We start from the raw sequence: 203,206 nt of genomic DNA on the forward strand, positions 1-203,206 counted from the left end.
GAAGCACCGTGAGGTGTGGAGGTGACTGGTACTAATAGGCCGAGGGCTTGTCCTCAGTTGCTCGCGTCCACTGTGTTGGTTCTGAAACCACGAACAATCGTTGCCGGTTGTTGATTGTTTCATAGTGTTTCGGTGGTCATAGCGTAGGGGAAACGCCCGGTTACATTCCGAACCCGGAAGCTAAGCCTTACAGCGCCGATGGTACTGCAGGGGGGACCCTGTGGGAGAGTAGGACGCCGCCGAACAATCATTCAAAGGGTTGGACCCCGAACTTCGGTTCCGGGTCCAACCCTTTTTTGTTCCGTGTCACTTGAAGTTCACGTCGCGCAACCACCATCCCCGGTATGGGTACTGCTGCAATGCTCAGGGCCGCCGGCGTCGGAGTGGGAGACGAGGTCGTCGTCCCGGCCTTCGGGAACGTTGAAGTGGCCGAGGCTGTCGCCCTGATCGGTGCGCTGCCGGTCTTCGCGGACATAGATCCCGTGTCGTACTGCCTCGACGCTGCCGCCGTGGAGGCGTCCCTGACGGCACGGACCGCGGCCGTGGTCGTCGTGCACCGGTTCGGTCGGCCGGCGGACATGGGACGGCTGCATGCGATGGGGCAGCGGCACGGACTGCTGGTGCTGGAGCACGGGGAGTCCGAGGCGCCGTACGACGAGATAGCGCAGCGCAGGCAACGAGTGGCCTATCTGGACGCCAAGTTGCGGGGAGTACGGACACCCGACGGGGGTGACGGGCACACCTACCAGCAGTACGTGGTGCGGGTGCCGGGGAACGGGCGGCCGGACCGCGACGCATTCGCCCGGGCCGTGCGCGGCAGGGGAATCGAGTGCCGGGTACCGGTGAAGACCCCTGTGCATCGGCTGCCGGGATTTCGCCGGTGCGTGTCGTTGCCCGAGACCGAGCGGGCCGCCGACGAGACGTTGGCCCTGCCGGTGGAAGCCGCGCTGACGAAGCGGGACATGCAGCGGATCGTCTCCGCGTGCAATGCGCTCGGGGGACTGCTGCAGCCCGCGTTCTGACGGACGTGGTGGTTGGGAGCACGGGCCCGGTCGGGGTATGATCTATTCCGTTGCCGCGAGGGAAACCTCAGGAAAGCAACAGGCCCCTATAGCTCAGTCGGCAGAGCGTCTCCATGGTAAGGAGAAGGTCAACGGTTCGATTCCGTTTGGGGGCTCCGACAGAAAGGCCCCGCCCATTCGGGCGGGGCCTTTTTTTCATGTCCTAGTCCTGGTGCGGTTCCGGCACGCGCATCGCCAGGATCGCCATGTCGTCGGACGGGGCGTCCGACGCGAAACGCTCCACCGCGCGCATGATGCGGGCCGCCACCGCGCCGGCCGTGAGGCCTGTGCAGGTCGTCAGGACGTCCGCGAGGCCGTCGTCGCCCAGCATGCGGGTGCCCTCGCGGCGTTCGGTGACCCCGTCCGTGACGCAGAGGAGGACGTCGCCGGGGTCGAGGGTCACGGTCTGCTCGTACAACTCCAGGTCCTCCAGGACGCCGAGGAGCGGCTGGGGTTCCGCAGCCGGTTCGACCGTGCCGTCCTGGCGGAGGCGGAGCGGAAGCGGGTGGCCGGCGCAGACGACCTTCAGTTCCGCGCTGCCGTCCTCCTGAGGGCGCATCTCGCCGTACAGAAGGGTGAGGAAGCGGCTGCGGGCGCCCTCGTCGAGGATCGCGGAGTTGAGGCGCTCCAGGACCGCCGGGCCGCTCAGTCCCTCGCGGGCGAGGAGACGCAGGGCGTGCCGGGCGAGGCCGGTGACCGCCGCCGCGTTCGGGCCCGTACCGCAGACGTCGCCGATGGCGAACCCGTATGCGCCGTCGCTGATGGGGAACAGGTCGTAGAAGTCACCGCCGACCTCGTTGCCCTCGCCGGCGGCGCGGTAGATGACCTCCACCTCCACCCCGTCGATCAGGGGCAGCTCGGGCGGCAGGAGGCTGCGCTGGAGGGACTGGCTGATGGCCGTGCGCTCCGAGTAGAGGCGGGCGTTGTCCAGGGCGAGGGCGGCCCGGCGGGACAAGTCCTCGGCCAGTTCCAGGATCTCCTGGCGGAAGTGCTCGTCGGTGGGCTTGCCGAGGGTCAGCATGCCGATGACGCGGTTGCGGGCGACGAGGGGCAGGACCACCGTCTCCCCACCGACCGCGGAGGCGGTGGCCAGGGTCGGGCCGATTCCCGGCGTCACCTGCTGCGTGGGGCCGCCGCTCAGGCCCAGGCTGCGCATGGAGGTGCGCAGCGCCGCCTGGTGGGCCACCTCGCCGGGTGCCGACCAGACGCGGGCGCCCGGGGTGGGTACCGGGTCGGGCGCGGGGACCTTCGCCAGCAGGGACTTGATGCCGTCGATGAGTTCCTCGTCCTCGTGCAGGACGTACGACAGGTACGGCTCCGACGCCTGGTCGGCGATGGTGTAGACGGCGCACCAGGTGGCCAGGGTGGGGACCGTCATCTGGGCCATCAGGGCCAGGGTCTGGTCGCGGTCCAGGGTGCCGGCGAGGAGGTCGGAGGCCTCGACGAGGAAGCTGAGGGAGCCGCGGCGCAGGCGTTCCAGTTCGCCCAGGCGGGCGGACTCGACGGCCAGGGCGATGCGGTCGGCGGCGAACTGAAGGCGCAGGGCCTCCTCGTTGGAGTAACGGCCGGCGGCCTCCGCGGCGACGCCGAGGGAGCCGGTGAGGCGGCCCTCGACCTTCAGGGGGACCGTGACGACCGAGCGCATGCCCGTGCCGTTCAGCAGCGGCACCGCGCCGGGGACGGCCGCCAGGTCGTCGTGGACGGCGGGCATGCGGGCGGAGCCGTAGCGGCCGGGGCCGGCCTCGACGGGGACGCGGGCGAAGCGCTGGCGGGCGGAGGGCAGTCCGGTGGAGGCGCGGACCTCCAACTCGGTTTCGTCGTCGGTCGCGAGCAGCAGGAAGGCGGCGTCGCCGTCGAGCATGTCGCGGGCGCGTTCGACCGTGCGCTGGAGGAGACCGTCGAGGTCGTCGGGGGCGGGGGAGCCGATGAACACCTCGAAGGGATCGGTGCTCTGGCCCTCGACGGATGCCGACGTGTCGGAGGCCGGGGTCCGCAACGGGGTCTGCAGAACAGCCCGTTCGGGGTCCCGGACGAGGAGGCAGACGGTTGACGGCTCCCCGCTGGTGTCGCGGACGCGGAGGTGGGAGGCGTACACCGGGGTGACGCGGCCGTTGGCGCCGCGGATGCCGTAGCTGCCCTCCCAGCGGGAGAGCTGGAGCGCCTCCGCGATGCCGGTGCTGGTGCCCGGCGTGTGCGGCCAGGCGGCGAGGTCGGTCAGGGGCTTGCCGGTGACCTGCTCGGCCGGGTACCCGAAGAGTTCCTCGGCGTCCTCGTTCCAGGCGGTGATGGTGCCGGTGCGGTCGATCTGGACGACGGCGACGCGGACGCGGCCGTCGGCGAGCGGCAGGAGGTCGGCCGGGAGGGAGGGCCCGGCGGTGCGGGTGCCGACCGGGCGTTCGGGGAGGGCGAGCTGGAACCAGACGTTCTTGTGGGTCGGGGTGTACTCGACGCCCCAGCGGCCCGCCAGGGCGGCGCACAGCTGGAGGCCGCGTCCGCCCTCGCGGTCGGGGCTGCCCATGTTGACGGCGGAGCCCTGGAGGGGGACCTCGCGTTCGGGGTAGCGGTCGGCCACCTCGATGCGTACCCCTTCGTCGGTGCGCAGGCAGACCACGTCGGCGGCGGTGCCGGCGTGCACCACGGCGTTGGTGACCAGTTCACTGGTGAGCACCACGGCGTCGTCGACGATGTCGGCGTAGCCCCAGCCCTGAAGGGTGTCGCGGACGAAGGAGCGGGCGCTCGCCACCGATCGTCCGACGGGCTCGAAGCTGGCGGCCGCGCGCGCGGTGATCACAGAACTCCTCGACCCTCTCTCCCCGTGCACGGCCTCGTGGCCGACCGGCTCGTGCCGCTGCTGCGGCAGATCCCCCGTCGGCCCGGGGTCCGGGGGCTGTTCCCCCGGGATCAGTCCGGTGGTCATGTTTCCGGCCGCCCCTCCGATGCCCGCTCGTCTCCGTGCCACCGCCCAGGCCGGGCAAACCGGCATGGCTGGACAGCCGCATGCAAGGTTACTTACCTTCGCCGTCCATGCTGATGCCGGTCCGCAGTGTTTCCGCCCGGAGGGTGTGCGGACGATGTGCGAAGCTGCCGAACTGTTATGGCCTGGTTCGGCCGGGGTGAAACACTGGGCAAGCTTCCTGTGAAGGTCCGGGCGGACCGATTGGTCGCGGCGTACGGCGGGCAGCAGCGCTGGAGCGGCCCGGCGCGTGGCCAGGAATGCGCGACGGAACGGGAAGTACGCGGCAGTAACCGGTACGCCGAGCGGTGGTACCCGGGCACAGCAGTAATGGTCGACCCCTGCGGGAGGGACACAGTGGAGTCTGGCGCAGCGACGCGGGGCACGAAGGCGCGCGCGAAGGGCGGACAGTCCCCGAACAACCAGGGCAGGGCGCGGGGTGGCACCACCACGGTGGACACGGCCGCGCTGAACCGGCTGCTGGCGGCTCTCGTGGCCATGCGTGAGGGGAACTTCCGCCGGCGGCTCACGGTGTCCGGGGACGGCGTGATGTCGGAGATCGCGGCGGTCTTCAACGAGGTGGCCGACCGCAATCTGCATCTCACCGGCGAGCTGGCGCGGGTGCGGCGCATGGTCGGACGTGAGGGGAAGCTCACGGAGCGGCTGGAGACGGGGGCCTGCGAGGGCTCCTGGGCGGCGGCGATCGACAACTCGAACGCGCTCGTGGACGACCTCGTACGACCCGTCTCCGAGGTCAGCCGGGTGCTGTCGGCGGTGGCGGACGGTGATCTGTCACCCCGGATGGAGCTACGGTCGCCGGCGCCGGAGGGCCCCGGGCATCCGCTGCGCGGCGAGTTCCTGAAGGTCTCGCGGACCGTGAACAACCTGGTGGACCAGCTGTCGACGTTCACCGACGAGGTCACGCGCGTGGCCAGCGAGGTCGGTACCGAGGGCAAGCTGGGCGGACAGGCCCAGGTGCGCGGGATGTCGGGTTCCTGGAAGGACCTCACGGACTCGGTCAACACGATGGCGTACCGGCTGACGGCCCAGGTGCGGGACATCGCGCTGGTGACGACGGCGGTCGCCAAGGGCGATCTGTCACGCAAGGTCACGGTTCACGTGGCCGGCGAGATGCTGGAGCTGAAGAACACCGTCAACACGATGGTGGACCAGCTCTCCGCCTTCTCCTCCGAGGTGACGCGCGTCGCCCGTGAGGTGGGCACCGAGGGTGCGCTGGGCGGGCAGGCCCAGGTGCCGGGTGTGGCCGGTGTGTGGAAGGAGCTGACGGATTCCGTCAACACCATGGCCGGGAACCTCACCGCCCAGGTGCGCGGGATCTCCGAGGTGACGACCGCGGTGGCCAACGGCGACCTGTCGCGGAAGGTGACCGTGCCGGCCCGCGGCGAGGTCGCGCAGCTCGCCGAGACGATCAACCAGATGACCGAGACGCTGCGGATCTTCGCGGACGAGGTCACGCGCGTGGCCAACGAGGTCGGTGCCGAGGGGCGGCTCGGTGGCCAGGCGAACGTGCCGGGAGCGGCGGGTACGTGGAAGGACCTCACCGATTCGGTGAACACGGTGTTCCGGAACCTGACCACTCAGGTGCGGGACATCGCCGCCGTGACGACGGCCGTGGCCAACGGCGACCTGTCGCAGAAGGTCACCGTCGACGTGGCCGGCGAGATGCTGGAGCTGAAGAACACGGTCAACACGATGGTGGACCAGCTGTCCGCCTTCGGTGCCGAGGTCACGCGGGTGGCCCGGGAAGTCGGTGTCGAGGGCGAGCTGGGCGGTCAGGCGCAGGTGCCGGGGGCGGCGGGTACCTGGAAGGACCTGACGGACTCGGTCAACACGGCCTTCCGGAACCTCACCGGGCAGGTGCGCAACATCGCCCAGGTGACGACGGCCGTGGCCAACGGAGACCTGTCGCAGAAGGTCACCGTGGACGTCTCCGGTGAGATGCTCCAGCTGAAGAACACCGTGAACACGATGGTGGACCAGCTGTCGAGCTTCGCCGACCAGGTCACGCGGATGGCCCGGGACGTGGGCACGGAGGGCCGCCTCGGGGGTCAGGCCCGTGTCGACGGCGTGTCGGGGACCTGGAAGGAGCTGACGGACTCCGTCAACTTCATGGCCGGGAACCTGACGTCCCAGGTGCGGCAGATCGCCCAGGTGACGACGGCGGTGGCGCGGGGTGACCTGTCGCAGAAGATCGACGTCGACGCGCGCGGGGAGATCCTGGAGCTGAAGAACACCATCAACACGATGGTCGACCAGCTCTCCGCGTTCGCCGAGCAGGTCACGCGGGTCGCCCGTGAGGTGGGCACGGAGGGTCGCCTCGGCGGCCAGGCCCAGGTGCCCGGCGTCGCCGGTGTGTGGCGGGACCTGACCGACTCGGTGAACGGCATGGCCGGGAACCTGACCGCGCAGGTGCGCAACATCGCGCAGGTGGCGACGGCGGTGGCCCGCGGTGACCTGTCCCAGAAGATCACCGTGGACGCGCGCGGGGAGATCCTGGAGCTGAAGAACACCCTGAACACGATGGTCGACCAGCTGTCGTCGTTCGCCCAGGAGGTCACACGGGTCGCCCGCGAGGTGGGTACGGAGGGCATCCTCGGCGGCCAGGCGGAGGTGCAGGGTGTCTCCGGCACCTGGAAGGACCTCACGCAGTCCGTGAACGGCATGGCCAACAACCTGACCATGCAGGTCCGCAACATCGCCGAGGTGACGACGGCCGTCGCCAAGGGCGACCTGTCGAAGAAGATCACCGTCGACGCCAAGGGCGAGATCCTCGAGCTGGTCACGACCGTCAACACGATGGTCGACCAGCTGTCGTCGTTCGCCGAGCAGGTCACGCGGGTCGCCCGTGAGGTGGGTACGGAGGGCATCCTCGGCGGCCAGGCGCACGTGCCGGGCGTCGTGGGCATCTGGAAGGACCTCAGCGACAACGTCAACCTGATGGCCAAGAACCTCACCGTCCAGGTGCGGAACATCTCCCAGGTGGCGGCGGCCGTCGCCAACGGCGACCTGACGCGGACGGTGACGATCGAGGCGCGTGGCGAGGTCGCCCAGCTCGCCGAGACCTTCAACACGATGGTGAAGACGCTGAGTTCGTTCGCCGACCAGGTCACCAAGGTGGCCCGTGAGGTGGGCACGGACGGCATCCTCGGCGGCCAGGCGCACGTGCCGGGTGTGGCCGGCACCTGGAAGGACCTCACCGAGTCGGTGAACCAGATGGCGTCCAACCTGACCGGTCAGGTGCGCAACATCGCCATGGTCACGACCGCCATCGCCAAGGGTGACCTGACCAAGAAGATCGACATCGACGCGCGCGGGGAGATCCTGGAGCTGAAGACGACCATCAACACGATGGTCGACCAGTTGTCGTCCTTCGCCGAGGAGGTCACGCGCGTGGCCCGCGAGGTGGGCACGGAGGGACAGCTCGGCGGGCAGGCACGCGTGCGTGACGTCGACGGCACCTGGCGGGACCTGACCGAGTCGGTGAACGAGATGGCCGGGAACCTGACCCGGCAGGTGCGCGCCATCGCGCGCGTGGCGACGGCGGTGACCCGCGGCGACCTGAACCTGAAGATCGACGTGGACGCCTCCGGGGAGATCCAGGAGCTTCAGGACTACATCAACAAGATGATCGCCAACCTGCGCGACACCACGATCGCCAACAAGGAGCAGGACTGGCTCAAGGGCAATCTCGCCCGGATCTCCGCGCTGATGCAGGGCCGCCGCGACCTCCAGGACGTGGCCTCTCTGATCATGAGTGAGCTGACCCCGGTGGTCTCGGCGCAGCACGGCGCGTTCTTCCTCGCCATGCCCCTCGTCGACGGACAGGAGCCGGCCGCCGCCGACGACGACCAGTACGAGCTGCGCATGCTCGGGTCGTACGGCTATTCGATGGGCTCCATGCCCACGTCGTTCCGGCCGGGTGAGGCACTGGTCGGGACGGCCGCCCAGGAGAAGCGCACGATCCTCGTGGAGAACGCGCCGAGCGGGTACCTGAAGATCTCCTCCGGGCTCGGGGAGGCGCCGCCCGCCCAGGTGATCGTCCTTCCGGTGCTGTTCGAGGGGAAGGTGCTCGGCGTCATCGAGCTGGCGTCCTTCACCCCGTTCACACAGATCCAGAAGGACTTCCTCAACCAGATCGCCGAGATGATCGCGACGAGCGTCAACACCATCTCCGTCAACACCAAGACGGAGGTGCTGCTGAAGCAGTCGCAGGAGCTGACCGAGCAACTGCGCGAGCGGTCGGAGGAGTTGGAGCAGCGGCAGAAGGCGCTGCAGTCGTCCAACGCGGAACTGGAGGAGAAGGCCGAGCTGTTGGCGCAGCAGAACCGCGACATCGAGGTGAAGAACACCGAGATCGAGGAGGCGCGGCAGGTCCTGGAGGAGCGTGCCGAGCAGCTCGCGGTGTCGATGCGCTACAAGAGCGAGTTCCTCGCCAACATGTCGCACGAGCTGCGTACGCCGCTCAACTCGCTGCTGATCCTGGCCAAGTTGCTGGCCGACAACGCCGAAGGGAACCTCTCCCCGAAGCAGGTCGAGTTCGCCGAGACCATCCACGGCGCCGGGTCGGACCTGCTGCAGCTCATCAACGACATCCTCGACCTGTCGAAGGTCGAGGCGGGCAAGATGGACGTCTCGCCGACGCGCATCGCGCTCGTCCAGCTCGTGGACTACGTGGAGGCGACCTTCCGGCCGCTGACCGCGGAGAAGGGCCTGGACCTGTCCGTGCGGGTGTCCCCGGAGCTGCCCGCCACGCTGCACACCGACGAGCAGCGGCTGCTGCAGGTGCTGCGCAACCTGCTGTCCAACGCGGTGAAGTTCACCGACTCCGGATCGGTCGAGCTGGTCATCCGGCCCGCGCGCGACGACGTCCCGCAGGCGATCCGGGAGCAGCTGCTGGAGGCGGGCTCGGTGACCGATCCGGACGCGGATCTGATCGCGTTCTCCGTGACGGACACCGGCATCGGGATCGCGGCGAGCAAGATGCGGGTCATCTTCGAGGCGTTCAAGCAGGCCGACGGCACCACCAGTCGCAAGTACGGCGGCACGGGCCTGGGGCTGTCGATCTCGCGGGAGATCGCGCAGCTGCTGGGCGGTGAGATCCACGCGCAGAGCGAACCGGGGCGCGGCTCGACGTTCACGCTGTACCTGCCGCTGCACCTGAGCGAGCTGCCCCCGCACGGCTACCAGCAGGCCCTGCCGGCTCTGGGGGCGGGCGAGCTGGTGGCGTCCGCGGCCGCCGAGCTGCCCGCGGGGCCGCCGGACGCGCAGACGGAGACGCCGGCCGAGGTGAAGTCGTACCAGGAGACGCAGAACGGTGCCGCCGCGTTGTTCCGGCGCCGCCGCAAGGCCGCGCCGGAGCCCGAGCAGCGGCCCGCGCCGCAGGAGCAGCGGCCGGCCGCCGAGCGGGACGCGGCGTCGCAGTCCCGCCGCGGCATCCGGTTCGGCGGCGAGAAGGTACTGATCGTCGACGACGACATCCGCAACGTCTTCGCGCTCACCAGCGTCCTGGAGCAGCACGGTCTGTCCGTGCTGTACGCCGAGAACGGCCGCGAGGGGATCGAGGTGCTGGAGCAGCACGAGGACGTGGCGGTCGTCCTGATGGACATCATGATGCCCGAGATGGACGGATATGCGACGACCACGGCGATTCGCCGGATGCCGCAGTTCGCGGGCCTGCCGATCATCGCTCTGACCGCGAAGGCGATGAAGGGCGACCGGGAGAAGGCGATCGAGTCGGGCGCCTCCGATTATGTGACCAAGCCGGTGGACCCCGATCACCTGCTCACGGTGATGGAGCAGTGGATGCGCGGCGAGTGAGGGGTACGGTCGGAAGCAGCCGCTCCGGCGTGCGATCGTGGTGCGTGCGAAAGTGACGGGATACTTCGTTGTTCACGCGGAGTTGCTGACTCAGTGTGCTCGAAGTCGTGTAGAAGTGCGGGATTCGGGGAACCTTCTGGTCTCCTGCTGCGTTTCTGCTACGTGCACAGTGACATCGCGGTGACAGGGTGTGGCGACGGGCGGGGTGCGGCTACGATGACCGGCACAAGGACGGACGGCGCAAGGGAGTCGTCCCCTGGGGCGGCACCCGCCGGTGTCACCCCAAGTCCTGCGGACAGGGGAGGCCCCACGCCGGGGCGAGGAGGGCGGGCCATGGTGCAGAAGGCCAAGATCCTCCTGGTCGATGACCGGCCGGAGAATCTGCTGGCGCTGGAGGCGATCCTCTCGGCGCTCGATCAGACGCTGGTGCGGGCATCGTCCGGGGAGGAAGCGCTCAAAGCACTGCTCACGGACGACTTCGCGGTCATTCTGCTGGACGTCCAGATGCCGGGCATGGACGGTTTCGAAACCGCGGCGCACATCAAGCGTCGGGAGCGGACCAGGGACATCCCGATCATCTTCCTCACCGCGATCAACCACGGACCGCACCACACCTTCCGCGGGTACGCGGCGGGCGCGGTCGACTACATCTCCAAGCCGTTCGACCCGTGGGTGCTGCGCGCGAAGGTCTCGGTCTTCGTCGAGCTGTACATGAAGAACTGCCAGCTGCGGGAGCAGGCGGCCCTGCTGCGGCTCCAGTTGGAGGGCGGCGGCAAGGCCGCGGGCGGTGAGGCGAAGGAGCCGGCCGGACTGCTCGCCGAGCTGTCGGCGCGGCTGGCGGCCGTGGAGGAGCAGGCCGAGGCGCTGTCCAAGCAGTTGAGTGACGAGTCGACCGACGCGGCGGCGGTGGCCACGGCGGCTCATCTGGAGCGCAAGCTCACGGGCTTGCGGCGGGCGCTGGACGCCCTGGAGCCGGGCTCCGCCGGAGACCAGACCGCGGTGAACTGAGGTCCGACGGTGGAGCGGCCCGTGAGGACACGTCAGAGCCCGTACCGGAAGCGTCAGTTCCGGGTCTTCGCGTGGACGACACGAACGGGTGAAGCAGTGGGCACGCGTGTCGACTGCCGTCTCCACCGGTAACCTCACACCCATGGCCTCACGTCCCTCCGCAGCCAAGAAGCAGCCCGCGAAGAAGGCGGCAGCTCCCGCGAAGGCTCCGGCGAAGAAGGCCGCTGCGAAGAAAGCCCCCGCGAAGAAGGCCCCTGCCAAGAAGGCCGTGGCGAAGAAGGCCGCGCCCAAACCGGCACCCAGCCCCACCGGGGGCGTCTACCGACTCGCACGCGCCCTCTGGCTGGGCCTCGCGCACGCCGTCGGCGCCGTGTTCCGCGGGATAGGCCAGGGTGCGAAGAACCTCGACCCGGCGCACCGCAAGGACGGCGTCGCGCTGCTGCTGCTCGGCATCGCGCTGATCGTCGCGGCGGGCACCTGGGCCGACCTGAAGGGCCCCGTCGGCGACCTCGTCGAGATCCTGGTGGCCGGCGCCTTCGGTCGGCTCGACCTCCTGGTGCCGATCCTGGTCGCGGTCATCGCCGTGCGTCTCATCCGGCACCCGGAGAAGCCCGAGGCCAACGGGCGGATCGTGATCGGGCTGTCCGCGCTGGTCATCGGTGTGCTCGGCCAGGTCCACATCGCCTGCGGCTCGCCCGCGCGCAGCGACGGCATGCAGGCCATAAGGGACGCCGGCGGCCTCATCGGCTGGGGCGCGGCGACTCCGCTGTCCGTCACGATGACCGACGTACTGGCCGTGCCGCTGCTCGTGCTGCTCACCGTCTTCGGGCTGCTGGTGGTCACCGCCACCCCGGTCAACGCCGTTCCGCAGCGGCTGCGGCAGCTCGGGGTGCGGCTCGGACTCGTGAGCGACCCGGTGGCCGACGAGTTCGGTGAGGACGACGAGCGCTACGAGGAACAGTGGCGCGAGGCCCTGCCGGCGCGGCCCCGCAGGCGTGGCGGACCGGCTCCGGAGACGTACGACCCCGACGGCGCGGAGCAGGAGGCCCTCGCCCGGCGTCGCGGCCGGCCCCGGCGGTCCGCCGTGCCGCAGCCCGACATGAACCGGCCGATGGACGCCGTGGACGTCGCCGCCGCGGCCGCCGCCGCGCTGGACGGTGCCGTGCTGCACGGGATGCCGCCCTCGCCGCTGGTCGCCGACCTCACCCAGGGCGTGAGCGTGGGGGACCGCGAGCCGACGACGCCGACGCCCGTCCCGGCGGCCCGGCCCCAGCCGGGCAAGCCCAAGCAGGAGAAGCCCAAGCAGGAGGAGAAGCCCAAGCAGGACAAGCTGCCGGAGGACAAGCCCACGTCGGCGGTCCCCGACCTCACGAAGTCCCCGCCCGTCGAGGAGCGCGAGCTGCCGCCGCGCGCCGAACAGCTCCAGCTGTCCGGCGACATCACCTACTCCCTGCCGTCCCTCGACCTGCTCACGCGCGGCGGCCCCGGCAAGGCCCGCAGCGCCGCCAACGACGCCATCGTCGACTCGCTCACCACGGTGTTCACCGAGTTCAAGGTCGACGCCCGCGTCACCGGCTTCACCCGCGGGCCGACGGTCACCCGCTACGAGGTCGAGCTGGGACCCGCCGTGAAGGTCGAGCGGATCACCGCGCTGACCAAGAACATCGCCTACGCCGTCGCCAGCCCCGACGTACGGATCATCAGCCCGATCCCCGGCAAGTCCGCGGTCGGCATCGAGATCCCGAACACCGACCGCGAGATGGTCAACCTCGGCGACGTCCTCCGGCTGGCGGAGTCCGCCGAGGACGACGACCCGATGCTGGTCGCCTTCGGCAAGGACGTCGAGGGCGGCTACGTCATGCACTCGCTGGCGAAGATGCCGCACATGCTGGTCGCCGGTGCCACCGGCTCCGGCAAGTCGTCCTGCATCAACTGTCTGATCACGTCGGTCATGATGCGGGCGACGCCCGAGGACGTCCGGATGATCCTGGTCGACCCCAAGCGCGTGGAGCTCACCGCCTACGAGGGCATCCCGCACCTGATCACACCGATCATCACCAACCCGAAGCGGGCCGCCGAGGCGCTGCAGTGGGTCGTACGGGAGATGGACCTCCGCTACGACGACCTCGCCGCCTACGGCTACCGGCACATCGACGACTTCAACCGGGCGGTGCGCGAGGGCAAGGTCAAGCCGCCCGAGGGCAGTGAGCGCGAGCTCCAGCCGTACCCCTACCTTCTGGTGATCGTCGACGAGCTGGCCGACCTGATGATGGTCGCGCCGCGTGACGTCGAGGACGCGATCGTGCGGATCACGCAGCTCGCGCGCGCGGCCGGCATCCACCTGGTGCTCGCCACCCAGCGGCCGTCCGTCGACGTCGTCACCGGCCTCATCAAGGCGAACGTGCCCTCCCGGCTGGCCTTCGCCACCTCCTCGCTGGCCGACTCCCGCGTCATCCTCGACCAGCCCGGCGCGGAGAAGCTGATCGGCAAGGGCGACGGCCTCTTCCTGCCGATGGGCGCGAACAAGCCGACCCGTATGCAGGGCGCCTTCGTGACCGAGGAGGAGGTCGCGGTCGTCGTCCAGCACTGCAAGGACCAGATGGCGCCCGTCTTCCGGGACGACGTCGTCGTCGGCACCAAGCAGAAGAAGGAGATCGACGAGGACATCGGCGACGACCTCGACCTGCTGTGCCAGGCGGCCGAGCTGGTCGTCTCCACGCAGTTCGGGTCGACCTCCATGCTCCAGCGCAAGCTGCGCGTCGGCTTCGCCAAGGCCGGGCGCCTGATGGACCTCATGGAGTCGCGGAACATCGTCGGGCCGAGCGAAGGCTCAAAGGCGCGTGACGTTCTTGTGAAGCCCGACGAGCTGGACGGCGTGCTCGCGGTGATCCGGGGGGAGTCTTAGGGGTAGGGAGGGACCGTACGCGGGGATCGCCTCGTTGGGCGAGCCGCGACGGCCGAGTGGCCGATCGTGACTCATCCGTAAGGGACCATTGAGCAACCGTTTCCCCTAGACGCACGTCAAGTTGAGGGAAGCGACAAAGAGGTAGCGCACCATCGGGATGCCGGGCCATTCCGATGGCGTACGAAGTGCCACCGCCCGGATGCCCCACCCGTTCGCACCCCCCTAGACTGAACGTCCAGCACAGGCGGCTATACGCTCGAAAGGCGCCCCCGTGTCCAACGGCAACTCCCCCGAAGACGAGCGTCCGTTCGAAGACGTTTCCGAGGAAGCCCGCCCCTCCATCGGTCGTGCCCTGCAGCAGGCGCGCATCGCCGCCGGGTTGACCGTCGACGACATCAGCACCGCCACCCGTGTCCGTATCGCCATCGTGCACGCCATCGAGGCGGACGACTTCACCCCCTGCGGCGGGGACGTCTACGCCCGGGGGCACATCCGGACCCTGGCCAAGGCCGTGCAGCTCGACCCGGCCCCGCTGCTCGCCCAGTTCGACACCGAGCACGGCGGACGCCCGGCCCCGACCCCCGCCGCACCCCTGTTCGAGGCGGAACGCATCCGTCCCGAACGGCGCGGACCCAACTGGACCGCGGCCATGGTCGCCGCGATCGTCGCCGTGATCGGCTTCGTCGGGTTCACGGTGTTCAAGGGCGGCGACGGCGGCTCCGAGGCGCAGGTGGCCGAAGGGGCCCAGCCGACCGCCGGCAAGTCCGCCTCGCCGAGCCCGACGGCGAAGAAGCCGGCCGACCCGAAGCCGGACCCGACCGACAGCGCCATTGCCGCCGCGCCCCGGGACAAGGTGACCGTCCAGGTCAGCGCCACCGACGGCCGCAGCTGGATCTCCGCGAAGGACCACAACGGCCGACTCCTCTTCGACGGGCTGCTCAAGCAGGGCGAGTCCAAGACCTTCCAGGACAACGAGAAGGTCAACCTCGTGCTGGGCGACGCCGGCGCGATCCAGCTGTACGTGAACGGCAAGAAGATCGACGACGACTTCCAGCCGGGGGCCGTGGAGCGGCTGACGTACACGAAGGGCGACCCGCAGGTCGGATGAGAGGCCCCGAAAGGGCGAGCGCTCACGGGACCGGCCGGGATCGGCAGGGCCTGTCCGGCGGATCAGGCCGAGCGTGACCTCGGCCTGATCCGCCGGACAGGCCCTGACCCCGTCGACGTGGGGTGTCGGCGGGACGAAGTACTCTTGAGCCCATGCCTGAACGCCGTACCGTCGCACTCGTCACCCTTGGCTGCGCCCGTAACGAGGTGGACTCCGAGGAGCTCGCAGGCCGTTTGGAGGCGGACGGCTGGCAGCTCGTGGAGGACGCCGAGGAAGCGGACGTCGCCGTCGTGAACACGTGCGGCTTCGTCGAGGCCGCCAAGAAGGACTCCGTCGACGCCCTCCTGGAGGCCAACGACCTCAAGGGACACGGCAGAACTCAGGCCGTCGTGGCGGTGGGCTGCATGGCCGAGCGGTACGGCAAGGAACTCGCCGAGGCCCTCCCCGAGGCCGACGGCGTGCTCGGCTTCGACGACTACGCCGACATCTCCGACCGCCTCCAGACCATTCTGAACGGCGGCGTCCACGCCCCGCACACCCCGCGCGACCGGCGCAAGCTGCTTCCGATCAGCCCCGCCGAGCGGCAGGAGGCCGGTGCCTCGGTCGCGCTGCCGGGGCACGGCCCGACCGACCTCCCGGAGGGCGTCGCCCCCGCCTCCGGGCCGCGCGCGCCCCTGCGGCGGCGCCTGGACGGCTCCCCCGTGGCCTCCGTGAAGCTGGCCTCCGGCTGCGACCGGCGCTGCTCCTTCTGCGCCATTCCCTCCTTCCGTGGCTCCTTCATCTCGCGCCGCCCGAGCGACGTGCTGAACGAGACCCGGTGGCTGGCCGAGCAGGGCGTGAAGGAGGTCATGCTGGTCTCCGAGAACAACACCTCCTACGGCAAGGACCTCGGCGACATCCGCCTGCTGGAGTCACTGCTGCCCGAGCTCGCCGAGGTCGACGGCATCGAACGCGTGCGCGTCAGCTACCTCCAGCCGGCCGAGATGCGCCCGGGGCTGATCGACGTACTGACCTCGACCCCCAAGGTCGTCCCGTACTTCGACCTGTCCTTCCAGCACTCCGCGCCGAACGTGCTGCGTGCCATGCGCCGCTTCGGCGACACCGACCGCTTCCTGGAGCTGCTCGACACCATCCGGGGCAAGGCCCCCGAGGCCGGTGTGCGCTCCAACTTCATCGTGGGCTTCCCCGGCGAGTCCGAGGCCGACCTCGCCGAGCTGGAGCGGTTCCTGAACCACGCGCGGCTCGACGCCATCGGCGTCTTCGGCTACTCCGACGAGGAGGGCACCGAGGCGGCGACCTACGAGGACAAGCTCGACGAGGACGTCGTCGCCGAGCGGCTGGCACGTGTATCCCGGCTGGCCGAGGAACTCGTCTCGCAGCGGGCCGAGGAGCGCGTCGGCTCCACCGTACGGGTGCTCGTGGAGTCCGTGGACGAGGAGGAGGGCGTGTACGGCCGTGCGGCGCACCAGGCCCCGGAGACGGACGGGCAGGTGCTGCTCACGAGCGGCGAAGGTTTGAGTGTCGGTCGTATGGTCGACGCGAAGGTGGTCGGTACGGAAGGTGTCGACCTGGTGGCCGAGCCGCTGCGGGGCTCGCTCGGGTGGAGTGAGGAGGCGGACAGATGACGGGAGTCCCGGCGTCCGCGGCGGGAGGCTCCTCCGGCGCGCGGAGGGCCGGTTCGCGCACGGCATCGGGCGTCGCCCAGGGGGCGGCGGAGCGTACGGCTGACGGGGCCGCCGAGCGCGGGTCCGGCGAGGGCGGTGGCGCGGGACGGGGCGGAAAGATCGCTGCCGCGGCCGTCAACCAGGCGAGCGTCTGGAACGTCGCCAATCTGCTGACGATGCTCCGCCTGATCCTCGTGCCGGGGTTCGTCGCGCTGATGCTCGGCAACGGCGGCTACGACCCGGCCTGGCGCTCGTTCGCCTGGGCGGCCTTCGCCATCGCCATGATCACCGACCTCTTCGACGGTCATCTGGCCCGTACCTACAACCTCGTGACCGACTTCGGGAAGATCGCCGACCCCATAGCCGACAAGGCGATCATGGGGGCGGCGCTGATCTGTCTCTCCGCCCTGGGCGACCTGCCGTGGTGGGTGACGGCCGTCATCCTCGGCCGGGAACTCGGCATCACCCTGCTGCGTTTTCTCGTCATTCGGTACGGAGTCATCCCCGCCAGCCGCGGCGGCAAGCTCAAGACCCTCACCCAAGGGGTGGCCGTCGGCATGTACGTGCTGGCATTGACGGGGCCCCTGGCGACCCTGAGGTTCTGGGTGATGGCCGTGGCGGTCGTCCTGACCGTCGTGACGGGGCTGGACTACGTGAGACAGGCCATTGTGCTGCGCAGGCAGGGAATCGCCGAGCGCCGCGCGGCGTTGAAGGAGACGAAAGCTTGAGTTCCACGGCCGCCGATGTGGTGCGACTACTCACGGTGAAGGGCGAGACCCTCGCCGTCGCCGAGTCGTTGACCGGTGGCCTGGTGGCGGCGCGGCTCACGGCCGTCCCCGGGGCCTCCAAGGCGTTCCGGGGATCGGTCACCGCCTACGCCACGGAGCTCAAGCGGGAGCTGCTCGGCGTCGACGCCACGTTGCTCGCCGCACGGGGTGCGGTCGATCCGCAGGTCGCGGCCCAGATGGCGGCAGGGGTGCGGAAGGCGTTGGGCGCCGACTGGGGCATCGCGACGACGGGCGTCGCCGGCCCCGAACCACAGGACGGGCAGCCCGTCGGAACGGTCTTCGTGGCCGTCGACGGACCGTTCGGATCGGATTCCGGTTCCGCCTCTGGCGGAAAAGTGGAGGCCCTGCGGTTGAACGGCGACCGCGAGGAAATTCGTATGGAGAGTGTACGGAGCGTACTCGCACTCCTCTTGGCGGAGCTTGCGGGCGAACAGACTGGGAATGAGCGGGCACAGGATACGGAACAGAACGGGGGGTTTTGATGTTTGCAGCCCTGAGTGAACACGACATCGCTCCCCGCACGGCCGCAGCGCAAGGCGGTACGGTGGGGCGTGAAGGATGCGGTTACGCGGTCCGAGGAGGGAGCCACCGATGATTCTGCTCCGTCGCCTGCTGGGTGACGTGCTGCGTCGGCAGCGCCAACGCCAGGGCCGTACTCTGCGCGAAGTCTCCTCGTCCGCCCGAGTCTCACTCGGCTATCTCTCCGAGGTGGAGCGGGGGCAGAAGGAGGCTTCCTCCGAGCTGCTCTCCGCCATCTGCGACGCGCTGGACGTACGGATGTCAGAGCTCATGCGGGAAGTGAGCGACGAACTCGCCCTCGCCGAGCTGGCCCAGTCGGCTGCGGCCACCCCCAGCGAATCCGTGCCCACGCCGGTTCGTCCGATGCTGGGCTCCGTGTCGGTGACGGGTGTGCCGCCGGAACGGGTGACCATCAAGGCGCCCGCCGAAGCGGTCGACGTCGTCGCCGCCTGAGTCCGAGCGCGCGTGCGCGCAGGCGTACGCGTCCGAAGCCGACGAGGCACCGAAGAGGTGCGTGAGGCCCCGGCTGGGGCTCCTCCGGGAGACCGGAGGGGCGCGGTCGGGGTTTTTGCGTGCGCGTAAGAGCCTGCCTGGGGGTTTCGCCCGGTTTGCCGGTCCGTGGCGCTGCGGTCATCGTGGAGGGACATGGCCGGGGGGTGAACCGACGGAGGCGTGGATGTACGTCGTGAAGAGCCCGTTGTCCGACGCGAACCTGAAGACGGTGTCCGAGGCGCTGCAGGGTGCCCTCGTCGACCTGGTGGACCTCGCCCTCGTGGCCAAGCAGATCCACTGGAACGTGGTCGGCCCGCGCTTCCGTTCGGTTCACCTGCAGCTCGACGAGGTCGTCGACACGGCCCGTACGCACTCCGACACCGTGGCCGAGCGGGCCTCGGCGCTGGGGGTGCCTCCGGACGGGCGGGCCGCGACGGTGGCCGTCGGCAGCGGCATCGGAGTGACACCCGAGGGATGGGTCGACGACACCGCCGCCGTGCAGGCCCTCGTGGACGCGCTGGGCGCGCTGATCGCCCGGATGCGGGAACGGATCGCGGCGACCGGGGAACCGGACCCCGTGACCCAGGACATCTTCATCCAGGTCACCGCGGACCTCGAGAAGCAGCGCTGGATGTTTCAGGCGGCGAACGGGTGAGGCGGGCGCGGGAGACGGCCCGCGAGCGGTGACCTCCAGCGCGCCTCGTCCGTGGGGAGCCGCCGTATGACGTCGGGCTGGGAGTGCCGTGCCGTGTCGTGGCGAACAGTGCGCCGGGGGGCCGCGCTGGGGCTGGGTGCGCTGTGGTGGTGGGCCGTACTGCGACTGGTGCTGGCGCCCGGTGCGGGGGTGGTCGAGGCGGGGGTCGCGGTCGGTGGGTGGGGGCTGAGCGTGTTGCCGGTGCACTGCGTGCCGAAGGGGCGGGCGACGGGGGCCGTCGGTACCGGGCGGCTGCTGAGGGCCCTGGTCGCCTCTGCCGGCTCAGGTACCCGTCCGGGGCCGGGGTCCGGGCCGTCCGCGTGACCGGGCCGCCACCGCCCCGGCGATGCCGCCGGCCCGTTGGTACGCCTCCACGGTGAGCACCGGTCCGCTGCGCTCCTGCCTCGTGGCGAGCAACGCGTGGAGCAGAGCGGCAGCGCACCGGGCTCGCAGCCGCTCCCTGCCGGTTGCGGCGTCCGGTCCGCTCCCCCGGGCCGCTGCGTCAGGCGGTCGGCCAGATGGATGCCCTGCTCGTCGACTGAGTCATCACGCCGTGCGCCGCCGCCCGGTACCAGTCGCCCGCGCCGCGTGCGGCGCGGGCCCCGCCTGGCAGACCGGACACCAGTACGTGGGGCGGTCGCGGGAGCCGTCGCCCTGGTCGGCCACTCGGATGGATGTGCCGCAGCGCGGGCACGGCCTGGGCGCGCGGCCGTACACGAACAGGTCCTGGCCGCGGTGACCGCCCGTCGTCCTGCGGACCGGCCGCTCGCGGTTGGCCTCCAGGAGCCGCTGGGCGAGCGCCGGGAGCTTCGCGGCCGGTGCGGCGGGCAGCTCGCCCACGGGGAGCCACGGGGTGACTCCCAGCAGGAAGCAGAGCTCGCTCTTGTAGACGTTGCCGATACCGGCGAGATTGCGCTGGTCGAGCAGGGCCTCGCCGAGGGGGCGGGCGGGGTCCCGGAGCAGATTGGCGAGCGCCCGGTCGGGGTCCCAGTCCGGTCCCAGCAGGTCGGGGCCGAGATGGCCGACGACGCGCTGCTCGTCGGCGGTGCGCAGGAGTTCCAGGACCGGGAGGCGGTAGCCGACGGCCGCGCGGTCGGCGGTGCCCAGGATCAGGCGGATCTGGTGCGCCGGGCCGCCGGTCCAGCGCTGCCCGTCGGCGTACACCTTCCAGGAGCCGTCCATCCGGAGATGCGAGTGGACGGTCAGGCCGCCCTCGACGCGGGTGAGCAGGTGCTTGCCGCGCGGGGTGACGTCCAGGACCCTTCGGCCGGTGAGGTCGGCCGTCGCGTACTTGGGCACGCGGAAGTCGCTGCGGGTCAGCGTCTGGCCCGCGAGGGCGTCGTGCAGCCGTTTGGCGGCCTGCCAGACCGTGTCTCCTTCGGGCATGGGTCAAGGGTGACACGGGTGCGCCTGCGGGTGCGGGTGCGGGCCACCCGCGCACGGGTGGCGGAGTACGGGATGGTGTGGTCGGGCCGTGGTCCGGGGGCGGGAGCCCGGGGCCGGGAGTCCGGTCGACCGTTCCGCGCCGTGGTTCCCCGGGGGGACGGTTGTCCCGGTGAGCCTTCCCGGCCGCGCTCTGTGACGCTGCCGTGGGGGTGGCTCACGCTCGTATGCGCAGGCCGCGGGGGGTGGCGATGAAGCCTGCCTCCTCCAGGAGGGTGCCGAAGGGGGAGGTCAGGGCCGCGGCGCCGTTGACCCGCTCCACCGTGACCGTGCCGAGGGAACCCGCGCGGGCGGCCGCGGCCAGCGCCTCCGTGGCCTCCCGCAGCCGGGCGTCCTCGGTGGGCGCGCTGTCCGGGTCGGAGGGCCAGGCCAGCAGCGTCTTGCCGCCGCGCTCCATGTAGAGCGCCGGCTCGCCGTCGACGAGCACGACGAGGGAGCCCGCCTTGCGGCCCGGCTTGTGCGTGGCGCCGGCCGGGGGCTCCGGCCAGGCGAGGGCCGCGCCGTACGCGTTCGCCGGGTCCGCGGCGGCCAGGACGACGGCCCGGGAAGCGGGAGAGAGGCGGCTGCGACGGCTGGGGAAGCCGGTGTCGTACGAGCCCTGCGGGAGGCCGGAGCCCCCGTACATCCCACCGCCTCGTGGGCCGCCGGCGCCCGGTTCGGCGTAGTCGCGGCCGCCCGACGGAAAGCCGTCCGAACCGAGGCCGTCGGGAGCGAAGTCGCCGAAGGGGAGGTCATCGGCCGCGAGGCCACCGGACGGGAAGCCGGCGGATGAGCCGAGGCCGTCCAGACGGCCGTCCGCGTAGCCCGGCCCGGGCAGGCCGTCGCCGCGGTCGCGGGCGTTCGCGACCGCGCGCAGCCGGTCCACGGCGCCGTCCATGGCGAACTGCGCCGCACCGAGACCTTCCACCACATAGCCCCGCCGGGCCTGCCCGCTCTCCTCGAAGGCGGACAGGATGCGGTACGTCGCCGAGAAGCCCCCCTCGACGCCCTCCGCGGCGACCGCGCCGCGGGTCACCACACCGTGCCGGTCGAGGAGCGTGCGGGCCAGGGCGTGCGCGCGCACCGTCGGGTCGCTCTCGTGCGCCGGGAGCAGGGACCAGCGGCCCGCGACGGTCGGGGGGCCGGTGCGGGAAGCGGTGCGCGCGGCGGCCGTCAGTGAGCCGTAACGGCCGCGCGGTACCGACCGCTTGGCGCGGTGGGCGGTGGAGCCCGCGGTGCGGCCGGAGCCCAGCAGGGAGCGCAGGGGCGCGAGCGTGTCGTTCGTCAGCCGCCCGGACCAGGCCAGGTCCCACAGGGCGTCGGCCAGTTGAGGGTCGGTGGCCTCGGGGTGGGTGGTGGCGCGGACCTGGTCGGCGATCTGACGGAAGAACAGGCCGTAGCCGCCGGAGAGCGCGTCCAGGACGGACTGGTGCAGGGCGGTCGGTTCCAGCGGGTGCGGGGGTGGCAGGAGGAGCGGGGCAGCGTCGGCCAGGTACAGCGAGACCCAGCCGTCCTTTCCGGGGAGGGAGCCCGCCCCGGCCCACACCACCTCGCCGGCGGCCGTGAGTTCGTCGAGCATCGCCGGGGTGTAGTCGGTCACCCGGGACGGCAGGACCAGTTTCTCCAGGGCGGACGCGGGCACGGACGCGCCCTGCAACTGCTCGACGGCGCGCACGAGTCCGTCGATGCCGCGCAACGCGTGGCCCTTGCCGATGTGCTGCCACTGAGGGAGGAACTGTCCGAGCGCGGCCGGTGGCACCGGCTCCAGCTCGTGCCGCAGCGCGGCCAGGGAGCGGCGGCGCAGTCGGCGCAGTACGGTCGCGTCACACCACTCCTGGCCGATCCCGGCCGGATGGAACTCGCCCTGGACGACCCTCCCCGCCGCGGCGAGCCGCTGCAGGGCGCCGTCGGTGACGGCCACGCCCAGGCCGAAGCGGGCCGCCGCCGTGACCGACGTGAACGGCCCGTGGGTGCGGGCGTAGCGGGCGAGGAGGTCGCCGAGGGGGTCCTTGACCGGCTCCGTGAAGGCCTCGGGCACACCGACGGGCAGCGCGGTGCCCAGCGCGTCGCGCAGCCGGCCCGCGTCCTCGATCGCCGCCCAGTGATCGGCGCCCGCGATGCGCACCTTGATCGCGCGGCGGGCGGCGGCCAGCTCATGGGCCCACTGCGGCTCGGCGCCCCGCTCGGCCAGCTCCGCGTCCGTGAGCGGCCCGAGCAGCCGCAGCAGGTCCGCGACGCCCTCCACGTCCTTGACGCGACGATCCTCGGTGAGCCACTGCAGCTCGCTCTCCAGCTCGGTCAGCACGTCCGCGTCGAGCAGTTCGCGCAGCTCCGCCTGGCCCAGCAGCTCGGCCAGCAGCCGCGAGTCCAGGGACAGAGCGGCGGCGCGGCGCTCGGCGAGCGGCGAGTCGCCCTCGTACAGGAACTGGGCGACGTAACCGAACAGCAGGGAGCGGGCGAAGGGGGACGGCTCCGGAGTGGTGACCTCGACCAGGCGCACCCTGCGGGACTCCAGATCGCCCATCAGCTCGACCAGCCCGGGGACGTCGAACACGTCCTGGAGGCACTCGCGGACCGCTTCCAGGACGATCGGGAACGAGCCGAACTCGCTCGCCACCTCCAGCAGCTGGGCGGCGCGCTGGCGCTGCTGCCACAGCGGTGTGCGCTTCCCGGGATTGCGGCGTGGCAGGAGCAGCGCACGGGCGGCACACTCGCGGAAGCGGGACGCGAACAGGGCCGAGCCGCCCACCTGGTCGGTGACGACCCGGTCGACCTCGCCCTTGTCGAAGACGACGTCGGCCGCGCCGACGGGTGCCTGCTCGGCGTCGTACTCCGTGCCCGGCTTCATGGGGTCCTGGTCGAGCAGGTCCAGCCCCATCAGATCGGCGTCCGGCAGGCGCAGCACGATGCCGTCGTCCGCGTGCATGACCTGGGCGTCCATGCCGTACCGCTCGGACAGCCGGGCACCGAGCGCGAGCGCCCACGGGGCGTGGACCTGGGCACCGAAGGGGGAGTGGACCACGACCCGCCAGTCGCCCAGTTCGTCACGGAAGCGCTCCACGACGATGGTGCGGTCGTCGGGGACGTGGCCGCAGGCCTCCCGCTGCTCGTCGAGGTACGACAGGACGTTGTCCGCGGCCCAGGCGTCCAGGCCAGCGGTGAGCAGCCGCAGCCGGGCGTCCTCCTTGGAGAGGGAGCCGACCTCGCGCAGGAACGCGCCCAGCGCGCGGCCCAGTTCCAGGGGGCGGCCCAGCTGGTCGCCCTTCCAGAACGGCAGCCTGCCCGGCACTCCGGGCGCGGGCGAGACCAGGACGCGGTCACGCGTGATGTCCTCGATGCGCCAGGAGCTGGTGCCGAGGGTGAAGACGTCACCCACCCGGGACTCGTACACCATCTCCTCGTCCAGCTCGCCGACCCGGCCGCCGCCCTTCTTCGGGTCCGCTCCGGCGAGGAACACGCCGAAGAGACCGCGGTCGGGAATCGTGCCCCCGGAGGTGACGGCGAGACGCTGCGCGCCAGGCCGGCCGGTGACCGTGCCGGCGACCCGGTCCCACACCACACGCGGGCGCAGCTCGGCGAAGGCGTCGGACGGGTAGCGGCCCGCGAGCATGTCCAGGACGGCCGTGAAGGCCGACTCGGGGAGCGACGCGAAGGGAGCGGCGCGGCGCACCGCGGCGAGCAGGTCGTCGACCTGCCAGGTGTCCAGCGCGGTCATCGCGACGAGCTGCTGCGCCAGGACGTCCAGCGGGTTCGCGGGGATCTTCAGGGCCTCGATGGCGCCGCTGCGCATCCGCTCGGTGACCACGGCCGCCTGCACCAGGTCGCCGCGGTACTTGGGGAACACCACGCCCGTGGAGACCGCGCCGACCTGGTGCCCCGCGCGGCCGACGCGCTGGAGACCGGAGGCGACGGAGGGCGGGGACTCGACCTGGACGACCAGGTCGACGGCGCCCATGTCGATGCCCAGCTCCAGGCTGGAGGTGGCGACCACGGCGGGCAGGCGGCCCGCCTTCAGATCCTCCTCCACGAGGGCGCGCTGCTCCTTGGAGACCGAGCCGTGGTGGGCACGGGCGATCACGGGCGGGGCGCCCTGGGCGGCTCCCGAACCACCCATGAGTTCGGCGGGGGAGTGGTGCTCGTCCAGGGGCTCACCGGTCGCCCGTTCGTACGCGATCTCGTTGAGCCTGTTGCACAGGCGCTCCGCGAGGCGGCGGGAGTTGGCGAAGACGATCGTCGAGCGGTGCGACTGGACGAGGTCGGTGATCCGCTCCTCGACGTGGGGCCAGATCGACGGACGCTCCGCCCCCTCGTTGCCGTCGGCGACCGGGGAGCCGCCCAGCTCGCCCAGATCCTCGACCGGGACGACGACGGACAGGTCGAACTCCTTGCCCGAGGCCGGCTGGACGATCTCCACCTTCCGGCGGGGAGAGAGGAACCGGGCGACCTCGTCGACCGGGCGGACCGTCGCCGAGAGGCCGATGCGGCGGGCAGGCCTGGGCAGCAGCTCGTCCAGGCGTTCTAGGGAGAGCGCGAGATGGGCGCCGCGCTTGGTGCCCGCGACCGCGTGCACCTCGTCCAGGATCACAGTCTCCACGCCGGTCAGCGCATCACGCGTGGCCGACGTCAGCATCAGGAAGAGGGATTCCGGCGTGGTGATCAGGATGTCCGGCGGACGGGTCGACAGGGCGCGGCGCTCGGCGGCCGGGGTGTCACCGGAGCGGATGCCGACCTTGACCTCGGGCTCGGGCAGCCCCAGGCGTACGGATTCCTGGCGGATACCGGTCAGGGGGCTGCGGAGGTTGCGCTCGACGTCGACGGCCAGGGCCTTGAGCGGGGAGATGTAAAGGACCCGGCAGCGCTTCTTGGGGTCGGCGGGCGGAGGCGTCGAGGCCAGCTGGTCCAGGGCGGCGAGGAACGCCGCCAGTGTCTTGCCGGAACCGGTGGGGGCCACCACCAGCACGTCCGACCCCTCACCGATGGCCTGCCACGCGCCCGCCTGGGCGGCGGTGGGCGCGGAGAAGGCCCCCGTGAACCAGCCGCGGGTCGCGGGGGAGAAGCCGTCCAGGGCTCGGTGTGCGGAGCTGACCATGGATCCATCGTGCACCCGAGGACTGACAATCGCGCTGAGCTGGGCGGACGCGGCCGGACAGGGCGGGGGCCGGGCGCCGCCGGCTCGTGCCGTGGCGGAGAATGGGGGCATGGCCGGATCGGGTGAGCGGGCACGGCACTGGGTGTACGCCGAGCTGCCCGGCGTCGACCTGCTGCGCGCGCGGTACATACGGAAGACCTTCGTGCGGCACACGCACGAGCACTTCGTCATCGCCGCCATCGCCGACGGGGTGGAGGTCTTCCACCACGGGGGCGGCGATCAGTACGCGGGGGCCGGGGCGCTCGCGCTGGTCAACCCGGACACCCCGCACACGGGCCGGGCCGGTGTGCCGGAGGGTTGGCGGTACGGGGCCGTCTACCCCTCGCCCGAGGTGGTGGCCGCGATAGCGGCGGAGACGACCACGCTGCGCGGCACGCCCGGGTTCGTCAGGCCGGTGCTCGACGATCCGTACACCGTCGCCTTGGTGCACCGCGTGCTGCGGGCCACCGACGAGGGCAACGCGCTCGCCGCCGACACGCTGCTGAGGGTGGCCGTCACCCGGCTGCTGCGGCTGAACGGCGGGCCGCTGCCCCGGCGCGAGGTGCGGACGGCGGGGGCCGGCGTCGCGGCACGCGCGCGTGCCGTGCTGGAGGAGCGGATGGCCGACCCACCGAGCCTGCAGGCGCTGGCCGGGGATCTCGGCAGCAGCCCCTTCGCCCTGCTGCGCGCCTTCCGGGACGCCTACGGCATGCCGCCCCACAGCTGGCTGACGGACGCCCGGGTGCGCCGGGCGCGACGGCTGCTCGACGCCGGGACGACGCCGGCCGAGGCCGCCGCCGCCGTGGGGTTCACCGACCAGCCGCACCTGAACCGGCATTTCAGCCGCATCGTGGGCGTGCCCCCGGGGGCCTACCAGCGCGAGCGCAAGAACGTACAAGACGCGCGGTGACGGCTTCGCCTACCGTCCGAGGCGTGACACAACAGACAGCTGTACCGGACACGAACGTCCCGGAGAAGCCGGACGCCGCCGTCGTCCGGGACGCCCTGGGAGTCGGCGTCGCCGTAGGACTGTCCGGGTTCGCCTTCGGGGTGACCTCGGCGGGAAGCGGGCTCACGCTGCTGCAGACGTGCGCGCTCAGCCTCCTGGTCTTCACCGGCGCGTCCCAGTTCGCGCTCGTGGGGGCGCTCGCGGCCGGCGGCAATCCGTTCACGGCCGCGGCGGGGGCCTTCTTCCTGGGTGTGCGCAACGCCTTCTACGGGCTGCGGCTGTCGCAGCTGCTGGCCCTCCCGCGCGCGGTGCGGCCGTTCGCCGCCCAGTGGGTCATCGACGAGACGACGGCCGTGGCGCTCGCGCAGCCCACGCGGCGGGCCGTCCGGATCGGCTTCACCGTCACCGGACTCAGCCTGTACGTGCTGTGGAACCTCACCACGCTGCTCGGCGCGCTGGGCGCGGAGGCCATCGGCGACACCGACGCCTGGGGCCTCGACGCGGCCGGCCCCGCGGTCTTCCTGGCGTTGCTCGCGCCGATGCTGAAGACGTCCACGGAGCGCGCGGTCGCCGGCCTGGCCGTGCTGCTGGGACTCGGTCTGCTGCCCGTCCTGCCCGCCGGTGTGCCGGTCCTCGTGGCCGCGCTGGCGGCGCCGGTGGTCCTGTGGGCGGAGGGGCGTCGCAAGGGCGGCGCCGCAGGCGAGGAGGAGCGGTGAACATCTGGATCGCGATCGGCGTGACCGCGCTCGGCTGCTACGCCGTCAAGCTGGCCGGACTGCTCGTGCCTGCGGGCGCCCTGGAGAAACCGCTGGTCAGGCGTCTCGCCGCCCTGCTGCCCGTGGCCCTTCTCGCCGCTCTCACCGCCCAGCAGACCTTCGCCGACGGGCCCGCGCTCGTGCTGGACGCGCGGGCCGCGGGACTCGGCGCGGCGGCCGTGGCGCTGGTGCTGCGGGCACCGTTCCTCCTCGTCGTCGCGGCGGCCGTGGTGGTGACCGCGGGCGTGCGGGCCATGGGCGGGTGAGGCGGGCAGGTCAGGCGATGGGGCGACCGTGCGTCCGCAGCGTGCGCAGGGCGTCGAGGGTCACTCCTGGGCGCGCCTCCAGGGCCGGGGCCTCTGCCCAGCGCCGCCGGCGGACGGGCCAGCCCCCGTCCTCCTCCTGCTCCGCGGCGAGGAAGTCCAGGGAGCGGGCCATCTCGTCGTCCGTGAACCACGCGCGCGCGAGGGAGTGCGTGGTCCTCGCGTAGTCGTGGGGGAAGTGGTGCTCGCCCGGGGCGTAGCCGGGGGCGACCGGGTACGCGTCCTGGTCCTCCGGGTCCAGCACCGCGAGGCGCTGTGCGCGCACCAGGCGGCCGAGCCGGTCGGCGGCGGCCTCCGCGCGCGGGCGGTCGGGGGCGGAGTCCAGAAACGTCACGGCGGCCTGGACCTCGTACGGATGGGAGGTGAGCAGCGACTCTACCGTCCGCCAGCAGAAGTCCGTGGCCCGGAACAGCCACGCGTGCCAGACCTCGTTGCGGTGCAGGAGGCCGACCACCGGCCCGGTGGCGAGCAGCTCACCAGGAGGGTCGTCCATGACCGGCACGAAGGGGGCGACCGGGTATCCGTGCCGGCCGGGACGGACCGCCGGCAGGGCCCCGTCCGGAGTGGAGACGGAGGTCAGGTACCGGCACATGCGCTCCACGCGCTGCCCGCCGCACCGTCCGACGGCGTCCAGGACCCGCAGGGCGCGTGCGGTGTGCAGCGGCTGGCTGACCGGGCCCCGCAGATCGGGTTCCAGCCCGTGACCGTATCCGCCGTCCTCGTTGCGGTAGGCATCGAGCGCGGTCTCCACAGGCCCGGCGTCGCCGCCCCGGAAGTCGTACGCGAAGAGACGCTGCTCCAGCACGCGCGCGGTGAGCCAGACGAAGTGCTCCGCGCGCGCGAGCGGGGAGCGCGCCGGGGGCGTCGGGGGGAGTGGGGAAGCTCCGGTTTCGGCCATGCGTCAGACCGTAGGGCGGAAAGCGGTCTCGGCAACCGGTCCCGGCGCAGGCCCACCCCCAGGGGCGGGATACTGGAGTCATGCGGTTGACGGTCTTCTGGCAGCGGATGGCGGAACACTTCGGTCCGGGGTACGCCGACACCTTCGCGCGCGACCACGTGATGACGGAGCTCGGCGGGCGCACGGTGCGCGAGGCCCTGGACGCGGGCTGGGACGCCAAAGACGTGTGGCGTGTGGTCTGCACGGTCATGAACGTGCCACACGAGCAGCGCTGACAGGTCACGAAGATCGCAGAGCGGCGGTTTGCTGTCGGTGGCGTGGGCGAGACTTGGTCCGTGGCACGCACTGACGAGACCGGGCAGGACGCCCGGCACGCATCCCCGCCCGGCACGACGCCGCCCGTCCGGCCTCCGGCCGAGGGCACCGCCGGGCCGGGCGCCCGCATGCCGCGCTGGCTGCCCCGGGCGTTCGTGCTGGCCCTGACCCTCTACGCCGTGTTCCAGCTGGGCAGCTGGGCCTTCCACCAGCTGACCGGCCTGCTGATCAACATCCTCATCGCGTTCTTCCTGGCCCTCGCGATCGAGCCCGCGGTGAGCTGGATGGCCGCGCGCGGCATGCGCCGCGGGCTGGCCACCTTCCTCGTCTTCATCGCCGTGCTGGTCGCCGCCGCGGGCTTCGTCACGCTGCTCGGCTCCATGCTCGCCGGCCAGATCATCAAGATGGTCGAGGACTTCCCCGACTACCTCGACTCCGTGATCAACTGGGTCAACGGCCACTTCCACACCGAGCTGAGACGGGTCGACATCCAGGAGGGCCTGCTCCGCTCCGACTGGCTGCGCAACTACGTGCAGAACAGCGCCACCGGCGTCCTGGACGTGTCCGCCCAGGTCCTCGGCGGGCTCTTCCAGCTGCTGACGATTACGCTGTTCGCGTTCTACTTCGCCGCCGACGGCCCCCGGCTGCGCCGCGCGCTCTGCTCCGTCCTGCCGCCCGCCCGGCAGGCCGAGGTCCTGCGCGCGTGGGAGATCGCCGTGAACAAGACCGGCGGCTACCTGTACTCGCGCGGCCTGATGGCGCTGATCTCCGGCATAGCCCACTTCGTCCTGCTGGAGATCCTGGACGTGCCCTACGCGCCGGCGCTCGCGGTGTGGGTGGGCCTGGTGTCGCAGTTCATCCCGACCATCGGCACGTATCTCGCGGGTGCGCTGCCCATGTTGATCGCCTTCACGGTCAACCCGTGGTACGCGCTGTGGGTGCTGGTCTTCGTGGTGATCTACCAGCAGTTCGAGAACTACGTGCTGCAGCCCAAGCTGACGTCCAAGACCGTGGACATCCATCCCGCGGTGGCCTTCGGCTCGGTCATCGCGGGCACCGCGCTCCTCGGCGCCGTCGGCGCGCTGATCGCCATCCCGGCGGTCGCCACGCTGCAGGCGTTCCTGGGGGCGTACGTCAAGCGGTACGACGTCACGGACGACCCCCGTGTCCACGGGCACCGGGACCGGGGGTCGGGGTCCGGCCCGTTCACGCGCGCGCGGAAGCTGTGGGCGAGCCGACCGGGGACGGCACGGACCGGCGCGGAGGGTCCGGAAGAGGGTTCCCGCTGAGGACGGGTCCCCCAGGGCAGGGGATCAGCCCTGTGGGTCCTGCGGCCTGACGTCGACCTCGCGCAGGGCCTGGTCCCTGAGCTCGGTGCGGGTCTCCGTGCGGTGGCCGCGCGCGATGTAGTCGCGCACCACCGCCTCGACGGCGTCCTGGGGCGAGCCGATGCCGGCCAGGACCATCACTTCCACCACCAGTTCGGCGTCCAGACTGATGTCGACCTTGGCCACGTTGCCCCCTTCGTCGCGTCGCGTCCGCACTCTAGCCGCCGGCACGGCGACGTACGCTCGGAGGTGCCGCGTGATGCGCTTGACACAAAAATCGAACATCCATTCTCATGGAGGCTCCGGCGGGGTTCGTGACGGGCGTTTCGACTGGGTTTGGACGGAGAAGTGCCCGAGTTATCCACAGGCCGGACCCGCATCGGGGCGCATTGTCAGTGGCAGGCATTAGCGTCTTTGACGTGAAGCGATCGAATCAAGCAAACCGGGTGGAACCCATGGCAGGAACCGACCGCGAGAAGGCCCTGGACGCCGCGCTCGCACAGATTGAACGGCAATTCGGCAAGGGCGCGGTCATGCGCATGGGCGAGCGGTCGAAGGAGCCCATCGAGGTCATCTCGACCGGGTCGACCGCGCTCGACGTGGCCCTCGGTGTGGGCGGCCTGCCGCGCGGCCGTGTCGTGGAGATCTACGGCCCCGAGTCCTCGGGTAAGACGACCCTGACCCTGCACGCGGTGGCGAACGCGCAGAAGGCCGGCGGCCAGGTCGCGTTCGTGGACGCGGAGCACGCCCTCGACCCCGAGTACGCGAAGAAGCTCGGCGTCGACATCGACAACCTGATCCTCTCCCAGCCGGACAACGGCGAGCAGGCTCTGGAGATCGTGGACATGCTGGTCCGCTCCGGCGCCCTCGACCTCATCGTCATCGACTCCGTCGCCGCGCTCGTCCCGCGCGCGGAGATCGAGGGCGAGATGGGTGACAGCCATGTCGGTCTGCAAGCCCGGCTCATGAGCCAGGCGCTGCGGAAGATCACCAGCGCGCTCAACCAGTCCAAGACCACGGCGATCTTCATCAACCAGCTGCGCGAGAAGATCGGTGTGATGTTCGGCTCCCCGGAGACCACGACCGGTGGCCGGGCGCTGAAGTTCTACGCCTCCGTGCGCATCGACATCCGCCGCATCGAGACGCTGAAGGACGGCACGGAGGCGGTCGGCAACCGCACCCGTTGCAAGGTCGTCAAGAACAAGGTCGCGCCGCCCTTCAAGCAGGCCGAGTTCGACATCCTCTACGGCCAGGGCATCAGCCGTGAGGGCGGCCTGATCGACATGGGAGTCGAGCACGGCTTCGTCCGCAAGGCCGGCGCCTGGTACACGTACGAGGGCGACCAGCTCGGCCAGGGCAAGGAGAACGCGCGCAACTTCCTGAAGGACAACCCCGACCTCGCCAACGAGATCGAGAAGAAGATCAAGGAGAAGCTGGGCGTCGGAGTGCGCCCGGAGGAGCCGGCCGCCGAGCCGGGTGCGGACGCCGCGGGGTCCACGACCCCGGCCGACGCCGCCGCGACCGTGCCCGCCCCCGCGGCCAAGGCCACCAAGTCCAAGGCCGCGGCAGCCAAGAGCTGACCCGTGACACGACGAACCGACTGGGCCGAGTACGCCGCCCACCCGGAGGCCGCTTCGCGCGCGCGTGAGCGGGGGAGACCGGGCGACAGGAGCTCCGCCGGGGCGGACGGCTACGGGTACGGCGGGGACGAATCGGAGACGGGCGACGGCGCGTACGGGGCGGAGACGTCCCGGTACGAGGACGCGTTCGTCGGCGCGGATGCCGACGACGATCCCTTCGCGCCGTACGGCGTCGGCCCGCCCGGTGACGGCGGGCCGCGCCGGGGACCCGGCGGCCGGTCCGCCCGTGGGACGGGCGGCTCGCGCGGGCGCCGTCGGCGCGAGCGTGAAGAGCCGCCGGCCGAGGACGGAGGTACCACTTCCTCGTCGAGGGCCGAGAAGGGGGAGCCTCCGCGGGACCCGGTCGAGCAGGCGCGGGCGGTCTGCCTACGTCTGCTCACCGGAACCCCGCGTACGCGGAAGCAGCTCGCCGACGCCCTGAGCAAGCGGGGGATCCCCGACGACGCCGCCGAGGAGGTGCTGTCCCGGTTCGAGGAGGTCGGCCTGATCAACGACAGCGCCTTCGCGGACGCCTGGGTGGAGTCCCGGCACCACGGCCGTGGGCTGGCCCGGCGTGCCCTCGCACGGGAGCTGCGGACCAAGGGTGTCGACTCCACACTCATCGACGCCGCCGTGTCCCAGCTCGACTCCGAGCAGGAGGAGGCGACCGCGCGCGAACTCGTCGCACGGAAACTGCGCTCCACCCGGGGCCTCGACCGGGACAAGAGGCTGCGCCGCCTCGCGGGCATGCTGGCGCGCAAGGGCTACTCCGAGGGCATGGCCCTGCGGGTGGTCCGGCAAGCGCTGGAGGAGGAAGGCGAGGACACGGAGTTCCTCGGAGACGAGGGGTTCTGACCGACGCGGCGCCCGCCCGTGCCCGCCCCCGGGAGGCACCCACACGCAGGCGTCCCCGCCCGCCCGTTCCTGCCCCGCGCGACGCCTTCCGGCCACCGGGCGGGCGCGCCCCGCGGCGCGCCGTCGAGCCGCCACTCTGCCAGTGCGGTCTCGGACACGGCGAGCCGCGAGAGCCGAAGATCCCGCACGATTACCTTGCGTACCCATAAGGGTGAACGCCTTTCGTACCGCTGTACCGTCTGCTGCCGTCGCGCGCTGTCCGGTTCGTGTGGGGGCGTGCGCGTACGCCGCCCTTGGGACACCCCGGGCGGCGAACGGAACCCGCACGGATCCTCCGGTACGTCCAGAAAGGCGGCCCCGCCATGCCCCTGCCCGCGCGCACCCGAAGAGCGACGCACCTCCTGCTCCTCGGCGCCGGTCTGGCCCTGAGCGGCTGCGGTCTGAACGCGGGGGCCGACGCCGGCTCCGCGCACGACGGCCCTCTCACCCTCGGCTTCGTCAACGGAGGTGGCAGCCAGTTCCACACCTGCCTGCAGAAGTCCGTGGAGATCACGGCCAAGAACAACTTCGCCGAGCTCGTCACGGCCAACTCCGAGCAGGACGCGACCACCGAACTGTCCAACATCGAGGACATGATCGCGCGCGAGGTCGATGCGATCATCCTCCAGACCGTCAGCACGGACGCCCTCAAGAGCGACCTCGCGAAGGCCAAGAGCGCGGGCATCCCCGTCTTCCTGACCTCCGTCAGCGCCGACCCGTCCGACATCCTGGGCGCGGTCGTCGTCGACCTGGAAGCGGTGGGCGCACTGGACGCCCGGTGGGTCGCCGACGACGCGGCGGGCCGGGACGTACAGGTCGGCGTCATCGCGGGCGCGCCGGGCGCCGCGTCCGACCTGCTCGTGGGCGGCTTCACCGAGGCGCTGCCGGTCAACGCCGAAGTGGTCGCCAACCAGCCCGGCATGTTCGACGCCGCCGAGGCCGGCCAGGTCGCCGCGACCATGGCGGAGGCGCACCCCGACCTGGACTACGCCTTCGTCGCCAACGAGCAGATGGCCTTCGCCGCGCGCAAGTCGTTCGACGCGGCCGGAGCCGACAAGGTGAAGATCGTGACCGTCAACGGCACCGACGAAGCCCTCGCCGCGCTCAAGGACGGACGCTTCTCCGCGACCGTCTCCAACTCGGCCGGGAACACGGGCGAACTGGCCGTCAGGAACGCCATCGCCCTGCTGCGCGACCGGGAGGCCGAGAAGATCGCCAAGACGCCGATCCGCCTGGTCACGCGAGCCAACGCGGACACGGCGCCGTTGTACTGCCCCTCCGCGGACCGCTGACCCCGCTGCCGTCGGCCTCCCGCCACGGGCGCACTACGCCACCGGCAGTCCCGCCGCCCGCCACGCCTGGAAGCCGCCGACCAGGTCGGTGGCCCGGTACAGGCCCAGGCGGTGCAGCGATTCGGCCGCCAGGCTGGAGGCGTAACCCTCGTTGCACACCACGACGACGCGCAGATCGTGCCCCGTGGCCTCGGGGATCCGGTGGCTGCCGTGTGGATCCAGGCGCCACTCCAGTTCGTTGCGCTCGATCACCACGGCGCCCGGTATCAGTCCGTCCGCCTCGCGCAGGGCCGCGTACCGGATGTCGACCAGCAGCGCCTCACCGGCCGCGGCGGCGTCGTACGCCGCACGCGGCTCGATCCGCTCGTAGCCCTGGCGCACCCGGTCCAGCAGCGCGTCGATTCCGGTCGGTTCGCTCACTGCCAGTCCTCCGGGCGCTCGATCTGCTCCAGGCGCAGAACTTGCCCGCTGCGGCTGTAGCGGCGGATCTGCGGCAGAGGCGGGTAGTAGGCGTGGACGGAGATCGCGTGCCGGTCGGGGGACTCGTTGAGCACCTCGTGCACGTGGTGCCGGCCGAAGGCGCGTCCCTTCCCGGCCGGCAGCCGGCGTTCCCGGTCCACGCCGTCACTGAGTTCCAGGGTCTTCCAGCCGTCGGTGGGCAACCGGGCGGCGAGCGAGTGCTCCTTGAGCTCGCCGGCCGCGGTCACGAAGGCGCCCACGGAGTCGGCGTGGTCGTGCCAGCCGGTACCCGTGCCGGGCGGCCAGCCGATCAGCCAGGCTTCGCTGCCGCCGGGACCCGACAGCCGCACCCACGTGCGCCCCTCCGGATCGAGCGGGAGCGAGGCGATCAGCTCGGTGTCGGCGGCAGTACGCCGAGCGAAGTCGAGGAGGTCCGCCTGCGTGGGGCGGCCGGAGACACCGGCGGGAGCAGAGGCGGAGGCAGGGGAGGAGACAGACACGGGTACCGTCCTGAGAAGAGTTCGCGAGAGGCGCGCGGCAGCGGCGCGCGCCGAAGGAAGTGAGGAGCGAATTCAGCAGGACGGCCGACACACGCAGCCCGCGTAGCGGACGAGGTCCATATGGACCCTCCGCCACAGGCGCACATCGGTGTCGGTCACGATCCGGAGTACACCATGACGGTGTGGGCCGGTCAACTCGCCGTCACCATGCGGACGGGCGACGAGACCGGCCACCGGTGCGACGGGACCGGCGGCCGGTGCGACGGGACCGGCGGCCGGTCAGCGGGAACCGGCCGACGCCCCTGCCTCGGCAGCCGCTTTCACGGCACCGCCCAGCGTCGCCTCGGCCGCCGCGTAGAGATCGGCCGGGCGTACCCCGTTCAGCGCGGTGACCAGGCGGCCGTCGGGTCGCACCAGCAGCACGGTGTGGGCCCCGGCACCCGGATAGGTCTCGGCGACGAGCAGTTCGGCGTGGCACGGCAGCGCGGTCACCGCCGCCGCCAGCCGGGGCATGATGCCGGCGGTCACCCAGTGCTTCCGCTCCCACACCCCCGTGCCCGGCGCGATCAGCACCACCAGCAGGGCGCCGCGCCCGAGCCGGTCACGCAGCCGCACGAACGTGCCGTCCTCCGCGGTGACCCGCACGTCGATGACGGCGGCCCCGGGCGGCGTGCCGACGGCGACCTCTCCGTCGAGGCGGGGAGGCGCGAGCGGCGAGTCGGCGTACGCCCCCGGCGCACCCAGTGCCCCGCGCCCCAGATGACCGTCGGCGAGCAGGGCGTCGTGACCGCGGGACGAGCCGGGGACGTAGGAGCGCAGACCTCCGCCGCCGCGCAGCAGGGGCAGTACCTGGTCGGCGGCGCGCAGCCGGGCGGCGACGGCCGCGCGCCGCTCCTTCTGGTAGCTGTCGAGCAGCGCCTCGTGGGGTCCTTGGTGCCAGGCCAGGGCCAGCTTCCAGGCGAGGTTGTCGGCGTCCCGCAGTCCCTCCTCGAGGCCCTGCGTGCCCAGCGCGCCGAGAAGGTGGGCCGCGTCCCCGGCGAGGAACACGCGGCCCACCCGCCAGCGCCGGGCCAGTCGGTGGTGGACCGTGTGGACGCCGGTGTCGAGGAGTTCGTACGCCGGTGACGCCCCGTCGGCCCAGCCGGTGAGGGTCTCCCGGACCCGGTTGACCAGCATCTCGGGCGTGACCAGGTCCTTGCCCGGCGGCAGCAGCCAGTCCAGACGCCACAGGCCGTCCGGCAGCGGGCGGCCGACGATCTCACGGGCCGACGGACCGGCCGCCCGCCACGGGGGCGCCCGGTGGAGCAACGCCTCGTCGGTCCACGGCAGTTCCGTGCGCAAGGCGGCGACGGCGTAACGTTCCACCGCGGTGCGGCCGGGGAAGCGGATGTCCTGGAGCTTGCGGACGGTCGAGCGCGGACCGTCGCAGCCGACCAAGTAACTGCCGCGCCACCAAGTGCCCTTGGGACCACGGGTGTGGGCCGTGACACCGGAGGGCTCCTGCTCGAGGGAGTCCAGACGGCTGTCCACGGCGATCTTCACGAGCGGCTCGCCCGCCAGCGCGGCACGCAGCGCGCCGGTCAGCACGTGCTGGGCGATGTGCAGGGGAGCGGGGTCGGCGGCGTCGTCGAACACGACCTCGCGCATCACCTGTTTGCGCCGCATCGACCGCCATCCGGCCGGGCGGAAGCCGCCCGTCAGCGGCGCGCCGGTCAGCCGTTCCACGAGGGCGACGGTGTCCTCGCGCAGGACGACGGTGCGCGCGGGGCGCGGTTCGTCCTTGCCCGGGCCTTCGTCGAGGACGACACAGGGCACCTCCTGACGCGCCAGCGCCAGGGCGAGCGTGAGCCCGACGGGCCCCGCGCCGACGATGATCACCGGGTCCACGGCGCGGCGCCCCCTGCCCGTGACGGTGTCCCGTGGGACACAGGTGAACAGGAAGTTGGAGCAGGGTGCACGATCACAGAACGTATGCAACCCATTGCCGCTGCTTGCGTCAAGTGACGGAGGCAGCGGCGAGATCGCCGCTGCCTCCGTGATGGTCCTACGAGATGACCCGCTGTCAGGTCGCGCCGCCCGCACCGGTTCCGGCCGTACCGGCGACCTGCGCGTCGTCCGCCTTGAGCACCGCACCGGTCGACTTCTTGCCCCGCCGCAGCCGGCGCTCCAGCCAGCTCGCGAAGGTCGTGAGGGCGAAGTTGAGCGCGATGTAGATCACCGCCACCACCGTGAAGCTGGCGATGGTGTTGGCGCCGTAGTAGCCGCTCATCGTGTTGGCCGACGCCAGCAGCTCCGGGAAGGTGAGGACGGCGCCGCCGAGCGCGGTGTCCTTCAGGATGACGACGAGCTGGCTGACGATGGCCGGCAGCATCGTGGTGACCGCCTGCGGCAGCAGGATGGACCGCATCAGCTGGCCCTTGCGAAGGCCGATCGCCATCGCCGCCTCGGACTGGCCCTTGGGCAGGGCCAGGATGCCCGCCCGGACGATCTCGGCGAGGACAGAGGCGTTGTACAGCACCAGACCCGTGACGACCGCGTACAGCGGACGGTCGTCGGAGCTGACGTTGGTGTACTCGGAGAACAGCGCCAGACCGAAGATCATCAGCACCAGCACGGGGATGGCGCGGAAGAACTCCACCACGATGCCGACCGGGACGCGGACCCAGGCGTGGTCCGACAGCCGGGCGATACCGAGGACGGCGCCGAGCGGAAGCGCGATGATCATCGCCAGCGCGGCGGCCTTGAGGGTGTTCTCCAGGCCCGGCCAGATGTACGTCGACCAGGGCTCACTGCTGGTGAAGAACATCTCCCACTTGGCCCACTCCAGCTGGCCCTTCTCGTCGAGGGTGCTGAACACCCACCACAGGACGGCCGCGAGGGCGACCAGGAAGACGGCCGTGAACAGGACGTTGCGCCGCTTGGCGCGGGGCCCCTGGGCGTCGTAGAGAACGGAGCTCATCGCTTCACCGCCACCTTCTTGCCCACCCAGCCGAGGATCAGGCCGGTCGGCAGCGTCAGAACCACGAAACCGAAGGCGATGATCGCGGAGATCAGCAGCAGCTGTGCCTCGTTCTCGATCATCTCCTTCATCAGCAGCGCCGCCTCGGCGACACCGATGGCGGCGGCCACCGTGGTGTTCTTGATGAGCGCGATCAGCACGTTCGCCAGCGGGACGACGGAGGAGCGGAACGCCTGCGGCAGCACCACGAGGCTCAGTACCTGGCCGAAGCTGAGCCCGATCGCACGGGCGGCCTCCGCCTGTCCGACCGGCACCGTGTTGATGCCGGAGCGCAGCGCCTCGCACACGAAGGCCGAGGTGTAGAGGATCAGACCGAGGACGGCCAGCCGGAAGTTGATCGTCTCGAAGTCGTCCGCGCCGAGGTTGATGCCCAGCGTCTGGCTCAGGCCCAGCGACGTGAACAGGATGATGACGGTGAGCGGGATGTTCCGCACGATGTTCACGTACGCGGTCCCGAAGCCGCGCATCAGCGGCACGGGGCCGACGCGCATGGCGGCCAGCAAGGTGCCCCAGATCAGGGAGCCGACGGCGGAGAGCACAGCAAGCTGCACCGTCGTCCAGAAGGCCCCCAGCAGGTCGTAATCTTCAAGAAAGTCGAACACGATCTCCCGCGCTTCCGCGTGTAGGGATGCCCGCCCCGGTGCGCCGCCCCTTCCGGAGGGCGGCGCACCCTGTCAGGCGCTGCCTCAGCTCTTGATGTCGCCGATCTTCGGCGCGGGCTCGTTCTGGTAGTTGGCCGGACCGAAGTTGTCCTTCACGGCCTTCTCCCAGGCGCCGTCGGCGACCATGGCCTCGAGCGCCTCGTTGATCTTGGCCTTGAGGTCGCTGCCCTTCTTGATGCCGATGCCGTAGTTCTCGTTGGTCATCTTGAAGCCGCCGAGCTTGAACTTGCCCTTGAACTGCGACTGGGAGGCGTAACCGGCGAGGATCGAGTCGTCGGTGGTCAGCGCGTCGATGGCCTTGTTCTGCAGACCGGTCAGGCAGGCGGAGTAGGTCGGGTACTCCTGCAGCTGGGCCTTCGGAGCCAGCTTCTCCTTGACGTTCTGGGCCGAGGTGGAGCCGGTCACCGAGCACAGCTTCTTGCTGTTGAGGTCCTCCGGCGACTTGATGGAGTCGTCGTCGGCGCGGATCAGCACGTCCTGGTGGGCCAGCAGGTACGGGCCGGCGAAGTCGACCTTCTCCTGGCGCTCCGGGGTGATCGAGTAGGTGGCGGCGATGAAGTCGACGTCACCGCGCTGCAGCATGGTCTCGCGGTCGGCGCTCTTCGACTCCTTCCACTCGATCTGGTCCTCGGTGTAGCCGAGCTTCTTGGCGACGTACGTGGCGACGTCCACGTCGAAGCCGGAGTAGCCCTGCGGGGTCTTCTGGCCGAGGCCCGGCTGGTCGAACTTGATGCCGATGGTGATCTTCTTGTTGTCGCCACCGGAGGAGCCGCTGTCGTTGCCGTCGTCGGAGCCGCACGCGGTGGCGGTGAGGGCGAGGGCGAAGACCGTGGCCGAGGCGGCGGTGACCTTGCGGAGCTTCATGGTGAACATCCTTTGGCTGTGATCGGACGATCAGGGGTGTGCCGTCAGGGGCGGGTGAGGCAAGTCGTCGGAGCGCGCCGGGCGGGCGTCAGTGGTGCAGGATCTTCGACAGGAAGTCCTTGGCGCGGTCGCTGCGCGGGTTGCTGAAGAACTGGTCCGGCGTGGCCTGCTCGACGATCTTGCCGTCCGCCATGAACACCACGCGGTTGGCGGCCGACCGGGCGAAGCCCATCTCGTGCGTGACGACGATCATGGTCATGCCGTCGCGGGCGAGCTGCTGCATGACCTCCAGGACCTCGTTGATCATCTCCGGGTCGAGGGCCGACGTCGGCTCGTCGAAGAGCATGACCTTCGGGTCCATGGCCAGCGCCCGGGCGATGGCGACGCGCTGCTGCTGGCCGCCGGAGAGCTGGGCGGGGTACTTGTCCGCCTGGGCGCCCACGCCGACCCGGTCGAGCAGGGCGCGTGCCTTCTCCTCGGCCTTCTTCTTCTCGACCTTGCGGACCTTGATCTGCCCCAGCATCACGTTCTCGAGCACGGTCTTGTGCGCGAAGAGGTTGAAGGACTGGAAGACCATGCCGACGTCGGCCCGCAGCCGGGCCAGCTCCTTGCCCTCCTGGGGCAGCGGCCTGCCGTCGATCGCGATCGTGCCGGAGTCGACGGTCTCCAGGCGGTTGATGGTGCGGCACAGGGTCGACTTACCGGACCCGGAGGGCCCGATCACCACGACGACCTCGCCGCGGGCGATCGTCAGATCGATGTCCTGGAGCACGTGCAACGCGCCGAAGTGCTTGTTGACGCTCTTCAGGACGACCAGTTCGCCGGTCGCGGCCACATCTTCCTTGGCCACCGATACTTCGGTCATCGCTCTCGGGCTCCGTCCTCCTCGGTTTCGGAGGACAGTAGTAACGGCATACGACCTGCGTCTCCAGATCTGAGGGGAATCTGAGCATCACGATCCGATAGCAATCGGACACCTGTCGTAGCACTTGCGAGCAGGGCGCATATCGGCCGGATAACTTCGGACGTTCCGCAACCGGAACCCTCTTGACGCCGTCCCCCTCCATCGGCGTGACTGCACAGGGCGCACGCGCGCGTGCATGTGCTTTTTAGCCATCCTGATCGTACGGCCGATGAACCGAAGGGGGCCTGGATGAGACTGTTGCTGGTCGAGGACGACAACCACGTCGCCGCCGCCCTGTCGGCGGTCCTGGCGCGACACGGTTTCGAGGTCACCCACGCGCGCAGCGGCGAGGAGGCGCTCCAGGCCCTCGTCCCCGAGGGCGAGGGGTTCGGCGTCGTCCTGCTCGACCTCGGCCTGCCCGACCAGGACGGCTACGAGGTCTGCGGCAAGATCCGCAAGCGCACCAGCACCCCGGTGATCATGGTCACCGCCCGCTCCGACGTCCGCTCCCGCATCCACGGCCTCAACCTCGGTGCCGACGACTACGTGGTCAAGCCGTACGACACCGGAGAACTGCTGGCCCGTATCCACGCCGTCAGCCGGCGCACCGCCCACGAGGACGCCCCGGGCGCCGCCGAGACGACCGTGCGCCTCGGCCCGGTGCACATCGAACTGCCGACCCGCCAGGTCACCGTGGACGGCTCGGTCGTCCCGCTCACCCGCAAGGAGTTCGACCTGCTCGCCCTGCTCGCGCAGCGGCCCGGCGTCGTCTTCCGCCGGGAGCAGATCATCAGCGAGGTCTGGCGCACCAGCTGGGAGGGGACCGGACGCACCCTGGAGGTGCACGTCGCCTCCCTGCGCGCCAAGCTGCGCATGCCGGCGCTCATCGAGACCGTACGCGGCGTCGGCTACCGCCTCGTCGCCCCCACCGCATAGCGGGGCCGGGTGCGCACTCGCCTGCTCCCGCTGCTCATCGTCCTGATGGCGGCCGTGCTGCTCGCGCTCGGCGTCCCGCTCGCCGTCAGCGTCGCCCGCGCGGAGCAGCAGAAGGTCGTCGTCGACCGCATCGACGACACGGCGCGCTTCGCGGCGCTCGCCCAGTTCGTCACCGACGCACCCGGCGGATCGCGCACCACGTCCACGGACGAGCGCCTGGAGACCCTCCAGGCCGAACTGACCAGCTACTACGAGGTCTACGGCATTCAGGCGGGCGTCTTCTACCGCAACCACATCCCCATGGCCAACGCGCCGACGACCTGGTTCCTCCCGCAGAGCGGCGAGGTGCGGGCCGCCTTCGACGAGGCGCTGCTCAGCCGTCGCAGCCACGACCCGCAGCAGGTGTGGCCATGGGAGCGGGGCCGTCTCGTGGTCGCCTCGCCGGTCATCCGGGACGGGGACGTGGTCGCGGTCGTGGTCACCGACTCGCCCACCGATTCGATGCGGTCGCGCACCCTGAACGGCTGGCTGCTCATCGGCGCCGGCGAGATCGCCGCGATGCTGCTCGCCGTCGGGGCCGCGCTCCGGCTGACCGGCTGGGTGCTCAGACCCGTACGGGTCCTGGACGCCACCACCCACGACATCGCCACCGGACGGCTCAAGTCCCGGGTCGCCCCGGCCGGGGGACCGCCGGAACTCAGGCGTCTGGCCCGCTCGTTCAACGAGATGGCTGACCACGTCGAGGACGTGCTGGAGCAGCAGCGCGCCTTCGTCGCCGACGCCTCGCACCAACTGCGCAACCCCCTGTCGGCCCTGCTGCTGCGCATCGAGCTGCTCGCCCTGGAACTGCCCGAGGGCAACGAGGAGATCGCGTCCGTCCAGGCCGAGGGCAAGCGCCTGGCCAGGGTCCTGGACGACCTGCTCGACCTGGCACTGGCCGAGCACAGCGACGCCCACCTCGAGGTGACCGACATCGGCGCGCTGGCGGCCGAACGGGTCGCCGCCTGGGCGCCGACGGCCGACGCCAAGGGCGTGACGCTGGCCGGGGACTGCCCGCCGACCACGGGCTGGGCCGACCCGGTGGCGCTCTCCAGCGCGCTGGACGCCGTCATCGACAACGCGGTGAAGTTCACGCCCGAGGGCGAGACCGTCGAGGTCACGGTCGCCTCCACGGGCGACACCACCACGGTCGTCGTCAGTGACAACGGCCCCGGCCTGACGGACGAGGAGCTGGGCCGCGTCGGCGACCGCTTCTGGCGCAGCGGCCGGCACCAGAACGTCAAGGGCTCCGGTCTGGGCCTGTCCATCTGCCGGGCGCTCCTCGCGGCCGGGGACGGCTCGATCTCCTTCGGCCACCACGAGCCGCACGGACTGACGGTGACCGTGACCGTGCCCAGGACGGGAACGCGCAACGCCCCCGAGGACGCCTACGGCTTGACCGACCGGTAGTAGCGCCGGGCGCCCTCGTGCAGCCCCAACGGGTCGGTGTATATCGCCGTGCGCAGGTCGACCAGCTGGGCCGAGTGCACGTGCGCGCCGATGCCGTCGCGGCTGTCCAGGACGGTCCGGGTCAGCCACTGGGTGAGCCGCGGATCCATGTCCGCGCGCGTCATCAGCAGGTTGGACACGGCCAGGGTCGGTACCGCGGAGCCGTTCTGCACGGTCGGGTAGGCCGACTCGGGGATGTTGGTGGCCCGGTAGTAGCGGGTCGCGCCGCCCTGGGCGTGCAGTTCACCGACGAGATCCTCGCCTATCGGTACGAACCGGAAGGCGGAGCTCCCGGCTATCTTCCTCAGCCCGTCCGTCGGCAGCCCGCCCGACCAGAAGAACGCGTCGATGCCGTTCCCCAGCCGTCGGGGCCCGGTGTCGATGCCGTCCGAGCGGGGTGTGATGTCCCGCTCCGGATCGATGCCCGCGGCCGTCAGCAGCCGGGTGGCGATCAGCCGCACGCCCGAGTTGGGCAGCCCGATGGCCACGCGCTTGCCCCGCAGATCCGCCACGGACCGGATGTCCGAGTCGGTCGGGACCACGAGCTGCACATAGTCGTCGTAGAGCCGGGCGACACCACGCAGCTGGTCGGCGGCGGGACGGTCGAGGAGCTTGTACGTCTCCACGGCGTCGGCGGCCGCGATCGTGAAGTCGGCCTCGCCGCTCGCCACCCGCTCGACGTTCTCCTGCGAACCCGCGCTGGTCAGCAGCCGCACCTTCAGGTCCGGCATGTCCTTGCGCAGCTCGGCGCGCAGCAGTTCGCCGTACTTCTGGTACACCCCCGCGCGCGTGCCCGTGCTGAACGTGATCGTCCCGCTCGGCGGCTCCTCGCCCAGGGGCAGCAGCCACCACAGCAGCAGCCCGAGGACGACGACACCGGCGCCGGCGCCCTCGAGGGCCCGGCGCCTGCCGATACGGGAGAACAGCTTGGACATGGCCGCGATCCTGCCAGCCCCGTGTCCCCGCTGACCAGGACCGAGCTCACAGGACTCCCCCCGCGGGCCACACGGGGCCGATTGTCCGAGGCGCTCGTTACAGTCGACGGCATGAGCACTTCGCCCGCCGACCTGGTCCGCGCCTTCCACCTCGCCTTCGGGCTGGACGCCCGCACCACCCCGACCGAGGTCCCGTCGGAACTCGCGGCGCAGCGAGGCAGGCTGCTCGCCGAGGAGGCCGCGGAGGTCGCCGAGGTGTCGGTGACGGGCCCGCTCGACCGGCTCGCGCACGAACTGGCCGACGTGGTCTACGTCGCGTACGGCACGGCGCTGGTCCACGGCATCGACCTCGACGCGGTGATCGCCGAGATCCACCGCTCCAACATGACCAAGCTGGGCCCCGACGGCCAGGTCGCCCGCAGAGCCGACGGCAAGGTCCTCAAGGGCGACCACTACGAGGCACCGGACGTGACGGGCGTACTGCGCCGACAGGGCTGGACGCCGGGCGACGGCACCTGACCCCCGGGCGCCCGGCGTCCAGCGGCGCCCGAGTCACCCCGCGTACCTCAGTCGCCCACCGATGCCTCGGCCTCCCGCGGCGCGCCCTCGGGGGCCCCGCCGGGGCGGTCGAGGTCGTCACGCCGGCGGAAGAAGCGCGTCGCCAGGGGCTCGGTGAAGCGGGCGGTGAGGGGGCCGAGAACGACCAGGATGAGGACGTACGCCGTGGCCAGCGGGCCCAGCGACGGCTCGATGCCGGCCGAGACCGCGAGGCCGGCGATGACGATCGAGAACTCGCCGCGCGCCACCAGCGCACCGCCCGCGCGCCAGCGGCCCTTGACGGAGATCCCGGCGCGCCGCGCCGCCCAGTAACCGGTGGCGATCTTCGTCACGGCGGTCAGCAGGGCCAGCGCGAGCGCGGGGAGCAGCACCGGCGGGATGCTCGCCGGGTCGGTGTGCAGTCCGAAGAAGACGAAGAAGACGGCGGCGAACAGGTCGCGCAGCGGGCTCAGCAGCGTGTGCGCGCCCTCGGCGACCTCCCCGGACAGGGCGATGCCCACGAGGAACGCCCCCACCGCGGCCGACACCTGCAGCTGCTGCGCGACGCCGGCCACCAGGATCGTCAGGCCCAGCACCACCAGCAGCAGCTTCTCCGGGTCGTCGCTGGAGACGAAGCGGGAGATGACGCGGCCGTAGCGCACCGCCACGAACAGCACCAGCCCGGCCGCGCCCAGCGCGATCGCCAGGGTGATGCTCCCGGTCATCAGGCCGGCCCCGGCCACCAGGGCCGTGACGATGGGCAGGTACACCGCCATCGCCAGGTCCTCCAGGACCAGGACGCTGAGGATCACCGGCGTCTCCCGGTTGCCGATCCGGCCGAGATCGCCGAGCACCTTGGCGATGACGCCGGACGACGAGATCCATGTGACGCCGGCCAGGACGACGGCGGCCACCGGGCCCCAGCCCATCAGCAGCGCCGCCACCGCGCCGGGCAGGGCGTTGAACGCGCAGTCGACGAGCCCCGCCGGATAGTGGGACTTGAGGTTGGTCACCAGGTCGCCGGCCGTGTACTCCAGCCCCAGCATGAGCAGCAGCAGGATGACGCCGATCTCGGCGCCGGTGGCCACGAACTCCTCGCTCGCCCCCAGCGGCAGCAGCCCGCCCGTGCCGAACGCCAGACCGGCCAGCAGGTACAGGGGTATGGGCGAGATGCCGAAGCGGCCGGCGAAGCGGCCGAGCAGGCCGAGGCCGAGGATGATGGAACCGAACTCGATCAGCAGTACCGCGGAGTGCACCGGCTCACTCCCGACCGAGTATCGCCGCGGCGGCGTCGACGCCCTCGCGGGTGCCGATGACGATCAGGGTGTCGCCGCCCACCAGCCGGAAGTCCGGCGCGGGCGACGGGATCGCCTCGGCGTGGCGCAGCACCGCCACGACCGACGCGCCCGTGTCGGTCCGCATCCGGGTCTCGCCGAGCACCCGGCCGTTCCAGCGGGAGGTCGCGGGCACCTCGATCCGCTCGGCGACCAGCCCGAGATCCGAGGTGTGCAGCAGGTTCGCGCTGTGATGGGACGGCTTCAGCGCGTCGATCAGAGCGCCCGCCTCCGAGCCGGTCAGCTTCAGGGAGTGCGCGCAGGAATCGGGGTCGTCGGCCCGGTACACGTTCACCGTGCGGGCGCCGTCGCGGTGTGCCACCACCGACAGGTGGCGGTGCTCCCGGGTCACCAGGTCGTACTGCACCCCGATACCCGGCAGCGGCGTCGCCCTCAGGCGTGGAGCGGACACGTGTCTTCCCCTCGTTCGTCTTGCATGAGTTGCTGCACGTGCGTGACGCGCGCACGGCGTCGTCATGCTGTCATCCGCACGTACGGTGGCGATATGGGTGTCGTGACGGATATACGCAGCCGGGCGGGGGCGGGGAGACTGGCCGCGGCGGTGTCGTGGGGGAAAGCCGGGAGGGCAGGGAGGAGCGGGAAGAGGACCGTGTCCCTGTTCTGGCGGATCTTCTCGCTCAACGCCGTGGGCCTGGTCGCGGCCACCGGGCTGCTGCTGGGACCGGTCACCGTCTCCACTCCCGTCCTGCCGGGGGAGGCGCTGCTCCTGCTCGGGGGCCTCGCGGCGCTGCTGGCCGGCAACGCGGTCGTCCTGCGAATCGGGCTCACCCCGCTGCGCCGGCTGGGCCGGGCCATGGCCACCGCGGACCTGCTGCGACCCGGCTCCCGCCCGGCCGTCTCCGGGCCGGCGGAGGCCGCCGAGCTGATCGCGACGTACAACACGATGCTCGACCGCCTCCAGGCCGAGCGCGCCGCCGGCGCGGGCCGCGCCCTGCACGCGCAGGAACGGGAGCGCCACCGCATCGCCCGGGAACTGCACGACGAGGTCGGCCAGACGCTCACCGCCGTCCTCCTCCAGCTCAAGCGCGTCGCCGACCGGGTGCCCGGAGAACTGCGGGAGGACGTGGCCCTGGCCCAGGAGGCCACCCGGGCCGGACTCGACGAGATCCGGCGCATCGCCCGCCGGCTGCGCCCCGGCGTCCTGGAAGAGCTGGGCCTCGCCAGCGCCCTGCGCTCGCTGGCCGCCGAGTACACCCACCACGGCCTCACCGTCCGCCACCACGTCTCCGGCGACCTGCCCGAACTCACCCCGGAGTCGGAGCTCGTGATCTACCGGGTCGCCCAGGAGGCACTGACCAACACCGCCCGCCACGCCGCCGCCGACCGGGCCGAACTCACCCTCCGGCGGGCGCCCGACGGCGTCGAACTCCTCGTCCGCGACAACGGCACCGGCCTGGGCGGGGCACCGGAGGGCGCGGGCATCCGCGGCATGCGCGAGCGCGCCCTGCTGACGGGTGCCGAGATCCACATCGAACCCGCCCCCGGACGGGGCACCGACATACGCCTGCGCGTCCCCGTCCCGACCGGAGCCACCTGATGTCCGCACGGCCTCCCATCCGCGTCCTGCTCGCCGACGACCACACCCTCGTACGCCGGGGAGTGCGCCTGATACTGGACGGAGAGCCCGACCTCACGGTCGTCGCCGAGGCCGGGGACGGTGCCGAGGCGGTCGCCGCCGCCCGGGCCACCGAGGTCGACCTGGCCGTCCTGGACGTCGCCATGCCCCGCATGACCGGGCTCCAGGCGGCCCGCGAACTCTCCCGCCGACTGCCCGACCTGCGCATCCTCATCCTGACGATGTACGACAACGAGCAGTACTTCTTCGAGGCGCTCAAGGCCGGCGCCTGCGGGTACGTCCTGAAGTCCGTCGCCGACCGCGACCTCGTCGAGGCGTGCCGGGCGGCGGTGCGCGACGAGCCGTTCATCTACCCGGGCGCGGAACGGGCCCTCGTCCGCTCCTACCTGGACCGGCTGCACAGCGGCGGCGGCCTGCCCGAGCGGCCCATCACCGAGCGCGAGGAGGAGATCCTCAAGCTCGTCGCCGAGGGCCACACTTCCAAGGAGATCGGCGAACTGCTGTTCATCAGCGCCAAGACCGTCGAGCGGCACCGCGCGAACCTTCTGCAGAAACTCGGCGTCCGCGACCGCCTGGAACTCACCCGGTACGCGATCCGCGCGGGCCTCATCGAGCCCTGACCGGCCAGGACGCCGGTTGTCCACAGGCGGCCCGGGCCACTGCCGCCGACCGCCTACCCTTATTGCCATGAGCAGCATCGACCGGAGCCAGTCAGTGGGCGGCACGCGCACGTACGAGGTACGCACCTACGGGTGCCAGATGAACGTCCACGACTCCGAGCGATTGTCCGGTCTGCTGGAGGACGCGGGCTACGTCCGCGCCCCCGAGGGCTCCGACGGCGACGCGGACGTCGTCGTCTTCAACACCTGCGCGGTGCGCGAGAACGCCGACAACAAGCTCTACGGCAACCTCGGCCACCTCGCGCCGAAGAAGGCGCGCCGGCCCGGGATGCAGATCGCGGTCGGCGGCTGCCTGGCGCAGAAGGACCGCGACACCATCGTGAAGCGGGCGCCCTGGGTGGACGTCGTCTTCGGCACGCACAACATCGGCAAGCTCCCGGTGCTCCTGGAGCGCGCCCGCGTGCAGGAGGAGGCGCAGGTCGAGATCGCCGAGTCGCTGGAGGCGTTCCCCTCCACGCTGCCGACCCGGCGCGAGAGCGCGTACGCGGCCTGGGTCTCCATCTCCGTCGGCTGCAACAACACGTGCACCTTCTGCATCGTCCCCGCGCTGCGCGGCAAGGAGAAGGACCGCCGTCCCGGCGACATCCTCGCCGAGGTCGAGGCCCTCGTCGCCGAGGGCGTCTCCGAGATCACCCTGCTCGGGCAGAACGTCAACGCCTACGGCTCCGACATCGGCGACCGCGAGGCCTTCAGCAAGCTGCTGCGTGCCTGCGGCAAGATCGACGGCCTGGAGCGCGTGCGCTTCACCTCCCCGCACCCCCGCGACTTCACCGACGACGTCATCGCCGCCATGGCCGAGACGCCGAACGTGATGCCGCAGCTGCACATGCCGCTCCAGTCCGGCTCGGACCCGGTGCTGAAGGCGATGCGCCGCTCCTACCGGCAGGAGCGCTACCTGGGGATCATCGAGAAGGTGCGGGCCGCCATCCCGCACGCGGCGATCACCACCGACATCATCGTGGGCTTCCCCGGCGAGACCGAGGAGGACTTCGAGCAGACCCTGCACGTGGTGCGCGAGGCCCGGTTCGCGCAGGCGTTCACCTTCCAGTACTCCAAGCGGCCCGGCACCCCGGCCGCCGAGATGGACGGCCAGATCCCCAAGGACGTCGTCCAGGCACGCTACGAGCGTCTGGTCGCCCTCCAGGAGGAGATCTCCTGGGAGGAGAACAAGAAGCAGGTCGGCCGCACCCTGGAGCTGATGGTCGCCGAGGGCGAGGGCCGCAAGGACGGCACCACCCACCGCCTGTCCGGCCGCGCCCCCGACAACCGCCTGGTGCACTTCACCAAGCCCGACCGGGAGGTCAGGCCCGGTGACGTGGTGACGGTCGAGATCACCTATGCCGCCCCGCACCACCTTCTGGCCGAGGGTGCGGTGCTCGACGTGCGCCGCACGCGCGCGGGCGACGCCTGGGAGAAGCGCAACGCCGCCGAGCAGGCCAAGCCCGCCGGCGTCATGCTGGGCCTGCCGAAGATCGGCGCGCCCGAGCCGCTGCCGGTCGTGGCGAGCGGCTGCGGCTGCGACTGAGAGACGACGAAGGGGCCCGCACGACCGAAGTCGTGCGGGCCCCTTCGTGCACGGGAGTGGACGCCTCCGAGCGGTGCCGGGCGGTTCGGCGGGCTCCCGGTGGCCGCCCCACCGGTCGTCCGGGGTTACGCTGCCGATCATGCTTGTCGCCGCCGCAGTCTGCCCTTGCCCGCCCCTCCTTGTGCCGGAGGTCGCCGCGGGTGCCGCACCCGAGCTGGACGCGGCGCGTGCCGCGTGCACGGACGCGCTGGGAGTGCTCGCCGCCGCGCGGCCCGACCGGCTCGTGGTCGTCGGGCCCGCACGGGGTGCCGGGCCCGAGAGCTATCCGCAGGGCACGCGGGGGTCGTTCCGCGGCTTCGGTGTGGACCTCGACGTGTCCCTCGGCCCGGACGACGGGCCGGGGCCGGCGGGGGAGCTTCCGTACGGACTCGCCGTGGGTGCCTGGCTGCTGTGGCGGACCGGGTGGTCCGACGCCCCGGTCGAGGGACTCGGCGTGGGTGAACCCCTCGCGGCCGAGCGGTGTGCCGGCATCGGACGGGACATCGCCGCGCGGGCCGGGCGGGTGGGGCTGCTGGTCCTGGGCGACGCCAGTGCGTGCCGGACGCTCAAGGCGCCCGGCTACCTCGACGAGCGGGCCGAACCCTTCGACGCGGAGGTCGGGCGCGCACTCGGCGCGGCGGACGTGGCCTCCCTCATGGCGCTCGACGCCGGGCTGGCCCGAGAGCTGAAGGTGTCCGGCCGGGCCCCCTGGCAGGTCCTCGCGGGAGCGGCCGAGGGCACGACCCTGGGCGGCGCGATGCTGTACGAGGACGCGCCCTACGGCGTGGGGTACGTCGTCGCCGCCTGGTCGTAGGGGCCGGAGCGCGCGGCAGTCCCGTCGGGCGGGGGGCTCGCGCGGGGACGGCGGACGGCCCCGGAGCCGGGTGCTTCGGGGCCGTCCGCCGTTTCGTCGGCGCATCGGTGCTTGTGTGGACGTGCGGGCCTGCGCACGTCCAGTGCGGGCGGCCCGCAGGCCGTCGGTCAGGACGTCGGCGGCGGCCCGGCCGGCGGTGTGGTGCCCGGAGGGGTGGTGCCGGGGGGCGTGGCGCCCGGTGTGCTTCCGCCCGCCTCGTGGGTGTCCTTGTGCGCGAGGCGGTCCATGGCACCCTTGGCCTTGCTCGTGCCCGTGTGGATCCGGTCGCTGTACTTGCCCTTGGTCTTCTCGTCGACCGTCTTCGCCACCCTGTCGAGACCGTGCTGGACCTTGTCCCCGTGCTGCTGCGCGAGGTCCGAGACCTTGCCCTTCGCCGGTCCCAGTTTGGCCTTCAAGTTGTCCATGAGACCCATGGTTCACCTTCCCTCGCGGGGCAGTTACGTGCGGGCGCCCTTGTCGGTCTCGTTGTCGACGGCTCCGTCGGCGGACTGCTGCTTCGGGATCTCGACGCCGTCCGGCCCGGCGGACCCGGCCGTCTCCGGCTCCTCCGTCTCCTTGGTTCCGGCACCGGCCGGTCCCTTGGCCTCGGCCTTCTCCTCAGCCGTGTCCTCCGCGGCCGCTGCGTCGGCTCGCGTCTCGGCGGCCGACGCGGCCTCCGTGGTCTTCGACCTCCGAAGAAACCGTGCAAAAACGCCCATATCCACTCCATACGTTACTCGTGCGGGCGAAATCCCGCGGCATCCGGTGCGCCCGTTTGCGTGGCCCGGGACCACCGCCTCGGTGATCCGGGGGCGGGAACCTCGCAACGGGCAACGACCCCGGCTTCGCACCGTCACGTAACTCGTTCGGGGGCAGGGTGAGAGGTTTGCGAGACTGGTGCGGTGAGCAGCGCACCCCCCGCCCCCCGCGTCATCGCCGTCGTCGGACCGACTGCGGCCGGAAAGTCCGATCTGGGCGTCTTCCTGGCCCAGCGACTCGGCGGTGAGGTCGTCAACGCCGACTCCATGCAGCTCTACCGAGGGATGGACATCGGTACCGCAAAGCTGACGCCCGAGGAGCGCGGCGACGTGCCGCACCACCTGCTCGACATCTGGGACGTGACCGTCACCGCCTCCGTCGCCGAGTACCAGCGGCTGGCCCGGGAGCGGATCGACGCCCTGCTCGCCGACGGGAGGTGGCCGATCCTGGTCGGCGGCTCCGGGCTGTACGTCCGTGGGGCCGTGGACAACCTGGAGTTCCCGGGCACCGATCCCGAGGTCAGGGCCCGGCTGGAGGACGAGCTCGAGCTGCACGGCTCCGGGGCCCTGCACGCCCGGCTGGCCGCCGCCGACCCGGAGGCCGCGCGGGCGATCCTGCCCGGCAACGGCCGCCGCATCGTTCGGGCGCTGGAGGTGATCGAGATCACGGGCAAGCCCTTCACCGCCAACCTGCCCGGCCACGACTCCGTCTACGACACCGTGCAGATCGGCGTGGACGTGGCGCGCCCCGAGCTGGACGAGCGCATCGCACGCAGGGTGGACCGGATGTGGGAGGCCGGCCTCGTGGACGAGGTGCGCGCACTCGAGGCGCAGGGGTTGCGCACGGGGCGTACGGCGTCGCGCGCGCTGGGCTATCAGCAGGTACTCGCGTCGCTCGCCGGCGAGTGCACCCTGGACGAGGCCCGGAACGAGACCGTCCGGGCCACCAAACGCTTCGCGCGCCGTCAGGATTCGTGGTTCAGGCGCGATCCCCGGGTGCACTGGTTGAGTGGGGCTGCGGCGGATCTCACGGAACTTCCCCGGCGTGCCCTGTCGTTGGTCGAACGACCGGTTACAGCCTGATCACGTGATGGCATCGGGACACCCCGACCGTCATCCCGGCCATCGGGGCCGTGCCATCATCGAGCTTCGATCGACCGAGTGAGTCCTAGTTGGGAGGGCGCGTGGCGATGGAGGCCGGCCCTCGCGACACCGCACCGAGCACCGAGCACGTCGCCGCCGACCACGGCGAAGCGGAGCCGGACGGGGCCCGTCTGAGCCCCGACGGCCCCGACGGCCGCGACGGCGCACCGGGCGGTGTGGCCGCCGACGGTCCCGAGCCCGAGGAGATGTACGCGGGCGGGGACGAGGTCGAGGTCGAGCTCCGTCCGCAGCGCCGGCTGCGGATCTGGCAGCTCGCCCCCATCGTGGGCCTGGCCTCGGTCGGCTCCCTGATGTTCGCCTTCCCGCTCGCGTTCGACTTCGGCGACAGCGGTGCAGTGATCGCGATGCTGGGCCTGCTGATCTGCTCGTGCGCGGCCGGCTGGGGCATGATGGCCGCCCGCCGCGTCGGCTACACCTGGCCCGGCCTCCCGCAGCGCGGCTCCGGCCGCCGCGCCGACTGGCGGGTCGTCCTCGCGTACGCCCTGGCGGTCGCCTGCATCGTCGTGCTCGCCGTGTGGCGGGTGGCGCGCCTGCGGGGCTGACGCCGGCCGTCCCCGCCGCCCCGAGGCATCCCCGTCCACCTCGAGGCCCGAGGCCACGTCGTCCTGTCGCAGCCACCCCGTACGATCGAGGAATGAGCACGCGGATCGCCTTCCTCAAGGGGCACGGCACTGAGAACGACTTCGTGATCGTCCCGGACCCCGAGAACGCCATCGACCTGCCCCCCGCCGCCGTCGCCGCCCTGTGCGACCGCCGTGCGGGCATCGGCGGTGACGGCCTGCTGCACGTGGTGCGGTCCGCGGCGCATCCCGAGGCCAAGGGCATGGCGGCCGAGGCAGAGTGGTTCATGGACTACCGCAACGGCGACGGCTCGGTCGCGGAGATGTGCGGCAACGGCGTGCGGGTCTTCGCGCGCTACCTGCAGCACGCCGGGCACGTCGAGGAGGGCGACCTCGCCGTCGCCACCCGCGGGGGCGTGAAGTCCGTGCACATCGCCAAGGACGGTGCCGTCACCGTCGGCATGGGCCGCGCGGTGCTCCCCGAGGGAGAGGTCACGGTGAGCGTCGGCGAGCGCAGCTGGCCCGCGCGGAACGTGAACATGGGCAACCCGCACGCGGTGGCCTTCGTGGCCGACCTCGCCCACGCCGGTGACCTCCTCAACCCGCCGCCGTTCCAGCCGGCCGCCGCGTACCCGGACGGGGTGAACGTCGAGTTCGTGGTCGACCGCGGCCCCGGGCACGTCGCGATGCGCGTCCACGAGCGCGGCTCGGGGGAGACCCGCTCGTGCGGCACGGGCGCCTGTGCCGTGGCCGTCGCCACCGCCCGCCGGGACGGCGCCGACCCCGCCGCCACCGGGACCCCGGCCACGTACACCGTCGACGTTCCGGGCGGCACCCTCGTGATCACCGAGCGGCCCGACGGCGAGATCGAGATGACGGGCCCCGCGGTGATCGTCGCCGAGGGCGAGTTCGACGCGCAGTGGCTGGAAGGAGCCCTGGCCTGAACCACAGCCCGGTGCGGGACACTCCGTGCGAAAACGTAATCCCTCGGGGCTTCGCTCGAATGGGTGATCCGTTTCACGCTCGGCGAGAGGCGGTCGGATGCGCGTGATGGGCTCGATAGCATCAAGCACCGGCCCGGACGAGGGACCGCAGCCATCCCCTGAGCCGTGTCCGCCCTGGGACGCCCCGTCCGCCGGTCCACGCTGCCGGAGGTGCCCATGAACGCGGAGGCCACGAACCCTGCGAGCCCGGGCCCGGCGACGCCCACGGCGGGCGCCGTCGCACCGACGGCGCCCCGCAGGAAGGCGCGCCCCCGGATCGACCTGCGCCGCCTGGGCCGGGCCGCGCTGCTCGGCCCCGCCGCCCGCGACCGGCTCCCCGACGCCATCGGCCACGTCGTCGAGGCCCACCGCGCCCACCACCCCGACGCCGACCTCGATCCGCTGCGCCGCGCCTATCTGCTGGCCGAGTCCTCGCACCGCGGGCAGATGCGCAAGAGCGGCGAGCCCTACATCACGCACCCGCTCGCCGTCACCCTGATCCTCGCCGAACTGGGCGCCGAGACCACGACCCTGACGGCTTCCCTCCTCCACGACACCGTGGAGGACACCGACGTGACGCTGGATCAGGTCGGCGAGCAGTTCGGCGCGGAGGTCCGCTATCTCGTCGACGGCGTCACCAAGCTGGAGAAGGTCGACTACGGCGCCGCCGCCGAGCCCGAGACCTTCCGCAAGATGCTCGTCGCCACCGGGAACGACGTCCGCGTGATGTCGATCAAACTCGCCGACCGGCTGCACAACATGCGCACCCTAGGTGTCATGCGCCGGGAGAAACAGGAGCGCATCGCCAAGGTCACGAGGGACGTCCTCATCCCGCTCGCCGAACGGCTCGGCGTCCAGGCACTCAAGACCGAGCTGGAGGACCTGGTCTTCGCGGTCCTGCACCCCGAGGAGTACGAGCGCACGCGGGAACTGATCGCCGAGAACGCCGCCCGCGCGGACGACCCGCTCACTGGGGTCGCCGACGAGGTGCGCAAGGTGCTGCGCGAGGCCGACATCCCGGCCGAAGTCCTCATCCGGCCCCGTCACTTCGTGTCCGTGCACCGCGTCTCCCGCAAACGCGGCCGGCTCGGCGGCGCCGACTTCGGCCGCCTCCTGGTGCTCGTCCAGGAGGACGCCGACTGCTACGGCGTACTGGGCGAACTCCACACCTGCATGACGCCCGTGGTCTCGGAGTTCAAGGACTTCATCGCCGTCCCCAAGTTCAACCTGTACCAGTCGCTGCACACGGCGGTCGCCCGCGGTGACGGACAGGTCGTCGAGGTGCTCATCCGCACCCACCAGATGCACAAGGTCGCCGAGGCCGGGGTCGTTGCGCTCGGCAACCCCTACGCGCCGTCCGCGGAGGAGCAGACCGCGAGCGACGGCGAGCGTGCCGACCCGACCCGGCCCGGCTGGCTCTCCCGCCTCCTCGACTGGCAGCGGGGTGCGCCCGACCCCGACACCTTCTGGTCCACCCTCCGTGAGGACCTCGCGCAGGACCGCGAGATCACCGTCTTCCGGCCCGACGGCGGCACTCTGGGGCTGCCCGAGGGCGCGACCTGCGTGGACGCCGCTTACGCCCAGTACGGCGAGGACGCGCACGCGTGCATCGGGGCCCGCGTCAACGGTCGCCTCGCGACCCTCAGCACGGTGCTGCGGGACGGCGACACCGTGCAGCTCCTGATGGGCCAGGACCCCGCCTCCGAACCCTCCCGGAAGTGGCTGGAGCACGCGCACACCCCCGCCGCCCGGATCGCCATCCAGCGGTGGCTCGCCACCCATCCGGGACACGACGGCTCCGCGGAGGCCGAGGAGCGCCCGGAGACCGACCGGCCCGCCGACGAGGGCCCCGTCGTACGCCGTACCGCCCCGGGGCCGGCCACCCGCCCGGCCACCCCCGACGTCCTCGTCGACCGGGTCGGCGCCACCGTACGGCTGGCCGGCTGTTGCACCCCCGTCCCTCCCGACGAGGTCACCGGCTTCGCCGTGCGCGGTGGCGTGGTGACCGTCCACCGCGCCGAGTGCGCCGTGGTGGCGCGGATGAAGAGCGGCGGGCGTACGGAGATCGGCGTGCGCTGGGGCGACACCGCCGGGTGCCGGGTCACGTTGCTCGCCGAATCGTTCGTCCGCCCGCACCTGCTGGCCGACCTCACCGAGGCCATGGCCCTCGAAGGCGCCGAGATCGTCTCCGCCACCGTCGAACCCCCGGACCGGCAGCGCGTGCGCCACACGTACACCGTCCAGCTCCCGGACGCGGCCCACCTGCCCGCCCTCATGCGCGCCATGCGCAACGTCGCCGGTGTCTACGACGTGAACCGCGCGCAGTCGCGGCCGCCGGGCGCCTGACCGCGCGCAGCCGCCGTCCGCGCCGGGACCGAGCCGGTACCGGACCGGCCGAAGGCCGTACGAAGGACCCGTTCGGGTGCGCCGGGCGCGCGCCGTCGCCGCAGCGCACGCGCGCGCTGATAGCCGTGGGGCATGCTGCACACCCCCCACGCCCCGACATCCCGCCCCCGCGCGAGCAGCCGTCGGCTCAGGGCGGCGCTGCTGGCCTCGGCCGTCTCCGTCTGCCTGGTCGCCGCGAGCGCCCCGCCGGTGCCGCTGGGCGTCGGCGACCGCCTCTTCCCGCACCTGGGCAATCCCGGGTACGACGTGGCGGCGTACGACCTGTCCTTCACCTACTCCGGCAAGAACGACGAACCGCTGAAGGCCGTCACCACGATCGACGCCCGGACCACGGCCGACCTGGACCGGTTCAACCTCGACTTCGCCCACGGAAAGGTCGAATCGGTCGAGGTCGACGGCGCTCCCGCCTCCTTCACCCCGGTCGGCGAGGACCTCGTGGTCACGCCCGTGGACGCGCTCGAGGAGGGGGAGAGGATGCGGATCACCGTGCGGCACAGCAGCGACCCGGTGCCACCGAAGAAGCGCGAGGGCGGCTGGGTGCGCACCGCCGACGGTCTGGCCATGGCCAACCAGGCCGACGCCGCCCACCTGGTGTTCCCCTGCAACGACCACCCCTCCGACAAGGCGCTGTTCACCATCCGTGTCACCGCCCCCGACGGTCACACGGCCGTCGCGAGCGGCGCGCCGGCCGACGTCGACCGGGCCGGCGGGACGACCACCTGGACGTACCGGACCAGGCACCCCATGGCCACCGAGCTGGCCCAGGTGTCCATCGGCCGCTCCGCGGTGCTGCACCGCACCGGCCCGCACGGACTGCCCGTACGGGACGTCGTGCCCGCGGAGCACCGCGCGGCACTCGAACCCTGGCTGACGAAGACCCCCAGCCAGATCACCTGGATGGAGAGCAAGGTCGGGCGCTATCCCTTCGAGACGTACGGCCTGCTCGTGGCCGACACCGTCACCGGCTTCCAGCTCGAGACCCAGACGCTCTCGCTCTTCGAGAAGGACCTCTTCACCGAGCGTGCCTACCCCCGGTGGTACGTCGAATCGATCATGGTGCACGAGCTGGCCCACCAGTGGTTCGGCAACAGCGTCAGCCCGCACCGGTGGTCCGACCTGTGGCTCAACGAAGGACACGCCACCTGGTACGAGGCCCTCTACGCGCAGGAGAAGGCGGACAAGCCCCTGCGGGCGCGGATGAAGGCCGCCTACGGAGCCTCCGACGGCTGGCGCGCGGCGGGCGGACCGCCGGCCGCTCCCAAGCCCCCAGAGCCCGGCAGCAAGATCGGCATCTTCCGGTCCAACATCTACGACGGAGCCGCACTCGTCCTCTACGCCCTGCGCCAGGAGATCGGCAGCCCGGCCTTCGAGCGCGTCGAACGGGCCTGGGTGACCCGGCACCGGGACGCCACGGCCACCACCGCGGACTTCGTCCGGCTCGCCTCCGAGATCGCCGGCCGTGATCTGGGCGGCTTCCTCCACCCGTGGCTGTACGGCGAGAAGACCCCGCCGATGCCCGGCCACCCGGACTGGAAGCCCTCGGCGGCAGGCGGGGCGCGCACCGAATAAGCCGGTGACGAGACGCCCCGTTCCGTGCGACCATCTTCGTGACGGCGCGGCACGGGAGCCGGGAATCTCCCCGGCGGCTCGTGCGTTGTGAAGAGTGCCGCACCATTCGTTTCCCAGCTACGTAAGGATCCAATGACCTCCTCTTCTTCCCCTTCCCAGGACACCAAGCGTCTCGCGCGCGACTACCCCGAGGGCCTTCGGGCCGATGCCCTGATGGAAGAGGACGTCGCCTGGAGCCACGAGATCGACTCGGAGTGGGACGGCGAGCAGTTCGACCGCTCCGACCGCGCGGCTCTGCGCCGGGTTGCGGGCCTCTCCACAGAGCTCGAGGACGTCACCGAGGTCGAGTACCGTCAGCTCCGTCTGGAGCGGGTCGTCCTCGTCGGCGTCTGGACCTCGGGAACCGTGCAGGACGCCGAGAACTCCCTCGCCGAACTGGCCGCCCTGGCCGAGACCGCGGGCGCACTGGTGCTCGACGGGGTCATCCAGCGCCGCGACAAGCCCGACGCGGCGACCTACATCGGCTCCGGCAAGGCCGATGAGCTGCGAGACGTCGTCCTCGAAACGGGCGCGGACACCGTCATCTGCGACGGTGAGCTCAGCCCGGGCCAGCTGATCCACCTCGAGGACGTCGTCAAGGTCAAGGTCATCGACCGTACGGCCCTGATCCTGGACATCTTCGCCCAGCACGCCAAGTCCCGAGAGGGCAAGGCCCAGGTCGCGCTCGCGCAGATGCAGTACATGCTGCCGAGGCTCCGCGGCTGGGGTCAGTCGCTGTCCCGGCAGATGGGCGGCGGCAAGGGCGGCGGCCTCGCCACCCGTGGCCCCGGTGAGACCAAGATCGAGACGGACCGGCGCCGGATTCGCGAGAAGATGGCGAAGATGCGCCGGGAGATCGCGGAGATGAAGACCGGCCGCGAGATCAAGCGCCAGGAGCGCAAGCGCCACAAGGTGCCGTCCGTCGCCATCGCGGGCTACACCAACGCCGGTAAGTCCTCGCTGCTCAACCGCCTCACGGGCGCGGGCGTGCTGGTCGAGAACGCCCTGTTCGCGACCCTTGACCCGACCGTGCGCCGGGCCGAGACCCCCAGCGGGCGGCTGTACACGCTGGCGGACACCGTCGGCTTCGTCCGGCACCTGCCGCACCACCTGGTCGAGGCGTTCCGCTCCACGATGGAGGAGGTCGGCGAATCCGACCTGATCCTGCACGTGGTGGACGGTTCGCACCCGGCTCCGGAGGAGCAGCTGGCCGCCGTGCGCGAGGTGATCAGGGATGTCGGCGCCACCGACGTGCCCGAGATCGTCGTGATCAACAAGGCCGATCTGGCCGACCCGCTGGTGCTCCAGCGGCTGATGCGGGTCGAGAAGCGGTCCATCGCCGTCTCCGCGCGCACCGGCAAGGGCATCGACGAACTGCTCGCCCTGATCGACAACGAGCTGCCGCGCCCGGCCGTCGAGATCGAGGCGCTCGTGCCGTACACGCACGGCAAGCTGGTCGCCCGCGCCCACGACGAGGGCGAGGTCATCTCCGAGGAGCACACCCCGGAGGGCACCCTGCTCAAGGTGCGGGTGCACGAGGAACTGGCGGCGGAACTCGCCCCGTACGTTCCGGCGCAGCTCGCCTGACGCCCGGTCCGGCAGCCGACTCCGTGAAGGCAGCCGATCGCGGGAAGGCCCGCCACCTGTTCACCGCAGGGGGCGGGCCTTCGTCGCGCGGGGCTCACTGACCGCCGTACGCCTTGCTCATGCTCTGGTACATCGCCTCGGCCTCCCGACCCAGCTGGGGGCCGGCCAGCCAGGTGCTGTCGGCCGGGCCGATCGAGGTGTTGGAGACCAGCTTCGTCTCGCCGTCCACCACCCGGAACCAGCCACCGCCGGACGAGCCGCCCGTCATGGTGCAGCCGATGCGGTACATCGTCGGCAGGGACGGGCTCAGCGACAGCCGTCCGGGCCGGTCGACGCACTGGAACATCGTCAACCCGTTGTACGGCGCCGCCGCCGGGTAACCCCAGGCACCGATGCTGGGGACCTCGGTCGCGGACGGGGCGGAGAAGTCCACCTCCAGCGCGGCGCCGACCGTCTCCTCCAGGGATTTGCTGCCCTGCTCGGGCTTCACGTGCAGTACGGAGTAGTCGTACGGGGCCCCGTCCCCGCCGGTCTCCGAACCGCCCTGGATCCACTGGTTGGAGGTCGAGGCCCAGTCGGCCCACCAGGTGCCGTACGGAGCCATCTCCGTCGTGGTGGCGTCGGCCAGCTCCGCCTCGGACTTGCCGAGGTCGTTGTACGACGGCACGAACGCGATGTTGCGGTACCAGCCGCCGCCGCCACCGGCGTGCACGCAGTGGCCGGCCGTCCACACCAGGTTGGACTTGCCGGGGTGGTTGACGTCCTTGATGACCGTGCCGGAGCAGACCATCGAGCCCTCGGGGGAGTCGAAGAAGACCTTGCCGACCGGGGCCGCGTTCTCGTGGTACGGCGTCTTCTCCGCCTCGGCCTCGACGGGGGCCGGCTCCGGGTCACTGACGCCCTGGTCTGCGGCGGCGTCCTGCGTGGTGATGGTCTTGTCGGCCTCCTTCGCGGACTTCATCCGCTCCGGCTTCCACAGACCCTCGATCATCGGGTTGACGAAGTCCTTGGCCTCACTGAGCCACTTGTCCTTGTCCCAGTCCCGCCAGCCTCCGTCCTTCCACTCGTCGACGTCGATGCCGTTCTCCTTCAGCCGGTCCGCGATGTCGGCCGGTATCTCGATGTCGCCGTCGCCACCGTTGCCGGCGTCGGCGGCCCGGGAGGCGGCGCCACTGGGCCTGGCGTCGGCCTTGTCCTTCTCCCCGCCGCCACAGGCGGTCACGGTGAGTGCCAGGGCCGCGACCAGTCCGGCGGCGGCCAGTACGGTACGTCGCCCGCGCCGTGGCGCGGCGAACGCGTGAGTGGAACGCATGGTGCGATGACCCCCGTTGGAACGTCGGATATCCACTTATGTCATGTGCTTGTCATTGAGCGAGGTCGTCGGCCGGCACTTCCCGACCGGTGCCCCCAGCGCTCGTGGAGCGGGCCGAACGGCGGTGAGTGGTCCAGTCGGCCGGGCCGTCCCCCACCGCCGTCGGTGATCAACGACCGCTCACTGGCCGGCGAACTTTCCGCTGACCGCCTCGTACACGCCCTTGGCCTCCTCGCCCAGCCGCGGACCGGCCAGCCAGCCCGCCGTGACCGGGCCGATCGAGGTGTTGGACAGCAGGGCCGGCTTGCCGTCGGAGCCCGTGCCGACCCAGCCGCCGCCGGACGAGCCGCCGGTCATCGTGCAGCCGATGCGGTACATCGTCGGGTCCGAAGCGCTGATGGACAGCCGGCCCGGCTTGTCCTCGCACTGGAACAGCTTCTGCCCGTCGTACGGCGCCGCGGCCGGGTAGCCGATCGCCGTGACGTTCTTCGCCTGCGGCACGGCGGGCGCGTCGAAGTCCACCGGCAGCGCCGCGCCGACCGTCTCCTCCAGCGACTTGCCGTCGCTGCCCTTCTCCGGCGTCACGTGGATGACGGCGAAGTCGTACGAGGCGCCGTCGCCGCCCGTCGCACCGCCCTGCTCGATCCACTGGTCCGAGGTCTGCGCCCAGTCGCCCCACCAGACACCGTAGGGAGCGACCTCCTCCTTGGTGGCGTTCTGCAGCTCCTCGGTCGACTTGCCCGCGTCGTTGTACGACGGCACGAAGGCGATGTTGCGGTACCAGCCGCCCTTCTTGCCGGCGTGCACACAGTGGCCGGCCGTCCACACCAGGTTGGACTTGCCGGGGTTCGCCGGGTCCTTCACGACCGTCGCCGAGCAGACCATCGAGCCCTCGGGGGAGTCGAAGAGCAGCTTCCCGGCCGTGGCGGCGTTGTCGTGGTACTTGGGCGGAACGGCCTGCGCCTGAACCGGCGCGGGCTCCGGGTCGGTGACGCCCTGGTCACCGGAGAGGTCGCTGTCGTCGACCTGCTGATCCGGCTCCTCGGCGTCCCGCATGCGGTCCGGGTCCCACAGGTCCTCGATGATCGGGTTGACGAAGTCCTGCGCCTCGCGCAGCCAGTCGTCCTTGTCCCAGTTCTTCCAGGCGCCGTTCTTCCACTTGTCGACGTCGATCCCGTGTTCCTTGAGCTTGTCCTTGATGTGGTCCGGGATCCTGATCTCGCCGTTGCCCTTGCCGTCGTCCGCGACGGACGCGGAGGCCGAGGCCTCGCCGCCCGCCTCGGCGTCGCCCTCGCAGGCGGTGACGGTGAGCGCGAGTGCCGACGCCAGCGCCACGGCGGCCGGCAGGGGGAGGGTTCTGCGCCGCCCACTCCTGTGTCCGCGAGTGGTGAACGACGGCCGTATGGATCGCATGGTGGTGACTCCCCCTGCTTGAGCGAACGTGGTGCAGCGGCCGTGGTCTCGCATCTGATCCCGCGTCGGGTTCCTACGGACCGCACGGCGCCCTGGAACGGCATCACACACTATGCGCTCGCTGTGGGGGAGTTCCGACGGAACGGCAACGGTTACGTCACGGCAAGGATCTTGAAGCAACCCGTAACCCCGTCAGCGGTCCGGGGTTGGTAGCGGCAGGGGCCTGCTGTCCTGGTGCGGTCCCCTGTGCCGATGGCGACACGATGCGTCGACTCGCCTGTGGACAGCGGGAGGACAGGGAGCCGTGGCGGAATCCGCGTACGGGGTGTTGGCGTCCGGTGAGGTCGGAACCTGTGCAGGCGCGGCCGAAGGACCCGGTGGGACAGCAAAGTCGGCGCGGAACGCTGCGCAGAGGGCCGGAGAGAAGGCGCCCCCGGGAGCACGTACTGTCCGCGAGGCGGTCCCCAGGCGCCAGCCGGCGCGCGAACCGGCAGCACGCACCTACGCGCGCGCCCTGCCGATCGTTCCGGTCCGCGCCCGTGGCCTCACCATCGAGGGCGCGGACGGACGCCGCTACCTCGACTGCGTCTCGGGCGCCGGGACACTCGCCCTCGGACACAACCACCCGGTCGTGCTGGAGGCGATCCGCAAGGTCCTCGACTCCGGCGCCCCGCTTCAGGTCATGGATCTGGACTCCCCTGTCAGAGATGCCTTCGTCACCGAACTGCTCCGCACACTGCCGCCCGCACTCGCCGACCGGGCGCGCGTGCGGTTCTGCGGACCCGCCGGTACGGACGCGGTCGCAACCGCCGTCGGGCTCGTCCGGTCCGCGACCGGGCGAACCGTGACGATCACGTTCTCCGGCGCCCGCGACGCGGTGACCGGCCTGGACGAGGCCACGCCCGACGACGCCCCGCGCACAGGGGCCGCGCGGCAGCCGTATCCGCAGGACCTCCGCTGCCCGTACGGCGTCGTGGACGAGCGCGAAGCCGAACTCGCCGTCCGCTGGATCGAGTCCGCCCTCCACGAGGCCGGGCCGGACGGGCGGCCGCCCGCCGCGGTGCTGCTCGATCCGGCCCAGGGCGGGGGCGGCTTCGTTCCCGCATCCGATGCCTGGATGCGGCGCATGCGGCAGATCACCGCCGACCGGTCCGTTCCGTTGATCGTCGACGAGACCGAGACCGGCGTCGGGCGGACCGGTGCCTTCTGGGGTGTGGAGCACAGTGGTGTCACCCCCGACGTGATGGTCCTCTCCAAGGCGATCGGCGGCAGCCTGCCGCTGGCCGTCGTGGTCCACCGTGACGATCTCGGTACCTGGGAGCCCGGCGCCCATGTCGCCGCCTTCCGCGGCAACCAGCTCGCCATGGCCGCAGGCACGGCGACCCTCGCCCACGTCCGCGAGAACCGGCTCGCCGAGCACGCGGCCACCCTCGGATCCCGCCTCCTTGCCCAACTCGGGACACTGGCTGGTGAATTCGCGTGCATCGGTGGCGTGCACGGGCGGGGCCTGATGACGGGGATCGAGCTGGTGGCTCCCGAGAGCGAACCCAGCACCGTCACCGAACGGCCCCACGATGACCGCGCCGCCCCAGCGGTCCGGTCTCCGCGCCCCGCTCGCCCCGCCTCCTGCGAACTCGCGGCCGCCGTCCAACGGGAGTGCCTGCGCCGAGGCCTGATCGTCGACCTCGCAGGCCGCCGCAGCAACGTCGTACGGCTGCTGCCGCCCCTGACGATCACCGACGAGCAGGCGGCGGCGGTCCTCGACCGACTGGCCGACGCGGTACAGGCGGTGGCCCGCGACCACGCCGGTCAGGCTCCCCCGCGACTCCGACGTCGACCGGCTCCGTGACCCGGCGACGCCTCGGCGGACGGTCGCTGCCGCCCTGCCGGATCCGTCGCCGACGGCGCCGGCGCCCGCAGAGTTCACCGTCACCGCAGCCGCCGTCTCGCCCCCGCCGCGGTGCCGGACACCGCACCTCACGAGGACCCGCCATGAACACCATTCCCGCACCCCAGGACCACGCCCACGCGCCGGAAGCCGCCAAGGCGTTCCCCCGCCAACAGGGGTCCCCGCAGGAGGACGTGACGCCCGGAGGCTTCACCGACCCCTTGGACCACGCGGACCCGCGCACCGCCGCCCAGGCCGCCGCCCTGGAGAACCTGCTGCGCTGCTGGGCACGGGAGACCAACCTGTCCGCCCCCGACGACGGCATCCTGCACATTCCGCTCCCCGCCAGCGGTACCTCCCTGCTCGTTCCCGTCCACTACTGGTCCCCGACCGGCCGGCACCGTTTCGGTCTCCCGCGCCTGGCCGCCGCTCCCGAGCCCGCCCCACCGGCGGACGCCGTCACGGTCGCCGCACTGCTCGTCCGGGAGAGGGCAGGCGACACGGCCACCGGCCACACCGACCCCGACGGCGCGGACCTCGTCGCGCGCGTCGCCGACTCCGTCCGCCGGACCGCCGTGTTCATCCGCGACCGCCGGGAGCACCCCGGCGACGGCCCCGATCTCTTCCTCGCCGCCGAGCAGGCTCTCGTCCTCGGACACCCGCTGCATCCGACACCGAAGAGCCGCGAAGGGCTCACCGAGGCCGAGACACGGCTGTACTCACCGGAACTGCGTGGCTCCTTCGCTCTGCACTGGATGGCTGTCGCTCCCTCCGTACTCGCCACCGACTCGGCGTGGACCGAGCGCGGCCGCCCCGTGAGCGCTGCCCGGCTCACCGCACGTCTCGCCGGTTCCGGGCCGACGCTGCCGGACGGATACGCGGCCCTGCCCCTGCACCCCTGGCAGTTCCGCGAGGTGCGGAACCGACCGGAGACCGAGGCTCTGCTGAAGGCGGGACAACTCCGGGACCTCGGCGCACACGGTGCTCCCTGGTGTCCCACCTCCTCCCTGCGGACCGTCCATCGCACCGGTGCCCCGGTCATGCTCAAGCTGTCTCTGGCCCTGCACATCACCAACTCCTGCCGTGAGAACCTCCGCAAGGAACTGCACCGCGGCGTCGAGGTCCACCGCCTGCTGCGCAGCGGCCTGTCCAGCCAGTGGCGTGCCGCACACCCCGGCTTCGACATCGTTCGCGACCCGGCCTGGCTCGCCGTCGACGCACCGGACGGCACGCCCGTGCACGGGCTCGACGTCGTCATCCGGCACAACCCGTTCCGCCCCTCGGACGACGTCTCCTGCATCGCCGGCCTCGTCGCGCCGCGGCTGAGCCCCCGCGAGGGCAACACAGCGGGCACCGCGGACGCACCGGCGCCCGGACGCGCCGAGCCCTCCCGACTGGCCGAACTCGTCACCCACCTCGCCAGGCGGACCGGCCGCTCCCGCGAGGCGGTCGCTGCCGAGTGGTTCCTGCGCTACCTCGAACACGTCGTACGCCCCGTGGTGTGGCTGGACGGTGAGGCCGGAATCGCCCTGGAAGCGCACCAGCAGAACACGCTGGTCCTGCTGGACGCCGACGGCTGGCCCACAGGCGGTCGCTACCGAGACAACCAGGGTTACTACTTCCGGGAGTCCCGACGTGCCGACCTCGACGCCCGCCTGCCCGGTGTCGGCGAACACAGTGACACCTTCGTCCCTGACGACGTCACCGACGAGCGCCTCGCGTACTACCTCGCCATCAACAACGTGTTCGGCCTCATCGGTGCCTTCGGCTCCCAGCACCTCGCCGACGAACGACTCCTGCTCGCCGCCTTCCGTCGCTTCCTGGCTGAACTCGCCTCAAGGCGCAGCCCCTTGCGGAGTTCGCTGCCCGCCCGCCTGCTCGACTCGCCCGTGCTGCGCTGCAAGGCCAACCTGCTGACCCGGCTCCACGGCCTCGACGAACTCGTCGGCCCGGTCGACACCCAGTCCGTTTACGTCACCATCGCCAACCCCCTTCATCCCTGAACCAACCGAGGCCCTTGCCCGACCCCGCCCCCTGAGAGGAGCGACGCCGTGCCTCCCACCGATGCGAGCGCCGACGCCGGTACCGCCCCGACCGCCGACACCAGCGCTGATCCGGGTCCCGGGAAGGGCACGGACAGCGAGGACACACTCGACCTGCACCTGCCCGACGAGCTCTCCGTGCTGCTCGCAGCGGAGGAGACCGTCGGCGAAGGACCGCTCGACACCGGCGACGACCTGCTCGGCCGCGTCGGCGACTGGGGCCCGACCGTCACCCCGGCCGGCGTGTTCCACCTCGTCCCGGTCCGTCTCCAACGGGATCTCGCGCTCATCAGCCGCTGGATGAACGACCCCGCCGTCGCCGCGTTCTGGGAGCTGACCGGGTCCCAGAGCGTGACCGAGCACCACGTACGGGCGCAGCTCACCGGCGACGGGCGCAGCGTCCCGTGCATCGGCGTGCTGGAGGGCACACCGATGAGCTACTGGGAGATCTACCGGGCCGATCTCGACCCGCTCGCCCGGCACTACCCCGCGCGACCCCATGACACCGGCATCCACCTCCTCATCGGCGACGACGCCGATCGTGGACGAGGCATCGGGGCAACCCTGATCCGGGCCGTCGCCGACCTCGTACTCGACCAGCGGTTCACCTGCGCACGTGTCCTCGCGGAACCCGACCTTCGCAACACCCCCTCCGTCGCCGCCTTCCTCAGCGCAGGCTTCCGGTTCTCCGCCGAGGTCGACCTGCCCGCCAAGCGAGCCGCCCTCATGGTCCGAGACCGGTCCCTGCGCCATCTGCTGTAGCGCTGTGCCGCAGCACCATCACTTCTGATACACCGCTCGAGCCGCCGCGGTTCCCGCCGGCGCGTCGCGAGTCTGCCCGCCGGCGCCGTTCGCGTACGTCTCCGCCATCCGTCGGCGCCTGCCGCGCCGCCCCGCCGCCAAGGAGCCGCCCCTTGTCCCCGCCCCTTTCCGTACCTGTGGTCCGCGCCTCCTCCTCTCGCACACCCCTCCTGCCCCTGACGCCCCTCAGGTCCCTGCTCCCCGCCGTGATCGCCCGTTTGTCAGTCCCGGGCCGTAGGGTGGTCGCGCTATGACGAAGCCCTCACTCCCCGAACTCCTGCACGCTGCCGTCACTGCCGTCGGCGGCACGGAGCGTCCCGGCCAGGTGGCCATGGCCGAATCCGTCGCGGAAGCGATCGACGGCGGATCCCATCTGCTGGTCCAGGCCGGCACCGGCACCGGCAAGTCGCTGGGCTACCTCGTGCCGGCGCTCGCGCACGGGGAGCGGGTCGTCGTGGCCACCGCGACCCTGGCCCTGCAGCGCCAGCTGGTGGAGCGGGACCTGCCGCGCACGGTCGAGGCACTGCACCCGCTGCTGCGCCGCCGCCCCGAGTTCGCGATGCTCAAAGGCCGGTCGAACTATCTGTGTCTGCACCGCCTCCACGAAGGCGTACCGCAGGACGAGGAGGAGGGCCTCTTCGACCAGTTCGAGGCCGCCGCGCCCACCAGCAAGCTGGGCCAGGACCTGCTGCGCATGCGGGACTGGGCCGACGAGACCGAGACCGGAGACCGCGACGACCTCACGCCCGGCGTCTCGGACCGGGCGTGGTCACAGGTGTCGGTGTCCTCGCGGGAGTGCCTGGGCGCATCGAAGTGCGCGTACGGCGCCGAGTGCTTCGCCGAGATGGCCCGTGAGCGCGCCAAGCTCTCCGAGGTCGTCGTCACCAACCACGCGCTGCTCGCGATCGACGCCATCGAGGGCGCCCCGGTCCTGCCGCAGCACGAGGTGCTGATCGTCGACGAGGCCCATGAGCTGGTCTCCCGGGTCACCGGAGTGGCCACCGGCGAACTGACTCCGGGCCAGGTCAACCGTGCGGTGCGGCGAGCCGCGAAGCTGGTCAACGAGAAGGCCGCGGACCAGCTCCAGACAGCCGCGGAGGGCTTCGAGCGGCTGATGGAACTGGCTCTCCCGGGCCGCCTGGAGGAGATCCCGGAGGATCTCGGCTACGCGCTGATGGCGCTGCGCGATGCCTGCCGCACGGTCATCTCCGCGATCGGCGCGACCCGGGACAAGTCCGTGCAGGACGAGGACGCGGTCCGCAAGCAGGCCCTGGCCTCCGTGGAGTCCGTGCACGACGTGGCGGAGCGCATCACGAACGGCTCCGAGTGGGACGTCGTCTGGTACGAGCGTCATGACCGTTTCGGCGCCTCCCTGCGCGTCGCCCCCATGTCGGTGTCCGGTCTGCTGCGCGAGAAGCTCTTCACCGACCGCTCGGTCGTGCTGACCTCCGCGACCCTGAAGCTGGGCGGCGACTTCAACGGCGTCGGTGCCTCCCTGGGCCTGGCCCCGGAGGGCACGGAGGGCGATGACATCCCGCAATGGAAGGGCGTCGACGTCGGCTCGCCCTTCGACTACCGCAGGCAGGGCATCCTGTACGTCGCCAAGCACCTGGCGCGCCCCGCGCGGGACGGTGACCGTGCCGACATGCTCGACGAGCTCACGGAGCTGATCCAGGCGGCCGGCGGTCGCACGCTGGGCCTGTTCTCCTCGATGCGGGCCGCTCAGCTGGCCGCCGAGGAGCTCCGCGCGCGCATCCCCGAGTTCCCGATCCTCCTTCAGGGCGAGGAGACGCTGGGCGAGCTGATCAAGAACTTCGCCGCCGACCCGAAGACCTGCCTCTTCGGCACGCTGTCGCTCTGGCAGGGCGTCGACGTCCCCGGTCCGAGCTGCCAGCTGGTCGTCATGGACAAGATCCCGTTCCCACGCCCGGACGACCCGTTGATGAGTGCCCGCCAAAAGGCGGTCGAGGAGGCCGGCGGCAACGGGTTCATGGCGGTCGCCGCCACCCATGCCGCACTGCTCATGGCCCAGGGCGCCGGCCGCCTCGTACGGGCATCGGGCGATCGCGGTGTGGTCGCCGTGCTGGACCAGCGACTGGCGACGGCCCGGTACGGCAGCTACTTGAAGGCGTCACTGCCCGACTTCTGGTACACCACGGACCGTAACCAGGTGAGGAAGTCGCTCGCCGCGATCGATGCGGCGGCACAGCAGGCGGAAACCGGGTGACCCTGGGGTGGGGGGGGGGGGGGGGGGCTTGTCGCGGTACCGCGACACCCCACCCCCGAGACGCGGTGCCGGCCGACTCCGAGCAGCACAAGGCCCCGGAACCGGCGCAGTGGTCCCGGGGCCCGATCAGGTCGGCGGGGTCTGCAGGACCACCGCCGTGGCGTTCAGACGCGGCGCAGAACGGCCACCACCTTGCCGAGGATGGTCGCGTCGTCACCGGGGATCGGCTCGTAGGCCGAGTTGTGCGGCAGGAGCCAGACATGCCCGTCCTCGCGCTTGAAACGCTTGACGGTGGCCTCGCCGTCGAGCATCGCGGCCACGATGTCGCCGTTCTCGGCGACCGGCTGGCGGCGGACAGTGACCCAGTCGCCGTCGCAGATGGCGGCCTCGATCATCGAGTCACCGACCACCTTCAGGACGAACAGCTCGCCGTCACCGACCAGCTGCCGGGGCAGGGGGAAGACGTCCTCGACGGATTCCTCGGCGAGGATCGGGCCACCGGCGGCGATCCGGCCGACCAGGGGGACGTACGACGCGGCCGGCTTGCCGGCGGTGTCCGTGGGCTGGACCGAGGCGGCCTGGTCGGAGCCTCGCACCTCGTAGGCGCGGGGGCGGTGCGGGTCGCGGCGCAGGAAGCCCTTGCGCTCCAGTGCCATCAGCTGGTGCGCCACGGACGAGGTGCTCGAGAGGCCGACGGCCTGGCCGATCTCCCGCATCGACGGCGGGTAGCCGCGCCGCTGCACGGAGTCCCTGATGACTTCGATCACCCTGCGCTGGCGGTCGGTGAGTCCGGAGCTGTCCGCCCGGATGCCTGGAGGTCGGCCCGGCAAGGAGCGCTTGTGCCCCTCTGGATTCGTGGCGTCGCTCATCGCATGCACCGGCTCAGGTCGGCCCTGGGGGCGGTCCTGGGCAGTGATGGTGGCACTGTCTGCGGTGGTGGTCACGTCGGCCCCTCTCGATGGTCTCCCTGCTGGACAACGGTAGTTGCTTTCGAAAGGTTGCGCCAAACACACGTTCGAGTGAAAAATCGCGAATCGCCCGTCGTGATCACGTCCCGAGGTGTATGGCTATCGCGGTGTCTGGCGGGCAAAAGGGCCCATTGCTGTACTCTTCACCGCCGGGGTGGCGCCCTCGTGGCTTGCCGCCCCAGTCTGCCATCCGACACCGCCCAGGGCTGGGACCGGCTCTCATCTGTGCGGTAGTCCCACGCCCCCTCCTCGCGGCGGCCACGGTATCTCCGCATGCGCCCGGGGGTGCGAGGGCGTGGCCGTGCGCACTCGCATCGGCGTGTCGGCCGTGCGGTGCGTGCGCGTACGCGCGCGACACGCGTGCAGTGCATCTGTGTATGAGCTAATCCCCACATCTAGTGGTTGGATTGCATCAGTGGCCCACAAGTTGTGGTCCCCCGGGTCTTGGAGCCCTCGGCGATCGCCTATGCTTGGGGCTGCTTCGAGGGGCTCAGTGCCCCTTCCGAGGCTATTGAGTCTGCTGTGAGGAGGGTTGGGATACATGCACTGCCCCTTCTGCAGGCACCCCGACAGCCGCGTCGTCGACAGCCGTACGACCGACGACGGCACGTCGATCCGCAGGCGCCGCCAGTGCCCCGACTGCTCCCGTCGTTTCACGACCGTGGAGACGTGCTCGCTCATGGTGGTCAAGCGGTCCGGGGTCACCGAGCCGTTCAGCCGAACCAAGGTCATCAACGGCGTGCGCAAGGCGTGTCAGGGCCGGCCCGTCACCGAGGACGCGCTCGCCCAGCTCGGCCAGCGGGTCGAGGAGGCGGTACGGGCCACCGGCAGTGCCGAGCTGACCACCCACGACGTGGGGCTGGCCATACTCGGCCCGTTGCAGGAGCTCGACCTCGTCGCCTACCTGCGATTCGCCTCCGTGTACCGCGCGTTCGACTCGCTGGAGGACTTCGAGGCCGCCATCGCGGAACTCAGGGAACAGACGGGACATCCCGGCAAGGACGGCGACGACGCCGATGCGGGGAGCCAGGAAGACGACCGCGGGTCCACGGGGGCGGCACAGGTCCCCGAGCCCGCAGGCGCCGCCGACTGACCGGCGGGCCGGACCCGGACTTCGGTTCCCGGGCCCGGCCGGGCGGCGGCGAGTGAGAAAGACCTGTTGCGGGCGGAGCGAGAGGTGCCCGCAACACCAGACAGAACACCGTGCCACGGGAACATCGGGGCACTTCAGGGCGTTTTCGCCCGTACAGGGAGGCGGCATGACAGAGACGGCGAGCGGTCCGGCACGGAGTTCCCGCGCGAAGGGCAGCAAGGGCGGCAAGGGACTCCGTGTCGAGCGCGTCCACACGACTCCTGGGGTCCACCCTTATGACGAGGTGGCCTGGGAGCGCCGTGACGTCGTCATGACCAACTGGCGCGACGGCTCGGTCAACTTCGAGCAGCGCGGCGTCGAGTTCCCCGACTTCTGGTCGGTGAACGCGGTCAACATCGTCACCAGCAAGTACTTCCGCGGTGCCGTCGGCACCCCGCAGCGCGAGACCAGCCTCAAGCAGCTGATCGACCGCATCGTGAAGACGTACCGGAAGGCCGGCGAGGACCACAAGTACTTCGCCTCGCCCGCCGACGCCGAGATCTTCGAGCACGAGCTGGCCTACGCCCTCCTGCACCAGATCTTCAGCTTCAACAGCCCCGTGTGGTTCAACGTGGGCACGCCCCAGCCGCAGCAGGTCTCCGCCTGCTTCATCCTGTCGGTCGACGACTCCATGGAGTCGATCCTCGACTGGTACAAGGAAGAGGGCATGATCTTCAAGGGCGGTTCCGGCGCCGGCCTGAACCTGTCCCGGATCCGTTCCTCCAAGGAACTGCTCTCCTCCGGCGGCAACGCCTCCGGCCCGGTCTCCTTCATGCGCGGCGCCGACGCCTCCGCCGGCACGATCAAGTCCGGTGGCGCCACCCGCCGCGCCGCCAAGATGGTCGTCCTCGACGTGGACCACCCGGACATCGAGGACTTCATCGAGACCAAGGTCAAGGAAGAGGAGAAGATCCGTGTCCTGCGCGACGCGGGCTTCGACATGGACCTGGGCGGCGACGACATCACGTCCGTCCAGTACCAGAACGCCAACAACTCGGTCCGCGTGAACGACGAGTTCATGAAGTCGGTCGAGCAGGGCGGCCAGTTCGGCCTGCGTGCCCGGATGACCGGCGAGGTGATCGAGGAGGTCGACGCCAAGGCGCTCTTCCGCAAGATCGCCGAGGCCGCATGGGCCTGCGCCGACCCCGGCATCCAGTACGACGACACCATCAACAACTGGCACACCTGCCCCGAGTCCGGCCGCATCACCGCGTCGAACCCGTGCAGCGAGTACATGCACCTGGACAACACGTCCTGCAACCTGGCCTCGCTGAACCTCATGAAGTTCCTGAAGGACGACGGTCAGGGCAACCAGTCCTTCGAGACCGAGCGCTTCCAGAAGGTCGTCGAGCTGGTCATCACCGCGATGGACATCTCGATCTGCTTCGCGGACTTCCCGACCCAGAAGATCGGTGAGAACACGCGCGCGTTCCGCCAGCTCGGCATCGGCTACGCCAACCTCGGCGCCCTGCTGATGGCCACCGGCCACGCGTACGACTCCGACGGCGGCCGCGCCCTCGCCGGCGCCATCACCTCCCTGATGACCGGTACGGCCTACCGCCGCTCCGCCGAGCTCGCCGCGGTCGTCGGCCCGTACGACGGCTACGCCCGCAACGCCGACGCCCACCAGCGCGTCATGAAGCAGCACTCCGACGCCAACGGCACGGCCGTCCGCATGGACGACCTGGACACGCCGGTGTGGGCCGCGGCCACCGAGGCCTGGCAGGACGTGCTGCGCCTCGGCGAGAAGAACGGCTTCCGCAACTCCCAGGCATCCGTCCTCGCCCCGACCGGCACCATCGGTCTGGCGATGTCCTGCGACACCACCGGTGTCGAGCCCGACCTGGCGCTGGTCAAGTTCAAGAAGCTGGTCGGCGGCGGCTCGATGCAGATCGTCAACGGCACCGTTCCGCAGGCCCTGCGCCGCCTGGGCTACCAGGAGGAGCAGATCGAGGCGATCGTCGCTCACATCGCCGACAACGGCAACGTGATCGACGCCCCCGGACTCAAGCACGAGCACTACGAGGTGTTCGACTGCGCCATGGGCGAGCGCGCCATCTCCCCGATGGGCCACGTCCGCATGATGGCCGCCATCCAGCCCTGGATCTCCGGCGCCATCTCCAAGACGGTCAACATGCCGGAGACGGCGACCGTCGAGGAGGTCGAGGAGATCTACTTCGAGGCATGGAAGCTGGGCGTCAAGGCGCTCGCGATCTACCGCGACAACTGCAAGGTCGGCCAGCCGCTCTCCGCCAAGAAGAAGGACTCCGCGGAGGAGAAGGCCGAGGAGCCCGCCGCCGTCGAGGCCAAGGTAGAGAAGGTCGTCGAGTACCGCCCGGTCCGCAAGCGCCTCCCGAAGGGACGTCCCGGCATCACCACCTCCTTCACCGTCGGTGGCGCCGAGGGCTACATGACCGCCAACTCCTACCCGGACGACGGTCTCGGCGAGGTCTTCCTGAAGATGTCCAAGCAGGGCTCGACCCTGGCGGGCATGATGGACGCCTTCTCGATCGCGGTCTCCGTCGGCCTCCAGTACGGCGTGCCGCTGGAGACGTACGTCTCGAAGTTCACGAACATGCGCTTCGAGCCCGCCGGCATGACGGACGACCCGGACGTGCGGATGGCGCAGTCGATCGTCGACTACATCTTCCGCCGCCTGGCGCTGGACTTCCTGCCCTTCGAGACGCGCTCCGCGCTCGGCATCCACTCCGCCGAGGAGCGCCAGCGTCACCTGGAGACGGGTTCGTACGAGCCCGCCGACGACGAGGTCGACGTCGAGGGCCTGGCCCAGTCGGCGCCGCGCGCCCAGGAGCTGAAGGCCGTCGCCACGCCGAAGGCCGAGGTCGAGGTGGCCAAGCCCGCTCCGAAGCAGGCGCACACCAGCGCCGAGCTGGTGGAGATGCAGCTGGGCATCCAGGCCGACGCCCCGCTGTGCTTCTCCTGCGGTACGAAGATGCAGCGGGCAGGCTCCTGCTACATCTGCGAGGGCTGCGGCTCGACCAGCGGCTGCAGCTGACCCGCAGCCACTGAAGTGCGCTGAAGGGCGCCGGCCTCGTGCCGGCGCCCTTTGGCGTCCCTCCGGTCCTCGCCCGGGACTTTCCCGTGCGGGCCGCGGGACTCAGGGCCGGCGCAGCACACCCATGGACCTGGTGAAGGTCGCCGGATCGCCCTCGAAGCCGTGGACGCCGGCGTGGAACGCCCACGCACCCGTCTCGTCCCGGACGAACTCCGCGACCGTCGCCGCCGTCGCCCCGGGGACACCTCCGAAGTCGTCCTCGGCCAGATCGGCGTAGCCCTCACGGATGCGCAGGCCCGGCCCGGTCACATCGGCGAAGGTGCGCTCCCCGGAGCGCTGCTGGATGGCGACACCGACCACCACGCGCGCGTACCGGGCGTCCAGCCGGTCGAGTTCCAGCGTCATGACCTCGTCGTAGCCGAAGCCCTTGCCGTCCTTGCTGTCCCGGTTGAGGTAGATCGTGCCGTCGGGGGAGCGGCTGTCGAAGTGCACCACGTAAGAGGGATCGCCGTACGGATCGCTCGCCGGATACGTTCCGGCGACGAGATCCAGATCGGCGGGTGGCTGCCCGGCCGGACTCGGATCCCACCTCAGTGCGACCTCGACCTTGCGGATCCCCTTGCTGAGGGCGTTCACAGACTTCCCCTTCCCCGGTCACCCGCCCTGCCCGTCCACGCCAACTGCCGAGCAGCGACGGCCGGTTGTCCATCCTGCCACGGGGCGGGGTCCCGTACGGGAAAGCGGTCCGCCGGAGAGTGACCGGCGCCACGCTCCGTGGCCTTACCATGGCGCGGTGCTGGTCAAGTGGATTCGCTGCACCGTGGTGGACCGCCGCGGTTTCGAGCGGGGGCAGCGGAAGTGGGCGGGGCTTCTGGGAGAGCCGGGGTTTCGCGGGCAGGGCGGTGGCTGGAGCCGGGGGCGGCCGGACGTGGCGCATGTCTTCGCGTTCTGGGAGAGCCGTGCCTTCTACGACTCCTTCATGGCCCGTTCCCACGACCGGCTCGCCTCGGCCCAGTCGGGCACCTTCAAGGACGCGCAGGTCAGACTCTTCGATCACCGTTTCGACGTGAAGACCGGCTTCGAACCGCGCTTCACGGACGCCGATCTGGTGCGGGTGGCGCTCTGTCGTGTCCACGAGGCACGGGCCGAGCACTACGTGCTGATGCAGGAGAAGGTCTGGAACCCCGCGATGGCCGGCTCGCCCGGCATGATCCGCGGGCTGTTCGGCGAGGCGCCGGGGAACGAGTACCTGGTGCTGTCGATGTGGCGATCGGCCGCCGAGCACGGCAAGTACCGCACCGAGCGGGTGGAGCGGCTCGCCCTTCGTGCCCAGACCGAGGCCGACATCGCGGCTCTCACGGGGGACATCGTGGAGCTGGAGCCCGCCTGGACCGTCTGATCTCCCCACCGGCCGGCCGGGGCCGACGTGAGGAATCCGTGTGACCTACGCCGTACGGCGCCCGTACGAGTCCTCGGTTCGGGCCCGGGCGATCTAGGGTTCTTGCATGGCACGACCACGGCGCATCGTCCTTGTCCGGCATGGCGAGTCGACGGGCAACATCGACGACACCGTGTACGAGCGGGAGCCCGACCACGCACTGGCCCTGACCGAGCGGGGCCTGCGGCAGGCGGAGGAGACGGGGAAGAGACTGCGCGAGCTGTTCGGCCGAGAGCGCGTCAGCGTCTACGTCTCCCCCTACCGCCGGACGCACGAGACGCTGCGCGCCTTCCGTCTCGAGCCCGAGCTGATACGCATCCGGGAGGAACCCCGGCTGCGTGAGCAGGACTGGGGAAACTGGCAGGACTGCGACGACGTACGCCTGCAGAAGGCCTACCGCGACGCCTACGGTCACTTCTTCTACCGCTTCGCCCAGGGCGAGTCCGGCGCCGACGTCTACGACCGGGTCGGCGGCTTCCTGGAGAGCCTGTTCCGCAGTTTCGAGGCCCCGGACCATCCGCCGAACGTCCTCCTGGTGACCCACGGTCTGGCCATGCGGCTGTTCTGCATGCGGTGGTTCCACTGGACGGTCGCGGAGTTCGAGTCGCTGTCGAACCCGGGGAACGGGGAGATGCGGATGCTCGTTCTGGGTGAGGACGGCAAGTACACCCTTGACCGGCCCTTCGCGCGTTGGCGAGATCCGGAACCGTACGGGATCACCGGCTAGAGTGGCAGGGCGATGACCGCTCATTCACCTACCGACGGGCGCCTGGACCGCGCCATGGCCAGCCTGCGCGGACTCTCGGTCGGCGACGCGCTGGGCTCACAGTTCTTCGTGCCGGCGAACTACCCACTGCTGAAGCGCCGCGAGCTGCCCCCCGGATCGTGGCAGTGGACGGACGACACGGAGATGGCCTGCTCCGTGGTGGCCGTGCTGGCCGCCCACCACCGCATCGACCAGGACGCGCTGGCGCATTCCTTCGCCGAGCACCACGACTTCGACCGGGGCTACGGTCCCGCGGTCAACAGGCTGCTGCGACTGGTCCGCGAAGGCGGCGACTGGCGTGAGCTCGCCGCCCAGCTGTTCAACGGCCAGGGTTCCTGGGGCAACGGTGCCGCGATGCGCATCGCGCCCCTGGGTGCCTGGTACGCGGACGACCCCGAGCAGGCGACGCACCAGGCCGAGATCTCGGCCTACCCCACGCACCAGCACCGGGAGGCGGTGGTCGGCGCCATGGCCGTCGCCGCGGCTGCCGCCCTGGCCGCGGCGCCCGACGGTCCGCCCGCCCCGGAGGCGCTTCTCGACGGGGTGATCGGGCTGGTACCGAAAAGTGCCGTCGGCGCCGGTCTGCGACGGGCCCGGGACATGCTCGACTACGGCGACGCGGTCACGGTCGCGGCCGTACTGGGCTGTGGCAGGCGTACGACCGCCCACGACACGGTCCCCTTCGCCCTCTGGTCCGCCGCGCGGGCCCTCGGTGACTACGAGCAAGCCTTCTGGACGACCGCCCAGGTCGGCGGGGACGTGGACACGACCTGCGCCATCGTGGGCGGGGTCATCGCCTCGGGCAAGGCGGGGGCGCCGCCGGCCGAGTGGGTGGGGCGGACCGAGGCCTTGCCCGGCTGGATGTCTGCGGCCGTCTGATCCCTGTTCGAGACTCTCCGTGCCCAGTGGGAACTCTGTGTGACCGTCGGCTCGTTGTCGTGGCATCCGCTGTGCGAGGTGTGAGGCCGCGCGCGGAGTACGGGAGCGTCACGAGGAGGTGGCCATGGGCGTTCCGCTGGTTCTGGTCGTCCTGCTGGTCGGCGCGCTGATCGTCTGCGCTGTCGTCCCGCGCTCACGTCCTCGCGGCAGCGGGCCGGCGCGCGCGGTCGCGGGTCGGTGGGGGAGACGCCGACGGGGCGCCGTGACGCCCGTCGGCGAGCCCGGACCGACCCGCGGTGCGGCCTACTCAGCCCATGCCGGGTCCGGCCGAGCCGGAGAGGGCTTCCAGGTCGCTCTTGCGGACCCGGATCACCAGCCAGGCGGTGGCGAGTGCCAGGACGGCCATCGCGGCAGCCGGGATGAAGGCCGCCGAGATCCCCTGCGCCAGGACCTCGTGCCCCCAGGGCGCGGGCAGTTGGTGCGTCCTGGCGAACTCCGCCTGCTGCTCCGGCGAGCTGTTGGCGAGGAAGTCCGGCAGCTGCTTCTCCGCCTCGTCCCTGCTCGCCGTGCCGAAGACGGTCGTCAGGATGGCCAGGCCGATCGATCCGCCCACCTGCTGTGTGGCGTTGAGCAGTCCGGACGCGGCACCCGCCTCGTGCTGGGCGACCCCGGAGACCGCGGTGAGCGTCAGGGTCACGAAGTTCAGTCCCATGCCGAAGCCGAAGATCAGCATCGGTCCGAGCACGCCGCCGACGTAGGAGCTGTCGGAGCTGATGAGGGCCTGCCAGGCCAGTCCCACCGCCGCGAGCGCGGAGCCCACGAGCATGAACGGCTTGGGGCCGAACACGGGCAGGAACCGTTGCGACAGACCGGCGCCGAGCGCGATGACCACCGTGACCGGCAGGAAGGCGAGGCCGGCCTCGATCGGGCTGTAGCCCAGCACGTTCTGGACGAACAGCACGATGTAGAAGAACATGCCGAACATCGCCGCGGCCAGGCTCAGCATGATCACGTACGTGCCGGAGCGGTTGCGGTCCGCGAACATCCTCAGCGGGGTGATCGGTTCCTTGGCCCGCGACTCGATGAACGTGAAGGCCAGCAGCAGGACCACTGCGGCGCCGAAGGACCCGATGGTCAGGTTGTCCCGCCAGCCCTCGTCCGCGGCGCGGATGAAGCCGTAGACGAGGGATGCCATACCCGCCGTCGAGGTCACCGCCCCGGCGATGTCGAAGCGACCGGAGTGCCGCTCGGACTCGCTGATGTAGAGCGGCGTGAGCACAGCGATCAGCACGCCGATCGGCACGTTGACGAAGAGCACCCATCGCCAGTCGAGCCACTCGGTGAGCATGCCGCCTGCGAGCAGACCGATGGCGCCACCGCCTGCGGAGACGGCCGCGAAGACCCCGAAGGCCCGGTTCCGCTCCGGCCCCTCGGGAAACGTGGTGGTGATCAGCGCGAGCGATGTGGGCGACGCGATCGCGCCGCCCACGCCCTGAAGGACGCGTGCGGCCAGCAGCTGCCAGGGTTCCTGTGCGAATCCGCCGAGCAGCGAGGCGAGGGTGAACAGCAGGATGCCGGTCATGAAGACCCGGCGCCGGCCGAGGATGTCACCGGCTCGGCCGCCGAGCAGCAGCAGGCCGCCGAAGGTGAGCGTGTAGGCGCTGACGACCCACGTGAGGTCGGTGGTGCTGAACTTGAGTGCGTCTTGAATGTGCGGGAGAGCGATGTTCACAATCGTCGCGTCGAGTACCACCATGAGTTGGCAGGCTGCGATGACCGTGAGCGCTATGCCGGGATGCCCGTCCCGGCGGGCCGCACCTGGTTTCTGGTCTTTGAGCAACGGAGAGGTTGTCACTATGGGTCCCCCAGAAATGGCTTAGTGAACGCTCGCGTTCACTGTCGCGTCAACGGTAGTGACTCCCCGACAGTGAACGCAAGCGTTCACTTGTGCCGTCGTCGCGTGCCCGTCCCCCGTTGTGGCCGCGCGGCGCGTCTTCCCCGGAATCCCCGCTCTTCTGTTCCCTGGAGACATCCGAATGGCTACTTCCAACTGGGCGGCCGCCTCCGCCCAGACGGGCTCGCGCCGGCGTGGTGCGGTGCTCGAGCGCGCGATCCTCGATGCCGCGCTGGAGCAACTCGGCACCGTCGGCTGGAACGGCCTGACGATGGAGGGGGTGGCCGCCGGCGCGCAGACGGGCAAGGCGGCGGTCTACCGTCGCTGGCCGTCCAAGGAGGACCTCGTCGCGGACGCGCTGCGGTCCGGCCTGCCGCGCTTCGACACGGTGCCCGACCTCGGGAGCGTGCGCGAGGACCTTCTCGCGCTGTGCCGACGGGCGCGCGACGCCATGTTCTCCCGCCCTGGTTTCGCCTTGCGATCGGTCATTCACGAATGCGACGACATGCAGGCGGAGCGCTTCCATGCCGTGATCTTCGACGGGGTCGTCGAGCCGACCATCAGGATGCTCCGTGAGGTCATCACCCGCGGAATCGAGCGGGGAGAGGTGCGCAGCGACGCAGCGAACGGCTATGTCTTCGACGTCGTCCCGGCGATGATGATGTATCGCTCGAAGATGTGCGGAAGCGAATGGACTGACCCGGAGCTCGAGGAGATGATCGACCGGCTGATGGTTCCGTTGCTGCGGCCCGACCACGGCTGACCCTGCGACGCAGGAAGCCTCGGCGCTGGTCGGGGACCGGGGTGTCGCAAGAGGATCAGGGCGGCGTACGCTAAGGGCGCCATGCCGTACGAACCACCCACTCACACCGTCGAGCGCTCTCTTCGCGCCACGACCGGAGCGAAGATCATTGCCGGTGTCGACGAGGTGGGGCGAGGCGCCTGGGCCGGCCCGGTCACCGTCTGCGCGGCGATCACCGGACTGCGCCGGCCGCCGGCGGGCCTCACCGACTCCAAGCTGCTCACCGTCAAGCGACGCACCGAGCTCGCCGCGGAACTGCAGCAGTGGGTGACGTCGTACGCCCTCGGGCACGCCTCGCCGGAGGAGATCGACGATCTGGGGATGACCGCAGCGCTGCGACTGGCGGCGGTGCGTGCTCTGGAGACTCTGCCGGTCCGCCCCGATGCCGTCATTCTCGACGGCAAGCACGACTACCTCGGGGCGCCGTGGAAGGTCCGCACGGTGATCAAGGGCGACCGGTCGTGCGTGGCGGTCGCTGCCGCCTCGGTGCTCGCCAAGGTTCAGCGCGACAAAATGATGGCCGAACTGGGTATCGACCATGCAGACTTCGGTTTTGCAGACAACGCCGGGTATCCGTCGCCCGTGCACAAGGCCGCACTGGAGGTTCGGGGCCCCACCCCGTACCACCGGCTGTCGTGGGCGTATCTTGATGCGCTGCCCCAGTGGCGGCACCTCAAGAAGGCCCGCAGCTGGGCGGAGGGAAGCGTTCCGGAAATCGAGGGTCAGCTCGGCTTCGATTTCTGACGGTTCCGTTCGCGCACATGTGCCACCCGCCGACGCGAGCCGCACCAATGTTTGATAAATATCAGCTCATGCCTCTCATTCCCGAGGAGCCTCAGATTCACGAGAGTGCCCAGGGTCCCCGCGCCACGCCGGCCAGCGGCCGCACCGCGCCGACCCCTCGCCCCGTACCCGGCCCCCGTCCCGCGGCTCCGCCGCGCCCCGGTCGTCCCGGCCCGTCCCGGCCGGCGCCGCCGGTGCAACGTACGTCGCGTGACGCTGCCCCGGCCGAACCCGGACCGTCGGGTCCGGCCGCTCCTGCCGCTGCTGCGGGCACCCCGCAGATCCAGCTGATCCCGGCCTCCCCCGAAGGCGCGCTCGATGCCGCCGAGGAAGCCGTGGACCTGCTGCTGGACTCGGGGCGCGCCCCGGGCGACGTGCTGGTGATCACCACCGGTGACCCGCATCCGTGGGCCACGCACGAGCTGTCCTTCGGCGATGCCGCCTACTGGGCGCAGCACGACGCGGGTGACGACGTCTTCTACGCGGACGCCGCCGTCGCGGAGCGCGCCGCCTCGCGGTCCGTGGTCGTGGTCGCGCTCAACGGTGGTTCCGAAGACGCTGCCGTCACTGCCTTGTCCCTGGCTCACTCCCGGGCCGGCGCCCTGCTGATCGTCTGCGGCGACCCGCAGCGGATCAACTCGGTGCTGGGCGCGGGCGTCTGAGCAGGCTCCGTCGCGCCCGGCGAACGCCGGGGTGACGTGGGGGCGCCGTGTCGGCATCCGCACGGTGACGGCTGTGACGTGCCCCGGCAGCCGCAGTGCTCCGGGGCAGGAAGCCCCGTCCCCTTGGTGCCGGGCCGTCGCATGACGTCGTCGGGCGGTAGCCGTTGCGCGTCCGATGGCCTCGGCGGCGTCTGGGGGCTCTTCCTGTGCGCCGTACGACAGATACGTGCTGCGGAGCCGGTGCGGAGCGCGCTGTCGAGGGTGGAGGGGACGCGAGGCCGGGTACTGGGCCCGTGGTCGCTCAGCGGGCCGCCGCGCGGCGCAGGACGTCCGAGGCGACGCCACCCGTGCGTGGCGGTGGAGGCGGTGCCTCCGACATGGCGAACGGTTCCGGTGCCGACACCGTGTTGGGCCGGCGCCCGCCTCGGCCCTCGCCGAGGACCTGCCAGCCGTCACGGGTCAGCGTGATGTAGGCCCCGCAGCGCAGCCCGTGGAGGGTGCACGCGTCGCGCAGCCCCCACATCCACGCGCCGTCCTCCTCCGTCCAACGCGCGTCGCCCTCCCGGCAGTAGACCAGCACGGCGGTGCGCACGGGAGTGCGGCGCCGCAGGTCGTGCGGGATGACCCGGCGGAGTTGGGCGAGCAGCACGTTGCGGAACATCCACCCGTCGGCCGGGGCGGGCCGACTGGTGAACGAGGCGCTCGCGCGCAGCCGTTCATCAGGATCGAGCACGGCCACGATCGCCGTCGCGGGCTTGGGGTCGTGCCGGGAGTGCAGTCCGCTGACGACCTCGCGGGGATTGCGCAGCAGCGGGATCCCGGCGGCGGCCCATTCCGCGGGTTCGAGCAAGCGAGTGGCGGAAGCGGCGGACGACAACGATGCCGCCGAGGACGGAGCGAATCCGAAGGTCACGTTCCTCCCTTCGGCTACGCGCCCATACTGCGGGCGGGGTCGGATTCGGGGAGCGCGCACCGCAGTGAAGCCCTGCCGGATCACGGACGAGCCGTGCGGGGAGCGGACCTCAATTCTTCCTGTCGAACTTGGATGCGGCAACGAGCAATTGGGACCGACGACCGTTATCAGCCGATGCGCGTTCTATATCCCTACCCAGGGCTTCGCCGAGTGAAGCCCCGGGGTTGCGCCCGGCAGGCGCGTTCACCGCGCGGGGCACTCCAGCGAGGCGCCGAGGGTGAGTGCTTCACCCGGGGACGTGAGCCGCCGGGCGGGATCAGCCCTGTACGGCCAGGACCAGGGGCAACACTCCCTGGGCGCCCGCGCGGCGGAGCATGCGGGCAGCAACCGCGAGAGTCCAGCCGGTTTCGGTGTAGTCGTCCACGAGAAGCACCGGACCCTTCAGACCGGCGAGCTCGGCGGCGAGGGCGGGCGGCACCACGAGTGTGCCGTCGAGTGCCTTGAGGCGCTGGGCGCTGTTGCTGCGGGACACCCGGGCGGCCTCGCCCGAGTAATCGATCGAACCGAGCAGGGGAAGCCGCCCGACCTCTGCGATGCGCGCACCGAGCGTGTGGATCAGCTGTGGCCGGGTGCGCGAGGCCACGGTCACCACGCCGACGGGACGCGGAGGGGCGTCCGGCGCGCCCGTGGCCCAGCCGTCGGGGCCCTTCGCCCAGTCGGCCAGCACGGTGACGACGGCCTTCGCCACATCGTCCGGCACCGGGCCGTCCGGAGCCTGGGCAGCCAGCATCGGCCGCAGCCGGTTGCCCCAGCCGATGTCCGACAGCCGGCCCAGGGCCCGGCCCGACGCGGCCTGTTCCCCGGCCGGAATGCGCCCCTTGAGTTCGACGCCGATCGCCGGAAGCCCGGTGGGCCACATGCGGCGCGGCTCCACCTCGACGCCCGCCCTGCCCAGATCGACCCGCGCGGCGTCGAGCGCGGCGGTGGAGGTGTCCGCGGTGAAGCGCGCGCCCGCGCAGTTGTCGCAGTGACCGCAGGGCTTGGCGCCTTCGTCGTCCAGCTGACGCTGCAGGAACTCCATCCGGCACGTCGTGGCCGACGCGTAGTCGCGCATCGCCTGTTGCTCGGTCTTCCGCTGCCGCGCCACCCAGGCGTACCGCTCCGCGTCGTAGGTCCACGGCTGCCCGGTCGCGATCCAGCCGCCCTTGACCCGTTTCACCGCTCCGTCCACGTCGAGGACCTTGAGCATGGTCTCCAGGCGGGAGCGCCGCAGCTCCACCAGGGGCTCCAGGGCCGGCAGGGACAGGGGCTTCTCCGCGCGCGCGAGAATGTCCAGGGTGCGGCGCACCAGGTCTTCCGCCGGGAAGGCCAGAGAGGCGAAGTACTCCCAGATGGCCTCGTCCTCCTTCCCCGGCAGCAGGAGCACCTCGGCGTGCTCGACACCGCGTCCCGCGCGACCGACCTGCTGGTAGTACGCGATGGGTGAGGACGGCGAGCCCAGGTGCACCACGAATCCCAGGTCGGGCTTGTCGAAGCCCATGCCCAGGGCCGAGGTGGCGACCAGTGCCTTGACCCGGTTGGCGAGCAGATCCTCCTCGGCCTGCTGCCGGTCGGCGTTCTCCGTCTTGCCGGTGTAGGAGGCGACGGTGTGACCGCGCTGCCTCAAGAAGGCCGTGACCTCCTCGGCCGCGGCCACGGTGAGGGTGTAGACGATCCCGGAACCCGGCAGCTCTTCCAGGTGGTCGGCGAGCCAGGCCATCCGGTGAGCGGCGTCGGGCAGTCGCAGCACCCCCAGGCTCAGGCTGTCCCTGTCCAGCGGGCCGCGCAGGACCAGCGCGTCCGATGTGCCCCCGGTGCCGAGCTGCTCCGCGATGTCGGCGGTCACGCGCGCGTTGGCGGTGGCGGTCGTCGCCAGTACCGGCACTCCGGGCGGGAGGTCGGTGAGCATCGTGCGCAGCCGCCGGTAGTCCGGACGGAAGTCGTGACCCCAGTCCGAAATGCAGTGTGCCTCGTCCACCACGAGCAGGCCGGTCGCGGCGGCGAGCTTGGGCAGCACCTGATCACGGAAGTCCGGGTTGTTGAGCCGCTCGGGGCTCACCAGGAGGACGTCGACCTCGCCGGTGGCGATCTCGCCCTGGATGGCGTCCCAGTCCTCGGTGTTGGAGGAGTTGATGGTCCGCGCGTGAATGCCGGCCCGGGCCGCGGCATCCACCTGGTTGCGCATCAGCGCGAGCAACGGGGAGACGATGACGGTGGGGCCGCTGCCCCTGGCGCGCAGCAACGCGGTCGCCACGAAGTAGACCGCGGACTTGCCCCATCCCGTGCGCTGGACGACCAGGGCGCGGCGCCGGTCGGCGACCAGCGCCTGGATCGCCCGCCACTGGTCGTCGCGCAGCCGGGCGGTGCCGGATGCGTCCCCGACGAGACGGGCGAGTACCGCATCGGCGGCTGTCCGGAGATCCGTGTTGCTCGTGTGCTCCATGCCCTCCATAGAACAGGACGGGACTGACAGCCGGGCGGGACGGGGCCGCAAGCCGCCGGGTGGACGGGCCCGAAGCCGTGGAGGGCGGATCGGTGGGTGGGGCGTCTGCCGGGAGGTTTGGCAGCCTCTGCCAGGAGGAACGGGCTGTCGCCCGGGAGGCGCGGCATGGGCGACCGGGGTGGCGGCGCGGGCACGGTGGGCGGGAGGCGGCGGGCAGTGACGCGTTCATGCTCGGACTTATCCACAGGGCAAAGCGGAACCTTAAAATCCGCGAGATCGTCGGGCCATGACGAACCACAGCGAAACGACTGGATCCTCCGAGAACGGCGACATCACCGGGCGCGCCAGGCCGACGCGGGCCGCCCGGACCTCGTACGACGATCGTGGCGACGAGCACCAGGTCACTCTGCGCACCCCGGCCGAACTGGCCGATGCCCTGCCCTACCTGCTCGGCCACCGCCCCGAGGACAGCATCGTCCTGGTCGCCCTGCACGACCGGGACGGACGGGGCCGTTTCGGCGGCCGGGCCCGTCTCGGCATTCCCACGCACACGGAGGACTGGGCAGGCGCGGCCCGCCAATTGGTCCACGGTCTGGTGTCCGGCAGCGAGCGCCGGGGCGCCCGGCCCGAGCGGATGGTCGCCTACGTCTGCCAGGAGCCGTCGCCGGGCGAGTCCGGCCGGCAGGTGATGGAGCGACTGAGGCCGCTGGCGCAGAAACTGCGCATCGAGTGCGGTGCCCGCGACGTACCGGTGGTCGAGGCCTTGTGCATCTCGGACGGCCGCTTCTGGTCGTACTGCTGTGACGACGACGCCTGCTGCCCGGCCGAGGGAGTCCCGATGGCGCTGCCGGGCACGTCCGTGCTGGCCGCCGCGGCCACCTACGCCGGCATCCAGGTGCGCGGCTCGCTGCGGGAGCTGAGGGCCAGGCTGCTTCCCTGGGAGAACTCGGCCGCCCTCGAACAAGAGGTCGCGCTCGACGCGGCCGGCATGACGCTGGTCTCCAGGATCCTGGACGAGGGCAGCCGCGCGGAGGTGGCCGAGGAGACGCTGGACCTGGCGAAACTGATCATGGATCGCTTCGCGGACGCCCCGCCCGTGTCCGGTTCGATCATGGCCGATCTGCGAGACGACCAACTGCTGGGACACGACGAGGCCGCGCGGCTGATCCTGGGCCTGCAGGACCGCACGACCCGCGACCGCGCGGCCGAGTGGATGGAGGGCACCGAGGCAGGCTCCGCCCTTCGTCTCTGGCGGGCCCTGGCCCGACGCTGCGTCGGACCGTACAGCGAACACGCGGCCGCCCCCCTCACGCTCGCGGGGTGGGTCGCCTGGTCCACAGGGGACGAACTGGAGGCCCGCGAGGCACTGGCCATGGCCCTGGGCGCCGACCCCGACTATCTCTTCGCCCGCCTCCTGCACCAGGCGTGCAACGAGGGCCTCGATCCGGAATCGATCCGACGCTGCCTGCGGGCGGAGCGAGGGGGACGCGGACGCACGGACGCCGCTGTACCGGACGGTGGTGAGGTCGCCGACGGGCCGGCGGACCGCCGGCAGTCCGAGCCCACGCCCGCTGCGGCGGCCACCCCCGGCCGTCGGCGGCGCCTTCGCTCCACCGTGTCCGGGGACGGAGTCCGTCGCCGTGTGCGGACCCCAGGCCGTGAGCCGGGCGCCAAGGTCGTTCGTCCCCGCACCCCGGGCGGCGGCCAGCGCCCCGGGGACACGTCGACGAGCCGTGTGCGTCCGCGAGCCTCCGGAGGGGGAGCGGTGGGCCGTCGGGGCTCAGGTCCGGAAGACGCGCGTGCGGGAGAACACGGAACCGGGGCAGCGGGCTGACCGATCCGGCACGGCGCTCGGCACCGCCGGGTCGCCGGCGATCACCGGACCAGGGGAAGTCGTCCACGGGCGTCGGACGTCGAGCTGGGCCTGGCGGGCCCCGGTCCGTGCGCCCAGCCGCGAGGGCGACATGAGGAGCAGAGGCGCCGCCACCTTCGGGACCGGGCGTCCTCGGCCCGTGCCCCTTTCTCGGCTGCCGACGTCTCCTGGGGCCATGAGGCCGCCGGGGCGTGACCCGGAGGACGCCCGCTGCGTTCACCTGAGTGGCGTAACGCCGGGACCGGCCGATATGCCCCGCATCCGTTCCACCGAACCCTCACACGGCGCCGTAGAAGCCCGAGGCACACCGAGCGTAGAGGAAGCCCTCCCATGCATCAGCGGACTTCGCCCTCCGCCGTCACGGACATCGGTTCAGCCGCAGACCGGGGCGGGCGTTCTCCCTTCAAGCCCGGCAGCGGTCCCGCCCGGCCGCTCGGACCGGTCGGCCCGAACCGGAGTCCCGGCCGGCCGGCGGCGCACGTCCGCGGTCCCGGCTCGGGGCAACCCTTCGGCTCACCGGCGGGGCAGAAGCAGTCCCCTTCGTCTCCGTGGCCGCAGTCGGGGCCGGCCGCCCCGCACAGCGGTGCCCCACTTCCGTCCCCGCTCCGGTCCGCCGGCCTGCCGCCCGCGCACACCGCCATGATCTGTGTCGCCCTTCCCCACTTCGCCATCTCGGCGGAACACGGCCAACTGACCGGTCAGGGACTCGAAGGGTTCTACCGCGCGGGCCGACGCCTGCTCTCCCGGTGCCACCTCCGCGTGGCCGGGCGTGAACCGCTCCCTTCGCAGGCCCGCACGACCGGCGCCGACCAGGCCCGTTTCGTGGGCACGCTCCGGACGTCGACCGCGTCGGGACCGGACCCGGACGTCGTGATCGAACGAACCCGCCACGCCGACGGCACGGAGCGGATCACGCTGCACAGCTGGGCATCCCGCCCGCTGCGGCTGCCGGTCGAGGTGGCCCTCGGCACGGACCTCGCCGACCTGGGGGCGATCGCCTCGGGCACAGCGGGGCCCGAGCTGCCCGCCGACGTCCACGCCTCCGGCCTGCGCTGGTCCTGCGCCGACGGCGACTCGTCGGTCACGGCCGTGCCGCCGCCCGCCGACGCGCTGGCCTCGGCCGGACTGCTGCGGTGGGAATTCGTGCTGCCCCCGGGCACGAGCACCAGCCTCGAACTGCGGGTGCGTTCGGAGGGCGCCGGTCCGGTCCGGCCCGTGGGTCGCGGCGCGACCAGCCCGCTGGCCCTGGCGCAAGCGGCCGGCGACTCTCCCGAAGCCACCGCGCTGCTACGGACGAGCATCGAGGATCTCAGGGCCCTGCTGCTGCGCGACCCCGCCCATCCCGCCGACACCCATCTGGCCGCCGGCGCCCCCTGGCGGTGCGGCCTCGCCCCCGCGGAAGCACTCGTCGCCGCCCGGATGGCGCTCCCCCTCGGCACCCGGCTCGCCGCGGGCACCCTGCGCTCCCTCGCCCGCACCCAAGGCCTCGGCACAGGACCGGGGTGCGGCATGATCCCCGGGCCGAGACGTGACGCCGGCCCGCACCTGCCACCGGGCTGCACCGGGACCGAGGCGACCCTGCTCTTTCCCGTGCTCCTCGCGGAGGCCCGCCGCTGGGGGCTCGCCGATCAGGCGACGGAAGAGTTGCTGCCGGCGGCCGAGCGCTGTCTGAGCTGGCTGCGGACCACCGTGGGAGACGGCACGTACCTGCACGAGCCGCATCCCGAAGGTCCCGCCCGCTGCGAGACCCAGGCCCATGCCCACCGCGCCGCCCTGCTCGGTGCCGATCTGCTCGACGCCTGCGGCAGGCCGGGCGGCCCCGGACTGCGGGAGTGGGCCCGCCACCTGCGGACGGAGTTCCGGCGCGACTTCTGGGTCGACGGCCCTGGCGGCGGCCGGCCCGCGGCGGCCCGCACCCCGGACGGGCGCCTGGTTCCGCACCTGGGCGCGGCCGCCGCCCACCTCCTCGACACGGGGCTGCTCGGGGGCGGCACGCAGGCGCCGGGTCTGCTCGACGCGGTGCGGACCGGCCATCTCGCCCGACTGCTGGGCAGCCCGGCCATGGATTCGGGCTGGGGACTGCGGGGGCTCGCCGTGAAGGAGGCGGGGTACAACCCCTTCGGCCATCGCGCGGGCGCCGTACGGGTCCAGGAGACGGCGGTCGCCGTCGCGGGACTGGCCGCCGCCGGGTACGAGAGGGAGGCCGGCTCGCTCCTGAGAGGCGTGCTGGCCGCGGCCGACGCCTTCGGCCACCGCTTGCCCGAGATGTACGCGGGGGAGCGGCGCACCGACGGAAGCACCCCTCTGCCCCACCCGGCGGCCTGCCGTCCCGCGGCCACGGCGGCTGCAGCCGGTGTCCTGCTGCTGACCACGCTCGCCGGCATCCGCCCCGACGCCCCGGCCGGGACGGTCACCCTGCACCCCCTGCGCAGTGCCCCCTTGGGCGAGATCGGACTGACGGGACTGCGAGTCGCCGAAGCCCCCTTCTCCGTACGGGTCAGTCGGCTCGGCATGGCCATGGTCGAAGAGGCGGCCGACGGGCTGCAGCTAGGGGTGTGACCTGGTACGACGCGGCACGGAACGACGACCGGGGGAGGCGACGAGAGGCACGCTGGACCGCGGCGGAGCAGCCGCCGATGCAGCCGACCGAGGGAGTGTTTATCGTCAGGCAGACGACTATGATCGCCGCATGCCCTACGACCCGTCAGCCTTTCCACCCTTCGCCGTCACTGTGGACCTGGTCGTGCTGACCGTGCGCCGCCACTCCCTGTGTGCGCTGGCGGTGCGCCGGGGCGAGCCGCCGTTCCAGGGGCGCTGGGCCCTGCCCGGTGGGTTCGTGCGGGCCGACGAGGACCTGGCGCAGGCGGCGGCGCGGGAGCTGGCCGAGGAGACGGGGCTCTGCGTCCACGACCCCGCCGCGCCCGCCCAGGACAACGGCGCCCACCTGGAGCAGCTCGCGACGTACGGCGACCCCGACCGGGACCCCCGGATGCGCGTGGTGAGCGTCGCCCACCTCGCCCTCGCCCCCGACCTCCCCGCACCGCGGGCGGGCGGCGACGCCAGCAACGCGCGCTGGGCACCGGTCGAGGAACTGCTGGGGCAGGTCGGTCACGGCCGCGACGGCGAGCCTTTGGCGCCGCTGGCCTTCGATCACGCGCAGATCCTGGCGGACGGGGTGGAACGGGCTCGTTCCAAGATCGAGTACTCGTCGCTGGCCACCGCGTTCTGCCCGCCCGAGTTCACCGTCGGCGAGCTGCGCCGCGTCTACGAGGCGGTGTGGAGCGTGGCACTCGACCCGCGCAACTTCCACCGCAAGGTGACGGGCACTCCCGGGTTCCTCGTCCCGACCGGCGGCACGACCACGCGCCAGGGTGGCCGCCCGGCTCAGCTCTTCCGTGCCGGAGGCGCCACGCTCCTCAATCCTCCGATGCTGCGCCCCGAGGTGTGACGCCGGGCGGGAACGAAATCCCGGGACGAATTCGGGCTGGCAGCCGACCAGGTGTAGTGCTATATGCCCGAAATGCCCTGTGATGACCGAAAAAATGGACTAGGCGCGCTATCTTGCTGCGGGTGATCCAGGCTTTCGGATTGACCAGCAACCCTCGCAAGGAGCTTGCACCCGCCGTCGACGACGTCTCCTTCGAGGCGCGGGCAGGCCGCGTCACCGCACTGCTCGGAGCGTCGGGCGCCGGCAAGACGACGGCGCTCAGACTCATGCTCGAACTCGAACGGGGCCGTGGCATCACCTACTTCAGAGGCCGTCCCCTGCACCGCGTCGCCCATCCGTCGCGCGAAGTCGGCGTGCTGCTGGGCGATGTCCCGGGACATCCGGCGCGCACGGTCCGCGGCCACCTCCGCATGCTGTGCGCGGCGGCCGGTGTTCCTGGCCGACGCGCCGACGAAGTCCTGGAGGTCGTCGGGCTTGTGAGCCTGCGCGACGAACGCCTCGGCACGCTCTCACGCGGCATGGACCGCCGCCTCGGCCTGGCCTGCGCCCTGCTGGCCGATCCGCACACCCTGGTGCTCGACGACCCGGCCGGCGCGCTCTCCGTCCGGGAGGCCCGCTGGCTGCACGGCACCCTGCGCGCCTACGCGGCGCAGGGCGGCACCGTCCTGTTCAGTACCGCCGACCCCAAGGAAGCCGCACGCACCGCCGACCACGTCGTCACGCTGGAGCGCGGCAGAGTCGTCGCCGACCAGGACGCCGCCGACTTCTCCCGCACCCGGCTGCGCCCGCGCGTCGCCGTCCGCAGCCCGCACGCGGCCCGGCTCGCCGCCTCCCTCACCAAGGAGGCCCGCACGGCACGCCGCTCCGTCGAGGTCGTACGCGAGGGCGGCAACCGCCTCGCCGTCTACGGCAGTACGTGCGCCGATGTCGGGGAAACGGCGTTCCGGAACGGGATCCTCGTACACCAACTGGCCGACGAGGTAGGAGACATGGGCCCCGGAGCGGGTACGGCGCACACCGGCCGGCACCAGGCGTCCGAAGGTGCTGCGGCCCTGGGCCCCACCCGGCAGTCGGCCATCGCGCTCCCTTCGCCGGCCGAGCCGCCGGAGCAGGCTGCCGCATCCGAGTCGGCCGACGCGAAGCAGACGTCCGCCGACGACGGCGGACCGGTGCCCCACGGATCGCTGCCCCAGGGAGCACGGCGTCCCGCTGCCGCCGCGCGACCCTCGACGGCCGAACCCGAACCGCACCACGAAGGCCAGGAGCCGGCGGACGACCACCCCCGGTCGCCGGCCGACGAACTCCGGGCGTCGGCCGACACGGACCTGCCCGACACCCTGACGCGTCCGCTTCTCGCCGACCGGGCCGAGCCGTCGACCGGCTCGTCCCGACCGTCCCCGCTCACGGAGCCGACATCCCCTGCCGAGTGGCCCCCCTCCATGACCGCCGGGCCTCAGGGTCTCTCCGGAAAGCCCGAGGGCGCGAGCGCGGAGCCGCAGAACCTCGCCGATGCCCGCCGGTCCTCGGTCAAGCACCCCCGTCCCTCGACCGACGCCCCCCAGCCCGCGGCCGACGAGGCACCGATCTCGCCCGCTGCGCACGCCCGCCCCCTCGCCGACGACCCGCGCCCCTCGGGCGCAGCCACGGGCCCGCGGCGCGCCCCGAACCCCCGCTACCCCCGCAGCCCGGCCGAAGCCACCTCCTCCGGCGCCCTGCCCACGCTGCCGCCTCCCATCTCCGTCCGCTCCGCCCCCAGCCCGCTGCGCCCGCTCTGCTACGAACTCCGCCGTGCGGCGGGCATCGGCACCGGGTTCGTCACCGGGGCCGCCGTTCTCTTCGTGTCCGCCGTCACCGCGGTGCTCCTGGCACGCATCGGGCACACCCCGCAGCCGCGTCTGCTGGTCGCGTGGCCGCGCGAGCTGCCGCTGCCGCCCGCGGCACTGGGCGCGGGACTCCTCGGCGCGCTCGCCTTCGGCGACGAGTTCCGCCACCCCGCCCTGGCGGCGGACCGCGGCACCGTACCCCGGCGGCTGGGGCTGCTGACCGCCAAACTCCTCGTCTCGGCGGCCACGGCCGTGGCGCTGGCCGTCCTCACGGTCGGCTGCGACGCCGAGATGCTCTATCTCTTCTACGGAGGGGAAGTCGCGCGGTTCCCCTCCGACTGGCTTTCCCTGGGCGCAGGTTGGATCGGACTCCTGGTCGGATGCGCCTGGGCGGGGGTGCTGGCCGCGGGCGTCTTCCGGTCCACCACGGCCGGGCTGGCCGCGGTGGTAGCGGTGCCCGTCCTCGTCGTACCCCTCGTACAAAGGGTCTGGGAGGGCCCGTCCGTGCGGACCGCCGCCGGACTGCCGCTGCGGCTGCGCGAGGTGTTCCTGACGCAGTGGCCCTTCGGCGGGGAACGCTACCTGGCCGGTGTGCTGCGCGTCATCGGCCAACCTGTCGGCAGCGCGCTGACGTTGTCGCTGACCGCTCTGCTCTGCGCCTATCTGTTCACGAACCTGCGCAGCAGGGTCCGATGACAGCAGTCCGCACCCTTCCGATCCGGCCGTGTGCACAACTCCCCCGGGGAAAGCCCATTTCTTTCCGATAAGGCGTCAATTGCGACGGGGTGAGCGATCACCCTTTCGTGTGCTTTTCACCAAAGACCTCAAGGGAGTTGGAAACGGCGCCGACAAAGGATGCGTGAGTACCCTTGCGCACACCATGATGACCGCCGCCCGTTCCGCCGACTCCGGCATGACGAACCCGGGCGAACTCGACCGCTATCCCTACGCCGAGGCGTCCGCCGTCGACCGCGTCGGGACGCCCGCCTGGGAAGGGGTGGAGCCCGAGCTGGGCCGCGTGGGTCGGCGCGCCGCGGGCAGCCGCGGGCGCGGACTGCACGGGCAACTCATCCAGCAGCTGGGCCAGATGATCGTTTCGGGCGACCTGGGCGCCGACCGTCCGCTGGTGCCCGAGGAGATCGGCCAGCGTTTCGAGGTGTCCCGTACCGTAGTCCGTGAGTCACTCCGCGTCCTGGAGGCCAAGGGCCTGGTCAGCGCCCGCCCGAACGTCGGCACGCGCGTGCGCCCCGTCAGCGACTGGAACCTCCTCGATCCGGACATCATCGAATGGCGGGCCTTCGGGCCGCAGCGCGACGACCAGCGCCGGGAGCTCAGCGAGCTGCGCTGGACGATCGAGCCGCTCGCCGCCCGCCTCGCCGCCGGGCACGGGCGCGAGGACGTCCAGCAGCGCCTGTCCGACATGGTCGGGATCATGAGCCACGCCATGGGTCAGGGTGACGCGCTCACCTTCTCGCGTGCCGATGCCGAGTTCCACACGCTGCTCATCCAGGTCGCGGGTAACCGCATGCTGGAGCACCTCTCCGGGATCGTGTCCGCGGCGCTGCAGGTCTCCGGCGGCCCGGTCACGGGCTGTGACCGGCCGAACGACGCTTCGCTGGCGCAGCACGGCAGGATCGTCGACGCCCTCGCCGCGGGCGACGGAGCCGCGGCCGAGGCGGCCATGCGTCAGCTTCTCACCGTCCACCCCGAGGTGGAACGGGTGGTGCCCGCCCCGCGCGAGCACTGACCGCGTTCCGCCGCAACGGCGGGCGGGCCGGGCATGTCATCCCCCTCCTATGGCAGTGGCCGGCCGGTTCGCCGCAGCCGCGGACCCCGCGGAATCCTCGCGATTCCGCGGGGTCCGATGGCGTAGGTCGATGGTGTGATGAGACGGTGATCCCTCGGTGCGGTCGGACCAGACCGTTGATGACCTTGTTTGTCCAGGTCTGACTGGTTTTGAGCGCTTACGGGGTGTGACTCGGGCCACGCGGATTGGGCGTAACGCTCGTGGGAACAACGCGATGACCTAAGAGGTGACAGCCGCGGAGGGAATACGGACGCCGTTCATGGCGCTGTGCATCTTCCCCGGCGCCCGCCCGCGCCGTCGGCCCATCCCCAAGCCGGCGGTCGGCCCCTGTCCGCCATGGACGGGGCCGGAAGCCGTTTTCCAACGTTCCGAGAGGTTGTTCGTGTCGGCCAGCACATCCCGTACGCTCCCGCCGGAGATCGCCGAGTCCGTCTCTGTCATGGCGCTCATTGAGCGGGGAAAGGCTGAGGGGCAGATCGCCGGCGATGACGTGCGTCGGGCCTTCGAAGCTGACCAGATTCCGGCCACTCAGTGGAAGAACGTACTGCGCAGCCTCAACCAGATCCTCGAGGAAGAGGGTGTGACGCTGATGGTCAGTGCCGCAGAGCCCAAGCGCACCCGAAAGAGCGTCGCAGCGAAGAGTCCCGCCAAGCGCACCGCCACCAAGACGGTCGCGGCGAAGACGGTGACCAGCAGGAAGGCCACCGCCCCCGCCACCCCGGCGGCGCCCGCCACCGACCCCGCCGTCGAGGAAGAGGCGCCCGCCAAGAAGGCGGCGGCGAAGAAGACGACCGCCAAGAAGACGGCGGCCAAGAAGACCGCCGTCAAGAAGACGGCGGCCAAGAAGACCACCGCCAAGAAGGACGACGGCGAGATTCTCGAGGACGAGGTGCTCGAGGAGACGAAGGTCGCCGACGAGCCCGAGGGCACCGAGAACGCGGGCTTCGTGCTGTCCGACGAGGACGAGGACGACGCCCCCGCGCAGCAGGTCGCCGCGGCCGGTGCCACCGCCGACCCGGTCAAGGACTACCTCAAGCAGATCGGCAAGGTCCCCCTGCTCAACGCCGAGCAGGAGGTCGAGCTGGCCAAGCGCATCGAGGCGGGTCTGTTCGCCGAGGACAAGCTGGCCAACGCCGACAAGCTGGCGCCGAAGCTCAAGCGTGAGCTGGAGATCATCGCCGAGGACGGCCGCCGCGCCAAGAACCACCTGCTGGAGGCCAACCTCCGTCTGGTGGTCTCGCTGGCCAAGCGCTACACCGGCCGCGGCATGCTCTTCCTGGACCTCATCCAGGAGGGCAACCTCGGTCTGATCCGCGCGGTCGAGAAGTTCGACTACACCAAGGGCTACAAGTTCTCCACGTACGCCACCTGGTGGATCCGTCAGGCGATCACCCGCGCCATGGCCGACCAGGCCCGCACCATCCGTATCCCGGTGCACATGGTCGAGGTCATCAACAAGCTCGCGCGCGTCCAGCGCCAGATGCTCCAGGACCTGGGTCGCGAGCCCACCCCGGAGGAGCTGGCCAAGGAACTCGACATGACCCCCGAGAAGGTCATCGAGGTCCAGAAGTACGGCCGCGAGCCCATCTCGCTGCACACCCCGCTGGGCGAGGACGGCGACAGCGAGTTCGGCGACCTCATCGAGGACTCCGAAGCCGTCGTCCCGGCCGACGCGGTCAGCTTCACGCTCCTCCAGGAGCAGCTGCACTCCGTCCTGGACACCCTGTCGGAGCGCGAGGCGGGCGTCGTCTCCATGCGCTTCGGTCTCACCGACGGTCAGCCGAAGACCCTCGACGAGATCGGCAAGGTCTACGGCGTCACGCGTGAGCGCATCCGCCAGATCGAGTCCAAGACCATGTCGAAGCTGCGTCACCCGTCGCGCTCCCAGGTGCTGCGCGACTACCTCGACTAGGTCGCCGTCCCGGAACGGAAGAGGCCCGGCTCCCCAGGTGGGGAGCCGGGCCTTCGTGCTGGCCAGCGGGTGCGGGGCGGGGACGACTGGATCACCCTGGGTGTCCCATGACCACCTCGGAGTGAGGAGCCTGCATGCGTCGCCCCCTTGCCCGGGCACTGGCCCGGCCGCTGGTCCTGGCGGCCGCGGCGACCGCGATACCGCTGGTGTCCGCCGCCCCTGCGCCCGCCGACAGCATCGTCGTCGGAGGCTTCCCGGTCGATGTGTCCGAAAGTCCGTGGACCGTGGCCCTGTCCAGTCGTGACCGGTTCGGAGGTACGCGTGCGGGGCAGTTCTGCGGGGGAGTGGCCGTCGGCCGGACCACCGTGCTCACGGCGGCTCACTGTATGGAAGAGGAGGTCCTCGGGGCGCCGCCCGAGCAGGTGCGCGACCTGAAGGTCATCGCGAGCCGCACGAACCTGCTCTCGAACGAGGGCCAGGAGATTTCCGTACGCGATGTCTGGGTGAACCCGGCGCACGACGCCCTCAGCAATTCCGGGGACTTCGCCGTGCTGACCCTGTCGGAAGCCCTTCCGGCCGGCGCCTCCATCGGGATGGCGGCCGACGGCGACCCCGCCTACGCGCCCCGGACCGGGGCGGTCGTCTACGGGTGGGGGGACACCTCGGGGGCCGGGGACTACGCGAACCAACTGTGGGCCGCACGCGTACGCGTCCTGCCCGACGCGCTCTGCAAGCAAGCGTACGCCGAGAGCGACGACGGCAGGTATCTCACCGACACCATGCTGTGCGCCGGTGAGGAGGCCGGTGGTCCGGATGCCTGTCAGGGGGACAGCGGCGGACCGCTCGTCGCCCAGGGGAAGCTCATCGGGCTTGTCTCCTGGGGGAGCGGCTGCGGGCGTCCGGGCAGTCCGGGCGTCTACACGCGCATCTCAGCCGTGCTGCGCGCGCTGGGCTGGGACGCCTCCACACGGCAACAGAAAGGTGCCTGACGGCCTCTGCAGGGTCCGTCGGGGGTACGAGCGAGGGCGGCCGCCTCTGCATCCCAGAGGCGGCCGCCCGTCGATCGGCCTGTGCCGGTCTCGCTCGTCGTTGGGCGCGTAGTGTCAGCGCTCTTCCTCGGAGGCGGATGCCGGAACGGACGTCAGCCGCTCCGTCTCGTCCTGTATCTCAGCGGCGATCTTCTTGAGTTCCGGCTCGAACTTGCGCCCGTGGTGGGCGCAGAAGAGCAGTTCTCCGCCGCTCAGCAGGACGACGCGCAGGTACGCCTGGGCGCCGCAGCGGTCGCAGCGATCAGCGGCCGTCAGCGGGCTCGCGGAAGTCAGAACAGTAGTCACGTCGCCTCTTCTCTAGCTCGACGAGCTGTCGTACCAGGGTCAACATCCAACCAGCCCCAAAACGTTCCCGCTCGTGGCTTTTCCTCGAAAAAATCTTTCCGAGGGGCCGGCTGTTGCCGGTTGGCGGCGAATGTGCCGTATTGCGTGTCTGTGTGTCGTACGGGTTCGCGCAGTCGGTCAGTGTCGGTCCCGCCGGCTGGGTTGCCGGTTTGTTCATCAGGACGTGCCCGGAGCCTAAATGGTTCATGCCTCGAAGGGAACGTGATGTGTACTTCACTCCATCGAGGGATCGAACAGGTATGCGACCGTGGACTAGGGTGAGTCCCCGACGAGGGTGGCGTTACAACGGCTCTACCTGGGCTCGGTACCCTCTCAGCGGTGAACCAAGCCGCGCCCTTACCCAATAGGGCCCCATCTGAAATTCAGCGAGGAGCGAACCGCGTGACCGCCGAGACGTCCGTGCCGTCCACTGCGCTGCTGGCAGGAGCAGACCGGGACGGTTCCAACTACACCGCGCGGCACCTGCTCGTCCTCGAGGGGCTCGAGGCCGTGCGCAAGCGCCCCGGCATGTACATCGGGTCGACCGACAGCCGCGGTCTGATGCACTGCCTGTGGGAGATCATCGACAACTCCGTCGACGAGGCCCTCGGTGGCTACTGTGACCACATCGAGGTGATCCTGCACGACGACGCGTCGGTGGAGGTCCGCGACAACGGCCGGGGCATCCCGGTCGACGTCGAGCCGAAGACCGGCATGTCCGGTGTCGAGGTCGTCATGACCAAGCTGCACGCCGGCGGCAAGTTCGGCGGCGGCTCGTACGCCGCCTCCGGCGGTCTGCACGGCGTCGGCGCCTCCGTGGTGAACGCCCTGTCCGCCCGGCTGGACGTCGAGGTGGACCGCAACGGCCACACCCACGCCATCAGCTTCCGTCGTGGCGTACCGGGCGCGTTCGCGGCCACCGGGCCGGACGCCAAGTTCGAGGCCAAGGGCGGACTGCGCAAGGCCAGGAAGATCCCCAAGACGCGCAGCGGCACGCGCGTGCGGTACTGGGCCGACCGGCAGATCTTCCTCAAGGACGCCAAGCTCTCCCTGGAGACGCTGCACCAGCGCGCCCGCCAGACCGCCTTCCTGGTGCCCGGCCTGACCATCGTCGTCCGCGACGAGTTCGGCCTGGGCGAGGGCGGCAGCAAGGGCGAGGAGTCCTTCCGCTTCGATGGCGGCATCAGTGAGTTCTGCGAGTTCCTGGCGAGCGACAGGCCCGTCTGCGACGTCCTCCGCTTCACCGGGCAGGGCACCTTCAAGGAGACGGTCCCCGTCCTGGACGAGCACGGTCAGATGACGCCCAAGGAGGTCACCCGCGACCTCGGCGTCGACGTCGCGATGCGCTGGGGCACCGGCTACGACACCACGGTCAAGTCGTTCGTCAACATCATCGCCACCCCCAAGGGCGGCACCCACGTCGCCGGCTTCGAACAGGCCGTCGCCAAGACGATGAACGAGGTACTGCGCGCCAAGAAGCTGCTGCGCGTCGCCGAGGACGACATCGTCAAGGACGACGCGCTGGAGGGCCTCACGGCGGTCGTGACGGTCCGCCTCGCCGAGCCGCAGTTCGAGGGGCAGACCAAGGAGGTGCTCGGCACCTCGGCGGCCCGCCGCATCGTGAACAACGTGATCACCAAGGAACTCAAGGCGTTCCTGACCTCGACCAAGCGTGACGCGGCCCAGCAGGCACGGGTCGTCATGGAGAAGGCCGTCGCGGCGGCCCGCACCCGCATCGCCGCCCGCCAGCACAAGGACGCCCAGCGCCGCAAGACGGCGCTGGAGTCCTCCTCGCTGCCGGCGAAGCTCGCCGACTGCCGCAGCGACGACGTCGAGCGCAGCGAGCTGTTCATCGTCGAGGGCGACTCCGCGCTGGGCACGGCGAAGCTGGCCCGGAACTCCGAGTTCCAGGCGCTGCTGCCGATCCGCGGCAAGATCCTCAACGTCCAGAAGTCGTCCGTGACGGACATGCTGAAGAACGCCGAGTGCGGTGCGATCATCCAGGTCATAGGAGCCGGATCGGGCCGTACCTTCGACATCGACGCGGCCCGCTACGGCAAGATCATCATGATGACGGACGCCGACGTGGACGGATCCCACATCCGTACGCTGCTCCTGACCCTGTTCCACCGCTACATGCGGCCCATGGTCGAGGCGGGCCGGGTGTTCGCCGCCGTGCCGCCGCTGCACCGCATCGAGCTCATCCAGCCGAAGAAGGGCCAGGACAAGTACGTCTACACGTACTCGGACCGGGAGCTGCGGGACAAGCTCATGGAGTTCCAGAGCAAGGGCATCCGGTACAAGGACTCCATCCAGCGGTACAAGGGCCTCGGCGAGATGGACGCGGACCAGCTGGCCGAGACGACCATGGACCCACGGCGCCGTACCCTGCGCCGGATCAACCTCACCGACCTCGAGGCGGCGGAGCACGTCTTCGACCTGCTGATGGGCAACGACGTCGCCCCCCGCAAGGAGTTCATCTCCAGCTCCGCGGCGACGCTGGACCGGTCGCGCATCGACGCCTAGCCGGGCGCCGGGGCCGGGCCCGGGGTGGCCGAGCCGGTTCGAGCTCGCCGCTCCGGGCCCGGGGTCGTGGACCTGCGGTTCCCGTGGCGAGTCACCTCCAGTCACCTGATGGGGTGAAGAGCGGAGGGAAGAAGAGTCGGGGATCTTCCCGTTCTGTCCATCCTTGGGCATGCAGTCAAGCAACGAGCGTCCCCGCGGAGCCGGGGGTGGTCCCGACAGCGCGGTCGGCAACCGCGACGATCGGGACGGGGACTCCGCCGAGACGTGCGCGAGCCCGAGGTACGACGACCCCTGGTACGACGCGCTGGCCTCCGGCTGGGGTGAGTCCGCGGGTGCGGGGGCTCCCGCCGCGGCCGTGCCGCCGGCTCGCACGGAGCCCGGGGAGGTGCCCCGGGCCGCCGCCGACGTGTACCTGGAGGTTCAGCGCAGCGCGGCCTTCCGCGAGGTACGCGGTCGCTACCGGCGGTTCGTGGTGCCGGCGGTCGTCACCTTCTTCCTCTGGTACGTCGTCTACGTGGTGACGGCCACGACGGCACCCGGGCTGATGGCGCGGCCGGTGACCGGGGCCGTGAACGTGGCGATGGTGGCGGGACTGGGTCAGTTCCTCACCACCTTCCTACTCACCTGGGCGTACGCACGGCACGCGCGGCTGCGCAGGGACCGGGCGGCGCTGGAACTGCGGTGGGACACCCAGGAGCTCACCCGCGGTGCCCGAGGCGGTGCGTCGTGACGGGCGACCACCAGACGCTGGCGTTGCTGCTCTTCAGCACGTTCGTCGCCGTCACGCTGGGGATCACGACGTGGGTGAGCCGCAACCGGCACGGCTCGGCGGAGGAGTTCTATGCCGGGGGCCGCCTCTTCTCTCCGATGGAGAATGGTTTTGCCATCGCGGGCGACTACATGTCGGCCGCCTCCTTCCTCGGCATCTCCGGGCTCATCGCGCTCTACGGCTACGACGGCATGCTGTACTCGGTGGGCTTCCTGGTGGCCTGGCTGGTCGTGCTGTTCCTCGTCGCCGAACTGGTGCGCAACTGCGGCAGGTTCACCCTCGCGGACGTCGTGGCGGCGCGCATGCGGGAGCGGCCGGTGCGCATCGCCGCGGGAACGTCCTCGGTCGCCGTGTCCGTGCTGTATCTGGTGGCGCAGATGGTGGGAGCGGGCAGCCTGGTCGCGCTGCTGCTGGGAGGCACCGGCGAGGCGGCGCAGGCGTGGACCGTGATCGGCGTGGGCGCGCTCATGGTGATCTACGTGTCGCTGGGCGGGATGAGGGCCACCACCTGGATCCAGATCGTGAAGGCGGTTCTGCTGCTCGGCGGCACCGTGGCGCTCACCGCCCTCGTCCTGGTGCGCTTCCACGGCGACATCGACCGGCTGCTGCGCACGGCGGCCGAGCGCAGCGGTCACGGCGAGGGGTTCCTGGCGCCCGGGCTGGCGTACGGCGGGGACTGGACCTCCCGTTTCGACTTCATGAGCCTGGGGCTCGCCCTGGTCCTGGGCACGGCGGGGCTGCCGCACATCCTGTCCCGCTTCTACACCGTGCCCACGGCCCGCGCCGCACGGCGATCGGTCGTCTGGTCGATCGGGCTCATCGGCGGCTTCTACCTGATGACGATCGTGCTCGGCTTCGGCGCCGCCGCCGTCGTCGGGCCGGACGCGGTACGCGAGTCGAACGCCGCCGGGAACACGGCGGTCCCGTTGCTGGCGCTGGACCTGGGCGGAGGCGCCGACTCCACGGGCGGAACGGTTCTGTTCGCGGTGGTCGCCGCCGTCGCCTTCGCCACCATCCTCGCGGTGGTCGCCGGAATCACCCTGGCCTCCTCGGCGTCCGTGGCCCACGATCTGTACGCGTCCCTGCGGCGCCGGCACGCCGAGCCGCGCAGCGAGGTGGCCGTGGCACGTGTCGCCGCCGTCGGCATCGGCGCGGTCGCCATCGCCCTCGGCCTGCTCGCCCGCGACCTCAACGTCGCCTTCCTGGTGGGCCTCGCCTTCGCCGTCGCCGCGTCCGCGAACCTCCCGGTCCTGCTGTACTCGCTGTTCTGGCGCGGTTTCACCACGCGTGGCGCCGTGTGGTCCGTCTACGGTGGCCTGCTGCCGGCCGTGGTGCTCGTACTGCTGTCCCCGGTGGTGTCGGGCAGCCCGCAGTCCCTCTTCCCGGGCGTCGACTTCCAGTACTTCCCGCTGCAGAACCCGGGGATCGTCTCGATCCCGCTGGGCTTCGTCGCGGGCTGGCTCGGCACGGTCACCTCGGCGGAGCCCCCGGACGTGGCCAAGCACGCCGAGACTGAGGTGCGGTCGTTGACGGGGGCGGGGGCCGTGTGAGCGCCCTGCGCCGCGAGGTCCGCGACGGCCCGCCCGGCACGCTCAGCTGCGGGTCGCCCACTCGTAACGGTGTTCCGGACGGCCGGCGTCGCCGTACTTGAGGGTCAGCCTGGCCCGTCCCGTGCGTTCCAGGAGCTTCAGATAGCGCTGGGCGGTCTGGCGGCTCACCCCGGTCCGTTCGGCGATCTCCTGGGCCGACAGCGGGCCGTCCGCCTTGATCAGGCACTGACGCACCGACTCGGCCGTGGCGGGGGAGTGCCCCTTCGGCAGCCCGGGCTCCGACGGCGCCGACAGGGCTCCGAAGATGCGGTCCACCTCGGCCTGCTCCGCCTCGCCGCCGCCGTCGAGGGTGCGGCGCAGCTCCGCGTACGCCTCCAGCTTGCCGCGCAGCCCCCCGAAGGCGAACGGCTTGACCAGGTACTGCAGCGCACCGTGCCGCATCGCCGCCTGCACGGTCGCCACGTCCCGCGCGGCCGTCACCATGATCACGTCGGTCTGGTGGCCGCGCCGCCGCATCTCCCGGACGACCTCCAGACCCGTCCGGTCGGGCAGGTAGTGGTCCAGCAGGACCAGGTCGATCCGCGGCAGCGTCTCCAGGCTCTGCAACGCCTCCCCCGCGCTGTGCGCCTCGCCGGCGACGTGGAAGCCCGGCACCTTCTCGACGTAGGCGGCGTTGACCCGCGCGACCCGCGTGTCGTCGTCCACGACCAGGACCTCGATCATCGGGACTCCTCCTCGGCAGCGGTCTTCGCGAGAGCGGTGAGGGCCGGCTCCGGGTCCGGCTCGGCCAGCGCCTCGGGCAGGACGACGGTGAACTCCGCGCCACCGCCGCGCGCCTCGCCGACCGTGGCGCTGCCCCCTTGCCGTTCGGCCAGCCTGCGCACCAGGGACAGCCCGATGCCCCGCTGGCGGTGGGCCGGCGGTTCCTTGGTGGACCATCCCTCCGTGAACACCAGCTCACGGTGCTCGGCCGGGACACCGGGCCCCGTGTCGCGGATCCGGAGGATGGCGGTACGCCCCTGCGCACGCAGTTCGACCTCCACGCGCGCGTGCGCGGTGCCCGCGACGGCGTCGAGCGCGTTGTCCACCAGGTTGCCCACGATCGTGACGAGCCCGCGGGGATCGATCAGACGGTCCGGCAGCCGCGTCCGGTCCGACACCCACAGGGCGACTCCGCGCTCGGCCGCGACGGTCGCCTTGCCGACGAGCAGGGCGGCCAGAAGGGGCTCCCGGATCCGCTCGGTGATCTGCTCCGCCGTGGCCCGGTGGTCGCCGACCACCTCGCCGACGAACTCCACCGCGTCGTCGTACATCTCCAGCTCGAGCAGCCCCAGCAGGGTGTGCATGCGGTTGGCGTACTCGTGGTCCTGCGCGCGCAGCGCGTCGATCAGGCCGCGCGTCGAGTCCAGCTCCCGGCCGAGCTGCTCCAGCTCGGTGCGGTCGCGCAGGGTGGCGACGGCGCCGCCGTCGTCGGTGGGCATCCGGTTGGCGACCAGGACACGCTGACCACGGACGGTCAGCAGGTCGGTACCGGTGACCCGGCCGGCCAGGACGTCGGCCGTGCGGCCCTCGCCGAGTGCCTCGTCGGGTGACCGGCCGACGGCCTCGCCGCCGATGCCGAGCAGGCGCTGCGCCTCGTCGTTGAGCAGGCGGATCCGGCCGCTGCGGTCCAGGGCGACGACACCCTCCCGGATGCCGTGCAGCATGGCCTCGCGCTCCGCGAGCAGCGCCGCGATGTCCGAGAAGGCCAGGTCACGGGTCTGCCGCTGGACCCGGCGCGAGATGAGCCAGGCGGCGAGCGCGCCGACGGCCAGGGCGCCGCCGGCGTACGCGAACAGCCCGGGGATGGCGTGGATCAGCCGGGCCCGGACGCTGTCGTAGGCGATGCCCACCGAGACCGCCCCGACGATCCGGCCGTCGTCGTCGCGCAGCGGTACCTTGCCGCGTGCGGAGCGTCCCAGGGTGCCGTCGTCGATCTCCATGACCTCCCGGCCGGCCAGGGCCTGTCCGGGGTCGGTGGAGACGACCTCGCCGATCCGCCGCGGGTCGGTGTGCGACCAGCGCACGCCCTGCCGGTCCATCACGACGACGTACTCCGCCTGCGTCGCCTCGCGGATCCGCTCGGCCTCCTCCTGTACCGGCCCGTCCGGTGCCGGAGCGGTGCCGCGCAGGTCCCGCACGATCTGCGGCTGCTGGGCGGTGGTCTGCGCGATCGCGAGCGCCCGGCGCATCGCCTGGTCGTCCAGCTGGTCGCCGAGGGGTGCGAGGAACAGTCCGGTCGCGAGCACCGCGACTCCCGCGGCGATCGCCAGCTGCATCAGCAGCACCTGCGAGAACATCCGCCGCGGCAGGCCGAGGCGCAGACGGCGAACGGGGGGAGGGGAGCTCATACCCATGACGGTACGTGGGAGCGGGCGGGGCGCCGTAGAGGGGTGTGGCGCGGATCTCCCGGTCGGGTTCCGGCCCGCCGGCGTGCTCGGGCGGCACGGGTCCCGCGCGAGGGCGGGTTCAGCCGGCCAGCGCCGCCGTCACCGTCAGCTCGCGCACCGCCGTGACCTCCATCCGCGCGGGCGAGCCCAGCACCGATGCCCCGCAGCTCTCCGGGCGGGGAGGCAGTGAGCCGCCCTGGGTGACGGCGACCCGCCAGTGCCGTCCGTCCGTGTGGGCCACGGTCACCTCCCAGCGCGGTGCCGTACCGTCGGTCCGTACGACGCTCAGCGCCTCAGCCGCGTCCTCGTCCGCCTCCGTGCGCACGGCCAGCTCGGCCGCCTGGCCGGGCCGCTCCCACGCGGAGTTCCCGCGGCAGCCCTCCGCGAGGATCCGCCCCTCCCGCGCGCCGCGCAGGATGTCCTTGACGGTGTGGGCCTCGACGCGCCCGTACGCGTATCCGTACGGCAGCACGAGCAGCGTCGGCGAAAAACGGTGACCGCCGAGATGGGTGACCTCCCAGACACCCTCGGCCCCGGAAGCGGCGAGTTCGGACGCCAGCGGTCGGCCGAGGAGGGCGCAGCACCGGTCGCGCTTGCCGTTGGTGCAGACGAGGACGAGCGGGTCACCCGTGTGCGGGCCGCCGCCGAGCGCCGTGTCGAAGGTACGGCGGTCCCCCCTGCCGAGCGCCGGGAAGTCCAGTTCGAGCAGCCGCCGGGGGTCCGTGATCGTGGCGCCGTGCAGCCACACGTTCCCCGGCGCGGTGTGGGCCGCGTACACCCGGCGCCGCGTGGGGGCGCCGCAGTCGGCGTGGCGGCCGGGACGGCGGATGAGCGCGACGCGCACGCCCGTCCCCTTGGCGGCCGTCTCCAGGGCGCGGCCCAGCGCGGGGTCGAGGTGGCTCGACGTGAGGGCCTTGGCTCCCCACGGGCCGGGCTGCTCGACCAGCAGCCAGGTCCTCGCGGCGGGCGCGGTGCCTGCGAGGGGCTCGGCGAGGTCCCGGGAGACGGTTGAGCACGTACTCACAGAGGTGAGCCTAACCTGACTTGAGCCGCGGCGACCTCCAGCCGCGCCTGACCACTACTCCGGCAGTGGCCGCGCCGGTCTCGGACCGCCGGAGTACAGCCCGCCGGGGCGCACGCGCAGCGGACGCTTCCTGTCCTCTTCCAGGGCGTGCGTGCCCCCTGCCGTGGCGAGCACGCCGGCGACGCGGTGAGCACGGCGAGTGCCTGGTCGACTTCGGCGTGCGGGGGATGTGGCGGGCGGTGTTCGACACGAACAGGGGTCGAGGCCGCCAGGTCCTGGTCGACGAGCAGCGAGCGCCGTGTCCAGGACGCGCGGCGACGCCTCGTCCGCGGACCGCCCGCTGAGCCGGGTCCACAGGCGCTGGGCGAACGGCCGGTCGGTGACGCGGTACGTGGGGCCCGGCAGCGTCGGCCCAGGTGTCCGTGACGGGCTGAGGGAGACGTGCGGCCTGGTGCCGTTCCGGCGCCAGGCCTCGTCGGTCGCGTCGAGCAGGGACGGGGTGCCGGACTGCTCGACGGTGGGGGTCCGGGTCGGCCGATGGCGGGTGCGGCCGGGGACGTGGGCGGTGAGGTCAGACGTCGGGGATGTCCGCCTTGGCGCGGATCAGGGTTTCTCGGCTCACGACCACGATGCGTTCGTAGTCGGCGCGGGCGGCGTCGGCGGGCAGCTCACGCTCCAGCGCCTCGGTGGCCTCGGTTCCGATGACGGCGAAGTTGCCGTCGCTCAGTTCGAACACGTCGGGGCAGGTGGATCCCGACGCACTGCCTCGGGCGCTGGGCGGCACACCGATGCGGCGCACGATCTTCAAAGGTACCGGTCCTTAGGGAACAGAGAATCTCGGCAGAGTGATGGCGCCCATACGCTACTGGTGTTTGTGAGAACTGAGTGGCTGGATGGCCGAAGAGTACTCCGGCGTGTCTCCGATGCTCCTGTGTTGACCCCGTCCGGCGGAGCCGGCTGCCCTCAGTCGGCCGGAGGAGTGCCGACCACCCACCATTCGTCCGTGTCGGCCTCGTCCAGGTCCCTGACGAGGCTGTCGACCATGCGCCCCATCCGCGCTTCCGCCGAGGTGTCGTTGAGGGCCGCGCGCATGTGCCTCGAAGCCTCCCAGTACTCGCGGAAGATCGGGTTCTGGAAGAACTCCCGGAGATGCCCGTACAGTTCGTCTCCGTCTATCAGCCCCGCTCGGTGGATGTGGTACAGGTTTGCGTACCAGGCATTGGCATAGAAGAACTGGCGCCGCCTCGCGGCCGGGATGTTCTTGTCGTACGTGTCGATGACCTCGGCCAGGGAAGGGTCGTCGATCGCCCTGGTGAGCAGTTCCCAGTGCATGCGCTGCTGGTGCGCCAGCGACTGGCGCCGGATCGCCAGCTCCTCCAGTTCCAGCTGTCGCTCCTGCAGCCGAACCTTCTCCAGCCACCGCTGGCGTGCGGCCAGCGTCAATCCGGCCGTGGCGAACAGCAGACCGGCTGCGGCGGAGCCGAACCTCCCCGTGGCGTTCTTCCGTGTGGCCATGTCAACCCCCGAATCAGGCGACCGTCCGCCGGTCGTCGAGTGCGGGTCGGCTGACGGGGACCGGCGAGCGATGGGCGGCGCTTGCCGCCTCCAGGGTGCCGAGCGGCTCTGATCGGCGGGGAGGCGGAGAGGAGGCGCACGGAGGGAAGCGAGGGTCGCACGATCCGGCGCCATGTCCAACGTCTGCCCCGCGAGTGCTGCTAACAATCGTTCACTCCGCGGCAACTGCACCGGCTCGTATCCTGAACAGGCAATTCCGTACGGGTGTGCACGCACTCCCGCGGACCGGCGTACGCGTAGGTGAGAAAGAGGTCGCACGGTGGGGCAGCGCCCGACTTCCCAGCAGATCCCGGTCGTCGTCATCGCCGGATTCCTCGGTTCCGGGAAGACCACGCTCCTCAACCACTTGCTCCACCGCAGCGGAGGCAGCCGTATCGGTGCCATCGTCAACGACTTCGGCGCCATCGAGATCGATGCCATGGCCGTCGCCGGCGCGCTCGGTGACTCCACCGTCTCGCTGGGCAACGGGTGTCTGTGCTGTGCCGTCGACGCGAGCGAGCTCGACGGCTACCTGGAGCGGCTCGCCCGGCCCGACCTCGGCATCGACGTCATCGTCATCGAGGCCAGCGGTCTCGCCGAGCCGCAGGAACTGGTGCGGATGCTCCTCGCCAGCGAGCAGCCGGGGGTCGTGTACGGCGGACTCGTCGAGGTCGTCGACGCGGCCGAGTTCGACGACACGCGCGCGAAGCACCCCGAGATCGACCGGCACCTGGCGCTGGCCGACCTCGTCGTGGTCAACAAGACCGACCGGGCCCCGGACGCCGAGCGGGTGCTCGCTCTCGTCCGCTCGCTGAGCGACCGGGCCGCCGTCGTGCCGGCGGCCTACGGGCGTATCGACCCCGGGTTCCTCTTCGACTGCAAGCCGAGCGAGGAGCGCATCGGGCAGCTGTCCTTCGACGACCTGCACGACGACTCCCCGGGCGAGGAGCACACCGGCCACGCCGGTCACCTGCACACCGCCTACGACAGCGTGTCCTTCGTCTCCGACCTGCCGCTCGATCCGCGGCGTCTGATGCGCTTTCTGGACAGCCGGCCCGAGGGGCTCTACCGGATCAAGGGCTACGTCGACTTCGGCCCGCACGACAGGCGGAACCGGTACGTCGTCCACGCCGTCGGGCGTTTCCTCCGCTTCTACCCGGAGCCGTGGGCGCCCGCCGAGGCACGCCTCACCCAGCTGGTGCTCATCGGCTCCGGTATCGACGCACCCGCCCTGCGCAAGGAACTCGAGGGGTGCGCGAGCGGCGCCCCGCACGCCGACGAACACGGCATGTGGGGCGTCCTGCGCTACGTACCGGACCCCGACGACCGGGGCCCGGCGGGGCAGGACCCCGAGGAGCAGGACCCCGAGGAGCGGGACCCCGGTGACGAGGACTTCGCCGACCGGGATCCGGACGAGCCCGGCGGCGACGAACCGCCGTACCCGGCCTAGGCCGGGCCCGCCACCACCGACACCGTCTTCGGCAGCGACACGCCCGAGCCGTCACGCCGCGGGTCGATGTCCGGAAGCTGGGCCGGCATGCCGTTCTTCTGCGAGGCCCGCGCCGGGGCGGCGCCCGCCCAGGCCAGCGCCAGGCAGTCCTCGCCCTTCAGGAACCGCTGGCAGCGCACGCCACCCGTGGCGCGGCCCTTGCGCGGGTACTGGTCGAAGGGCGTCAGCTTGGCCGTGGTCTGGACGGAGTCGTCCAGCGTGCCGCGCGAGCCCGCGACCGTGAAGACGACCGCGTCCGCGGCCGGGTCGACGGCGGTGAACGAGATGACCTTCGCGCCGTCGGCGAGCTTGATGCCCGCCACACCGCCCGCCGGACGGCCCTGCGGCCGCACCTGCGACGCCTGGTAGCGCAGCAGCTGCGCGTCGTCCGTGATGAAGACCAGGTCCTCCTCGCCGGTGCGCAGCTCGACCGCGCCGACGATCCGGTCGCCCTCCCTGAGCGTGATGACCTCCAACTCGTCCTTGTTGGACGGGTAGTCGGGCACCACGCGCTTGACGACACCCTGTTCCGTGCCGAGCGCCAGCCCCGGCGACGACTCGTCGAGCGTGGTCAGGCAGACCACCGTCTCGTCGTCCTCCAGGGACACGAACTCCGCCAGCGGCGCGCCGCCCGAGAGGTTCGGCGTCGGCATCTCCGGGAGCTGGGGCAGATCGACGACGTTCACCCGCAGCAGCCGCCCGGCGGACGTCACCACGCCCACCTCACCGCGGGCGGTGGCCGGCACCGACGAGACGATCAGGTCGTGCTTCACGCGCTTGGCGCCGGCGTCCGTGACCAGGGGTTCGTCGTTCGCCGTGCGGGCCAGCAGGCCCGTCGAGGACAGCAGCACCCGGCACGGGTCGTCCGCCACCTGGAGCGGCACGGCCGCCGCCGGGGTGGCCGCCGACTCCAGCAGGAGTGTGCGCCGGTCGGTGCCGAACTTCTTGGCCACCGCGGCCAGCTCGCCCGAGACCAGTTTGCGCAGCTCCGCGTCCGACTCGAGGATCCGCGTCAGCTCCTCGATCTCCGCGTTGAGCCGCTCCTTCTCCGCCTCCAGCTCGATGCGGTCGTACTTGGTGAGGCGGCGCAGCGGCGTGTCCAGGATGTACTGGGTCTGGACCTCGCTCAGCGAGAAGCGCTCCATCAGGCGCTGCTTCGCCTCGGCGGAGTTCTCGCTGGAGCGGATGAGACGGATGACCTCGTCGATGTCCACCAGCGCGGTGAGCAGGCCCTCGACCAGGTGCAGCCGGTCGCGCCGCTTGCCCCGCCGGAACTCGCTGCGGCGCCGTACGACGTCGAAGCGGTGGTCGAGGTAGACCTCCAGCAGCTCCTTGAGGCCCAGGGTCAGGGGCTGGCCGTCCACCAGGGCGACGTTGTTGATGCCGAAGGACTCCTCCATCGGCGTCAGCTTGTAGAGCTGCTCGAGGACCGCCTCCGGCACGAAACCGTTCTTGATCTCGATGACCAGGCGCAGCCCGTGCTCGCGGTCGGTGAGGTCCTTGACGTCGGCGATGCCCTGCAGCTTCTTCGAGCCGACCAGGTCCTTGATCTTGGCGATGACCTTCTCGGGCCCCACCGCGAAGGGCAGCTCCGTGACGACCAGGCCCTTGCGGCGGGCGGTCACCGTCTCCACGGACACCGTCGCGCGGATCTTGAAGGTGCCGCGGCCCGTCTCGTAGGCGTCCCGGATGCCGGGCAGCCCGACGATCCGGCCGCCGGTGGGCAGGTCGGGGCCCGGGACGTGCTTCATCAGGGCGTCGAGATCGGCGTTCGGGTGCCGGATCAGGTGGCGGGCGGCGGCGATCACCTCGCGCAGGTTGTGCGGCGGCATGTTCGTGGCCATGCCGACGGCGATGCCCGAGGCGCCGTTGACCAGGAGGTTCGGGAAGGCGGCGGGCAGTGCCACCGGCTCCTGCTCCTGGCCGTCGTAGTTGGGGGCGAAGTCGACGGTGTCCTCGTCGATGGACTCCGTCATCAGGCTCGTCGCCTCGGCCATCCGGCACTCGGTGTACCGCATGGCGGCCGGCGGGTCGTCGTTGCCCAGCGAGCCGAAGTTGCCGTGGCCGTCCACCAGGGGCACGCGCATCGAGAAGGGCTGGGCCATGCGCACCAGGGCGTCGTAGATCGACGCGTCGCCGTGCGGGTGCAGCTTGCCCATGACCTCGCCGACGACACGGGCGCACTTCACGTAGCCGCGCTCGGGGCGCAGGCCCATCTCGTTCATCTGGTAGACGATGCGGCGGTGCACCGGCTTGAGCCCGTCGCGGGCGTCCGGCAGGGCGCGGGAGTAGATGACCGAGTACGCGTACTCGAGGAAGGAGCCCTGCATCTCGTCGACGACGTCGATGTCGAGGATCTTCTCCTCGTACGAGTCGTCGGGCGGCGGGGTCTTCGTACTACGGCGGGCCATCGCTGCCGGCTCCTTGCTGAAGCGTGGACGGTGATCTGACGCGGACCATTGTGGACCGCGGCACTGACAGCGACCGACCAGGACCCGTCACGGGCTGCCCGGCCCGGTGCTGCCCGCAGGGTACGCCCTCGCCCCCGACGGCCCCGCACCCAGATCTCGCTGTGGGCGTACGGCACCCGGGAACTCCACCGGCGGCCCGCACGCTTGCATACAGTGGCAGGATCGGCAGAATTGCGCAGCTCCGACCAATGTTTTCGCGATCGAAGGGACGTACATGCCCATGGGTCACACGGCCACAGCCCAGGCAGACTCCGGCGGCCTGAAAGCGACCGAGCACCGCCTGGCCAATGGCCTGCGCGTGGTGCTCTCCGAGGACCACCTGACCCCGGTCGCGGCGGTCTGCCTCTGGTACGACGTCGGCTCACGCCACGAAGTCAAGGGACGTACCGGTCTGGCTCACCTTTTCGAGCACTTGATGTTCCAGGGCTCCGCCCAGGTCAAGGGCAACGGGCACTTCGAGCTGGTACAGGGTGCCGGCGGCTCGCTCAACGGCACCACCAGCTTCGAGCGCACCAACTACTTCGAGACCATGCCCGCCCACCAGCTGGAGCTCGCCCTCTGGCTGGAGGCCGACCGCATGGGCTCCCTGCTCGCCGCCCTGGACGACGAGTCGATGGAGAACCAGCGGGACGTCGTCAAGAACGAGCGCCGCCAGCGCTACGACAACGTGCCCTACGGCACGGCGTTCGAGAAGCTGACCGCCCTCGCCTACCCGGAGGGCCACCCCTACCACCACACGCCGATCGGCTCGATGGCCGACCTCGACGCGGCGACCCTGGAGGACGCGCGCGCGTTCTTCCGCACGTACTACGCGCCGAACAACGCGGTGCTGTCGGTCGTCGGGGACATCGACCCCGAGCAGACGCTCGCCTGGATCGAGCGGTACTTCGGCTCCATCCCCTCGCACGACGGGAAGCCCGCCCCCCGGGACGGCTCGCTGCCCGACGTCATCGGCGAGCAGTTGCGCGAGGTCGTCGAGGAGGAGGTCCCGGCCCGCGCCCTGATGGCCGCCTACCGCCTGCCGGAGGACGGCACGCGCGCGTGCGACGCGGCCGACCTGGCGCTCACCGTGCTGGGCGGCGGCGAGTCGTCCCGGCTGTACAACCGGCTGGTGCGCCGCGACCGCACCGCCGTGGCCGCCGGGTTCGGCCTGCTGCGGCTCGCCGGGGCGCCCTCCCTGGGGTGGCTGGACGTGAAGACGTCCGGCGATGTCGAGGTGCCGGTCATCGAGGCCGCCGTCGACGAGGAGCTCGCCCGCTTCGCCGAGGAGGGCCCCACGGCCGAGGAGATGGAGCGCGCCCAGGCGCAGTTGGAGCGCGAGTGGCTGGACCGGCTCGGCACGGTCGCGGGCCGCGCGGACGAACTGTGCCGGTACGCCGTCCTGTTCGGCGACCCGCAGCTCGCCCTCACCGCCGTGCAGCGCGTCCTGGAGGTGACGGCCGAGGAGGTGCAGGAGATCGCCAAGGCCCGCCTGCGCCCCGACAACCGCGCGGTGCTCGTCTACGAGCCCACCGCCGCCGACGCCGAAGCCACCGACGAGAACGAGGAGGCGGCCCAGTGACCGAGCTCGCCAGCATGGAATTCCACCCCCAGCCGCAGGCCGGCGAGCCCAGGCCGTGGGCGTTCCCGGCCCCGGAGCGCGGCAGCCTCGGCAACGGCCTGACGGTGCTGCGCTGCCACCGCCCCGGCCAGCAGGTCGTCGCTGTGGAGGTGCTCCTCGACGCGCCTCTGGACGCCGAGCCGGCCGGACTCGACGGCGTCGCCACGATCATGGCGCGCGCCTTCTCGGAGGGCACGGACAAGCACTCCGCCGAGGAGTTCGCCGCCGAGCTGGAGCGCTGCGGTGCCACCCTCGACGCGCACGCCGACCACCCCGGTGTCCGGCTGAGCCTGGAGGTCCCGGTCTCCCGCCTGGCCAAGGCCCTCGGCCTGATCGCCGACGCCCTCAGGGCGCCCGCGTTCGCGGACAGCGAGATCGAGCGGCTGGTGCGCAACCGGCTCGACGAGATCCCGCACGAGCTGGCCAACCCCTCCCGCCGCGCCGCCAAGGAGCTCTCCAAGGAGCTGTTCCCGGCGGACTCGCGCATGTCGCGCCCGCGCCAGGGCACCGAGGAGACGGTCGCGGCGATCGACTCGGGCGCCGTACGGGCCTTCTACGAGAAGCACGTGCGCCCCGCCACGGCCACCGCCGTGGTCGTCGGCGACCTCACCGGCGTGGACCTCGACGCGCTGCTCGGCGACACGCTCGGCACGTGGACCGGTTCCGCGGCCGAGCCGCGCCCCGTGCCCCCGGTGAGCGCCGACGACACTGGCCGGGTCGTCATCGTGGACCGCCCCGGCGCCGTCCAGACGCAGCTGCTCATCGGCCGCACCGGGGCCGACCGCCACGACCGCGTGTGGCCCGCGCAGGTGCTCGGCACGTACTGCCTCGGCGGCACCCTCACCTCGCGCCTGGACCGCGTCCTGCGCGAGGAGAAGGGGTACACCTACGGCGTCCGGGCCTTCGGCCAGGTGCTGCGGTCCGCGCCGGACGGCACGGGCGCCGCCATGCTGGCGATCAGCGGCTCCGTCGACACGCCGAACACCGGGCCCGCGCTCGGGGACCTGTGGACGGTGCTGCGCACCCTCGCCGCCGAGGGACTCACCGACGCCGAGCGTGACGTCGCCGTGCAGAACCTCGTCGGCGTGGCGCCGCTGAAGTACGAGACCGCGGCGGCCGTCGCCGGCACGCTGGCCGACCAGGTCGAGCAGCACCTGCCCGACGACTACCAGGCCACGCTCTACCGCCAACTCGCCGCCACCGGCACGGTGGAGGCCACGGCGGCGGTCGTGAACGCCTTCCCGGTGGACCGTCTGGTGACGATCCTCGTCGGCGACGCGGCGCAGATCAAGGAGCCCGTCGAAGCCCTCGGCATCGGCGAAGTCACCGTCGTCGCGGCCGAGTAGCGGCACCCACCCACAGGGGCCCTGGTGACACATGTGTCACCAGGGCCGCCTTTTGTCCGAATTGAGGGAGAGGTTGCCTGTCTGCCCTGTGGGATGCGCTACAAAAACCCTGCTGCGTTTGAGGATTGAAGACGACCGCGTTTAGCGTCATCCGGGCTGTCCGTCAGGCAGTGCGCCGCACCCGCGGCACCGGACAGTCATCGCCGAGTCCCCGTACGGCGCGAGCCAGGGGAGCCGGGGACCCAACGCAGTCCCTGGGGTGAATCGGACGCCCGCGCGTACCGCGAGGGGGTCCGTAGGAGACCTTCCTGCTCCGAACCCGTCAGCTAACCCGGTAGGCGAGAGGGAAGGAAAGGACCAGCCTCTACATGGCGTTCACGCGCGCCACCGGGAAGCACCGCCGTCCCAGCCGGATGCAGCGCACCACCGCCCGAGCGGCGGGCGTCGCGGCCCTCGCCACCACGGGTGTCGTCGGCACTCTCGCGGCTCCGGCGCTCGCCGCCGAGTCCGAGGTCGAGCAGAGCGGGCTCACCCCGGTCATCACCATCGGCGACTCCATTGCCGACGAGATCGACGCCCAGGCGGCCGCGCAGAAGCAGGCCGCCCAGGACGCCGCCGCCCGTGAGGCGGCCGAGGAGGCCGCGCGCGAGCGGGCGGCCCAGGCGGCCGAGGAGGCGCGCGAGGCCAAGGAGCGCGCCGCGCGCGAGGCGGAGCGCAAGCGCCTCAACACCTTCGTCGCGCCGATCACCGCCTCCTATGTCTCCACCGCCTACCAGGCCGGCAGCTCCCTGTGGTCCTCCGGCAGCCACACGGGCATCGACTTCCACGCCGCGAGCGGCACCTCGGTGCACTCGGTCGGCACCGGAACCGTCGTCGAGGCCGGATGGGGCGGTGCGTACGGGAACCAGGTCGTGATCAAGATGCACGACGGTACGTACACCCAGTACGGCCACCTGTCGTCGATCGGTGTCTCGGTGGGCCAGACGGTCACGCCGGGACAGCAGATCGGCCTCTCCGGCGCCACCGGCAACGTCACCGGACCGCACCTGCACTTCGAGGCCCGCACCAGCCCCGAGTACGGCTCGGACATGGACCCCGTCGCCTACCTCCGCTCCCACGGTGTGAACGTCTGAGAACCCACCGCCCGGCATGCCGAATGCCCCGGCTCCACGAGCCGGGGCATTCGGCTTTTCCGGCCCACCGCTGTCCAAAAAATGTCCATGGATTCCGCCCCGCCGTCGGAAATTCCCGCCGATTGGCCTAGAGTCACTGAACACGCGTCAATCGTCGACGTTTCACGGGGATTAAGGCGGAGGTCGGTCATGCGCATTCCGGCGCACTCGGTGTGCACGGCGATCCGGGACGACATCGTCGCCGGCGTCCACGAGCGCGGCAGCCGGCTCACCGAGGAGCTCCTCGCGCGCCGCTACGGCGTCTCCCGCGTCCCCGTCCGCGAGGCGCTGCGCACTCTGGAGGCGGAGGGCTTCGTGGTGACCCGGCGGCACGCGGGCGCGTGCGTCGCGGAACCCACCGAACAGGAGGCCGCCGATCTGCTGGAGATGCGCGCGCTCCTGGAGCCGCTCGGCGCCGCACGGGCCGCTCGGCGCCGCACCGAGGCCCACCTGAAGGTGCTGCGCGGGCTGGTCAGGCTGGGGCAGGAGCGGGCCAGGCAGGGCAACAGCGAGGACCTGCGCTCACTGGGCGGCTGGTTCCACGAGACGCTCGCCCAGGCCGCCGCGAGCCCCTCCCTGACGTCGACGCTGACCCAGTTGCGGCACAAGATCGTCTGGATGTACGCGGTGGACGCGCCGGCCGTCCCCGTGGAGTACTGGGCGGAGCACGGCGCGATCGTCGACGCGGTGGCGCGCGGCGACAGTGAGCGCGCGCGGGCGCTCACGGCGGTGCACACCGAGCGCGCGAGCTCCGGGCACCGGCTCCGGTTCGGCTCCGGCGGTGACCGGCCGGAGCGTGTGAGGAATTCGCAACGTCCCGTAAACATGACGAGCCTGCGGCATTAACACGGGCACCGTATACAAAGAAGAAGGAATTCGAGGGGGCTGTTCCTGCTGCCCGTAAAAGCAATTCCTGCCGCCCCCGGAAGGAAAAGCGAAGGGCCCGCCCGGCAATTCGAGCGAGCCCTTCGGTGTTCCGGGGCGGGTGCCTCAGACGGTCTCGGGAAGCTCCTCGAGCCCCTCGGAGACGAGCTTCGCCAGCCGCTCCAGGGCGGCGTCCGCGCCCTCGGCGTCGGAGGCGAGGACGATCTCCTCGCCGCCCTGGGCGCCCAGGCCCAGGACGGCCAGCATGGAGGCCGCGTTGACGGGGGCGCCGTCGGCCTTGGCGATCGTCACCGGGACGCCTGTGGCCGTGGCGGCTCGGACGAAGATGGAGGCGGGGCGGGCGTGGAGACCCTCGGCCCAGCCGACGTTGACGCGGCGCTCAGCCATGTGATGCTGCCCTTCAGGTGTTCAGGGTTGTCTAGACCAGTTTCCCACATCGTGAAGCATGCCGGACGGCAGTGCGCCGCCCGGGTGGTGGTCGGACCGCGGCCTCGGCCCGACCTGACGTCCTCCACAGACTGCCCCGCGACGTTGTCGTACGCGAGCCGTACTCTGGGGCCCATGCAGACCTCGTCGGACCGGCACGAGTACCCCGCCCACTGGGAAGCCGACGTGGTGCTGCGCGACGGCGGCACCGCGCGCGTCCGCCCCATCACCGTTGATGACGCCGAGCGCCTGGTCAGCTTCTACGAGCAGGTCTCCGACGAGTCGAAGTACTACCGCTTCTTCGCGCCGTACCCTCGCCTGTCCGCCAAGGACGTCCACCGCTTCACGCACCACGACTTCGTGGACCGGGTGGGACTCGCGGCCACGGTGGGCGGCGAGTTCATCGCCACCGTACGCTACGACCGGATCGGCGCCGGCGGAACACCCGCGTCGGCACCGGCCGACGAGGCCGAGGTCGCCTTCCTCGTCCAGGACGCCCACCAGGGCCGGGGCGTGGCCTCCGCGCTCCTCGAACACATCGCCGCCGTCGCACGCGAGCGCGGCATCCGCCGCTTCGCCGCCGAGGTGCTGCCCGCCAACACCAAGATGATCAAGGTGTTCACGGACGCCGGGTACACCCAGAAACGCAGCTTCGAGGACGGCGTCGTCCGCCTGGAGTTCGACCTCGAACCCACCGACCGCTCGCTCGCCGTCCAGTACGCCCGCGAACAGCGCGCCGAGGCGCGGTCCGTGCAGCGGCTGCTGCTGCCAGGCTCCGTCGCCGTGATCGGCACCGGCCGCGCACCCGGCGGCGTGGGCCGCAGCATCCTCGGCAACATCCGCGACGCGGGCTACACCGGCCGGCTGTACGCCGTGAACAAGGCGTTCCCCGAGGGCGTCGAGGAACTCGACGGCGTGCCCGCCCGCCGCTCGGTGCGCGACATCGACGGCCCCGTCGACCTCGCCGTCGTCACCGTGCCCGCCGAGCACGTCCCCGAGGTCGTCACCGAGTGCGGCGAGCACGGCGTGCAGGGGCTCGTCGTGATCTCCGCCGGGTACGCGGAGAGCGGTCCCGAAGGACGGACACGCCAGCGCGCCCTCGTACGGCACGCGCGCACGTACGGCATGCGGATCATCGGTCCCAACGCCTTCGGGATCATCAACACATCCCCGGACGTCCGGCTCAACGCCTCCCTCGCCCCCGAGATGCCGCGCCCGGGCAGGATCGGCCTGTTCGCCCAGTCCGGCGCCATAGGCATCGCCCTGCTGTCCCGGCTGCACCGGCGCGGGGGCGGCGTCACGGGCGTCACCGGTGTGTCGACCTTCGTCTCCTCCGGCAACCGCGCCGACGTCTCCGGCAACGACGTCCTGCAGTACTGGTACGACGACCCGGACACCGACGTCGCCCTGATGTACCTGGAGTCCATCGGCAACCCGCGCAAGTTCACCCGCCTGGCCCGGCGCACCGCGGCCGCCAAGCCGCTGGTCGTGGTGCAGGGGGCACGCCACGGCGGTGCGGCACCGCCCGGCCACGCCGTGCGCGCCACCCGGCTCCCGCACGCGACGGTCTCCGCGCTGCTGCGCCAGGCCGGGGTGATCCGGGTCGACACGATCACCGAACTGGTCGACGCGGGGCTGCTGCTGGCGCGCCAGCCCCTGCCCGCGGGACCAAGGGTGGCGATCCTCGGCAACTCGGAGTCGCTGGGACTGCTCACCTACGACGCCTGCCTGGCCGAGGGGCTGCGCCCGCACCCACCGCTGGACCTGACGACGGCCGCCTCGGCGGAGGACTTCCACGCGGGGCTGGCCCGTGCGCTGGCCGACGACACGTGCGACGCCGTGGTGGTGACCGCGATCCCGGCGGTGGGGGAGGGATCGGCCGGGGACGCCGCGCTGGCCGAGGCGCTCCGGTCGGCGGCGGCCACGGTGCCCGGCAAGCCGGTCCTCGTGGTGCACGTGGAGCTGGGCGGGCTCGCGGAGGCCCTGTCCGCCGCGGCGAGCACCGCACCCCAGGCCGTCGAAGGGGGCCGGCCCGTCCCCTCGGCGGAGCGGCCCCCCGCCGTCGAGGCCCCGGAGGGAGCCCACCTCATCCCGGCCTACCCGGCCGCCGAGCGCGCCGTCCGCGCCCTCGCCCAGGCCGTCGCGTACGCCCAGTGGCGCCGTGACGCCGCCGACCCCGGCAAGGTGCCGGAGTACGAGGACATCGACGAGAAGGGCGCCGCACGGCTGATCGGCGGCCTCCTCGCCCGCGGGCAGGGGCTCACGCTCGGCACGGAGGACACCTGCGAGCTGCTCGGCAGGTACGGCATCCACGTCCACCGGGCCCTGCCCGCCCCCACCCCCGACGACGCCGTGGCCGCCGCCCGCGCACTCGGCTACCCCGTCGCCCTCAAGGCCACCGCCCCGCACCTGCGGCACCGCGCCGACCTGGGCGGCGTCCGCCTGGACCTCGCGGACGAGGAGCAACTGCGCCGGGCCTACGCCGAGTTGACCGAGCTGTTCGGCAAGCCGGACGAGCTGCGCCCGGTGGTGCAGGGCATGGCACCCCGCGGGGTCGACACGGTCGTACGCGCCGTCATCGACCCGGCCGTCGGGGCGGTCCTGTCCTTCGGGCTCGCCGGGCCCGCCATGCAGCTGCTCGGTGACACGGCCCACCGGCTGATCCCGGTCACCGACCGGGAGGCGACCTCGCTGATCCGTTCGATCCGCACCGCGCCCCTCCTGTACGGCTGGCGAGGCTCGGACCCGGTCGACACCTCCGCCCTGGAGGAGCTGCTGCTGCGCGTGTCCCGGCTGGTCGACGACCACCCGGAGGTGGTCGCGGTCACTCTGGAACCGGTCGTCGTCGCCACCCGCGGCCTGAGCGTGCTCGGCGCCTCCGTCCGCCTCGCACCGCCTCCCGCCAGGGACGACCTGGGGCCGCGGACACTTCCGGCGTACTGACGCCGCAGGGAGGCGCACGGTCCCGCCACGAGCGTGTCCCGCAGTCAGTGGGCCCCCGTAGGATGGACGGCATGGCCAAGACCAGTACGACGACCCAGGGGCTGCGTGCGGCGATCGAGCGCAGCGGCTACTACCCGGCCCTCGTGGCCGAGGCGGTGGAGACCGCCGTGGGCGGCGAGCCCATCCGGTCGTACCTGGTCCACCAGGAGACCACGTTCGACCAGAACGAAGTGCGGCGGCACGTGACCGTGCTGGTCCTGACCGGCAACCGCTTCATCGTCAGCCACACCGACGAGCAGGCCGCCGACGACACCTCCCCGACGCCGTACGCCACGACCTCCACGGAGTCGGTGAAGCTCGGCCGGATCTCGTCCATCGTCGTCAGCCGCGTGGTCGCCAACCCGGAGCAGTACGCACCGGGTACCCTGCCCCGCGAGATCGTGCTGACCATCGGCTGGGGCGCCGTCTCCCGCATCGACCTGGAGCCGGCCGCCTGCGGCGACCCCAACTGCGAGGCCGATCACGGCTACACCGGCAGCTCGACGGCCGACGACCTGAGCCTGAGGGTCAGCGAGGCGGGGGACGGTCCGGAGACGGTGCGCCAGGCGCTCGTCTTCGCACAGGCCCTCTCCGAGGCGACCGCGGACTCCGCCCGCTGATGGCACAGCCCACGACCTGGGACACCCACCCGGAACCGCTCCCCGTCGACTCCGCACCCGTGCCCGAGTACGGCACCGGCTCGCTCGCCGACCTGCTGCCCACGCTGGCCGCGGGGCTCGGCGTCCCCGGCATGACCGCCGGCATCACCGAGCTGACCCCCGCCGACCGGAACTGCGTCTTCCTGATCGACGGCCTCGGCTGGGAACAGCTGCGGGCGCACCCGGAGGACGCCCCCTTCATGGCCTCGCTGCTGGGCACCTCGCGCGGCGGCACCGGGCGTCCGATCACCGCCGGCTACCCGGCGACCACGGCGACCTCCCTCGCCTCCGTCGGCACCGGCCTGCCGCCGGGCGCCCACGGCCTGCCCGGCTACACCGTGCGCGATCCGGCCACCGGCGAGCTGATGAACCAGCTGCGCTGGCAGCCGTGGACCGCGCCGGCCGTCTGGCAGCCGTACCCCACCGTCTTCCAGCTCGCCCACGAGGCGGGTGTGCACTCCGCCCAGGTCTCGTCCCCGGCCTTCGCGAACACCCCGCTGACCAAGGTCGCGCTCAGCGGCGGCACGTTCCAGGGACGGCTGTCCGGCGAGGACCGCATGGACCTCGCGGCCGAGCAGCTCGCCGGCGCCGACCGGGCCCTCGTCTACACGTACTACGCGGAGGTCGACGGCGCCGGGCACCGCTTCGGCGTCGACTCCGACACCTGGCGCGGCCAGCTCGCCCACGTCGACCGGCTCGTCCAGCGCCTCGCCGAGCAGCTGCCCCCGCGCAGCGCCCTGTACGTCACCGCCGACCACGGCATGATCGACGTGCCCTTCGGCGAGGAGCACCGCATCGACTTCGACGAGGACTGGGAGCTGCGCGCCGGCGTCGCCCTCCTCGGCGGCGAGGGCCGTGCCCGGCACGTCTACGCGCTGCCCGGTGCTCAGAACGACGTACTGACCTGCTGGCGCGAGGTGCTCGGCGAGCAGTTCTGGGTGGCCTCGCGGGACGAGGCGATCGAGGCGGGCTGGTTCGGCCCGCACATCGACGCCCGGGTGTACGACCGCATCGGCGACGTGGTCGCCGCCGCGCGCGACGACGTGCTGCTCATCGCCTCCGAGCGGGAGCCGAAGGAGTCGGCGATGGTCGGCAACCACGGCTCGATGACCCCTGCCGAGCAGCTCGTCCCCCTGCTCGAAGTACGCTCCTGACGCCCGCCCTGCCGACGCCCCACCGCCGACCCTCTTCGCCGAAAGGTGCTCAACTCGCCATGCCTGAGCTGGTGTTCTTCTCCGGAACCATGGACTGCGGGAAGTCGACACTGGCTCTCCAGATCGAGCACAACCGCTCGGCACGCGGACTGGCCGGCATCATCTTCACGCGCGACGACCGCGCGGGCGAGGGGAAGCTCTCCTCCCGGCTCGGCCTGGTCACCGACGCGGTGGAGGTCGAGGACGGGCAGGACCTGTACGCCCATGTCGTCGACCACCTCTCGCAGGGCGGCCGCGCGGACTACGTGATCGCGGACGAGGCCCAGTTCCTGGCGCCGGACCAGATAGACCAGCTCGCACGCGTGGTCGACGACCTCCACATCGACGTGTACGCCTTCGGCATCACCACCGACTTCCGCTCCAAGCTGTTCCCCGGCTCGCAGCGGCTGGTGGAACTCGCCGACCGCGTCGAGGTGCTCCAGGTCGAGGCCCTGTGCTGGTGCGGCGCCCGCGCCACGCACAACGCCCGGACGGCCGGCGGCGTCATGGTCGTCGAGGGCGCCCAGGTGGTCGTCGGCGATGTCACCGGCTCCGCGGACGAGGTCGGCTACGAGGTCCTGTGCCGGCGCCACCACCGTCGGCGTATGACGGCCGCGACGGCCCGCGCGGCGGCGCTGTCGCCCGACGTGCTGCCCGTCTCCTCCGCCTGACGCACCCGTGGCGGCCTGTGCGCAGGCGACACCCGGAAGGCTTGATTCAAACAAACGATCGACATCGCGGCGAGTCCCGCTATGATCTTCCACGGCAAGGCTGTAGCGCAGAGGTCGTCGCGCCCTAGCATCAAGCTGGAGGACGTCGGTTCGAATCCGACCAGCCTTGCCGCCCTTGTCGTGGAGGAACGTCGATAGGCGTCGGTCCGTCCTGGGCGGGCGGAGGGCGGTGCCGCCCTCGGCGAGCCGGGCACCGGCGATGGACCGGTGGAGTGGTGATGACGCAGCCGACACCCGTGCGCTGCCCGGCGATCGAGCACCCGGACATCCCGATGAGCGATCCCTCCGGGCTGGATCCGCTGCTGGCCCGGCTGAGGTCGCCCCGAGCGGTGGAGAGCGACGAGACGTTCCCGCTCGGCACCGTGCGCGCGGACGGCCGTATCGACCTGTGCAAGCAAGGCCTCGGCGCGGCCGGTGCCACTCGTCTGATGCCCGTCGCCGCCGCCTCGCCGCACGCCCGGCACATCCTCCTCGGTACCAACGCCATCGGCGACGAAGGAGTGTCCACGGTCGCTCGGGCGCTCGTCGACGGCCACGGCCTGCACACGCTCTACCTCGGCTGCAACCGCATCGGTCCGGAAGGCGTCGCCGTGCTCGCCGACGCGCTCTCGGCCGACGACACCGTCCGCGCCCTGTGGCTCAAGCGCAACCCGGCGGGCGACGACGGTGCCGTGGCGCTGGCCGCGATGCTCCGCCGCAACACCACGCTGCGCACCCTCGACCTGGTCAACACCGGTGTCACCACCGAGGGTCTGCGCGCCCTGCTCGACGCCCTCACCGGCCGCCCGCGCCCCGTGGAACGCCTCTTCCTCGGAGGGAACGGCCTGACCGCCGACGCCGCCGGACTGCTGGGGGCGCTGATCCGGGAGGCGGGCGTGCGCGAGCTGTACCTGCCCGCCAACCACCTCGGCGACGAGGGGGCCGCCGTCCTCGCGGCAGCCGCCGTCGACTCCGGGCGGCCGGTACGCCTCGGCCTCGGCGGCAACGGAATCGGCCCCGCGGGAGCGCACGCCCTCGCCGACGCCCTGGGCGCCATCGAGGCGCTCGACCTGGGGCGGCCGATGTCGGAGCGGAGCCTCGGCGCCCCCGCCAACGCCACCGGAGACGAAGGCGCCCGCGCCCTGGCCGCCGCCCTCGTCGGCAGCCCTCTGCGCCGGCTGGAGCTGTGCCACACCGGGCTCACCGGGCGAGGCGCGAAGTCCCTGCTGGCGGCGGTGCCGGACGACTCACCGCTGGAGTACGTGGGTCTGGGACCGGGACTGCCCCGGAAGGTGAAGCGGTCCTTCACCCAGCGTCTGCGGCCCACGGCCGGGGCCCACCCCGACCTGCGCGCGATAGGAAGTGTCTACCGTTGAGCCGTCGCCCCGAATCCCCATGCTTCTCCCTGGAGGAAGCGGCGAGCCGACGGCGGATCCGCCGCTACGCGGTGCCCCGGCGGATGATCGAGCGCGCGACCGAACGCCGTACGGCCGGTGACTGGCGGGGAGCGTGCGCGGCGGCCGGCGTGGACGTCGACCTCGACCTGTCCGAGATCGCCGAGCACTGCGGCCACGCCGTCGCCGCGGCGCTCGAGGACGACCTTCGCCACCTCGCCCCGGACCTGGTGCGCTGGCACCTGCCCCGGGTGCTGGGCGGGCGGACCACCCTCGACACCGACCGGACCGTGGTCCTCGCCCGCTACCGGCCGGTGCAGGCGGGCGAACGCCCCCGCTCCACGCCGTACCTGCACCTCACCACGCCCGCGATGCTGGAGGGCCCGCAGCGGATCACCCTGCGGTTCCGTACCGTCGCGGACGAGAAGGCCGCCGGCGTCTTCGGAAGCCCGACCGAGGACTGGCGGTACGCCCGGCACCTGTGGGACGCGCGGCACACCGCCGAACTGCGCGAGCGGTGCGGCGCCACCGAACGGCCCCCCTTCTTCCACTCCGACGGCCGCCCCCGTCGTACGGGCGAACTGCCCACGGCCGATCCCGGCCCCGGCGACGCGCCGGCCCGGGCCGAGTGGGTCACCCTGCTGCATCAGAAGGGCGAGGTCGAGGCGGCCTTCACCGCGGCCGGGATCGAAGTCGACCTGACACCCCCGGCCGGCGGCCCCGGCTGGTACCGGGTCGATCCGAAGATCCTCCTCGGCAGGCTCGCCCTCGACCACACCCGCCTGGAGGGGGAGGTCCGCCGGCTGAAGGACGAGGGCGTCGGCGACCGCTTCCTCGTCGTCGGCGACTGGCGCACCCGCCTCCTGCTGGAGCCGACGGCCCCCGGCAGCCGCGCCGGACTACGGGCAAGGGCCGTCGGCCGCGAGGAGACCGAGGGCGTGCCCTTCCTGGCCGAAGCGCTCTGGCGCAGGCTCCCCGACCTCGACCTGATGCGCGTCGGCGGAGTCGAGCCGGAACACCTGCACCCACTGGTTCGCGAGGCACTGTTCCCCGCCCTCCGGGTCACCGACGGGACCGTCGGACCGCCGGGCCCCGCCGACCCCGCACCCGTGCGGGTGCGATGCCGCGGCGAGTGGCACGAGGTGGGCTTCCGCCCGGACGGTCTGCTCCGTATGCCGCACAGCGACGAGGAGCAGCAGCGCGAGCGGGCCCTGCGCGCGTTCGGCGGCGCCGTCGCCGGGTGCTTCGCCGTCGAGCAGACCTGGGCGTCGGGCAGCGGCCGGCTGCCGAAGGCACTCCGCGCCCAGCGCCGGGACCTGTTCCTGCGCGCCCAGCACGGCGACACCCACGGTGTGCTCCAGCTCCTGGACGCGGGCCTGGACCCCCGGGTCCGCGACGCCTCCGGACGCTCGCTGCTCCACGTACTGCATCTGCTCGACCACGAACCGCTGCTGCCCCGGCTGCTCGCGGCGGGGCTCGACCTGGAGGCCCGGGACCAGCGGGACCGCACACCGCTGTTCGTCGCGGTCAACGACGGTGGCTCCAGGGCCCTCGTGGAGGCACTCCTCGCCGTCGGTGCCCGGATCGACGTGGAAGACCAGTCGGAGATGTCGCTGGCCCAGATCATCCGCCGCTACAAGCGTTCCGACCTGTCCTTCCTCCGGGAGCGCGTACGAGAGGAACACCCGGGCCTCGGCGCCGACTGGTGGGACGAGTGGATGGACCGCGAGGAGCAGGACGACGCGGACGACCACGAGCCCGACGAGCCCGGCGAGTACGGCGAGCCCGATGAGCCCGGCGAGTACAGCAAGGAACCGCCCTTTTGAACACCGACCCCACCCCCCGTACTGCCCCCGGCCCCCTGGCCGCCGCGGACGACCTCGTCGGCAGGCTGCGCACACGGCGGACCGAACCCGCGGCCAACCCGCAACTGGAGGCCCTCGCACTGGCCGTGACGGCCAATCAGCCCGTCCTGCTGTGGGGCGAACCGGGCATCGGCAAGTCGGCCGGCCTGGAGCAGCTCGCCGCAGGACTCGGCCTCCCGCTGGAGACGGTCATCGCCAGCGTGCACGAGCCGTCGGACTTCGCGGGGTTGCCGATCGTCGGGGACGACCCCGCCGTGACCGGTGTGCCGATGGCACCGCCGGACTGGGCGGTCCGGCTCACCCGCGCCGGACAGGGCCTGCTCTTCTTCGACGAACTGTCCTCCGCGCCCCCGGCCGTACAGGCGGCACTGCTGCGTGTCGTCCTCGAGCGCCGGGTCGGCAGCCTCGTCCTGCCCGACGCGGTGCGCATCGTCGCAGCCGCCAACCCGCCGTCGAGCGCCGCGGACGGATGGCACCTCAGCCCGCCGCTCGCCAACCGTTTCGTGCACCTCGACTGGACCCATGACCCGGCCACGGTCGCGCGCGGCATGGCCGGCACCTGGCCGGAGGTGGCCATTCCGGCGGTCGATCCGGCCAAGGTGCCCGGTGCCGTCGCGCGGGCCCGCGGCGCCGTCTCCGGTTTCCTCACGGCCCGCCCGGGCCTGGTCCACCACATACCCGCCGACGCCGAGAGCCGGGGCCGGTCCTGGCCGTCCCCGCGCACCTGGGAGATGGCGCTGCGGCTGCTCGCGACGGGATACGCGACCGGAGCCGGACGCGAGGCCACGGCCGCCGCGCTCACCGGTGCCGTCGGGGACGGCGCGGGCATCGAACTGCTGTCGTACCTGGAACACCTCGATCTGCCCGACCCCGAGCGGGTCCTCGCCGACCCCGACGCGTTCGCCCTGCCCGAGCGCGGCGACCGGCAGCTGGCCTTCCTCATCGCGGTCGTCGCCGCCATCCAGAGCGATCTCACCCGGCCCCGCTGGGAGGCCGGCTGGGCGGTCCTGGCCAAGGCCGTGGACGCGGGCGTACCGGACGTGGCCGCCCGGGCCGCCACCGACCTCGCGTCGATGCGCCGGCTCGACTGGCCCGTACCTGCGGGCATCGACGGGTTCCTGGACCTGCTGCAGATGTCCGGGGCCCTGCCCGGCAGCCGTTGAGGCCCACGGGCATGACGAAACCCGGCAGCGGCCTGGACACGACCAAACTGCTCGCCGCCCGCTACCGCGCGGCGAACGACCGCCCCTATCTGGCGTCGGCCCTGTACGCCCTCACCGTCGTGGCGAGCCACGAGGTGCCGACGATGGGTGTGGACCGGCACTGGCGCTGCTACGTGTCCCCCGCCTTCGTCGACGCGACGCCCGTGGAGGAACTCGCGGGCGTCTGGATCCACGAGGTGGCGCACCTGCTGCGCGACCACCACGGCCGCGCCGGCCGGCTCGCCGCCGCCGACCAGCGCGACCGGTACCGCGTCAACGTCGCCCAGGACTGCGAGATCAACGACGACCTCCTCGCCGACGGCCTGCGTCTGCCCGCCGGACGCGTCGAACCCCGCCTCTTCGGCCTGCCCGACGGGCAGCTGTTCGAGGCGTACCTGGACGGCCTGCCCCCGCACGTACGGGGACACGACTGCGGATCGGGCGCCCACGGCCGCCCGGCGCCCTGGGAACTCCCCGGATCCGCCGGCCCCGCCGCGCTCGGTGACGTCGAGGCCCAGGCACTGCGCCGGCACACCGCCGAGGCGATGCGCGCCCACCAGCGCTCCCGCGGCACCCTGCCCGCAGGCTGGCGGCGCTGGGCCGAGCACGTCCTGGAACCCACGGTGGACTGGCGGCAGGCGCTGTCCGGCGCGGTCCGGGAAGCCGCCGCGTGGGCCGGCGGCGCCATCGACTACACCTACCGCCGCCCGTCGCGCCGCACCCCGGCACTGCGCGGCGTCGCCCTCCCCAGCCTGCGTCGCCCGCTGCCCCGGGTGGCCGTCGTCGTCGACACCTCGGGCTCGATGGGCGACGAGCAACTCGCCGCCGCCCTGGGGGAGGTCACGGGTGTCCTGCGCGAGGTCGGCGTACGGGGCAACCGCGTCACCGTCCTCGCCTGCGACGCCGACGTGCGCGCCGTGTCCCGGGTGACGGCCACCGAGCAGATCACCCTTGGCGGCGGAGGCGGCACGGACATGCGCGTCGGCATCGAGGCCGCCCTCGCGGCACGCGACCGCCCCTCCATCGTCATCGTCCTCACCGACGGCTTCACCCCCTGGCCCGCCGAAACCCCGTCCTGCCGCCTCATCGCCGCCCTGATCGGCCCCGACGCGCCGCAGCCCCCGAGCTGGGTGGAGACGGTACGCGTCCCTGTCTGACGGCCGTCGCGGACGACGCGGGTGGTCTGGGCAGGCTCGTGAAGTGGGGGCCGCAGAGGCCGCGTCGTGGGCCCGGCGGCCCTCACTCACGTGGCGTCGGTCCGGGGGCGTCGTCCCAGTCGGTCGTCAGTGCGGCCGGCAGCGGCAGCCCGTACTTGTCGCACAGGAACCGGGTCTGGCAGTACCGCTGAGCGTCGGCGGCCACCCGCCCGAGGACCGCGGAGTTCATGCCGGCACCGATGAGGACACCCACGAACGGCACGACCTTGGCGACGTTCTTGACCGGCACCCTGGCGCCGGCCGGCCCCAGCTGCTGCATCAACTTCTCGAGGGCGGCGAGGAGACGGTGGTCCTGGCGGAGCTTCTGTGACCAGTTGACGCGTCCCTTGACCGCGTCCGCCGCCCGTGCGACGTCCCGCAACGGCTTGGCTTTGGCAGCCTGTGCCATGAAGGACTGCTGTACCAGGCGTTGGATGAAGTCCTGCTCCTTGGGGTCCTTGGCGTCGTAGCCGTAGGAGTACGCGATGCGCGCCGCTATCGACGTGCTCAGGACCTGGACGACGAGGATGTCCGCTGTCATCGCGGCGGGGATACCGGCGACGGGGACCATGGCCAGCAGGCCCATGGCGCCGCCTTCGAATGCGCCGGTGGTCCGCCACTTGAGGGTGTTGCGGGTCAGCAGCCGGTCGCAGACCTGGAGATCCTGCTCCCGCAGTTCGGTGAAACTGTCGATGTCGAAGCCTCGTTTGCGGGCGAGCTTCTCGACGTTCTTCGGATCGTTGAGATCCATGGCCCAGTCGTTGACCAGCTCGAGCAACGCCGCCGCGCCTGCGAGCGCCGGTCGCATGGCCGTGTCGGCGACCGCGTCGCCCGCGCGACGGACCGGTTCCGCGACCGCCTCCGGCACGGCGTCCTTGACCCGTCTCACGGCGTTTCCCGCGACCTCACCGGTGCGACCGAGCGCGGCACTCGCCCAGTTCGGCAGCCCACGGCGGTTGTTGCGCCGCTGCCAGTGCTCGTCGAGCGTGTCCCACACCTGCTGCTCGTACGCGCTCATCGGGGGCGCACCGTCGACGAGTGGGTCGGCGTAAGCGCTCATCGAGGTTCTCCATTTCAACTGTGATCGCTGGGTTCACGGTGCCTTCCCAGCCGATGGGTGGGTGAAGTACATCTTCCAGCGGCAAGTTCTGAAAAGGGGTGGGGATACGCTCATCCATGGTCGGTCGGCCGTTCAGCCGCCGAGGGTGAACACCGGTCCGCCCGCGCACAGTTCGTCCTCGGTCCCGGTGGGACCGCCGCGGTGGGAGACCTCTACCGCGTAGAACTTCGAGCCCGGCGTGATGCCGTCGACCGTGAACGGGAACTCACAGCCCAGCTCGAGTAGCCGTCCGTCCCGGAGTTCAGCTCCTCGGGCTCTCCGGCTCACCGGAGGGCCGGTGCCTTTTTGTCAGGGCGCCTTGTGCACCTCACGACAGGCCGTGAGCGTGGCGCGGCCCACGCACTCCGTGCCGATGCTGCGGGTCACCGCGGGCTCTGCAGCAGCGAGAACCGTGCCCCCTCCGGGTCGGCCACCATCGCCACCCGGCCGAGCACACTGTCCTGGGCCGGCTTGAGGACGTGACCGCCCAGGTCGACGAGGCGGTCCACGGCCTCGTCGGTGTCGGCCACCTCGAAGTACGTCATCCAGTGCGGCCCGCGGTCGCGGTGCAGGGCGTGGCCGACACCGTGGACGCCGGCGACGGGGCGGCCGCCGAGGTTCAGGGTCACGTAGTCGAAGTCGGCGGAGACCACCGGCTCCTGTTCGTAGCCGAACACCGTCGTGTAGAACTTGACGACGCTCGCCGACTCGAAGGTCATCAGCTCGTTCCACGCGGGCGTGCCCGGCACCCCCGTGACGGCCGTGCCGAGATGTGCCGCCGCCTGCCAGACGCCGAAGACGGCGCCCGAGGGGTCGGAACAGATGGCGAGGCGACCGGCCTCCTCCGCGTCCAGCGGGCCCACGCCGACGGTGCCCCCGCACGAACGCACCGCCTCGGCCGTCCGGTTCACGTCGTCCGAGGCCAGATACGGCGTCCAGGCGATCGGCAGCTGCCGGTCCGGGGGCAGTTGCCCGATGCCGGCCACCTCCCGCCCGTCGAGCAGGGCACGCGTGTAGGGGCCGAGCTGCTGCGGGCCGGGCCGGAACTCCCAGCCGAACAGTGCTCCGTAGAACTGCTGGGTGGCGGCCAGTCCGTGCACCATCAGACTCACCCAGCAGGGTGTGCCGGGCGCCTGCCGTGCGTTCCTGCCGCCGTGCCGGCCGGCCGACCCCCGTGCGTCGGTCATCGTCACTCTCTTCTCGGCCCCTCGCGGGGGACCGTTTCCGCTTCCGCTCCGACGAACCCCCGTGCCGATGCCGGCACCGCCCGGTGCCGCGCCCTCCCGGCTCACCCGGAGGGCGGTCCGGTTGTCCGGAGAATTCCTGATGCGCGAATTCCTGTCCGTCTCCGCGCGACGGCTGCCGGGTGCCGATCGGCTGTACAGCATGTGGCCGATCCCGTACGCCTCGTGATCGGTACTGCCCGGCGGGCAGAGTAGCCCGACCTGGACGAGTCGGCCACCCGGTGCGCAAGGATGGTGGCCATGAACGCCATCATCTCCGCATCCGAACTCGCGAGCGACCTGACGGGCGCGAACCCGTCGGTCCTGCTCGACGTCCGCTGGCAGCTGAGCATGGCGAAGGCCGCCGGCGCGCCCCCGTTCGACGGCCGCGCCGAGTACGCGGCCGGGCACATCCCCGGCGCCGTCTTCGTCGACCTGGACAGGGAACTCGCGTCCGCGCCCGGCGAGGGCGGCAGGCATCCGCTGCCGGACGTGGCGGAGTTCGGGGCCGCGATGCGCCGGGCGGGCGTGTCGTCCGGCCGCCCGGTCGTCGTGTACGACGGCGGGCAGGGCTGGGCTGCCGCCCGCGCCTGGTGGCTCCTGCGCTGGACGGGTCACCCGGACGTGCGAGTCCTCGACGGCGGACTGGCCCGCTGGGAGGGGCCGCTGTCGACGGAGGTCCCCACGCCGGCACCCGGCGACTTCGCGCCGGCGCCGGGCGCGGTGGGGCTCCTGGACGCGGACGCGGCCGCCGCGCTGGCCCGGTCCGGGGTGCTGCTCGACGCCCGGGCGGGGGAACGGTACCGGGGCGAGGTCGAGCCGATCGACCCGGTCGGCGGGCACATCCCGGGCGCCCTGTCGGCACCGACGACGGACAACGTGGCGCCGGACGGCCGGTTCCTGCCCGCCGAGGAACTCCACGCCCGCTTCAAGGCGCTGGGCGCCGCCGACGGCACCGAGGTCGGCGTGTACTGCGGCTCGGGCGTCTCCGCGGCGCACGAGGTGCTGGCGCTCGCGGTGGCGGGCATTCCGGCCGCGCTGTACGTCGGGTCCTGGTCGGAGTGGTCGTCGGACCCGCAGCGGCCCGTCGCCGTGGGGCCGGACCCCCGGTAGCCCGGCGGGGACGGGACAGGGCCGCGCCCTTGCGGGTGCGGCCCTGCTCTTCGTACGGGCGGCGGCCCGGTCTACTCCTGCTTCTTCCGCCGGGTGCCGAACACGATCTCGTCCCAGCTCGGCACCGCCGCGCGGCGGCCCGGACGGACCCCGTCGGCCTCGGCCTGGCGGTCGGTGGCGCCGACCAGACGGTCGCGGTGGCTGCCCACGGAGCGCGGCATGAGGACGTCGGCGTAGGCGGAACCGGCCGACGCCGCGGGCGCCGGGGGCTCCTCCGCCACGGGCTCCTCCTCGTCGGGCTCCTCCGGCGTCTCCGAGGGGCGCTCGGGGACCACCAGGTCGCCCCGGAAGCTCGGCACCGCCTCCAGCAGGCTCGTCAGTGAGTCCCGCTCGCGCTCGCCCGTGCTCTCCTCGGCCGGCTCGGCGGCCTGGGCGGGCAGGCTCGGCCGCTCCCGGTGCTCGCGGTCGAGGGACCGGTCCAGCGGCCGGTCGCGCGGCAGCCGTGCGATGCGCGGGACGAACGGGAAGCTGGGCTCGGGCGCGGCGAGGTCGTCGGACTCGCCGATCAGCGCGCGCGCCTCGTCGTCGACGGCCTGGACGAGCCGCCGGGGCGGGTCGTACGTCCAGCTCGCCGAGTGCGGTTCGCCCGCCACCCGGTAGACCAGCAGGACTTCCCACGTGCCGTCGTCGCGGCGCCAGGAGTCCCACTGGACGGTGTCCTTCTCGGCGCCGCGCAGCAGCAGCCGCTCCTGTACGGCCTCACCGAGGGGCGGGCCGGAGTTCTCGCCGGGGCGGCGGACGGGGGTCTTGCGGGCCCGCTCCGCCATGAAGGCGCGCTCGGCCAGCACCGGACCCTCGAAGCGGCGTACTCGATCGACGGGAATGCCCGCCATCTGGGCGACCTCTTCCGCGGTCGCACCGGCCCTTATGCGCGCCTGGATGTCGCGGGGGCGGAGATGGCTCTCCACCTCGATCTCGATCTGGCCGAGGCGGGGACGGTCGCCGCGCACGGCGGCGCGGAGCCGTTCGTCAATCGGAAGCGTGTACTCCGTGCTGTCCGCAGCCTTCAGCACCAGCCGTGTGCCGTCATTCGAGACGGCCACGACACGCAGTTCGGGCATGGGGACCTCCCGGGTGGTGCCTGCCGACGTCACGTGCGTCGCTGCTTCCGCTCTGTCGAGTGTGGCCTGCCCGGGTGCAGCCTGCCACAACCTTGCCGAGTTGCCCGGCGTGTCGGGCACGGGCCCTGGATCGCCGTTATGGCACGGTTACCTGTTCGCAACGCTAAGTGACCAACTCCGTCACCCTGTGCACCTAGCCCCCTCCCGGCGGTCCTTCAAGGTCCTGAACCCCCTGTCGGGAGACCGGACCCAGGGCTCGCAACAGTACTCCATTCGGGCCACGTGCGTGGATTGGCACGCCGTCCAACTTCTGGCAAGAGGGGGTACTCGGTCGCCCGTGGCGTGATTCCCGCGATCTCGGGCGTGGCGTACTTCACGCAATCACCAGAAACGGAACTAAAGGTTTCGTTCGCACGTCCCCTTCTCGTGCAGTTGATCGATCGCGTACGGGAAAGACAGGCAAGGACCGGGAATGCGTGAAAGGCCCGATGTCGTCGGCGAGACGGACGTGCGGATGGAGGTGGAGACGGAGCGCAGGCGGATCGACCTGAGCGTGCCCCAGGTGGCGGGCAGCGCCCTGGCGGCCGTGATCGCCGCCAAACTCGCCTCGTCCTTCGGCGTCTACGGCACGATTCTCGGCGCCGGCCTGGTCAGCGTCATCGCGACCTGCGGCGGCTCGCTCTTCCAGCACTTCTTCAAGCGGACCGGTGAGCAGATCCGCAACACCACGGCGGTGACCGCCAAGCGGGGCGGGGCGCAGGCCAGGACGCAGGTCACGGTCCAGGCGGTCCCGGCTCCCGGTGAGTTCACCGAGGGCACGGTCTACCGGGCCCGGGTCAAGAGCTGGAAGCGGCCGCTGGTCGCGGCGGCTTTGGTGTTCGGCGTCACGATGACCGGAATCACCGTGTACGAACTGGCCTCCGGCCACAGCATGAGCGGTGGCGGCAGTACGACCGTGGGCAACGCCTTCTCGGGCGGCGGATCGTCCTCGGGCTCGAAGGACGCCGAAGACCCGGGAGACACCGGTGAGTCCGGGGACCCGGGGAGCTCCGAGGAGTCCGGGGAGCCCGGTTCCGGCGGTGACGCGCCGACGACCGCGCCGTCCGGTTCCGGCGCGGAGACCGGTGGCGCCGCGCCGTCGGGCAGCGCGTCGCCGGACGGCGGGAGCACGCCGAGCCCGACGCCCAGCGCGGGGGCGACGGAGGACGAGGGCTCCGGCGATGCCACGAGCCCGGCTCCCGACGCCTCGGCTACGCCCCCAGAACCCTCCGCAAGTAGTCGTTCTGGAACAGGCGATCCGGGTCAAGGCGGTCCCGCAGCGCCGTGAACTCGGTGAAACGCGGATACACCCGGGAGAGGTACTCGGCGTCCCGGGTGTGCACCTTGCCCCAGTGCGGCCGGCCCTCGTGCGCGGTGAAGATGCGCTCGGCGGCGGTGAAGTACGCCCGATAGGGCGTGCCCTGGAACATGTGGACGGCGATGTACGCGCTGTCGCGGCCGGAGGCGGTGGACAGCGTGATGTCGTCGGCCGGCGCGGTGCGCACCTCGACCGGGAAGCTGATCCGCAGCGGCGACCGGTCGATCATCGCCTTCAGCTCGCGCAGCGTCTCGACGACGGCCTCGCGCGGAACGGCGTACTCCATCTCCACGAAGCGCACCCGGCGTGGAGACGTGAAGACCTTGTAGGCGGTGTCGGTGTAGGTCCGCGCCGACAGTGCCTTGCTGGAGATCTGGGCGATCGCCGGGACGGTGGCCGGCACCGCGCGGCCGACCCAGTTGGCCACCTGGAAGACGCCGTTGGAGAGGAACTCGTCCTCGAACCAGCCCTGGAGCCGGCCCACCGGCTTCTCCGGGCCCGCGCTGCGGTTGTTGCGCTTGGTGTTGGTCCTGCCGGTGTGCGGGAACCAGTAGAACTCGAAGTGCTCGTTCTCGGCCCACAGTTCGTCGAAGTCGGCGAGGACCTTCGCGAACGGCATCGGCTCCTCACGGGCCGTGAGCAGGAAGAGCGGCTCCACGGCGAACGTGATCGCGGTGACGACGCCGAGGGCGCCGAGACCGATCCGGGCGGCGGCGAAGACCTCCGGGTTCTCCTTCTCGGAGCAGCTGAGGACCGAGCCGTCGGCCGTGACCAGTTCCAGGCCCCGGATCTGCGCGGCGATCGACGCCGAGTCCCGGCCGGTGCCGTGCGTGCCGGTGCTGGTGGCTCCGGAGACCGTCTGCTCCATGATGTCGCCCATGTTGGTCAGCGACAGCCCCTCACGGGCGAGAGCCACGTTGAGCCTCTTGAGGGGTGTCCCGGCCTCGACGGTCACCGTCATGGCGTCGCGGTCGATGTGGCGTATACCGGTCAGCAGGTGAGGGCGTATCAGCACGCCGTCCGTGGCGGCTATGGAGGTGAAGGAGTGGCCGGTGCCGACGGCCTTGACCCGCAGCCCTTCCTCGGCGGCCCCGCGCACCGCCTCGGCCAGCTCGTCGACGGAGGCGGGGGCGACCTCCCGCAGGGGGTGCGCCGAGACGTTGCCGCCCCAGTTACGCCACGTGCCGTTCTTTCCGCTCGCTGTGCTGCTCAACGGTCCCTCCCCGACGCGGAGCCGGCCGCTTGAGCCGGCGGTACCCGAGGAAACCGACCGCGACCGCGACGGCACCGGCCACCGCCGGAACCCCGTACCCCGCGCGTGCCCCGGCCTCGTCGATCACCCAGCCGCCCGCGGAGGAGCCGAGCGCGACCCCCACCGCAAGCCCGGTGCTCACCCAGGTCATGCCCTCGGTCAGCTGCGCGCGCGGTACGTGCTCTTCGATGAGGGACATGGTCGTGATCATCGTGGGAGCGATGGACAGACCCGCAACGAACAGCGCCACGGCCAGAAACGGCAGGTTTCCGACCAGTAGGAGGGGGATCATACTCACGGCCATCGCACAGACGCCCAGCAGCCAGCGGCGTTCCGGCGCCCCCGCGAAGCGCATCAGTCCGAACACCATGCCCGCCACGCAGGAGCCGGCCGCGTACACGGCCAGGACCAGACTGGCGGCCGCCTTGTGCCCCTCCTCGTCGGCGAAGGCCACGGTGACCACGTCGACCGCCCCGAAGATCGCCCCGGTCGCCACGAACGTGGCCACCAGGACCTGCAGTCCGGGAGAGCTCAGCGCGCTGCCGCCGCCGTGCTTCTCGCGCGGGTGCGGCTCGGGCTCGGTGGCACGCTGCGCGGTGAGCCAGAAGACGCCGATCGCCAGGAAGCAGGCGGCCAGCAGCGGGCCGGCCTCCGGGAACCAGGCCGTGGACAGGCCGATGGAGATGATCGGCCCGAAGATGAAGCAGACCTCGTCCACCACGGACTCGAAGGAGTACGCGGTGTGCAGCTGCGGGGTGCCCCGGTACAGGGCCGCCCAGCGGGCCCGGACCATCGCGCCGACGCTCGGCACGCAGCCGATGCCGACGCAGGCCACGAACAGCACCCAGTCCGGCCAGCCGTAGTGCGCGGCCGGCAGCAGCACGGCCGCGGCCGTGAGCGACACCAGCGTCGCCGGGCGCAGCACCCGCCGCTGCCCGTACCGGTCCACCAGGCGCGAGACCTGCGGTCCCGCCACGGCGGCGGCGAGCGCGATGGTGGCCGAGAGGGCACCGGCCAGCCCGTACCGCCCGGTCAGCTGGGAGATCATCGTCACCACGCCGATGCCCATCATCGACAGCGGCATCCGGCCGAGGAAGCCCGCGGTGGAAAAGCCCTTGGTGCCGGGTGCGGCGAACAGGGCGCGGTAGGGGCTGGGCAACGAGATCTCCGAAGCGGCTCAGTAAGGTGCGAACGCAGTCGATACAGCTTACTGGTCACCCAACCCTCATGTAACCCTCACGCAGGCCCCCTTCGCACCCTCCGGACACCCGGACGCCCCCACCGTTTTCGGGCTGTCAGTGCCGGGTGGCAGGATCGAGACATGCCAGACGTGCTCGATGCCACCCCCTACGACGCCCTGCTCCTGCTCTCGTTCGGCGGCCCGGAGGGCCCGGACGACGTGGTCCCGTTCCTGGAGAACGTCACGCGCGGGCGCGGCATCCCCAAGGAACGCCTGAAGGAAGTGGGCCGGCACTACTTCCTCTTCGGCGGAGTCAGCCCGATCAACGACCAGAACCGCGCCCTGCTGGACGCCCTCCGCAAGGACTTCGCCGAGCACGGCCTGGACCTGCCGGTCTACTGGGGCAACCGCAACTGGGCGCCGTACCTGACGGACACCCTGCGCCAGATGGTCGCCGACGGACGCCGCCGGATCCTCGTCCTCGCCACCAGCGCCTACGCCTCGTACTCGGGCTGCCGTCAGTACCGCGAGAACCTCGCCGACGCCCTGGCGACCCTCCAGGCCGAGGGGCTTCAGCTGCCGAAGATCGACAAGCTGCGGCACTACTTCAACCACCCGGGCTTCGTCGAACCCATGATCGACGGGGTCGTCCGCTCCCTCGCCGACCTCCCCGAGGACGTCCGGGACGGCGCGCACATCGCCTTCACGACCCACTCGATCCCCACCTCCGCGGCCGACACCTCCGGCCCGGTCGAGGAGCACGGCGACGGCGGCGCCTACGTCCGGCAGCACCTGGACGTGGCGCAGTCGATCGCCGACGCGGTCCGCGAGCGCACCGGCGTGGACCACCCATGGCAGCTCGTGTACCAGTCCCGGTCCGGCGCACCGCACATCCCGTGGCTGGAGCCCGACATCTGCGACCACCTGGAGGAGCGGCACGCGGCCGGGGCCCCCGCCGTGGTCATGGCCCCCATCGGCTTCGTCTCCGACCACATGGAGGTCCTGTACGACCTCGACACCGAGGCCAAGGCCAAGGCCGAGGAGCTGGGACTGCCGGTGCGCCGCTCGGCCACCGTCGGCGCCGACCCGCGGTTCGCCGCCGCGGTGCGTGACCTCGTCCTGGAGCGCGCCGCCGACGAGCGCGGCCAGGAGGTCGCGCCGTGCGCCCTCGGCGCGCTCGGCGCCAGTCACAACCTGTGCCCGGTGGGCTGCTGCCCCGCCCGCGCCCCCCGCCCCGCCGCCGCGGGCGCCGACAGCCCCTACGCGTGAGGAGCCCCGTGACCGACGTGACCGACCCCCTGCACGCGGACCTGCTGGAGATCGCCCGGGAGGCCGCACGCCGCGCGGGCGAGCTGCTGCGGGACGGCCGCCCGGCCGACCTCGCGGTCGCCGCCACCAAGTCCAGCCCCATCGACGTCGTCACCGAGATGGACATCGCGGCGGAGAAGCTGATCACCGGCCTGATCGCCGAGCGCCGCCCGGACGACGGCTTCCTCGGCGAGGAGGGCGCCTCCACGGAGGGCACGACCGGCGTCCGCTGGGTGATCGACCCGCTCGACGGCACGGTGAACTACCTGTACGGCCTGCCGACCTGGGCCGTCTCCATCGCCGCGGAGCAGGACGGCGAGACCGTCGCCGGAGTGGTCGCGGCCCCGATGCGGGGCGAGACGTACCAGGCGGTGCGCGGCGGCGGGGCCTGGGCGACGGGAGCCTGGGACGGCGAGCGCAGGCTCGCCTGCCGCCCCGCGCCGCCGCTGGACCAGGCGCTGGTCTCCACGGGTTTCAACTACGTCGCCGATATCCGCGCCGAGCAGGCGGAGATCGCGCGGAAGCTGATCCCGCTGGTGCGTGACATCCGGCGCGGTGGCTCGGCCGCGATCGATTTGTGCGACGTGGCCGCGGGCCGGCTCGACGGCTACTACGAGCGCGGGCTGCACCCCTGGGACCGGGCCGCCGGAGACCTGATCGCCCGGGAGGCGGGCGCGGTGACCGGTGGACGCCCCGGAGAGCGCCCGTCGGGGACCCTGACGGTGGCGGCCAGCCCCGGCGTCTTCGAGCCCCTCCAGCGCCTCCTGACGGACTTCGGCGCCTGACCGGCCCACCAGGGGCGCGGGCCACCACGGCCTACCGGCCCGGGCGCCGGCCGTGAGTGAGCCGCGGGCCGGGTTCCTGGAGGTGAGGGAGCCGCGGGCCGAGTACCGGGAGGTAAGCGGGCCGAGAGCCGAGTCCCGGGAGGTGAGTGAGCCGCGGGCGGGTCTCCGGAGGTGAGGGAGCCGCGCGGGGTTCCTGGAGGTGAGCGGGCCGGGGGCCGGGTTCCTGGAGGTGAGCGGGCCGGGGGTCGGGTTCCTGGAGGTGAGTGGGCCGGGGGTCGGGTCTCCGGAGGTGAGTGAGCCACAGGCCGGGTCCCCGGTGGTGAGCGGACCGACTACAGGGGGCGGTCCGGACGGCCGGGCCGTCGGCACCGGCTCGCGCGCCTGGGAGGCGCGCGAGCCGTACGAGGAGGGCCCCGGCGCTGGATCCCGCCGGGGCCCTCGTTGCTCACGGGCCGGTCAGACGCCGGTCGCGCCGACCTCCACACCATGCTCGGCAGCGAGGCGGCGCAGGTCGTCGAGCTCGCCGAGCTCGACCTCGACGAGGAAGTCGTCGCCCTCGTCGCGTGCCCGCGAGAGGTCGGACTCGGTCGTCTTTATGCGCTGCAGAAGTCCTGCGGTGAAAGCGTCCATGCTGCGCCCCCTCGTCCTGGGTCGTGGGTCGGTGGCACGGGGGTGTGCCGTTCGGAAAGGGGCGATCACGTCTCCGGTGGAGTGCCCAGCGCTGCCCTGCTGGGCGGCGACGGTGCCGGACACCCACGCCCGCTCTGCGGAAGCGGACCGTGGCGCACCGCTGGTCGTGCGGTGCGTGCAGAGCGTGATCGCGGGGTGTAAAGCCGTCCTCCCCCCGCTCCCTCCCGCGGAAACCTCAACCGCAGGAGAAAATCCCGCATTCCTGTTCCGGCGACGGTTCTTCTTCCCGGCTCCCCGCCGGTCCCCCGCGGTTCCGCACCAGCCCTCACCCGTCTTACAGCCGACTTATGGCCGAAAAGGGCAGGATGGAGGTCAACACACCCACGAGCCCCCTGCCCTCGTGCGCCCGAGCGGCGCTACGCGGGTGGACACAGGAAGGACAAGCGACGTGCGCGTACTCGTCGTCGAGGACGAGCAGCTGCTCGCCGATGCGGTGGCCACCGGACTGCGCCGGGAGGCCATGGCCGTCGACGTCGTGTACGACGGTGCGGCCGCCCTGGAGCGCATCGGCGTCAACGACTACGACGTGGTCGTCCTGGACCGCGACCTCCCGCTCGTGCACGGCGACGACGTGTGTCGCAAGCTCGTCGAGCTGGGCATGCCGACGCGTGTACTGATGCTCACGGCGTCCGGCGACGTCAGCGACCGGGTCGAGGGCCTTGAGATCGGCGCCGACGACTATCTGCCCAAGCCCTTCGCGTTCAGCGAGCTCATCGCGCGCGTCCGCGCCCTCGGCCGGCGCACCAGCGTGCCCCTGCCGCCCGTGCTGGAGCGCGCGGGGATCAAGCTCGACCCCAACCGCCGCGAGGTCTTCCGGGACGGCAAGGAGGTGCAGCTCGCGCCCAAGGAGTTCGCCGTGCTGGAGGTGCTCATGCGCAGCGAGGGCGCGGTCGTCTCCGCGGAGCAGCTGCTGGAGAAGGCCTGGGACGAGAACACCGACCCGTTCACCAACGTGGTGCGCGTGACCGTGATGACCCTGCGCCGCAAGCTGGGGGAGCCGCCCGTCATCGTGACCGTCCCCGGCTCGGGCTACCGGATCTGATCGACCGTGGCGACGACACCCAGCCCTCCCCAGGCGCCCCCCAAGCCCACCTGGGACCCCCGGCCGGCCGCACCCTTCCCGTGGCTGCGCCCGACCATCCGGATAAGGCTCACGCTGCTGTACGGCGGCATGTTCCTGATCGCCGGCATCCTGCTGCTGTCGATCATCTACCTGCTCGCCGCACAGGCGCTCACCACGGGCAACGAACCGCTGTTCAAGATCGTGGACGGCGAGGCCATCAAGGTGGCCAGCGACAAGTGCCCGGCCGTGAACAACGCCACCAACCTCTCTCTTTCCACGTTCAACGCGGCCATCAGCGACTGCATCGACCACCAGCGCCAGGTCGCCCTGGACACGCTGCTCAGCCGCTCGCTCCTGGCCCTGCTCGGCCTCGCCGTGATCGCGTTCGCCTTCGGTTACGCCATGGCCGGCCGCGTCCTGTCGCCGCTGGGCCGGATCACCCGCACCGCGCGTGCGGTGGCCGGCTCCGACCTCTCCCGCCGCATCGAGCTGGACGGCCCGGACGACGAGCTGAAGGAGCTGGCGGACACCTTCGACGACATGCTGGAGCGGCTGCAGCGGGCCTTCACCGCCCAGCAGCGCTTCGTCGGCAACGCCTCGCACGAGCTGCGCACGCCGCTGGCGATCAACCGCACGCTCCTCGAGGTGCACCTGTCCGATCCGGGCGCCCCGGTGGAGCTCCAGCAGCTCGGCAAGACGCTGCTGGCCACCAATGAGCGCAGCGAGCAGCTCGTCGAAGGGCTGCTGCTGCTCGCCCGCAGCGACAACCAGATCGTCGAGCGCAAGCCGGTGGACCTCGCCGAGGTCGCCACCCAGGCCATCGACCAGGTGCACGCCGAGGCGGTGGCCAAGGGCGTGGAGATCCGCGGCGGACGCGAGCCGGCGGTGGTCCAGGGCAACGGCGTCCTGCTGGAGCGGATCGCCCTGAACCTCGTGCAGAACGCCGTGCGCTACAACGTGGCCGAGCAGGGCTGGGTGGAGGTCACCACGGCGGTGGAGGGCGGCCAGGCGGTCCTGGTGGTCGCCAACACGGGCCCGGTCGTGCCGGCGTACGAGATCGACAACCTCTTCGAGCCCTTCCGGCGGCTGCGCACGGAGCGCACGGGCAGCGACAAGGGGGTCGGCCTCGGTCTGTCCATCGTCCGGTCCGTGGCCCGGGCCCACGGCGGGCACATCTACGCCCAGTCGCGCGAGGGGGGAGGGCTCGTGATGCGAGTCACGCTACCGATCTGAGATCATGACCCGGCTCGTCTCGCCGGGCCCGGGCCGTGTTCGCTTTGCGCGGAATTTTCGGGCCGACGACCGACTGCTCGCATGTGTGATCGATCACAGCGACGCTTTTCCGGCCATCTACTCTCCGTGATCATGCACCCTGTCGGAAAGCCGGGAAAATCCTGGTTTTCAGGGGTCCTGATCACGGGAAGTACACGGTGAGACGCCTTTGAAGTGCGGCATTCGGACCGTGTACGGTCCCCATCGCCATCCAAGCCGATCACTCATGAGGAGTCCGGTTGGGTGTCGATTGAGTAACAGACCTTGATGTGAGGCAAAATCTCCGCCTCGGGTCGGGCACAAGTCCGGCCTCTCACGCGTTACGTGCGCTGGAGACACCGCAGACACCCAGAGGGGGAGAGCGACATGGCAACCGATTACGACACTCCACGCAAGACCGACGATGACGTCGACTCGGACAGCCTCGAAGAACTGAAGGCTCGGCGGAACGACAAGTCCGCCTCCGCAGTGGACGTCGACGAGTTCGAGGCCGCCGAAGGGCTCGAACTTCCCGGCGCCGACCTCTCGAACGAGGAGCTGGCCGTCCGTGTGCTGCCGAAGCAGCAGGACGAGTTCACCTGCATGAGCTGCTTCCTGGTACACCACCGCAGCCAGCTGGCCCGGGAGAAGAACGGTCAGCCGATCTGCCGCGACTGCGACTGAGGCGGGGTCGGCCGTGACTGGCTCGACCCCTCCCTGGAAGCGCCGCTCCTCCCGAGGAGCGGACCAAGGGCCGCCCGGCGGCCCCTACCGCGCGCGTGACGACGAGCGAGGCCCGACCGACACGGGGCAGGCCTCGCTCGAACCGGCGGCCGGCCGGGGTGACCTCCCGGCGACCGTGCAGCCACCGACGCCCGCTGCCCGGCGCCGGGCAGCGGCGTTCCGGGACAGGGCCCAGGAAGGCGTCCGCAAGGGCGGCGACCGCGCCAGGGCCGCCCTGGGGCACCTCGCCGACCGGATCATCGACATGGCCCCGCGGGTGCCCGTACGGGACCTGGCGACCCTCCGCAGGCAGTTCCCCGGCCTCGGACCCGAGGAACTCGCGGACCGGCTCGTGTCCGGCGCCACCAAGGGCACGGCGACGATCGGAGCGGGGATCGGGGCCGCCGCGATGCTCCCCGTGCCCCCCGCGATGCCCACGGAACTGGCCGCCGAGATCACCGGCGTCGCGGCGATCGAACTGAAGTTGATCGCCGAACTCCACGAGGTCTACGGCGTACGTCCGCCGGGCACCCTCGTGCAGCGCAGCACCGCGTACCTGAACTCCTGGTCGGACGAGCGCGGCATCGAGGTGACCAGACCGTCCACCGTCAGCTCGGCCCTGAACGGCCCCATGAAGCGTCAGCTGCGCCAGCAGATCATGAAGCGGATGGTGCGCAACCTGCCGAACCTGATGCCCTTCATGGTGGGCGCGGCCGTCGGCGCCGTCATGAACCGCCGCGACACGCGGAAACTGGCCGATCGCATCCGCGCCGACCTGCGCAAGAGGCAGGTGCCGTGGGAGGCCCTCGGTGAACTGCCCCAGCTGGAGCGTCCGCGGGACGCCCTGGACATGGGCGACCTCACGAAGGAGCTCGGACGCCGCCGCGGCGGCACCGGGCGGTGACCCGGCGCGCCCGCGCTACACCGCCGCCTTCGCGGTCCTGACGGCCTCGGCGAGGCGCTCCGGCTCGCGGGTGGACAGGTAGAGGTACGGGGTCGGGTCGTCCGGGTCGGTGACCTGGATGCGCACGGCCGTCGGGATGTAGGCGCGCAGCAGGAGGAAGGCGCGGGTGTCGGCCTTGTACGTCCGCCACGCACGGGCCTCCTCCGGATCCAGGATCTCCGTCTCGCCCAGGGCCGTGACCGGGACCTTCGCGTCGCCCGCGATCAGCGAGCCGCCCACGACACGGATGCGGACCGCGCCGTACGAACTGGCGGCCACAGCCGCCACCGCGGTCCCCCCGGCCAGCCCGCCCAGCATCGGCAGCGTGCCGAAGGGCAGCAGGACGAGGGCGATCGAGAGACCCACCAGGAAAGAGATCAGCCACCAGGAGCGGGGCGCGGTGAGGCGTTCTTCGTACGGGGCGGCGGAGAGCTGCATGGAACCAGCTTGGCACGGTGTCGGCCGCAGGCCGACGCGCGGGTAAGGTCTGCGCCTGTGAGTGGTACTTCCCCGGCTCTTCAGCCCCCGGCCGACGCGGTGAAACCCGTACGGCACCCCGACGCGCCCGCACCCGGCGACCTGCTCGGCGCGCACTACGGCCAGTGCTTCGGCTGCGGCGGCGACCAGCCCCACGGACTGCACCTCGAGGCGAGGGCCGGCGAAGGCGTGTCGATCACGGCCGAGTTCACCGTGCAGCCGGCCCACCAGGGCGCCCCCGGCCTGGCGCACGGCGGCGTGCTGGCCACGGCCCTGGACGAGACGCTCGGCTCGCTGAACTGGCTGCTGCGGACGATCGCGGTGACCGGCCGGCTGGAGACCGACTTCCTGCGGCCCGTGCCCGTCGGCACGACGCTGCACCTGCAGGCGGAGGTGACCGCCGTGGCCGGGCGGAAGATCTACTCCACCGCCATCGGCCGGATCGGCGGGCCCGAGGGCCCCGTCGCCGTCCGCGCCGACGCGCTGTTCGTCGAGGTCAAGGTCGAGCACTTCGTCAACCACGGCCGCGAGGAGGAGATCCGGGCCGCCATGGACGACCCCGACCGGATCCGCCGCGCCCGCGCCTTCGAGGTGAACCCGTGAGCCGCCCCCAGCTGGAGGTGCTGATCCGGCGCCTCGACCCGGACGTACCGCTTCCGACGTACGCCCAGCCCGGTGACGCGGGGGCCGATCTGTGCACCACGGTCGGCTGCGAACTCGCCCCGGGCGAGCGGGCCGTTCTGCCCACGGGGGTGTCTGTGGCGCTCCCCGATGGGTACGCGGCCTTCGTGCACCCGCGATCCGGTCTCGCCGCCCGCTGCGGTGTCGCCCTCGTGAATGCCCCAGGGACGATTGATGCCGGGTACCGTGGGGAGATCAAGGTGATCGTGGTGAATCTCGACCCGCGCGAGAGTGTGCGGTTCGAGCGCTTCGACCGGATTGCCCAACTGGTCGTCCAGCAGGTCGAGAGGGTCCGCTTCCGTCAGGTCGCGGAGCTTCCCGACTCGGTGCGGGCCGGAGGGGGCTTCGGGTCCACCGGCGGCCACGCCGAAACGGACCGGACAAGCGGCACAAGCGGTCAGGTCGCCGAGGGCGGCCCGACGGGTGGGAATCGATACGCTTCGGTCGTATCCGACCGGGAAGGACAGTGACGTGTTCGGACGTCGCAAGAGGAAGGGTGCCGCCGAGGACGCGGCCGGCGAGGCCGAGCAGGTCGTCGACAGCGTCGACACCGAGGCGGACGACAAGGCCGAGCGGGTGCGGCTCGAACCCGAACCGCGGCCCGACGGGCCCTGGGACAGCACCGAGGTCCGCGACCCGGCCGAGGGCCGGGTGGACCTGGGAGGCCTGTTCGTCCCCGGGGTCGAGGGCATGGAACTGCGCGTGGAGGTCGCGGGCGACGCGATCGTCGCGGCGACCGTCGTGCTGCGGGACAGCGCCATCCAGCTGCAGGCCTTCGCCGCCCCCAAGCGCGAGGGCATCTGGGGCGAGGTGCGCGAGGAGATCGGGACCGGCATCACCCAGCAGGGTGGCATCATCGACGAGGTCGAGGGCCCGCTCGGCTGGGAGCTGCGGGCCCAGGTGCCGGTGCAGCTGCCGGACGGCACGAGCGGCTTCCAGGTCGTGCGGTTCGTCGGCGTGGACGGCCCCCGCTGGTTCCTGCGCGGCGTGATCTCGGGCCAGGGCGCGGTGCAGCCGCAGGCCGCCGGCCTGCTGGAGCAGATCTTCCGGGACACGGTCGTGGTCCGCGGCGACGGCCCGATGGCGCCCCGCGACCCGATCGTCCTGAAGCTGCCGAACGACGCGCAGATGGTCCCCGAGGGCGTCCAGCAGGAGGAGGGCTCCCGCTTCTCCGGCGGCATGGGCCAGCTGCAGCGCGGACCGGAGATCACCGAGGTCCGGTGACGGACCCGCAGTACGCGCAAGGAGGCCGCGCCCCGCACGGGTCGCGGCCTCTTGCCATGTGCGGGGCCGTCGTGGTGCGCGGGCCGGTCGCCTCCGTGCGGGCACCTGCCGATGCGTGGCGGGAATGCGGGTGCGACCGGTTCTCGTGCGCGGGCCGTCCTCCTGCGGGGGCTGTCCGTGATGCGTGTTGTCCGGGGTGGGGGTTGTCCGTGATGCGTGTCGTCGGGGGTGGGGGTTGTCCGTGATGCGAGTCGTCCGGGGCGGGGGCCGTCCGGTGCGCCGGCAGGCCCCCGAGCGCAGTGGCCCGCCCGCGACGCGACCCCGGCACGACCGTTGAACATCCCCCCGGGCCCTGGGGATACTGGCGCCCGGATCCGGCGGGGGAGGACACATGAGCCAGGTGGTCACCGAGGCCATGGTGCGCGTCGAGGACGTGCACAAGTCGTACGGCCACGGCACCGCCGCCGTCCACGCCCTGCGTGGCGTCTCCTTCGAGGTGCCGCGCGGTGAGCTCGTCGCCCTCAGGGGCCGGTCGGGGTCCGGCAAGACCACGCTGCTCAACATCGTCGGCGGTCTCGACGTCCCCGACGCCGGGCGGGTCCGCGTCGACGGGCGCGATCTGGCGGAGCTGGACGAGGACGGGCTGCTCGCACTGCGCCGGGACCGCGTCGGGTTCGTCTTCCAGTCCTTCGGACTCGTGCCGATCCTCACGGCCGCCGAGAACGTGGGCGTGCCGATGCGGCTGCGCCGGGCCGCGCCGCGTGAGCGGGAGGAGCGCGTCGGACTGCTGCTCTCCCTGGTCGGCCTCGCCGAGCACGCCGCCCAGCGGCCCGGCGAACTGTCCGGCGGACAGCAGCAGCGGGTCGCCATCGCCCGCGCCCTCGCCAACAACCCCGCGCTGCTCGTCGCCGACGAACCGACCGGGCAGCTGGACGCCGAGACCGGGCACGCGGTGATGGAGCTGCTGCGGGCCGTCGTGCGCAGCGAACAGGTCACCGCCCTGGTCGCCACGCACGACGCCACCCTGCTCGACCTGGCCGACCGGGTGCTGGAGCTGCGCGACGGGGAGATCGTCGAGCAGTGAGCGCCACCGGCGTCAGAGTTCCGTCAATTACGCTCCTCGGGCCGTACCCCGCCCCGATTTGTCGGGATTGTTGGCCGTAAGGTCGACGCTGCGCAGGCAGCAGCGACCGGAAGACAATGGGGCCATGGGACGCGGCAAGCTTCGGATCTACCTCGGTGCGGCGCCGGGCGTCGGCAAGACGTACGCCATGCTGGCCGAGGCCCATCGCCGTGTGGAGCGCGGCACCGACTGCGTCGTGGCGTTCGTCGAGCACCACGACCGGCCGCGCACCGAGGTGCTGCTGCACGGTCTGGAGCAGGTGCCGCGCAGGGGGCTGGAGTACCGCGGCGCGGTCTTCACCGAGATGGACCTGGACGCCGTGCTGGCCCGTGCCCCCCGGGTGGCCCTGGTCGACGAACTGGCGCACACCAACGTGCCCGGCACGCGCAACGCCAAGCGGTGGCAGGACGTCGAGGAACTGCTGGCCGCCGGCATCGACGTGATCTCGACCGTCAACATCCAGCACCTGGAGTCGCTCGGCGACGTGGTGGAGTCGATCACCGGGGTGCGGCAGCAGGAGACCGTGCCGGACGAGGTGGTGCGGCGCGCGGACCAGATCGAACTGGTCGACATGTCGCCCCAGGCGCTGCGTCGGCGCATGGCCCACGGCAACGTCTACCAGCCGGACAAGGTCGACGCGGCCCTGTCGAACTACTTCCGGCCCGGCAACCTCACCGCGCTGCGCGAGCTGGCGCTGCTGTGGGTCGCCGACCGGGTCGACGAGTACCTGAAGCAGTACCGCAGCGAGCACCGGGTGTCGAAGATCTGGGGCTCGCGCGAGCGGATCGTGGTCGGGCTGACCGGCGGACCGGAGGGCCGGACGCTGATACGCCGCGCCGCACGACTGGCGGAGAAGGGCGCCGGCGGAGAGGTGCTGGCCGTCTACATCGCCCGCAGCGACGGGCTGACGTCCGCCTCCCCCAAGGAACTCGCGGTGCAGCGGACGCTGGTGGAGGACCTGGGCGGCACCTTCCACCACGTCGTCGGCGACGACATACCGGCCGCCCTGCTGGACTTCGCGCGCGGCGTCAACGCCACCCAGATCGTCCTCGGCTCCTCCCGGCGCAAGACCTGGCAGTACGTCTTCGGCCCCGGCGTCGGCGCCACCGTCGCCCGCGAGTCCGGTCCCGACCTGGACGTCCACATCGTCACCCACGAGGAGGTCGCCAAGGGCCGCGGGCTCCCCGTGGCCAGGGGCGCGCGCCTGGGGCGCTCCCGGATCGTCTGGGGCTGGATCGCGGGCCTCGGCGGCCCGGTGCTGCTGACCCTGGTGCTGAACACCGTCCACCTCGGGCTCGCCAACGACGTCCTGCTCTACCTGGCGCTGACGGTGGCGGCCGCCCTGCTCGGCGGCCTGTACCCGGCGCTCGCCTCGGCCGCGGTCGGGTCCCTGCTGCTGAACTGGTTCTTCACGCCGCCGCTCAACCGCATCACCATCGCCGACCCGAAGAACATCCTCGCCCTGGCCATATTCGTGGGCGTAGCGCTCTCCGTGGCGTCGGTCGTCGACCTCGCGGCCCGCCGCACCCACCAGGCCGCCCGGCTGCGCGCCGAGTCGGAGATCCTGTCCTTCCTCGCCGGCAGCGTGCTGCGCGGCGAGACCAGCCTGGAGGCACTGCTGGAACGGGTCCGCGAGACCTTCGGCATGGAGTCGGCGGCCCTGCTGGAGCGGCAGAGCGACGTGGCGCCCTGGACCTGCGCCGGCCGGGCCGGCCTCGGCCCGCCGGTGGAGCGGCCGGAGGACGCGGACGTGGACATGCCGGTCGGGGACCACATGGCCCTCGCGCTGACCGGCCGGGTCCTGCCCGCCGAGGACCGCCGCGTGCTGGCCGCCTTCGCCGCCCAGGCCGCCGTCGTACTGGACCGGCGTCGGCTGCGCGAGGAGGCCGACCGGGCCCGCGCGCTGGCCGAGGGCAACCGCATCCGCACGGCCCTGCTGGCCGCCGTCAGCCATGACCTCCGTACCCCCCTGGCCGGGATCAAGGCGGCCGTGACGAGCCTCAGGTCCGACGACGTGGCCTGGTCCGAGGAGGACCAGGCGGAGCTGCTGGAGGGCATCGAGGAGGGCGCCGACCGTCTCGACCACCTCGTGGGCAACCTGCTGGACATGTCCCGCCTGCAGACCGGCACGGTCACCCCGCTGATCCGCGAGATCGACGTCGACGAGGTGGTCCCGATGGCGCTCGGCGGCGTGCCCGAGGGCAGCGTCGAGCTGGACATCCCCGAGACGCTGCCCATGGTCGCCGTGGACGCCGGGCTCCTGGAGCGGTCGATGGCCAACCTGGTGGAGAACGCCGTCAAGTACAGCCCGGCCGGCCGGACCGTCCTGGTCGCCGCCAGCGCCCTCGCCGACCGCGTCGAGGTGCGGGTCGTCGACCGGGGACCGGGGGTGCCGGACGACGCCAAGGACCGCATATTCGAGCCCTTCCAGCGCTACGGCGACGCCCCGCGCGGCGCCGGCGTGGGGCTCGGCCTCGCCGTGGCCCGCGGCTTCGCCGAGGCCATGGGCGCCACCCTCAACGCCGAGGACACCCCCGGCGGCGGCCTGACCATGGTCCTCAGCCTCCGCGTCGCCGCACCCACTCCCGAGCTCCTCGGCTCCACGACAGCAGAAAGGCAGGCCACATGCTGAGCCCGACTGGGGGTACCCCCCAGACCCCCACGAGGGTGCTCGTGATCGACGACGAGCCGCAGATCGTGCGGGCCCTCGTGATCAACCTCAAGGCACGCCACTACGAGGTCGACGCCGCCCACGACGGTGCCACCGCACTCCAGCTCGCCGCCGCCCGCCACCCCGACGTGGTGGTCCTCGACCTGGGCCTGCCCGACATGGACGGCGTCGAGGTGATCAAGGGCCTGCGCGGCTGGACCCGGGTGCCGATCCTGGTGCTGTCCGCCCGGCACTCCTCCGACGAGAAGGTCGAGGCGCTGGACGCGGGCGCCGACGACTACGTCACCAAGCCCTTCGGCATGGACGAGCTGCTGGCCCGCCTGCGCGCCGCCGTCCGCCGGGCCGAGCCGGTCCCGGGCGACGCGGACGACGTGTTGGTGGAGACCGAGCAGTTCACCGTCGACCTGGCCGCGAAGAAGGTCAACCGGGCCGGGAAGGACATACGGCTGACGCCCACGGAGTGGCATCTGCTGGAGGTGCTGGTGCGCAACACCGGCCGCCTGGTCAGCCAGAAGCAGCTGCTCCAGGAGGTGTGGGGGCCGTCGTACGGGACGGAGACCAACTACCTGCGGGTCTACATGGCGCAGCTGCGCCGCAAGCTGGAGGCGGACCCGTCGCACCCGCGGCACTTCATCACCGAGCCGGGGATGGGCTACCGGTTCGAGAAGTGAGCATTCCGATACCGGTCCCGGAGGGGGTGCCTGGCGTTTGGCATGCCCCGGTACGCTTCAGATATGAGTGCTGTTCCTCGTTCCGACAAGCCGGTGGGCCGGTTCCGGCGCATGCTCGACCGGCTCTCCTCATCGCAGGAGGACCTGGAGTCCGAGGAGCTGCGGGAGGACGCCGAGACCACCGGCTGCACCCGTATCCGTGACTGCCAGGACCGGCAGATCGTCACGGTTACTGGTACCTTGCGCACGGTCACCCTCCGACCGCGCGCCGGAGTCCCGGCCCTGGAGGCCGAGCTCTTCGACGGCTCCGCCGCGCTGGACGTGGTGTGGCTGGGCAGGCGCTCGATCGTCGGCATAGAGCCGGGGCGCAAGCTCATCGCATCGGGCCGGATCTCGATGAGCCGGGGCCGCCGGGTGCTCTTCAACCCGAAATACGAACTGCGACCCCTCGGACGGGAGTAGCCGGTGACGTCCCTCGACAAGCCGACCGGAGACACTGAAGCGGAAGCGGACGACGCGCGGGCGGTGACGGAGGCCGCGCTCTTCGAAGCCTTCGGTGGCGTCCGGGGCATGATCGAGACGGTGCTGCCGGGCCTTCTGTTCGTCACCATCTACACGATCAACAACGACCTCCACCTGTCGGCGATCGCGGCGCTGGGCGTGTCGCTGGTGCTGGTCGTGGTCCGCCTGGCGATGAAGGACACCGTCAAGCACGCATTCAGCGGGGTCTTCGGTGTCGCCTTCGGCGTGGTCTTCGCGATGATGACCGACAACGCCAAGAACTTCTATCTGCCCGGCATGCTCTACACGCTCGGCCTGGGCCTGGCCTACATCGTCACCACGCTGGCCGGTGTGCCGCTGATCGGGCTGATCCTCGGCCCGATCTTCAAGGAGAACCTCTCCTGGCGCACCCGCAACCCGGGCCGCAAGAAGGCGTACGCGAAGGCCAGCTGGGCCTGGGGCCTCATCCTGCTCGCCAAGTGCGCGATCCTCTTCCCGCTGTACTGGTGGGCCGACACCGAGCAGCTCGGCTGGGTGCTGGTCACCCTGAAGATCCCGCCCTTCCTGCTCGCCGTCTGGCTGACCTGGGTGTTCCTCGCGAAGGCGCCGGCCCCCATCGACGTGTTCGCGGAGATGGAGGCGGCGGAGAAGGCCGAGCAGGAGAAGGCGGAGCGGGAGACGGCCGAGCGGCGGCTCGCGGACGGCGAAGCCGCGGACTCCCAGGGCGGCAGGCACCGCAAGGTGTGACGTCGGGCCCTCGCGCCGCCCGGGACGGCACGCCGCGCTCGTCCCGCCCGTTCCCGCACACGACGCCGCAGGGGGCGCCCGGAAATCCCGGGCGCCCCCTGCGGCGTACGACGGACCGCGGTCAGCTCGCCGCGTCGCTCCGCCTCGCCGACAGCAGGTCCTCCAGCTGCTCCTCGCGAGCCTGGGCCGCGACGAACAGCAGTTCGTCACCCGCCTCCAGGGAGTCCTCGTGGGACGGGGTCAGCACCCGGGTGCCGCGGATGATCGTGACCAGGGACGTGTCCTCGGGCCACTGGACGTCGCCGACCTGGGTGCCGGCGAGCGCCGACTCCTCCGGCAGGGTCAGCTCGACGAGGTTGGCGTCGCCGTGGCTGAAGCGCAGCAGCCGGACCAGGTCGCCGACGCTCACCGCCTCCTCGACCAGGGCCGACATCAGGCGCGGCGTGGAGACGGCGACGTCCACGCCCCAGGACTCGTTGAAGAGCCACTCGTTCTTGGGGTTGTTGACCCGGGCGACGACGCGCGGGACGCCGTACTCCGTCTTCGCCAGCAGCGAGACGACGAGGTTGACCTTGTCGTCGCCCGTCGCGGCGATGACGACGTTGCAGCGCTGCAGCGCCGCCTCGTCCAGGGACGTGATCTCGCAGGCGTCGGCGAGCAGCCACTCCGCCAGCGGGACGCGCTCGACCGAGATGGCGGTCGGCGCCTTGTCGATCAGCAGGACCTCGTGGCCGTTCTCCAGCAGTTCGCCCGCGATCGAGCGGCCGACGGCACCGGCTCCGGCAATGGCGACCCTCATCAGTGACCGGCCTCCTTCTCAGGTCCCGTGGCGAACGCCGCCTCGACCTTGTCGACCTCGTCGGCGCGCATCATCACGTGCACCAGGTCGCCCTCCTGCAACACCGTCTGCGAGCTCGGCAGGATCGCCTCCCCGAGCCGGGTGAGGAACGCCACCCGCACACCGGTCTCCTCCTGGATCCGGCTGATCTTGTGGCCGACCCAGGCGGTGGAGGTGTGCACCTCGGCGAGCTGGACGCCGCCGGTGGGGTCGCGCCACAGCGGCTCGGCCCCCGAGGGAAGCAGCCGGCGCAGCATCTGGTCGGCCGTCCAGCGGACGGTGGCGACCGTGGGGATGCCCAGACGCTGGTAGACCTCGGCGCGTCGGGGGTCGTAGATGCGGGCGGCGACGTTCTCCACGCCGAACATCTCGCGGGCCACGCGGGCGGCGATGATGTTCGAGTTGTCACCGCTGGAGACGGCGGCGAAGGCGCCGGCCTCCTCGATGCCCGCCTCGCGCAGGGTGTCCTGGTCGAAGCCGATGCCGGTGACCCGGCGGCCGCCGAACTGCGAGCCCAGGCGACGGAAGGCGGTGGGGTCCTGGTCGATCACGGCGACCGTGTGCCCCTGCTGCTCCAGGGTCTGGGCGAGAGCGGAGCCCACGCGCCCGCAGCCCATGATGACAATATGCATCGCGTCACACCGCGCTTCCTACGGGCCCTGTGACCTTCGTGAATGTCCTGCTCATGTCTCTCTTTCGGCTCGCCTGGCGACGTGTCGCGGCCAGTGTGCGGGCCGCAGGGGAACATCATGCCGGTGAGCACCGGCCATGACGCCTCGCGGGGCCCCGCGAAGCCGGGTTCCCCTGTCCACGCCCAACGTATCGGCAAGCCCTCATGAGCCACAGGGGTCCGGGCCCGACGGCCGGAGCCCGGCTCTCGGGACCGGGCGAGCGTACCTGCCGCCCGGTCCCACCCCCGGCCTCACCCCCGGGCCGAGGACCGCCGCCGGCCGATGCTGCGCACGCTGGCAAGTGTCAGGATTCCGAGGCCGACGAGCGTGACGGCGCCGCCGATCATCTCTGCGGTCAGGTGCATGGAACCTCCAGGGTGCGGCAACGGCCGGGAATCGGGCGGCGTTTTGTCATATAGGCACGCGAGTCCCGCAACCTGCGGAATCCGCAGCCGCACCGCCGCTTCGATTCACCCGGAGAGCAGAGGGCGGACGGATCGGGGGTGGCGGGTGGGCGGCCTTGCGTTCGAACGCTTACGATCCTCTGTTGTGTCCAAACTGACCGACGTGCCCAAGCGGATTCTGATCGGGCGCGCACTGCGCAGTGATCGGCTGGGGGAAACCCTCCTGCCGAAGCGCATCGCCCTCCCCGTCTTCGCCTCCGACCCGCTGTCCTCCGTGGCGTACGCACCGGGCGAGGTGCTGCTGGTCCTCTCCATCGCGGGTGTGTCGGCGTACCACTTCAGCCCCTGGATCGCCGTCGCGGTCGTCGTACTGATGTTCACCGTGGTCGCGTCCTACCGGCAGAACGTGCACGCCTACCCGAGCGGCGGCGGCGACTACGAGGTGGCGACCACCAACCTCGGCCCCAAGGCCGGCCTCACGGTGGCGAGCGCCCTGCTCGTCGACTACGTCCTCACCGTCGCGGTCTCCATCTCCTCCGGCATCGAGAACCTCGGCTCCGCGATCCCGTTCGTCGTCGAGCACAAGGTCTTCTGCGCGATGGCCGTGATCCTGCTGCTGACACTGATGAACCTGCGCGGGGTCAAGGAGTCGGGCACCCTCTTCGCCATCCCGACGTACGTCTTCGTCGCGGGCGTCTTCATCATGATCGTGTGGGGTGCGTTCCGCGGCCTGGTGCTCGACGACACCATGCGGGCGCCGACCGCCGACTTCGAGATCAAACCCGAGCACCAGGGACTGGCCGGCTTCGCCTTGGTCTTCCTCCTGCTGAGGGCCTTCTCCTCCGGCTGTGCCGCGCTCACCGGCGTGGAGGCGATCTCCAACGGCGTCCCCGCGTTCCGCAAGCCCAAGTCGAAGAACGCGGGCACCACGCTGGCGCTGATGGGCCTGCTCGCCGTCACCATGTTCTGCGGCATCATCGGCCTGGCCGCCGCCACCCATGTCCGGATGGCCGAGAACCCGGCCGTCGACCTCATCCACGACGGTGTCGCGGTCGGCGCCGACTACGTCCAGAACCCGGTGATCTCGCAGGTCGCGGAGGCCGTGTTCGGCAAGGGCAGCTTCCTGTTCATCGTGCTGGCGGCCGCCACCGCCCTCGTACTGTTCCTCGCGGCGAACACCGCCTACAACGGCTTCCCGCTGCTCGGCTCGATCCTCGCCCAGGACCGCTACCTGCCGCGCCAGCTGCACACCCGCGGCGACCGCCTGGCCTTCTCCAACGGCATCGTGCTGCTCGCCGGCGCGGCCATGCTCCTGGTGTGGATCTACGGCGCCGACTCCACGCGTCTGATCCAGCTCTACATCGTCGGCGTGTTCGTCTCCTTCACGCTCAGCCAGATCGGCATGGTCCGCCACTGGAACCGCCACCTGGCCACCGAGCGGGACCAGGCCAAGCGCCGCCACATGATCCGCTCCCGGGCCATCAACACCTTCGGCGCCTTCTTCACCGGCCTGGTGCTGGTCGTCGTCCTGGCCACGAAGTTCACCCACGGCGCCTGGGTGGCGCTGCTCGGCATGTGCATCTTCTACGCCACGATGACGGCGATCCGTAAGCACTACGACCGCGTCAGCGAGGAGATCGCGGCCCCCGAGGACCCCGAGGAGGCCCCGAGCGACGACATGGTGCGGCCCTCCCGCGTCCACTCCGTCGTGCTGATCTCCAAGATCCACCGCCCGACCCTGCGGGCCCTCGCCTACGCCAAGCTGCTGCGCTCGGACACCCTGGAGGCGCTCAGCGTCAACGTGGACCCCGCGGAGACCAAGGCGCTGCGCGACGAGTGGGAGCGGCGCGGCATCGGCGTACCGCTGAAGGTGCTGGACTCGCCCTACCGCGAGATCACCCGGCCGGTCATCGAGTACGTCAAGAGCCTGCGCAAGGAGTCCCCGCGCGATGCCGTGTCCGTGATCATCCCCGAGTACGTGGTCGGCCACTGGTACGAGCACCTGCTGCACAACCAGAGCGCGCTGCGGCTCAAGGGCCGTCTGCTGTTCACGCCGGGCGTCATGGTGACCTCGGTCCCGTACCAGCTGCAGTCCTCCGAGGCGGCCAAGCGGCGGGCCCGAAAGCGGCAGGAGTGGAGTGCGCCCGGCGCGGTGCGTCGCGGTCCCGCGCAGACGGACCGGGCGAAGGAGTCCTCGCAGTCGACGTAGACTGGTCGGCTGTTGTCCGACCGTCCCCCCTTCTCGTCACTGGAGTCACCCCGCCATGCAGGCAGAACCGAAGAAGTCGCTGGTGGGCGAGGAGTACGAGGTCGAGATCGGCCCCGTCGCCCACGGCGGCCACTGCATCGCCCGTACGTCCGAGGGGCAGGTGCTGTTCGTCCGGCACACCCTGCCCGGTGAGCGGGTCGTGGCGCGGGTGACCGAGGGCGAGGAGGGCGCGCGGTTCCTGCGCGCGGACGCCGTCGAGATCCTGGAGCCGTCCAAGGACCGCATCGAGGCGCCCTGCCCCTTCGCCGGCCCCGGCCGCTGCGGCGGCTGCGACTGGCAGCACGCCAAGCCGGGTGCCCAGCGGCGGCTGAAGGGCGAGGTCGTCGCCGAACAGCTGAAGCGCCTGGCGGGCCTCACCCCCGAGGAGGCCGGCTGGGACGGCACGGTGATGCCGGCCGAGGGCGACAAGCTGCCCGCCGGCCAGGTGCCGCAGTGGCGCACGCGGGTGCAGTACGCCGTGGACGCCGAGGGGCACGCGGGTCTGCGCCGGCACCGCTCCCACGAGGTGGAGCGGATCGACCACTGCATGATCGCCGCCGAGGGCGTCAGCGAGCTGGGCATCGAGCGGCGTGACTGGGCGGGCATGGAGTCCGTCGAGGCCATCGCGGCGAGCGGCTCGCAGGACCGGCAGGTCATCCTGACCCCGCGGCCCGGGGCACGGCTGCCGATCGTCGAACTGGACCGGCCCGTGTCGGTCATGCGCGTCGACGAGAAGTCCGGCGGCGTCCACCGCGTCCACGGCCGCCCGTTCGTCCGCGAGCGCGCGGACGACCGCACGTACCGGGTAGGCGCCGGCGGCTTCTGGCAGGTCCACCCCAAGGCGGCGGACACGCTGATGAAGGCGGTCATGCAGGGCCTGCTGCCGCGCAAGGGCGACATGGCGCTCGACCTCTACTGCGGCGTCGGCCTCTTCGCGGGCGCCCTGGCCGACCGGGTCGGCGAGAAGGGCGCGGTGCTCGGCATCGAGTCCGGCAAGCGCGCGGTCGAGGACGCCCGGCACAACCTCGCCGGCTTCGACCGCGTCCGCATCGAACAGGGCAAGGTCGAGTCCGTCCTGCCGCGTACGGGGATCACGGAGGTCGACCTCGTCGTCCTGGACCCGCCACGGGCGGGCGCCGGCCGGAAGACGGTGGAGCACCTCTCGTCCCTGGGGGCGCGCCGGATCGCCTACGTGGCCTGCGACCCCGCCGCGCTGGCACGGGATCTGGGGTACTTCCGGGACGGGGGGTACAGGGTGCGGACGTTGCGGGTGTTCGATCTGTTCCCGATGACGCATCACGTGGAGTGCGTGGCGATTCTCGAACCGGCCGAAAAGTGACCCTGACCTGCGAATTTTCCGTCAGGCGTCGTCTGCTTCGATTTGTTTGCACGTGATCACCACGTGGCCTGTCCCGGATGTTCTGGATGAGCCGTCTGACCTGGTGCTTCGTTCAGTGTGCGCGTCGAACGGCCGGTGCGCCTCGTCTGCTTGGCCGGCTGGCTGGGCGACAGTCTTGACGCTCGTTCGACGCTGGTGCCGATGAGACGCCAGGCCTCAGGGCGTGGGTCCGGTGAGTGGGCCCTGGCGCGCCCGGAGCGCTCGCAGCACTCGGCAGGCTGTTCGGCCTCAGGGATTCACCTGTCCGACGCCTGACCGGGCTGCGAACTCCGTGAACCATTCGAGCATCTCGGGGTGGGCGACGGATCCTTCGCCGCTGACATCACCGGTGCGGGCACCCTGCAGGATGCGCTTGACCGGTACCTCGAGCTTCTTGCCGGTGAGCGTGCGCGGGAGGGCGGGGACCGGCACGATCACGTCGGGCACGTGGCGCGGGGACAACTCGCGCTTGATGGCGGTGGTGATCCGCTCGCGCAGTCCGTCGTCGAGGGCGGTGCCGTGGGCGGTCACGACGAACAGGGGCATGACGTAGCCGCCGTCGGGCCGTTCCACGCCGATGACGAGGCTGTCGGCGACTTCGGGGAGCTGCTCGACGACGGCGTAGATGTCGGCGGAGCCCATCCGGACCCCCATGCGGTTGAGGGTGGCGTCGGAACGGCCGGCGACGACGACCGACAGGTCCGTGTCGACGGTGACCCAGTCGCCGTGCCGCCAGACCCCGGGGTAGGTGTCGAAGTAGCTGGCCCGGTAGCGGGTGCCGTCGGGGTCGGCGACGAAGTGGAGGGGCATGGACGGCAGCGGCGCGGTCACCACCAGCTCGCCCTGTTCGCCGGTCAGGGGGTGCCCGCAGGGGTCCCAGGAGGCCAGCGCGACGCCGAGCGAGGGGGCGGGGATGCGGCCCACGCGTACGGGCAGCAGGGCGGAACCGCCGGCGAGCACCGAGCAGATGTCCGTACCACCACAGATCGACTGCAGCCAGACCTCGGGCGCGAGCCGGTCGTAGACCCAACGCCAGGTGCTGGGCGGCAGCGCCGATCCGGTCTGGAGTACGGAGCGCAGTCGCTTGAGACCGAACTCGGCCGCGGGATGCGTGTCCGATTTCTCCACGGCGGCGAGGTAGGCCGCGCCCACGCCGACCACGGTGGCGCCGGTCTGTTCGGCGATCCGCCAGGCCCCGTTGATGTCCGGGAAGGTGGGGCTGCCGTCGTACAGGATGATCGTGCTGCCGTGCAGCAGACCGCCGACCAGGAAGTTCCAGACCATCCAGCTCGTGGACGTGAGGAAGAGGTAGCGGTCGTCGGCACGCAGATCCACGCCCAGGCCAAGTGCCTTGAGCAGTTCGACCACGATGCCGCCGTGACCTTGAACGATCCCCTTGGGTATCCCGGTGGTCCCCGATGACCACAGGATCCACAACGGGTGGTCGAAGGGCACGTCGGCGAATTCCAGGGGGGCCTCGGCGGCCGGCAGGGCGGACCAGGCGTGCTGTTCGATCCCGGGCCGCGCCGACCAGGGCTCGGTCGGGGGCGTGAAGAGGTTGTCGACCGCGAGGACGTGACGGAGGGTGGGCAGTTTGTTCGCCAGCTCGGCGACCTCCGGGCGCCTGTCGTACGTCTTGCCGCCGTGGCGGTATCCGTCCGCGGCCACGAGGACGGCCGGCCGCGCCTGCCGCAGCCGGGCGAGCACGCTGGGCGTGCCGAAGTCCGGGGAGCACGCCGTCCACACGGCGCCGACGGCGGCCGAGGCCAGCAGGGCGACCACGGTCTGCGGGAGGTTGGGAAGGTATCCGGCCACGCAGTCGCCGGGCCCCACGCCCATCCGGCGCAGGGCCGCCGCGACGTCCGCGACCTGGCGGCCGAGTTCCTGCCACGAGGTCTCCACGGGCGTGCCGCCCTCGGCCACGCCGACCAGCGCCGGTCGGGCATCCGTGGCCTGGGCGAAGCACCGCTCGGCGAAGTTCAGCCGGGCGCCGGGGAACCAGGAGGCTCCCGGCATCGACGCATCGCTCAGCACCTCGTCGTAGTGGGTGACCGCGTCCAGCCCGTAAAACTCCCACACCGCCGACCAGAATCCGGGCAGATCGGTGGAGCTCCACCGCCACAGCTCGGCGTAGTCGGTGAAGCGCAGCCCCCGGACCTCTTCCAGCCATTCCATGAAGACCGCGACGTTGGATTCCTCGAGTTCGGGGCGACCGGGCGACCACAACAGGTCGGTGTCAGTGTTCATCGTTGCCTTTCCGGCGGCGGGGTGGGCGGGAGCGCTACGGCCTACGAGGCCGGCCGTGGAGCCATATGGCACCAGCCGTGTTCGAGTGCCTCGACGAGTCCCTCGGACCGGAGCCACGGACCGTGTCCCGACGCGGGGTTGAGGTGCCCGACGGGGCCGAGGTCCACCAGGCGGCTCCCCCAGTCCAAGGCGAGTCCGGCGACGCGCTCCGGGGATCCCAGGGGGTCGTTCGAACTGGCCGCGACGATGCTGGGGAAGGGCAGCGGCTTCCGGGGCACCGGTGTCCAGCCGTGTGTCTCCAGCTCGTCGAGGGTGGGGTAGCCGTCCGGCAGCGGTGTCTCGAAGTCCGGGGGCGCGGCCAGCAGGGCGCCCCGGACGTTCGCGTCGTGCCACTGGGCCCACTGCACCGTGGTGATGACGCCCGCGCTGTGGGCGACGATGAGTACCGGCCCGGTGATCCGAGCCATCACCTCGACCACGTTGGCGACGTGGGCGTCTCGGCTGAGCCGGTTGCGCACCAGTGGCTGAACGGTGCGCACGGTGCGGCCGGCTTCGCGGAGCCTCGTGGCCAGGATGGTTTGCCAGTGGTCCTCGACGTGGTCCCGCATGCCGGGAACGATCACGATCGTGGGCTTCGAGGTTCCTGTCATGAGGACGCCTCCGGTTCCTCGGGCTCCGCCGTCGCGACGGGTTGGGCGAGACGGTGGAGATCGCTTTCGTACCGGTGGCGGCCGATCAGGAAGGCTCCGGTGGCCGCGACCGCCACGAGCGGGACGAACTGGAGCGCGCCGAGCAGACCGAGCCGGTCCGCGAGCGCGCCGGTGACCGCGGGGCCAGGGGCCAGTCCGAGCAGGCTCTGGGCCAGTGTGAGCGTGGCGAACGCCGTTGCGGCGATGGCCGCGGGGGTCAGGTTCGCCACCATGGCGGCCCCCGGCCCGGCCGTTCCGGCGCACAGCAGGGCTCCGAGCGCCAGCACCGACAGCTGCACCGGGCCGGCCGGCAGGCGGAACGCGGTCGTCAGCAGGACGAGGGAACCCACGCTGCAGCTGATGGCGATGGCCCACTTGCGGATCGGGGCGCGCCGGCTGATCCGGTCCGAGGCGATGCCGCCGGCGATCATGCCGATGCCGATCACCAGGGCCAAGAGCCCCGCGGTCGCACCGGCCTTCGCGGTCGGCATGTCGTAGTAGCGGTTGAAGTAGCTGGGCAGCCAGGCGATCAGGGCACCCGCGATGAACAGTTGCAGACCGCTGCCGATGTAGGCGCTGACCACAGAGACGGAGGAGAACAGCCGCGGGAGGAGCACACGGAGACGGCCGGACGCGTCGGTGCCGGCCTCGCCGTCGACCGGATCCTGCCGCGGGGCCAGCCGCTTCTCCGTGACCACTACGGCGTAGATGCCCGCGAGCACCAGGCCGAAGACGCCCATCACGCCGAACGCCCAGCGCCAGCCGTATGCCTGGGCCACCGCGCCGCCGATCGACATGCCCAGGACCGAGCCGAAGGCCCCACCGGCGATGAAGGCTCCTGAGAGCGTGGCCCGCAGGGCGCGGGGGAAGACGCTGAGGACCACGGCGATGCCGACACTGCCGTACGCGGCCTCACCGATGCCGACGAAGAGCCGGCCGACGAACATCTGGCCGTAGCTCGCCGCCACCGCGCAGCCGAGCGTCGCCAGGCTCCACATCGTGGCCGCGATGACCAGGGATCTCACCCTGCCCCATCGGTCGGCCAGCAGCGCGAGGGGGAAGGTGAGCAGACCGACCATCAGCGCCACGATGCCGCTGAGGGAGCCCAGTTGGGCGTCCGAGAGCAGCCAGTCGGCCTTCAGCATCGGGAAGACGGCGTTGAGGACCTGTCGGGACATGTAGTCCGAGAGCAGGAGTCCGAAGCTCAGTGCAAAGACGACCCAGGCGTAGCGCCGGGACACGGGCCACTCCGAGGAACCGGAACCGGTTCTGCCCGGGGCGGCTTCCGCAGTGGTGAGGAACCCCATTGTCATCACCTCAACTGCTCTTGACGGAAAGGGAAGGGGTCAGAACGGTCTGTCGCCGACGATCCCGGCGCGCTCCATCCGGCGGACGGCGGGCCAGTAGTCCTGCACGGCGTAGTGCTGCGTGGAGCGGTTGTCCCAGATGGCGACGCTGTTCGGCGTCCAGCGCCAGCGCACCTGGTACTCGGGGACCGCGGCCTGGCTGATCAGGTAGTTCAGCAGGAGGCCGGCGCCGGGCGCGTAGTCCTGCCCGAAGCGCACGTTCCCGGGCGTGTGGTAGTTGACGAAGTGCGTGGTGAAGGCGTTGACGAAGAGGACCTGTTCGCCGGTCTCGGGATGGGTGCGCACCACCGGGTGCTCCGCGTCGGGGAACTGTGCCTTGAGCGAGTGCCGCTTCTCCTGCGGCATGACGGCGCCGAAGGTGGCCTCGATGCTGTGCCGGGCCCGCAGCCCCTGGATCTGGGTCTTGATGTGCTCCGGCAGCCGGCGGTGGGCCTCGGCCATGTTGACCCAGATCGTGTCGCCGCCCACCGGGGGCGACACGATGCAGCGCAGCACGGCGCCCATGGACGGGTTCTCACGCCAGGTACCGTCGGTGTGCAGCGCGTTCTCGTAGTGCTCGGGCGCGCTGTCCAGGTCCTTGTAGATACGGACGAGGCCGGGGTGGTCGGGGTCGCTGCCGGCCACCGGGTGGTCCTCCAGCGGGCCGAAACGCTCGGCGAACGCCACGTGTTCGGCCCGCGTGATGTCCTGGTCCCGCAGGAACAGGACCTTGTACTGCAGGAGCAGGGCCTTGATCTCGGCAAACAGGTCGTCGTCGCGCGAGGCGTCGCCGAGGTTCACGCCGGAGAGTTCGGCGCCGATGGTGCAGGTCAGCGGCTCGACGCTGATGGAGCCGCGGGAGTGGGCGCGCACCAACGCGGGCGCGCCCTCCAGCGGAGCGAGAGTCTTTTCCATGGTGCTTCCTCCTGGAGAGGGTGGTGGTGCGCGTGATCCCGCAGGGGCTCAGAGAACGAAGACGGACGATCCCGTGGTCCGTCCTGCCTCCAGCTCGCGGTGCGCCCGTACGGCGTCCTCGAGCGCGTAGCGCTGGTTGATCTCGATGGTGATGCGGCCGGAGGCGACGTGATCGAACAGCTCGCCCGCCAGCTCGGCCCGCTCCGCGGGCTCGGCGATGTAGTCGGCGAGCGCGGGTCGGGTGACGAACAGGGAGCCGTTGACGGCCAGTTGCATGGCGTCGATGGGCGGGACGGGCCCGGAGGCCGTACCGAAGCAGACCAGCAGACCGCGGCGCCGCAGCGAGGCGAGCGAGGCGGCGTAGGTGGTCCTGCCCACGCTGTCGAAGGCGACCGGGACCCCGGCCCCGTCGGTCAGTTCGCGCACCCGCTCGGCCACGTTCTCGCGCCGGTAGTGGATGACGTGGTCGCAGCCGTGGGCGCGGGCGAGCTCGGCCTTCTCCTCGGTGGAGACGGTGCCGATGACGGTCAGCCCGAGCAGCTTGGCCCACTGGCAGACGATGAGGCCGACGCCGCCCGCCGCCGCGGTCAGCAGGATCGTGTCGCCGGCCTTCAGCGGGTGGATCCTGCGCAGCAGGTACGCGGAGGTGAGGCCGCGCATGGTCATCGCGGCGGCGGTCTCGAAGCCGATGGCGTCCGGCAGCCGGATCAGGGGGCCCGCGGGCATGACCCGTTCCGTGCTGTAGGCACCGAGCGGGCTTCCGGTGTACGTGACCCGGTCGCCCTCGGCGACGTGGGCGACGCCCTCGCCCACCGCCTCGACCACACCCGCGGCCTCGACGCCCAGTCCGGCGGGCAGCGGCGCGGGATACAGGCCGGTACGGAAGTAGGTGTCGGCGAAGTTGAGTCCGACGGCTTCGTGCCGGATCCGTACCTCGCCCGGGCCGGGGTCGCCGACGACGACCTCTTCCCAGCGCAGGACGTCGGGACTGCCGGTCTCCTTGAAGCGAATGGCGTGGGCCACGGGCGTGCTCCGTTGTTCGGGGGAGGTGAGGAGGGGGGAGGGCCGCCGGCGCCGGGAGGGAGTTGGGCCCCGGCGGCTCTTCGGATCGCGCGGATGCGCGGCGGCGCGTGACTCCGTGCCGCGATCAGACGTCGCGCAGCATGAAGCCGCGCTGACCGGGACGGCGGTTGGGCACCATGCCGAGACGCGCAAGCGTCTCGTCGGCGCCGGAGTAGTACTCGCCGAGCTTGTAGATCTTCTTGGCCTCGGCGCCGGTCGCGATGTCGCGCCCGAGCGCCTCGGAGATCTGTACCATCTGCTCGACCTGCTCGACGGTGGTCATGCGCTCGCCCTTGCGCCGCCACAGGTTGTCCTCGTTGCCCACGCGCACGTGCACGCCCAGCGCGATGCCGATCGCGTTCATCGGCGCCACGGCCCGCATGGAGCTCTCGATGGTGAGGACGGCGCCGTCCGGGGTGCGGCGGACGAACTCGATCAGGTCGGCCGGGTGACGGCCCGCGAAACCACCCCCGATGGCCACGTAGTTGAGGATCAGCGGACCTGTGTGGATGCCGGCCCGGATGAGCCGCTCCACGGTTTCGAGCTGGGCCGGCGTGGCGAGCTGGAAGTGCGGCTGGATGCCGTTCGCGTGGAGGCGCTTGAGGTGCTCCAGGTAGAACTCGGGGCCCGCCTCGACGACCATGTCGCGGTAGGCCCTGTAGTACTCGGGCTTCGCGATCGAGGTGCCCTCCAAGTCGTCGTCGGTCATGATCTCGACGATGTTCATCTGGCTGGTGTTGATCGCGATCGTCACCTGGTCCGGCGCGGGGGTGAGGTCGGCCAGCAGGTGACGGGTGTCGTAGCTCAGCCACTTCGCCTCACTGCCCTCGTCCTCCGGGGCGAACGAGATCGAGCCGCCGATCTGCAGGACCATGTCCGGCACGGCCTCGCGCAGCCGGCCCAGCAGCTCGTTGAACATGGACATCCGCTTGGAGCCCTTGCCGTCGAGCTCGCGTACGTGGATGTGGAGCACGGTGGCGCCGGCGTTGTAGCAGTCGACGGCCGCCTGGACGTGCTCGTCCATGGTCAGGGGAAGGTCGTCGGCGTCCCCGGGCAGCCACTCCGGCCCGTAGGGAGCGGCCTGGATCACCAGCTTTTCCTGGTTCTCCGGGAAGAGTGAGTCGTCGTGGAAGTGCACGGTCCGTCTCCTTCGTGGGATCGGTGATCACTCGCCGGAAGCGCATCGCCATGTGCGATGCGACGGTCTGGGATGTCCAGCGGGGATCGATGCGGGTCACCGGGCGGAACAGCGGGCGCATGGCGGCCCGGGTACGCTCGACCTGTCCGGAGGGGACGTGCACAGGGGGAGTACCACGGCTCTCCTCCGGCGGCCGACCGCTTCTCTGCGGTGCTGCCAAGGTAGGGGCGAGCCTCTGTGATCGCTTGACCCACGGGGACGGATTACTTGTCATTTGGGGACATCGGCCTGAGTCGTGCCGAGTGAGCCGGGAGGACGGGCCCTGGCGCGTACCGCCCGCGGTATCAGTCCTGGGCGGGGAGTTGCTGCCGGCTCCTGTCGCTGCGCCACGCCCTCGGACTGCACCCGAACTGCTCGCGGAACCAGCGCGAGAACGCGCTCAGCGACGAGAAGCCCAGCAGGTCGGAGATCTCCGTCAGCGAGCGCCGCGGGTTCGCGACGAACTGCTCGGCGAGGTGCATGCGGGTGGTGTTGAGGAGTGAGGAGAACGTCTCACCCGAGGAGGCCAGGTGCCGGTGAACGGTGCGCCGGTCGACGCCGAGGCTGCGCGCGACCTGCTCGACCGAGCAGCGCCCGCTCGGCAGCAGGGCCTCGATGAGCTCGCGCACCCGGTCCGCGACGGTGGTGTCCTTGGGGACCGCGATCGTCTCGAAGTACTGGCGGGCGTACTCCCGCAGCAGCGGGTCCGCCATCGCGTTGGGCGCGTCGAGATCGTCGGCGTAGAAGACGATCCCGTCGAACTCGCGGCCGAACTCCACGATGGGGCCGAACACGCGCCGGTGCGAAGCGGCGTCCGCCGGGGCGGAGTGCCTGAACCATACGGACAGCGGCTGCCACCGGGTGTGCAGGAAGCCGCGCAGGATCCGGTGGTAGGCGGCGACGGCCAGCTCCGTGGCCTGCCGGGCCTCCATCGCCTCGCCGAGCCGCAGGTCGACCTTCAACGTGGCCAACCCGTCGCCCTCGGACAGCCGGGTGTGCAGGACCTCGTTGTACATGTGCTGATGCCGGATCAGCAGCCCCAGTGCGTTCCGCACGTCGGGTTCCTCGCGGACGACCAGACTGACGGGGCCGAGGTTGGAGAAGCGCCGGAACTCCGCCATGAGCACGCCGAAGTCCTCGTGCCCTGAGGCGGCCGCCGAGAGCTCCAGCACCTGGACCGCGGCCGCACCGGAGATCCACCGGTCCTGGACCGCGAGGGCGGCGGTGTCCAGGCCGACGCGCTTCATCAGCGCCTGCGGGTCGACGCCGAGTGAGCGGCACAGCTCGACATAGCCGCTGAGGGCTGCGGTGCGGACCAGGGGCCTCATGTGCACGCTCCAAGCGTGTCCCGAAAAGAAAAGTCCAGTGTCACGCCAGGGTAAGCACGGTGGAAATCGGCAACCTAGCATGGCGCCGTTCACCGGCTCGGCCCCCTGTGGCGACCGTCCCGGACCGGTGAACACGTGATGGTACGGAGGCGCACATGACCGGTACGACGGACGCAGCTGCGGCGCTGCACGCACCCTGTTCGGGTCCCTCGGTGTGGCGTGGCGGAGATCTGGCGAACCGCGAGGAATGGATCCTGCGGCTGTCGTCGGACCAGCTCGCCGAGATCGACTCCGCCCTGCGGGAGGCGCGCAGGCGCGACCTCACGCTGCTGAAGCTGACGGCCGCCGACTTCCCGCTCCCTGCGCTCGCCGGTGAACTGGAACGCATCGCCGAAGCACTGGAGCACGGACGGGGGTTCGTGCTCGTCAAGGGCCTTCCGGTCGAGCAGCCGGGCGAGCCGGCCGCGAGCGCGGTCTTCTGGGGCCTCGGTCAGTACCTGGGGCGTCCGGTCCCGCAGAACGCGGACGGGCACATGCTCGGCCACGTCAGGGACACCGGCCGCAGCCTGGCCGATCCGGCGACGCGCGGCTACCAGACCCGGGCGGAGCTGCCGTTCCACACCGACGGGGCCGATCTGCTCGCGCTGCTGTCCCTGCGGACGCCCCGATCCGGGGGCCGCACGTCCCTGGTCAGCTCGGCGGCGATCCACAACGCGGTACTGGACCTCCGCCCCGATCTGACCGAGCGCCTGTACCGCACGTACTTCTTCGACCGCCGGGAGGAGCATGCTCCCGAGGAGCCGCCGTACGCAGCCGCCCCGCTCGCCGCCCGGTTGCCGGGAGGCGCACTTAGCATGCGCTACAACCGCTGCTACCTGGAATCCGCCCAGCGCTTCTCTCAGGTGCCCCGCCTTGAACCGGCGGACCTGGAGCTGTTCGACCTCATCGACGCAGTGGCAGCCTCCCACAAGCTGCGGCTCGACATCGACCTCCGGGCCGGCGATCTGCTGCTGCTCAACACCCACACGGTCATGCACGCGCGAGCGGAGTTCGAGGACCGCGACCAGCCCGAACTCAAGCGCCATCTACTGCGACTGTGGCTGGCCTTCCCGCACCGCCTCCGCATCGGCGGTGCCCGCGACGGGGTCACCCCTCGCGATGTGATCCGCCCCCGGAATGCCGCCTCGCAGCCCGAGACGAGCCCAAGGAGATTGCCGACATGACCGACCTCGCCACGTTCCTGGTGGACTCCGCCGCGGCCCAGGGCGATCGCATCGCCGTGCGCCACGACGACAGCACGCTCACGTACGCCGAACTGGACGACGCGAGCGCCAGAGCCGCCGCCCTCCTGCGCGACTGCGGCGTCCGGCCCGGCGACCGTGTCGCGCTGACCATGCCCAACGTCCCGTTGTTCCCGGTCGTCTACTACGGAGTCCTGCGGGCCGGCGGGGTGGTCGTGCCGATGAATCCGCTCCTCAAGGCCCGTGAGGTGGCCTTCACCCTGCGCGACTGCGGGGCACGGATGGCGCTGGTGTTCCCCCTGTTCGCGGACGAGGTGGCGAAGGCCGCCGCCGAGACCGGAACCGAATGCCTGGTGACCGAGCCCTTGGCCTTCGACGACATGCTGCGGGCCCATGAACCGATGCCCGGCATCGCCGACCGGACCGACGACGACCCGGCCCTGGTCCTCTACACCTCGGGCACGACCGGGATGCCGAAGGGCGCCGCACTCTCGCACCGAAACCTGGCCACGAACACCGCCACCGCGGCCGAGACGCTGCTCCGGGTAGGGCCCGACGACGTGCTCTTCGGCGGCCTGCCCCTCTTCCATGCCTTCGGCCAGACCTGCGCGCTCAACACGGCCGTCGCCGCCGGCGCCACACTGACCCTGCTGCCGAGGTTCGAGCCGCAGCGTGCCCTGGAGATCATGGCCCGTGACGGGGTCACGGTGTTCCTCGGAGTGCCGACGATGTACGCGGCGCTGCTCCACGCCGAGCTCCCGAAAGGCTTCGACGCCCACCGGCTGCGCCTGGCCGTTTCGGGCGGCGCCTCGCTCCCGGTCGAGGTGTTGCACGGCTTCGAGCGGCGCTTCGGCGCCCCCGTACTGGAGGGATACGGGCTCTCCGAGACCTCGCCGGTCGCCGCGTTCAACCACCCGGACCGCCCGCGCAAGGCGGGCTCGATCGGGCAGCCCATCCGGGGAGTCGAGATGAAGCTCGTCGCCGAGGACGGCGGCGCGGTGCCCCCGGGCGAGGTCGGCGAGATCGCGATCCGCGGCGAGAACGTGATGAGTGGCTACTGGAACCGCCCGGAGGCCACGGCGGAAGCGATCCGCGACGGATGGTTCCACAGCGGTGACCTGGCCCGCGTCGACGAGGACGGCTTCTACTTCATCGTCGACCGCAAGAAGGACCTGATCATCCGCGGCGGCTACAACGTCTACCCGCGTGAGGTCGAGGAGGTGCTGTACGAGCACCCGGCCGTCGCCGAAGCCGCCGTCGTCGGCGTGCCGCACCCGGCCCACGGCGAGGAGATCGCGGCGGTGATCACGCTCCGGCCCGGCGCCCGGGCCACGGCCGAGGAGATCCGCGACCACGTCAAGGACCGGGTCGCGGCGTACAAGTACCCCCGGATCGTCACCTTCACGGCCGAGCTTCCCAAGGGCCCCACCGGCAAGATCCTCAAGCGCGAGATCGTGGTCACCGAACGGTGACCACGCGTCGGCGTCCGTGTGTGGCCGGCCCCGAGGCGGTCGGGGAGGCGTTCGACTCCGAGCTCCCTCCCCAGCCGTGAACCGACCGCCCGTGCCCGCCGCACAGTCATGGCACCCCACGGCGGTCGCGGTCTCGGACGTGACATTCCTGATCGTGCTGGTCGGCAAATGGTCCCGCAGCGTCCACAGGCCCGATCAGTTCGTCCTCCTGGAAGCCTTCGAGTCACCGGAGGCCGGCGGGACACACGTGAACTCCGACCACTTCAAGACCGCCATGGCGTGGATGCCCGAGGTGATCGCCGCCAAGCCCGGCATCATCCACGTCGAGGTGCCCGGGACGGGCTGGTCGGAGATGGCCGAACTCACCCCGGCGTGACGGGAGCGCCGACACAAAGAAGCGATCTGGGCGTCGTGCGCGCGGGCCGGCGCGCGGCCCCGTTCCCAGTGGCTCTTCCAGCCGGTTCCCAGGGCGTCACCGGCGTCCGCCTCGATGGTGAAGTCCTCATCCGCCGGGCCAGGAGACGGACATGCGCGACAGACCTCCCACCACTCTCCCCGAGGACCTGCTTCTGCTGCTCGCCCATCCGCGCAGCGGAGTGCTGAAACCGCCCCGGCACCTCGGCCGGGTCCTCGCCGGAGCGGTGCTCACCGAGTTGATGATCACCGGCGCGATCAGTGTGGACGACACCCGCATTCTCACGGTGCGCAAGGTGCGGCCCGCCGACCCGTTCGCCAACCGGGTGCTCAACCGGCTGCTCCGGACCAGGAAGGACGCCCGCTCCATGCGGCTGGAGCGGTGGGTGCACAGGGCGTCCGGCGACCGGATCGTCCAGGTGTATCTGGACGCCCTCACCGAGCGGGGAGTGGTGCGGCGCCATACCTGTTCCTTTGTCGGCCTGTTCGCGTCGACCACCTGGCGGGCGGCGGACCCGGGCGGGCGCGCCGAGCTCGTCGCGCGGATCGACCGCGCCGTACGGCCCAAGGCGCACGGGGCGGTGCCCGGACCGCCGGACGTGCGCGGCCCGCACCTGGCGGCCCTGGCCGGGGCGAGCCGGCTGAACCGCCGCCTGGACGCCGAGTGGCGGCGCCTGGGCATCCGGGCCCCGCTGCGGGACCTCACCCGCGCCACCCCGATCGCCGAGGCCACCCGCAGGGTCGTCCGGGCCGACCGGCGCCGCGGTGGCGGCGGTGACTGGAACCCCGGCGAGTGGACCAGCCCCCTCTCGGGCAACGAGGGCTGGAGCGACGGCGGCGGGGGCGGAAGCGACGGGAGCGGAGGCGGTGGTGACGGCGGAGGCGGCGGTGGTGACTGACGGGGGCCGGGTGCGCTGCGGTCAGGAGCCCGGGCGAAGTACCCAGCCCCTGGCGCTGCGGTCCAGGCCCAGCAGGCCGTCGGCGTACGGGTGGAGCGAGGGGTCAGGGCCGGGGGAGTCCTCGATGTGGAGGCGGTCGGGGACGTCGGCCTGCCACAGCGGGCGGCCCTCGGCGGTGAGGTCGTACGCGTACAGCGTCGCCTGCTCGCCGTCCGGCACCCACGGCAGGACGTAGGCGACCGTGTCGGTGAGCACCGCCTGGACGTGCGCGGCGGGCAGCGGGATCCGCAGCGGGGCGTCGGCCAGTGCCGGTGTGTCGCCCCAGACCGTGAGGGCGCGCCCGGAGCCGTCCCTCTCCTCCACCACCGCGCCCATGACGCCGTCGGCGGTGCGGACGACGTGTTCGAGCTTCTGGCGTGCCCCATCCGCGGGCGCCGGCACCGGCTGGGTCCGTTCGATGCCGCGCGGGCCGGTGAACGCGAGCCCGCCCCGGTAGTGAACGAGCGCCCGGTTCCCGCCCAGCGGGTGGACCGACTGCACCCGGCCGGGCAGGCTGCCCCACCAGCGCCGTTCGCCGGTGGTCGTGTCCAGCGCCGTCACGGTGCCGTCCGCCGCCTGGACGAGCAGCAGTTCCCCGGCCAGGAACACCGGCTCGGACACGGCCTTGCGGGGGTCTCCCAGACGGGTGCCGGTGTCCGTGCGCCACACCTCCCGGCCGCCGGTCGCCTCGTACGCGAAGACCTCCGACCCCAGCCGCCCGTAGACGCGGGTGCCGTCCTGCGCGTAGTCGGTGGTACGGGCACGGACCAGCCGCTCCCCGGTGGTCGTGGAGTGGATCTCGACGTGACGGTCCGCCACGGTCGACGAGCCGTTCACCCGCGGCTTCTTCGCGGTGCGCGTGGCCACGAGCACCTTGCCGTCCGGCGACAGCTCCACGTGCTCGGCGGAGTCGTAAGGACGCCACGTGCAGCGCAGCAGTTCCTCGCCCGCCCCCGACAGCAGCCGGAACTCCGAGCGGCGGTCCTCCCCGTGCTGGTGATGGGCAGCCACCACCAGCGGCCCGCCGTCGCCCGCGGGGGCGGAGAGCGTGACGAGCGCCTCCACGGGACGGAACGCCTCCCCCAGCGGGGTGCGCCAGCGCCGCGCGACGCCGTCGCCCTCCAGCCGGCCGGACACGAGGTCGCCCTCGGGGTCCACCCGGTACACGACCGGCGCCCCGCCACCGGCGGCGGCCGGCAGCACCAGGGACGGCCCGCCGGGCAGCGGCGCGACCGACCGGGGCCGCTCCCGCAGCCCCGGTGCCGCCGGTGCGGGCAGGCCGGTGCGGACGGCGGGCACGTCCACCGCGGCGGCGCCGCCGCAATCGAGTGCCGCCGCGGGTGGCTTCTGAGTCGTACATCCGGTCAGGGCGACCAGCAGGCCGGCCGAGGCCGTCGCCACCCACCGAAGGCGGCCCCCGCGCGTCCGTGCCTCCACGACATCCCCCACGTCCACGAAGTCCCCCGTCATCTCGAGTCGTCTCCCACGGCACCGCACGGCCGGCTCGTCCCGGACCCGGCCATGGCGACCCCGCCCCCGCAGCATGGCCGAGGACACCGACGGTGAGCTGGGATCGGGGGTCCCAGCAGGTTCCCAGGTGTTTTCCAGCCACCGGTGGGACGGTCGGTGCGAAGGCGGCCGGTGCCGTACGAGAGTGACGCCCCGTCACCCCGGGTGGCGGGCCTCTCGAGCACCGCCGCCCACGTATTGATCCGACCGGCGGCGGACCGCCGGTCCTCGGGGGGAGCCCTTTCCATGCGCGTGAAGCGTCCCATTGCCCTTACGGCGGCCGTGCTCGGCCTCGTTCTTCTGAGCGGGTGCCGGACCGACGACGTCGAGGGCGTTCCCGTCGCCCCGTCCGGCTCCGCGTCCGGCGCGGAGTCGACCGCGAGCGCCGAGCCCGCGGAGGAGACCGAGGGAACCGACCCGACCGCCGACGCGGCCGGGCGGCGCGTGGTCGACGCGGCGACGGCGGGCGGCCTGTCCAAGAGGACCGGCCACGGTGCGCCGATCGACGTGGTCATCGACCCGGGCGAGATGCGCGACGGCATGAACCTGGTGATGAACAACTACGCGCTCGCGGGCGGGGACCCCGTCCTCGTCGTCGCGGTCGACAACGTGCCGGAGGGGACCACCGAGCGCCGCGAGCACCTCTGGCGGGGCATGCTCGAGCACATCAAGTGGGACTACGACCTGGGGCAGCCCGAGGCCCAGCCGGTCGAGGACGCCGGCCCGCTGGGCGGCTCCGTCGAGTGCATGCTGGCCTCGCTCGCCGAGGACGGCGACGTCGTCTGCGGCTGGGCCGACGACACCACCGCCGGCGTGGCCCACTTCCCGAACAGCACACTGTCCGAGGCCGCCGAACTGTTCGTCGCCATGCGGGCCGACCTGGAGAAGTGAGCCCGCGCTTCCCGATGCCGCCCCCCCGCGCGGCGCCCGGAAGCCCGTTGAGTCAGCGGCGCCGCGCCCCGAGCTTCCCCCCTAGGGCTCGAGGTGCGGCGCCGCGCCGTGCATCCGAGGATGCGGGCCGGCTCTGGGAGAACGCTGGAAGACAGCCCCGGAAACGGAGGGTCCTGTTCCCAGCAGGTTCCCAACGATTCCCGAGCCGCGCCTTCCAGCGGCCCCGTCCGTCGTGGACCTCCACCGGTCGCTCGCTGGACCGCAGTTGCCGCCCGCCATCACCCTCCCCGCCGCGCGCGAGCCCGAACAGGGGGGAACCACCGTCCCATCTCCGTGCGTGTCCGGATAGCGACGCCGTTTCGGACGTATACGACTGGTCTGGCACGCTTGCCTGGCATGAGAGGGGGTGGGGGCATGTCAGAAGGGCTCCGCATCGGTGTTCTTGGTCCCATGACGGCCACGGTGGACGGCCGGGAAGTGGCACTCGGCGGACCGCGGCAGCGTGCGGTGCTCGCCGTGCTGGTGGCCGCCCGGGGCCGGCTGGTCACCCAGGAGGCGCTGATCGCCCAGGCCTGGGACGAGCGGCGCCCCCCTTCCCCGGCCACCCTGCACTCGTACGTCGCCGCGCTGCGCAGGGCCCTGGAGCCCGGCCGGGAGGCCGGCCAGACCGCGGGCGTCCTCGTCCGCGAGCGCCTCGGCTACGCCCTGCGGATCAGCCGGCACGCCCTGGACGCGGAGCGCTTCACCGTGCTGGCGGCGCGCGGCGAGGAACTGCTGCGCGGCGGTGACCCCGAGCGGGCCGCCACCGTGCTGGGCGAGGCCCTGGCCCTGTGGCGGGGACCGGCGTACGCCGAGTTCGAGGAGCACGCCTTCGCCGCGCCCGAGACCGCCCGGCTGCACGGCCTGCGCCTGTCCGCCCAGGAGGACCTGTTCGCCGCGGAACTCGCCCGCGGACGGCACGCCGCGGTGATCGGCGACCTGGAGAAGCACACCGCCGAGGAGCCGTTGAGCGAGCGCGGCTGGGAACTGCTCACCCTGGCCCTGTACCGGTCGGGCCGCCAGGCCGACGCGCTGGCGGCGCTGCGCACCGCCCGCCGCATGCTCGCCGAGGAACTGGGCATCGACCCCGGCCCGTCGCTGCGCCGGCTGGAGGCGGCGGTGCTGGCCCAGGACGAGACCGCCGCGCCGCCCGTGCCCGCCACCGACGTCGACCTCGCGTACGGCGCCGCCGCGGCCGGGGCCCCGCGGGGGCGGAACCTGCCGTTCGCGTTGACCGGACTCGTCGGGCGCGAGGAGGAGCGCGAGCGCGTCGCGCTGCTGCTGCAGGAGCACCGGCTGGTGACGCTGACCGGCCCGGGCGGCATCGGCAAGACCCGGCTGATGCTGGAGGTGGCGCATGCCCGCACCGACGAGGACGGGCCCTGGCTGGTGGAGCTGGCGGACCTGGAGGAACCCGAGCCGCAGCTGGTCGCCGTGAGCATCGCCGACGCGCTCGGCATCCGTGACGGGGCGAGCGCGGCCCGCCTCGCGGAGGTGCTGGGCGAGCGCAGGACGCTGCTGGTCCTGGACAACTGCGAGCATCTGCTCCAGGCCGCGGCCGGGATCGTCGCGCAGTTGCTCTCCCGCTGCGGCGGGCTGCGCGTGCTCGTCACCAGCCGCGAGCCGCTGGGCATCACCGGGGAGGCGGTCTACGAGGTGCCGCCGCTGACCGCGGGGGCGGGCGGCGAGCTCTTCCTCGCCAGGGCCCGCGCCGTCGCGCCGAGCTGGGTGCCCGGGGAGAGCGACGCGGAGGTGGCCGAGCGGATCTGCCACGAGCTGGACGGGCTGCCGCTGGCCATCGAACTGGCCGCCGCGCAGTGCCGCATGCTGTCGCTCGAGCAGATATCCACGGCCCTGAACGACCGGTTCTCCGTGCTGGTCGGCGGGCCGGGAACCGGACCGGCGCGGCACCGGGCGCTGCGGGCCGCGATGGAGTGGAGCTACCGGATGCTGGAGCGTCCGGAGCGGGAGACGTTCCACCGCCTCAGCGTGTTCGCGGGCTCCTTCGACCTGGACGCCGCCACCGCGATCTGCGGCAGGCCGGTCCTCGCCGAACTGGCCGCCCTGGTCCGCAAGTCGCTGGTCACCGCCGAGACCGGCACCACCCCGCGCCGCTACCGCATGCTGGAGACGCTCAAGGAGTACGGCCGCAAGCAGGCCGACCCCGCCGAACTCGCCGCCGCCCAGGCCGCGCACCGGTCCTGGGTGCTGGCCCGCGCTGCCGGCGCCGCACGCTGGATGGAGGGCCCGCACGCCGCCCGTGCCACCGAGCAGACCACGCGCGACCAGCCGGAGATCCGGGTGGCGTTCACCTCGGCGCTGCTGGCCCGCGACGGCGCGTACGCGCTCCAGCTCGGTGGCGCGCTGATGCGGTTCTGGTACCGCAGCGGCCATGTCGCCGAGGGACTCGGCTGGCTGAGCGCCGCCCTCGAACTCACCCCGGAGGGCATGCCGGGCCCGCGGGCGCGCGCCCTGATCGCGACGAGCGCGCTCAACTACCTCAAGGGCGACTTCGCCACCGCCGCGCGGGCCGCCACGGACGCCGCCCGGCACGCCCGCGACGCGGGCGATACGGTGATCGAGGCCCAGGGACTGTCGTACCGGGCGCTGTTCGAGGGGATGGGCGGCACGCCGGGCACCGCGCGGCGGGCCGAGGCGGCGGTCGAGCTGGCGCGGATCTCGGGAGAGCCCTGGCTGGAGGCCGAGGCCCTCATGGTGCTCGGCATGCTGCTGCGCATCGACGGGGAGGGCGAGCGGGCCCGCGAGGTGCTGACCCACTCCATCACCCTGGCCGTCGCGTGCGGGCACCGCTTCGTGCAGGCCTCGTCGTCCTGGCTGGTCATGAAGAGCGACCTCGACCTGGGCCGGGCCGAGCAGGCGCTCACGACGGGTCTGGCGACCCTGCGGGACCTGGAGGAGGACCAGGACGTCACCGGCTGGCTGGTGATCGCCCACACGACCGCCGCCGCCCTGGCGCTGACCGGGCACGCCGAGGAAGGGGCCGTGCTGCTGGGGGTCGTGGAGGAACGCGGTGCGCGCGTGGGCTTCTCGCCGATGCTCATGGACCCGGTCGACGGCGCCCGGCAGAGCGCCCAGGTCCGCGCGGCGCTGGAGCCGGGCGACCTGGCCCGCTGTAGGGACAGGGGAGGACGGATGTCGCCGGGCGAGGTGACCGGGCTGCTCACCGGATTGGCGGCCGGCCGGGGGGAGTACGACGCCGCGGGCGCGGACCGCTGGCCCCACCGGGACAGCTCGTCACCCGCCGACCTGTAGCGATGCGCCCGTCGCCGGCCGGCGACGGCAACACGGTGGCCCGTACGGAGCGGGCCGCTGACATGGGGGGAAACACAATGGAGTCGAGCACGCACCGGGGCGAGGGCGAGCGTGAGGGCGTCGGCGACGGGGACGGCGGCGGCGGATCGCCGCCCCTGCCGCACGGCACGGGTACGGCGTTCGCGCACCCGCTCACCCGTCGCGCCTGGGCTCGCTCACGGTTCCTGCACTACGCGCGTCACCTCGGCTGGTACGCGCTGCTGACGGTCGTCCTGGCGCTGTTGCAGGTGACGACCGGCCTCTGGCCGCTGACGCTGGGGCTGGCCGTCTCCACGGTGCTCATCGTGGTGCCCGGTCACTGGTGGAACTGCCGCCACGCGTCCGCCAACGCACGCCGCGCGCGTCTGATCCTGGAGCACTACCCGTGGCAGCCCTGCCTCGTGGAGGCCCTGCCCGAGGGGAACGGGGCGGCCGAGGTGGACGAAGCGGCGGAGAACGACGGGGCCGCAGAGGGGGACGGGTGGCCCACGTTCCGGCTGACGGACCCGGCGGTCCCCGGGCGGACCTGGCGGCACGGCGTGCCCGGCCCGGGCCGGGAGGGCTCGTCGATCCGGGCCCTGGTCCATCCGCGGGCCCTGGTCGCCGCGGTCGGCTCCGCCGGCCCCGTCCCGGCGTGGTTTGCGGGAGACCCGCGCTTCGGGGGCGTGCTGTCTCCCCCCGGCGGAGGGCAGCCGGTCCTGCTGCGGGCGCGGGGCGGGCGTGGGCTGAAGGGGCACGACCGGCAGGCGCCGCTGGAGCGCGACGTGCTGGCGATACGCGCCGGTCTGCTTCAGTACCGCGATCTGCCCAAGAGGCACCCGGTGCGCCAGGAGTGGGAGGCGCAAGAGGCGGTCGCCGTCATGCGCGGTACGCCGCAGGCGGCCCCGCCCGGACCGTCGACGCCGCCCACGGCGACGGCACTTCAGCGCAGTTCCGGGCTCCGGATCGCCGTGCGGGCCCTCCTCGGCGCGGTGGGCGCCGTGTGCCTGGCGCTGGGGGTGGGACTGCTGGTCGGCGCGGCGCTCCCGGACAGCGGAGGGATCGGCATGCGGCTGATGCTGGCCGGCTCCGCCCTGGTGGCGCTGTCCGTGGCGCTCCTGTGCCTGGTGGGCGCGCGTGCCGCGGGCTCCGTGGGCCGGAGGGCACGGTGGGCCTGGGCCTGGCCCGTGAGCACCACGCTGTTCACGGCCGGTGTGCTGGCCTCCTGGCTGGGCGGTCTGCTGGACTGACCACCGCCTGGGGGCCGGCACCCGCGGATGCTGGGAGACGACTGGAAAAGGGGTTGCAGCCCGGTCCCAGAGCCGACGCGCACGATGTCCGTCACGGAAGTCCACGGGGGGCCCGGAGGCCGCGCACGTGGTCGTATCAGGGGGCCCGGATCAGCAGGGGGAGCAGTGACCGACAGGAAGAAGACGATCTACACGATCCTGTGCGTCGCGATCATTCCATTGGTCGTCGGCCTCGACGTCAGATCGTCCACGACGGTGGACGGGGAGATCACGTCCTACACCTACTTCAGCGTGCCGGCCCTGCTCGCCGGGATCATCGGAATCGGCTGCCTGATCAGGCTGTACAGCGCGGCCCGCTTCACTTCCCGGGCGGACGGCTCGGGGGCGAACGCCTCTCGTCCGAACCGGAACGTGATCCTGCTGCTGGCGCTGCTCGCGGTCGTGTCCGTCTTCCAACTGGTCCGCGGGTCCGGGGTGGTGCCCAGCGTGACGGAATGCACCGCCGAGTACAGCTTCGACCTGTGCATCCCGGTCACCGACTGAGTCCTGGCCGCGGGGCCGACCTGCCCTGCTCGTGACGGCTTGCATCGCCGTTGTCCTCCCGCGTACCCGTCAGTGGTCGCGGGCCACCACGTCCGTGACCTCCGCAGAGACCTCCGTGCTCGCCGAAGCCGTACTGACCAGAGACTGCGTGAGGTTCAACGTCGTCTGACCGACAGCTCCGCCGTCTCGACAACCGGCCCGTCCTCGTCGCCACTGATCTCGTAGGTGATCTCGTACACCGCGTCCGGGTCGATGCCGTCGATCCCCGTGTACGACAGCTCCGGCTCGACCGTCAGGTTGCAGCCCGCCGACCCGAAGCGCTGTCGCCGGGTCGTGCGCAGCTCGATTGTGAATCCGAGGCGTCGAGCTCCGCGTACGTCGGCTCCCGGCTCGGGCTCCTCGACGGCGGGCTCGGCGGCGTCTTTCGGCATGCTGGACGCGGTGGTTGTGGTGGCGGGTTTGTTGTCGTCGTCTGTCGCCTGCACGACGACCGCGCCGGTGGTGACGACTGTGACGATGACGGAGGCAGCCGCGCCGATGATGACGGCGTTGGTGCGGGACTTCCTCGGGGCCGACCGGGGGCGCGGGCGGCGGGAAGCCGGGCAGGGTCGGTTCATGGGCTCCCTCGCCCACGTCGTCCGACCTGGCGTCGCGCCGGGCGGTACGGGACGACGGGGTGGGTTCCGACGCCCCTCGCCACGGGTGGCTGTCGGCCGTTCCGACGAGCCGGAACCACCGGTCGGGTGCCCCAGGACGAGTGTCGGTCGGTCACCCGCCGACGCTGTGCCGACGCGGCTGCGACTGCGTATGCCGGCAGGAGTGCCTGAGTGGACGCCCAGGCCGGGCTCCCCCGAGGCAGCGGCGGGCGCGAAGGTCCGCCCGCCGGGCGTCCGGCGGGCGCGCATGCCGACGACCGCGGCGGCGGACGACACGGTGAAGGCGCGATTGCGGAACAGCCGCAGGTCGAAGATGGGGGATTCCGCGCCCAGCTCCACCACGACGAAGGCCGCGAGGGACAACGCACCGAGGGCGAAGGAGAGCATGACGGGCAGGGTCGTCCAGCCCGACTCGGGGCCTTCGACGGCGCCGTACAGCACCAGGATCAGGCCGAGCGCGAAGGTGACCTGACCGGCCACGTCGAGCTTGCGGCCCTCGGGTGCCTTCGGCTCCGCGGCCAGCGCGGCGGTGAGCACCATGCTGACGACGGCCAGTCCGACGAGCACCCAGAAGGAGCCGCGCCACGATCCGATCTGTCGGCGGGGCGGTCGTCAACCGGGCGGACACCATGGGCGTACACCGGGCACGGCGTCTTCGAGCCCGGTCCGGACGGCGTGCGCGTGCGCGAGGCGTACGGCATCTCGGTGGCCGGCTGCGGCGGCGGCTCGGCGTCGACCTGCCCTGCTGAGCCGCGCCCGGGCTTTACATCTGCTGAGCCGCGCCCGGGCTTTACAGCCGGGCAGGTGACCATGCGCCGTGTACGGCCGGTGTGCGGCGGCGCGTTAGGATCTGCGGCATGGCGAACCTCCGGCAGGTACAGAAGCAGATGACGCGCCGGCTGCTGCTGGAGTCGGGCCTGGAGCTGTTCACGACGAAGGGCTACGCCGCCACCAAGGTCGACGACATCGCGTCCGCCGCGGGCACCACCCGGGTGACGTTCTACGCCTACTTCCCCTCGCGCAGCGATCTCATGAAGGCGCTCATCGACGAGCGGCTCAACGAGGTGCTGCGGCGCGTGCGTTCACCGGAGCACGGCTCCACGGCCCAGGACCTGGTCGCCACCGTGGCCGACGGGACGCCGGAGGCGATCACCGCGTGGTTGCGGGACACCGCCGACAGCTGGCCGGAGATCCGGCCGATCATCCGCGTGGGCCGGGACGCCGCCGCGGTCGATCCCGAGCTGCGTGACCTGGTGGACCGCTGGCTGGAAGAGGCCATCAGTGACATCGAGGACGGTCTGACGCGGGCCGGGCGCCTCGCGCCCCACCAGCGCCGCTTCCGGGGTGTGCTGGCCATGGCGGAGCTGGACCATGTCGCCCAGCACTGGGGCGACACCGACTGGAAGCTCGACCGGGAGCAGATGCTCGACGAGCTGAGCGCGAGCTGGGTCCGGCTGCTGACCTGATCCGGGGGCGCGATCGGGTCCGACAGCCGGTCCGGCCCGTTCGACGCGCGGGGGCGGCCGTCTACCGCGCTGCCTCGGCGTCGCGCAGCACCTCCCGCGGCCAGGCGACGAAGTGCCGGTCGGCCGGCCGCGGGTTCCACGCCATGTCGATGCCGGGCCCGGGCAGCGGGAACGGGAATATCCGCAGGTCGGCGAGGGTGCGCATGGTGGCGGCGACCCGGTACCGCAGCAGTGCGACACCACCGGCGCGGGCCACGTGGAACGGCACCGGCAGGAAGTCGGAGATGCGCAGCCCGATGCGGTAGGGGATGCCCGCGTCCTACAGCACCGAGTACGGAAATACCCGTCGGTCGGTGTCCACGGCGATGTGGGGCTCGGTGGTGAGCAGATCGAGCGCGCTCGCCCGCGGCGGCGTGTCCGGCGCAGCCACCACGACCCAGCGGTTCGCCCGGCAGGCGCCGCATCCGGGTCAGGGCGTGGGTCCTGGCCGGCTGCGACAGTCCGACCCGTTCCGCGGTCCTGGTCACGGACCGTTCCTCCAGCTGGGCGAGGAGGGGCACCGGCAGGTTGAGGCCGACCGACGCCAGCCGGTCCAGTCCCGACGTGTTCCTCGCCGTTCGTGGCGCACGCCTCATGCGGCGGTCCGGGTCATGGACCGGCATGCAGGGCATGCATGCGGATCCGGTGGACGCCCCCCGTTGCTCAGATTTCCGCCCCTCAGGCAACGGCGAATTCATAGTTTTTTCGTGGTGTCTGTTTCGTTGACGTCATGTAAAGCCAATGGCTACCGTGACGGCAGCCACCGGGTGCACCGCCGCACCCCCACCGGACACGTGATGCAGGCATGAGCGTGAACAGCACCACCGTGAACACCGTCCTGGGCCCGGTGCCGGCCGAAGAGCTGGGCGTCGTCTCGGTCCACGAGGCGCTGCTGTCGGTGCTCCCGGGTGCCGAGCACGCCTTCGACATCACCCTCGACCGCGCCGAGATCTTCGAGACGCTCGCCGGCAAGCTGCGCGACTTCCGCGCCCACGGCGGCGGCACGATCGTCGACAGCACCGGCATGTTCCACGGCCGCGACGTGCCGCTCTACGAAGCCCTGTCCCGCACCACCGGCGTCCACATCGTCGCCTCGACGGGCCAGGGACCCGAAGAACTGCTCGGCGGCTACTTCCTCACCCCGCAGACCAACCCGCCGACCCCCTGGCCGGCCGAGAAGTTCGCCGACCTCTTCAGCCGGGAGATCACCGAGGGCATGGTGGTCCCGCGCGTGGAACGCCGCGGCCCGGCCGGACTGGTCACCACCGCGGTGACTCGCGCGGGCATGACCGCCACCGACGAGAGCCTGCTGCGCGGCGCGGCCCGCGCCGCCCTCGCCACCGGCACGGCCGTCACCTTCCGGTACGGCGACGACGCCGCGGGCGAACTCGACATCGCCCTGGACGAGAAGCTGCCCGCCGACCGGGTGGCCGTCGGCGGCCTCGACCGCAAGGACGCCGCCGACGCCGGCGCACCCGAGAAGATCGCGGCCCGCGGCGCCCGCGTCGTCCTCGACCACGTCGGCACCGAGGACGACGAGCACCTCACCGACACCGACCGCGCCGCCCTGGTCGCCGACCTCGTGCGCGCCGGACACACCGACCGGATCCTGCTCTCCGTCGGCGCGACCGGGGTGGCCAAGGGGCACCCCGCGAACGACCTGCCGTACAGCCATGTGCTGACCGCCTTCGTGCCGCTGCTGACGGCGCACGGCGTCGGCGACGGCGACGTGCGGCGCATCCTCGAGGCCAACCCGCGCGACCTGCTCGCGGTGCGCTGAACACGCCGGCCCGAACGACCGTCAAGAACTCTTCCGAAGGTGAGTGTTGTGTCGCGAGTGAACACCGTCCTGGGGCCGGTCCCCGCCGAGGAACTGGGCTTCGTGGCGATCCACGAGCACATCGGCTACGGCATGCCCGGCTCCGAGCTGGACACGCGGTGGTGGAAGTCCCCCGAGCAGCGTTACGAGGAGACCGTCCCGAAGCTGCGCCGCTTCCACCAACTGGGCGGCGGCACCTTCGTCGACGCCACCGGCATCTGCAACGGCCGCGACGTCGACCACTACAAGTCGCTGTCGGCGAAGACCGGCGTCCACATCGTCGCCTGCACCGGCTTCGTCGGCGGCGACACCGCGCTGCCGCACTTCGCCCGCGCCGACGTCGACTACCTGACCCGGCAGTTCGTCCACGAGATCACCGTCGGCATCGGCGACACCGGCAGCCTCGCCGGCGTGATCAAGGTCGGCGTGAGCCGGGGCGGCCGCATGACCGACCTGGACAAGCGCATCTACCGCGCCGCCGCCCGCGCCGCGCTCGCCACGGGCGTGCCGATCCTGCGCCACCGGGGCCAGGTGTCCTTCGACATCACCGCCCTGTGCCCAGACGGCACCTGGACGCCGCAGGTCACCAAGGAGGACTTGCTGCGCACGGTCGAGGGCTTCGACGAGCGCCTGGTGGACATCACGCGCGGCCTCGACATGGACACCGTCAACATCCGGGCCGTCTACGACATCGACCCGGTCGGCACCTGGCACTCGGACTCCGTCGTCCTCGTCGGCGACGCCGCGCACTCGATGCTGCACCACCAGGGCCAGGGCGCCAACTCCGCCATCGAGGATGCCGGCGCGATCGCCGACGCCCTGCGCGAGGCGGGCTCCGTGAAGGAGGGCCTCGCCCTGTACCAGGCCACCCGCAAGCCGGTGACCGACAAGCTCCAGGCCATCTCGCGGCAGGGCTGGACCGAGGACGAGATCAACGACGTCTTCCCCGGCCAGAAGCCCGCGGCCGCCGCGACGGGAGAGTGAGAACCATGCCGCTGCACCCCGAGGTCGCCACGTTCCTCGCGACCCTCCCGCCCCCGCCCGCGGGTCCGCTCGACCCGGTCGCGATGCGCGCCGCGGAAGAGGCACAGGTGCCCCCGGTCGAGGAGCGCCTGCCGTTGCACGCGGTGGAGGACCTGACCGCGCACACCGCCACCGGTGACGTGCCGGTGCGCGTCTACACGCCCACCGCAGCGGACCGCCACGGCCTGCTCGTCTACTTCCACGGCGGCGCGTTCTTCCTCGGCAGCCTGGAGACCCACGACCACGTCGCCCGCTCGCTGGCGAAGGAGACCGGGCTGAAGGTCGTCTCCGTGGGCTACCGCCGGGCACCCGAGGCCGCCTTCCCGGCCGGGCTCGACGACTGCTACGCCGTGACCCGGTGGGCCGCCGAGCAGGGCGAGGAACTGCACTGGGACGGCACGACCCTCGCCCTCGCGGGCGACAGCTCCGGCGGCACCTTCGTCGCCGCCGTCGCCGCCCGGGCGCACGACGACGGCTTCGACCGGATCACCCACCAGGTCCTCTACCACCCCTCGCTCGACCTGGACTTCGACGAGGACCGGTACGCCTCGCTGCGGGAGAACGCGGTCGGCTACGGCCTGGAGACGGCCGGTCTCAAGCCGTTCAACGCCTTCTACCTCGACAGCGGCGCCGACCCCGCCGACCCGCTGGTCTCCCCGGTCAAGCGGAAGGACCTGAGCGGGCTGCCGCCGGCCCTGGTCGTCACCGCCGAGTTCGACCCCATGCGCGACGAGGGCGAACTCTACGGCCGCCGCCTGCGGGAGGCCGGTGTGACGGCGACGGTGAGCCGGTACGCCGGCGCCGGCCACGGCTTCGTCCAGCACTTCTCCTGGATCCCCGAGTACCACCGGGTCTTCACCGAGACCCGCGACTTCCTCACCCGGCGCTGAACGGGCCGCCGTCGCGCACGAGTTCGGAAAGAGGACCATGACACACGACGTCGCCGTCCACCCCCTGGTCTCACCGTGGGGCCGGTTCGGTCTGTACAGCTTCTTCATCGACGCACCCGAACCGGCGATCGTCGACACCGGGATCGCCACCTCTCCCGCCGAGGGCATGGCTCCCGCGCTCGAGGCGATCGGGCGCCGCATCGAGGACGTGCGCTGGATCCTGCTGACGCACGGCCACATCGATCACGTCGGCGGGGCGCACGCCCTGTGGGAACGCACCGGCCGACGGGCACAGGTGGTGATCCACGAGGCCGACGCACCGATGCTGCGCTCCCGGCAGGCACACGTCGAGGAGTACCGCGCCGGACGCGGCCGGTACCTCCGCGACCCCGAGGGCGAGGCCAAGGTGGCGGCCGCCGCCGGTGCCGTCATCTCCGGGGAGATGGAACCGTCCCTGCTCGTCAAGGGCGGGGAGACCCTCCGTCTCGGCGGCGACGTCGCCGTGTCGGTGCACGCGATCCCGGGGCACACCCCCGGATCGGTCGCCTACGTGATCGACGGACAGCGCTCGGCCTTCGCCGGTGACGCCGTACAGGTCCACGGCGCCGCCAACGGCTTCCCCGGCTACACCGATCCGCCCGCCTACCGGGCCGGCCTGGAGCACCTGCGCGACGAGGTCCGCCCGCGCCGCCTCTACCTCGGGCACCCCTACCGGCGTGCCGACGGCACCCCGTACGGCGTCGAACTCGACGAGGCGCAGGCCCGGGAGGCCATCGACCAGAGCCTCGCCGCCGAGGACCGCGTCGCCGCGGCGGCCTGCCGCTGCCTGGAGGCCGGCCTGACGGAGACGGACTCCCCGTACTCACCCTTCGCCCGGGCCGCCGAGGACCTCGGCTACACCGGCGACCCCACGCTCGAACCGTCGCCGTTCTTCACCTCGATGCACGCCTACCGCACGCGCGCCCGGAACGTGTAACACAGGAGCTCGACAGACATGACCGACCTTCACACGATCCAGGCGGGCGCGCAGACCATCGCCGTCCGCAAGGACCTCCGGGTGCCGATGCGCGACGGTGTCACGCTGGCCGCCGACACCTACGGTCCCGTGGACGGCACCCCGCGGCCCGCACTCGTCGCCCTGAGCCCCTACGGCAAGGAACTGCAGGCACTCGCCCTCACCACGCCCCCGCAGCGCCGGCCCAGCCCGATGTGGGACGGCTGCATCGAGGCGGGCGACATCGCCCGCGTCGTCAAGGAGGGCTACGTCCACGTCATCGGCGACCTGCGCGGCTCCGGCGCCTCCGAGGGCGAGCACATCGGCAACTACAACGCCGGCGGCGTCCCGCTCGGACAGGACGCCTACGACTTCATCGAGTGGGTCGCGGCGCAGCCCTGGTGCGACGGCGACGTCGGCATGATCGGCATCTCGTACTTCGGCTCGATGCAGGTGCTGGCCGCGGCCGAACGCCCGCCGAGCCTGAAGGCGATCTTCGTCAGCGGCGGCCACTACGACTTCTACGAGACGACGTACCACGGCGGCGTCATGTGGTTCATGCCGCGCGCCGCCCGCGAGGGCCGCGGCGGCGACTCCGGCTGGGCGTTCACCGACGGCGTCAAGTCCCGCATGCTGGAGACGTACTCGCCCGAGGAGATCAGCAAGCGGGTCGCGGAGCGGCTGAAGGACCCGGACGTCGCCGCCTGGCCCAACCTGGTCCACGTGCTCAACTACCCGAAGAACCACGAGGCGTGGTTCGACATCGTGGTGAACGAGGTCGACGGCGACTGGTACGAGGAGCGCAACCCGATCACCCTCGCGCCGGACATCGACATCCCGGTCTGGCTCCAGATCGACCAGGGCCGCGGCTGGACGATGGACGGCACCATCGAGCTGTACAACTCGCTCAAGGGCCCGAAGAAGCTCGACATCGGCCCCTACCCGCCCATGCAGTCGCGCCCCTTCATCGAGGAGCACGACAAGATGTTCCGCTGGTACGAGTACTGGATCAAGGGCATCGACAACGGGGTCATGGACGAGCCCGCCGTCACCGTCCACGTCGAGGGTTCCCGCGAGACCGTCACCGGCGCGCAGTGGCCCCCGAAGGACGTCGAGTTCCGCTCGCTGTACTTCCGTCCGCGCCGCAAGCTCTCCTTCGAACCCGAGCTGATGGGCGCCGAGCACGCCGCCCCCGACGGCTTCTACCAGGCACCGCTGACGGTGACCGACAAGGTGGAGATCCTCAGCTGGTCCACCGCCCCCTTCACCGAGCCCACCGAGATGATCGGCCAGGGCGCGGCTCACCTGTTCGCCGAGATCGACCAGCCGGACACCAACTTCATCCTGCGCCTGTGGGACGAGGCCCCGACCGGCAAGCGGCAGCTCATCACGACCGCCTACCTCAAGGCCTCGCACCGCGAACTCGACGAGGAGCGCACCACCGAGGGCGACCCGTACCACCCGCACACCCGCGCGCTGCCGGTCGAGCCGGGGAAGATCGAGGAGTACGTGCTGCGCGTCTACCCGTTCGCGGCGACGTTCCTGCCGGGCCACAGGCTGGTCGTGGAGCTGTCCAACGACGAGCCGCTCGCCGACGAGCACAACGCGCTGCTGCCGCCGGACGCCTTCCACCTGCCGGTGGGCCGCCCCGTCACCCACAAGATCTACCGGGACGCGGCACACCCCTCCCGCCTGGTGCTGCCGTTCACGACGGCGGCGGCAGGGCCTGCGAGTCGGTAGAGGGCGCCGGACGCGGCAGAGCGCCGCACGACACGCAGCAGGGGGACGGCCGGTGCGGGCCCCAGGGGGCGGCACGGGCCGCCGTGGCGCCGCCGTCCTCCCGCGTGCCGTGGTCGCTCAGCCGACGTGGACCCTCGGGCGGCGGGAGCGGTCGGGTTCCGCCTCTCGCAGGACCTCGCGGGTGACCGGGGCGACTTCGCCCTGGCCGAAGAGGAAGAACCTCAGGAAGTTGGCGAAGGGGTTGCCCTCGGTCCACTCGAAGTAGATGTGAGGGGTCCGGCCGGTGAGATCACGGGCGTGGAGGAGGAGGGCCGCCAGGGCGTTGGATACGGAGGAGCTTTCCAGCGTCAGGACGCGGAACCGGCCGTGCATCACCTCGCCCCGCACGGTCAGGCCCGACTCGAACTCCGAGGGGTCGGTGACGGTCACCTCGACGAAGACGAAGTCCTCCTGGGAGGGGACCTCGTTGTCGGCGCGGATCTGCTCGATCTTGTCGCGGTACTCCGCCAGGTCCCGGTTGTCGGGCTCGTTGGCGATGAACCGGATCTTACGGCTTGCCATGTCCCGGACGAACCGCTCCGCCGTGGCGTCGAAGACCACATCGGTGACCCGGAGCTCGAAGGCGCGGGCGAGGCGCGAGAGGAAGGAGATCAGGACGATGCCGGCGATGAAGCAGGCGCCGATCTTGACGCCGTCCGGACGCTCGATGATGTTGAGGACGGTGGTGTAGAGGAAGACCGCGGAGATGACCGCGAACCCCAGGGCCCAGCCCCGCTGCCCGGCCTTGCGGGTGGCGATGGTGACGGCGATGGCAGCCGAGCTGATCAGTACCAGGACGCCCGTGGCGTAGGCGCCGCCCTGGGCGTCGACGTCGGCGTCGAAGATCCAGGTGACGAGGAAGCCGACGAGCGTGAAGACGATGACCATGGGGCGGACGGCGCGGGCCCAGTGCGGGGCCATGCCGTAGCGGGGCAGATAGCGGGGCATGAGGTTGAGCAGCCCGGCCATCGCGGAGGCGCCGGCGAACCACAGGATGGTGATCGTCGAGACGTCGTAGACCGTGCCGAAGGTGTTGCCCAGGTACTCGTGCGCCACGTACGCCAGCGCCCGGCCGTTGGCATCGCCGCCTGACTCGAACTCCCGCTCCGGGATCAGCAGCGTCGTGATGAAGCTGGTGGTGATCAGGAAGGCGCTCATGATCAGGGCGGCCGTGGTGAGCAGCTTCTTCGTGCCGCGGATCCGGCCCGCGGGTTTCTCCTCCGTGTCAGAGATCGCGCCTTGGACGTGCGGCATGACGGCCACGCCGGTTTCGAAGCCCGACAGGCCGAGCGCGAGCTTCGGGAAGACGATCAGAGCCACGCCGATCATGACGAATACGTTGCCGTGCTCGGCGGTCAGGGCGTTCGCCCAGTCGGTGATGACGTGCCCTTCGGTGGTGACGTGCCACAGGCCCGCCACGACCACGACCGCGTTGAGTGCGAGATAGGTCCCCACCAGGGCCACGGCGACCCCGATCGCCTCCAGGAAGCCCTTGAGGAAGACGGCTCCGAGGAGCGCGATCAGGATCAGGGTGATGATCAGCTGCTTGTCGTGCAGGACCTCGGTCAGATGGGGGTTCTCGACCAGGTGGGTGGAGGCGTCGGCCGCCGACAGGGTGATGGTGATGAGGAAGTCGGTGGCCGCGAAGCCCAGCAGGGTGAGGACGAACAGCTTCCCCTTCCAGAACGTCAGCAGCCGTTCCAGCATGGCGATCGAGCCCTGTCCGTGCGGACTCTCCTCGGCGACCCGCCGGTAGACGGGCAGGGCGCCGGCCAGGGTGACGATCACGAGGACGATGGTGGCCACGGGGGAGAGCAGGCCCGCGGCGAGGGCGGCGATGCCGGGCTGGTAGCCGAGGGTGGAGAAGTAGTCGACACCGGTCAGGCACATCACCCGGTACCAGGGCCGGCCCTTGTCCGGGGGCTCCGGCCGGGCGTGCGGTCCCTGGAGTCCGCCGCCCTTGCCCATGTCGGCCAGGCCCTCCAGCATCCAGGCCCGCAGGCGACGGCGCCGGGGGTGCTCGGTGGTGGCCATGGGTGCGCTCTCTCCCGACGTGCGGCTGGGTGCCGAGTTCCGGCCGTCGCGCGGACGGCTGGATCACCGTAAGCAGAGAGTGACACGTACCGGGACCGTGGGCTTCGTCGGCGTACGGCCGCTTGGCAGATCTCTGCGTTGTGATGCCGGCGTCCGCCCGGACCACGAGGCCGGGTGGACGCCACGGCCGGCCGCCGGTCGCGGGCGTTCGGTCCGTCGCGACGGGTGCCAGCTGGTGGCACGCTTGGTGCCAGTCGGTGCCATATCTTGTCCCTCACGGCTCATCGGCGCGTCGGTGCCGTAGCCACCCGCTCGGTCTCGTTCGCGCTTCCGCAGGTCAGGGCGGTCGTCCTGGAGCTATGTCGCGTTGGGTGCCATTCCCGCTTGCGCGTGGCGCCATCATGATGCCATCATGGCGTCATGGACCTCACCCCCTACGTCGACACACTCCGTCGCGAACTAGCGGTGGCCGCCGAAGCCGGCGGCGAGGAAGCCCGCGAGCTGGCCGAGAGGCTCACCGCTCCCCTGGAGTCGGCGACCCGGCTGACCTTGCTCAACGTGCTTTCCGCCGCGATGGACGAAATCACCCGGGAACTCGCCCCCGGGTCGGTCGACGTACGGCTGCGCGGGCTCGACCCGGACTTCGTCGTGACGCCGCCGCCCACCGACGCCGGTGCCCCCGCGGAGCCGGCCGCGCCCGCCGAGCCGCTCAGGGCCCCGGCCCCCGCCGACGGCGACGAGGGCGGCACCGCCCGCGTCAACCTGCGCCTGCCGGCCCACCTCAAGGCGCGCGCCGAGGAGGCCGCGAGCCGCGAGGGTCTGTCGGTCAACGCATGGCTGGTGCGCGCCGTCTCGGCCGCGGTCGACGGCGGCACCCGGCCGCGTACGGCGGAGAAGACCCGCACCATCGGACAGGGCTTCACGGGCTGGGTGCGCTGACCGCACCCGCGCCCGCACCACTTCACCCACACCACGTCCCACCAGCGGGGACGTCCTGAAGACCCAAGAGGACGGGACAACCATGCCTTCTTTCGACACTCCCGCACCGATCGCGGCCACGGCACACGTGGAGGCCGGTTCGATCCAGTTCACCGCGGGCGACCGCCTCGACACCGTCGTGGAGGTGCGGCCCCGCGACCCGAAGAAGGACCTGGACGTCCGGGCGGCCGACCAGACCGAGGTCACCTACGCGAGCGGCGTCCTGACCGTCAGGACGCCCAAGGCCGGGCTGCTCGGTCTCGGTCGCACCGGCACCGTCGACGTGACGGTCGAGGTGCCCACGGGCTCGCGCGTCGACATGACCGGCGCCTGGGCCCAGGTGCTCGGCGAGGGCCGGCTCGGCGAGGTCCGCGTGAAGACCTCGTCCGGTGACGTCCGCCTCGACACGACCGGCCCGCTGCATCTGACCGCCTCCCACGGCTCGATCACCGTGGACCGCGTCGAGGGCCCGGCCGAGATCACCACCAGCTCCGGCAGCATGCGCGTCGGCCTCGTCGACGGCGCCGCCGTCCTGAAGAACTCGCACGGCACCACGACCGTCGGCGCCGCGACCGGCGAGCTGCGGGTGAGCGGCGCCAACGGCGACATCGACATCGCGCGCGCCGAGAACTCGGTCACCGCCACCACTGCGCACGGCACCCTGCGGGTGGGCGAAGTGGCCCGCGGCACCGTCCAGTTGGAGACCTCCTACGGCGCCATCGAAGTGGGCATCCGCGAGGGCACGGCCGCCTGGCTCGACGTCCACTCGGGCTCCGGACAGGTGCGCAACACGCTCACCGCGTCCGAGACCCCGCAGGAGACCGAGGACACCGTCAAGATCCGCGCCCGCACCCGGTACGGCAACATCGACATCCGTCGCGCCAGGGCCTGAGCGCCGGCCCCGCGAACTCGCCACCTCACCCCAGTCACTTCACCCTTCGAACGGGAGGGCTCCATGCCTTCGTCTGTCATGTCCACGCCCAAGCAGGGTGACGGTCACGCGTCGCCGGTCGCCGTCTCCGCCGTCGGTCTGCGCAAGTCGTACGGTGAGAAGACCGTCCTCGACGGCATCGATCTGCGCATCCCCGCCGGCTCCGTGTTCGCGCTGCTCGGTCCGAACGGCGCCGGCAAGACCACCGCCGTGAAGATCCTCTCCACGCTGATCGGCGCCGACGGCGGGCAGGCCTGGGTCGCCGGCCACGACCTGGCCGGCGACCCGCAGGCCGTGCGGGCCGCGATCGGGGTCACCGGGCAGTTCTCCGCCGTCGACGGCCTGATCACCGGCGAGGAGAACATGCTCCTCATGGCCGACCTGCACCACCTGTCCAGGCGCGAGGGACGGCAGGTCGCCGCCGAACTGCTGGAGCGCTTCGACCTGACGGAGGCCGCGAAGAAGCCGGCCTCCACCTACTCCGGCGGCATGAAGCGCCGCCTCGACATCGCCATGACGCTGGTCGGCGACCCGCGGATCATCTTCCTCGACGAGCCCACCACCGGCCTCGACCCGCGCAGCCGCCACACCATGTGGGGCATCATCCGCGAGCTCGTCACAGGTGGCGTGACCGTCTTCCTCACCACCCAGTACCTGGAGGAGGCCGACGAACTCGCCGACCGCATCGCGGTACTGAACGACGGCAGGATCGCCGCCGAAGGCAGTGCCGACGAGCTGAAGCGGCTCATCCCCGGCGGGCACGTGCGACTCCGCTTCACCGACCCGTCCGCCTACCGGTCCGCCGCCACCGCGCTGCGCGAGGCCACCCGCGACGACGAGGCACTGGCACTGCAGATCCCCTCGGACGGCAGCCAGCGGGAACTGCGCGCCATCCTCGACTGGCTGGACTCCACCGGCGTCGAGGCGGACGAGCTGACCGTGCACACCCCCGACCTCGACGACGTGTTCTTCGCCCTGACCGGCGGCACCGACCAGCCCAAGGAGGCTGTCCGATGAGCACCCCCCTGGCCCCCGCCCGCCCGTCCCGCCTCTCCCCCGCCGTGCGCGACTCGAACACGATGCTGCGCCGCAACCTCCTGCACGCACGGCGCTACCCGTCCATGACGCTGAACCTGCTGCTCACGCCGGTCATGCTCCTGCTGCTCTTCGTCTACATCTTCGGCGACGTGATGAGTGCCGGCATCGGGGGCGGCGGGGCGGACCGGTCCGAGTACATCGCCTACCTCGTGCCGGGTCTGCTGCTGATGACCATCGGCAGCACCACGATCGGCACCGCGGTGTCCGTCTCCATGGACATGACCGAGGGCATCATCGCCCGCTTCCGCACCATGGCGATCCACCGCGGTTCCGTGCTCATCGGGCACGTCATCGGCAGCGTGGTGCAGTCGGTGATGAGCGTGGTCCTCGTGGGCGCCGTCGGCGTGGCCATCGGCTTCCGGTCCACCGATGCCACCGCCCTGGAGTGGGTCGCGGCCTTCGGGCTGCTGGTGCTCTTCACCCTGGCGCTCACCTGGATCGCGGTCGGGATGGGCCTGATCAGCCCGAACGCCGAGGCGGCCAGCAACAACGCGCTGCCGCTGATCTTCCTCCCGCTCATCTCCAGCGCCTTCGTCCCGGTCGACGCGATGCCGGGCTGGTTCCAGCCGATCGCCGAGTACCAGCCCTTCACGCCGGCCATCGAGACCCTGCGCGGCCTGCTGCTCGGCACCGAGATCGGTCACAACGGGTGGCTCGCGGTCGCCTGGTGCCTGGGACTGGCGGTGCTCGGCTACTTCTGGTCGAAGGCGGTCTTCGACCGCGACCCGAAGTAACGGACCGACCGCGCGAGGATCGCCTCCCGCAACTCCGTCCCGCCCGAGGGGGCGGCGTACTCCGACACCACGTCGGCGTACGCCGCCCCGTCCGCGTTTTCGGCCTCAGTGTCGCTGACCTGCGCATGTGTGACTTGGCGTGACACCTTGGCGTCATGGATGACGCAAGTGACGCCAAAACGCCTCGCGCTGGCATCATAAAGGTGCCACAATGACGCCAAGGGTGGAGCGCGCCCTCGGTCTCCACGACCGGCAGGCGCGTGTTTCGCGGAGTGAACCAGCGAGGGGGCGGATCATGGAGACGACACAGAGCCGGCAGCCGACGGCACCCTGCGCCTTCACCGCCTTCGCCCGCTTCGTGCTCTGCGGCGGCGGGGTGGGGCTCGTCTCCAGCTTCGCCGTGGCGGCCCTCGCCTCGTGGATCCCCTGGGTCCTGGCCAACGCCGTGATCACAGTGGTCTCGACGCTTCTCGCCACGGAACTGCACGCCCGCTTCACCTTCGGCGCGGGCGGGCACGCGACATGGCGCCAGCATGCGCAGTCGGCCGGGTCCGCGGCGGCCGCGTACGCGGTGACCTGCGTGGCAATGCTGGCCCTGCACCAGCTGGTGGCGACGCCCGGCGCGGTGCTCGAGCAGGGCGTCTACCTGTCCGCCTCCGCACTCGCCGGTGTCGCGCGGTTCGCGGTGCTGCGCCTCGTCGTCTTCGCGCGCAGCCGCGCGCAGGCCCCGGCCGCCGGCGGCGTCGTACGCCCCGAGGCGGCCACCGCGTCCGCGAGGTCCCGGGCCTCGGACGGGACGTCGCCGCCGTGCAGGCCCACCCGGCCGATCACCTGCCGGGCGGCACCCTCGCGGACCGCGCACAGCGCCCTGTCGTCCCACCGGGCAGACATCGGTTCCGGCGTGCTCGTGCCCGAGGTCGGGACGGACCGGCGGCGGCAGCGGCTGCCGCAGAACCAGGGGACGCCGTCGCGCACGCCGTGCGGCGCGAGGGCGATGCCGTGATCTGCCGGATGCGGCTCCGGCGGACCTGACGGCAGGCCCCTGTGCGGTCGTAAGAGAAGCGTCAAAGGCCTTCCGGCCGCCGTAAGGAAGCTGTCAACGGCGGTCGAATCCGGCCACAAGGGCGCTTTCCTCGTCTTGTCAGATCCTCATCCGATCCTCACTAGGAGCTCGCGATGGCCGACGTGGCCTTCGTCGTCACCACGATCGCGGTGTTCGCGCTCGTGGCTCTCGTCGCCAAGGGGGTGACGAAACTGTGACCGCCGAGAACATCGTCGGCCTCATCGTGGCCGTCGCCCTGCTGGGTTACCTCGTCCTCGCCCTGATCTACCCGGAGAGGTTCTGAGCACCCCATGAGCCCCGTCCTCGCCGGCGTGCTCCAGCTGCTCGCGCTCATGGCCGCGCTGGCGCTCGCCCACATCCCCCTCGGCGGCTACATGGCCAAGGTCTACTCCTCCGACAAGCACTGGCGTGTGGAGAGGTGGATCTACAAGGGCATCGGTGCCGACCCGGACACGGACATGCGCTGGCCCGCGTACCTGCGCGGCGTACTGGCCTTCTCCTTCGCCGGCGTCCTCTTCCTCTACCTGCTGCAGCGTCTTCAGGGCGTGCTGCCCGGCTCGCTGGGCTTCGCCGCCATCGACCCGGACCAGGCGTTCAACACCGCCGTGTCGTTCGTGACCAACACCAACTGGCAGTCGTACTACGGCGAGCAGGCCATGGGGCACGTCGTGCAGACCGCCGGTCTTGCCGTGCAGAACTTCGTCTCCGCGGCCGTGGGCATGGCCGTCGCCGTGGCCCTGGTGCGCGGCTTCGCCCGCTCCCGCACCGGTGAGCTGGGCAACTTCTGGGCCGACCTGGTCCGCGGCGTCGTCCGTGTCCTGGTGCCGATCGCCGCCGTCGCCGCGGTCGTCCTGGTGGCCTGCGGAGCCGTCCAGAACTTCTCCGGCATCCACGAGGTCGGCCAGTTCATGGGCGGCTCGCAGCAATGGAACGGCGGCGCGGTCGCCTCGCAGGAGGCCATCAAGGAGCTGGGCACGAACGGTGGCGGGTACTTCAACGCCAACTCCGCCCACCCCTTCGAGAACCCCACCCCGTTCACCAACCTCTTCGAGATCTTCCTGATCCTGCTGATCCCGTTCTCGCTCACCCGGACCTTCGGCGTCATGGTCGGCTCCGTCAGGCAGGGCTACGCGATCCTCGCGACCATGGCCACCATCTGGGTCGGCTTCGTCGCCCTGATGATGTGGACCGAGTTCGCCCACAACGGCCCGGCGCTGGACATCGCGGGCGGGTCGATGGAGGGCAAGGAGGTCCGCTTCGGGGTCGGCGGCTCGTCGATCTTCGCGGTGTCGACGACCCTGACGTCCACCGGCGCGGTGGACTCCTTCCACTCCTCCTTCACCGGCCTCGGCGGCGGCATCACCATGCTGGGCATGATGCTGGGCGAGATCGCGCCCGGCGGTGTGGGCTCCGGTCTGTACGGCATGCTGATCATGGCGATCATCGCGGTGTTCATCGCCGGTCTGATGGTCGGCCGCACCCCCGAGTACCTGGGCAAGAAGATCGGCACCCGCGAGATCAAGTTCGCCGCCTGCTACATCCTGGTCACCCCGGCGCTGGTCCTGGCGTTCACCGCCGTGGCCATGGCGCTGCCCACCCCGGGCAATTCGATGACCAACAGCGGGGCGCACGGCTTCTCCGAGATCCTCTACGCCTACACCTCCGCCGCGAACAACAACGGCTCGGCCTTCGCCGGTCTGAACGCCGACACCCAGTGGTTCAACACCACCCTGGGCGTCGCCATGCTGCTCGGACGTTTCGTGCCGATGGTGTTCGTCCTGGCGCTCGCGGGCTCGCTGGCGGAACAGAAGCCCGTCCCGGCCACCGCGGGCACCCTGCGCACCGAGAAGCCGCTGTTCACCGGCCTGCTGGTGGGCGCCATCCTGATCATCACCGGTCTGACCTACTTCCCGGCGCTCGCGCTGGGTCCGCTCGCCGAGGGGCTGGCGGCATGACCACCGACACGCAGAAGCACGAGGACTCGATGTCCACAGCCACCCCGACGCGGGCGCCGCACAGCGACGCACCCACCGGGCACACGCACGAGGAACGCCGGGTCGGAGCGGGCCTGTTCGACCCGAAGCAACTGGTCAGGTCGCTTCCCGACGCCTTCCGCAAGCTCGACCCCCGGGTGATGGTGAAATCACCCGTCATGTTCGTGGTCCTGGTCGGGTCCGTCCTGACCACGCTCTTCTCCTTCAAGGACCCCGGCGACTGGTTCGGCTGGACCATCAGCGCCTGGCTCTGGCTCACGGTGATCTTCGCCAACCTGGCGGAGGCGGTCGCCGAGGGCCGCGGAAAGGCGCAGGCCGACACCCTGCGCAGGGCCAAGACCGACACCGTCGCCCGCCGCCTGGTGGGCGGGCGCGAGGAGCAGGTGCCCGGCACCCGGCTGAAGATCGGTGACCTGGTGGTCTGCGAGGCGGGCGACATCATCCCCGGCGACGGCGACGTGATCGAAGGCGTGGCCTCGGTCGACGAGTCGGCGATCACCGGTGAGTCGGCGCCCGTCATCCGCGAGTCCGGCGGCGACCGCAGCGCGGTCACCGGCGGCACCAAGGTCCTCTCCGACCGCATCGTCGTCAGGATCACGACGGAGCCCGGCGCGACCTTCATCGACCGGATGATCAACCTCGTCGAGGGCGCCGCCCGGCAGAAGACGCCGAACGAGATCGCGCTGAACATCCTGCTGGCCTCGCTGACCATCGTCTTCCTGCTGGCGTGCGCCACGCTGCCGCCGTTCGCCGACTATGCGGGCACCCACCTGACGATGGTGGTGCTGGTGGCGCTGCTGGTGTGCCTCATCCCCACCACGATCGGCGCCCTGCTCTCCGCGATCGGCATCGCCGGCATGGACCGCCTGGTGCAGCGCAACGTCCTGGCCATGTCGGGCCGCGCGGTCGAGGCCGCCGGTGACGTCTCCACGCTGCTGCTCGACAAGACCGGCACGATCACGCTCGGCAACCGGCAGGCCGCCGAGTTCGTACCGGTGCACGGCGCCACCGAGGCCGAGGTGGCGGACGCCGCCCAGCTCTCCTCACTGGCCGACGAGACGCCCGAGGGCCGCTCGGTCGTGGTCCTGGCCAAGGAGAGGTACGGGCTGCGCGAACGCCGTCAGGGCGAACTCGTGGGCGCCGAGTGGATCCAGTTCACCGCGCAGACCCGGATGTCCGGCGTGGACGTCGACGGCCGCAAGGTCCGCAAGGGCGCGGCAGGTTCGGTCATCGCCTGGGTCGAGGAGCGGGGCGGCACGGCGGCCGGGGACGCGGAGACCGCCGCCGACCGCATCGCCGAGGCCGGCGGCACTCCGCTGCTGGTGGCGGTGGAGGACGAGCGTGGCGCCCGGGTCCTGGGCGTCATCCACCTCAAGGACGTCGTCAAGGAAGGCATGCGGGAGCGGTTCGCCGAACTGCGCCGCATGGGCATCAGGACCGTCATGATCACCGGCGACAATCCGCTGACGGCCAAGGCGATCGCCGACGAGGCCGGCGTCGACGACTTCCTCGCGGAGGCGACCCCCGAGGACAAGATGGCGCTGATCAAGCGGGAGCAGGCCGGCGGCAAACTGGTGGCGATGACCGGAGACGGCACCAACGACGCGCCCGCGCTCGCCCAGGCGGACGTCGGGGTGGCGATGAACACCGGTACGTCGGCCGCCAAGGAGGCCGGCAACATGGTCGACCTCGACTCCGACCCGACCAAGCTCATCGAGATCGTCGAGATCGGCAAGCAGCTCCTCATCACGCGCGGTGCGCTGACGACGTTCTCCATCGCCAACGACGTCGCGAAGTACTTCGCGATCATTCCGGCGCTGTTCGCGGCGGTCTACCCGGGCCTGGACAAGCTCAACATCATGGGCCTGTCCTCGCCGGACTCCGCGATCCTGTCCGCGGTGATCTTCAACGCGCTGATCATCATCGTGCTGGTCCCGCTCGCCCTGAAGGGTGTGCGCTACCGGCCCGTGAGCGCCGACCGGATGCTCCGCCGCAACCTGGCCGTCTACGGACTGGGCGGGCTGATCGCCCCGTTCATCGGCATCAAGATCATCGACCTGGTCGTCTCGATCGTCCCCGGGATCGGGTGAAGAACATGAACACATCCCTGACCAACACCGCACGGCTGCTCGTGGCAGGCCTGCGTGCCCTCCTCGTCCTGACCGTGGTCACCGGCATCGTCTACCCGCTGGTGGTCACCGGCATCGGCCAAGGGCTTTTCCCCGGCAAGGCCAACGGCTCCGAGATCAAGGCGGACGGCCAGGTCGTCGGCTCCTCGCTGATCGGCCAGTCGTACGACCTGCCGCTCGGGAAGGGCCAGGAAACCCCCGAGCCCGACCTCAAGTGGTTCCAGGGCCGCCCGCAGAACGGCCTCGGCACCAACAGCGTCAACACCCAGTACGAACTCATCCTGTCCGGAGCCACCAACCGCTCCGCCGACAACGAGGAACTCGTCCAGTGGGTGAAGGACGCCAAGGCCGCCGTCGTCAAGGACAACTCCGTGGGCGGCTACACCGTCAAGCCCTCCGACGTGCCCGCCGACGCGGTCACCTCCTCCGGCTCCGGCCTGGACCCGGACATCTCCCCGCAGTACGCGGACATCCAGGTCCACCGTGTCGCCGAGAAGAACGGCCTGCCCGTCGATCAGGTCCAGAAGCTTGTCGACGAGCACACCGAGGGCCGCACGCTCGGCTTCCTCGGCGAGCCCCGGGTGAACGTGCTCGAACTCAACATCGCGCTCAGGGAACAGGTCGCCGCGAGCTGACGGGTTGCCGGCCGGGCGCGGCGCTTTCGGCCCGCAGGGCCTTCACGACAAGGCCGCCGCGCTCGACGGCGACCGGCCCGGGTCGCAGGGGCCGTGAAGGGTGCCGACGACCAGGTCGGTGCAGTCCGGAAGGGAAGACCGGACCGACGTGGTGCCCGACGACGGCGAGTGCTACTCCCCGACGTCGGGCACCACGCGGTACGTGCGCTCGTCTCCCGGGCCGGGCGCCGGCGCCAGGGCGGCCAGTTCCTCCGGCGTGCGCGGCCCCGCCGTCGCGTCCGCCAACACCCCTTGCGCCCGCAGCAGACGCGCCGCCGCCACGCCCCACGGCAGGCGCAGTCCCGCCTGCCGGAGGAGGTCCGTGCGGGCCAGCGTCGAAGGCGTCGGGCCGGTGCGCACGCCGTCCGGGGTGAGCAGGGCGGCGTCGTCGGACCAGCGCAGGGCCAGGTCGACGTCGTGGGTGGCCATCACCACGGTGGTGCCGTCCTCGCGGAGCCGGTCCAGGGTGGCCAGCAGCCGCTCCTGGCCGTCCGGGTCGAGCCCCGCGGTCGGCTCGTCGAGGATCAGCACCCGGGGCCGCATAGCGACCGCGCCCGCGATAGCGGTCCGCTTGCGCTGCCCGTACGACAGCATGTGGGTGGGCCGGTCGGCCAGCGCGGTGATGTCCAGCGCGGCGAGCGCCTCCGCGACGCGGGAGCGCACCTCGGCGTCGGGCAGACCGAGGTTCAGCGGCCCGAACGACACGTCCTGGGCGACGGACGCCGCGAACAACTGGTCGTCGGGGTCCTGCACCACCAGTTGCACCGTGGTCCGCAGCCGCGTCAGCCCGCCACGGTCGTACCGCACCGGCTCACCCGCGACCGTCAACCGCCCGGCATGCGGCCTCAGTCCGCCGCTGAGCAGCCGCATCAGCGTGGTCTTGCCGCTGCCGTTGCGGCCGAGCAGGGCCAGCGCGCGCCCCTCGCGCACCTCGAAGTCCAGGCCGCTGAGCACGGCCGGGCCGTCCTCGTAGGCGAACGACGCACCCCGCAGGGCGACCAGGACCGACTCGCTCACGACAGGGGCCTTTCCAGTACGAGGGTGAGGACGGCCAGCGCCACGAGCAGCGCCGCGCTCGCCGCCGTGAAGGGCACGGAGACGCGGGCCTCGGGCACCAGGACGCGCAGGGTGCCGTCGTAGCCGCGCCCGGCGAGGCCGGTCTGCAGCCGCGCCGCCCGGTCGAAGGCCCGGACGAACGCCGTGGCGCCGAGCCCGCCGAGCGAACGCCAGGTCGCGGCCCGCGTGGTGTGGCCCAGCCGCGCGGCCTGCGCCTGCCGGATCCGGCGCACGGAGTCCAGCAGCAGGAAGCTCATGCGGTACGTCACCAGGGCGACGTCCACGACCGGCGCGGGCACCCCGGCCCGCACCAGGCGCGGCAGCAGATCGGACATCGGGGTGGTGAACGCGAACAGCAGCACGCCGAGGGAGGCGGCCGACGTGCGCAGCAGCAGCTCGGCGGCGCGGACCGGTCCGCCGTCGGCCCAGGTCACGAACCCCGCCGGGCTGCCGACCTGCACCAGCAGCGGCAGCGCGCCGGTCACGCAGAAGCCCAGCGGAACCCGGTAGGCCCGCCACAGCCGGCGCCCGGGTACGCCCGCCGGGCCGAGCAGCACCGCCAGCGCCGTCACCAGCACCAGCGCCGCGCCCGGCCACGGCGGCAGCGAGATCGCCAGCACGGTGAGGCCCAGCCCGAGCACGGCCTTGTCCACGGGGTGACGGCGGCGCCAGCGGCTGCTGTGGGCCGCCGCGTCGATCGGCAGCACTCAGTCACCTGCGGATTCGTCCGGCCGGGCCGCCAGGGCTCGCTCCTCGCCCTGCCGCCTGCCCCGGCGCAGACCGAAGTAGTAGGCCAGCACGCCCGCGCCGATGGCCGCCTGCACGGCGAACAGCGCGGACTCGATCTCCCCGGACGGCGGCTCGTACAACGGCGAGAACCACGGCTCGTAGTCCGGCTCCATCTCGGTGATCGCCGTCTCCGCCTCGGCGTCGGCACCGGTGAACGGCTCCTCCTTGTGATCGCCGAGTCCGAGCACCAGCGGCAGGACCGCGAGCGCGGCCACGGCGAGCAGCAGCAGGGCGTTGATCCTCGTGTTGCGGTTCATCGGGCGCTCACCGCCCGCTCCTTCGGGTCCGTCCCCGTCAGCAGCACGCCCAGCCTGGTCAGTTCGCCCTTGCTGGACTGCACCAGCAGCCGCATCACCAGCACCGTGAGCAGCCCCTCGCTCACCGCCAGCGGGATCTGCGTGACGGCGAAGATGGAACCGAACTTGCCGAGCGCGCCCAGGAAACCGCTGCTCGGGTCGGGGAAGGCGAGCGCCAGCTGCACGCTGGTGACGCAGTAGGTGGACAGGTCCGCGACGAACGCGCCGAAGAACACGCCGACCATCAGCGGGACGTCGTAGCGGCGCAGCAGCCGGTAGACGCCGTAGCCGGCCCAGGGGCCGACGATCGCCATCGAGAACACGTTGGCGCCGAGCGTGGTCAGCCCGCCGTGCGCGAGCAGCAGCGCCTGGAAGAGCAGGGTGATGGTGCCCAGCACCGCCATGATCGGCGGCCGGAACAGGATGGCGCCCAGGCCGGTGCCGGTGGGGTGTGAACAACTCCCCGTCACCGACGGCAGTTTGAGGGCGGACAGAACGAACATGAAGGCTCCGGAGGCCCCGAGCAGCAGCGTGCTCTCGGGATGCTCCCTGACCTCACGGGTGAGTGACCGTACTCCGTGGACGACGAACGGCGCGGACGCGACACCCCAGGCGATCGCGTGCGCCGGAGGCAGAAAGCCCTCGGCTATGTGCATGGCTCAGCAGACCCTCTCCAGCACCTCGTGGATGGACGACGCGCCTTGGCCGGTCTCCTGGCTGACGGGTACCACCGCCCGTACTCCGCCTTCCCGGGTCACAAGGACCCAGTGGCCGCCCGCAAGGGCTGGAGCCGGACTTCCCGATCACAGTGGCGAGGGCCGCACCGGCATCACACCGGATTTCCCGTTCACCAAGGCGTGGTGACAGTAGTGCGCCCACGGGGGTGGTGACAAGCGGGCCCCGGGGCGGACAGGCCCCCGGGGCTGCGGAAACAGCGTTGGAAACAACCGCCTGCGGCGCTCCGTGTCCGGCGTCACTCGTGCGTGTCCCGCTGCAGCCGCCGCTCCACCAGACCGCGTAGCCACTGGGTGAGCGCGGTCGCGGCGGCGGTGAGGAAGACGAAGCTGTAGAGGATCTGCAGGATCGTCACCACCCGGGCCGTCTGGCCCCGCGGGGTGATGTCCCCGTAGCCGACCGTGGCGAGCGTCACCACGGTGAAGTAGAGGGCGTCGACGCGGGTGCGCAGACCCGTGAACTGCCCGGGCTGCTTGGCGAGCGTGTAGTAGGCGGACGCGAAGATGTGCACCGACACGAGGATCAGCAGAGGGATGGCCACGCCCGGCCGGTTGTGCGGGCGTTCGATGAGGACGTCGCGGATCTGCCGGAGCAGCAGCGCGGCGACGAAGGCGAGGCCCAGCACGAACAGCAGCCAGCTGAGGACCGGGCGTCCGGGACCGAGGTGGTCCAGGGGGAGCAGGAAGTAGGCCGCGGCCATGCCCACCACGGCGATGACCCGCACCAGCCAGGGCGCGGCCGTGCGCCAGGACCGCGTACGCGACCCGGGGCCGGCGTCCGTCCAGCCGTCCCCGCGCCGCGTCACGGTGCGGCCGCCGTTCCGGTTCGCTCCCCCGCCGCCGTGCCCGCCGCCGCCTCCTCCTCCGTCTCCGGGGCCCCGCGGCGCACCAGCTGGGCGACGACGAAGGCCACCACCGAGGCGGTGACGATCAGCGGCATCTGGTCGTACGCGTCGCCGCCGACCACGAGCACGGCCAGCACCGCGCTCGCCAGCGGCAGCCCCGTCACCGCGGCGGAGGCGGCGGAGATGCCGAGGGCGAGGGCCGGAGCCGCGCCGAAGCCGGGCAGGCCGGAGCAGGCCGTCGCCGTCGCCGTGCCCAGCAGGACGGCGGGGAAGATGGGACCGCCCCGCAGGCTGCCCAGCGCGATGCCCCAGGCCAGTCCCTTGCACACGACGAGCGCGATCAGCGCGCCCACGGACCAGGCGTGCGGATGCGCGGCGAGCTGTGCGAGCGTCGCCTGGCCGGACAGGGCCGCCTCCGCCGGGGAACGGCCGGTGATCAGGGCGTACGCGGCGATGCAGACGCCCACCGCTGTGGCGCAGACGACGGTGCGGACGGCCGTGCGGTGCCGTGTCCAGGAGACGGTCCGGTGGCCCAGCCCGCGGGCCAGTGTGACCAGGACCGCGATGAGCGCGGCCGTGGGGATGCCCCACAGGAAGTCCCCGGCGTCCGGGTTGGCGACCGGCGGCACGTCGGTCAGGGTGAGCGCGCCGATCTTCAGTCCGGTCCACTGCCCGAAGCCGGTGAAGACCAGCGCGCCCGCCGCGCTGGCCAGCAGACAGGGCAGCAGCAGGGCGACCAGCCGGGCGCCGGCGAGTCCCGCCCCCTCGATGAGCAGCACGGCCGCGGCCACGGGGCCGCCGAGGATGGTGGAGATCGCGGCGGTGGAGCCGGCCGTGGCGAGGATCGCCCTCGCCCGTGGGTCCGCTCCGCCCGCTCGCCGTACCGCCAGCAGCGCGAGTCCGCTGCCGACGGCCATCAGCGGCGCCTCGGGCCCCAGCACCACACCGAGCGGCAGGGTCGCCAGCGCGGCCAGGACCGCGCTGGGCAGCGCCCTGGGGCCCACGGGCGCGCCGCCCAGCCCGTCCACCGGCAGATGGCCGCCGCCGCCCGGCATCCGGGTCACGATCGGTGCCAGGACCAGCCCGGCCAGGACGAGCGCCGGCAACGGCCACCACCAGGGGGGCCGGTCGTACCCGGCCGCTTCGGGCAGTGACGTCCACACCCAGTGCTGGAGCTGGTGCTGGAGGCCGACGAAGAAGAAACAGGCGAGCGCGATGGGGACGCCGAGCAGCACGCACAGCAGCAGCAACCGCAGATAGCCGGGGGTGAGCAGGGTGCGCCGCAGGGACTGTTCGGCCCGGTCCGGTACGGCGTTCGCGGGCGCGGTCACCAGACCTCCCGGCGCGTTCCGCGCGCGAGTTGCGCGGGCAGGGGCTGAGTCGTCACGGGCCGCCCTCCTTCGTCCGCGTCCGCCCCTGGGGCCTCCTCCCGCGGTCCGCCGTGCGTCGTCCGTGCCGTTCAGTAAACGCGAGGCCGGCAGGGGCCGCATTCCCATGGCCGCCGTCCGGCCCCGTCGCCGGGGCCCCGGGGCACGCCGGGGCCCGTACGGGCGCGTTCGGACGCCGTGGTGCCGAAACCCGGTTCACCCGTTCGGCGTGCCCCGCATGGCCCTCCGGTACGGCCCCCCGCAGGCTCGGTAGCACCCTCCGGCACCCCCGGGCGCCGGTGACCCGAGGCCCGCACGGGCCACGCAGAAAGGAACGCCGTCATGAGTCAGCATGCCGCTTCTTCCCCCGGTGCGCCGTCCCACGGCGGTGGCCGTTCCTGGTCCTCGCAGCCGTCGGCCCGGCAGAGCGGCTGGGTGACCGGAGGTGTCGTCTTCGCGGGCGTCCTGATGCTCTGCAACGGTGCCCTCTCCATCCTCCAGGGCATCGCGGCCATCGCCGAGGACGACGTGTACGCCCGCATCGGCACCTATGTGTACGAGTTCAGCATCACCGGCTGGGGCGTCGTCCACGTCATCCTGGGCGCCCTCGTACTCGTCACCGGCTACGGCCTCCTGAAGGACATGGCCTGGGCCCGTTTCGCGGGCATCTTCCTGGCCGCCCTCAGTCTCGTCGCCCAGTTCCTGTTCCTGCCGTACGCACCCGTCTGGTCGGTGATCATGATGGCGATCGACGTCTTCGTGATCTGGGCGCTCGCCAGCCGCCAGGACGCGGCGGCTTGAGCGCCCCGCCGCCGTGCCCGTAGCGCGTCGGCCGTCTTCACAGCGCGCCGCCGTCCTCGTGGTGGATCCGCCGTCCCAAGCACGCCGGCCGTACTCGCCGTGGGCCCGCCGTCCCCGCAGCGCGCCGATCGTCTGCGTGGCGGGCCCGCCGTTCCCGGAGCGGGCCCGCAGCGCCGCCGTGACAGCAGCGCGACCGCCGTCTGCTGCGCAGCGCGTCCCCGTGCCCGCCCGCAGTGCGCCGATCGCCTGAACCGTGCGTCGGCCGTGCCGGATTCGGGCTGTCGTGTCCAAGGCGTGCCGACGTCTGCGTGGTGCGCACGCTGTTTCCGGAGCGGGCCCGCCGCGCCTGCCGCGCGACTGCCGTCCGAGGGGCGGTACGTCCCGTGCCCGCCCGCAGCGCGCCGATCGCCTGAACCGTGCGTCGGCCGTGCCGGATTCGGGCTGTCGTGTCCAAGGCGTGCCGACGTCTGCGCGGT

At 71.7% G+C, this 203,206-nt stretch carries 168 protein-coding genes, 1 tRNA gene, 1 rRNA gene, 2 pseudogenes and 2 riboswitches; of the genes and pseudogenes, 111 read left to right on the top strand and 61 right to left on the bottom strand.

Going from position 1 to position 203,206, the window contains the following annotated elements:
* Positions 1–128 precede the first annotated feature (128 nt).
* From rrf to IE260_RS02180, 3 genes are all read left to right on the top strand, one after another.
* A 5S ribosomal RNA gene (rrf, locus tag IE260_RS02170) occupies positions 129–245 on the top strand.
* A gap of 114 nt (positions 246–359) precedes the next feature.
* Positions 360–1,022 (top strand): DegT/DnrJ/EryC1/StrS family aminotransferase, encoded by a 663-nt coding sequence (locus tag IE260_RS02175; protein WP_189869043.1) that lies wholly within the window; start codon positions 360–362, stop codon positions 1,020–1,022.
* Positions 1,023–1,104: 82 nt separating this feature from the next.
* Positions 1,105–1,177, top strand: a tRNA-Thr gene (locus IE260_RS02180).
* Positions 1,178–1,224: 47 nt separating this feature from the next.
* On the opposite strand, the gene IE260_RS02185 is transcribed toward IE260_RS02180, so the two are convergent.
* Complete coding sequence (locus IE260_RS02185) at positions 1,225–3,978, bottom strand: SpoIIE family protein phosphatase (protein WP_189868714.1); 2,754 nt, start codon at positions 3,976–3,978, stop codon at positions 1,225–1,227.
* Between the two features lie 393 nt (positions 3,979–4,371).
* On the opposite strand from IE260_RS02185, the gene IE260_RS02190 reads away from it, so the two are divergent.
* The 10 genes from IE260_RS02190 to IE260_RS41435 all read left to right on the top strand — a co-directional run bounded on the left by IE260_RS02190 (position 4,372) and on the right by IE260_RS41435 (position 19,354).
* Positions 4,372–9,852: a HAMP domain-containing hybrid sensor histidine kinase/response regulator gene (locus IE260_RS02190; protein ID WP_189868715.1), complete on the top strand. Its 5,481-nt coding sequence runs from the start codon at positions 4,372–4,374 to the stop codon at positions 9,850–9,852.
* A 333-nt stretch (positions 9,853–10,185) separates the two neighbouring features.
* The gene (locus tag IE260_RS02195) at positions 10,186–10,860 is read left to right on the top strand and encodes a response regulator (protein ID WP_189868716.1); all 675 of its coding nucleotides are present in this window, start codon (positions 10,186–10,188) and stop codon (positions 10,858–10,860) included.
* Positions 10,861–11,002: 142 nt separating this feature from the next.
* The gene (locus IE260_RS02200; protein ID WP_189868717.1) at positions 11,003–13,765 is read left to right on the top strand and encodes a DNA translocase FtsK; all 2,763 of its coding nucleotides are present in this window, start codon (positions 11,003–11,005) and stop codon (positions 13,763–13,765) included.
* 271 nt (positions 13,766–14,036) lie between these two features.
* Positions 14,037–14,873, top strand: a complete 837-nt coding sequence (locus tag IE260_RS02205; RefSeq protein ID WP_189868718.1) for a helix-turn-helix domain-containing protein — start codon at positions 14,037–14,039, stop codon at positions 14,871–14,873.
* A gap of 152 nt (positions 14,874–15,025) precedes the next feature.
* A complete protein-coding gene (gene rimO, locus IE260_RS02210; protein ID WP_189868719.1) occupies positions 15,026–16,498 on the top strand; it encodes a 30S ribosomal protein S12 methylthiotransferase RimO in 1,473 nt (490 codons plus the stop codon).
* Positions 16,495–17,265, top strand: a complete 771-nt coding sequence (gene pgsA, locus IE260_RS02215; protein ID WP_189868720.1) for a CDP-diacylglycerol--glycerol-3-phosphate 3-phosphatidyltransferase — start codon at positions 16,495–16,497, stop codon at positions 17,263–17,265. The genes rimO and pgsA overlap by 4 nt, the downstream gene beginning before the upstream one ends.
* Positions 17,262–17,807 carry a CinA family protein gene (locus tag IE260_RS02220; protein ID WP_189868721.1) on the top strand — a complete coding sequence of 182 codons (546 nt, stop codon included), beginning with the start codon at positions 17,262–17,264 and terminating at the stop codon, positions 17,805–17,807. Before pgsA ends, IE260_RS02220 begins: the two co-directional genes overlap by 4 nt.
* 109 nt (positions 17,808–17,916) lie before the next feature.
* The gene (locus tag IE260_RS02225) at positions 17,917–18,297 is read left to right on the top strand and encodes a helix-turn-helix domain-containing protein (RefSeq protein ID WP_030825954.1); all 381 of its coding nucleotides are present in this window, start codon (positions 17,917–17,919) and stop codon (positions 18,295–18,297) included.
* A gap of 223 nt (positions 18,298–18,520) precedes the next feature.
* Complete coding sequence (locus IE260_RS02230; RefSeq protein ID WP_189868722.1) at positions 18,521–18,991, top strand: Dps family protein; 471 nt, start codon at positions 18,521–18,523, stop codon at positions 18,989–18,991.
* A 66-nt stretch (positions 18,992–19,057) separates the two neighbouring features.
* Complete coding sequence (locus IE260_RS41435; protein WP_229880368.1) at positions 19,058–19,354, top strand: hypothetical protein; 297 nt, start codon at positions 19,058–19,060, stop codon at positions 19,352–19,354.
* 222 nt (positions 19,355–19,576) lie between these two features.
* Here IE260_RS41435 and IE260_RS02235 read toward each other — a convergent pair whose 3' ends face one another.
* Together IE260_RS02235 and IE260_RS02240 are read right to left on the bottom strand one after the other, a co-directional pair.
* Positions 19,577–20,416, bottom strand: coding sequence for a DNA-formamidopyrimidine glycosylase family protein (locus IE260_RS02235; RefSeq protein WP_189868723.1), 840 nt, complete (start codon positions 20,414–20,416; stop codon positions 19,577–19,579).
* Between the two features lie 214 nt (positions 20,417–20,630).
* Entirely contained in the window at positions 20,631–25,541 is a 4,911-nt protein-coding gene (locus tag IE260_RS02240) for an ATP-dependent helicase (protein ID WP_189868724.1), read from the bottom strand.
* A gap of 109 nt (positions 25,542–25,650) precedes the next feature.
* Between IE260_RS02240 and IE260_RS02245 the strand changes: the two genes are divergently transcribed.
* Genes IE260_RS02245 through IE260_RS02255 form a run of 3 tightly spaced genes read left to right on the top strand, consistent with a single transcriptional unit; the run spans position 25,651 to position 27,550 of the window.
* On the top strand, positions 25,651–26,490 hold the full coding sequence (locus IE260_RS02245; protein ID WP_189868725.1) for an AraC family transcriptional regulator: 840 nt from the start codon (positions 25,651–25,653) through the stop codon (positions 26,488–26,490).
* A 23-nt stretch (positions 26,491–26,513) separates the two neighbouring features.
* Complete coding sequence (locus IE260_RS02250; protein WP_189868726.1) at positions 26,514–27,245, top strand: AzlC family ABC transporter permease; 732 nt, start codon at positions 26,514–26,516, stop codon at positions 27,243–27,245.
* Complete coding sequence (locus IE260_RS02255; RefSeq protein ID WP_189868727.1) at positions 27,242–27,550, top strand: AzlD domain-containing protein; 309 nt, start codon at positions 27,242–27,244, stop codon at positions 27,548–27,550. The genes IE260_RS02250 and IE260_RS02255 overlap by 4 nt, the downstream gene beginning before the upstream one ends.
* Before the next feature lie 10 nt (positions 27,551–27,560).
* On the opposite strand, the gene IE260_RS02260 is transcribed toward IE260_RS02255, so the two are convergent.
* Positions 27,561–28,505, bottom strand: a complete 945-nt coding sequence (locus IE260_RS02260; protein WP_189868728.1) for a prenyltransferase/squalene oxidase repeat-containing protein — start codon at positions 28,503–28,505, stop codon at positions 27,561–27,563.
* Between the two features lie 80 nt (positions 28,506–28,585).
* Between IE260_RS02260 and IE260_RS02265 the strand changes: the two genes are divergently transcribed.
* Together IE260_RS02265 and IE260_RS02270 are read left to right on the top strand one after the other, a co-directional pair.
* Positions 28,586–28,780, top strand: a complete 195-nt coding sequence (locus IE260_RS02265; protein WP_189868729.1) for a DUF3046 domain-containing protein — start codon at positions 28,586–28,588, stop codon at positions 28,778–28,780.
* A 60-nt stretch (positions 28,781–28,840) separates the two neighbouring features.
* Entirely contained in the window at positions 28,841–30,109 is a 1,269-nt protein-coding gene (locus IE260_RS02270; RefSeq protein ID WP_189868730.1) for an AI-2E family transporter, read from the top strand.
* A 24-nt stretch (positions 30,110–30,133) separates the two neighbouring features.
* Here the strand turns inward: IE260_RS02270 and IE260_RS02275 are convergent, their stop codons facing one another.
* Positions 30,134–30,334 carry a DUF2191 domain-containing protein gene (locus IE260_RS02275; protein WP_189868731.1) on the bottom strand — a complete coding sequence of 67 codons (201 nt, stop codon included), beginning with the start codon at positions 30,332–30,334 and terminating at the stop codon, positions 30,134–30,136.
* Positions 30,335–30,603: 269 nt separating this feature from the next.
* On the opposite strand from IE260_RS02275, the gene recA reads away from it, so the two are divergent.
* From recA to IE260_RS02290, 3 genes are all read left to right on the top strand, one after another.
* The gene (recA, locus tag IE260_RS02280; protein ID WP_189868732.1) at positions 30,604–31,728 is read left to right on the top strand and encodes a recombinase RecA; all 1,125 of its coding nucleotides are present in this window, start codon (positions 30,604–30,606) and stop codon (positions 31,726–31,728) included.
* 3 nt (positions 31,729–31,731) lie between these two features.
* Positions 31,732–32,622 carry a recombination regulator RecX gene (recX, locus tag IE260_RS02285; RefSeq protein WP_189868733.1) on the top strand — a complete coding sequence of 297 codons (891 nt, stop codon included), beginning with the start codon at positions 31,732–31,734 and terminating at the stop codon, positions 32,620–32,622.
* 362 nt (positions 32,623–32,984) lie between these two features.
* A complete protein-coding gene (locus tag IE260_RS02290; protein WP_189868734.1) occupies positions 32,985–33,953 on the top strand; it encodes a sugar ABC transporter substrate-binding protein in 969 nt (322 codons plus the stop codon).
* 33 nt (positions 33,954–33,986) lie between these two features.
* On the opposite strand, the gene IE260_RS02295 is transcribed toward IE260_RS02290, so the two are convergent.
* The 8 genes from IE260_RS02295 to IE260_RS02325 all read right to left on the bottom strand — a co-directional run bounded on the left by IE260_RS02295 (position 33,987) and on the right by IE260_RS02325 (position 40,322).
* The gene (locus tag IE260_RS02295) at positions 33,987–34,373 is read right to left on the bottom strand and encodes a rhodanese-like domain-containing protein (protein WP_189868735.1); all 387 of its coding nucleotides are present in this window, start codon (positions 34,371–34,373) and stop codon (positions 33,987–33,989) included.
* The gene (locus IE260_RS02300; RefSeq protein ID WP_189868736.1) at positions 34,370–34,912 is read right to left on the bottom strand and encodes a cupin domain-containing protein; all 543 of its coding nucleotides are present in this window, start codon (positions 34,910–34,912) and stop codon (positions 34,370–34,372) included. Before IE260_RS02300 ends, IE260_RS02295 begins: the two co-directional genes overlap by 4 nt.
* 72 nt (positions 34,913–34,984) lie before the next feature.
* Positions 34,985–35,146 carry a putative leader peptide gene (locus IE260_RS42980; protein ID WP_373303303.1) on the bottom strand — a complete coding sequence of 54 codons (162 nt, stop codon included), beginning with the start codon at positions 35,144–35,146 and terminating at the stop codon, positions 34,985–34,987.
* A 45-nt stretch (positions 35,147–35,191) separates the two neighbouring features.
* Complete coding sequence (locus IE260_RS02305) at positions 35,192–36,799, bottom strand: FAD-dependent monooxygenase (protein WP_189868737.1); 1,608 nt, start codon at positions 36,797–36,799, stop codon at positions 35,192–35,194.
* Positions 36,800–36,974: 175 nt separating this feature from the next.
* The gene (locus IE260_RS02310; protein ID WP_189868738.1) at positions 36,975–37,871 is read right to left on the bottom strand and encodes an amino acid ABC transporter permease; all 897 of its coding nucleotides are present in this window, start codon (positions 37,869–37,871) and stop codon (positions 36,975–36,977) included.
* Entirely contained in the window at positions 37,868–38,533 is a 666-nt protein-coding gene (locus IE260_RS02315; protein ID WP_189868739.1) for an amino acid ABC transporter permease, read from the bottom strand. The genes IE260_RS02310 and IE260_RS02315 overlap by 4 nt, the downstream gene beginning before the upstream one ends.
* 84 nt (positions 38,534–38,617) lie before the next feature.
* A complete protein-coding gene (locus IE260_RS02320; protein ID WP_189868740.1) occupies positions 38,618–39,457 on the bottom strand; it encodes a glutamate ABC transporter substrate-binding protein in 840 nt (279 codons plus the stop codon).
* Positions 39,458–39,545: 88 nt separating this feature from the next.
* Entirely contained in the window at positions 39,546–40,322 is a 777-nt protein-coding gene (locus IE260_RS02325) for an amino acid ABC transporter ATP-binding protein (protein WP_189868741.1), read from the bottom strand.
* A 288-nt stretch (positions 40,323–40,610) separates the two neighbouring features.
* Between IE260_RS02325 and IE260_RS02330 the strand changes: the two genes are divergently transcribed.
* Together IE260_RS02330 and IE260_RS02335 are read left to right on the top strand one after the other, a co-directional pair.
* Positions 40,611–41,297 (top strand): response regulator transcription factor, encoded by a 687-nt coding sequence (locus IE260_RS02330; protein ID WP_189868742.1) that lies wholly within the window; start codon positions 40,611–40,613, stop codon positions 41,295–41,297.
* A gap of 9 nt (positions 41,298–41,306) precedes the next feature.
* Complete coding sequence (locus IE260_RS02335; protein ID WP_189868743.1) at positions 41,307–42,746, top strand: sensor histidine kinase; 1,440 nt, start codon at positions 41,307–41,309, stop codon at positions 42,744–42,746.
* Here IE260_RS02335 and IE260_RS02340 read toward each other — a convergent pair.
* Positions 42,725–43,720 (bottom strand): TAXI family TRAP transporter solute-binding subunit, encoded by a 996-nt coding sequence (locus tag IE260_RS02340; RefSeq protein ID WP_189868744.1) that lies wholly within the window; start codon positions 43,718–43,720, stop codon positions 42,725–42,727. The two genes, IE260_RS02335 and IE260_RS02340, sit on opposite strands and share 22 nt — an antisense overlap.
* A 111-nt stretch (positions 43,721–43,831) precedes the next feature.
* On the opposite strand from IE260_RS02340, the gene IE260_RS02345 reads away from it, so the two are divergent.
* Complete coding sequence (locus IE260_RS02345; RefSeq protein WP_189868745.1) at positions 43,832–44,239, top strand: pyrophosphohydrolase domain-containing protein; 408 nt, start codon at positions 43,832–43,834, stop codon at positions 44,237–44,239.
* Between the two features lie 47 nt (positions 44,240–44,286).
* Here IE260_RS02345 and IE260_RS02350 read toward each other — a convergent pair whose 3' ends face one another.
* Complete coding sequence (locus IE260_RS02350) at positions 44,287–45,513, bottom strand: cation:proton antiporter (protein ID WP_189868746.1); 1,227 nt, start codon at positions 45,511–45,513, stop codon at positions 44,287–44,289.
* Positions 45,514–45,517: 4 nt separating this feature from the next.
* Positions 45,518–46,003: a cation:proton antiporter regulatory subunit gene (locus tag IE260_RS02355; protein WP_189868747.1), complete on the bottom strand. Its 486-nt coding sequence runs from the start codon at positions 46,001–46,003 to the stop codon at positions 45,518–45,520.
* 93 nt (positions 46,004–46,096) lie between these two features.
* Here IE260_RS02355 and IE260_RS02360 point away from each other — a divergent pair, with 93 nt between their 5' ends.
* From IE260_RS02360 to IE260_RS02375, 4 genes are all read left to right on the top strand, one after another.
* Positions 46,097–47,149, top strand: a complete 1,053-nt coding sequence (locus IE260_RS02360; protein ID WP_189868748.1) for a HAMP domain-containing sensor histidine kinase — start codon at positions 46,097–46,099, stop codon at positions 47,147–47,149.
* A complete protein-coding gene (locus tag IE260_RS02365) occupies positions 47,149–47,808 on the top strand; it encodes a response regulator (RefSeq protein ID WP_189868749.1) in 660 nt (219 codons plus the stop codon). Before IE260_RS02360 ends, IE260_RS02365 begins: the two co-directional genes overlap by 1 nt.
* A 67-nt stretch (positions 47,809–47,875) precedes the next feature.
* The gene (gene miaB, locus IE260_RS02370; RefSeq protein WP_189868750.1) at positions 47,876–49,393 is read left to right on the top strand and encodes a tRNA (N6-isopentenyl adenosine(37)-C2)-methylthiotransferase MiaB; all 1,518 of its coding nucleotides are present in this window, start codon (positions 47,876–47,878) and stop codon (positions 49,391–49,393) included.
* Between the two features lie 139 nt (positions 49,394–49,532).
* Positions 49,533–50,246: a class III extradiol dioxygenase subunit B-like domain-containing protein gene (locus IE260_RS02375; RefSeq protein WP_189868751.1), complete on the top strand. Its 714-nt coding sequence runs from the start codon at positions 49,533–49,535 to the stop codon at positions 50,244–50,246.
* 167 nt (positions 50,247–50,413) lie between these two features.
* On the opposite strand, the gene IE260_RS02380 is transcribed toward IE260_RS02375, so the two are convergent.
* A complete protein-coding gene (locus tag IE260_RS02380) occupies positions 50,414–50,719 on the bottom strand; it encodes an antitoxin (RefSeq protein ID WP_189868752.1) in 306 nt (101 codons plus the stop codon).
* 24 nt (positions 50,720–50,743) lie between these two features.
* The gene (locus IE260_RS02385; protein WP_189868753.1) at positions 50,744–51,004 is read right to left on the bottom strand and encodes a hypothetical protein; all 261 of its coding nucleotides are present in this window, start codon (positions 51,002–51,004) and stop codon (positions 50,744–50,746) included.
* 183 nt (positions 51,005–51,187) lie between these two features.
* Here IE260_RS02385 and miaA point away from each other — a divergent pair, with 183 nt between their 5' ends.
* From miaA to hflX, 6 genes are all read left to right on the top strand, one after another.
* Entirely contained in the window at positions 51,188–52,126 is a 939-nt protein-coding gene (gene miaA, locus IE260_RS02390) for a tRNA (adenosine(37)-N6)-dimethylallyltransferase MiaA (RefSeq protein WP_189868754.1), read from the top strand.
* 107 nt (positions 52,127–52,233) lie between these two features.
* Entirely contained in the window at positions 52,234–52,749 is a 516-nt protein-coding gene (locus IE260_RS02395; protein ID WP_189869044.1) for a hypothetical protein, read from the top strand.
* A gap of 92 nt (positions 52,750–52,841) precedes the next feature.
* Entirely contained in the window at positions 52,842–53,711 is an 870-nt protein-coding gene (dapF, locus tag IE260_RS02400; protein ID WP_189868755.1) for a diaminopimelate epimerase, read from the top strand.
* A gap of 216 nt (positions 53,712–53,927) precedes the next feature.
* Positions 53,928–56,096 (top strand): RelA/SpoT family protein, encoded by a 2,169-nt coding sequence (locus IE260_RS02405; RefSeq protein WP_189869045.1) that lies wholly within the window; start codon positions 53,928–53,930, stop codon positions 56,094–56,096.
* A gap of 132 nt (positions 56,097–56,228) precedes the next feature.
* On the top strand, positions 56,229–57,725 hold the full coding sequence (locus tag IE260_RS02410; protein WP_189868756.1) for a M1 family metallopeptidase: 1,497 nt from the start codon (positions 56,229–56,231) through the stop codon (positions 57,723–57,725).
* A 132-nt stretch (positions 57,726–57,857) separates the two neighbouring features.
* Positions 57,858–59,351: a GTPase HflX gene (hflX, locus tag IE260_RS02415; protein ID WP_189868757.1), complete on the top strand. Its 1,494-nt coding sequence runs from the start codon at positions 57,858–57,860 to the stop codon at positions 59,349–59,351.
* Between the two features lie 94 nt (positions 59,352–59,445).
* Here hflX and IE260_RS02420 read toward each other — a convergent pair whose 3' ends face one another.
* Positions 59,446–60,663: a trypsin-like serine peptidase gene (locus IE260_RS02420; protein WP_189868758.1), complete on the bottom strand. Its 1,218-nt coding sequence runs from the start codon at positions 60,661–60,663 to the stop codon at positions 59,446–59,448.
* A 180-nt stretch (positions 60,664–60,843) separates the two neighbouring features.
* Positions 60,844–62,076 (bottom strand): trypsin-like serine peptidase, encoded by a 1,233-nt coding sequence (locus IE260_RS02425; protein ID WP_189868759.1) that lies wholly within the window; start codon positions 62,074–62,076, stop codon positions 60,844–60,846.
* Between the two features lie 304 nt (positions 62,077–62,380).
* Here IE260_RS02425 and IE260_RS02430 point away from each other — a divergent pair, with 304 nt between their 5' ends.
* From IE260_RS02430 to IE260_RS02445, 4 genes are all read left to right on the top strand, one after another.
* Positions 62,381–63,925 carry an aminotransferase class III-fold pyridoxal phosphate-dependent enzyme gene (locus IE260_RS02430; RefSeq protein WP_373303304.1) on the top strand — a complete coding sequence of 515 codons (1,545 nt, stop codon included), beginning with the start codon at positions 62,381–62,383 and terminating at the stop codon, positions 63,923–63,925.
* Positions 63,926–64,068: 143 nt separating this feature from the next.
* Positions 64,069–65,967 (top strand): IucA/IucC family protein, encoded by a 1,899-nt coding sequence (locus IE260_RS02435; RefSeq protein ID WP_189868760.1) that lies wholly within the window; start codon positions 64,069–64,071, stop codon positions 65,965–65,967.
* Between the two features lie 48 nt (positions 65,968–66,015).
* Positions 66,016–66,768, top strand: coding sequence for a GNAT family N-acetyltransferase (locus IE260_RS02440; protein WP_189868761.1), 753 nt, complete (start codon positions 66,016–66,018; stop codon positions 66,766–66,768).
* A 289-nt stretch (positions 66,769–67,057) separates the two neighbouring features.
* On the top strand, positions 67,058–69,034 hold the full coding sequence (locus IE260_RS02445; RefSeq protein ID WP_189868762.1) for an ATP-dependent DNA helicase: 1,977 nt from the start codon (positions 67,058–67,060) through the stop codon (positions 69,032–69,034).
* A gap of 164 nt (positions 69,035–69,198) precedes the next feature.
* Here the strand turns inward: IE260_RS02445 and lexA are convergent, their stop codons facing one another.
* Positions 69,199–69,978: a transcriptional repressor LexA gene (lexA, locus tag IE260_RS02450; protein WP_055419865.1), complete on the bottom strand. Its 780-nt coding sequence runs from the start codon at positions 69,976–69,978 to the stop codon at positions 69,199–69,201.
* Positions 69,979–70,543: 565 nt separating this feature from the next.
* On the opposite strand from lexA, the gene nrdR reads away from it, so the two are divergent.
* Positions 70,544–71,095 (top strand): transcriptional regulator NrdR, encoded by a 552-nt coding sequence (gene nrdR / locus IE260_RS02455; RefSeq protein ID WP_189868763.1) that lies wholly within the window; start codon positions 70,544–70,546, stop codon positions 71,093–71,095.
* Between the two features lie 166 nt (positions 71,096–71,261).
* On the top strand, positions 71,262–74,150 hold the full coding sequence (locus IE260_RS02460) for a vitamin B12-dependent ribonucleotide reductase (RefSeq protein WP_189868764.1): 2,889 nt from the start codon (positions 71,262–71,264) through the stop codon (positions 74,148–74,150).
* 102 nt (positions 74,151–74,252) lie between these two features.
* Here the strand turns inward: IE260_RS02460 and IE260_RS02465 are convergent, their stop codons facing one another.
* The gene (locus tag IE260_RS02465; RefSeq protein ID WP_189868765.1) at positions 74,253–74,786 is read right to left on the bottom strand and encodes a TerD family protein; all 534 of its coding nucleotides are present in this window, start codon (positions 74,784–74,786) and stop codon (positions 74,253–74,255) included.
* Positions 74,787–74,943: 157 nt separating this feature from the next.
* Here IE260_RS02465 and IE260_RS02470 point away from each other — a divergent pair, with 157 nt between their 5' ends.
* From IE260_RS02470 to IE260_RS02480, 3 genes are all read left to right on the top strand, one after another.
* Positions 74,944–75,549, top strand: a complete 606-nt coding sequence (locus IE260_RS02470; RefSeq protein WP_189868766.1) for a YdbC family protein — start codon at positions 74,944–74,946, stop codon at positions 75,547–75,549.
* 106 nt (positions 75,550–75,655) lie between these two features.
* Positions 75,656–76,315, top strand: coding sequence for a histidine phosphatase family protein (locus IE260_RS02475; RefSeq protein ID WP_189868767.1), 660 nt, complete (start codon positions 75,656–75,658; stop codon positions 76,313–76,315).
* A 12-nt stretch (positions 76,316–76,327) separates the two neighbouring features.
* Positions 76,328–77,233, top strand: a complete 906-nt coding sequence (locus tag IE260_RS02480) for an ADP-ribosylglycohydrolase family protein (RefSeq protein ID WP_189868768.1) — start codon at positions 76,328–76,330, stop codon at positions 77,231–77,233.
* 307 nt (positions 77,234–77,540) lie between these two features.
* Here IE260_RS02480 and IE260_RS02485 read toward each other — a convergent pair whose 3' ends face one another.
* A complete protein-coding gene (locus IE260_RS02485; protein ID WP_189868769.1) occupies positions 77,541–79,088 on the bottom strand; it encodes an MFS transporter in 1,548 nt (515 codons plus the stop codon).
* A gap of 181 nt (positions 79,089–79,269) precedes the next feature.
* On the opposite strand from IE260_RS02485, the gene IE260_RS02490 reads away from it, so the two are divergent.
* From IE260_RS02490 to IE260_RS02500, 3 genes are all read left to right on the top strand, one after another.
* Entirely contained in the window at positions 79,270–79,890 is a 621-nt protein-coding gene (locus IE260_RS02490) for a TetR/AcrR family transcriptional regulator (RefSeq protein WP_189868770.1), read from the top strand.
* Between the two features lie 81 nt (positions 79,891–79,971).
* Positions 79,972–80,673: a ribonuclease HII gene (rnhB, locus tag IE260_RS02495; protein ID WP_189868771.1), complete on the top strand. Its 702-nt coding sequence runs from the start codon at positions 79,972–79,974 to the stop codon at positions 80,671–80,673.
* Positions 80,674–80,741: 68 nt separating this feature from the next.
* Complete coding sequence (locus IE260_RS02500) at positions 80,742–81,374, top strand: hypothetical protein (protein ID WP_189868772.1); 633 nt, start codon at positions 80,742–80,744, stop codon at positions 81,372–81,374.
* Between the two features lie 301 nt (positions 81,375–81,675).
* Here IE260_RS02500 and IE260_RS02505 read toward each other — a convergent pair whose 3' ends face one another.
* Both IE260_RS02505 and IE260_RS02510 read right to left on the bottom strand, forming a co-directional pair.
* Positions 81,676–82,287, bottom strand: a complete 612-nt coding sequence (locus IE260_RS02505; protein WP_189868773.1) for a hypothetical protein — start codon at positions 82,285–82,287, stop codon at positions 81,676–81,678.
* Positions 82,288–82,603: 316 nt separating this feature from the next.
* Entirely contained in the window at positions 82,604–84,769 is a 2,166-nt protein-coding gene (locus tag IE260_RS02510) for a RecQ family ATP-dependent DNA helicase (RefSeq protein ID WP_189868774.1), read from the bottom strand.
* A gap of 286 nt (positions 84,770–85,055) precedes the next feature.
* Between IE260_RS02510 and IE260_RS02515 the strand changes: the two genes are divergently transcribed.
* The 7 genes from IE260_RS02515 to IE260_RS02545 all read left to right on the top strand — a co-directional run bounded on the left by IE260_RS02515 (position 85,056) and on the right by IE260_RS02545 (position 96,621).
* Complete coding sequence (locus tag IE260_RS02515) at positions 85,056–86,603, top strand: DUF4192 domain-containing protein (protein WP_189868775.1); 1,548 nt, start codon at positions 85,056–85,058, stop codon at positions 86,601–86,603.
* Positions 86,604–87,281: 678 nt separating this feature from the next.
* Complete coding sequence (locus IE260_RS02520; RefSeq protein WP_189868776.1) at positions 87,282–89,201, top strand: glycogen debranching N-terminal domain-containing protein; 1,920 nt, start codon at positions 87,282–87,284, stop codon at positions 89,199–89,201.
* 130 nt (positions 89,202–89,331) lie between these two features.
* Positions 89,332–90,090, top strand: a complete 759-nt coding sequence (locus IE260_RS02525) for an NUDIX hydrolase (protein WP_189868777.1) — start codon at positions 89,332–89,334, stop codon at positions 90,088–90,090.
* A 122-nt stretch (positions 90,091–90,212) separates the two neighbouring features.
* Positions 90,213–92,609, top strand: coding sequence for an ATP-binding cassette domain-containing protein (locus IE260_RS02530; protein ID WP_189868778.1), 2,397 nt, complete (start codon positions 90,213–90,215; stop codon positions 92,607–92,609).
* Positions 92,610–92,772: 163 nt separating this feature from the next.
* Positions 92,773–93,660: a FadR/GntR family transcriptional regulator gene (locus IE260_RS02535; RefSeq protein WP_189868779.1), complete on the top strand. Its 888-nt coding sequence runs from the start codon at positions 92,773–92,775 to the stop codon at positions 93,658–93,660.
* A 442-nt stretch (positions 93,661–94,102) separates the two neighbouring features.
* Positions 94,103–95,632: an RNA polymerase sigma factor gene (locus IE260_RS02540; protein ID WP_189868780.1), complete on the top strand. Its 1,530-nt coding sequence runs from the start codon at positions 94,103–94,105 to the stop codon at positions 95,630–95,632.
* A gap of 134 nt (positions 95,633–95,766) precedes the next feature.
* Positions 95,767–96,621 (top strand): S1 family peptidase, encoded by an 855-nt coding sequence (locus tag IE260_RS02545; protein WP_189868781.1) that lies wholly within the window; start codon positions 95,767–95,769, stop codon positions 96,619–96,621.
* Between the two features lie 114 nt (positions 96,622–96,735).
* On the opposite strand, the gene IE260_RS02550 is transcribed toward IE260_RS02545, so the two are convergent.
* Positions 96,736–96,966 (bottom strand): DUF7455 domain-containing protein, encoded by a 231-nt coding sequence (locus IE260_RS02550; protein ID WP_103783682.1) that lies wholly within the window; start codon positions 96,964–96,966, stop codon positions 96,736–96,738.
* Positions 96,967–97,407: 441 nt separating this feature from the next.
* On the opposite strand from IE260_RS02550, the gene IE260_RS02555 reads away from it, so the two are divergent.
* The 3 genes from IE260_RS02555 to IE260_RS02565 all read left to right on the top strand — a co-directional run bounded on the left by IE260_RS02555 (position 97,408) and on the right by IE260_RS02565 (position 101,850).
* Positions 97,408–99,531: a DNA gyrase/topoisomerase IV subunit B gene (locus IE260_RS02555; RefSeq protein WP_189868782.1), complete on the top strand. Its 2,124-nt coding sequence runs from the start codon at positions 97,408–97,410 to the stop codon at positions 99,529–99,531.
* 169 nt (positions 99,532–99,700) lie between these two features.
* On the top strand, positions 99,701–100,261 hold the full coding sequence (locus tag IE260_RS02560; protein WP_189868783.1) for a DUF485 domain-containing protein: 561 nt from the start codon (positions 99,701–99,703) through the stop codon (positions 100,259–100,261).
* On the top strand, positions 100,258–101,850 hold the full coding sequence (locus IE260_RS02565) for a monocarboxylic acid transporter (protein WP_189868784.1): 1,593 nt from the start codon (positions 100,258–100,260) through the stop codon (positions 101,848–101,850). Before IE260_RS02560 ends, IE260_RS02565 begins: the two co-directional genes overlap by 4 nt.
* 42 nt (positions 101,851–101,892) lie before the next feature.
* Here IE260_RS02565 and IE260_RS02570 read toward each other — a convergent pair whose 3' ends face one another.
* From IE260_RS02570 to IE260_RS02590, 6 genes and pseudogenes are all read right to left on the bottom strand, one after another.
* Entirely contained in the window at positions 101,893–102,573 is a 681-nt protein-coding gene (locus tag IE260_RS02570) for a response regulator (RefSeq protein ID WP_189868785.1), read from the bottom strand.
* On the bottom strand, positions 102,570–104,240 hold the full coding sequence (locus IE260_RS02575) for an ATP-binding protein (RefSeq protein WP_189868786.1): 1,671 nt from the start codon (positions 104,238–104,240) through the stop codon (positions 102,570–102,572). Before IE260_RS02575 ends, IE260_RS02570 begins: the two co-directional genes overlap by 4 nt.
* A 118-nt stretch (positions 104,241–104,358) precedes the next feature.
* The gene (locus IE260_RS02580; protein WP_189868787.1) at positions 104,359–105,303 is read right to left on the bottom strand and encodes a ferredoxin family protein; all 945 of its coding nucleotides are present in this window, start codon (positions 105,301–105,303) and stop codon (positions 104,359–104,361) included.
* Between the two features lie 54 nt (positions 105,304–105,357).
* Positions 105,358–105,675 (bottom strand): annotated as a pseudogene (locus IE260_RS41440) (citrate synthase); the annotation flags it as partial.
* A 199-nt stretch (positions 105,676–105,874) separates the two neighbouring features.
* Positions 105,875–106,111 (bottom strand): hypothetical protein, encoded by a 237-nt coding sequence (locus tag IE260_RS02585; RefSeq protein WP_189868788.1) that lies wholly within the window; start codon positions 106,109–106,111, stop codon positions 105,875–105,877.
* A gap of 155 nt (positions 106,112–106,266) precedes the next feature.
* Complete coding sequence (locus tag IE260_RS02590; RefSeq protein ID WP_189868790.1) at positions 106,267–106,818, bottom strand: DUF6082 family protein; 552 nt, start codon at positions 106,816–106,818, stop codon at positions 106,267–106,269.
* A 319-nt stretch (positions 106,819–107,137) separates the two neighbouring features.
* On the opposite strand from IE260_RS02590, the gene IE260_RS02595 reads away from it, so the two are divergent.
* A complete protein-coding gene (locus IE260_RS02595) occupies positions 107,138–108,307 on the top strand; it encodes a CobW family GTP-binding protein (RefSeq protein ID WP_189868791.1) in 1,170 nt (389 codons plus the stop codon).
* Here IE260_RS02595 and IE260_RS02600 read toward each other — a convergent pair.
* Entirely contained in the window at positions 108,304–110,757 is a 2,454-nt protein-coding gene (locus tag IE260_RS02600; RefSeq protein ID WP_189868792.1) for a DNA gyrase/topoisomerase IV subunit A, read from the bottom strand. The two genes, IE260_RS02595 and IE260_RS02600, sit on opposite strands and share 4 nt — an antisense overlap.
* Before the next feature lie 274 nt (positions 110,758–111,031).
* On the opposite strand from IE260_RS02600, the gene IE260_RS02605 reads away from it, so the two are divergent.
* The 4 genes from IE260_RS02605 (at position 111,032) to IE260_RS02620 (ending at position 115,781) form a co-directional block, all read left to right on the top strand.
* Positions 111,032–112,378, top strand: coding sequence for a M16 family metallopeptidase (locus IE260_RS02605; RefSeq protein ID WP_189868793.1), 1,347 nt, complete (start codon positions 111,032–111,034; stop codon positions 112,376–112,378).
* Entirely contained in the window at positions 112,375–113,763 is a 1,389-nt protein-coding gene (locus IE260_RS02610; protein ID WP_189868794.1) for a M16 family metallopeptidase, read from the top strand. The genes IE260_RS02605 and IE260_RS02610 overlap by 4 nt, the downstream gene beginning before the upstream one ends.
* Before the next feature lie 191 nt (positions 113,764–113,954).
* Positions 113,955–114,119: riboswitch (cyclic di-AMP (ydaO/yuaA leader) on the top strand.
* 12 nt (positions 114,120–114,131) lie between these two features.
* A complete protein-coding gene (locus IE260_RS02615) occupies positions 114,132–114,896 on the top strand; it encodes a M23 family metallopeptidase (RefSeq protein WP_189868795.1) in 765 nt (254 codons plus the stop codon).
* Between the two features lie 189 nt (positions 114,897–115,085).
* Complete coding sequence (locus tag IE260_RS02620; RefSeq protein WP_189868796.1) at positions 115,086–115,781, top strand: GntR family transcriptional regulator; 696 nt, start codon at positions 115,086–115,088, stop codon at positions 115,779–115,781.
* A gap of 144 nt (positions 115,782–115,925) precedes the next feature.
* Here IE260_RS02620 and IE260_RS02625 read toward each other — a convergent pair whose 3' ends face one another.
* On the bottom strand, positions 115,926–116,207 hold the full coding sequence (locus tag IE260_RS02625) for an HPr family phosphocarrier protein (RefSeq protein ID WP_189868797.1): 282 nt from the start codon (positions 116,205–116,207) through the stop codon (positions 115,926–115,928).
* A 174-nt stretch (positions 116,208–116,381) separates the two neighbouring features.
* Between IE260_RS02625 and IE260_RS02630 the strand changes: the two genes are divergently transcribed.
* The 8 genes from IE260_RS02630 (at position 116,382) to IE260_RS02665 (ending at position 127,408) form a co-directional block, all read left to right on the top strand.
* Complete coding sequence (locus IE260_RS02630; protein ID WP_189868798.1) at positions 116,382–119,189, top strand: bifunctional acetate--CoA ligase family protein/GNAT family N-acetyltransferase; 2,808 nt, start codon at positions 116,382–116,384, stop codon at positions 119,187–119,189.
* Between the two features lie 71 nt (positions 119,190–119,260).
* Positions 119,261–119,848, top strand: a complete 588-nt coding sequence (locus IE260_RS02635) for a DUF5998 family protein (RefSeq protein ID WP_189868799.1) — start codon at positions 119,261–119,263, stop codon at positions 119,846–119,848.
* A complete protein-coding gene (locus tag IE260_RS02640) occupies positions 119,848–121,041 on the top strand; it encodes an alkaline phosphatase family protein (RefSeq protein WP_189868800.1) in 1,194 nt (397 codons plus the stop codon). Before IE260_RS02635 ends, IE260_RS02640 begins: the two co-directional genes overlap by 1 nt.
* A gap of 59 nt (positions 121,042–121,100) precedes the next feature.
* The gene (locus tag IE260_RS02645; protein WP_189868801.1) at positions 121,101–121,751 is read left to right on the top strand and encodes a thymidine kinase; all 651 of its coding nucleotides are present in this window, start codon (positions 121,101–121,103) and stop codon (positions 121,749–121,751) included.
* Positions 121,752–122,029: 278 nt separating this feature from the next.
* On the top strand, positions 122,030–123,166 hold the full coding sequence (locus tag IE260_RS02650; RefSeq protein ID WP_189868802.1) for a leucine-rich repeat domain-containing protein: 1,137 nt from the start codon (positions 122,030–122,032) through the stop codon (positions 123,164–123,166).
* Entirely contained in the window at positions 123,163–125,010 is a 1,848-nt protein-coding gene (locus tag IE260_RS02655) for an ankyrin repeat domain-containing protein (protein WP_189868803.1), read from the top strand. Before IE260_RS02650 ends, IE260_RS02655 begins: the two co-directional genes overlap by 4 nt.
* Positions 125,007–126,212 (top strand): AAA family ATPase, encoded by a 1,206-nt coding sequence (locus IE260_RS02660; protein WP_189868804.1) that lies wholly within the window; start codon positions 125,007–125,009, stop codon positions 126,210–126,212. Before IE260_RS02655 ends, IE260_RS02660 begins: the two co-directional genes overlap by 4 nt.
* 11 nt (positions 126,213–126,223) lie before the next feature.
* On the top strand, positions 126,224–127,408 hold the full coding sequence (locus tag IE260_RS02665) for a vWA domain-containing protein (RefSeq protein WP_189868805.1): 1,185 nt from the start codon (positions 126,224–126,226) through the stop codon (positions 127,406–127,408).
* 82 nt (positions 127,409–127,490) lie between these two features.
* Here IE260_RS02665 and IE260_RS02670 read toward each other — a convergent pair whose 3' ends face one another.
* The 3 genes from IE260_RS02670 to IE260_RS02680 form a co-directional block, all read right to left on the bottom strand.
* Positions 127,491–128,507, bottom strand: coding sequence for an EcsC family protein (locus IE260_RS02670; protein ID WP_189868806.1), 1,017 nt, complete (start codon positions 128,505–128,507; stop codon positions 127,491–127,493).
* 132 nt (positions 128,508–128,639) lie between these two features.
* Positions 128,640–128,834, bottom strand: coding sequence for a hypothetical protein (locus tag IE260_RS02675; protein ID WP_189868807.1), 195 nt, complete (start codon positions 128,832–128,834; stop codon positions 128,640–128,642).
* Between the two features lie 95 nt (positions 128,835–128,929).
* Entirely contained in the window at positions 128,930–129,733 is an 804-nt protein-coding gene (locus IE260_RS02680; protein WP_189868808.1) for a VOC family protein, read from the bottom strand.
* 297 nt (positions 129,734–130,030) lie between these two features.
* Here IE260_RS02680 and IE260_RS02685 point away from each other — a divergent pair, with 297 nt between their 5' ends.
* Positions 130,031–130,882 carry a sulfurtransferase gene (locus IE260_RS02685; RefSeq protein WP_189868809.1) on the top strand — a complete coding sequence of 284 codons (852 nt, stop codon included), beginning with the start codon at positions 130,031–130,033 and terminating at the stop codon, positions 130,880–130,882.
* A gap of 71 nt (positions 130,883–130,953) precedes the next feature.
* Here IE260_RS02685 and sepH read toward each other — a convergent pair whose 3' ends face one another.
* Entirely contained in the window at positions 130,954–132,003 is a 1,050-nt protein-coding gene (sepH, locus tag IE260_RS02690) for a septation protein SepH (protein ID WP_189868810.1), read from the bottom strand.
* A 472-nt stretch (positions 132,004–132,475) separates the two neighbouring features.
* Here sepH and IE260_RS02695 point away from each other — a divergent pair, with 472 nt between their 5' ends.
* Positions 132,476–133,330, top strand: coding sequence for a hypothetical protein (locus tag IE260_RS02695; RefSeq protein ID WP_189868811.1), 855 nt, complete (start codon positions 132,476–132,478; stop codon positions 133,328–133,330).
* Here IE260_RS02695 and IE260_RS02700 read toward each other — a convergent pair.
* Together IE260_RS02700 and IE260_RS02705 are read right to left on the bottom strand one after the other, a co-directional pair.
* Positions 133,254–134,573, bottom strand: coding sequence for a D-arabinono-1,4-lactone oxidase (locus tag IE260_RS02700; protein ID WP_189868812.1), 1,320 nt, complete (start codon positions 134,571–134,573; stop codon positions 133,254–133,256). The two genes, IE260_RS02695 and IE260_RS02700, sit on opposite strands and share 77 nt — an antisense overlap.
* A complete protein-coding gene (locus IE260_RS02705; RefSeq protein ID WP_189868813.1) occupies positions 134,533–135,771 on the bottom strand; it encodes an MFS transporter in 1,239 nt (412 codons plus the stop codon). Before IE260_RS02705 ends, IE260_RS02700 begins: the two co-directional genes overlap by 41 nt.
* A gap of 162 nt (positions 135,772–135,933) precedes the next feature.
* Here IE260_RS02705 and IE260_RS02710 point away from each other — a divergent pair, with 162 nt between their 5' ends.
* Together IE260_RS02710 and IE260_RS02715 are read left to right on the top strand one after the other, a co-directional pair.
* Positions 135,934–137,061, top strand: coding sequence for a ferrochelatase (locus IE260_RS02710; RefSeq protein ID WP_189868814.1), 1,128 nt, complete (start codon positions 135,934–135,936; stop codon positions 137,059–137,061).
* Positions 137,062–137,078: 17 nt separating this feature from the next.
* A complete protein-coding gene (locus tag IE260_RS02715) occupies positions 137,079–137,885 on the top strand; it encodes an inositol monophosphatase family protein (RefSeq protein WP_189869047.1) in 807 nt (268 codons plus the stop codon).
* A gap of 456 nt (positions 137,886–138,341) precedes the next feature.
* Here the strand turns inward: IE260_RS02715 and IE260_RS02720 are convergent, their stop codons facing one another.
* Positions 138,342–138,515, bottom strand: a complete 174-nt coding sequence (locus IE260_RS02720; RefSeq protein ID WP_189868815.1) for a hypothetical protein — start codon at positions 138,513–138,515, stop codon at positions 138,342–138,344.
* A 448-nt stretch (positions 138,516–138,963) separates the two neighbouring features.
* Between IE260_RS02720 and IE260_RS02725 the strand changes: the two genes are divergently transcribed.
* The 4 genes from IE260_RS02725 (at position 138,964) to IE260_RS02740 (ending at position 142,516) form a co-directional block, all read left to right on the top strand.
* On the top strand, positions 138,964–139,617 hold the full coding sequence (locus IE260_RS02725; RefSeq protein ID WP_189310174.1) for a response regulator transcription factor: 654 nt from the start codon (positions 138,964–138,966) through the stop codon (positions 139,615–139,617).
* 6 nt (positions 139,618–139,623) lie between these two features.
* A complete protein-coding gene (locus IE260_RS02730) occupies positions 139,624–140,871 on the top strand; it encodes a sensor histidine kinase (RefSeq protein WP_189868816.1) in 1,248 nt (415 codons plus the stop codon).
* A 405-nt stretch (positions 140,872–141,276) separates the two neighbouring features.
* Complete coding sequence (locus tag IE260_RS02735) at positions 141,277–141,573, top strand: DUF4193 domain-containing protein (protein ID WP_003993510.1); 297 nt, start codon at positions 141,277–141,279, stop codon at positions 141,571–141,573.
* Between the two features lie 13 nt (positions 141,574–141,586).
* The gene (locus tag IE260_RS02740; protein WP_189868817.1) at positions 141,587–142,516 is read left to right on the top strand and encodes a hypothetical protein; all 930 of its coding nucleotides are present in this window, start codon (positions 141,587–141,589) and stop codon (positions 142,514–142,516) included.
* A gap of 15 nt (positions 142,517–142,531) precedes the next feature.
* Here the strand turns inward: IE260_RS02740 and IE260_RS02745 are convergent, their stop codons facing one another.
* Positions 142,532–142,993 (bottom strand): DUF3093 domain-containing protein, encoded by a 462-nt coding sequence (locus tag IE260_RS02745; RefSeq protein ID WP_189868818.1) that lies wholly within the window; start codon positions 142,991–142,993, stop codon positions 142,532–142,534.
* 57 nt (positions 142,994–143,050) lie between these two features.
* Here IE260_RS02745 and IE260_RS02750 point away from each other — a divergent pair, with 57 nt between their 5' ends.
* The 8 genes from IE260_RS02750 (at position 143,051) to IE260_RS02785 (ending at position 150,650) form a co-directional block, all read left to right on the top strand.
* Complete coding sequence (locus IE260_RS02750; protein WP_189868819.1) at positions 143,051–143,635, top strand: PaaI family thioesterase; 585 nt, start codon at positions 143,051–143,053, stop codon at positions 143,633–143,635.
* Positions 143,632–144,183, top strand: coding sequence for a dUTP diphosphatase (gene dut / locus IE260_RS02755; RefSeq protein WP_229880371.1), 552 nt, complete (start codon positions 143,632–143,634; stop codon positions 144,181–144,183). Before IE260_RS02750 ends, dut begins: the two co-directional genes overlap by 4 nt.
* Position 144,184: 1 nt before the next feature.
* Positions 144,185–144,937: a DUF3710 domain-containing protein gene (locus IE260_RS02760; protein ID WP_189868820.1), complete on the top strand. Its 753-nt coding sequence runs from the start codon at positions 144,185–144,187 to the stop codon at positions 144,935–144,937.
* A gap of 391 nt (positions 144,938–145,328) precedes the next feature.
* On the top strand, positions 145,329–146,021 hold the full coding sequence (locus IE260_RS02765; RefSeq protein WP_189868821.1) for an ABC transporter ATP-binding protein: 693 nt from the start codon (positions 145,329–145,331) through the stop codon (positions 146,019–146,021).
* A 124-nt stretch (positions 146,022–146,145) separates the two neighbouring features.
* Positions 146,146–148,692, top strand: coding sequence for a DUF4118 domain-containing protein (locus IE260_RS02770; RefSeq protein WP_189868822.1), 2,547 nt, complete (start codon positions 146,146–146,148; stop codon positions 148,690–148,692).
* Positions 148,686–149,402 (top strand): response regulator, encoded by a 717-nt coding sequence (locus IE260_RS02775; protein ID WP_189868823.1) that lies wholly within the window; start codon positions 148,686–148,688, stop codon positions 149,400–149,402. Before IE260_RS02770 ends, IE260_RS02775 begins: the two co-directional genes overlap by 7 nt.
* 63 nt (positions 149,403–149,465) lie before the next feature.
* On the top strand, positions 149,466–149,864 hold the full coding sequence (locus IE260_RS02780) for an OB-fold nucleic acid binding domain-containing protein (protein ID WP_189868824.1): 399 nt from the start codon (positions 149,466–149,468) through the stop codon (positions 149,862–149,864).
* 3 nt (positions 149,865–149,867) lie between these two features.
* Entirely contained in the window at positions 149,868–150,650 is a 783-nt protein-coding gene (locus tag IE260_RS02785; protein WP_189868825.1) for a DUF3159 domain-containing protein, read from the top strand.
* Positions 150,651–150,771: 121 nt separating this feature from the next.
* On the opposite strand, the gene IE260_RS02790 is transcribed toward IE260_RS02785, so the two are convergent.
* Both IE260_RS02790 and IE260_RS02795 read right to left on the bottom strand, forming a co-directional pair.
* Positions 150,772–151,449, bottom strand: a complete 678-nt coding sequence (locus tag IE260_RS02790; RefSeq protein WP_189868826.1) for a potassium channel family protein — start codon at positions 151,447–151,449, stop codon at positions 150,772–150,774.
* Positions 151,449–152,120 carry a potassium channel family protein gene (locus IE260_RS02795; RefSeq protein ID WP_189868827.1) on the bottom strand — a complete coding sequence of 224 codons (672 nt, stop codon included), beginning with the start codon at positions 152,118–152,120 and terminating at the stop codon, positions 151,449–151,451. Before IE260_RS02795 ends, IE260_RS02790 begins: the two co-directional genes overlap by 1 nt.
* A gap of 588 nt (positions 152,121–152,708) precedes the next feature.
* Here IE260_RS02795 and IE260_RS02800 point away from each other — a divergent pair.
* On the top strand, positions 152,709–154,772 hold the full coding sequence (locus tag IE260_RS02800) for an APC family permease (RefSeq protein WP_189868828.1): 2,064 nt from the start codon (positions 152,709–152,711) through the stop codon (positions 154,770–154,772).
* 55 nt (positions 154,773–154,827) lie between these two features.
* Positions 154,828–156,150 carry a class I SAM-dependent RNA methyltransferase gene (locus IE260_RS02805; RefSeq protein ID WP_189868829.1) on the top strand — a complete coding sequence of 441 codons (1,323 nt, stop codon included), beginning with the start codon at positions 154,828–154,830 and terminating at the stop codon, positions 156,148–156,150.
* Positions 156,151–156,438: 288 nt separating this feature from the next.
* On the opposite strand, the gene IE260_RS02810 is transcribed toward IE260_RS02805, so the two are convergent.
* From IE260_RS02810 to IE260_RS02840, 7 genes are all read right to left on the bottom strand, one after another.
* The gene (locus IE260_RS02810; RefSeq protein ID WP_189868830.1) at positions 156,439–158,436 is read right to left on the bottom strand and encodes an acetoacetate--CoA ligase; all 1,998 of its coding nucleotides are present in this window, start codon (positions 158,434–158,436) and stop codon (positions 156,439–156,441) included.
* 41 nt (positions 158,437–158,477) lie between these two features.
* The gene (locus IE260_RS02815; RefSeq protein ID WP_189868831.1) at positions 158,478–159,086 is read right to left on the bottom strand and encodes an RBBP9/YdeN family alpha/beta hydrolase; all 609 of its coding nucleotides are present in this window, start codon (positions 159,084–159,086) and stop codon (positions 158,478–158,480) included.
* The gene (locus IE260_RS02820; protein WP_229880373.1) at positions 159,083–160,366 is read right to left on the bottom strand and encodes an MFS transporter; all 1,284 of its coding nucleotides are present in this window, start codon (positions 160,364–160,366) and stop codon (positions 159,083–159,085) included. Before IE260_RS02820 ends, IE260_RS02815 begins: the two co-directional genes overlap by 4 nt.
* 105 nt (positions 160,367–160,471) lie before the next feature.
* Complete coding sequence (locus IE260_RS02825; RefSeq protein WP_189868833.1) at positions 160,472–161,386, bottom strand: TauD/TfdA dioxygenase family protein; 915 nt, start codon at positions 161,384–161,386, stop codon at positions 160,472–160,474.
* A 48-nt stretch (positions 161,387–161,434) separates the two neighbouring features.
* Positions 161,435–162,409, bottom strand: a complete 975-nt coding sequence (locus IE260_RS02830) for a quinone oxidoreductase family protein (protein ID WP_189868834.1) — start codon at positions 162,407–162,409, stop codon at positions 161,435–161,437.
* 124 nt (positions 162,410–162,533) lie between these two features.
* The gene (locus tag IE260_RS02835) at positions 162,534–163,586 is read right to left on the bottom strand and encodes a beta-keto acid cleavage family enzyme (protein WP_189868835.1); all 1,053 of its coding nucleotides are present in this window, start codon (positions 163,584–163,586) and stop codon (positions 162,534–162,536) included.
* A gap of 344 nt (positions 163,587–163,930) precedes the next feature.
* Complete coding sequence (locus IE260_RS02840) at positions 163,931–164,953, bottom strand: AraC family transcriptional regulator ligand-binding domain-containing protein (RefSeq protein ID WP_189869049.1); 1,023 nt, start codon at positions 164,951–164,953, stop codon at positions 163,931–163,933.
* A 155-nt stretch (positions 164,954–165,108) separates the two neighbouring features.
* On the opposite strand from IE260_RS02840, the gene IE260_RS02845 reads away from it, so the two are divergent.
* The 4 genes from IE260_RS02845 to IE260_RS02860 all read left to right on the top strand — a co-directional run bounded on the left by IE260_RS02845 (position 165,109) and on the right by IE260_RS02860 (position 168,979).
* The gene (locus IE260_RS02845) at positions 165,109–166,176 is read left to right on the top strand and encodes a TauD/TfdA family dioxygenase (RefSeq protein WP_189868836.1); all 1,068 of its coding nucleotides are present in this window, start codon (positions 165,109–165,111) and stop codon (positions 166,174–166,176) included.
* The gene (locus IE260_RS02850; RefSeq protein ID WP_189868837.1) at positions 166,173–167,666 is read left to right on the top strand and encodes a long-chain-fatty-acid--CoA ligase; all 1,494 of its coding nucleotides are present in this window, start codon (positions 166,173–166,175) and stop codon (positions 167,664–167,666) included. Before IE260_RS02845 ends, IE260_RS02850 begins: the two co-directional genes overlap by 4 nt.
* A gap of 139 nt (positions 167,667–167,805) precedes the next feature.
* On the top strand, positions 167,806–168,042 hold the full coding sequence (locus tag IE260_RS02855) for a putative quinol monooxygenase (protein ID WP_229880404.1): 237 nt from the start codon (positions 167,806–167,808) through the stop codon (positions 168,040–168,042).
* Between the two features lie 151 nt (positions 168,043–168,193).
* A complete protein-coding gene (locus IE260_RS02860; protein WP_189868838.1) occupies positions 168,194–168,979 on the top strand; it encodes a GOLPH3/VPS74 family protein in 786 nt (261 codons plus the stop codon).
* A 21-nt stretch (positions 168,980–169,000) separates the two neighbouring features.
* On the opposite strand, the gene IE260_RS02865 is transcribed toward IE260_RS02860, so the two are convergent.
* Positions 169,001–170,488: an outer membrane protein assembly factor BamB family protein gene (locus IE260_RS02865; RefSeq protein ID WP_189868839.1), complete on the bottom strand. Its 1,488-nt coding sequence runs from the start codon at positions 170,486–170,488 to the stop codon at positions 169,001–169,003.
* 285 nt (positions 170,489–170,773) lie between these two features.
* Between IE260_RS02865 and IE260_RS02870 the strand changes: the two genes are divergently transcribed.
* The 4 genes from IE260_RS02870 to IE260_RS02885 all read left to right on the top strand — a co-directional run bounded on the left by IE260_RS02870 (position 170,774) and on the right by IE260_RS02885 (position 176,541).
* Complete coding sequence (locus tag IE260_RS02870; RefSeq protein WP_189868840.1) at positions 170,774–171,418, top strand: hypothetical protein; 645 nt, start codon at positions 170,774–170,776, stop codon at positions 171,416–171,418.
* A gap of 450 nt (positions 171,419–171,868) precedes the next feature.
* Positions 171,869–174,730 (top strand): ATP-binding protein, encoded by a 2,862-nt coding sequence (locus IE260_RS02875; RefSeq protein WP_189868841.1) that lies wholly within the window; start codon positions 171,869–171,871, stop codon positions 174,728–174,730.
* Positions 174,731–174,807: 77 nt separating this feature from the next.
* On the top strand, positions 174,808–175,998 hold the full coding sequence (locus IE260_RS02880) for a hypothetical protein (RefSeq protein ID WP_189868842.1): 1,191 nt from the start codon (positions 174,808–174,810) through the stop codon (positions 175,996–175,998).
* A 165-nt stretch (positions 175,999–176,163) separates the two neighbouring features.
* Positions 176,164–176,541 carry a hypothetical protein gene (locus tag IE260_RS02885; protein ID WP_189868843.1) on the top strand — a complete coding sequence of 126 codons (378 nt, stop codon included), beginning with the start codon at positions 176,164–176,166 and terminating at the stop codon, positions 176,539–176,541.
* A 155-nt stretch (positions 176,542–176,696) separates the two neighbouring features.
* Here the strand turns inward: IE260_RS02885 and IE260_RS41445 are convergent, their stop codons facing one another.
* A complete protein-coding gene (locus tag IE260_RS41445; RefSeq protein WP_229880375.1) occupies positions 176,697–177,764 on the bottom strand; it encodes an MFS transporter in 1,068 nt (355 codons plus the stop codon).
* A 290-nt stretch (positions 177,765–178,054) separates the two neighbouring features.
* On the opposite strand from IE260_RS41445, the gene IE260_RS02900 reads away from it, so the two are divergent.
* Complete coding sequence (locus IE260_RS02900; protein WP_189868845.1) at positions 178,055–178,663, top strand: TetR/AcrR family transcriptional regulator; 609 nt, start codon at positions 178,055–178,057, stop codon at positions 178,661–178,663.
* A gap of 61 nt (positions 178,664–178,724) precedes the next feature.
* Here IE260_RS02900 and IE260_RS41450 read toward each other — a convergent pair whose 3' ends face one another.
* On the bottom strand, positions 178,725–178,931 hold the full coding sequence (locus tag IE260_RS41450; RefSeq protein WP_229880377.1) for a hypothetical protein: 207 nt from the start codon (positions 178,929–178,931) through the stop codon (positions 178,725–178,727).
* A gap of 576 nt (positions 178,932–179,507) precedes the next feature.
* On the opposite strand from IE260_RS41450, the gene IE260_RS02910 reads away from it, so the two are divergent.
* Genes IE260_RS02910 through IE260_RS02930 form a run of 5 tightly spaced genes read left to right on the top strand, consistent with a single transcriptional unit; the run spans position 179,508 to position 185,168 of the window.
* On the top strand, positions 179,508–180,482 hold the full coding sequence (locus IE260_RS02910; RefSeq protein WP_189868846.1) for a phosphotriesterase family protein: 975 nt from the start codon (positions 179,508–179,510) through the stop codon (positions 180,480–180,482).
* 48 nt (positions 180,483–180,530) lie between these two features.
* Entirely contained in the window at positions 180,531–181,505 is a 975-nt protein-coding gene (locus tag IE260_RS02915) for a phosphotriesterase family protein (protein WP_189868847.1), read from the top strand.
* A 5-nt stretch (positions 181,506–181,510) separates the two neighbouring features.
* The gene (locus tag IE260_RS02920; RefSeq protein ID WP_189868848.1) at positions 181,511–182,434 is read left to right on the top strand and encodes an alpha/beta hydrolase; all 924 of its coding nucleotides are present in this window, start codon (positions 181,511–181,513) and stop codon (positions 182,432–182,434) included.
* 37 nt (positions 182,435–182,471) lie between these two features.
* Entirely contained in the window at positions 182,472–183,410 is a 939-nt protein-coding gene (locus IE260_RS02925) for an MBL fold metallo-hydrolase (RefSeq protein ID WP_189868849.1), read from the top strand.
* Between the two features lie 18 nt (positions 183,411–183,428).
* The gene (locus IE260_RS02930; RefSeq protein WP_189868850.1) at positions 183,429–185,168 is read left to right on the top strand and encodes a CocE/NonD family hydrolase; all 1,740 of its coding nucleotides are present in this window, start codon (positions 183,429–183,431) and stop codon (positions 185,166–185,168) included.
* Between the two features lie 117 nt (positions 185,169–185,285).
* Here the strand turns inward: IE260_RS02930 and IE260_RS02935 are convergent, their stop codons facing one another.
* Positions 185,286–187,241: an APC family permease gene (locus tag IE260_RS02935; RefSeq protein ID WP_189868851.1), complete on the bottom strand. Its 1,956-nt coding sequence runs from the start codon at positions 187,239–187,241 to the stop codon at positions 185,286–185,288.
* Between the two features lie 420 nt (positions 187,242–187,661).
* Here IE260_RS02935 and IE260_RS02940 point away from each other — a divergent pair, with 420 nt between their 5' ends.
* The 9 genes and pseudogenes from IE260_RS02940 (at position 187,662) to IE260_RS02980 (ending at position 196,803) form a co-directional block, all read left to right on the top strand.
* A complete protein-coding gene (locus IE260_RS02940; RefSeq protein ID WP_189868852.1) occupies positions 187,662–188,180 on the top strand; it encodes a toxin-antitoxin system HicB family antitoxin in 519 nt (172 codons plus the stop codon).
* An 82-nt stretch (positions 188,181–188,262) separates the two neighbouring features.
* Positions 188,263–189,111, top strand: coding sequence for a DUF4097 family beta strand repeat-containing protein (locus IE260_RS02945; protein WP_189868853.1), 849 nt, complete (start codon positions 188,263–188,265; stop codon positions 189,109–189,111).
* A 63-nt stretch (positions 189,112–189,174) separates the two neighbouring features.
* Positions 189,175–190,167, top strand: coding sequence for an ATP-binding cassette domain-containing protein (locus tag IE260_RS02950; RefSeq protein WP_189868854.1), 993 nt, complete (start codon positions 189,175–189,177; stop codon positions 190,165–190,167).
* Positions 190,164–190,982, top strand: a complete 819-nt coding sequence (locus IE260_RS02955; protein ID WP_189868855.1) for an ABC transporter permease — start codon at positions 190,164–190,166, stop codon at positions 190,980–190,982. Before IE260_RS02950 ends, IE260_RS02955 begins: the two co-directional genes overlap by 4 nt.
* Positions 190,983–191,277: 295 nt before the next feature.
* A pseudogene (locus IE260_RS02960) lies at positions 191,278–191,754 on the top strand (GtrA family protein); the annotation flags it as partial.
* 484 nt (positions 191,755–192,238) lie between these two features.
* Positions 192,239–192,328: a K(+)-transporting ATPase subunit F gene (gene kdpF / locus IE260_RS02965; RefSeq protein WP_018536030.1), complete on the top strand. Its 90-nt coding sequence runs from the start codon at positions 192,239–192,241 to the stop codon at positions 192,326–192,328.
* 7 nt (positions 192,329–192,335) lie between these two features.
* The gene (kdpA, locus tag IE260_RS02970) at positions 192,336–194,000 is read left to right on the top strand and encodes a potassium-transporting ATPase subunit KdpA (RefSeq protein WP_189868856.1); all 1,665 of its coding nucleotides are present in this window, start codon (positions 192,336–192,338) and stop codon (positions 193,998–194,000) included.
* Positions 193,997–196,129, top strand: a complete 2,133-nt coding sequence (kdpB, locus tag IE260_RS02975; protein ID WP_189868857.1) for a potassium-transporting ATPase subunit KdpB — start codon at positions 193,997–193,999, stop codon at positions 196,127–196,129. The genes kdpA and kdpB overlap by 4 nt, the downstream gene beginning before the upstream one ends.
* A gap of 5 nt (positions 196,130–196,134) precedes the next feature.
* A complete protein-coding gene (locus tag IE260_RS02980) occupies positions 196,135–196,803 on the top strand; it encodes a potassium-transporting ATPase subunit C (RefSeq protein ID WP_189868858.1) in 669 nt (222 codons plus the stop codon).
* A gap of 171 nt (positions 196,804–196,974) precedes the next feature.
* Here IE260_RS02980 and IE260_RS02985 read toward each other — a convergent pair whose 3' ends face one another.
* The 6 genes from IE260_RS02985 to IE260_RS03010 form a co-directional block, all read right to left on the bottom strand.
* On the bottom strand, positions 196,975–197,859 hold the full coding sequence (locus IE260_RS02985; RefSeq protein WP_189868859.1) for an energy-coupling factor ABC transporter ATP-binding protein: 885 nt from the start codon (positions 197,857–197,859) through the stop codon (positions 196,975–196,977).
* On the bottom strand, positions 197,856–198,605 hold the full coding sequence (cbiQ, locus tag IE260_RS02990) for a cobalt ECF transporter T component CbiQ (protein ID WP_189868860.1): 750 nt from the start codon (positions 198,603–198,605) through the stop codon (positions 197,856–197,858). Before cbiQ ends, IE260_RS02985 begins: the two co-directional genes overlap by 4 nt.
* A complete protein-coding gene (locus tag IE260_RS02995; RefSeq protein WP_189868861.1) occupies positions 198,606–198,944 on the bottom strand; it encodes an energy-coupling factor ABC transporter substrate-binding protein in 339 nt (112 codons plus the stop codon).
* A complete protein-coding gene (locus IE260_RS03000; RefSeq protein WP_189868862.1) occupies positions 198,941–199,639 on the bottom strand; it encodes an energy-coupling factor ABC transporter permease in 699 nt (232 codons plus the stop codon). Before IE260_RS03000 ends, IE260_RS02995 begins: the two co-directional genes overlap by 4 nt.
* A 30-nt stretch (positions 199,640–199,669) precedes the next feature.
* Positions 199,670–199,853: riboswitch (cobalamin riboswitch) on the bottom strand.
* A 103-nt stretch (positions 199,854–199,956) separates the two neighbouring features.
* Entirely contained in the window at positions 199,957–200,418 is a 462-nt protein-coding gene (locus IE260_RS03005; protein WP_189869050.1) for a potassium channel family protein, read from the bottom strand.
* Positions 200,419–200,519: 101 nt separating this feature from the next.
* Entirely contained in the window at positions 200,520–201,893 is a 1,374-nt protein-coding gene (locus IE260_RS03010; protein ID WP_189868863.1) for a chloride channel protein, read from the bottom strand.
* Positions 201,894–202,271: 378 nt separating this feature from the next.
* On the opposite strand from IE260_RS03010, the gene IE260_RS03015 reads away from it, so the two are divergent.
* On the top strand, positions 202,272–202,730 hold the full coding sequence (locus IE260_RS03015) for a DUF7144 family membrane protein (protein ID WP_189868864.1): 459 nt from the start codon (positions 202,272–202,274) through the stop codon (positions 202,728–202,730).
* Positions 202,731–203,206: the final 476 nt, after the last annotated feature.

It is taken from the genome of Streptomyces viridiviolaceus, from assembly GCF_014650995.1.
In the GTDB taxonomy this organism is placed as follows: Bacteria; Actinomycetota; Actinomycetes; order Streptomycetales; family Streptomycetaceae; genus Streptomyces; species Streptomyces viridiviolaceus.

Excerpts from the sequence above, each read along its gene's own strand:
- IE260_RS02175 (WP_189869043.1), top strand. The coding sequence starts at position 360 with ATGCTCAGGGCCGCCGGCGTCGGAGTGGGAGACGAGGTCGTCGTCCCG.
- IE260_RS02185 (WP_189868714.1), bottom strand. The coding sequence starts at position 3,978 with ATGACCACCGGACTGATCCCGGGGGAACAGCCCCCGGACCCCGGGCCG.
- IE260_RS02195 (WP_189868716.1), top strand. The coding sequence starts at position 10,186 with ATGGTGCAGAAGGCCAAGATCCTCCTGGTCGATGACCGGCCGGAGAAT.
- IE260_RS02200 (WP_189868717.1), top strand. The coding sequence starts at position 11,003 with ATGGCCTCACGTCCCTCCGCAGCCAAGAAGCAGCCCGCGAAGAAGGCG.
- rimO (WP_189868719.1), top strand. The coding sequence starts at position 15,026 with ATGCCTGAACGCCGTACCGTCGCACTCGTCACCCTTGGCTGCGCCCGT.
- pgsA (WP_189868720.1), top strand. The coding sequence starts at position 16,495 with ATGACGGGAGTCCCGGCGTCCGCGGCGGGAGGCTCCTCCGGCGCGCGG.
- IE260_RS02225 (WP_030825954.1), top strand. The coding sequence starts at position 17,917 with ATGATTCTGCTCCGTCGCCTGCTGGGTGACGTGCTGCGTCGGCAGCGC.
- IE260_RS02230 (WP_189868722.1), top strand. The coding sequence starts at position 18,521 with ATGTACGTCGTGAAGAGCCCGTTGTCCGACGCGAACCTGAAGACGGTG.
- IE260_RS41435 (WP_229880368.1), top strand. The coding sequence starts at position 19,058 with ATGACGTCGGGCTGGGAGTGCCGTGCCGTGTCGTGGCGAACAGTGCGC.
- IE260_RS02235 (WP_189868723.1), bottom strand. The coding sequence starts at position 20,416 with ATGCCCGAAGGAGACACGGTCTGGCAGGCCGCCAAACGGCTGCACGAC.
- IE260_RS02240 (WP_189868724.1), bottom strand. The coding sequence starts at position 25,541 with ATGGTCAGCTCCGCACACCGAGCCCTGGACGGCTTCTCCCCCGCGACC.
- IE260_RS02245 (WP_189868725.1), top strand. The coding sequence starts at position 25,651 with ATGGCCGGATCGGGTGAGCGGGCACGGCACTGGGTGTACGCCGAGCTG.
- IE260_RS02260 (WP_189868728.1), bottom strand. The coding sequence starts at position 28,505 with ATGGCCGAAACCGGAGCTTCCCCACTCCCCCCGACGCCCCCGGCGCGC.
- IE260_RS02265 (WP_189868729.1), top strand. The coding sequence starts at position 28,586 with ATGCGGTTGACGGTCTTCTGGCAGCGGATGGCGGAACACTTCGGTCCG.
- recA (WP_189868732.1), top strand. The coding sequence starts at position 30,604 with ATGGCAGGAACCGACCGCGAGAAGGCCCTGGACGCCGCGCTCGCACAG.
- IE260_RS02290 (WP_189868734.1), top strand. The coding sequence starts at position 32,985 with ATGCCCCTGCCCGCGCGCACCCGAAGAGCGACGCACCTCCTGCTCCTC.
- IE260_RS02310 (WP_189868738.1), bottom strand. The coding sequence starts at position 37,871 with ATGAGCTCCGTTCTCTACGACGCCCAGGGGCCCCGCGCCAAGCGGCGC.
- IE260_RS02320 (WP_189868740.1), bottom strand. The coding sequence starts at position 39,457 with ATGAAGCTCCGCAAGGTCACCGCCGCCTCGGCCACGGTCTTCGCCCTC.
- IE260_RS02325 (WP_189868741.1), bottom strand. The coding sequence starts at position 40,322 with ATGACCGAAGTATCGGTGGCCAAGGAAGATGTGGCCGCGACCGGCGAA.
- IE260_RS02330 (WP_189868742.1), top strand. The coding sequence starts at position 40,611 with ATGAGACTGTTGCTGGTCGAGGACGACAACCACGTCGCCGCCGCCCTG.
- IE260_RS02340 (WP_189868744.1), bottom strand. The coding sequence starts at position 43,720 with ATGTCCAAGCTGTTCTCCCGTATCGGCAGGCGCCGGGCCCTCGAGGGC.
- IE260_RS02345 (WP_189868745.1), top strand. The coding sequence starts at position 43,832 with ATGAGCACTTCGCCCGCCGACCTGGTCCGCGCCTTCCACCTCGCCTTC.
- IE260_RS02360 (WP_189868748.1), top strand. The coding sequence starts at position 46,097 with ATGGGTGTCGTGACGGATATACGCAGCCGGGCGGGGGCGGGGAGACTG.
- IE260_RS02365 (WP_189868749.1), top strand. The coding sequence starts at position 47,149 with ATGTCCGCACGGCCTCCCATCCGCGTCCTGCTCGCCGACGACCACACC.
- miaB (WP_189868750.1), top strand. The coding sequence starts at position 47,876 with ATGAGCAGCATCGACCGGAGCCAGTCAGTGGGCGGCACGCGCACGTAC.
- IE260_RS02375 (WP_189868751.1), top strand. The coding sequence starts at position 49,533 with ATGCTTGTCGCCGCCGCAGTCTGCCCTTGCCCGCCCCTCCTTGTGCCG.
- IE260_RS02380 (WP_189868752.1), bottom strand. The coding sequence starts at position 50,719 with ATGGGTCTCATGGACAACTTGAAGGCCAAACTGGGACCGGCGAAGGGC.
- IE260_RS02385 (WP_189868753.1), bottom strand. The coding sequence starts at position 51,004 with ATGGGCGTTTTTGCACGGTTTCTTCGGAGGTCGAAGACCACGGAGGCC.
- IE260_RS02395 (WP_189869044.1), top strand. The coding sequence starts at position 52,234 with ATGGAGGCCGGCCCTCGCGACACCGCACCGAGCACCGAGCACGTCGCC.
- dapF (WP_189868755.1), top strand. The coding sequence starts at position 52,842 with ATGAGCACGCGGATCGCCTTCCTCAAGGGGCACGGCACTGAGAACGAC.
- IE260_RS02405 (WP_189869045.1), top strand. The coding sequence starts at position 53,928 with ATGAACGCGGAGGCCACGAACCCTGCGAGCCCGGGCCCGGCGACGCCC.
- IE260_RS02410 (WP_189868756.1), top strand. The coding sequence starts at position 56,229 with ATGCTGCACACCCCCCACGCCCCGACATCCCGCCCCCGCGCGAGCAGC.
- hflX (WP_189868757.1), top strand. The coding sequence starts at position 57,858 with ATGACCTCCTCTTCTTCCCCTTCCCAGGACACCAAGCGTCTCGCGCGC.
- IE260_RS02420 (WP_189868758.1), bottom strand. The coding sequence starts at position 60,663 with ATGCGTTCCACTCACGCGTTCGCCGCGCCACGGCGCGGGCGACGTACC.
- IE260_RS02425 (WP_189868759.1), bottom strand. The coding sequence starts at position 62,076 with ATGCGATCCATACGGCCGTCGTTCACCACTCGCGGACACAGGAGTGGG.
- IE260_RS02435 (WP_189868760.1), top strand. The coding sequence starts at position 64,069 with ATGAACACCATTCCCGCACCCCAGGACCACGCCCACGCGCCGGAAGCC.
- IE260_RS02445 (WP_189868762.1), top strand. The coding sequence starts at position 67,058 with ATGACGAAGCCCTCACTCCCCGAACTCCTGCACGCTGCCGTCACTGCC.
- nrdR (WP_189868763.1), top strand. The coding sequence starts at position 70,544 with ATGCACTGCCCCTTCTGCAGGCACCCCGACAGCCGCGTCGTCGACAGC.
- IE260_RS02460 (WP_189868764.1), top strand. The coding sequence starts at position 71,262 with ATGACAGAGACGGCGAGCGGTCCGGCACGGAGTTCCCGCGCGAAGGGC.
- IE260_RS02475 (WP_189868767.1), top strand. The coding sequence starts at position 75,656 with ATGGCACGACCACGGCGCATCGTCCTTGTCCGGCATGGCGAGTCGACG.
- IE260_RS02480 (WP_189868768.1), top strand. The coding sequence starts at position 76,328 with ATGACCGCTCATTCACCTACCGACGGGCGCCTGGACCGCGCCATGGCC.
- IE260_RS02490 (WP_189868770.1), top strand. The coding sequence starts at position 79,270 with ATGGCTACTTCCAACTGGGCGGCCGCCTCCGCCCAGACGGGCTCGCGC.
- rnhB (WP_189868771.1), top strand. The coding sequence starts at position 79,972 with ATGCCGTACGAACCACCCACTCACACCGTCGAGCGCTCTCTTCGCGCC.
- IE260_RS02500 (WP_189868772.1), top strand. The coding sequence starts at position 80,742 with ATGCCTCTCATTCCCGAGGAGCCTCAGATTCACGAGAGTGCCCAGGGT.
- IE260_RS02510 (WP_189868774.1), bottom strand. The coding sequence starts at position 84,769 with ATGGAGCACACGAGCAACACGGATCTCCGGACAGCCGCCGATGCGGTA.
- IE260_RS02515 (WP_189868775.1), top strand. The coding sequence starts at position 85,056 with ATGACGAACCACAGCGAAACGACTGGATCCTCCGAGAACGGCGACATC.
- IE260_RS02520 (WP_189868776.1), top strand. The coding sequence starts at position 87,282 with ATGATCTGTGTCGCCCTTCCCCACTTCGCCATCTCGGCGGAACACGGC.
- IE260_RS02525 (WP_189868777.1), top strand. The coding sequence starts at position 89,332 with ATGCCCTACGACCCGTCAGCCTTTCCACCCTTCGCCGTCACTGTGGAC.
- IE260_RS02545 (WP_189868781.1), top strand. The coding sequence starts at position 95,767 with ATGCGTCGCCCCCTTGCCCGGGCACTGGCCCGGCCGCTGGTCCTGGCG.
- IE260_RS02560 (WP_189868783.1), top strand. The coding sequence starts at position 99,701 with ATGCAGTCAAGCAACGAGCGTCCCCGCGGAGCCGGGGGTGGTCCCGAC.
- IE260_RS02570 (WP_189868785.1), bottom strand. The coding sequence starts at position 102,573 with ATGATCGAGGTCCTGGTCGTGGACGACGACACGCGGGTCGCGCGGGTC.
- IE260_RS02575 (WP_189868786.1), bottom strand. The coding sequence starts at position 104,240 with ATGAGCTCCCCTCCCCCCGTTCGCCGTCTGCGCCTCGGCCTGCCGCGG.
- IE260_RS02590 (WP_189868790.1), bottom strand. The coding sequence starts at position 106,818 with ATGGCCACACGGAAGAACGCCACGGGGAGGTTCGGCTCCGCCGCAGCC.
- IE260_RS02600 (WP_189868792.1), bottom strand. The coding sequence starts at position 110,757 with ATGGCCCGCCGTAGTACGAAGACCCCGCCGCCCGACGACTCGTACGAG.
- IE260_RS02605 (WP_189868793.1), top strand. The coding sequence starts at position 111,032 with ATGCCCATGGGTCACACGGCCACAGCCCAGGCAGACTCCGGCGGCCTG.
- IE260_RS02615 (WP_189868795.1), top strand. The coding sequence starts at position 114,132 with ATGGCGTTCACGCGCGCCACCGGGAAGCACCGCCGTCCCAGCCGGATG.
- IE260_RS02620 (WP_189868796.1), top strand. The coding sequence starts at position 115,086 with ATGCGCATTCCGGCGCACTCGGTGTGCACGGCGATCCGGGACGACATC.
- IE260_RS02625 (WP_189868797.1), bottom strand. The coding sequence starts at position 116,207 with ATGGCTGAGCGCCGCGTCAACGTCGGCTGGGCCGAGGGTCTCCACGCC.
- IE260_RS02630 (WP_189868798.1), top strand. The coding sequence starts at position 116,382 with ATGCAGACCTCGTCGGACCGGCACGAGTACCCCGCCCACTGGGAAGCC.
- IE260_RS02635 (WP_189868799.1), top strand. The coding sequence starts at position 119,261 with ATGGCCAAGACCAGTACGACGACCCAGGGGCTGCGTGCGGCGATCGAG.
- IE260_RS02640 (WP_189868800.1), top strand. The coding sequence starts at position 119,848 with ATGGCACAGCCCACGACCTGGGACACCCACCCGGAACCGCTCCCCGTC.
- IE260_RS02645 (WP_189868801.1), top strand. The coding sequence starts at position 121,101 with ATGCCTGAGCTGGTGTTCTTCTCCGGAACCATGGACTGCGGGAAGTCG.
- IE260_RS02650 (WP_189868802.1), top strand. The coding sequence starts at position 122,030 with ATGACGCAGCCGACACCCGTGCGCTGCCCGGCGATCGAGCACCCGGAC.
- IE260_RS02665 (WP_189868805.1), top strand. The coding sequence starts at position 126,224 with ATGACGAAACCCGGCAGCGGCCTGGACACGACCAAACTGCTCGCCGCC.
- IE260_RS02670 (WP_189868806.1), bottom strand. The coding sequence starts at position 128,507 with ATGAGCGCTTACGCCGACCCACTCGTCGACGGTGCGCCCCCGATGAGC.
- IE260_RS02680 (WP_189868808.1), bottom strand. The coding sequence starts at position 129,733 with ATGACCGACGCACGGGGGTCGGCCGGCCGGCACGGCGGCAGGAACGCA.
- IE260_RS02685 (WP_189868809.1), top strand. The coding sequence starts at position 130,031 with ATGAACGCCATCATCTCCGCATCCGAACTCGCGAGCGACCTGACGGGC.
- sepH (WP_189868810.1), bottom strand. The coding sequence starts at position 132,003 with ATGCCCGAACTGCGTGTCGTGGCCGTCTCGAATGACGGCACACGGCTG.
- IE260_RS02695 (WP_189868811.1), top strand. The coding sequence starts at position 132,476 with ATGCGTGAAAGGCCCGATGTCGTCGGCGAGACGGACGTGCGGATGGAG.
- IE260_RS02710 (WP_189868814.1), top strand. The coding sequence starts at position 135,934 with ATGCCAGACGTGCTCGATGCCACCCCCTACGACGCCCTGCTCCTGCTC.
- IE260_RS02720 (WP_189868815.1), bottom strand. The coding sequence starts at position 138,515 with ATGGACGCTTTCACCGCAGGACTTCTGCAGCGCATAAAGACGACCGAG.
- IE260_RS02735 (WP_003993510.1), top strand. The coding sequence starts at position 141,277 with ATGGCAACCGATTACGACACTCCACGCAAGACCGACGATGACGTCGAC.
- IE260_RS02745 (WP_189868818.1), bottom strand. The coding sequence starts at position 142,993 with ATGCAGCTCTCCGCCGCCCCGTACGAAGAACGCCTCACCGCGCCCCGC.
- IE260_RS02765 (WP_189868821.1), top strand. The coding sequence starts at position 145,329 with ATGAGCCAGGTGGTCACCGAGGCCATGGTGCGCGTCGAGGACGTGCAC.
- IE260_RS02770 (WP_189868822.1), top strand. The coding sequence starts at position 146,146 with ATGGGACGCGGCAAGCTTCGGATCTACCTCGGTGCGGCGCCGGGCGTC.
- IE260_RS02775 (WP_189868823.1), top strand. The coding sequence starts at position 148,686 with ATGCTGAGCCCGACTGGGGGTACCCCCCAGACCCCCACGAGGGTGCTC.
- IE260_RS02780 (WP_189868824.1), top strand. The coding sequence starts at position 149,466 with ATGAGTGCTGTTCCTCGTTCCGACAAGCCGGTGGGCCGGTTCCGGCGC.
- IE260_RS02790 (WP_189868826.1), bottom strand. The coding sequence starts at position 151,449 with ATGAGGGTCGCCATTGCCGGAGCCGGTGCCGTCGGCCGCTCGATCGCG.
- IE260_RS02795 (WP_189868827.1), bottom strand. The coding sequence starts at position 152,120 with ATGCATATTGTCATCATGGGCTGCGGGCGCGTGGGCTCCGCTCTCGCC.
- IE260_RS02805 (WP_189868829.1), top strand. The coding sequence starts at position 154,828 with ATGCAGGCAGAACCGAAGAAGTCGCTGGTGGGCGAGGAGTACGAGGTC.
- IE260_RS02810 (WP_189868830.1), bottom strand. The coding sequence starts at position 158,436 with ATGAACACTGACACCGACCTGTTGTGGTCGCCCGGTCGCCCCGAACTC.
- IE260_RS02815 (WP_189868831.1), bottom strand. The coding sequence starts at position 159,086 with ATGACAGGAACCTCGAAGCCCACGATCGTGATCGTTCCCGGCATGCGG.
- IE260_RS02825 (WP_189868833.1), bottom strand. The coding sequence starts at position 161,386 with ATGGAAAAGACTCTCGCTCCGCTGGAGGGCGCGCCCGCGTTGGTGCGC.
- IE260_RS02840 (WP_189869049.1), bottom strand. The coding sequence starts at position 164,953 with ATGAGGCCCCTGGTCCGCACCGCAGCCCTCAGCGGCTATGTCGAGCTG.
- IE260_RS02845 (WP_189868836.1), top strand. The coding sequence starts at position 165,109 with ATGACCGGTACGACGGACGCAGCTGCGGCGCTGCACGCACCCTGTTCG.
- IE260_RS02850 (WP_189868837.1), top strand. The coding sequence starts at position 166,173 with ATGACCGACCTCGCCACGTTCCTGGTGGACTCCGCCGCGGCCCAGGGC.
- IE260_RS02860 (WP_189868838.1), top strand. The coding sequence starts at position 168,194 with ATGCGCGACAGACCTCCCACCACTCTCCCCGAGGACCTGCTTCTGCTG.
- IE260_RS02865 (WP_189868839.1), bottom strand. The coding sequence starts at position 170,488 with ATGACGGGGGACTTCGTGGACGTGGGGGATGTCGTGGAGGCACGGACG.
- IE260_RS02870 (WP_189868840.1), top strand. The coding sequence starts at position 170,774 with ATGCGCGTGAAGCGTCCCATTGCCCTTACGGCGGCCGTGCTCGGCCTC.
- IE260_RS02875 (WP_189868841.1), top strand. The coding sequence starts at position 171,869 with ATGACGGCCACGGTGGACGGCCGGGAAGTGGCACTCGGCGGACCGCGG.
- IE260_RS02880 (WP_189868842.1), top strand. The coding sequence starts at position 174,808 with ATGGAGTCGAGCACGCACCGGGGCGAGGGCGAGCGTGAGGGCGTCGGC.
- IE260_RS02900 (WP_189868845.1), top strand. The coding sequence starts at position 178,055 with ATGGCGAACCTCCGGCAGGTACAGAAGCAGATGACGCGCCGGCTGCTG.
- IE260_RS02910 (WP_189868846.1), top strand. The coding sequence starts at position 179,508 with ATGAGCGTGAACAGCACCACCGTGAACACCGTCCTGGGCCCGGTGCCG.
- IE260_RS02920 (WP_189868848.1), top strand. The coding sequence starts at position 181,511 with ATGCCGCTGCACCCCGAGGTCGCCACGTTCCTCGCGACCCTCCCGCCC.
- IE260_RS02925 (WP_189868849.1), top strand. The coding sequence starts at position 182,472 with ATGACACACGACGTCGCCGTCCACCCCCTGGTCTCACCGTGGGGCCGG.
- IE260_RS02930 (WP_189868850.1), top strand. The coding sequence starts at position 183,429 with ATGACCGACCTTCACACGATCCAGGCGGGCGCGCAGACCATCGCCGTC.
- IE260_RS02935 (WP_189868851.1), bottom strand. The coding sequence starts at position 187,241 with ATGGCCACCACCGAGCACCCCCGGCGCCGTCGCCTGCGGGCCTGGATG.
- IE260_RS02940 (WP_189868852.1), top strand. The coding sequence starts at position 187,662 with ATGGACCTCACCCCCTACGTCGACACACTCCGTCGCGAACTAGCGGTG.
- IE260_RS02945 (WP_189868853.1), top strand. The coding sequence starts at position 188,263 with ATGCCTTCTTTCGACACTCCCGCACCGATCGCGGCCACGGCACACGTG.
- IE260_RS02950 (WP_189868854.1), top strand. The coding sequence starts at position 189,175 with ATGCCTTCGTCTGTCATGTCCACGCCCAAGCAGGGTGACGGTCACGCG.
- IE260_RS02955 (WP_189868855.1), top strand. The coding sequence starts at position 190,164 with ATGAGCACCCCCCTGGCCCCCGCCCGCCCGTCCCGCCTCTCCCCCGCC.
- kdpA (WP_189868856.1), top strand. The coding sequence starts at position 192,336 with ATGAGCCCCGTCCTCGCCGGCGTGCTCCAGCTGCTCGCGCTCATGGCC.
- kdpB (WP_189868857.1), top strand. The coding sequence starts at position 193,997 with ATGACCACCGACACGCAGAAGCACGAGGACTCGATGTCCACAGCCACC.
- IE260_RS02980 (WP_189868858.1), top strand. The coding sequence starts at position 196,135 with ATGAACACATCCCTGACCAACACCGCACGGCTGCTCGTGGCAGGCCTG.
- IE260_RS02995 (WP_189868861.1), bottom strand. The coding sequence starts at position 198,944 with ATGAACCGCAACACGAGGATCAACGCCCTGCTGCTGCTCGCCGTGGCC.
- IE260_RS03000 (WP_189868862.1), bottom strand. The coding sequence starts at position 199,639 with ATGCACATAGCCGAGGGCTTTCTGCCTCCGGCGCACGCGATCGCCTGG.
- IE260_RS03005 (WP_189869050.1), bottom strand. The coding sequence starts at position 200,418 with ATGGCCGCGGCCTACTTCCTGCTCCCCCTGGACCACCTCGGTCCCGGA.
- IE260_RS03015 (WP_189868864.1), top strand. The coding sequence starts at position 202,272 with ATGAGTCAGCATGCCGCTTCTTCCCCCGGTGCGCCGTCCCACGGCGGT.